The 228174-nt window shown below is 73.2% G+C and carries 201 protein-coding genes, 4 pseudogenes, 3 CRISPR repeat arrays and 2 riboswitches (1 of these 210 only partly in view); of the genes and pseudogenes, 107 read left to right on the top strand and 98 right to left on the bottom strand.

What is annotated here, in order from left to right:
* A protein-coding gene (locus EV190_RS04795) for a TIGR03885 family FMN-dependent LLM class oxidoreductase (protein ID WP_133740232.1) crosses the window boundary here: on the bottom strand, positions 1-119 show its beginning. 862 nt of this gene lie to the left of the window's left edge; the window shows 119 of its 981 coding nt (coding positions 1-119); its start codon is at positions 117-119; its stop codon lies off the left edge, out of view.
* 296 nt (positions 120-415) lie between these two features.
* On the opposite strand from EV190_RS04795, the gene EV190_RS04800 reads away from it, so the two are divergent.
* The 4 genes from EV190_RS04800 (at position 416) to EV190_RS04815 (ending at position 4430) form a co-directional block, all read left to right on the top strand.
* Complete coding sequence (locus tag EV190_RS04800; RefSeq protein ID WP_133740233.1) at positions 416-1456, top strand: iron-siderophore ABC transporter substrate-binding protein; 1041 nt, start codon at positions 416-418, stop codon at positions 1454-1456.
* Between the two features lie 69 nt (positions 1457-1525).
* Positions 1526-2539 (top strand): FecCD family ABC transporter permease, encoded by a 1014-nt coding sequence (locus EV190_RS04805; protein WP_133740234.1) that lies wholly within the window; start codon positions 1526-1528, stop codon positions 2537-2539.
* Between the two features lie 29 nt (positions 2540-2568).
* On the top strand, positions 2569-3588 hold the full coding sequence (locus EV190_RS04810) for an iron chelate uptake ABC transporter family permease subunit (protein WP_133740460.1): 1020 nt from the start codon (positions 2569-2571) through the stop codon (positions 3586-3588).
* Between the two features lie 68 nt (positions 3589-3656).
* Complete coding sequence (locus EV190_RS04815) at positions 3657-4430, top strand: ABC transporter ATP-binding protein (RefSeq protein ID WP_133740461.1); 774 nt, start codon at positions 3657-3659, stop codon at positions 4428-4430.
* Between the two features lie 51 nt (positions 4431-4481).
* On the opposite strand, the gene EV190_RS04820 is transcribed toward EV190_RS04815, so the two are convergent.
* Positions 4482-4988 (bottom strand): GbsR/MarR family transcriptional regulator, encoded by a 507-nt coding sequence (locus tag EV190_RS04820; RefSeq protein ID WP_133740235.1) that lies wholly within the window; start codon positions 4986-4988, stop codon positions 4482-4484.
* A gap of 53 nt (positions 4989-5041) precedes the next feature.
* Positions 5042-7906: an FAD-binding and (Fe-S)-binding domain-containing protein gene (locus tag EV190_RS04825; RefSeq protein WP_133740236.1), complete on the bottom strand. Its 2865-nt coding sequence runs from the start codon at positions 7904-7906 to the stop codon at positions 5042-5044.
* A 145-nt stretch (positions 7907-8051) separates the two neighbouring features.
* A riboswitch (cobalamin riboswitch) is annotated at positions 8052-8230 on the top strand.
* Between the two features lie 66 nt (positions 8231-8296).
* Between EV190_RS04825 and EV190_RS04830 the strand changes: the two genes are divergently transcribed.
* The 5 genes and pseudogenes from EV190_RS04830 to EV190_RS24475 form a co-directional block, all read left to right on the top strand.
* Complete coding sequence (locus EV190_RS04830; protein ID WP_133740237.1) at positions 8297-9340, top strand: ABC transporter substrate-binding protein; 1044 nt, start codon at positions 8297-8299, stop codon at positions 9338-9340.
* Between the two features lie 14 nt (positions 9341-9354).
* Positions 9355-10371, top strand: a complete 1017-nt coding sequence (locus tag EV190_RS04835) for a FecCD family ABC transporter permease (protein WP_208113069.1) — start codon at positions 9355-9357, stop codon at positions 10369-10371.
* Complete coding sequence (locus tag EV190_RS04840; protein ID WP_133740238.1) at positions 10371-11159, top strand: ABC transporter ATP-binding protein; 789 nt, start codon at positions 10371-10373, stop codon at positions 11157-11159. The genes EV190_RS04835 and EV190_RS04840 overlap by 1 nt, the downstream gene beginning before the upstream one ends.
* A gap of 126 nt (positions 11160-11285) precedes the next feature.
* Positions 11286-12314, top strand: a complete 1029-nt coding sequence (locus EV190_RS04845; protein WP_133740239.1) for an iron-containing redox enzyme family protein — start codon at positions 11286-11288, stop codon at positions 12312-12314.
* 65 nt (positions 12315-12379) lie between these two features.
* A pseudogene (locus tag EV190_RS24475) lies at positions 12380-12613 on the top strand (glycosyltransferase); the annotation flags it as partial.
* A 522-nt stretch (positions 12614-13135) separates the two neighbouring features.
* On the opposite strand, the gene EV190_RS23885 reads toward EV190_RS24475, so the two are convergent.
* The 8 genes from EV190_RS23885 to EV190_RS04885 all read right to left on the bottom strand — a co-directional run bounded on the left by EV190_RS23885 (position 13136) and on the right by EV190_RS04885 (position 20993).
* Complete coding sequence (locus EV190_RS23885; RefSeq protein ID WP_341770518.1) at positions 13136-13513, bottom strand: CDGSH iron-sulfur domain-containing protein; 378 nt, start codon at positions 13511-13513, stop codon at positions 13136-13138.
* Between the two features lie 45 nt (positions 13514-13558).
* Positions 13559-13939: a DUF4180 domain-containing protein gene (locus tag EV190_RS04855; protein WP_133740240.1), complete on the bottom strand. Its 381-nt coding sequence runs from the start codon at positions 13937-13939 to the stop codon at positions 13559-13561.
* A gap of 72 nt (positions 13940-14011) precedes the next feature.
* Entirely contained in the window at positions 14012-14437 is a 426-nt protein-coding gene (locus EV190_RS04860; RefSeq protein WP_133740241.1) for a helix-turn-helix domain-containing protein, read from the bottom strand.
* A 159-nt stretch (positions 14438-14596) separates the two neighbouring features.
* On the bottom strand, positions 14597-16384 hold the full coding sequence (gene ggt / locus EV190_RS04865; RefSeq protein ID WP_208113045.1) for a gamma-glutamyltransferase: 1788 nt from the start codon (positions 16382-16384) through the stop codon (positions 14597-14599).
* A gap of 706 nt (positions 16385-17090) precedes the next feature.
* Positions 17091-18569, bottom strand: coding sequence for a DEAD/DEAH box helicase (locus EV190_RS04870; protein WP_133740242.1), 1479 nt, complete (start codon positions 18567-18569; stop codon positions 17091-17093).
* Positions 18570-18829: 260 nt separating this feature from the next.
* The gene (locus EV190_RS04875) at positions 18830-19033 is read right to left on the bottom strand and encodes a cold-shock protein (protein WP_133740243.1); all 204 of its coding nucleotides are present in this window, start codon (positions 19031-19033) and stop codon (positions 18830-18832) included.
* Between the two features lie 303 nt (positions 19034-19336).
* A complete protein-coding gene (locus EV190_RS04880; RefSeq protein WP_133740244.1) occupies positions 19337-20215 on the bottom strand; it encodes a CPBP family intramembrane glutamic endopeptidase in 879 nt (292 codons plus the stop codon).
* A gap of 115 nt (positions 20216-20330) precedes the next feature.
* Positions 20331-20993 carry a DedA family protein gene (locus EV190_RS04885; RefSeq protein ID WP_133740245.1) on the bottom strand — a complete coding sequence of 221 codons (663 nt, stop codon included), beginning with the start codon at positions 20991-20993 and terminating at the stop codon, positions 20331-20333.
* Positions 20994-21238: 245 nt separating this feature from the next.
* Here EV190_RS04885 and EV190_RS04890 point away from each other — a divergent pair, with 245 nt between their 5' ends.
* Positions 21239-22051 carry an NAD-dependent protein deacetylase gene (locus tag EV190_RS04890; RefSeq protein WP_133740465.1) on the top strand — a complete coding sequence of 271 codons (813 nt, stop codon included), beginning with the start codon at positions 21239-21241 and terminating at the stop codon, positions 22049-22051.
* Positions 22052-22064: 13 nt separating this feature from the next.
* On the opposite strand, the gene EV190_RS04895 is transcribed toward EV190_RS04890, so the two are convergent.
* Positions 22065-22631: a 3'-5' exonuclease gene (locus tag EV190_RS04895; protein ID WP_133740246.1), complete on the bottom strand. Its 567-nt coding sequence runs from the start codon at positions 22629-22631 to the stop codon at positions 22065-22067.
* Between the two features lie 406 nt (positions 22632-23037).
* Entirely contained in the window at positions 23038-23709 is a 672-nt protein-coding gene (locus EV190_RS04900; RefSeq protein WP_133740247.1) for a DUF998 domain-containing protein, read from the bottom strand.
* A gap of 248 nt (positions 23710-23957) precedes the next feature.
* Between EV190_RS04900 and EV190_RS04905 the strand changes: the two genes are divergently transcribed.
* A complete protein-coding gene (locus EV190_RS04905; RefSeq protein ID WP_166655376.1) occupies positions 23958-24872 on the top strand; it encodes a LysR family transcriptional regulator in 915 nt (304 codons plus the stop codon).
* Between the two features lie 75 nt (positions 24873-24947).
* Here the strand turns inward: EV190_RS04905 and EV190_RS04910 are convergent, their stop codons facing one another.
* A complete protein-coding gene (locus EV190_RS04910; protein ID WP_133740249.1) occupies positions 24948-25997 on the bottom strand; it encodes a methyltransferase in 1050 nt (349 codons plus the stop codon).
* A 263-nt stretch (positions 25998-26260) separates the two neighbouring features.
* On the opposite strand from EV190_RS04910, the gene EV190_RS04915 reads away from it, so the two are divergent.
* The 3 genes from EV190_RS04915 to EV190_RS04925 all read left to right on the top strand — a co-directional run bounded on the left by EV190_RS04915 (position 26261) and on the right by EV190_RS04925 (position 28420).
* Positions 26261-26713, top strand: coding sequence for a DUF6069 family protein (locus EV190_RS04915; RefSeq protein ID WP_133740250.1), 453 nt, complete (start codon positions 26261-26263; stop codon positions 26711-26713).
* A 256-nt stretch (positions 26714-26969) separates the two neighbouring features.
* Complete coding sequence (locus EV190_RS04920; protein ID WP_133740251.1) at positions 26970-27665, top strand: type 1 glutamine amidotransferase domain-containing protein; 696 nt, start codon at positions 26970-26972, stop codon at positions 27663-27665.
* Positions 27666-28009: 344 nt separating this feature from the next.
* On the top strand, positions 28010-28420 hold the full coding sequence (locus EV190_RS04925) for a DUF6924 domain-containing protein (protein ID WP_133740252.1): 411 nt from the start codon (positions 28010-28012) through the stop codon (positions 28418-28420).
* A 536-nt stretch (positions 28421-28956) separates the two neighbouring features.
* Here EV190_RS04925 and EV190_RS04930 read toward each other — a convergent pair.
* The 7 genes from EV190_RS04930 to EV190_RS04960 all read right to left on the bottom strand — a co-directional run bounded on the left by EV190_RS04930 (position 28957) and on the right by EV190_RS04960 (position 37729).
* Positions 28957-30696 carry an ABC transporter ATP-binding protein gene (locus EV190_RS04930; protein WP_133740253.1) on the bottom strand — a complete coding sequence of 580 codons (1740 nt, stop codon included), beginning with the start codon at positions 30694-30696 and terminating at the stop codon, positions 28957-28959.
* Positions 30693-32384 (bottom strand): ABC transporter transmembrane domain-containing protein, encoded by a 1692-nt coding sequence (locus EV190_RS04935; protein WP_133740254.1) that lies wholly within the window; start codon positions 32382-32384, stop codon positions 30693-30695. Before EV190_RS04935 ends, EV190_RS04930 begins: the two co-directional genes overlap by 4 nt.
* A gap of 199 nt (positions 32385-32583) precedes the next feature.
* Complete coding sequence (locus EV190_RS04940) at positions 32584-33612, bottom strand: ABC transporter substrate-binding protein (protein ID WP_133740255.1); 1029 nt, start codon at positions 33610-33612, stop codon at positions 32584-32586.
* A gap of 35 nt (positions 33613-33647) precedes the next feature.
* Positions 33648-34487 carry an ABC transporter ATP-binding protein gene (locus EV190_RS04945; protein ID WP_133740256.1) on the bottom strand — a complete coding sequence of 280 codons (840 nt, stop codon included), beginning with the start codon at positions 34485-34487 and terminating at the stop codon, positions 33648-33650.
* Positions 34488-34491: 4 nt separating this feature from the next.
* Positions 34492-35547 carry a FecCD family ABC transporter permease gene (locus EV190_RS04950; RefSeq protein ID WP_208113046.1) on the bottom strand — a complete coding sequence of 352 codons (1056 nt, stop codon included), beginning with the start codon at positions 35545-35547 and terminating at the stop codon, positions 34492-34494.
* On the bottom strand, positions 35544-36602 hold the full coding sequence (locus tag EV190_RS04955) for an iron chelate uptake ABC transporter family permease subunit (protein ID WP_243742356.1): 1059 nt from the start codon (positions 36600-36602) through the stop codon (positions 35544-35546). The genes EV190_RS04950 and EV190_RS04955 overlap by 4 nt, the downstream gene beginning before the upstream one ends.
* A 302-nt stretch (positions 36603-36904) precedes the next feature.
* Positions 36905-37729, bottom strand: a complete 825-nt coding sequence (locus tag EV190_RS04960; protein ID WP_133740257.1) for a helix-turn-helix domain-containing protein — start codon at positions 37727-37729, stop codon at positions 36905-36907.
* Between the two features lie 192 nt (positions 37730-37921).
* Here EV190_RS04960 and EV190_RS04965 point away from each other — a divergent pair, with 192 nt between their 5' ends.
* Complete coding sequence (locus tag EV190_RS04965; RefSeq protein WP_208113047.1) at positions 37922-38449, top strand: DinB family protein; 528 nt, start codon at positions 37922-37924, stop codon at positions 38447-38449.
* 18 nt (positions 38450-38467) lie between these two features.
* Here the strand turns inward: EV190_RS04965 and EV190_RS04970 are convergent, their stop codons facing one another.
* Positions 38468-39328 (bottom strand): ATP-grasp domain-containing protein, encoded by an 861-nt coding sequence (locus tag EV190_RS04970; RefSeq protein ID WP_133740258.1) that lies wholly within the window; start codon positions 39326-39328, stop codon positions 38468-38470.
* A gap of 11 nt (positions 39329-39339) precedes the next feature.
* Positions 39340-40671 (bottom strand): acyltransferase family protein, encoded by a 1332-nt coding sequence (locus EV190_RS04975; RefSeq protein ID WP_133740259.1) that lies wholly within the window; start codon positions 40669-40671, stop codon positions 39340-39342.
* Positions 40672-41887: 1216 nt separating this feature from the next.
* Between EV190_RS04975 and EV190_RS04980 the strand changes: the two genes are divergently transcribed.
* Complete coding sequence (locus EV190_RS04980) at positions 41888-42451, top strand: DUF6745 domain-containing protein (RefSeq protein WP_341770522.1); 564 nt, start codon at positions 41888-41890, stop codon at positions 42449-42451.
* Here the strand turns inward: EV190_RS04980 and EV190_RS04985 are convergent.
* Both EV190_RS04985 and EV190_RS04990 read right to left on the bottom strand, forming a co-directional pair.
* Positions 42448-43491 (bottom strand): annotated as a pseudogene (locus EV190_RS04985) (IS481 family transposase). The gene EV190_RS04980 and the pseudogene EV190_RS04985 overlap by 4 nt on opposite strands.
* A 28-nt stretch (positions 43492-43519) precedes the next feature.
* Entirely contained in the window at positions 43520-45619 is a 2100-nt protein-coding gene (locus tag EV190_RS04990; protein ID WP_208113048.1) for a HelD family protein, read from the bottom strand.
* Between the two features lie 387 nt (positions 45620-46006).
* Between EV190_RS04990 and EV190_RS04995 the strand changes: the two genes are divergently transcribed.
* Positions 46007-46480, top strand: coding sequence for a hypothetical protein (locus EV190_RS04995; protein ID WP_133740261.1), 474 nt, complete (start codon positions 46007-46009; stop codon positions 46478-46480).
* A gap of 27 nt (positions 46481-46507) precedes the next feature.
* On the opposite strand, the gene EV190_RS05000 is transcribed toward EV190_RS04995, so the two are convergent.
* On the bottom strand, positions 46508-47299 hold the full coding sequence (locus EV190_RS05000; protein WP_208113049.1) for an SDR family NAD(P)-dependent oxidoreductase: 792 nt from the start codon (positions 47297-47299) through the stop codon (positions 46508-46510).
* A gap of 84 nt (positions 47300-47383) precedes the next feature.
* On the opposite strand from EV190_RS05000, the gene EV190_RS05005 reads away from it, so the two are divergent.
* Positions 47384-47995 carry a TetR/AcrR family transcriptional regulator gene (locus tag EV190_RS05005; RefSeq protein ID WP_133740263.1) on the top strand — a complete coding sequence of 204 codons (612 nt, stop codon included), beginning with the start codon at positions 47384-47386 and terminating at the stop codon, positions 47993-47995.
* A 6-nt stretch (positions 47996-48001) separates the two neighbouring features.
* On the opposite strand, the gene EV190_RS24240 is transcribed toward EV190_RS05005, so the two are convergent.
* From EV190_RS24240 to EV190_RS23890, 3 genes are all read right to left on the bottom strand, one after another.
* Positions 48002-48136 (bottom strand): hypothetical protein, encoded by a 135-nt coding sequence (locus EV190_RS24240; protein WP_279536604.1) that lies wholly within the window; start codon positions 48134-48136, stop codon positions 48002-48004.
* Between the two features lie 166 nt (positions 48137-48302).
* Positions 48303-49217, bottom strand: coding sequence for an SDR family oxidoreductase (locus EV190_RS05015; protein WP_133740264.1), 915 nt, complete (start codon positions 49215-49217; stop codon positions 48303-48305).
* 259 nt (positions 49218-49476) lie between these two features.
* Positions 49477-50115: a hypothetical protein gene (locus EV190_RS23890; RefSeq protein ID WP_243742357.1), complete on the bottom strand. Its 639-nt coding sequence runs from the start codon at positions 50113-50115 to the stop codon at positions 49477-49479.
* Positions 50116-51149: 1034 nt separating this feature from the next.
* Between EV190_RS23890 and EV190_RS23285 the strand changes: the two genes are divergently transcribed.
* From EV190_RS23285 to EV190_RS05035, 4 genes are all read left to right on the top strand, one after another.
* Positions 51150-51287 (top strand): hypothetical protein, encoded by a 138-nt coding sequence (locus EV190_RS23285; protein ID WP_166655377.1) that lies wholly within the window; start codon positions 51150-51152, stop codon positions 51285-51287.
* Between the two features lie 900 nt (positions 51288-52187).
* Positions 52188-53201 carry an iron ABC transporter permease gene (locus tag EV190_RS05025; RefSeq protein ID WP_133740470.1) on the top strand — a complete coding sequence of 338 codons (1014 nt, stop codon included), beginning with the start codon at positions 52188-52190 and terminating at the stop codon, positions 53199-53201.
* Complete coding sequence (locus tag EV190_RS05030; protein ID WP_133740266.1) at positions 53201-53977, top strand: ABC transporter ATP-binding protein; 777 nt, start codon at positions 53201-53203, stop codon at positions 53975-53977. Before EV190_RS05025 ends, EV190_RS05030 begins: the two co-directional genes overlap by 1 nt.
* 12 nt (positions 53978-53989) lie before the next feature.
* A complete protein-coding gene (locus tag EV190_RS05035; RefSeq protein ID WP_133740267.1) occupies positions 53990-55006 on the top strand; it encodes an ABC transporter substrate-binding protein in 1017 nt (338 codons plus the stop codon).
* A gap of 51 nt (positions 55007-55057) precedes the next feature.
* On the opposite strand, the gene EV190_RS05040 is transcribed toward EV190_RS05035, so the two are convergent.
* Genes EV190_RS05040 through EV190_RS05055 form a run of 4 tightly spaced genes read right to left on the bottom strand, consistent with a single transcriptional unit; the run spans position 55058 to position 58527 of the window.
* Complete coding sequence (locus tag EV190_RS05040) at positions 55058-56080, bottom strand: pyridoxal-phosphate dependent enzyme (protein ID WP_133740268.1); 1023 nt, start codon at positions 56078-56080, stop codon at positions 55058-55060.
* Positions 56001-57002 carry a GHMP family kinase ATP-binding protein gene (locus tag EV190_RS05045; RefSeq protein ID WP_133740269.1) on the bottom strand — a complete coding sequence of 334 codons (1002 nt, stop codon included), beginning with the start codon at positions 57000-57002 and terminating at the stop codon, positions 56001-56003. Before EV190_RS05045 ends, EV190_RS05040 begins: the two co-directional genes overlap by 80 nt.
* Entirely contained in the window at positions 56999-57808 is an 810-nt protein-coding gene (locus tag EV190_RS05050) for a Rossmann-like domain-containing protein (RefSeq protein WP_133740270.1), read from the bottom strand. Before EV190_RS05050 ends, EV190_RS05045 begins: the two co-directional genes overlap by 4 nt.
* The gene (locus EV190_RS05055; protein WP_133740271.1) at positions 57805-58527 is read right to left on the bottom strand and encodes a methyltransferase; all 723 of its coding nucleotides are present in this window, start codon (positions 58525-58527) and stop codon (positions 57805-57807) included. Before EV190_RS05055 ends, EV190_RS05050 begins: the two co-directional genes overlap by 4 nt.
* 331 nt (positions 58528-58858) lie before the next feature.
* Here EV190_RS05055 and EV190_RS05060 point away from each other — a divergent pair, with 331 nt between their 5' ends.
* Positions 58859-60094: an MFS transporter gene (locus EV190_RS05060; protein ID WP_133740272.1), complete on the top strand. Its 1236-nt coding sequence runs from the start codon at positions 58859-58861 to the stop codon at positions 60092-60094.
* 85 nt (positions 60095-60179) lie between these two features.
* On the opposite strand, the gene EV190_RS05065 is transcribed toward EV190_RS05060, so the two are convergent.
* Entirely contained in the window at positions 60180-61058 is an 879-nt protein-coding gene (locus EV190_RS05065; RefSeq protein WP_133740273.1) for an alpha/beta fold hydrolase, read from the bottom strand.
* 132 nt (positions 61059-61190) lie between these two features.
* On the opposite strand from EV190_RS05065, the gene EV190_RS05070 reads away from it, so the two are divergent.
* Positions 61191-64496 carry a BTAD domain-containing putative transcriptional regulator gene (locus tag EV190_RS05070; RefSeq protein ID WP_133740274.1) on the top strand — a complete coding sequence of 1102 codons (3306 nt, stop codon included), beginning with the start codon at positions 61191-61193 and terminating at the stop codon, positions 64494-64496.
* 6 nt (positions 64497-64502) lie between these two features.
* On the opposite strand, the gene EV190_RS05075 is transcribed toward EV190_RS05070, so the two are convergent.
* A complete protein-coding gene (locus tag EV190_RS05075) occupies positions 64503-65525 on the bottom strand; it encodes a sodium:calcium antiporter (RefSeq protein ID WP_133740275.1) in 1023 nt (340 codons plus the stop codon).
* A gap of 410 nt (positions 65526-65935) precedes the next feature.
* Here EV190_RS05075 and EV190_RS05080 point away from each other — a divergent pair, with 410 nt between their 5' ends.
* From EV190_RS05080 to EV190_RS05090, 3 genes are all read left to right on the top strand, one after another.
* The gene (locus EV190_RS05080; protein WP_166655378.1) at positions 65936-66694 is read left to right on the top strand and encodes an SDR family oxidoreductase; all 759 of its coding nucleotides are present in this window, start codon (positions 65936-65938) and stop codon (positions 66692-66694) included.
* A gap of 448 nt (positions 66695-67142) precedes the next feature.
* Positions 67143-67991 (top strand): hypothetical protein, encoded by an 849-nt coding sequence (locus EV190_RS05085; protein ID WP_133740276.1) that lies wholly within the window; start codon positions 67143-67145, stop codon positions 67989-67991.
* 238 nt (positions 67992-68229) lie between these two features.
* A riboswitch (SAM riboswitch) is annotated at positions 68230-68355 on the top strand.
* A 104-nt stretch (positions 68356-68459) separates the two neighbouring features.
* Positions 68460-69755, top strand: a complete 1296-nt coding sequence (locus tag EV190_RS05090; protein WP_394345495.1) for an aminotransferase class V-fold PLP-dependent enzyme — start codon at positions 68460-68462, stop codon at positions 69753-69755.
* Positions 69756-69868: 113 nt separating this feature from the next.
* Here EV190_RS05090 and EV190_RS05095 read toward each other — a convergent pair whose 3' ends face one another.
* Positions 69869-70699, bottom strand: a complete 831-nt coding sequence (locus EV190_RS05095) for an SDR family NAD(P)-dependent oxidoreductase (protein WP_166655379.1) — start codon at positions 70697-70699, stop codon at positions 69869-69871.
* Positions 70700-70786: 87 nt separating this feature from the next.
* On the opposite strand from EV190_RS05095, the gene EV190_RS05100 reads away from it, so the two are divergent.
* Positions 70787-71347: a TetR/AcrR family transcriptional regulator gene (locus EV190_RS05100; protein ID WP_133740278.1), complete on the top strand. Its 561-nt coding sequence runs from the start codon at positions 70787-70789 to the stop codon at positions 71345-71347.
* A gap of 229 nt (positions 71348-71576) precedes the next feature.
* Positions 71577-73802: direct repeats of the CRISPR family, unit length 29 nt; unit sequence CCAAACCCCACGCACGTGGGGATGAACCG.
* A gap of 648 nt (positions 73803-74450) precedes the next feature.
* On the opposite strand, the gene EV190_RS05105 is transcribed toward EV190_RS05100, so the two are convergent.
* The gene (locus tag EV190_RS05105) at positions 74451-75395 is read right to left on the bottom strand and encodes an AraC family transcriptional regulator (RefSeq protein ID WP_208113051.1); all 945 of its coding nucleotides are present in this window, start codon (positions 75393-75395) and stop codon (positions 74451-74453) included.
* Positions 75396-75739: 344 nt separating this feature from the next.
* Between EV190_RS05105 and EV190_RS05110 the strand changes: the two genes are divergently transcribed.
* The 7 genes from EV190_RS05110 to EV190_RS05145 all read left to right on the top strand — a co-directional run bounded on the left by EV190_RS05110 (position 75740) and on the right by EV190_RS05145 (position 82831).
* A complete protein-coding gene (locus EV190_RS05110; RefSeq protein WP_133740280.1) occupies positions 75740-77203 on the top strand; it encodes an extracellular solute-binding protein in 1464 nt (487 codons plus the stop codon).
* Positions 77200-78120, top strand: a complete 921-nt coding sequence (locus tag EV190_RS05115; RefSeq protein WP_243742359.1) for a carbohydrate ABC transporter permease — start codon at positions 77200-77202, stop codon at positions 78118-78120. The genes EV190_RS05110 and EV190_RS05115 overlap by 4 nt, the downstream gene beginning before the upstream one ends.
* Complete coding sequence (locus tag EV190_RS05120; protein ID WP_133740281.1) at positions 78117-79037, top strand: carbohydrate ABC transporter permease; 921 nt, start codon at positions 78117-78119, stop codon at positions 79035-79037. The genes EV190_RS05115 and EV190_RS05120 overlap by 4 nt, the downstream gene beginning before the upstream one ends.
* Before the next feature lie 52 nt (positions 79038-79089).
* Positions 79090-80124, top strand: coding sequence for an NAD(P)-dependent alcohol dehydrogenase (locus EV190_RS05125; protein WP_133740282.1), 1035 nt, complete (start codon positions 79090-79092; stop codon positions 80122-80124).
* A gap of 549 nt (positions 80125-80673) precedes the next feature.
* Entirely contained in the window at positions 80674-80889 is a 216-nt protein-coding gene (locus tag EV190_RS05130; RefSeq protein WP_133740283.1) for an MbtH family protein, read from the top strand.
* A 270-nt stretch (positions 80890-81159) separates the two neighbouring features.
* The gene (locus EV190_RS05140) at positions 81160-81978 is read left to right on the top strand and encodes a siderophore-interacting protein (RefSeq protein WP_133740284.1); all 819 of its coding nucleotides are present in this window, start codon (positions 81160-81162) and stop codon (positions 81976-81978) included.
* 283 nt (positions 81979-82261) lie between these two features.
* The gene (locus EV190_RS05145) at positions 82262-82831 is read left to right on the top strand and encodes a hypothetical protein (RefSeq protein WP_243742360.1); all 570 of its coding nucleotides are present in this window, start codon (positions 82262-82264) and stop codon (positions 82829-82831) included.
* 177 nt (positions 82832-83008) lie between these two features.
* On the opposite strand, the gene EV190_RS24245 is transcribed toward EV190_RS05145, so the two are convergent.
* Positions 83009-83644, bottom strand: a complete 636-nt coding sequence (locus tag EV190_RS24245) for an RDD family protein (RefSeq protein WP_133740286.1) — start codon at positions 83642-83644, stop codon at positions 83009-83011.
* Positions 83645-84212: 568 nt separating this feature from the next.
* Here EV190_RS24245 and EV190_RS05155 point away from each other — a divergent pair.
* The 4 genes from EV190_RS05155 (at position 84213) to EV190_RS05170 (ending at position 95043) form a co-directional block, all read left to right on the top strand.
* Positions 84213-91640: a non-ribosomal peptide synthetase gene (locus tag EV190_RS05155; RefSeq protein ID WP_166655380.1), complete on the top strand. Its 7428-nt coding sequence runs from the start codon at positions 84213-84215 to the stop codon at positions 91638-91640.
* Positions 91637-93010 (top strand): cytochrome P450, encoded by a 1374-nt coding sequence (locus tag EV190_RS05160; RefSeq protein ID WP_133740288.1) that lies wholly within the window; start codon positions 91637-91639, stop codon positions 93008-93010. Before EV190_RS05155 ends, EV190_RS05160 begins: the two co-directional genes overlap by 4 nt.
* Before the next feature lie 68 nt (positions 93011-93078).
* The gene (locus EV190_RS24250; RefSeq protein ID WP_133740289.1) at positions 93079-94227 is read left to right on the top strand and encodes a tryptophan dimethylallyltransferase family protein; all 1149 of its coding nucleotides are present in this window, start codon (positions 93079-93081) and stop codon (positions 94225-94227) included.
* A 51-nt stretch (positions 94228-94278) separates the two neighbouring features.
* Positions 94279-95043 carry an SDR family oxidoreductase gene (locus EV190_RS05170; RefSeq protein WP_133740290.1) on the top strand — a complete coding sequence of 255 codons (765 nt, stop codon included), beginning with the start codon at positions 94279-94281 and terminating at the stop codon, positions 95041-95043.
* Between the two features lie 155 nt (positions 95044-95198).
* Here EV190_RS05170 and EV190_RS05175 read toward each other — a convergent pair whose 3' ends face one another.
* Together EV190_RS05175 and EV190_RS05180 are read right to left on the bottom strand one after the other, a co-directional pair.
* Positions 95199-95513, bottom strand: a complete 315-nt coding sequence (locus EV190_RS05175; protein ID WP_133740291.1) for a hypothetical protein — start codon at positions 95511-95513, stop codon at positions 95199-95201.
* 76 nt (positions 95514-95589) lie between these two features.
* The gene (locus EV190_RS05180) at positions 95590-96108 is read right to left on the bottom strand and encodes an ATP-binding protein (protein WP_133740292.1); all 519 of its coding nucleotides are present in this window, start codon (positions 96106-96108) and stop codon (positions 95590-95592) included.
* A gap of 218 nt (positions 96109-96326) precedes the next feature.
* Between EV190_RS05180 and EV190_RS05185 the strand changes: the two genes are divergently transcribed.
* From EV190_RS05185 to EV190_RS05200, 4 genes are all read left to right on the top strand, one after another.
* On the top strand, positions 96327-97193 hold the full coding sequence (locus tag EV190_RS05185) for a helix-turn-helix domain-containing protein (protein ID WP_133740293.1): 867 nt from the start codon (positions 96327-96329) through the stop codon (positions 97191-97193).
* A gap of 22 nt (positions 97194-97215) precedes the next feature.
* Positions 97216-97419, top strand: coding sequence for a DUF397 domain-containing protein (locus EV190_RS05190; protein ID WP_133740294.1), 204 nt, complete (start codon positions 97216-97218; stop codon positions 97417-97419).
* Between the two features lie 721 nt (positions 97420-98140).
* Entirely contained in the window at positions 98141-99679 is a 1539-nt protein-coding gene (locus EV190_RS05195) for a serine hydrolase domain-containing protein (RefSeq protein ID WP_133740295.1), read from the top strand.
* Positions 99680-99729: 50 nt separating this feature from the next.
* Entirely contained in the window at positions 99730-100797 is a 1068-nt protein-coding gene (locus tag EV190_RS05200; protein WP_133740296.1) for a Gfo/Idh/MocA family protein, read from the top strand.
* A gap of 28 nt (positions 100798-100825) precedes the next feature.
* On the opposite strand, the gene EV190_RS05205 is transcribed toward EV190_RS05200, so the two are convergent.
* The 5 genes from EV190_RS05205 to EV190_RS05225 form a co-directional block, all read right to left on the bottom strand.
* On the bottom strand, positions 100826-102124 hold the full coding sequence (locus EV190_RS05205; RefSeq protein WP_133740297.1) for an RNA polymerase sigma factor: 1299 nt from the start codon (positions 102122-102124) through the stop codon (positions 100826-100828).
* Positions 102125-102133: 9 nt separating this feature from the next.
* Positions 102134-102481 (bottom strand): YciI family protein, encoded by a 348-nt coding sequence (locus EV190_RS05210; RefSeq protein WP_133740298.1) that lies wholly within the window; start codon positions 102479-102481, stop codon positions 102134-102136.
* Positions 102482-102654: 173 nt separating this feature from the next.
* A complete protein-coding gene (locus EV190_RS05215; RefSeq protein WP_133740299.1) occupies positions 102655-104022 on the bottom strand; it encodes a pyridoxal phosphate-dependent decarboxylase family protein in 1368 nt (455 codons plus the stop codon).
* A 95-nt stretch (positions 104023-104117) separates the two neighbouring features.
* Positions 104118-105083, bottom strand: coding sequence for a hypothetical protein (locus tag EV190_RS05220; RefSeq protein ID WP_133740300.1), 966 nt, complete (start codon positions 105081-105083; stop codon positions 104118-104120).
* Positions 105084-105546: 463 nt separating this feature from the next.
* A complete protein-coding gene (locus EV190_RS05225; RefSeq protein ID WP_133740301.1) occupies positions 105547-106041 on the bottom strand; it encodes a YciE/YciF ferroxidase family protein in 495 nt (164 codons plus the stop codon).
* A gap of 191 nt (positions 106042-106232) precedes the next feature.
* On the opposite strand from EV190_RS05225, the gene EV190_RS05230 reads away from it, so the two are divergent.
* A complete protein-coding gene (locus EV190_RS05230; RefSeq protein ID WP_133740302.1) occupies positions 106233-107018 on the top strand; it encodes a MerR family transcriptional regulator in 786 nt (261 codons plus the stop codon).
* Positions 107019-107195: 177 nt separating this feature from the next.
* Positions 107196-107615: a hypothetical protein gene (locus tag EV190_RS05235; protein WP_133740303.1), complete on the top strand. Its 420-nt coding sequence runs from the start codon at positions 107196-107198 to the stop codon at positions 107613-107615.
* Positions 107616-107772: 157 nt separating this feature from the next.
* On the opposite strand, the gene EV190_RS05240 is transcribed toward EV190_RS05235, so the two are convergent.
* Positions 107773-109032: a multidrug effflux MFS transporter gene (locus EV190_RS05240; RefSeq protein ID WP_133740304.1), complete on the bottom strand. Its 1260-nt coding sequence runs from the start codon at positions 109030-109032 to the stop codon at positions 107773-107775.
* An 82-nt stretch (positions 109033-109114) separates the two neighbouring features.
* On the opposite strand from EV190_RS05240, the gene EV190_RS05245 reads away from it, so the two are divergent.
* Both EV190_RS05245 and EV190_RS05250 read left to right on the top strand, forming a co-directional pair.
* Complete coding sequence (locus EV190_RS05245; protein ID WP_208113052.1) at positions 109115-109603, top strand: MarR family winged helix-turn-helix transcriptional regulator; 489 nt, start codon at positions 109115-109117, stop codon at positions 109601-109603.
* A 129-nt stretch (positions 109604-109732) separates the two neighbouring features.
* Positions 109733-110632: a helix-turn-helix domain-containing protein gene (locus EV190_RS05250; RefSeq protein WP_133740305.1), complete on the top strand. Its 900-nt coding sequence runs from the start codon at positions 109733-109735 to the stop codon at positions 110630-110632.
* Positions 110633-110698: 66 nt separating this feature from the next.
* A CRISPR array of direct repeats spans positions 110699-114752; the repeat unit is 29 nt; unit sequence CGGTTCATCCCCACGTGCGTGGGGCTTGG.
* A gap of 3909 nt (positions 114753-118661) precedes the next feature.
* Here EV190_RS05250 and EV190_RS05255 read toward each other — a convergent pair.
* Positions 118662-118994: a hypothetical protein gene (locus EV190_RS05255; protein ID WP_133740306.1), complete on the bottom strand. Its 333-nt coding sequence runs from the start codon at positions 118992-118994 to the stop codon at positions 118662-118664.
* 3 nt (positions 118995-118997) lie between these two features.
* Positions 118998-120092 carry an endonuclease/exonuclease/phosphatase family protein gene (locus EV190_RS05260; protein ID WP_166655381.1) on the bottom strand — a complete coding sequence of 365 codons (1095 nt, stop codon included), beginning with the start codon at positions 120090-120092 and terminating at the stop codon, positions 118998-119000.
* A 293-nt stretch (positions 120093-120385) separates the two neighbouring features.
* Between EV190_RS05260 and EV190_RS05265 the strand changes: the two genes are divergently transcribed.
* Positions 120386-121201: a helix-turn-helix domain-containing protein gene (locus EV190_RS05265; RefSeq protein ID WP_133740308.1), complete on the top strand. Its 816-nt coding sequence runs from the start codon at positions 120386-120388 to the stop codon at positions 121199-121201.
* A complete protein-coding gene (locus EV190_RS05270) occupies positions 121194-121382 on the top strand; it encodes a DUF397 domain-containing protein (protein WP_133740309.1) in 189 nt (62 codons plus the stop codon). The genes EV190_RS05265 and EV190_RS05270 overlap by 8 nt, the downstream gene beginning before the upstream one ends.
* 310 nt (positions 121383-121692) lie before the next feature.
* Here EV190_RS05270 and EV190_RS23910 read toward each other — a convergent pair whose 3' ends face one another.
* Positions 121693-122079 carry a hypothetical protein gene (locus EV190_RS23910; protein ID WP_341770519.1) on the bottom strand — a complete coding sequence of 129 codons (387 nt, stop codon included), beginning with the start codon at positions 122077-122079 and terminating at the stop codon, positions 121693-121695.
* An 88-nt stretch (positions 122080-122167) separates the two neighbouring features.
* Positions 122168-122347 (bottom strand): annotated as a pseudogene (locus EV190_RS24480) (IS110 family transposase); the annotation flags it as partial.
* A gap of 341 nt (positions 122348-122688) precedes the next feature.
* Between EV190_RS24480 and EV190_RS05280 the strand changes: the two are divergent.
* From EV190_RS05280 to EV190_RS05290, 4 genes are all read left to right on the top strand, one after another.
* Positions 122689-123438 (top strand): hypothetical protein, encoded by a 750-nt coding sequence (locus EV190_RS05280; RefSeq protein ID WP_133740311.1) that lies wholly within the window; start codon positions 122689-122691, stop codon positions 123436-123438.
* A 74-nt stretch (positions 123439-123512) separates the two neighbouring features.
* Positions 123513-124076, top strand: a complete 564-nt coding sequence (locus tag EV190_RS05285) for a hypothetical protein (RefSeq protein ID WP_133740312.1) — start codon at positions 123513-123515, stop codon at positions 124074-124076.
* Entirely contained in the window at positions 124064-124216 is a 153-nt protein-coding gene (locus EV190_RS23290; RefSeq protein ID WP_166655374.1) for a hypothetical protein, read from the top strand. Before EV190_RS05285 ends, EV190_RS23290 begins: the two co-directional genes overlap by 13 nt.
* A 936-nt stretch (positions 124217-125152) precedes the next feature.
* A complete protein-coding gene (locus EV190_RS05290; RefSeq protein WP_208113053.1) occupies positions 125153-125827 on the top strand; it encodes a TerB N-terminal domain-containing protein in 675 nt (224 codons plus the stop codon).
* A 226-nt stretch (positions 125828-126053) separates the two neighbouring features.
* Here the strand turns inward: EV190_RS05290 and bla are convergent, their stop codons facing one another.
* The gene (gene bla, locus EV190_RS05295) at positions 126054-126989 is read right to left on the bottom strand and encodes a class A beta-lactamase (RefSeq protein WP_133740314.1); all 936 of its coding nucleotides are present in this window, start codon (positions 126987-126989) and stop codon (positions 126054-126056) included.
* Between the two features lie 174 nt (positions 126990-127163).
* Positions 127164-128045: an alpha/beta fold hydrolase gene (locus EV190_RS05300; protein WP_133740315.1), complete on the bottom strand. Its 882-nt coding sequence runs from the start codon at positions 128043-128045 to the stop codon at positions 127164-127166.
* A 103-nt stretch (positions 128046-128148) separates the two neighbouring features.
* Here EV190_RS05300 and EV190_RS05305 point away from each other — a divergent pair, with 103 nt between their 5' ends.
* The 4 genes from EV190_RS05305 (at position 128149) to EV190_RS05320 (ending at position 131611) form a co-directional block, all read left to right on the top strand.
* Complete coding sequence (locus EV190_RS05305) at positions 128149-129078, top strand: aminoglycoside phosphotransferase family protein (RefSeq protein WP_133740316.1); 930 nt, start codon at positions 128149-128151, stop codon at positions 129076-129078.
* A gap of 183 nt (positions 129079-129261) precedes the next feature.
* Positions 129262-129744 (top strand): hypothetical protein, encoded by a 483-nt coding sequence (locus EV190_RS05310; RefSeq protein WP_133740317.1) that lies wholly within the window; start codon positions 129262-129264, stop codon positions 129742-129744.
* Positions 129728-130498, top strand: coding sequence for a hypothetical protein (locus tag EV190_RS05315; protein ID WP_133740318.1), 771 nt, complete (start codon positions 129728-129730; stop codon positions 130496-130498). Before EV190_RS05310 ends, EV190_RS05315 begins: the two co-directional genes overlap by 17 nt.
* Before the next feature lie 261 nt (positions 130499-130759).
* On the top strand, positions 130760-131611 hold the full coding sequence (locus tag EV190_RS05320; protein ID WP_243742364.1) for a class I SAM-dependent methyltransferase: 852 nt from the start codon (positions 130760-130762) through the stop codon (positions 131609-131611).
* Between the two features lie 63 nt (positions 131612-131674).
* On the opposite strand, the gene EV190_RS05325 is transcribed toward EV190_RS05320, so the two are convergent.
* From EV190_RS05325 to EV190_RS05335, 3 genes are all read right to left on the bottom strand, one after another.
* Positions 131675-132493 carry an NmrA family NAD(P)-binding protein gene (locus tag EV190_RS05325; RefSeq protein WP_133740319.1) on the bottom strand — a complete coding sequence of 273 codons (819 nt, stop codon included), beginning with the start codon at positions 132491-132493 and terminating at the stop codon, positions 131675-131677.
* An 80-nt stretch (positions 132494-132573) separates the two neighbouring features.
* The gene (locus EV190_RS05330; protein WP_133740476.1) at positions 132574-133749 is read right to left on the bottom strand and encodes a GDSL-type esterase/lipase family protein; all 1176 of its coding nucleotides are present in this window, start codon (positions 133747-133749) and stop codon (positions 132574-132576) included.
* Between the two features lie 61 nt (positions 133750-133810).
* Positions 133811-134380, bottom strand: a complete 570-nt coding sequence (locus EV190_RS05335) for a TetR/AcrR family transcriptional regulator (RefSeq protein ID WP_133740320.1) — start codon at positions 134378-134380, stop codon at positions 133811-133813.
* Positions 134381-134648: 268 nt separating this feature from the next.
* On the opposite strand from EV190_RS05335, the gene EV190_RS05340 reads away from it, so the two are divergent.
* A complete protein-coding gene (locus EV190_RS05340) occupies positions 134649-135506 on the top strand; it encodes an SDR family oxidoreductase (RefSeq protein WP_133740321.1) in 858 nt (285 codons plus the stop codon).
* 82 nt (positions 135507-135588) lie between these two features.
* Here EV190_RS05340 and EV190_RS05345 read toward each other — a convergent pair whose 3' ends face one another.
* Positions 135589-136734 (bottom strand): MFS transporter, encoded by a 1146-nt coding sequence (locus EV190_RS05345; protein WP_133740322.1) that lies wholly within the window; start codon positions 136732-136734, stop codon positions 135589-135591.
* Entirely contained in the window at positions 136731-137084 is a 354-nt protein-coding gene (locus tag EV190_RS05350) for an ArsR/SmtB family transcription factor (protein WP_133740323.1), read from the bottom strand. Before EV190_RS05350 ends, EV190_RS05345 begins: the two co-directional genes overlap by 4 nt.
* 662 nt (positions 137085-137746) lie before the next feature.
* Here EV190_RS05350 and EV190_RS05355 point away from each other — a divergent pair.
* Positions 137747-138082, top strand: a complete 336-nt coding sequence (locus EV190_RS05355) for a histone-like nucleoid-structuring protein Lsr2 (RefSeq protein ID WP_133740324.1) — start codon at positions 137747-137749, stop codon at positions 138080-138082.
* Between the two features lie 92 nt (positions 138083-138174).
* Here the strand turns inward: EV190_RS05355 and EV190_RS05360 are convergent, their stop codons facing one another.
* Complete coding sequence (locus tag EV190_RS05360; protein WP_133740325.1) at positions 138175-138906, bottom strand: MerR family transcriptional regulator; 732 nt, start codon at positions 138904-138906, stop codon at positions 138175-138177.
* Positions 138907-138969: 63 nt separating this feature from the next.
* Here EV190_RS05360 and EV190_RS05365 point away from each other — a divergent pair, with 63 nt between their 5' ends.
* A complete protein-coding gene (locus EV190_RS05365; protein ID WP_133740477.1) occupies positions 138970-139473 on the top strand; it encodes a DUF6194 family protein in 504 nt (167 codons plus the stop codon).
* Here EV190_RS05365 and EV190_RS05370 read toward each other — a convergent pair.
* Together EV190_RS05370 and EV190_RS05375 are read right to left on the bottom strand one after the other, a co-directional pair.
* Positions 139458-140459, bottom strand: coding sequence for a hypothetical protein (locus tag EV190_RS05370; RefSeq protein ID WP_133740326.1), 1002 nt, complete (start codon positions 140457-140459; stop codon positions 139458-139460). The genes EV190_RS05365 and EV190_RS05370 overlap by 16 nt on opposite strands.
* Positions 140460-140902: 443 nt before the next feature.
* Positions 140903-141952: a hypothetical protein gene (locus tag EV190_RS05375; RefSeq protein ID WP_243742365.1), complete on the bottom strand. Its 1050-nt coding sequence runs from the start codon at positions 141950-141952 to the stop codon at positions 140903-140905.
* A gap of 428 nt (positions 141953-142380) precedes the next feature.
* On the opposite strand from EV190_RS05375, the gene EV190_RS05380 reads away from it, so the two are divergent.
* The 3 genes from EV190_RS05380 (at position 142381) to EV190_RS05390 (ending at position 145476) form a co-directional block, all read left to right on the top strand.
* On the top strand, positions 142381-143010 hold the full coding sequence (locus EV190_RS05380) for a phytanoyl-CoA dioxygenase family protein (RefSeq protein WP_243742366.1): 630 nt from the start codon (positions 142381-142383) through the stop codon (positions 143008-143010).
* Between the two features lie 187 nt (positions 143011-143197).
* The gene (locus tag EV190_RS05385) at positions 143198-143821 is read left to right on the top strand and encodes a TetR/AcrR family transcriptional regulator (protein ID WP_133740327.1); all 624 of its coding nucleotides are present in this window, start codon (positions 143198-143200) and stop codon (positions 143819-143821) included.
* A gap of 149 nt (positions 143822-143970) precedes the next feature.
* Positions 143971-145476, top strand: coding sequence for a carboxylesterase/lipase family protein (locus EV190_RS05390; RefSeq protein WP_133740328.1), 1506 nt, complete (start codon positions 143971-143973; stop codon positions 145474-145476).
* Between the two features lie 92 nt (positions 145477-145568).
* Here the strand turns inward: EV190_RS05390 and EV190_RS05395 are convergent, their stop codons facing one another.
* The 5 genes from EV190_RS05395 to EV190_RS05415 all read right to left on the bottom strand — a co-directional run bounded on the left by EV190_RS05395 (position 145569) and on the right by EV190_RS05415 (position 149730).
* Complete coding sequence (locus EV190_RS05395; protein WP_208113055.1) at positions 145569-146309, bottom strand: cupin domain-containing protein; 741 nt, start codon at positions 146307-146309, stop codon at positions 145569-145571.
* Positions 146306-147211, bottom strand: coding sequence for a DUF6807 domain-containing protein (locus EV190_RS05400; RefSeq protein ID WP_133740329.1), 906 nt, complete (start codon positions 147209-147211; stop codon positions 146306-146308). The genes EV190_RS05395 and EV190_RS05400 overlap by 4 nt, the downstream gene beginning before the upstream one ends.
* Complete coding sequence (locus EV190_RS05405; protein WP_279536605.1) at positions 147208-148341, bottom strand: Gfo/Idh/MocA family protein; 1134 nt, start codon at positions 148339-148341, stop codon at positions 147208-147210. The genes EV190_RS05400 and EV190_RS05405 overlap by 4 nt, the downstream gene beginning before the upstream one ends.
* 131 nt (positions 148342-148472) lie before the next feature.
* On the bottom strand, positions 148473-149231 hold the full coding sequence (locus tag EV190_RS05410) for a class I SAM-dependent methyltransferase (protein WP_133740330.1): 759 nt from the start codon (positions 149229-149231) through the stop codon (positions 148473-148475).
* A gap of 55 nt (positions 149232-149286) precedes the next feature.
* Positions 149287-149730, bottom strand: coding sequence for a hypothetical protein (locus EV190_RS05415; protein WP_133740331.1), 444 nt, complete (start codon positions 149728-149730; stop codon positions 149287-149289).
* Positions 149731-149981: 251 nt separating this feature from the next.
* On the opposite strand from EV190_RS05415, the gene EV190_RS05420 reads away from it, so the two are divergent.
* On the top strand, positions 149982-150332 hold the full coding sequence (locus EV190_RS05420) for a hypothetical protein (RefSeq protein ID WP_243742367.1): 351 nt from the start codon (positions 149982-149984) through the stop codon (positions 150330-150332).
* An 85-nt stretch (positions 150333-150417) separates the two neighbouring features.
* Here the strand turns inward: EV190_RS05420 and EV190_RS05425 are convergent, their stop codons facing one another.
* The gene (locus tag EV190_RS05425; RefSeq protein ID WP_133740332.1) at positions 150418-150708 is read right to left on the bottom strand and encodes a sensor domain-containing protein; all 291 of its coding nucleotides are present in this window, start codon (positions 150706-150708) and stop codon (positions 150418-150420) included.
* Positions 150709-150873: 165 nt separating this feature from the next.
* Positions 150874-151245, bottom strand: coding sequence for a VOC family protein (locus EV190_RS05430; protein ID WP_133740333.1), 372 nt, complete (start codon positions 151243-151245; stop codon positions 150874-150876).
* 82 nt (positions 151246-151327) lie between these two features.
* Between EV190_RS05430 and EV190_RS05435 the strand changes: the two genes are divergently transcribed.
* A complete protein-coding gene (locus EV190_RS05435; protein ID WP_133740334.1) occupies positions 151328-151789 on the top strand; it encodes a MarR family winged helix-turn-helix transcriptional regulator in 462 nt (153 codons plus the stop codon).
* Positions 151790-152060: 271 nt separating this feature from the next.
* On the opposite strand, the gene EV190_RS05440 is transcribed toward EV190_RS05435, so the two are convergent.
* Positions 152061-153032, bottom strand: a complete 972-nt coding sequence (locus tag EV190_RS05440; RefSeq protein ID WP_133740335.1) for a GlxA family transcriptional regulator — start codon at positions 153030-153032, stop codon at positions 152061-152063.
* 98 nt (positions 153033-153130) lie between these two features.
* On the opposite strand from EV190_RS05440, the gene EV190_RS05445 reads away from it, so the two are divergent.
* Entirely contained in the window at positions 153131-153757 is a 627-nt protein-coding gene (locus tag EV190_RS05445) for a hypothetical protein (RefSeq protein WP_133740336.1), read from the top strand.
* A gap of 19 nt (positions 153758-153776) precedes the next feature.
* Here the strand turns inward: EV190_RS05445 and EV190_RS05450 are convergent, their stop codons facing one another.
* From EV190_RS05450 to EV190_RS05460, 3 genes are all read right to left on the bottom strand, one after another.
* The gene (locus tag EV190_RS05450; protein WP_133740337.1) at positions 153777-154619 is read right to left on the bottom strand and encodes a siderophore-interacting protein; all 843 of its coding nucleotides are present in this window, start codon (positions 154617-154619) and stop codon (positions 153777-153779) included.
* Positions 154620-154849: 230 nt separating this feature from the next.
* Complete coding sequence (locus EV190_RS05455) at positions 154850-155272, bottom strand: YciI family protein (protein WP_133740338.1); 423 nt, start codon at positions 155270-155272, stop codon at positions 154850-154852.
* Positions 155273-155482: 210 nt separating this feature from the next.
* Positions 155483-156349, bottom strand: a complete 867-nt coding sequence (locus tag EV190_RS05460) for a phosphotransferase family protein (protein WP_133740339.1) — start codon at positions 156347-156349, stop codon at positions 155483-155485.
* Positions 156350-156491: 142 nt separating this feature from the next.
* Between EV190_RS05460 and EV190_RS05465 the strand changes: the two genes are divergently transcribed.
* Complete coding sequence (locus EV190_RS05465) at positions 156492-157040, top strand: TetR/AcrR family transcriptional regulator (protein WP_133740340.1); 549 nt, start codon at positions 156492-156494, stop codon at positions 157038-157040.
* Between the two features lie 21 nt (positions 157041-157061).
* Here EV190_RS05465 and EV190_RS05470 read toward each other — a convergent pair whose 3' ends face one another.
* The 3 genes from EV190_RS05470 to EV190_RS05480 all read right to left on the bottom strand — a co-directional run bounded on the left by EV190_RS05470 (position 157062) and on the right by EV190_RS05480 (position 161163).
* Positions 157062-158081, bottom strand: coding sequence for an SDR family NAD(P)-dependent oxidoreductase (locus tag EV190_RS05470; RefSeq protein WP_133740341.1), 1020 nt, complete (start codon positions 158079-158081; stop codon positions 157062-157064).
* Between the two features lie 164 nt (positions 158082-158245).
* Positions 158246-159280, bottom strand: a complete 1035-nt coding sequence (locus EV190_RS05475; RefSeq protein WP_133740342.1) for an SMP-30/gluconolactonase/LRE family protein — start codon at positions 159278-159280, stop codon at positions 158246-158248.
* A gap of 65 nt (positions 159281-159345) precedes the next feature.
* The gene (locus EV190_RS05480) at positions 159346-161163 is read right to left on the bottom strand and encodes a flavin-containing monooxygenase (protein WP_133740343.1); all 1818 of its coding nucleotides are present in this window, start codon (positions 161161-161163) and stop codon (positions 159346-159348) included.
* 334 nt (positions 161164-161497) lie between these two features.
* Here EV190_RS05480 and EV190_RS05485 point away from each other — a divergent pair, with 334 nt between their 5' ends.
* The 3 genes from EV190_RS05485 (at position 161498) to EV190_RS05495 (ending at position 163130) form a co-directional block, all read left to right on the top strand.
* Complete coding sequence (locus EV190_RS05485; RefSeq protein ID WP_243742368.1) at positions 161498-162157, top strand: TetR/AcrR family transcriptional regulator; 660 nt, start codon at positions 161498-161500, stop codon at positions 162155-162157.
* 254 nt (positions 162158-162411) lie between these two features.
* Entirely contained in the window at positions 162412-162909 is a 498-nt protein-coding gene (locus tag EV190_RS05490) for a DUF2975 domain-containing protein (protein ID WP_133740344.1), read from the top strand.
* Positions 162909-163130: a helix-turn-helix domain-containing protein gene (locus EV190_RS05495; RefSeq protein WP_133740345.1), complete on the top strand. Its 222-nt coding sequence runs from the start codon at positions 162909-162911 to the stop codon at positions 163128-163130. Before EV190_RS05490 ends, EV190_RS05495 begins: the two co-directional genes overlap by 1 nt.
* A 119-nt stretch (positions 163131-163249) precedes the next feature.
* Here EV190_RS05495 and EV190_RS05500 read toward each other — a convergent pair whose 3' ends face one another.
* The 3 genes from EV190_RS05500 to EV190_RS05510 are packed head-to-tail and all read right to left on the bottom strand — an operon-like array spanning position 163250 to position 165952.
* Positions 163250-164536, bottom strand: coding sequence for an RNA polymerase sigma factor (locus EV190_RS05500; RefSeq protein WP_133740346.1), 1287 nt, complete (start codon positions 164534-164536; stop codon positions 163250-163252).
* Positions 164537-164551: 15 nt separating this feature from the next.
* Positions 164552-164971, bottom strand: a complete 420-nt coding sequence (locus EV190_RS05505) for a YciI family protein (protein ID WP_133740347.1) — start codon at positions 164969-164971, stop codon at positions 164552-164554.
* Between the two features lie 48 nt (positions 164972-165019).
* Positions 165020-165952, bottom strand: coding sequence for an SAM-dependent methyltransferase (locus tag EV190_RS05510; RefSeq protein WP_133740348.1), 933 nt, complete (start codon positions 165950-165952; stop codon positions 165020-165022).
* A 333-nt stretch (positions 165953-166285) separates the two neighbouring features.
* On the opposite strand from EV190_RS05510, the gene EV190_RS05515 reads away from it, so the two are divergent.
* The 5 genes from EV190_RS05515 to EV190_RS05535 all read left to right on the top strand — a co-directional run bounded on the left by EV190_RS05515 (position 166286) and on the right by EV190_RS05535 (position 171812).
* Positions 166286-167014: a phosphodiesterase gene (locus EV190_RS05515; RefSeq protein WP_208113056.1), complete on the top strand. Its 729-nt coding sequence runs from the start codon at positions 166286-166288 to the stop codon at positions 167012-167014.
* 460 nt (positions 167015-167474) lie between these two features.
* Positions 167475-169745 (top strand): polyprenyl synthetase family protein, encoded by a 2271-nt coding sequence (locus EV190_RS05520; RefSeq protein WP_243742369.1) that lies wholly within the window; start codon positions 167475-167477, stop codon positions 169743-169745.
* Positions 169742-170431: an ABC transporter ATP-binding protein gene (locus EV190_RS05525; RefSeq protein ID WP_243742370.1), complete on the top strand. Its 690-nt coding sequence runs from the start codon at positions 169742-169744 to the stop codon at positions 170429-170431. Before EV190_RS05520 ends, EV190_RS05525 begins: the two co-directional genes overlap by 4 nt.
* Entirely contained in the window at positions 170428-171426 is a 999-nt protein-coding gene (locus EV190_RS05530) for an ABC transporter permease (RefSeq protein WP_243742371.1), read from the top strand. The genes EV190_RS05525 and EV190_RS05530 overlap by 4 nt, the downstream gene beginning before the upstream one ends.
* A complete protein-coding gene (locus EV190_RS05535; protein WP_133740349.1) occupies positions 171423-171812 on the top strand; it encodes a VOC family protein in 390 nt (129 codons plus the stop codon). The genes EV190_RS05530 and EV190_RS05535 overlap by 4 nt, the downstream gene beginning before the upstream one ends.
* A gap of 159 nt (positions 171813-171971) precedes the next feature.
* Here EV190_RS05535 and EV190_RS05540 read toward each other — a convergent pair whose 3' ends face one another.
* A complete protein-coding gene (locus EV190_RS05540; RefSeq protein ID WP_133740350.1) occupies positions 171972-172868 on the bottom strand; it encodes a helix-turn-helix transcriptional regulator in 897 nt (298 codons plus the stop codon).
* 128 nt (positions 172869-172996) lie between these two features.
* Here EV190_RS05540 and EV190_RS05545 point away from each other — a divergent pair, with 128 nt between their 5' ends.
* From EV190_RS05545 to EV190_RS05555, 3 genes are all read left to right on the top strand, one after another.
* Positions 172997-174019, top strand: a complete 1023-nt coding sequence (locus EV190_RS05545) for a zinc-dependent alcohol dehydrogenase family protein (RefSeq protein ID WP_133740351.1) — start codon at positions 172997-172999, stop codon at positions 174017-174019.
* A 93-nt stretch (positions 174020-174112) separates the two neighbouring features.
* Positions 174113-174583 (top strand): MFS transporter, encoded by a 471-nt coding sequence (locus EV190_RS23915; protein WP_243742372.1) that lies wholly within the window; start codon positions 174113-174115, stop codon positions 174581-174583.
* Positions 174584-174784: 201 nt separating this feature from the next.
* Entirely contained in the window at positions 174785-175159 is a 375-nt protein-coding gene (locus EV190_RS05555) for a VOC family protein (protein WP_166655382.1), read from the top strand.
* Positions 175160-175242: 83 nt separating this feature from the next.
* Here EV190_RS05555 and EV190_RS05560 read toward each other — a convergent pair whose 3' ends face one another.
* The gene (locus EV190_RS05560) at positions 175243-176247 is read right to left on the bottom strand and encodes a helix-turn-helix transcriptional regulator (RefSeq protein ID WP_133740353.1); all 1005 of its coding nucleotides are present in this window, start codon (positions 176245-176247) and stop codon (positions 175243-175245) included.
* A gap of 114 nt (positions 176248-176361) precedes the next feature.
* Here EV190_RS05560 and EV190_RS05565 point away from each other — a divergent pair, with 114 nt between their 5' ends.
* From EV190_RS05565 to EV190_RS05620, 15 genes are all read left to right on the top strand, one after another.
* On the top strand, positions 176362-176829 hold the full coding sequence (locus EV190_RS05565) for a VOC family protein (RefSeq protein ID WP_133740354.1): 468 nt from the start codon (positions 176362-176364) through the stop codon (positions 176827-176829).
* Positions 176830-176910: 81 nt separating this feature from the next.
* Positions 176911-177300 carry an aldo/keto reductase gene (locus tag EV190_RS05570; RefSeq protein WP_208113057.1) on the top strand — a complete coding sequence of 130 codons (390 nt, stop codon included), beginning with the start codon at positions 176911-176913 and terminating at the stop codon, positions 177298-177300.
* A 606-nt stretch (positions 177301-177906) separates the two neighbouring features.
* Positions 177907-178341: a lantibiotic dehydratase C-terminal domain-containing protein gene (locus EV190_RS24485; protein WP_394345493.1), complete on the top strand. Its 435-nt coding sequence runs from the start codon at positions 177907-177909 to the stop codon at positions 178339-178341.
* 336 nt (positions 178342-178677) lie between these two features.
* Positions 178678-179937, top strand: coding sequence for a methyltransferase, FxLD system (fxlM, locus tag EV190_RS05575; RefSeq protein ID WP_133740355.1), 1260 nt, complete (start codon positions 178678-178680; stop codon positions 179935-179937).
* Positions 179938-180548: 611 nt separating this feature from the next.
* Positions 180549-180881: direct repeats of the CRISPR family, unit length 28 nt; unit sequence GTGCTCCCCGCGCACGCGGGGGTGATCC.
* Positions 180882-181167: 286 nt separating this feature from the next.
* The gene (locus EV190_RS05580; RefSeq protein WP_166655383.1) at positions 181168-181590 is read left to right on the top strand and encodes an ATP-binding protein; all 423 of its coding nucleotides are present in this window, start codon (positions 181168-181170) and stop codon (positions 181588-181590) included.
* A gap of 599 nt (positions 181591-182189) precedes the next feature.
* The gene (locus tag EV190_RS24255) at positions 182190-183194 is read left to right on the top strand and encodes a hypothetical protein (RefSeq protein WP_208113058.1); all 1005 of its coding nucleotides are present in this window, start codon (positions 182190-182192) and stop codon (positions 183192-183194) included.
* A gap of 207 nt (positions 183195-183401) precedes the next feature.
* Positions 183402-183806, top strand: a complete 405-nt coding sequence (locus tag EV190_RS05590; RefSeq protein WP_243742373.1) for a pilin — start codon at positions 183402-183404, stop codon at positions 183804-183806.
* A complete protein-coding gene (locus tag EV190_RS05595) occupies positions 183799-185799 on the top strand; it encodes a hypothetical protein (protein ID WP_133740357.1) in 2001 nt (666 codons plus the stop codon). The genes EV190_RS05590 and EV190_RS05595 overlap by 8 nt, the downstream gene beginning before the upstream one ends.
* 4 nt (positions 185800-185803) lie before the next feature.
* Positions 185804-186697, top strand: coding sequence for a PrgI family protein (locus EV190_RS05600; RefSeq protein ID WP_133740358.1), 894 nt, complete (start codon positions 185804-185806; stop codon positions 186695-186697).
* 3 nt (positions 186698-186700) lie between these two features.
* A complete protein-coding gene (locus EV190_RS05605; RefSeq protein ID WP_133740359.1) occupies positions 186701-188458 on the top strand; it encodes a VirB4 family type IV secretion system protein in 1758 nt (585 codons plus the stop codon).
* Complete coding sequence (locus tag EV190_RS23925) at positions 188452-188886, top strand: hypothetical protein (protein ID WP_243742374.1); 435 nt, start codon at positions 188452-188454, stop codon at positions 188884-188886. Before EV190_RS05605 ends, EV190_RS23925 begins: the two co-directional genes overlap by 7 nt.
* Complete coding sequence (locus EV190_RS24260; RefSeq protein WP_279536606.1) at positions 188883-189962, top strand: helicase HerA domain-containing protein; 1080 nt, start codon at positions 188883-188885, stop codon at positions 189960-189962. Before EV190_RS23925 ends, EV190_RS24260 begins: the two co-directional genes overlap by 4 nt.
* A complete protein-coding gene (locus EV190_RS23935) occupies positions 189890-190795 on the top strand; it encodes a type IV secretory system conjugative DNA transfer family protein (RefSeq protein WP_243742375.1) in 906 nt (301 codons plus the stop codon). The genes EV190_RS24260 and EV190_RS23935 overlap by 73 nt, the downstream gene beginning before the upstream one ends.
* A gap of 18 nt (positions 190796-190813) precedes the next feature.
* Positions 190814-191650, top strand: a complete 837-nt coding sequence (locus tag EV190_RS05615; RefSeq protein ID WP_133740360.1) for a replication-relaxation family protein — start codon at positions 190814-190816, stop codon at positions 191648-191650.
* A complete protein-coding gene (locus EV190_RS05620) occupies positions 191650-192696 on the top strand; it encodes a C40 family peptidase (RefSeq protein ID WP_133740361.1) in 1047 nt (348 codons plus the stop codon). The genes EV190_RS05615 and EV190_RS05620 overlap by 1 nt, the downstream gene beginning before the upstream one ends.
* A 484-nt stretch (positions 192697-193180) precedes the next feature.
* Here the strand turns inward: EV190_RS05620 and EV190_RS05625 are convergent, their stop codons facing one another.
* The 12 genes from EV190_RS05625 to EV190_RS05680 form a co-directional block, all read right to left on the bottom strand.
* On the bottom strand, positions 193181-195133 hold the full coding sequence (locus EV190_RS05625; RefSeq protein WP_133740362.1) for a DUF3732 domain-containing protein: 1953 nt from the start codon (positions 195131-195133) through the stop codon (positions 193181-193183).
* Positions 195130-195621: a three component ABC system middle component gene (locus tag EV190_RS05630; RefSeq protein ID WP_133740363.1), complete on the bottom strand. Its 492-nt coding sequence runs from the start codon at positions 195619-195621 to the stop codon at positions 195130-195132. The genes EV190_RS05625 and EV190_RS05630 overlap by 4 nt, the downstream gene beginning before the upstream one ends.
* Complete coding sequence (locus tag EV190_RS05635) at positions 195618-196778, bottom strand: ABC-three component system protein (protein WP_166655384.1); 1161 nt, start codon at positions 196776-196778, stop codon at positions 195618-195620. Before EV190_RS05635 ends, EV190_RS05630 begins: the two co-directional genes overlap by 4 nt.
* Positions 196779-197003: 225 nt before the next feature.
* The gene (locus EV190_RS05640) at positions 197004-198272 is read right to left on the bottom strand and encodes a DEAD/DEAH box helicase family protein (RefSeq protein ID WP_133740365.1); all 1269 of its coding nucleotides are present in this window, start codon (positions 198270-198272) and stop codon (positions 197004-197006) included.
* A gap of 119 nt (positions 198273-198391) precedes the next feature.
* A complete protein-coding gene (locus tag EV190_RS05645) occupies positions 198392-198676 on the bottom strand; it encodes a WhiB family transcriptional regulator (RefSeq protein ID WP_133740366.1) in 285 nt (94 codons plus the stop codon).
* A 140-nt stretch (positions 198677-198816) separates the two neighbouring features.
* Positions 198817-199641, bottom strand: a complete 825-nt coding sequence (locus EV190_RS05650) for an SAM-dependent methyltransferase (RefSeq protein WP_133740367.1) — start codon at positions 199639-199641, stop codon at positions 198817-198819.
* Between the two features lie 82 nt (positions 199642-199723).
* Complete coding sequence (locus EV190_RS05655) at positions 199724-202657, bottom strand: type I polyketide synthase (protein ID WP_166655385.1); 2934 nt, start codon at positions 202655-202657, stop codon at positions 199724-199726.
* On the bottom strand, positions 202654-203343 hold the full coding sequence (locus EV190_RS05660; RefSeq protein WP_133740369.1) for a class I SAM-dependent methyltransferase: 690 nt from the start codon (positions 203341-203343) through the stop codon (positions 202654-202656). Before EV190_RS05660 ends, EV190_RS05655 begins: the two co-directional genes overlap by 4 nt.
* Before the next feature lie 53 nt (positions 203344-203396).
* Positions 203397-204626, bottom strand: a complete 1230-nt coding sequence (locus tag EV190_RS05665) for a styrene monooxygenase/indole monooxygenase family protein (protein ID WP_133740370.1) — start codon at positions 204624-204626, stop codon at positions 203397-203399.
* Positions 204623-205240, bottom strand: a complete 618-nt coding sequence (locus EV190_RS05670) for a hypothetical protein (protein WP_133740371.1) — start codon at positions 205238-205240, stop codon at positions 204623-204625. Before EV190_RS05670 ends, EV190_RS05665 begins: the two co-directional genes overlap by 4 nt.
* Positions 205221-205505, bottom strand: a complete 285-nt coding sequence (locus EV190_RS05675; RefSeq protein ID WP_166655386.1) for a DUF742 domain-containing protein — start codon at positions 205503-205505, stop codon at positions 205221-205223. Before EV190_RS05675 ends, EV190_RS05670 begins: the two co-directional genes overlap by 20 nt.
* A gap of 59 nt (positions 205506-205564) precedes the next feature.
* Positions 205565-205987, bottom strand: a complete 423-nt coding sequence (locus EV190_RS05680; protein ID WP_243742376.1) for a roadblock/LC7 domain-containing protein — start codon at positions 205985-205987, stop codon at positions 205565-205567.
* A 173-nt stretch (positions 205988-206160) separates the two neighbouring features.
* On the opposite strand from EV190_RS05680, the gene EV190_RS23940 reads away from it, so the two are divergent.
* Together EV190_RS23940 and ribD are read left to right on the top strand one after the other, a co-directional pair.
* Positions 206161-207420 carry a hypothetical protein gene (locus EV190_RS23940; protein ID WP_243742377.1) on the top strand — a complete coding sequence of 420 codons (1260 nt, stop codon included), beginning with the start codon at positions 206161-206163 and terminating at the stop codon, positions 207418-207420.
* 2 nt (positions 207421-207422) lie between these two features.
* A complete protein-coding gene (ribD, locus tag EV190_RS05690) occupies positions 207423-208286 on the top strand; it encodes a bifunctional diaminohydroxyphosphoribosylaminopyrimidine deaminase/5-amino-6-(5-phosphoribosylamino)uracil reductase RibD (RefSeq protein ID WP_133740374.1) in 864 nt (287 codons plus the stop codon).
* Positions 208287-208372: 86 nt separating this feature from the next.
* Here the strand turns inward: ribD and EV190_RS05695 are convergent, their stop codons facing one another.
* Positions 208373-209335 carry a hypothetical protein gene (locus EV190_RS05695; protein WP_133740375.1) on the bottom strand — a complete coding sequence of 321 codons (963 nt, stop codon included), beginning with the start codon at positions 209333-209335 and terminating at the stop codon, positions 208373-208375.
* A 301-nt stretch (positions 209336-209636) separates the two neighbouring features.
* Between EV190_RS05695 and EV190_RS05700 the strand changes: the two are divergent.
* Positions 209637-209759 (top strand): annotated as a pseudogene (locus tag EV190_RS05700) (Lsr2 dimerization domain-containing protein); the annotation flags it as partial.
* Here the strand turns inward: EV190_RS05700 and EV190_RS23295 are convergent.
* The 3 genes from EV190_RS23295 to EV190_RS05710 all read right to left on the bottom strand — a co-directional run bounded on the left by EV190_RS23295 (position 209726) and on the right by EV190_RS05710 (position 210640).
* Positions 209726-209893, bottom strand: coding sequence for a hypothetical protein (locus EV190_RS23295; protein ID WP_166655387.1), 168 nt, complete (start codon positions 209891-209893; stop codon positions 209726-209728). The pseudogene EV190_RS05700 and the gene EV190_RS23295 overlap by 34 nt on opposite strands.
* Positions 209874-210149: a DUF742 domain-containing protein gene (locus EV190_RS05705; protein ID WP_208113059.1), complete on the bottom strand. Its 276-nt coding sequence runs from the start codon at positions 210147-210149 to the stop codon at positions 209874-209876. Before EV190_RS05705 ends, EV190_RS23295 begins: the two co-directional genes overlap by 20 nt.
* Before the next feature lie 62 nt (positions 210150-210211).
* Entirely contained in the window at positions 210212-210640 is a 429-nt protein-coding gene (locus tag EV190_RS05710; RefSeq protein ID WP_133740377.1) for a roadblock/LC7 domain-containing protein, read from the bottom strand.
* A gap of 279 nt (positions 210641-210919) precedes the next feature.
* Between EV190_RS05710 and EV190_RS05715 the strand changes: the two genes are divergently transcribed.
* The 7 genes from EV190_RS05715 to fxlM (EV190_RS05740) all read left to right on the top strand — a co-directional run bounded on the left by EV190_RS05715 (position 210920) and on the right by fxlM (EV190_RS05740) (position 218160).
* Positions 210920-212140: a helix-turn-helix domain-containing protein gene (locus EV190_RS05715; protein ID WP_208113060.1), complete on the top strand. Its 1221-nt coding sequence runs from the start codon at positions 210920-210922 to the stop codon at positions 212138-212140.
* A gap of 7 nt (positions 212141-212147) precedes the next feature.
* Positions 212148-213065, top strand: a complete 918-nt coding sequence (locus tag EV190_RS05720; protein ID WP_133740378.1) for a phosphotransferase enzyme family protein — start codon at positions 212148-212150, stop codon at positions 213063-213065.
* A 152-nt stretch (positions 213066-213217) separates the two neighbouring features.
* Positions 213218-213358: a hypothetical protein gene (locus tag EV190_RS23300; protein ID WP_166655388.1), complete on the top strand. Its 141-nt coding sequence runs from the start codon at positions 213218-213220 to the stop codon at positions 213356-213358.
* Positions 213355-214542 carry a methyltransferase domain-containing protein gene (locus EV190_RS05725; RefSeq protein ID WP_133740379.1) on the top strand — a complete coding sequence of 396 codons (1188 nt, stop codon included), beginning with the start codon at positions 213355-213357 and terminating at the stop codon, positions 214540-214542. Before EV190_RS23300 ends, EV190_RS05725 begins: the two co-directional genes overlap by 4 nt.
* On the top strand, positions 214539-216002 hold the full coding sequence (locus EV190_RS05730) for a helix-turn-helix domain-containing protein (protein ID WP_133740380.1): 1464 nt from the start codon (positions 214539-214541) through the stop codon (positions 216000-216002). The genes EV190_RS05725 and EV190_RS05730 overlap by 4 nt, the downstream gene beginning before the upstream one ends.
* Positions 215999-216883, top strand: coding sequence for a phosphotransferase family protein (locus EV190_RS05735; protein WP_133740381.1), 885 nt, complete (start codon positions 215999-216001; stop codon positions 216881-216883). Before EV190_RS05730 ends, EV190_RS05735 begins: the two co-directional genes overlap by 4 nt.
* Positions 216884-216933: 50 nt before the next feature.
* On the top strand, positions 216934-218160 hold the full coding sequence (gene fxlM / locus EV190_RS05740; protein ID WP_133740382.1) for a methyltransferase, FxLD system: 1227 nt from the start codon (positions 216934-216936) through the stop codon (positions 218158-218160).
* Positions 218161-218763: 603 nt separating this feature from the next.
* Here fxlM (EV190_RS05740) and EV190_RS05745 read toward each other — a convergent pair.
* On the bottom strand, positions 218764-219690 hold the full coding sequence (locus EV190_RS05745) for an oxidoreductase (protein WP_133740383.1): 927 nt from the start codon (positions 219688-219690) through the stop codon (positions 218764-218766).
* 96 nt (positions 219691-219786) lie between these two features.
* Between EV190_RS05745 and EV190_RS05750 the strand changes: the two genes are divergently transcribed.
* The gene (locus tag EV190_RS05750; RefSeq protein WP_133740384.1) at positions 219787-220344 is read left to right on the top strand and encodes a TetR family transcriptional regulator; all 558 of its coding nucleotides are present in this window, start codon (positions 219787-219789) and stop codon (positions 220342-220344) included.
* 376 nt (positions 220345-220720) lie between these two features.
* Here EV190_RS05750 and EV190_RS05755 read toward each other — a convergent pair whose 3' ends face one another.
* Positions 220721-221875: an acyl-CoA dehydrogenase family protein gene (locus EV190_RS05755; RefSeq protein WP_133740385.1), complete on the bottom strand. Its 1155-nt coding sequence runs from the start codon at positions 221873-221875 to the stop codon at positions 220721-220723.
* Between the two features lie 140 nt (positions 221876-222015).
* Here EV190_RS05755 and EV190_RS05760 point away from each other — a divergent pair, with 140 nt between their 5' ends.
* Both EV190_RS05760 and EV190_RS05765 read left to right on the top strand, forming a co-directional pair.
* Positions 222016-222708, top strand: coding sequence for a TetR/AcrR family transcriptional regulator (locus tag EV190_RS05760; protein WP_133740386.1), 693 nt, complete (start codon positions 222016-222018; stop codon positions 222706-222708).
* Positions 222709-223146: 438 nt separating this feature from the next.
* Positions 223147-224673 carry a hypothetical protein gene (locus EV190_RS05765; protein ID WP_133740387.1) on the top strand — a complete coding sequence of 509 codons (1527 nt, stop codon included), beginning with the start codon at positions 223147-223149 and terminating at the stop codon, positions 224671-224673.
* A gap of 78 nt (positions 224674-224751) precedes the next feature.
* Here EV190_RS05765 and EV190_RS05770 read toward each other — a convergent pair whose 3' ends face one another.
* A complete protein-coding gene (locus tag EV190_RS05770; protein WP_133740388.1) occupies positions 224752-227331 on the bottom strand; it encodes a penicillin acylase family protein in 2580 nt (859 codons plus the stop codon).
* Positions 227332-227644: 313 nt separating this feature from the next.
* On the opposite strand from EV190_RS05770, the gene EV190_RS05775 reads away from it, so the two are divergent.
* Positions 227645-228091: an RNA-binding S4 domain-containing protein gene (locus EV190_RS05775; RefSeq protein ID WP_133740389.1), complete on the top strand. Its 447-nt coding sequence runs from the start codon at positions 227645-227647 to the stop codon at positions 228089-228091.
* Positions 228092-228174: the final 83 nt, after the last annotated feature.

Genomic DNA, 228174 nt, shown 5'->3' on the forward strand with positions numbered 1-228174 from the left:
GAGAAGTGGTCCGAGCACATCGCCGCGGCGAACCCGGCGTGCTCGGCGCGGGAGACGGAGTCGAGCAGGTCTTTGGGAGGGATCTGTTCGTGGGAGGCGTGGATTCCGTAGACCGTCATGCGGAAGCGCCTACCCCGTAGGCGTTCGCACTCACATGGAACCCGTTCGGACGCGGCCGCCCCGCCGTGCCGGACCTTCAAGATTTTTGAAATTCCACTGAGGTGAGGTTAGACTAACCTTTGTTTTAGTCCGGATTGCTCCATTTCATCCGATTGTGCCGACCGGGTCCTCTGCCGTCCCCCTCCACGCGTGAACGGAGGCGGACACCGGAACCCGGCGCCCCGGGTGGACGGCGGAACCGGTCCGCGCGCCTCGCGTAGGCGCGGCCCCCGTTGCAGCGAAGAAAGAAGCGAGTATGGACCCGAACCTCCGTGCCCGAGGGCGCCGTCTCGGCGTCGCGGGCGTCAGCGCAGTCCTGGTCCTCGGTCTGGCCGCCTGCGGCGGGTCCGGCGCCGAGAGCGGGGAAGAGCCCGGCGCCGAGACCGGCGGGGCCTTCCCGGTCAGCATCGAGAGCGCCCTGGGGACCGCGGAGATCCCCGAGCGCCCCGAGCGCGTCGTCACCCTGGGCCAGGGGTCCGCCGAGACCGCCATCGCGCTCGGCACGGTCCCGGTGGGCGTCGAGAGCTACGAGTGGGGCAGCGACGACACCGGCTACCTCCCGTGGATCCACGAGGCCGTCACCGAGGCCGGGGAGGAGCTTCCGGCGCAGTTCGCCGGGGCCGAGGACATCGACTTCGAGGCGATCATCGAGCTGCGGCCCGACGTGATCCTGGCGCCCTGGTCGGGGGTCACGCAGGAGCAGTACGACATCCTCAGCGACATCGCCCCCACCGTCGCCTACCCCGACCTGCCGTGGAGCACGGACTGGGACCAGCAGATCGAGATCATCGGCCAGGCGCTGGGGCAGCCCGACGAGGCCCGGGGCCTGATCGAGGATATCGAGACGCGCTTCGAGGAGACCGCCGCCGAGCACCCCGAGTACGCCGACCTCACCTTCTCCTACATCTACACGGACGGCCTCGGCAGCCTGGGGGTGTTCCTGCCCGACGAGCAGCGCGTGGCCATGGTGCGCGGCCTCGGCCTGACCGTCGACCCGGTCGTGGAGACCTTCACCGAGGTCGAGGGCACCGACTCCGCGGTGATCGGCCTGGAGAACGCCGAGCAGCTGAAGGACAGCGACCTCGTCTTCACCTTCTACACCGACGCGGAGACGCGGGCCGAGGTGGAGGAGCAGCCGCTGTACGCGGAGATCCCGGCGATCGAGCGCGGCTCGGTGGTGGCCAGCGACGACAACTCCTTCGTCACCGCCTCCTCCATCATCAACCCGCTCACCGTGCCGTGGGTGACGGACCGCTACGTCCCGCTCATCGACGAGGCGGCCGAGAAGCTCGACTGACGACGCGCGCGGCCCCGCCCCCCGGGGGCCGCGCGTCCCCGTCCCTCCTCCCCGACCCCTGACAAGGCGATCGTGAACGCAGCAACGGCGCCGCCCAAGACCGGCCCGGCCCGCACCGCCCTCCTGCTCGGGGCCGGAACCGCCGCACTCGCGGGCGCGGTACTGCTCAGCCTCGCCGTGGGCAGCAGGCCCACCAGCCCGCTCCAGGTGTGGAGCGTGCTCACCGGGGAGGCCGACTCCTACGTCGCGACGGTGGTGCGGAGCCGCTACCCCCGGACCGTGCTGGGGCTCCTCGTCGGCGCGGCACTGGCCCTGGCGGGCACCCTCATGCAGGGCGTCACCCGCAACCCCCTCGCCGACCCGGGCCTGCTCGGCGTGAACGCGGGAGCCGCGGCGGCGGTGGTCACCGCCACCGCCCTCCTCGGCCCGACCTCCACCGTGGCCGCCGTCTGGTGGGCCCTGCCCGGCGCGCTCCTGGCCGGCCTCGCGGCCTACTCCATGGGAAGCGGGGGCGGCGGAATGGTCCGCCTGGTCCTGGCGGGAGCGGTGGTCTCGGCGGTGCTGACCGCCTATGTCGAGGCGGTGTCGCTGAGCCTGCCCGAGGTCTTCGACGACTACCGCCACTGGGTGGTGGGCTCGCTGGCCGGACGCGGGTTCGACGTGGTCGCCGCGATACTGCCCTTCCTCGCCGTCGGCGTGCTGGCGGCCCTGCTCGTCATGGGCGGGCTGAACGCGCTGGCCCTCGGCGAGGAGGCCGCCGCCTCCCTCGGCGCCAACACCCTGCTCGTGCGGTCCGTCGGCCTGGTCGCCGCCACGTTCCTGGCGGCGGGGGCCACGGCCGGAGCGGGGCCGATCATGTTCGTCGGACTCGCCGTGCCGCACGTGGTGCGCGCCCTGGTGGGGGTCGACTTCCGGCTCCAGGTCCCCTTCGCCCTGCTGGCGGGGCCGACACTGCTGCTGCTCGCCGACGTCGTGGGCCGGTCGCTGGTGCGGCCGATGGAGTTGATGGTGGGAGTGGTCACCGCGTTCGTCGGAGCGCCCGTCCTGCTCTACGCGGTGCGCCGGACGCGGGGTGCGGCGTGAGGACGGCCCCCGCCCGCTCGGCGCCGCCGCTGCTGCGCCTGGGCTCCGCCGTGGCGCTGCCGCTGCGCCCGCGCCCGCTGCTGTGGGCGCTCCTGCTGCTGGCCGGCCTCCTGGCCGCCGCCGCGTCCACCCTCGTCCTGGGACGCCTGGGGATCCCCCTCGCGGACCTGCCGACCGCGCTGACCGGGGGAGCGGAGCCGACCCAGGACTTCGTCCTGCGGCGGCTGCGCGGTCCGCGCCTCGCCGTGGCGGCGGGGACCGGCGCGGCCCTCGGCGTCGCCGGAGCGCTGTTCCAGTCCGTCACCCGCAACCCTCTGGGCAGCCCGGACGTGATCGGCCTGGGGGCCGGGGCCGGGGCCGGAGCCGCGGTGGTCGCCCTGGTGCTCCCCGGCGTCGTCCCGGTGCCGCTGGGCGCGCTGCTGGGCGCGAGCGCCGCGGTCCTGGTCGTGGCGGGCGTGACGGGGACCGGCCTGCGCCACCCGGGGCGGCTCATCGTCGCGGGAATCGGTGTGGCGGCGATGGCCTCGGCCTTCACCCAGTTCGTGGTCTCGGTGGTGGCGCGCGACCGCGCCAGCGTCCTGCACGCCTACGTCAACGGCAGCCTGGGGGCGCGCTCCTGGGACCACGCGCTCACCATCTGGCTGGTGGTGGCCCTGGCGGTGCCGTTCCTGGTCGCCCTGGCCGGGCCGATCGCGCTCAGCGAGATGGGCGACGAACTGGCCGAGAGCCTCGGCTCCAGGGCCGGGCGCACCCGCACCGCCGCGGTCGTGCTCTCGGTGGTGCTGTCGGCGGCGGCGGTCAGCGTCGCCGGGCCGATCGCGTTCGTGTCGCTGACCGCGCCGCAGATCGCGCGGAGGCTGAGCCGGGTGCCCGGCCCCAACCTGGCGCTGTCGGCACTGGTCGGGGCGCTGCTGCTGGTGCTGGCCGACCTCGCCGTGCAGCAGTCGCCGTTGGGCGACGGCCTGCCGGTCGGTATCTTCACCATGGCCCTGGGCGGCGTCTACCTGGGGTTCCTGCTGGTCCGCGAATGGCGTAGGGGAGTGCTGTGATCGAGAAGGGCCGGTCCTCCGTGGCGGAGGGCGCGACGGCGGCGGGGGGCGCCCCCCGCGAGCGGGGACTGCGCGCCGAACGGCTCACCCTCGGCTACGGCGCCGATCCGGTGGTGCGCGACCTGGACGTCGAGGTGCCGGAGGGCGGGTTCACGGTCGTCGTCGGCCCCAACGGCTGCGGCAAGTCCACCCTGCTCAAGGCGCTGGGCAGGGTCGTCAAACCCGTGTCGGGCCGCGTGCTGCTGCACGGCCGGGACGTCCGCGCCCAGCGGGCCAGGGCGGTCGCCAGGGAGCTGGCGCTGCTGCCGCAGAGCCCGATCGCCCCCGAGGGCATCACGGTGCGGGCCCTGGCCGCGCGCGGCCGCTACCCGCACCACACGCTGCTCCGGCAGTGGACCCCCGAGGACGAGGAGGCGATCGGCCGGGCGCTGGAGCTGACCGCGCTGACCGACCTGGCCGACGCGCAGGTGGGCGCGCTCTCGGGCGGTCAGCGGCAGCGGGCGTGGGTGGCGATGGTGCTCGCGCAGGACACCGGGATCGTGCTGCTCGACGAGCCCACCACCTTCCTGGACATCGCCCACCAGTACGAGCTGCTGGAGCTCTTCGCCGACCTGCACCGCAGGGGGCGCACGGTCGTGGCGGTGCTGCACGACCTCGCCCAGGCCGCCCGCTTCGCGACCCGCCTGGTCGTCATGAGCGCGGGACGCGTGGTCGCGGACGGGCCCCCCGGCGAGGTGCTCACCGCCGGACTGGTGCTGGACGTGTTCGGCCTGCCCTGCGACGTGGTCCCCGACCCCCGCACCGGGACCCCCCTGGTGATCCCGCACGAGCGGCGGCGGTAGAAGGGCGGCCGTGACCGCCGCGAAGGGCGGACACCGCGTCCCGGCCCGCCGTCAGGCCGGCCGGTCGTTCGCGGGCGCGCGCCGGGCCTTGTACTCCTCCCAGTGGGCCAGGAGCGTGCCGTGGTAGCCGTCGAGCCAGGTCATGTAGTCGCGCATGTTCACCAGCCGGGACCGGCCGACCGGGCCCAGGCCCGGGAGCCGGTCGAGGGCGGACTGCGCGAGGTCGCGCTGGCACCGGAGGTAGTCCCGCTCGTTGCGCAGGAAGCCGCCCCAGGCGTCGTCGTCCATCGCGACCAGGCGCCCGCGCCGCCCGGGGACGCGCACCCGCCTGACGAAGCCCAGCTCCTCCAGCCTGCGGATCGAGGTCGACACCGACCCCCGGCTGGCCTCCGCGCCGTCGGCGATCTCCTCGGCGGTCACGGCCTCGCGGTCGGACAGGAGCAGGTAGCCGACGATGCGCCCCTCGGTCTTGGGGCGTCCCTGCGACTGCCAGTAGTCGGCGAACCGCCGGATGAAGTCCTCCCGGAACGCGTGCTGATCCCCTGCGTCGTCCGGCATGGCGTTCAGGATAGACCACCGCCCGGGCCCCTTCCCGGAGCCCGCCGAGGGGTTCAGCCCCCGGAGGGCGCGCGCAGGCGGGCGGCGAGCAGCTGGGCCAGGTGGACCCCGCGCACGCCGGCGAGCTGCTCGGCCTGGGTGCGGCAGGAGAAGCCGTCGGCCAGGAACACCGTCTCCGGGTCCCTGCCGCGCAGCGCCGGGAGCAGCGCGTTCCCGGCCACCGCGACGGACACGTCGTAGTGGTGGCCGCGCTCCATCCCGAAGTTCCCCGCCAGGCCGCAGCACCCCGCCAGCGCGGTGACCCGCGCCCCGGCCGCGCGCAGCAGCCCCAGGTCCCGCTGGTAGCCCATGACCGCGTGCTGGTGGCAGTGCGGCTGCGCGAGGACGGTGACGCCGCCCAGGTCCGGCGGGCTCCACGGGCGGCCGTCGGCCGCCCCGCGGGTGAGCAGCTCGGCGAGGGTGGCCACGGAGCCGGAGACGACGCGCGCCCGGGGGTCGTCCGGGAGCAGGTCCACCAGGTCCGAACGCAGGGTCGCGGCGCAGGAGGGCTCCAGGCCGACCACCGGGATCCCCGCGGCGGCGTAGGGGCCGAGCACGTCCAGCAGCCCCGAGAGGCGCCGCCGGGCGCCGTCGAGCTGCCCCGTGCTGATCCGGGTGAGTCCGCAGCAGGCGCGCCGCTCCGGCACGACCACGCGGTACCCGGCGTCGGCCAGCACCTCGGCGGCCGCCCGGGCGATGTCGGGGCCGAGCCCGTCGGTGAAGGAGTCGGCCCACAGGACCACCTCGGGGCGCCCGGCGCCGGTGTCGGAGCGCCGGCGCCGCCACCAGCGGGTGAAGGACGTGCGGGGGAACCGGGGCGCGCGGCGCCGGGGGTCCACCCCGGCGAGGGCGAGCAGCGGTCCGGCGAGCGGCCGCGCCGAGAACACGGCGTTGGCCGCGGCCGGTCCGACGACGGGGAGGCGGTCGAGCAGGGCGAGCCAGCCCGGCAGCCGGCCCAGGCTGTAGTGGGAGACCGGGCGCCGCCGCCCCGCGTAGGCCCGGTGCAGGACCTCCGACTTGTACTGCGCCATGTCCACCCCGGCCGGGCAGTCGTTGACGCACGCCTTGCAGGAGAGGCACAGGTCCAGGGACTCGCGCACCTCCGGCGCCGACCAGCCGCCCCGGACCAGGCCGCCGTTGGCCATGTCCTGGAGGACGCGGGCGCGGCCCCGGGTCGAGTCCTTCTCGTCGCGCGTGGCGAGGTAGGAGGGGCACATGAAACCGCCCGCCGCGCTGTTGTCGGCCCGGCACTTGCCGACGCCCACGCACCGGTGCACCGCGCGCGTGAAGTCGCCGCCGTCCTGCGCGAAGGCGAACCCGGTGCCGGCGGGCAGCGGCCGGGCGGAGGGGCGCCGCAGGTCGGCGTCGACCGGGGCGGGCCCGACCAGGACGCCGGGGTTGAGGACGCCCTCGGGGTCGAACAGGGCCTTGAACGCCCCGAACACGTCGATGGCCCGCCGGGAGTACATGAGGGGCAGCAGCTCGCCGCGCGCCCGCCCGTCCCCGTGCTCCCCGGAGAGGGAGCCGCCGTGCGCGACCACCAGCGCGGCCGCGTCGCGCAGGAAGGAGCGGAGCGCCGAACCGTCCCGCTCCAGCGGCACGTCGACGCGCACGTGCACGCACCCGTCCCCGAAGTGCCCGTAGGGCAGCCCGTCGACGCCGTGGCGCGCCATCAGCGACTCGAACTCGCGCAGGTATCCGCCCAGCCGCTCCGGCGGGACCGCCGCGTCCTCCCAGCCGGGCCAGGCCTGGTTCCCGGCCGGTGTGCGCCCGGCGAGGCCCGCCCCGTCCTCGCGGATGCGCCACATGGCGGTCGCCTCCGCCCCGGCGGGGAGGACGACCCGGCCCAGCGCCCCGGCGTCGGCGGCGAGGGCGCCGGCCGCCTCCAGCGCCGCCCCGGCGCTCTCGCCGCCGACCTCCACCATCAGCCATCCGCCGCCGCGCGGCAGGTCCGGGACGCCGTGCTCCCCCCGGTGGCGGCGCACGACGTCCACGAGCCGGGCGTCCAGCCCCTCGACGGCCAGCGGGCGGTGCCCCAGCAGCCGGGGCACCGCGTCGGCGGCGTCGGCCATGCCGGGGTAGCCGAGCACGACCAGGACGCGGGCGGGGGCGGTCTCCACCAGGCGGACGGTGGCGTCGAGGGTGACCGCGACGGTTCCCTCGCTGCCCACGAGCGCCCTGGCCAGGGAGCGCCCGTTCTCCGGCAGCAGGTGCTCCAGGGAGTAGCCCGAGACCTGCCGGGGGAAGCGGCCGAGCTCGGTGCGCAGCACCGCGAGGTTGGCGTCCACCAGCTCCCCGAGACCGGGCACCGCCTCCAGGCCGGTCCCGGCGGTGAACCGGCGGCCCGTCCCGTCGACCGCCGTCAGCGACCGCACGTTGTCCGAGGTGCGCCCGTAGGCGACGGCGTGCGGACCGCAGGCGTTGTTCCCGATCATGCCGCCGAGGGTCGCGCGCGCCTGGGTGGAGGGGTCCGGGCCGAACCGCAGGCCGTGCGGCGCGGCGGCCCGTTGCAGGTCCGCCAGGACCACGCCCGGCTGCACGACGGCGGAGCGGGCGCCGGGGTCCAGGGAGACGATCCGGTTCATGTGCCGGGAGAAGTCCAGTACGATCCCCGGCCCGATGGCGTTGCCCGCCACGGAGGTGCCGCCGCCCCGGCAGGTCAGCGCCGCGCCCTCGCCGCGGGCGATGTCCAGCGCGGCGAGCACGTCGTCGTTGTCGCGGGGGAAGACGACGACGTCGGGCACCACCCGGTAGTTGGAGGCGTCGGTGGAGTACTCGGCGCGCCTGCGGGCCGAGTCGGAGACCTCCCCGCCCACGCGCCCGCGAAGGCGCGCCGCGAGCGCGGACGCCTCGCCGGTACCGCTGCGGACGGGGTTCATGGGCACTCCTGGACGGCGGGTGGTCCTCTCGGCACCGACGTTACCGGGAACCGGGGCCACGACGGGCGGCGCGCGGGAGGGGATGACCGGGATGGGGCGCGGGCCGCGGCGGGGACGGGGCGGCCGGGGCGCGGCCGCGCGTCTGTGATAGCTTGCCGCAGCCAGTCAACCCATTCGTTGGGCCAGGGAATCCGGTGCGAACCCGGAACTGACGCGCAGCGGTGAGGGGGACGGGCGGGGCATCGGCCACTGGAGGAGACTCCGGGAAGGCGCCCCGTCCGGACGAACCCGAGTCCGAAGACCTGCTGGCACCTCCGCCCGCCGCGAGGCGAGCGGAGGCCGAACAGCCGCCAGGCTCCGCGAACGAGCCTCACGCACACGAGGAACCGCATGACGTCATCACGTCGCCCCCTGCCCGCCGCCGCCCTGCCCGCGCTCGCCCTGCTCGTACTGCTCACCGGGTGCGGAGCCGGCGCCGGAACCGCCGGCACCCCCGAGACCGGGACCGTGGAGGGCTACCCCCGGACCATCGAGAACTGCGGCCGGGAGGTCACCGTCGAGGCCCCGCCCCAGCGGGCGGTCTCCCTCAACCAGGGCTCCACCGAGATCCTGCTGTCGCTCGGCCTGGCCGACCGCATGGTCGGCACCGCCACCTGGACCGACCCGGTCGCCGAGGACCTGGCCGAGGCCAACGCCACCGTGCCGCGCCTGGCCGACGACAGGCCCTCCTTCGAGCGGGTCCTGGCCGAGGAGCCCGACTTCGTCTCCGCGTCGTTCACCTCCGTCCTGGGCGAGGGAGGGGTCGCGCCGCGCGACGACTTCGAGGACCTCGGGGTGGCCACCTACCTGTCCCCGGCCGACTGCGCCAAGTCCGACAGCGGCGACGGCGACGGCTCGCGCGACGAGCCGCTGACGATGGACGCCGTCTACCAGGAGGTGCGCGACCTCGCGCTGCTCTTCGGGGTGGAGGAGCGCGGCGAGGAGCTCGTCGCCGGGCTCCAGGGCCGCCTCGACGCCGCCACCGCCGACGTCGACGCCGCCGACGTCACCGTCCTGTACTGGTTCGCCAACTCCGAGTCCCCCTACATGGCGGGCTGCTGCGGCGCGCCGGGCGTCATCACCAGGGAGCTCGGCGCGGAGAACGTCTTCGACGACACCCGCGACGAGTGGCCCCAGATCAACTGGGAGACCGTCGCGGACCGCGACCCCGACGTCCTCGTCATCGGCGACCTCACCCGCGAGAGCCAGACCGCCGAGACCGCGGCGGCCAAGATCGCGTTCCTGGAGTCCAACCCGGTCACCCGGCACATGGACGCGGTCCGCAACGAGCGCTACATCCTGCTCAGCGGGGCCGCCATGAACCCCTCCATCCGCACCGTCGAAGGGGTGGAGCAGGTCGCCCTGGGCCTGCGCGACCTCGGTCTCGCGGGCTGAGCCCCGTGACCGGGATCGGAACCCGGGGCACCGCCGCCGTGTGGACCGGCGGCCTCGCCCTGCTCGCGCTCTCCACCGCGGCCACGATCACGATCGGCCCCGCCGGCATCGCCGTCGGCGACGTCTGGGCGGTCGTCGCCTCCCGGTTCGGCGGGGCCGCGTCCGGCCTCACCCCGATCCGCGAGGGGATCGTCTGGGACCTGCGCCTGCCCCGCACCCTGCTGGCCGCGGTGTGCGGGGCGGGGCTCGGCGTCTGCGGCGCCGTCATGCAGTCGCTGCTGCGCAACCCGCTCGCCGACCCGTTCGTGCTCGGCGTCTCCTCGGGCGCCTCGACCGGGGCGGTGCTGGTGGTGGTCCTCGGGGTGGGCGGCGGCGCGGTCTCCCTGTCGGCGGGCGCGTTCCTGGGAGCGCTGTGCTCCTTCGCGCTCGTGCTGCTGCTCGGCTACGCCTCGGGCGGCACCACCGACCGCGTCATCCTGGCGGGGGTCGCGTCCATGCAGCTGTTCTCGGCGCTGACGTCGTTCGTCGTCATCTCCTCCGCCGACGCCGAGCAGACCCGGGGGGTGCTGTTCTGGCTGCTGGGCTCGCTCAGCGGCGCGAGCTGGGGCGACGTGGGGCTGGGCGCGGCCGCCCTCGCGGCGGTCCTGCTGGTGTGTGCCTTCACCACCACCGCGCTGGACGCCTTCGCCTTCGGCAGCGACGCGGCGTCCTCTCTGGGCGTCGACGTCGCCCGCGTCCGGCTGCTGCTGCTCACCGCGACGGCGCTGCTGACCGCGGCCCTGGTGAGCGTCGCCGGGGCGATCGGGTTCGTGGGGCTCGTGCTGCCGCACGCCGCGCGCGCCGTCGTCGGCTCCGGCCACCGGAGGCTGCTGCCGACGACGGCCCTGGTCGGGGCGCTCTTCCTGGTGTGGGTCGACACGGCCGCCCGCACCGTCATGGACCCGCAGGAGATCCCCGTGGGCGTGGCGACCTCGCTGATCGGGGTGCCCGCCTTCGTGGTCATCCTCTACCGGGGCCGGAGGATGTCGTAATGGACGGAGGAGGGGACGTGGGGCTGCGCGCGGAGGACGTCTCGTGGGCGGTGGGCGGCCGGATGATCGTCGACGGGGTCAGCGTCGAGCCCCGGACCGGGGACACGGTGGGGCTGCTGGGGCCCAACGGCTCGGGGAAGTCGACGCTGCTGCGGCTGCTCGCCGGGGTGCGCCCCGCCTCGTCGGGGGTCGTCCGCCTCGACGGCGACCCCCTGGGCGCGCTGGGCCGCAGGGCCGTGGCGCGCAGGGTCGCCGTCGTCGAGCAGCACTCCGCCACCCAGGTCGACATGACCGTCCTGGACGTGGTGCGCCTGGGGCGGATCCCGCACCGGCGCGCCTGGTCGGCCCGGTCCGCGGAGGACGACGAGGCGGTGCGCGACGCCATCGGGTACACCCGGCTGGAGGACCGGGTCGGGCAGTCCTGGCACACCCTCTCGGGAGGGGAGCGCCAGCGGGTGCAGATCGCCCGCGCCCTCGCCCAGCGCCCGCGCGAGCTGCTGCTGGACGAGCCGACCAACCACCTGGACGTCCGGCACCAGCTCGACCTGCTCGCCCTCATCGCGCGCGCCCCGGTCACCAGCGTGGTCGCGCTGCACGACCTCAACCTCGCGGCGATGTTCTGCGACCACCTGGTGGTCCTCGGAAACGGCCGGGTCGTCGCCGCGGGAACCCCCGCCCAGGTGGTGACCGAGAAGCTGATCGCCGACGTCTACGGGGTCCGCGCCGTCGTCACCCCCGACGGACCCGACGACCGCCCCTCGGTCCGCTTCCTGCCGACCGGCGGGTAGGGCCGGCGCGCGGCCCGGGACGAGGGGCTTACCGGGAGGCCCCCGGGGTAGCGGGGCCGGGGAGACAGCGATGGGGCGGCACGCCCCGGTTCCCTGTCCGCACGCCGAAGAGAGGAACCCGCCGCCATGCGCCTGCCCCGTTCCAGAGGCCCCGTGACCGAGCGGCTGTTCGAGGCGCTCGCACGCCCGCCGCGCGACGGCGCGCCGCGGATCCCCGATCCCGACAGTCCGGGGGTCGCGGCGCTGGCCGACGAGGACCTGCAGCTCGCCCTGCACGTCTGCTACGAGCTGCACTACTGCGGATTCGACGGCGTGGACGACGCGTGGGAGTGGGACCCGGGGCTCCTCGCCGCGCGGGCCGCCCTGGAGGCGCGGTTCGAGGGCGCCCTCGGCGCCCTCGTCGCCGGCTCCGCCCCCGAGGGGTTCGAGAGCGCGGCACCGCCCGGTGTCCCCGCCGCGCTCGCCGCCCTGGTCCGGGCGGACGGCGGCGGCCCGTCCCTGGCGGCCTTCCTGCGGCGCCACGCGGACCTCGGGCACTACCGCGAGTTCGCCGTCCACCGTTCGGTCTACCACCTGCGCGAGGCCGACCCGCACACCTGGGGCATACCGCGGATCCGGGGGAGGGCGAAGGCGGCGCTCGTGGAGATCCAGTCCGACGAGTACGGCGAGGGGAACCCGGATCGGATGCACTCCGCGCTCTTCGCGGCCGCCATGCGGGGGCTGGGGCTGGACGACGGCTACGGCGCGTACCTCGACGCGGTCCCCGGGGTGACGCTGGCCGTGAGCAACACGATGTCCTTCTTCGGGCTGCACCGCCGCCGCCGCGGCGCGCTCCTGGGCCATCTCGCGGCCTTCGAGATGACGTCCACGGGGCCCAACCGCGACATCTCGCTGGGCCTGCGCCGGCTGGGCGCGGAGGACCGGGTGCGCCGCTACTTCGACGAGCACGTCGAGGCCGACGCGGTCCACGAGCAGATCGCCGCCCACGACATGTGCGGCGCCTTCGCGGCGGACCACCCGGAACTCGCGGCGGACGTCCTGTTCGGCGCGGCGGCCTGCCTCGCCGTCGACCGGCTGTTCGCCGGGCACGTCATCGACCGCTGGAAGCGCGGCGCGACGTCGCTGCGCCCGCTGCGCAGCCTGGCGCCGGTGTGAGCGGCGCGGTCCCGGTCAGCCTCGTCATCCCGCTGCGCTGGGAGGACGACCGCGCGCTCGGCGGGATGACCCGGTACCTGGAGGGCCTGGTCGGGCTGGCCGACGAGGTGGTCGTGGTCGACGGCTCACCCGGGCCCCTCTTCGCGAGGCACGCCGACGCCTGGAGGCGCTGCGGGGGACGGCTCCGCCACCTCAGGCCGTCCGGCTCCGCGCGGTGCGCCAACGGCAAGGTCGCCGGGGTCCGGACCGGTGTGGCGGCGGCGGCGAACGAGAAGGTCGTCGTCGCGGACGACGACGTCCGCTACGACCCGGCGGCACTGCGGCGGGTGTGCGCCGAACTCGACCGCGCCGACCTGGTCCGCCCGCAGAACTACTTCGACCCGTTGCCGTGGCACGCGGTCTGGGACACCGGCCGGACCCTCCTGAACCGGGCGTTCGGCCACGACTACCCGGGGACCTTCGGGCTGCGCCGCACGGCGTTCCTGCGGATGGGCGGCTACGACGGGAACGTCCTCTTCGAGAACCTGGAGCTCATCCGGACCGTACGGGCGTCCGGGGGCTCCGAGGCGCGCCCTCTCGACCTCTACGTCCGGCGGCTGCCGCCGGAGAGCGGCCGGTTCTGGTCCCAGCGCCTCCGGCAGGCCTACGACGACACCGCGCAGCCGGCGCGCATGGCGCTGTTCCTCGCCCTCGGGCCCCTGGCCGGACTCGCCGCCCTGCGGGCCCCGGTCCTGCTGCCGTGCGGCGCCGCCGCGGTCGTCCTCCTGGCCGAGGCGGGGCGGCGCCGAGCGGGCGGGGCGGCGGTCTTCCCCGCGGCCGCCTCACTCGCGGCCCCGGTCTGGGTCTGCGAGCGCGCGGTGTGCGCCTGGCCGGCCCTCGCCGCCCGGCTGACCGGAACCGGCGTCGCCTACGCGGGCTCCCGCCTCGCCGTCGCCGCCCACTCCCGTGGACGGCTCCGGCGGAGGGCCGGCGGGGCGCCGGCCCTCCGCGAACCCCGGGGCGGTGAACCCGATGGCCTTGTGGGTGCCGTCGCAGAACGGCCGGGCGGCCGAGGCCCCGCACCGGCACAGCGCAACGGTGCGCCGCCCCGGCGCGACGGCGCTTCCGTCACCCGCCAGCAGCCGGAACGGCCCTCGGACCAGTAGCGGGCCGTCGGGGTAGGCGGTGACGGTCACAGGGGAGTCCTCTTCGTCGTTCACCGGAACGCCGCTACCCGTGCCCCGGCCCCGGAAACGACGCCCGTGTCAGCCGCCCGCAGGAGCCGGGGCGAGCCGTTCCCCCAGGGCCTCCAGGTCGGGGAGGAACCAGAGCAGGCGTCCCCGGTTGCTCTCGCGGACGAAGTCGCGCAGGGCGGTTCCGGCGTCGGTGTGCCGGGATATGTCGCCGAGGACGGCGAGGCCCAGCCGGTAGGTGGCGAACTTCTGGACGACGTCGCCCGCGACGCGGGTGCGCAGTCGGAAGAAGTCGTCCGAGAGGCGGTCCGCCGGGAGGGCGACCCAGGCGGCGCCGTGGTGGAAGGCCTCGCCGATCAGGTCGGTCGCGTCGCGCTCGCCGCGCAGCGGGGCGCCGTCGGCCGCGCACACGAGGACGGGCGTGCCGTGGATGTCATGGAGAACGTCGGGCATGGGCGGGGTCCTTTCACGGACGCGGGAGGACGGGGGCGGACGCGGTGCGGTGGGAGGAGAGGAGCCCGGTGCTCACCGCTGCTCCTCGACCAGGGCGGCGGCGAGCCCGAGCAGCGCCGAGGTGTCGCCGGGGCCGCCCAGGACGACGATCCGCAGGACGGCCCGCTCCGCGTCGTGGACCACCTTGACGTGCAGGTCCCGGCCGTCGTGGTCCCTGCTCCCGGCGGATGCCGTGAGCAGGGTGGCCAGGCGGGACGCCGTCTCGGGGTCGACCCCGTCGATCCGCACCGTGGCGGACGCCTCCGCGTGGAGGGGCTCCCGCGCGGGCGGGGACACGGGGGCGCCGGTGAACGACTCCAGGTCCTCGCGCGCGATCCTGTACTGCTTTCCGATCCGGGCCGCCTTCAGCCGCCCGTCGCGCACGTAGCCGCGCACGGTCCGCACGTGCAGGCCCAGCAGCTCCGCCACCTGCTCCACCGAGTACAGCCGCTGCGGCACAGGACCCCTTCCGCCTCCGGAACCGGACCGCTCCTGTTGTGAACGATCTTTTCAATCCCTAAACTACCCTAATCTCCGGAAGGATAGGGAAGGAAAGGTAGTGAGCGGTCGGGAATGGGACGCGCGCGGATCCCGAGCGCGCGTCCCACCGGTCACCGGTCACCGGTCCGGGCGCAGCACCGCCGCGTGGCCGCCGCCGCGCCGCTCCGCCTCCGCGACGGCCTGGAACCGCCCGCGCCCCAGGAACTCCAGACCCACGGCGGCGCCGATCTCGGGGACCTCGGTGAAGGAGTGGCCCCGCGCGGCCAGGTCCTTCTCCGCCCGGGTGCCGAAGAAGGCCGGTTCGGCCTGGGTCTGGGCCGCGTTGCGCTGGGAGAGGCGGGGCTCGGCCATCGCCTCGGGCAGGGTGAGACCCCGGTCGACCCGGTCGACCAGCAGCTGCAGCACGGTGGTGATGATGGTCGCGCCGCCGGGGGTGCCCAGGGCCAGGTAGGGCTCGCCGTCCCGCAGCACGATCGTGGGCGACATGCTGGAGCGCGGCCGCTTGCCGGGCGCGGGCAGGTTGGCCGCGCCCGCGCCGGTGTCGGAGACCTCGAACTCGAAGTCGGTCAGCTCGTTGTTGAGCAGGAAGCCGCGGCCGGGGACGGTGATTCCGCTGCCGCCGGTCTGCTCGATGGACATCGTGTAGGAGACGACGTTTCCCCACCGGTCGGCGGTGACCAGGTGGGTGGTGGAGGAGCCCTCGTAGCCGCCGTCGGCCGTCGGCCCGTCGGCGCAGCCGCCGCCCGGGGCCGCGTCGCCCGCCGGGACCGGCGCCGCCAGCGCGGTGTCCAGGTCGATCCCGCAGGCCCGCCGGGCGGCGTAGCCGTCGGACAGCAGCGTCTCCAGCGGCACGTCGGAGAACTCCGGATCGCCCACGTAGGCGTTGCGGTCGGCGAAGGACAGCTTGCCGGCCTCCAGCATCAGGTGCCGGACCCCCGCGTCCCCGACCTCCCCGGGGTCGAAGCCCTCCATGATGTTCAGCGCCTCGCCCACCGTGGAGCCGCCCGACGACGACGGCGCCATCCCGTAGACGTCCAGCCCCCGGTACTCCACGTGCGTCGGGTCGCGCTCCACCGGCGCGTACCCGGCCACGTCCGCCGCCGTCAGCAGCCCCGGCCGTACCACCCGGTCCGCGTCCCCGGCCACCGGCGGGTCGGAGGCCGCCTCGGCGACGTCCCGCCCGATCCTCCCCGACAGGACGTCGGCGCCCCGCACCGCGAACGCCCGGTAGGTGTCGGCCAGGTCGGGGTTGCGCAGCACCGTTCCCGGCTCCGGTGGCGCGCCGCCGGGCAGGAACAGCTCCGCCGTCGCCGGGAAGTCGGCGAACCGATCGGCGTTCTGCGCGGTCTGCGCCCGGAACGTCTCGTCCACCACGAACCCGTCCTCGGCCAGTTCGACGGCCGGGCGCATCACCCGCCTCAACGGCGTCCGCCCCCACTCCCGAACCGCGTACTCCCAGGTGGACGGGGTTCCTGGGGCGCCCACCCCGAGACCGGAGGTCACGGCCTCGTCGAACGGGATCGGCTCGCCGTCCTCCAGGAACGCCTCCTCGCCCATCGCCGCGGGCGCGGTCTCGCGCCCGTCGAGCGTGTGGACCCGGTCGTCCCGCGCGCTGTAGTAGACGAAGTAGCCGCCGCCGCCGAAACCGCCCGAGTACGGCTCGGTGACGCCCAGCGCGGCCGCCGCCGCGACGGCGGCGTCGACGGCGTTGCCGCCGCGTCGCAGGATCTCCAGTCCCGCCTCGGTGGCGTCGGGGTCGACGGTGGACACCGCCCCGCCCCCGCCCACCGCGACCGGATCGCGGTCCGGCCCCTCGTATCCCTGGGCCGGGACCGGCGCGACGCCGATCCCGACGAGAACGGCCGCTCCGAGCACCGCTGTGATGCCGATGGTCTTCCCGCCCACGCAACCCGCCCTTTCCGGTCACTTCCGGTCATAAGCCGGTCACAAACCTAACCCGAAAGGCCGCCGCTGCGCCTCCGTCATCCGGAGGAATCCGGGAAGGACACGGGGGATCCCGGCGGACCCGGCCGCCGGTGCGCGCGGCCCGGCGCGTCCGGCCGCGGTTTCGCGTGCTCCCCGGGGAAAGCGGACGGCCCGCGCCGTTCCCAGCGGGGCTGGGGCGACACGGGCCGTCGAGAGAACCTCCGGTGCGGGGGTGTTTCGGGCACCGGTGCTTCGGAGGCCTTTCGGCCTCCTGTCGTGCGGATCACGGGGTCACGGCGGGCAGCGGCGGCGGGTGCGGGTCGAGGTCGCGCCCAGAGTGTCCGTTGCGCGAGGGTTTCGTTGGCGGTCTTGGGCTTTCTGCCCGTTTCGGGGTCTGGAAGAGCGGAAAGCCCATGATCATTCCGGATGGGGGGCGGGATCGGCCCTCGAATGTCCGGTGACCTTGCTGTTTTCCCCTGAAAAACCTTGATTTCAGGGGGAAACAGCAAGATCATCAACGGCAACCACGCGAAACGGACACCTTCCCGCAGCCCGGGGCCCCGCTCGCCGTCGCCGCCCGCCGTGACCTCGCGATCCGCGTGGCGTGAGGCCGAAAGACCCACCCGAAGCACCGGCACGCGAATCACCCCCGCGCCGGAGCCTCCCTGGTGCTTCGGGTTCTCGGCTACGCGGCGTTCCCGCGCAGGGTCGGCCGCTCGGAGCGCCCGTTCCGGGGGGCGGAGCCCCGGCGCGACTGCGCGGAGCGGCCGCGGTTGCCCCGGGACGGGGAGCCGCCGCGCCGGGCGGGCGCGGGGGCGGGGGCGGCGATGACGACCGGGACGCCCGAGGGCTCGCGGGCCCCGGTGACCCGGACGAGGTCGGCGTTGCCCGGACGCACCTGGACGGTGCCGGCCTTGATGTTGGCGGCGGACATCAGGCGGCTCACCTCGCGCCGCTGGTTCGGCAGGACGAGGGTGACGACGCTGCCGGACTCGCCCGCGCGGGCGGTGCGCCCGCCGCGGTGCAGGTAGTCCTTGTGGTCGCCCGGCGGGTCGATGTTCACGACGAGGTCGAGCCCGTCGACGTGGATGCCCCGCGCGGCCACGTTGGTGGCGATCAGGGCGGTGACGTTCCCGTTCTTGAACTGCTCGAGGGTGCGGTTGCGCTGCGGCTGCGACTTGCCGCCGTGCAGCGCGGCGGCCCGGACCCCGCTGGCCAGCAGGTGCTTGGCCATCTTGTCGGCGGCGTGCTTGGTGTCCATGAACATGATCACCCGGCCCTCGCGGGCCGCGATGTGCGTGGCGACGGTGCGCTTGTCCAGGTCGGACACGTGCAGCAGGTGGTGCTCCATCGTCGTCACGGCCCCCGCCGACGGGTCGACCGAGTGGACCACCGGGTCGGACAGGAACCGGCGCACCAGCTTGTCGACGTTGCGGTCCAGGGTCGCGGAGAACAGCATCCGCTGCCCGTCCGGGCGCACCTGCTGGAGCAGGGCGGTGACCTGCGGCATGAAGCCCATGTCGGTCATCTGGTCGGCCTCGTCCAGCACGGTGATGGCCACCTGGTCGAGGTGGCAGTCGCCACGGGAGACCAGGTCCTTGAGCCGGCCGGGGGTGGCCACGACGATCTCGGCGCCGTTGCGCAGCGCGTTGGCCTGCCGGGAGATGGACATGCCGCCGACCACGGTGGTCAGCCGCAGCCGCACCGACTGGGCGTAGGGGGTGAGGGCGTCGGTGACCTGCTGGGCCAGCTCGCGGGTGGGGACCAGCACCAGGCCGAGCGGCTGGCGCGGCTCCGCGCGCTGCCCGGTGGTGCGGGAGAGCAGGGCCAGGCCGAAGGCGAGGGTCTTGCCCGAGCCGGTGCGGCCGCGGCCCAGGACGTCGCGGCCGGTCAGCGAGTTCGGGAGGGTGGCCGCCTGGATCGGGAACGGGGCGGTCATGCCGTTGCGCTCGAGCGCGGACAGCAGGGGGGCGGGCATGCCCAGCTCGGCGAACGACTCGACCGGCGCGAGCGCGGGGGTCGTGCTGACCGGCAGCGCGAACTCGCCCTGCGGGGCGGCGGAGGGGCCGCGACGGTTCGGGGACTGGCTGCGGGGGCGCTGACGCCCTCCCTGGCCCTGCCCCTGGCGGGAGAAGCGATCGTTGGAGCGGGTGGTGCGATTCATTCAGGAACCTTCCTCGCGACGGCACGTGTCGAGGAAGTCCCGGCGGAAGAGCGCCGCGCAGGGGACCACAAGAACGAACCGAAGAAAATGGATACGAAGCGCGGACGGATGACCGTGCGATGGGCTTCGAGGCGGTCGGAGACCGCCGGGAACGGCGGTCGGTGATCCGGACCACGGATGTGCGCCGCCGGGGGGCGGCTGCGCGGGTTCCGCGGTGACGGCGGGACCCGCGCGGTGCGGCGTGCGCCGCGTCAGCAGTGTCAGACGAGTGTGATGTTCTCGGCCTGCGGACCCTTGGGCCCCTGCGTGATGTCGAACTCCACCTTCTGGCCCTCGGCCAGCTCACGGAAGCCCGTGGCGTTGATGTTCGAGTAGTGGGCGAAGACGTCGGGGCCGCCGCCGTCCTGCGTGATGAAACCGAAGCCCTTGGTTCCGTTGAACCACTTCACAGTGCCAGTACTGATGCCAGTCTCCCTCGGGGCCGTACCGGAGGTCCGCGCTCTGCGGACTCCGCGTTACCGCGATGATCACCCGACCGGAAAGAAAGCACCGGAAAACAAAAAGTGCGTCTGAAGGTTCGGAAACCAGCAGGCGCGCACAAAGTCCATGGGAACCACAACTGTAACTACGGTCCAAAGTAGCACGTCCCGCTCCCGCGCGGGCGGAGGCCGGACGTCGCCTCCGTCACACCCGCGGTGCGGAGCGTGGCCGCAGGGCGGACCCGGGACGGCCGCGTCCCCGGAACCTGAGCGCCGGGGCCGGAGGGGTCAGGACCAGCCCAGAGCCCGGACGAGCAGGTCGACGTAGACGAGGTTGACGACGGCGTGGACGGCGACGAGGACCCAGATGTTGCGGTAGCGCGCCCACAGGTAGCCCTGCATCAGGCCGAACACCCCCTGGAAGGCCGCCAGCGAGGCGAGGCCGAGACCGACGGCGTCCCCGTGCAGGTGGCTCGTGTGCATCGCGGCGAACAGCAGCGACGAGGCCAGGATCGCGGGCCACCGGCCGTAGCGGACCTCCAGGCGGGTCTGCAGCCAGCCCCGGTAGAAGACCTCCTCCAGCACCCCGGCGGTCAGCAGGGTGACCAGCGAGCCGACCGCGAGCGTGACCGGGTCGGGCAGCTCCTGGGTCAGGGGCGGGGCCAGGGGGCCGGCCTGCGAGAGCAGGAACCACGCCGCGACGGCGGGGAGCGGGGCCAGCCAGGTGACGGGGGCGGGGATCGCGCGGCCGCCGGGCGCGTCCCCGCGCAGCAGCCGAAAGGCCGCCAGCGGTACGACCAGCAGGAGCAGGACCTTGGCCAGCGGGTACCACAGCGACTGGTTCTGGCCGATGACCAGGACCGGGAAGACCGTCGCGGCGGCCACGAGCACCCACGTCTCCCGGGCGAGGCGCCGCCCGGTCACCCCCTCCAGGGGGCGGGGGAGCGCGGCCCGAGGGGGGACGAGGCGGGCGAGCGCCATCGCGGCGAGAGCGGGCAGCACGCTCGCCCACAGCGAGACCGGCGTGGCACCGGGGTCCGCGGAGGCGGTGACGCCGGTGGTGCCGGTCCGCAGCAGCCAGGCGAACGCCGCGGCGTAGACCGCGATCCCCGTCACCGTGATGGCGGCGGCGCCACGAGAGGCCCTGGGGCCGTCGGTGTCGATCATGCCGGCAATACTCCGCCGGCGCGGGCCCGGCGTCGTCGTCATTCGGGACCAGACCGCGTCCATCCTTGGATGGAGGCGGGGCCGGACGGGCGCGTTTCCCTCCCCGGGGCGGGCCTCACTCTCGGGTCGGCTCCCCGGCGGTCCCGCCGTCCCGCGCGGCACGCCCTCCGGCGCGGCGGGGGCGGCGCCAGCCCGCCAGCATCAGCAGCGCGCCGCCGACGAGCACGACCGCGGTCACCGTGCCCAGACCCTGCCCGTCGACGCCGTAGGCCGCGCGGAAGAACGCGCCGATGCCCACGTGCAGCAGCGCCCACAGCGTGCTTCCCAGCATCGCCCAGGAGATGAAGCGCCGGTAGGGCATCCCGACGGTGCCCGCCAGGACCGGGACGATCGCGTGCACCACCGCCACGAACCTGGACCCCACGATCGCCAGCCCGCCCCGGGGCCGGGCGAGCACCTCCTCGGCGTGCAGCCACCGGTCCTCGCCGATCCACCGGCCCATCCTGCCGTGGCGGAACCGCGTCCCCGCGTACCGCCCGATCGCGTACCCCGCGGTCTCCCCGATGAGCGCTCCCGCCAGGGTCGCCCCCGTGACGAGGACGAACCCCGGCACGTCGGTGACGCTCGCCCCCGCCACCAGGACGACCGGGTCCCCCGGTGCGAACAGTCCGATGAACGCCGTCGTCTCCAACGCCATGAACAGCAGCACGGCCCCCGCCACCAGCAGCGGCGGGAGGTCGGACAGAGAGGACAGGAGCCCGTCCGTGAAAGAGGTCATGGGGGTGATTCTTCAACCTCGCGGCCGCGCGGCGGCACGACCGGGACGACCGGTTCGGGACTTCGGACCGCTGACGTGGGAAAGCCGGGGCCCCGCCGTCCCGCGCGGGCCGGTTTCCGCTGTTTCGCGCGGGTGCGGGCATCGTGCACCATGGACGGGTGACTCGGGTGACGGAAACGGGACCCGGCCGCGCGCCCGGCGCGCGGCCCGGTCTCGCAGAGGTGTTCACGGGCCCCCGGTTCCGCATGCTGGCCGACCTGGTCTCGGACGGCGACGTGGTGGTCCTGAGCGGGGCCGGGCTGTCGACCGAGTCCGGCATCCCGGACTACCGGGGGGAGAGCGGCCGCAGGCGGCGGGCCGAGCCCATGACGTACCAGGCGTTCGTGGGCAGCGCCGAGGCCCGCAGGCGGTACTGGGCGCGCAGCCACCTGGGATGGCGGCACATCGCGCGCGCCGCGCCCAACGCGGGCCACCGCGCGGTCGCCGCGCTGCAGGACCTCGGGCTGGTCGCGGGGATCATCACCCAGAACGTCGACGGCCTGCACCAGGCCGCCGGAGCGCGGGACGTGGTCGAGCTGCACGGCGGCCTCGACCGGGTCCTGTGCCTGGGCTGCGGGCGGCGCACCCCGCGCGGCGCGTTCGACGAGCGGCTGCGTTCGGCCAACCCGCACTGGCGGGCCCGGGCGGACGGGGTCAACCCCGACGGGGACGCGGCCCTCGCCGACGACCAGGTCGCGTCCTTCCGGGTCCTGGACTGCCTCGACTGCGGCGGCGTGCTCAAACCCGACGTGGTGTTCTTCGGCGAGAACGTGCCGGGACCCCGCGTCCGGGAGTGCTACGCGCTGACCGAGCGCGCCGGGACGCTGCTGGTCCTCGGGTCCTCGCTGACCGTGATGTCCGGCTACCGGTTCGTGCGCCGCGCGGCCGAGCACTCCGTCCCCGTGACGATCGTCAACCAGGGGCCCACGCGGGGCGACGCCCAGGCGCTGCTGACCTTCGACGCCCCCCTCGGGGAGGCCCTCACCGCGCTCCTGGCGGGCCTCGGCCCGGCGCGCTGACACCGCCGGACCCTCAGGGGGAGCCGGGCCAGGAGCCCCGGCCGGCCAGGTGCAGGACCAGAGCGGCGATGTTCCAGGCGTCGTCCTCGCCCCGGTGGTGGCGGCCCTCCAGCGGCAGCCCGGCGAGGCGCAGGGCCTGGGCCATCCCGGGGCGTTTGCGCAGCCCGTGGGCTTCGGTGAAGACCGCCTTGGCGTTGGTGTGCCGCCTCCCGAAGGGGTACGCCGCGCCGGTCGCCCGGCACTGGCGGGCGAACTGGTGCCGGTCGTAGTCGCCCCAGCTGGCCCACGGGCGCGAACCCGCCCGGTGCCGGGTCGCGAGAAGCCGACAGGCGTCGGCGAAGCCGACCCCCGTGTCCACCTCGGCCTGGGTCAGCCCGGTCAGTCCGGTGCAGAAGACGCTGACGGTCGACCGCGCGGGCCGGACCAGGACGCGGTGGCGCCCGGTCCGCCGCCCCGCGCCGAGGTCGACGACGGTCAGCCCGATCTCGATGATCTCGCTGACCTCCCCGCGCGGGGGCTCGCCGTCCCAGCAGGTCGCCTCCACGTCGACGACGTTGAGCAGTCCACCGGTGCTGTCCATGCCGCAGAGCCTAGATCGTTGATGGGAAATCCCTGAAACGCCTGCGCCCATGGCGAAGGGCGTCGAGGGTCGGTGTGTGAAAACTGACCTTGACGCCCTTCTGACAGCACTCTACGTCCATCTAGACGATGACGTGATCCCTTCGACCAACCAACGTCCCGGACCGGGCCGCTTGTACTGACCACTGAGGTTGGTGACACCCACCCGCCTGACACAAGCGAAGAGGGCCTCCGGTATCGGTGTGGATTACGACATCTACCACCGGACCGGAAGGCCCTCGATGCCCCACACTACCCACGCCAACGCCATCCTCACCCCCGCCGGCCGTCTGGCATTGGCCCGCTGCGTGGTCGAAGACGGCTGGCCCCTGCGCCGGGTTCTCCCGGTGCCGCGGCCCGGGCGGCGGTCACCCGGACGCGGGGGCGGCGCTCCGGTCCGGGTCCCCGCGCAGCAGGAGCGCGGCGGTCACCGTCGTCCACGTCAGCCCCGTGACGACCGAGATCCGCTGGTAGAGGCCGCCCAGCTCGACGAACCCCTCGGTCTGGGAGAACCCGGCGCTCGCGAGGAGGAAGAAGGCGGGGAGCACGGCCGCGCTGAGAGCGGAGTACACCGCGAACCCCCACCGGCGGCCGCGCGCGGACCGGACGGCGAACGCGGCGCAGGCCGCCGGGATCCCGAAGAAGAACAGCATCGACGCGCCGTCGTGGGCCGCGCCGGCCGCGGTGTACACCAGCGCGTGGGGGGTCCCCGGCGGATAACCGCTCACCGGGTCGGTCGGGAACAGGCCCGCCCCGATCAGCCCGGCCCCGCCCGCCCCCAGCAGCCACGGTCCGATGCCCGGCCGCGCCCCGGCCGGGCGCGGCGTCCGCCGCACGCCGACCGCGAAGGCCGCCAGCAGCGCTCCGGCGACCAGGAAGTTCGCCACCTGGACCCATCCGGTCCCGGTGAGCGCCAGCGAACTGACGGGGTGGCGCAGCTGGTCGTAGCCGGGCCGGAGCGAGCCGGAGACGGTGAACACCAGGACGAAGAGGGGGCCCGCGGCCGCTCCGCACCACAGGAGTCCGCGTGTCAGCGTCATGGGGGTGGCCTTTCTCCAGGAGGGGCGGACCCAGGATCCGGGTCCGGGCCGCGCCCCCGGAGGACTTCCGAGGCGGGCGCCCCCGCCGCCGGGCTTCCGGCGCCCTCGCGGCGCTTCGGGGCGGGGGCGCGTCCACGTATATCATCCGCCGGGGGCTCCGCCCGCGACGCCAAGGGCACAGCCGGTCACCGGCGCGCCCGGGAAACCGGTCCGGCGCCGTCGGGGGAGCGGATCGGAGAGGACCAGACGTGGCCGACATCGACCTGCGACGACTGCGGTACTTCGTGGCGGTCGCGGAGGAGCGCAACTTCACCAGGGCGGCCGAGCGGCTCATGATGACCCAGCCCGCCCTCTCGCGCGCGATCCGGTCGCTGGAGGACGACGTGGGCACCTCGCTGCTCGTCCGCGGCTACCGCGACGTCGAGCTGACCAGGGCGGGCCTGGTGCTGCTGGAGCAGGCGAGGGGGGTCGACGACCAGGTCAACACCGCCGTCCGGCTGGCCCGGCGGGCCGAGGCCGAGGACTTCCGGCTGCGGGTCACCGCGCGCGGGTGCGACGTCGACGTCCTCAGCAGGCTGGTGTCCTCGTACAACCTGGCCGGGAGGCCGGTGCCCGCGGTCGCGACGGTCGTGGAGTGGCAGGAGCAGGGCGACCAGCTGCGCGACGGGAGCGCGGACGTGGGGCTGATGCGGACGCCGTTCGACGAGCGCGGCCTCGACAGCGACGAGCTGTTCAGCGAGCCGCGCGTCGTGCTGCTCCCCGAACGGCACCCGCTCGCCCGCGCGGACGAGGTGGCGCTCGCGCAGCTCGCCGACCAGCCGGTCGCACGCTGGAAGGGGGACCACCGGGACGCCTTCCTGCTGTGGCCCGCCGAGGACGTGCCGCAGCACGAGTGGGTCCCCGGCCCCGTGGTCGGCGACACGTCGCAGTTCCACGCGGTGGTGCGGCTGGGCCAGGCCATCGGCTTCGTCCCGGAGTCGGTCTCGTTCGCCTCCGTGAGCGCCGGTGTCCGCGCGGTGCGCGTCAGGGACGCCCCGCCGTCGGTGCTGCGCCTCGCCTGGACGCGGACCAGCACCTCGGCGGCGGTCGCCGACCTGGTCCGCCACGCGACGGCGCTGGCCGACGGGCTGCGCTACGCGGCACCGGGGAGCCCGACGCCCTGACCGGGTACGACCAGGGAGTGTCCGGCGCGGGGGTGTTTCGCGTGGTCGGCGGGGAAACGGGCACCGTCGACGGGCTCAGGCGGGGACCGCCTCCAGGACCGTCACGAGGGAGTCGGACCGGGTGGTTCCGACGAACCGCAGCCCGGCGCGCTCGAAGAGGCCCCGGTACTCGTCGAGGCTGCGCTCCCGTCCGGGGGCCAGGACCATCATGTTGAGGTCCATCAGGGGTTCGAGCCCGGGCCTGCCCACGTCGGCGATCAGCAGCTCCATTACCAGGATCCGGCCGGAGGGGGAGAGGGAGGCGCGGCAGTTCCGCAGGATCCGGACGCACGACTCGTCGTCCCAGTCATGCAGGACGAACTTCAGCAGGTGCAGGTCCCCTGCGGGCACGCCCTCGAAGAAGTCGCCGCCCACGAAGGAGAACCGGTCCTGGACCCCCAGGCGCCGCGCGGACGCCTCCGCCTCGGCGGCGACGTGCGGGAGGTCGAGCACGACCCCGGTCAGCCCGGTGTGCTTGCCCATGATCGTCTGCACCAGGTTCCCCCCGGCCCCGCCGACGTCGACGACCGTCCCGGCGTCCTTGACGTCGATGACCGAGGTGAGCTGGTGGGCCAGGCCGTCGGTCATCGCCGTTATCGCGTTGGTGAAGACCTCCGCCTCCCGGGGGTTCCCGGAGATCCAGTCGAAGAACGGGGCGCCGAAGGCCGCCTCGGTGCTGCTCCCCCCGGTCCGCACGGCGTCGGCCAGCCGCCCCCACGGCAGCCAGTGCGACTCCGCGCCGCCCCACAGCGCGAGGTCGCGCAGCGACCGGGGGCTGTCGGAGCGCAGCGTCGCGAGCAGCGGCGTGCCCGCGAACCGGTGGCCGTCGGCGCAGGTGAGCAGGCCGAGCGAGGCGCACGCCCGGAGGAACCGGAACGTCGCGGACGGGTCCAGGGACTCGGCCTCCGCGATCTGCGCGGCGGTGGCCTCGCCGTGGGCGACGTGGTCGGCGATCCGCAGCTCGGCCGCGGTCCGCACCACCTGGGTGACCCAGTACCCCGTCATCATCTGGATCATCCGACCCGTGTCGTCGACCGGCGGTTCGGCGGAGCCGGAGGCGACAAAGGGGTGTTCGAAGAGCGTCACGGCGGGTGTTCTTTCGTTCTCGTCCGATGGCGGTGGCGACCGGTGCGCACGGGGTCGGTGGGACCAGCCAAGCAAAAGGACGTTCGGAGCGGAAAGGCCTCTTCGGCATGGTGTGATGCGCCCGGGGCATCGGAGGCGCCCTCCGGCTCGGAGGCGCCCGGTTCCCCGCGGGGAGCGCGGTTCCGGCGCGGTTGACATCAACCTTGGTTGATGTTGTCTGCTGTCCTGCGGAAGCCATGAAGCAGCAAGACCCAGGAGGTCCCATGTCCACCAGCCAGCCGGTCGAGAGCCACGTTTCACCGACCCCCCGCCGCCCCGGACTGCCCTGGTGGCAGGCGGGCCTGCTCGGCGTCGCCGGAGCCGTCGCCGCCAACCTCGTCCTCCTGGGGGTCGGCCACCTCGCGGGGGCCTCCATGACCCACCCCGACGAGACCGGGCAGACGGTCGGGGTCACGGTCGGGGGCGTCGCCTTCATGTCCGTGCTCCCCCTGGCCGTCGGGTTCGCCGCGGCCGTGGCCCTGTCCCTCCTCTGGAAGGGCTTCCTGCGGACCGCGCAGATCACGGGCGCCGCCCTGGCGCTGGTCTCGGCCGCCGGCCCCCTCCTCCTGGAGGCCGACACCCCGACCCGCGTCGTGCTCGCGCTGATGCACGTGGTGATGGCGCCCGCGGTGTGGCTGAGCCTGGAGACGGTCCGCCGCCGGGTGCTCGCCGGCTGACACGGCCCCCGGCTCCCGCTGGAGGGCCGCGGCCCGGTGGGGATTCCCGTCGTCCGTGGGTAGGTCCCCGTTGGGTCCCCGACACGGCCGCCGATCCGTCGGATTCCCCGTGGGAGGTGGTGGAACGCCTGTTTTCCGCCTATGGCCGGAGCGGCCTGCCGTCGAGGACGTCAACAGGTCGGCGTTCGGGACCCGGAACGCCGACCCGCGAAAACCCCGCGGACCCGCAGGGCCCGCATCCTCGGAGAGACGTGACATGGCAAAGATCCTTTTCGTGGTGACCGGCGCCGACCACTGGACGCTGGCCGACGGAACGAAGCACCCGACCGGCTTCTGGGCCGAGGAGCTCGCCGCCCCCTACGAGGCGTTCACGGCGGCGGGCCACGAGGTCGTCGTGGCGACCCCCGGCGGCGTCGTGCCCACCGTGGACCAGGGGAGCCTGGCCCCCGAGGCCAACGGCGGCCAGGAGGGCGCGGACAGGGTCGCGTCCGTCCTCGCGTCGGCCGCCGGGCTGCGCGAGCCCGTCAGCCTGGAGGACGTGGACCCGGCCGACTACGCCGCGGTCTTCTACCCCGGCGGCCACGGCCCCATGGAGGACCTGGCCGTCGACGCCGACTCCGGCAGGCTGCTCACCGCCGCGCTGGCGTCGGGCAGGCCGCTCGGCGTGGTCTGCCACGGCCCGGCCGCGCTGCTCGCGGCCCGGAACGCGGACGGCTCCTCGCCGTTCGCGGGCTACCGGCTGACCGGCTTCACCAACGCCGAGGAGGCCCAGGCGGGCCTCGCGGACAGGTCCGCGTGGCTGTTGCAGGACCGCCTCGTCGAGCTCGGCGCGGACTTCCGGGAGGGCGAGCCGTGGGCCCCCCACGTGGTCGTCGACCGCAACCTCGTCACCGGCCAGAACCCCGCCTCCTCCGCCCCGCTGGCGGCCGAGCTCCTGAAGGCCCTGGCCTGACGCGCCGCCGGGCGGGGGCCGGGGCCGCGTGGAGCGACCCGGTTCGCGGTCATCCCCGGGCCCCTGTCCGGTGATCGTGCTGTTTCCCCCCGAAATCCTTGATTCCGGGGGAAACAGCACGATCACCAACGGAAACCACGTGAAACGGACATCGTGGGTCCGCCCCCGCCCCCGCCGTCACCTCGCGATCCGCGCGGCGCGAGGCCGAACGACCCACCCGAAGCACCAGTACGCAAATCACCCCCGCGCCGAAAACTCCATGACGACGCTCCGCTGTCAGAGCGGCCCGGTACCGTGCTGCCGCGAGCCGGGAGGGTCCCGGCCCGCAGACGAGGAACGAGCCGATGCAGCCGCTGCCCGAGACCGAGGACCCCCTGGTCGTCCGTACCGACTTCTCCGACGACGCGGCCTGGAGGGCCGTCGTCGAGGCCGTCCGGGAGCCGACCGGGGGGGACGGCTTCACCGCCTACGTCGACCTCCTGGACGACCCCGCCTACCAGGGCCTCTCCAAGGACCGGCTGATGGAGCTGGTCTCCGAGGACTCCGACCACACGTTCCTGATGGTCGTGGACGACGTGGCCATCAGCCACCCCGAGCACCCGCTCCTCGTCGTCGACCTGTACGACGAGCCGGGCCTGGCGTTCCGCGCCGTGCCGAGGTCGATCGCGGCGATCGCGAACAACCTGTCCATCGCCAACATGGACTTCGACGACTTCTTCGTCGGGGAGGGCCACATCCAGCGGGGGTTCGGCTGACCGGAGCCTGATCGCCGGACCACACGGCCGCCCGCGCCCGTAGTGTCCGTTCCGCCCGGTGATCGTGACCTTCTCGGGGGCTCAACCGTCTCTGAGACCCCGAAAAGGTCACGGTCACCGGAGGGAACGCCAAACACCCCCAAACCGGAAACTCTCTATGGGATTTCCGGCGCGGGGGTGTTTGGCGTGCCGGTGCTCCGGGGGGGTCTTTCGGCCTCACGCCACGCGGATCGCGAGGTCACGGCGGGCGGCGACGGCGGGCGGGGCCGGAGGTCCGCGCATAACCGCCGGATGTCCGTGACGCGGCGGTTCGAGGGCCGGTTTCCGCCCCCACCCGGAATGATCGTGGGCTTTCCGCCCTTCCAGGCCCCGAAACGGGCAGAAAGCCCAAGACCGTCAACGGACCCCTCACGCAACGGACACCGTGGGCGCGGCCCCGGCCTCCGCCCGCCGTGACCCCGCGATCCGTGTGACAGGAAGCCGAAAGACCCACCCGAAGCACCGGCACGCCGAAACACCCCCGGGTCGGAGACTCTCTAACCCCGCCAGGCCTTCCACATCCGGGCGAAGCGGCCGTCCAGGGCGAGGAGCTCGTCGGGGGTGCCCTGCTCGACGATCTCGCCGTGCTCCAGGACCAGCACGCGGTCGGCGGTCACCGCCTGGGAGAGGCGGTGCGCCACCAGGACGCCCGTGCGGCCGTCGAGGGCCGCCGCCGAGGCGGCCTCCAGGCGCGCGGCGTCCTGGCTGCCCGCCTCGGCGGTGGCCTCGTCCAGGACCATGACGAGCGGGTCGGCGAGGACCGCGCGGGCCAGCGCGAGCTGGGCCGTCTGCTCGCGGGTCAGGGCGTGCGCCGACTCGCCGACGGCCGTGTCCAGGCCGTCGGGAAGCTCCCCCACCCACTCGGCGGCCCCCACGCGGGCGAGCGCGTCCACGAGTTCGGCGCGCGTCGCCTCCGGCCGGGCCAGGCGCAGGTCGGCGTGCAGGGGGCCGGTGAACACGTGGGCCTCCTGCGAGACGAGGGCGACGGCGCGCGACCCCGCCTCCCGGGCCGCCGCCGCGTCGACGCCGCCGACGGCGACGCTCCCCGAGGAGGGCCGCAGGAGCCCCGCGATGACGGCGGCCAGGGTGGACTTGCCCGCTCCGCTCGCGCCGACCAGCGCGACCCTCTCGCCGTCGCGTACGCGGAAGGAGACGTCGCGCAGGACGACCGCGTCGCCGTAGCGGTGGGTGAGCCCGCTGACCTCCACCTCGCCGGTGCGCGGACCGGCGTCCGCCCCGCCCGTCGGTACCGGCCGCCGCTCCGGGCTCCGCGCGATGCCGACGATGCGCGAGAGGCTGGCCCCCGCCGACTGGACCTCGTCGAAGCTCGTCGCGATGAGGCCGAGGGGGTTGAACAGCCGGTGGAAGTACAGCGCCGCCGCCGTCACCGCCCCGGCCGTGACCGCGCCGGAGGACACCAGGGCGAACCCCGTGGCGATGACGCAGCCCAGCCCCACGAGCTCGGCGATGTTCAGCCACTTGCTCCACCCGGTGAAGAACCACAGCACGTCGCGCGAGATCGCGCGGGCGCGCGCCGACGCCCCCTCGACCAGCTCCGCCTGCCGCTCCTCCACGCGGTAGGCGTGCACGGTCGGGAGCCCGGTGAGGGAGGCCACGATGAGCTCGGCGCGCTCGGCGAACGCCACCCGTTCGGCCGCGTAGCGCGGCGCCGACCGGGGCAGGTACCAGCGCAGCGACACCGCGTAGACCGGTACGGCGCAGAGCCCGGCCAGGGCCAGCCACGGGTCGAGGGAGGCCAGGCCCGCCACGGTGAGCGAGACGGTCAGGGCGGCGCCCACCCACGGGGCCAGCAGGGACACCACGGCCTGGCTGACCACCGCCACGTCGTCGCCGATGCGCGTGAGCAGGTCGCCGTGCCCGCTCTCCTCCAGCACCGCCGAGGGCAGGTCGAGGGCGTTCGCGACCGCGTCCTCGCGCATCCGGGCGAGGACCCGCTGGCCCAGGCGGCCGACGAGCGCGGAGCCCAGGGCGGTCAGCGCGGCGCCCGCGGCGACGGAGGCGGCCAGGACCGTCCCGAGGACCGCGATCCGCTCGGTGCCGTCGCCCGCCGAGACGCTGTCGACGAGGAGCCCGACGGTCCACGGTCCGACGAGGCCGGACGCGGCGGCGAGCAGGGACGACGCCAGGGCGGCGGCCGTCAGCACGGGCATGGCCGCGACGCGGCGGCCCAGCGCGGACCAGGTCTCGGCGCGCCCGGCGATGGGGAGGACGGTCATCGGAGCACCCGCTTGCGGTAGGGCTCGCTGTCGCGGAGCAGTTCGTGGTGGGTGCCGCTCGCGGCCACGCGGCCGTCCTCGATCAGCACCACGCGGTGGGTCCGCGCCAGGAGCGCGGGGCTGGTCGTGAACAGGACCGAGGTCCGCGCGCGGTCGCGGTGCCGCAGGGCGGCGAGGCCGTCCGCGATGGCCTCCTCGGTGACCGAGTCCACGGCGGTCGTCGGCTCGTGCAGCACCAGGACGGGAGGGTCGGCGTGCAGCGCCCTGGCGAGGGCGAGCCGCTGGCGCTGACCGCCCGAGAGGGTGAGCCCCCGGTCCCGCAGCGGGGCGTCCGTCCCGAGGGGCTGCGCGGAGACGAACTCGGTCGCGTTCGCGGCCGCCAGCGCGCGGTCCAGGTCGGCGTCCCCGTCCGAGCCGAGGGTGAGGTTGTGTCGGATCGTGCCGGTGAACAGGTCGGGCCGGTGCGGCTCCAGGTGGATGAGGGAGCGCCGCGCGGCGTGGCCGAGTCCGGCCACGGGGGTCGGGCCGAGGGCGAGCGTGCCGCTCGCCCCGTCGGGCGGGTCGCCGTCCAGGAGGCGGCGCAGGAGTTCGACGGTGGGCTCCTCGGCGACGACGCCCACGAACTCGCCCGGTTCGACGGTGAGGGTGATGCCCTCGGGGTCCCCGTCGGAGCGGGGCCGCGCCGAGACGTTCCGGAACACCAGCGGGAGGGCGGCCCCGGCGGGGGCGGGCGCGGCTCCGCCGGCGTTCGCGCCCCGGGACGGCGGGGAGTCCAGCACGCCGCCGACGCGGACCGCGCCGGCCCGGGTCGCGGCGCGCAGCTGGAGGTAGGACCCCACGTTCGTGAGGGGTTCGGAGATGAACTGCGCGGCCCCCACCGCGGCGACCAGGGCCCCGATCGAGATATCGCCGCGGGCGGCCAGGAGGCTGGCGCCCGCCACGGAGACGACGAGCACGAGGCCGCTGGCCAGGACCGTCGCCCCGCTCTGGAGCGCCTTGGCGTCGCCCGCCCGGATCCCGGCGTCGGCGGCCCCGGTGCTGACCGCGCGGTAGCGGTCGGCGGCGCTGCGCTGCGCGCCGATCCCCTGGAGCGCGCGCAGGCCGGAGACGAGGTCGGTGGCGAGCGCGGACGCGTCGGCGAGGGTCTCCTGCTGGGTGGTGCTGCGGCGCGAGAGCAGCGGGGAGAGGGCGTTCAGCGACAGGGTGGCCGCGATCGACGTCGCGATGAGGACGGCCCCCAGCCTCAGGTCGACGGTCAGGAGCACGGCGCAGCTGACGGCGAGGGCGGCGGCGGCGCCCCACAGCCCGGGGACGTAGTTCACCGCCTTGGCCGCCAGGTCGGCGTCGGACGACGCGATGGAGAGCAGCTCCCCGCGGGTGCGCCGCAGCCGGGTCCCGAGGGGGTCCAGGAGCCGCCGGGCGAGTTCGGTGCGCAGCAGATGGGCCTCGTCGATGGCGGCGCCGTAGCCGTAGCGCGCCGCCCAGCGCCAGCACAGGGTGAGCGCGCCGAAGAGGACGGCCAGCCCGAGCAGGCAGAGCAGGAGCAGGCCGGGGCTCTCGCGGACGATCGCGGTGTCGATCGCCACGCCGATCGCCACGGGGACGAGGGCCTCGCACGCCTGGTGCCCCATGATCAGCAGGGCCGAGCGGACGACGCTCGACCGGTGGCGCCGAAGGGTGCGGCGCACGCCCCTGCGCGCCGCCGCGGTGTCGTTCGGGGCCGCGCCGGGGTCCTGGCCGGGCGGCGTGCTGTCGCGGGTGATGACGGGCTCCTCGAAGCGGCCCCGAGCGGGGGGACTCTGTTGACGACCTCGACGTTAGCGCCCTGTCATGTCCGTTTTTGCACGGCGCCGGCGCCGAGGTCGTCGGCGGGTTTCTCGCGGGGGGTCAGTCCTCGAGCTTGTCGACGGCTTCGGTGAGATCGGGGACCACCGCGTCCAGGGCGATGCCGATGCTCGCCGTGGTTCCGGCGGTGGCGCCGCGCATGACGTCGCCCTCGGGGTCGACGAACAGGGCGCGCTCGTCCTCCACGACCGGGAGCGCCTGGATGAGCGGGTCCTCGGTGAGCTCAGAGAGCGGGTAGCCGATGGTGGTGAGCACCGCGACGTCCGCGTCCAGGGCCGAGACCTGCTCGACCGAGACGCCCGCGTAGAAGCCGCTCGGGTTCGGCAGCTCCTCGATCGCGGGGTTGAGCACGAAGCCGAGCTCGCCGTAGATGTCGAACCGGCTGTCGCCGGGCAGGCTGGCGCCGTAGGCGTCGCCGAACTTGGAGCCGGAGGCCATCGTGACGCCCTCGAACTCGGGGTGCTCGGTCCGCAGCTCCTCGAACCGGGCGTCCAGGTCCGCGACCAGCTCCTCGCCCTCGGCCTCCCTGCCCAGCGCCTGGGCGATGACGCTGGTGTGGGTGCGCCAGTCGACGGCGAAGTCCGGGGTGTCCTTCGGCGGGGCGACAGTCGGCGCGATCTCGCTCAGCCGCTCGTGCGCCTTGTCGTCGAGGGCGGCGCGCACGTTGAGGATGAGGTCGGGGTCCAGGGCCTGGATCTGCTCGTAGTTGACGGAGCCGTCCGTGCTCTCGATGAGTTCGGGGGTGTCGTCGCCGAACTGGTCCGCCGCCCAGGAGCCGACGCCCTTGTTCTCCGCGCCGAAGCTCTGCCAGTCGTGGATGGCGACCGGCTTGACGCCCAGGGAGAGGGCGACCTCGCCGTCGGACCAGCCCAGCGCGACGACGGTCAGGTCGCCGTCCTCCGGCTCGGGGATGTCGACGGTGCCGAAGTGGGTGTCGACGGAGGCGAGCAGCGCGGCCTCGCCCTCCTCCTCCGCGCCCGACGACGTGCCGCAGCCGGTCGCGGCGAGGGTCAGGACGGCGAGCCCGGCGGCGAGCGCGCGGAAGCCCTTTGCTGCGTGTGTGGTTCTCATTCTCGGCTTTCCGTGTGAGTGGGGAAGGGGTGTGGTCAGGGGCGGGCGGCGACGGCGCCGCGGGCCAGCGGGACGATGAGCGGCGTCCCGGTCTCGGGGTCGTCGACGACGCGCGCCCGGACGCCGAAGACCTCCGACACGAGCTCCTCGGTGACGACGTCCCGGGGCGGCCCCTCCGCCGCGATCACGCCGTCCTTCATGGCGATGAGATGCGTGGCGTAGCGCGCCGCCTGGTTGAGGTCGTGGAGTACGGCGACGAGGGTGCGCCCCTCGTCGTTGAGCGTCGCGCACAGGTCCAGGACCTCGATCTGGTGCGCGATGTCCAGGAACGTCGTGGGCTCGTCGAGGAGCATGACGGGGGTCTGCTGCGCCAGCACCATCGCGATCCAGACGCGCTGGCGCTGGCCGCCCGACAGCTGGTCGACGACGGCTTCCGACAGCGGGGTGAGGCGGGTGGCCTCCAGGGCCTCCCGCACGGCCTGCTCGTCGGTGTCCGACCACTGGCGGAACACGCCCTGGTGGGGGTGGCGGCCCCGCGACACCAGGTCGACGACGGTGATCGCCTCGGGGGCCGTCGAACTCTGCGGCAGCAGGCCGACCTTGCGGGCCAGCTCCTTGGTCCGCAGGTCGCGCAGGTCCGCGCCGTCCAGCAGGACGCTTCCGGACCGGGCGGGCAGCAGGCGCGAGAGGCTCCGCAGGAGCGTGGACTTGCCGCAGGCGTTGGGGCCGACGATGACGGTGAAGGAACCGGCGGGGATGCCGACGTCGAGGCCGTCCAGGATCGCGCCGCCGCCGTAGGAGACGGTGAGGCCGCGCGCGTCCAGGCGTCCCCCGGCGAGGGGCCGGACGCCGTTCTCGGGAGCGGTCGGGGGCATTCGTTCAGGCCTTTCTCGCTTGCGCGACCAGCAGCCAGACCAGGTAGCCGCCGCCGATGGTGGCGGTGACGACGCCGACGGGGAGCTGCGCGGGGGCGATGACGGTGCGCGCGACGAGGTCGCCGAGCGCGAGGAGGGACGCCCCGAGGAACGCCGTGGGCAGCAGGGGGATGGCCGGTGTCCGGGTGAGGCGCACCGCGAGCTGCGGCGCGACCAGCGCGATGAAGGCGATGGGACCGGCCACGGCGGTCACCGCGGCGGTGAGGACGACGCCGACGGCGAGGAGCACCAGGCGCAGCCGCTCGACGTCCACGCCTCTGCCGTGGGCGGCGTCGTCGCCGAGCGCGAGGAGCCCCGAGTCGCGGTTCACGAACATCAGCACGGGGGCGAGCACGGCCACGACGGCCAGCACCGGGACGACGTCGGTCCAGGCCGCGGTGGCGAGCGACCCCGCCCCCCACACCGAGGCCGAGAGCGACTCCTCCAGGCTCACGGTGATCTTGAGGTAGGCGTTGAGTGACGCCAGCAGGGCGCTGACGCCGATACCGACGATGATCAGGCGGTAGCCCTGGAGGCCCTGGCGCAGTGCCAGCAGGTAGACGACGAGCCCGGTGAGCGTGCCGCCGACGAGGGCGCCCGCCACGGTCGCCAGGTAGCCGCCGCCGATGACGAGCATGCTGACGAGGGCGCCGGTGTACGCGCCCATGTTGAAGCCGATGACGTCCGGGCTGCCGAGCGGGTTGCGCGTGATGGTCTGGAACACCGCGCCGCTCAGCGCGAGCGCCGCGCCGCCGACCACGGCCAGGAGCACGCGGGGCAGGCGCCATTCGAGGACGATGCGGGCCACCCCGTCGTCGGCGCGGCCGAGCAGGGCGTCCGCGACGTCGCCGAGCGGCAGGTCGGACTCGCCGATGGTGAGCGAGTAGGTGCTCACCAGGAGCGCGGCGGCCAGGAAGGCGAGTCCCACAGAGAAGGAGCGGAGGCCGATCCGGAGGCTGAGCCTCCCCCTCCGGGAGCGGAGGAGGACGACGCCCCGGGGCCACAGTCGGGTTGCGGTCACAGGGGTTTGACCTCCTTGCGTCGGACGAGCCAGACGAGCACGGGCGCGCCCAGGAAGGCGGTCACGATCCCCACGGGCAGTTCGCCGGCGGTGACGACCCTGCCGAGGATGTCGGCGGACAGGAAGACGACGGGGGCAGCCAGGAGGCTGAGCGGGACGACCCACCGCTGGTCCGGCCCCACGACCATGCGCACGGCGTGGGGGACCATGAGCCCCAGGAACGACACGGGGCCGACGGCGGCCGTCGCGGCCCCGCACAGCAGGGTGACGGACAGGAACCCGGCGCCGCGGACGAGGACCACCCGGCCGCCGAGCGAGCGGGCGAGGTCGTCGCCCAGGGCCAGGGTGTTGAACGACCGGGTGAGCGCGACCGCGATCAGCAGCCCGGCGGCGACGAAGGGGAGGACGCCCCAGAGCACGTCCGTCTGGCGGCCCTGGAGGGACCCGGCCGACCAGAAGCGGATCCGGTCGAAGACCTCGGGGGTCATGAGGGTGATGCCGTGGCTGAACCCGCTGAAGACGGCGCCGACGGCGACCCCGGCCAGGACCATCTGCACCGGGTTGCCGCCCTGGCGGCCGGACGTTCCGACGAGGTACACCGCGACGGACGTGGCCAGCGCGCCGCCGAGGGCCCACCAGACCTGGCCCGAGGTGCCGGTGGCCCCGAAGAACGCGGCGCCGACGGCGACGGCGAGGAACGCCCCGGCGTTGACCCCGAGGATGCCGGGGTCGGCGAGGGGGTTGCGGGTGATGGCCTGGATGACGGCTCCGGCCGTTCCGAGCGCGGCCCCGGTGGTGACCGCGAGGAGGGTGCGGGGCACCCGGTAGTCGCGGACGATGACGACGTCGGCGGCCGTCCCGACCCCGTTGAGGGCGTTCCACGACTCGCTCGGGGACAGGTCCCCCGAGCCAACGAAGAGGCTGAGCGCGGAGAGGGCCGCGCAGAGGGCGACACCGACGGCGACGACGAGGAGCCGGCGGGCGGTGCCGCGCCGCGCGGCCGCTGGTGCGGGTGGCCCGCCGCGCGCCGGCGCGGCGTCGCGCGCGGTCAGCACCGCGCTGCTCGGCTGGTGGACATGCGTGTTCGTTCCTCGGCTGTCGGCTCGGGGGCATGACGGGAAGCCCCGAATCCAACGGAAGTTAGATCAGGCTTGCCTAAGTCGCATGCTAGGTAAGGTTGCCCTCATGGCGCAATCCGCGACTTGAGACATCAAATGCGGCATAACGGACAGGATACTGTCTGTCGCTCAAGGAGAACGCCTTGACCAGCGATTTCTTCGGCGGTGCCCGTCCGGGCCGCGGCGGGGTGTGTTCGCCCACCCGGCGACCCGGAGGCGGGGCCGGGGCGCGGCGCGGGTCACAGGGCGGTCTGGCGGTACTGCCCGGGGGTCGTGCCGGTGGCGCGGCGGAACACGTCGATGAACGAACTGGGGGTGCCGTAGCCCACGGCCTCGGCGGTCTCCGAGACCGACAGGCCCGACGACAGCAGGGCCAGCGCCACGTGGACGCGCAGCGTCTGCCTCCACCGGCCGAAGCTGTGCCCCGTCGACGCGAGGAAGGCGCGGGCGAGGGTCCTGGTGCTGAGCCCGGTGACGGCGGCCCAGTCGTCCAGGGAGCGCTGGTCGGCCGGGTCGTCGACCAGGTGCGAGGCGATCGGCTCGATGCGCGGGTCGAGCGGCAGCGGCAGGTCGAGCGGGTGCGCCGACGGTTCCAGGAGCTCGAACACGAGCTTCTCCGCGTGGCCGCGACCGGAGTCGGGGATCTTCGTGTCCGCGAGGAACACGAGGAGCTCGTGCAGCAGCGGGCCGAGCCGGACGCTCACGGGGGCCTCGGGGGCGAACGTGGAGCTGGACGGCGAGAAGTAGCTCGCGTGGAACTCGGCGCCCGCGGACAGCCGGCCGCCGTGCACGGTGCCCGCGGGGATCCACAGCCCCACGCTGTTGGGCAGCGCCCACACGCGCCGGCCGACGCGGACGCTCATGACCCCGCGCCGCACCCACACCAGCTCGTGCACCGGGTGCGCGTGCGGTTCCCACTCCACCTCGTGGCTGGGGACGTCGGCCTCCGTCGCGATGACGAAGGGGATCTCGGCGTCCGGGTCGAACGGAACGGCCGGCCGCACGACCACGGAGGCGCCTTTCCTCCGCGTGGCCGCGGCCCCCACCCGCCCACTCGTGCCCATGGCCGCCCAGTCTAGGGAACCTTCGGCGCGGGGGTGGTTCGGGCTCTGTCGGGCCGGGGTCCGTTCCTCCCCGGCGATCTTGACCTTTTCGGGGTCTCAACCGCTTCTGAGACCCCGAAAAGGTCAAGATCGGCGGGGAGGGCACCCGAAAACGGCTTTCGGGACGGGCCGGCGGTGTGGCAGGGTGTGCCGGTGCCCACTTCCCGTTGTGACCTGATGCGATGGCAGTTCGACCTGACCTGGTCGCTGTTCGAGTTCCACCTGGAGAGACTGGAACCGGAGGACTTCCTGTGGGAGCCGGTCCCCTACTGCTGGACGCTGCGGCGCGGCGCCGACGGGGAGTGGGCGCCCGACTGGGCGGAGACCGAGCCCGATCCCGTCCCGGTCCCCACGATCGCCTGGGTCGGCTGGCACATCGGCTGGTGGTGGACGACGACCATCGACCACGCGCGGGGCCGGACCCCGCCGGACCGGACCGAGGTCGGGTGGCCGGGCGGCGGCCCGGCGGCGGTCGAGTGGCTGCGGGGCCTGCGCGCCCGGTGGCTGGAGGTGCTGGACGGGCTCTCCGACGCCGACCTGGACGCCCCCGCGCCGTTCCCCTGGCAGGACGACCCCGACAAGACCGTCGCCCACATGCTCGCCTGGGTGAACGCCGAACTGATGAAGAACGCCGCCGAGATCGGCCAGCTCCGGTTGCTGCGCGCCGCGTCCGCGCGGTGACGCGGCCCGCCCCCGGCCTCAGGCTCTCAGTAGCGCGCTCAGGACCGGTTCGGGGCCGAGGGTCGCCGGGAGGCCGCTGACCTGGCCGTCGCCCACCTCGACCACCCGCCACCGGCCGTCGGCGCGGAGGGCGAGATCGGTGGTGACGAACGGGTGGCCCAGCGCGCCCACCAGCGGGCGGACGTCCCGCAGGTCCGGGACGGGCCGCTCCCCGGGGCTGTCGGGGTGGGCGCCCACGGCCGCGGGCTCCCCGCCCACCCACCACACGCGCGCCTCCGCGCCGGTGAACTCCTCGAACGCGCGCACCACGATCCCGCCGTCGAGGAAGCCGCCCTGCAGCTCCACCATCCGCGCCACCACCCGGTGCAGGCGGGCGGCGTCGCGCAGGTCGGGCACGTGGCAGGCGTCCTCCCACTCGTACTTGCGCGACTTGACGAAGTCCTTCACGACCCCGGGGCCGCCGCCCAGCGGGGCGACCAGCTCCGCCAGCAGCCCGGCCGGGGGGACCTCCCCCGGCGCGGCCCCGCACCACACGCTGCGCGGGGTGGCCCCGGCGAAGAGCGGGTACCAGCCGGGAAGCTCGTGGGCGCGGCGGTAGGCCGCGGCGTCCACCACCAGGGCGCCGCCGCGGGAGGCGAGCGCGGCGGCCAGCGCGTCGTAGCGCGGCGCGGGGACCATCCAGCCGCGGTACCACAGGGGCCCGGCGTCGGCGGGCACCCGGCCGACCGCCCCGTCGACGTCCCCGCGCAGCAGCGCGTCGTGGTCGAGCAGCGCGGTGGCGGCGCCCAGGTCGCGGGCGGCCGCCGCCTCGCCGCGGAAGTGCGCGTCGACCAGGTGAGGCCGGAGCGGGTCGCAGGGGTACAGCACGGTGGAGGCCATGCCCGGTAACCCTAGCCGCCCGCGGCGGCCGTCCCCGCCCGGCGTGCGAACCGGATGGGCGTCCAGGTCAGCAGCAGACCGACCACGAGGGCCAGGAGGGCCGACAGCGGTGCCACGCCGGCCTGGAAACCGACGATCGTCAGCGTGAGGAGCCCTCCGGCGATCAGCAGGCCCGCCACGATGACGCGGACCAGGCCGGGGGAGCCGTACGCGACGCGCGGCGGTTCCTCGAACCGCGCGGTCCACTGCACCAGAGGCCACAGCATCGGCGTCATCACCACGATGCCCAGGACGCTCCAGCCCAGCCACGCCAGGCCGAACGGGGACGGGGTGTCCACGCCGGCTCCCACCACGGCGACCCCGGTGAAGACGGCCATCGGCACCAGGTGCCACAGGTAGACCGTCATGAGCCTCGGGCGGGCCCAGTCGAGCAGCCGCACCGGGAGCCTGTGGTCCGTCCACGCGAGGATCCGGCCGCGCAGCAGCATGGCCGTGCCGATCTGCCCGGCGGCCAGCGCGGCGAGGACCAGGGTCGGCGGGTTGACGTTGGACGCCTCCACGGCGAAGACACCGGTCATGTTGAGCGAGTAGGGGCCGAAGGCGGCCAGGGCGATCGCGATCCCGAAGCCGCAGACCGTCATCACCAGAGAGGGCGTCCGGGTGAGCGCCCCGCCCGCGTAGCGGAACCCGAGCTGGTACACGCCGATCCACACGAACGCCACGTTCAGGTAGCCCAGCTCGGACACCCCGGTCGTGAAGCGCAGCAGGTCCACGGCGACCGCGGCGGCGAGCAGGGCGGCGGGGGCCCACCAGCCGTACCGGCGCTCGGCCAGGCCCGCCAGCGGCGTGAGCGCGACCACCATCAGGTAGGCCGCCAGGAACCACAGGGGGATGGCCGCGACCTTCGCCGCGACCGTGAACGGCTGCTCCGGCGCGCCCCAGACGAGGTAGGCGGACGAGAGCACCAGCCACGTCGCGGCCAGCGGGACCACCGGCCAGGCGAGCCGGCGCAGGCGGCGGGCGAGCCACCCGGGCAGCGTCCCGCCGCGTCGGCGCACGCCCCCCCAGCTCATGGCGTTGGCGGTGCCGCCCACGAAGAAGATCAGCGGCATGACCTGGGCGACCCAGGTGAGCGTGAACGCGCCCGGGGCGGTCAGGACGCTCCCCAGGCCCAGGGTCTGGCCGGAGTACGACAGGACCGGCATCAGCCAGTGCTGCAGCACCACCAGGGCGATCACGAAGAGCCGGAGCGCGTCGAGGAACAGGTCGCGCTCCGCGCCGGCACCCGGCGGTGAGGGGGGTGGGGAGGCGCGGAGCACTCCCGGATCAAGTACCAGGGACATCGGATCCTCCAGTCAGCGGCTCATTCCGGTCCCATGGGTGATGGTCCTGGGTTCCGCGACAATGCCGAAGAGGGATTGCGAGAGAACGTGTGGCAGCGGCGTGCCCGTCCGTGGTCTCCGGCCGCGCCCCGCGCCCCGCTTCACCCGCGTGGATTTGGGTTCTTCTCGCGCGAGGGCTTGGCGGTCTCCCCCGGTTCGCTGCTGCACCAACCCTAGAGTCCGCCGCCAACGGGTAGCCAGGTGGCTTTCCTCCCCATCCGCGCGCATACGCGCACCCCTTGACGGAGTAGTGCTGGCCCCCCTGCGGAGGAGAGGGGAGGGGCCCACCGGCTCGGGCGCGGATCCCGGTCGTCCACGGAGGAGCGCGGTGAAAGGGGCGCGCGACTCCGCGGCGTCGACCCGGACGCCGCTGGGGTCGATTATGACGCAAGAGAGGCATCCCCGCCGACAGGCGGAGTCCTCCGGGACCACCCCGCAGGGCTCTTGCGGGACCGGTCGGGATGCGGTAGAAATCCGCTTATGAACCATGGGAAAGGCGACAACGCCGCTGCCCGATGACCGGGACGATCGGGCCGGGAAGCCCGATCACCGGTTCCGAACCGCTGCGGCAGGCCGTCGACATCCGCGAGGAATGGCTGGGCCGCGCGTTCTCCACTCTCCCCGCCGACCGGCCGGCCGCTGAGGCGGTGATCACCGGGTTGTACGGGCTCGTCGGCGGGAAGCGCCCCCACTTCCTGTGGGTCGAATCCCCCGCGGCCATGCTGGACGTGGATCCGGCCGCACGCCCCGCCCCCTCGCCCGCGCGGCTGGGGAGCCTCACCGGGCTCCACAACGAGGCCGACCGGCCGTTCGCCTCCCGGCTGGCGTCCGCCACGGCGCGGCTGCGCCAGGACCTCGACCGGCGGATCGACGCGAGCCTGGCCCGCGTCCCCCGCCACGGCCAACGGGCGGTCGTGAGGGGAACACCCCCTCATGAGGCCCTGCGGCAGGGGACGGACCTGCGACTGCTGCTGGACGCCGTCGTCCGGGACCCGCTGCGGCGCGGCGTCCACGACGCGGTGGGCGCCCCGCTGCGCACGGCTTTCACCACCCTGGCGGGCGGCCCGGTCGGTGTCCTCTGGAGCGGCCGGCACGAGGCGCACTGGATCGCCCGCTACGACGCCTGGCGCCGCCTGGGCATGATCACGGTTCCCGGGAGACCGGCCGCCGACTGGACCTGTGGGCGGCGCCGGCCCGTTCCTGCGGCTGGTGGTGGCCGGGGGAAGAGGTGTGCGTCGTGGCCGAGCGGCCCAGGGCCGTCCACCGCGAACCGCTGCCCGTCGCCCCGAACGGGGAGGTCCGGCTGCACCGCGAGGACGGGCCCGAGGTGGAGTTCGGCGACGGCTGGGGCGTGCACGTCCGGCACGGGACCCCCGTGCCGGAGTGGGTCCTGCGGGAGCCGACAGCGGAGCGGATCGCCGCCGAACGCAACGTGGAGGTGCGCCGCACCGCCATCGAGCGGCTGGGCTGGGACGCCTACGTCGACCAGGCCGGACTGCGCCTGGTCGCCTCGGCGCCCGGCCCCGGCAACCCCGGCTGCGAGCTGAGGCTGTACGACATGCCGCTCGACGTGCGGTTCCGGCCCGCGCGGCTGCTGCTCGCCGTCAACGGCTCGGTCGAGCGCGACGGAAGGCGCCGCCGCCTCACCGTCCCCGACGGCATCGACGACCCGGTCGCGGCGGCCGGATGGTCCTACCGCCTCCCCAAGGCCCTGTACGCCCGGCTCGCCCGCCGGACCTAGCTGTATGAGGCCATGACGTTGTTGACGTGTTGCGGGGTCGCGGAGGCGGGTGGCTTGCCGTCGTGCGCGCCGTGGGGCCGGTGGTAGTTGTGGTGCAGGTTCCAGGTCTCCAGCGCTTTTTCGCGCTGCTGCTCTGAGGTCCAGGTCCTCGCGTCCAGGAACTCTTCGGCCAGGATGCGGTTGTAGCGTTCGACTTTCCCGTTGTGCTTGGGCGTGTACGGCTTCGTCCGCCGGTGCTCGGTACCGTTCGGGGTGGCGGCGAAGGCGTTGGAGCGGTAGCAGGCGCCGTTGCCGGTGATGATCCGCTCGATCTTCACGATCCCGTGCTTGGCGAACCATTCGCGGGCGCGGTTCAAGAACGCGACGGTGGTGGGGCCCTGTTCGTTCTCGAGTGACTCGGTGTACGCCAGGCGCGTGTGCCCGTCGATCGCGGAGTGCAGGTACGCGTACCCCGCTCGCGCTCCGCGGGTCTTCGTGCGGGCTGCGGCCCTGGCCTCGGGGCTGTCTTTGCCGTGGGCGCGCCAGCCGCCGTCGGGGATGCGTCCGACCTTCTTCACGTCCAGGTGGGTCATGTGCCCGGGATGCTTGGAGGCGATCGTCTTGACCTCCCGGTTCGTCTCGCCGTTCGGGTCGATGAACCGCCTGTGGTTTAAGCCCAGCTGAGCCAGGTGCCGGGTGATCGTGCGCCGGCTGACGGCGGGTCCCTCCTCGCGGAGCTCGAAGGCGATGCGGGAAGCCGACCACTTCTCCTCCCTGCGCAGCTGCCCGATACGCGCCACCGTCTCGCCGGGTGTCGCGCTTGGCTGCCGGACCGGCGCCGAAGAACGGTCGTAGAGGCCGAGTTCGCCATGCTGGCGGTACCTGTTCACCTACTTCGAGGCGGTCGCTCGCGAGATCCCTATCTCGGCGGCCACGTGCGCGATCGGCCGGGTGCGGCAGCGTTCCACGAGTCGCTTGCGACCCTCGGGAGTGAGCGGTGCGTTCTTGTGGCTGCTCGTGCGTGACTTGCCGCCGATCGACGAGCTCGGGCTCGAAGTCATGCTCTGCTGCTCCGTCTTAGGACGTGGCTTATACGGGAAGCGCCGCTGCGTCGGCCGATGTGATCGTTAGCGTGATGAGTCGCTTGGTTGCTCGAGTCTGCGCGACATAGAGGTCGCGGAGGCCGGTCGCGCTTTCGCCTTGGATCTCGTCGGGATCGATGATGATCACCGCGTCGAATTCCAACCCTCGCGCGTCGGGGGCAGGCACGACGACGGTCCCGTGTCTGAGGGGCCCGCCCTCGATCCTTCGGGCTCGCCGAGTGGTGGCGATGATGCCGACCAGATCGTCGGGATGCTCGTTTTGAAGCCGAGCGACGAGATCGTCGAGAGCCGTATCGACATCAGAGTCCGGGACGGTGAGGTAGGCCGGGGGTTCGCCGTGGCGGATCGAGTACGAGAGGCGTTGCGACGGGGCGATGCGGGCGAGTACGGGCATGGTGGCGTCGAGGATCTCGGCGGTCGTGCGGTAGTTGACGGTGAGCGTGTGATGCGCGTATCGATCGGCGACGAACGGTTCCAGCGCGTCCTCCCACCGCGTGATCGTGGTTGTTGGTCCTGCTTGTGCGAGGTCGCCGACAATGGTCATCGAGCGGCTCGGGCAGCGGCGCATGAGCATCCGCCACTCCATCTCGGAGAGCTGTTGCGCCTCATCGACCACGATGTGCCCGTAGACCGTCTTGGGGAGCCCATCCACGAGCGCTCGCGCTTCGTCCAGCGCCGCGAGATCAGCTCTGCTCCACCCGGTCTCCACCGCAGAGCCGATCGAGGCGATCTGCTCGCCGGAAAGCTCGGGCATGGCGCGGGCCAGCGCATCCGGGTCCGTGAGCAGCCCGCGCAGGACGTCCTCCGCGCGAAGTGACGGCCACACCCCGGAGATGATCCGATCGATGCCGGAATCTTCGAGGAGATCATCACGGATGCGATCCCAGTCAATGTCGAGGCCGTCAGAAGACTGGATGCCGTCCGGTTCGGGGTCTCCGGGTCGGCGGCCGAACATGCGGTCGAGGTCGACCCCGACTTCCTTGAGCTCGTCCTCGAAGTCCGAGATCTCCTTCGCGGTCTGCTGCTCCAACTCGTTCACCAGGTCATCCACGACGTGCTCGAGGAACAGGCCCCGTGCGCGGTTGTGGCCGACGCCGCCCTGCAAGGCGCTGCGCCGGGCCGCGTCCACGCGAGGGGCGTCCAGGACGGCCTGACCGTGCGCGGTGGTGAGCCGGAGAGGCACGCCATGCGGCTGCCGCTCCTGCACCCTTCGTGCAAGCGCTTCGCCGAACGAGCGGCGCCCTTTGACGAGCGCTACCGCGTCCGGCTCGGACCTCGTCGCCTCAACCCCGACGAGATCCGGCGCAGTGGCCAGCTCGACATTGTTCTCTCCGAGCGAGGGCAGCACTTCGGAGATGTAGGCGAGGAAACGTCTGTTCGGACCGAAGACGAGAACGCCGCGCTCAGCCATCGTCGGAAACGCGTAGAGCACGTACGCGGCCCGGTGCAGGGCGACGATCGTCTTGCCCGTTCCGGGGCCGCCGTCGACGACCATCACTCCCCGACACTCTGACCGCACGATCTCGTCCTGCTCCCGCTGCAGCGTCGAGGCCGCCTCGCGCATACGCCCCGTCCGAGCCCCGCTCAACGCCGAGACAAGCGGCCCATCGCCGACCACGTCCACCGCGGTCGGAATCGTCCCGTCGAGGATCTCGTCGGAGACATCGACGAGCCGGCGACCCTCGACGCGCACGTGACGGCGGCGGCGTACGCCCAAAGGAGAGGCCAACGTAGCCGCGTAGAAGGGCCGAGAAGCCTCCGCGCGCCAGTCCACCAAGAGGATCTCGCCTGACTCGGAGCGCAGTCCGACGCGGCCAACATGCAGCGATTCGCCAGTGCTGCTGTCGATCCGCCCGAAGCACAGGGACCGTTCCGCCAGCTGAAGCCGGCCGAGGGCTCCCTCCAGCCGTGCGAGCTCGGCATCCCTCGCCTGGCGGGCTTCTGCCCCGTCGACCGGCGAACCCATCAAGCGGGCTCGCGCCGCCCCGATGTCGGACTTCTCAGCGTCCAGGCGCCCGTACATCGTCTCTATCGCACACTGCTCTAGTTCGAGCTGTTCCGCCTTGCCAACGACCGCATCTGCCACCAGCTGCTCCTCTCGTCCGGCGTCCACCATGAAGGGTCGGGCAGATAAAGGCAACTTTGACTTTTCCGTCCGAATCTGGCCCTCTGACCAGCACATCTGATGCGCAGAACCAGCGGCGTGTTGAGGCACGAACACGCGATTTTCGCAACCGTTCAAGGCCATGCGTCGTTGACGCCCGTCAAGATCAGTCCGCGATAGCGACGCCGTCAACAACCTCATGGCCAGCACCACCTAGCGCCCCGCCCGATATCCGTTTCTCCCACCGATCGTGACCTTTTCGGGGTCTCGGACGCGGTTGAGACCCCGGAAAGGCCGCGATCAGCGGAGGAGCTTCCGAAACGCCGGCGCCAAGGCCGGTGTCCCGACGAGCGGCCAGAGGTGACCGACATGACCGTGACCCTTGCCCAACTCACCGAACGCAGCGGCCTGGACGTCCTTGACCACCTGGAGCGGGAGGCGGCCGTGCCCGTCATCGACGGGCTCCAGGCCCAGGGCGACCTGATCGTCGTTCCGCGCCGGTTCGTCGTCGACGACGTCGACCTCCCGGACGGGGAGTGGTGGAGCGAGGTGCCTCCCGAAGGGGTCGAGGTGCTGCGCAGCGCCTCGGGAGGCAACCCGCACACCCTCGTCGCCGACCCCGGGACCTGCCGCTGGACCACCGTGGTCCGCGACCGCTCCTTCCTCGCCCTGGGGGCGATCACCACCACCGCCGCCTACCTGGTCCACGCCGGGCACGGGGCCACCGGTATCGCGCCGGGCGGCTACGTCGCGCGCCGCCAGCGGGAGGGCACCGGCAACGTCGCCGTTCGCAGGGCATCGCCGAGCTCCCGCTCCGCCGTCACCTGGCTCGTCGCCGACTGAGGCGGCCGCGCCCCGGGCGCGGGGGGCTCAGGACGCGGCCACGGCGGCCGGCCTGAGGCCCGCCCGCGCGGTGGCGCGGAGGACGAGCCTCCGGGGCAGCCGGGGCAGGAGGCCCGCGAGGAATGCGTTGGCGCGCCCCGACACGACGCTGGGCCGGTTCGTGCGCAGCGCCCGGAAGGTCGTGTCGACGACCTGGGCGGGCGTCTGGAAGCGGATTCCTTCGGTGGGTGTGCGCGAGATGTCGAAGAACTCGCTGGTGGTCGCCCCGGGGGAGACGCACAGGACGCGCAGCCGGCTGCCGCGCGCCTCGGCCCACAGGGCCTCGGTGAAGTAGACGACGTACGCCTTGGCCGCCGAGTAGACGGCCATCCCGGGGAAGGGCGCCTGCCCGGCCATGCTCGCCACGTTGACGAGGACGCCCGCCTCCGCGCCGAGCAGGTCGGGGTAGAAGGCCTTCGTCAGGTCGACCGTGGCGGTGACGTTCAGGGCGACCTGGGCGGCGACGTCGTCCGGGTCGGCCTCCGAGAAGGGCTCGCTCCTGCCGAAGCCCGCGCAGTTCACGAGCCCGCCCGCGATGATCCCGAGCCCGGTGAGCCGGGAGCGCAGCTCCCGGCCCGGGTGGGGGGCCGTGAGGTCGAGGGCGACGGGGGTCGCCGTCACGGAGTGGCGCTCGCGCAGCTCCTCGGCGAGGCTTTCGAGCCGGGGCAGGCGGCGGGCCACGAGGACCACGTCGTCGCCCCGCTCGGCGAAGCGGCGCGCGAACTCCCTTCCGATGCCCGAACTCGCCCCGGTGATGATCGTTGCTCTGGTGGATCCCACAGTGCACCTCACGTGGTTGACAGGTGTTAATGACGGTACATTGACAGCCGTCAACCGGCAAACGAGCAGCTACGAGGACAGCGGATGAGCGCCGATGGGCGAAGAAGAGACGGCCGCGATCTGCGCCAGGCCCTGATCGACGCCGCGTCGGCGATGCTCCAGGAGGCCCAGCCCACCCCCGCCCCCTCGCTGCGCGCCGTGGCGCGCGCCTGCGGCGTCTCGCCCACAGCCGTCTACCTGCACTTCGACTCGTGGGCCGCGCTCATCGACGCCGTGCTCCAACAGCACTTCGCCGACGCCCGCGCGCGGGTCGAGTCCGCGCTGCGCGGCGTCGAGGGGCCGCGCGAACGGCTCGACGCGTTCGCGCTGGTCTACGTGACCTGGGGGCTGGAGCACCAGGGGCCGTACCAGCTGCTCTTCGGGAGCATGGAGTGGCTCAAGGAGACCGACGAGGTCAGCGCGTGGCTGGAGGGGTGCGTCGACTCGATGGCCGGAGACCTCCTGGCCGTCGGCGCGGCCGACGACAGGGCGGACGCCCTTAAGCGGGTCGAGTGGCTGTGGGTCGCCCTGGACGGGCTCATCTCGCTGCGCCGCCGCAAGGGCCGCTACCCCGCGCACCGCAGCGTCGCCGAGGACGTCGCGGGGATGGTTGAGGTCTTCGCGGGACCGGCGGCCGGTGGACCCGGGGCGGGCTGACCCGGGTCACGCGACCCTCGGCGCGGCGCGCATGCCGACGAAGCAGTACTCGGCGCCGTCGGCCGGGATCGCGAACACCACGGGCATCCAGCCCCCGCTGAAGGCGCCGGTCCCCGGTCCGGCGAACACCGTCTCCGACACCGGTACGAGGACCGGTCCGAGCGGCGGGGAGAGGTCCTTGCCCCGGCCGGTTCGCCGGGCGGATCCCGCCGGGATCCCTTCCGGTGGCCTTGGCCTTCCCGGGGGCCCCAACCGCCTCAGAGACCCCGGAAAGGTCAAGACCAGTGCAGGAGACCGCCGCGGCGGGTCAGCGGTACCCGGTCGCGTCGGCGGGCTTCCCGGCGTCCTGCACCTCGACGATGTAGCGCCAGGCGTCGGGGCGGCTGCCGTCGAGGTCGGTGAAGCCGTAGACCCGCGCGAGGCCGCCGCTGGACAGCGACTCCCCGTTCCAGCGGGAGACCTCGGGGTCGGCTGCCAGGGCCGCGACCGCGCGCCCGACGTAGCGCGGGGTCTCGGAGATACAGAAGTGCGGCTCGCGCCGCAGCGCGTCCCTCCAGGTGTCCTCCGTGACCCCGAAGTGCTCCAGCATGATCTCCGAGCGCATCCACCCCGGTGTCAGCGCCACCGCGGTGGCGCCGCGCGGCCCCAGTTCGCGCCCGAGGGCGAAGGCCATGCGCAGCACGGCCGCCTTGGCGACGTCGTAGAAGAACGAGACCCGGTACCGGGACGCGTTGTACTCGGCGGTGCCGTCGGTCATCTCCACGACCAGCCCTCCGGGGCCGCGCAGCAGCAGCGGGAGGGCGTGGTGGCTGGTGATCGCGTGGGTCTCCACCGCGAGCCGCAGCAGCCGCAGCCCGTTGTCGAGGTCGTGCTCCCACACGGCGGCGTCCCAATCGAAGAGCAGTTCCCCGCCCCAGATGTCGTTGACCAGGACGTCGAGCCTGCCCTGCTCGGTGTCGATGCGCTCCACCAGGGCGCGGACCTGGTCCGGCACCAGGTGGTCGGTGGGGACCGCGATGCCGCGCCCGCCCGCCGCGGTGACCAGGTCGGCGGTGTCCTCGATGGTCTCGGGCCGGTCGTACTCCGAACGCCGCCCCCGGGTGCTGCGCCCCGTCACGTAGACGGTCGCCCCCGCCGCGCCGAGTTCGACCGCGATCCCCCGGCCCGCCCCGCGCGTCGCCCCGGCGACCAGGGCGACCCTGCCTTCCAGTGATTCCGGCATCGCTTCCCTCACGTCCTCGTGTTCCTCGTGTGCCGATGGTGCCACCCGCTACCTGACATCTCCTGTCGTGTACCGGCCGCGCCGCCACAGGCGACCGGACGGGAAGGGAGCGGCGACGAAGGCGTCCTCGGTCGTCGCGGGCCGGGAAGGGGCTCTCGTCCCCCTTCCCGGCGGACGCGGGCGGCCGGAGCGCCGGCCGGGACCGGAGCGACTGACGGGGGCCGGGCTCCGGAGGGCCTCGCGCGGGTCGGGAAGGCCGTCAGCCGCGGGGCCCGGCGTCCCCCGGGACACGGGGCGCCACGACCGGGCGCCCCACCTCGTGCAGTACGGACCGGGCGGTACGGGGTGAGGCGAGGCCGCTGAGGGTGTGGCCCTTCACCGACGCCGCGGCCATGCCGCCGGTACGCAGTGACGTCGCGGAGAGGCGCGCGGGCTCCAGACACGCTTTCCGCCCGTGGGCCTGGACGATGGCGCTGAATCCCCGAACGGTGAGGCGCCCGTCGTTCTGTCCGGCGGACTGTCCCGCCAGCGGTCCGGCTTCACCGAACACGCGGTTGTGGCGGTCGATACGGCGGAAGAGGGGACCCGAGACGATGCCCCGCTCGCTGAGTCCGCGCTTCCACTCCCTGATGGCGTTGACCGGGCAGAGCGCGGGGTTGCTGGGGGTCCAGACGAATGGGAGAAGAGCCTCCTCGTCCCTTTGGGGAGGGGTGAGCGGGTGCTTGATGAGGATGGTGCCCTCGGGGCCGTGGACGAGGTGGTCGATGTCGACGCGAAGCAGTTCGGAGGGCCAGGAGGCGGTGAAGAAGCCGACGAGGAACAGGGCCCGGTCGCGCAGGCCCGCGATGTGTTCGAGATCGACGGAGCGGACGAGGCGGGTGAGTTCTTCGGGCGTCACGGGATGGATCCCCTTGGAAGTGGCGGCCGCTTCGGGGGTGCGACGGGGCGGGGACGGGATCGGGGGGCGTCCGGGCGGAGCCATCCCCTGGGACCGGTGCGTGTAGCGGATCGCTGTGAGAGCGCGTTTGATCGTCGAAGAAGCGGTTTTCCGACTGACCAGGTCAGAAACATACGACGCGACGGTTTCGTCAGAGGCGGGGAGGGGGCTCGTGCTTCTCTTTCTACACCAGTCCGCGAAGCGGTTCATGTCGTCGGAATACCGAGCCTTGCTCGGTTCGGACGGGCCTCGGAGTTCCATTTTCTTGACCATGATCCCGTGTGTCTGAGGATGTCCCTTTTGAAATCTGACTTCCGCATTCAAGGGCAGGAAGTCAGCTTCCTGGGGCGAGGAGTATACAGATAATGGATGCACGTGCATTTAGTTGGAGGGTGGGTGCGGGTGGCTGACCTGGGGTACGATTGGCCCGCGAATCGCGATAACGCCCCATTGAGCGTGTATGCGGGTGAAGCGCTGAGAGTTGTCGAGTGTGCAACGAAGAGGCGGCTGACGGCAAGCCGGTCGTACCGCCTCTTTTCCGTTCCGTGGGGTGCTCACGCGAACGCCGTGTGGAAAGCCGTATGGAAAAAGGGAGCGTGGTTGTAGCCCGGTGCCGCCCGCCTGGAGCGCGGTGTGCCGGATTTGACCGGGGACGAGGTGGTCGGCTTCGCCGGGGGGTGTTCCCGCCGGTCGCCCAGCCAGGGTTCCCGCACACCCGGCCTCCGGATTTCGGCTGCTCGGACGTCGGCCGCGCTGCCGACGGCATCACCTGCGTGGGGTCATGCGAACGGGTACGCTTTTTGCGAATGCCCCGATAAACGGCGAATTCCCTGGACCGCGAACTCTCCTCGGCAATCCGGCCGAGGAGCGCTGCCGGTCACAAGGCCGGCAGGACGCCGTTCAAGAAAGGGCGTTCCATGCTGTGGAAGCCCCGTTATGTTGGCAAGCACCGCAAGAGGCCGCCCGCCGGGCGGTCGAAGGATCTCGTGGAGCTCGTGCGCTTCGGAAACCGGGGAGCGCACCTGGTCGTTGACCTGGCCAACGCGTATGGCCACGGCAATGGGGAAGGCCCCGGCTTCTGGGACCTCCTGGAGATCGTCTCCCGCTGGGGAGCGATCCTCCTGGGTCTCTAGAAGCCGAGGCCCCCGCGCGGGCTCTCGGACGCCGAGCTTTCCTACGGCGCAGGCGTTCGAGGGCCCCTTTTTCGTGCGCACGACGATCCCTGCCCGAGGAGGCGGGAATTCATGCGTCCTGCGCACAGCCCAAAAGGTGCCGATCGGGGAGGGCGCGGATTCCTGGTCTCCGGTGTGCGGCTCCGCGACGGGAAAACCCCGGGTGCCGCGCCCGCTCGGACGTCTCCTCACCTTATGTCGAAGAGGTTCGCCTTCGCGGGTTTATCGACTTACAGACCCGTTTTCGGGCGGTCGATATCTCCATAATACATGAGGCGACAATCCCTTCCGGTCCGCCGGGGAAAGGCCGTTCGCCTTACTGCCGGGGGTTTCGGCCCTCCCGAACCGGGCGGCCGGGGCGACCGGAGACCGGGCCTTCCGGGCGCCCCCGCCCCGTCCGTTCGGCCGTGGCTCCCGATTCTCGCGGTGGCGGGGAGGAGGCCGCCATGCTCTGGGAACCATGGACGTGATGGCGACGGCCCGTGGTCCCGGCCCCGCGGCGCGGTTCGGGGCCGTCCGGGTTTCGGCGCGGGCCGATGTCCGCCCCCGGTGCGGTCCTGCGGGGGGTTCCGGCGCGGGTGGTCCGCCGCGGCCGGGGAGGCCCCGGGCGGGGAGGCCCCGGGCGGGCGCCGCCGCGTGCTCCTCCCCGAAGTGCCGCACCCTCCCGGCTTTCGCTGCGGGCTCGAACGGAGTACTTTGACAACGATAGTCATTGTCATAAATTGGGCGGGGGTGCCGCGCGTGCGGCTGGTGAGCACTCGGTCGGGGGAGACCCGGGACCGACCGGTGGGGGACCCCCCCGACCGGGGGGCCGACGGGCGGAGGCCCCGCTGGTCGGCCGGGTCGGGCTGGACCGCGGCCATGGCCGCGGCGCTGGCGGTGGTCCTGGGGGTGTCGGTGGTCCTGGCCATCGGCCTGGGATCGGCGGTCGTCCCGCCCGCGGAGACGGCGCGCTACCTGTGGGCGGCGGTCAGCGGAGGCGCCATCCAGGCCGACGAGGTGACCCGGTACCAGATCATCTGGCAGATCAGGACCCCGCGCGTCCTGCTGGCCGCCGTCGTCGGCGCCGGACTGGGCGTCGTGGGCGTCGCCGTCCAGGCGATGGTGCGCAACGCGCTCGCGGACCCGTTCATCCTGGGGGTCTCCTCCGGGGCCTCGGTGGGCGCGGTCGCGGTGGGCGTCTTCGGAGCGCTCTCCGCGCTCGGCGTCTACGCGGTCTCGGCCGGCGCGTTCCTCGGCGCGCTGGTGGCGACCCTGCTGGTGTACCTGGTCGCGTCCACGCCGACCGGCGTGACGCCGCTGCGTCTGGTGCTGACCGGCGTGGCGATGTCGTTCGGGTTCCAGGCGGTCATGAGCGTCATCGTCTACTTCGCGCCGAGCAGCGAGGCGACCGGCACCGTCCTGTACTGGACGATGGGCGGCTTCGGCGCCGCCACCTGGGGCTCCTTCCCCGTCGTGGTGGCCGTCGTCGTCGCGGGAACCGTCGTCCTGCGCGGGTTCGCCCGCCCGCTCGACGTGATGGCGCTGGGCGACGAGACCGCGGCGAGCCTGGGCGTGGACACCGACCGCCTGCGCAAGGGGCTGTTCGTCCTGACCGCCGTCATGACCGGGGCCATGGTCGCGGTGAGCGGCGCGATCGGGTTCGTGGGACTGGTGGTCCCGCACGTCGTGCGCATCGCCGTGGGGGCCGACCACCGGCGCGTGCTCACGATCGCGCCGCTGGCGGGGGCGGTCCTCATGGTCTGGGTCGACCTCATCTCGCGCGTGCTCGTCGCCCCGCGCGAACTCCCCCTGGGCGTCATCACCGCGCTGGTCGGCGTCCCGGTGTTCATCACCCTCATGCGCCGCAGGGGCTACCTGTTCGGAGGCCGCTAGTGGATCTGCGCCTGGACGGGCTCTCCGTCCGCATCGACGGCAGCGAGATCGTCCGCTCCCTGTCGCTGGACGTCCCCCGTGGCCGGGTCGTCGGCCTGGTGGGGCCCAACGGGTCGGGCAAGTCCACGGCCCTGCGCTGCGTCTACCGGGCGCTGCGCCCGAGCGCCGGAGCGGTACGGCTCGACGGGGACGACATCGCCTCGCTGAGCCTGCGCCAGAGCGCCCGGGTCGTCGCGGCCCTGACCCAGGAGAGCGGGACCGACCTCGACTTCACCGTCGAGGAGGTCGTCGCGCTCGGACGCGCGCCGCACCTGCGGGGCAACCAGGCGCTCGGCGCGCGGGAACGGGAGCTGTGCCGCGAGGCGATGGAACGGATGGACGTGGCCCACCTGGCCCGGCGCGGCGTCCTGGGCCTCTCGGGCGGGGAGCGCCAGCGGGTCCTCGTCGCCCGCGCCCTCGTCCAGGAGCCCCGGGTGCTGGTGCTGGACGAGCCGACGAACCACCTCGACGTGCGGCACCAGATCCGGCTGCTGTCCCTGCTGCGGGGGATCGGGCCGACCGTCCTCGTCGTCCTGCACGACCTCAACCTGGCCTCCGCCGCCTGCGACCGCCTCGGCGTGCTGTCCGAGGGGCGCCTGGTCGCCTCCGGCACACCCGAGGAGGTCCTGACGCCGGGACTGGTCAAGAACGTCTTCGGCGTCGACGCGGAGATCGTTCCGCACCCGCTCACCGGAGACCCCCAACTGCTGTACACCCTCGATTCCCCCCGACACTGAGAAGAGGAAGAGATGATCACCAGACGCGCGGGACGCCCCGCCGTCCCCTGGTCGGCGCTGGCCCCCGCCACCGCCGGGATCCTGCTGCTGGCGGGCTGCGGCGCCCAGGTGGAGGAGGCCCCCGGGCAGGCCGACGCCGTGACGGTGCAGCGGTGCGGGGAGGAGGTCGAGTACACCACCCCCCAACGCGCGGTCGTCTACGAGGGCGGCAGCGCCGACAAGCTGTTCTCCCTGGGGCTGACCGACCACGTGCACGGTTACGTGATGCCCCCCGCGAACCCGCCGGTGTCGGAGTCCCCGTGGGCGGCCGAGTACGAGGAGGTCGAGTTCCTCGGCGACGACCTGCTCAACAGGGAGCTGGTGGTCGACGCCGGAGCCGACCTCGTCGTCGCCGGGTGGAACTCGGGGTTCAGCGACCAGCGCGGCATCACGCCCGAGATCCTGGACGGGCTCGGCATCCAGAGCTTCATGCACACCGAGTCCTGCTACAACTACCCCGGCCACCCCGAGCGGGTCACGCCGTTCGAGGGCCTGTACACCGACCTGGAGCGGCTCGGACAGATCTTCGGGGTCGAGGACAGGGCCGAGGAGGTCGTCGCCGGCCTCAAGGAGCGGGTCGAGGCCGTGCGCGAGCAGGCCCCCGAGGGGGACCCCGTGCCGGTGTTCCTCTACGACTCCGGGACCGACCAGCCGTTCACGGCCGGGAGCCAGGTGCCGCCCAACGACATCATCCGCTTCGCGGGGGGCGAGAACGTCTTCAGCGGCCTCGACGAGCGGTGGACCCAGGTGAGCTGGGAGTCCGTCGTCGACGCGAGCCCCGAGGTCATCATCATCCTGGACTACGGCGACCAGCCCGCCGAGGAGAAGATCGAGTTCCTGAAGTCGTCGCCGATCACGGCGGAGCTGCCCGCGGTGGTCGACGACGCGTTCTTCGTCCTCGACTACAACGAGGGCATCAGCAGCCCGCGCAACGTCGACGGCCTGGAGAAGTTCGCCGACTACCTGCGGGAGCGCCGGGAGGAGGGCTGACCCGGACCCCGGACCGGCGCCGAGGGGCGCCGGTCCGGGGCGGGCGGGGACTCAGCCCCGGTCGTCGTACACGGCGCCCAGCGGGGTCGGCGCCCGCCCCCACTCCATGCGCGACCACGGCAGCGTCAGGTGCGACGCGTCCGGGACGTCGTGCGGAGCGAGGGAGTCCACGGGCAGCGCCTCGTCGTGCCGGGCGAAGACCGAGTCGACGTAGCGGTGCCCCGTGTCCGCGGCGACGAACACCACGGTCCGGTCCGGCGTCCGGCGCCGCTCCCAGCGCGCCGCGAGGTAGGCGGCGCCGGAGGACAGCCCGGCGAAGACCGCGTGCCGGCGCAGCAGGTCCACGCTGCCCGAGAGCGCGGCCCGGAACCCGGTCCAGTGGACGGTGTCGTAGCGCGTGTGGTCGACGTTGCCGAAGGGGATCGAGCTCCCGATCCCCGCGATGATGATCTCCGGGTCGGCGACGTGCTCGCTGCCGAAGGTGACGCTGCCGAACGGCTGCACGCCGACGAGGAGGGTGCCGGGGGCGCGCTCGCGCAGGAACCCGGCCAGCGCGCCGGTGGACGCCCCCGAGCCGACGCCCCCCACCAGGGTCACGGGGGCGCCGCCGACCTCGGCGCAGACCATGTCCGCGACCGCGCGGTACCCCAGGTAGTGGACGTCGTCGTGGTACTGGCGCATCCAGTGGTGGCCGGGGTTGTCGCGCAGGACCTCCTCGACCCGGCGGACCCTGCGGCTCTGGTCGAGCTTGAGGTCCGGGCACGGCTCCATCTGGTCCAGGCGCGCGCCCAGGACCGCGAGCTGGACCCGCAGCGTGTGGTCCACCGTCGTGGACCCGACGATGTGGCACCGCAGGCCGTACCGGTGGCAGGCCAGAGCGAGGCCGTAGGCGTAGATGCCGCTGGAGCTGTCGACCAGGGTGTCGCCGGGCCGCACCGCGCCCGTGTCGAGCAGGTGGCGGACCGCGGCCAGCGCCGACACCACCTTCATCGTCTCAAACCGCAGGCAGACGAGTCCGCCGCCGAGGTCCACCAGGTCCGGTCTGCCGATCGTCTCGGAGATGTGCTCGTCCATGCTCGCGCTCCGTCGCTCCAGAGGGGGTCCGAAAGATCCGGGTGACGCGGACGCCGTTGTCCCGTAGATCCCGCGCGCAGTGCCGCAGCCGGTCGCCCAGGTCGGGCGCCGAGGCGTCGAAGAGCACACCGGCGACGTTGCCGCTGTGCGCGACCTGCACGCCCACGCCCCCGCAGCGGAGCGCGGCGCGGTCGAGGACGCCGAGCTCGGCCTTGGGGAGTATCCGCTGGTTGAGGTGGGCGCTCTCGCTGCCGACCAGCCCGAGCAGGGCCGCGTCGGCCTCGGCGACCGCGCGCCGCAGCAGCGCCCGCAGCCGCTCGAAGGCGGCCACGTCCTCCCCGGGGAATCCCTTCCCGGTCAGTCCCAGGGTGTTGACCGGGCGCCCGTCGCCGGTCAGGCAGCCCACCACCACGGTGGGGGGGAGCGCGGGGCCGAGGTCTTCCAGGACCCGCCCCTCCCGCTGGGCGAACAGCACCGGCCGGTCGCCCAGCATGGTCGGGTCGGCGGCGCGCTCGGCGCGCACCGCGAGGCGCGCGACCACCCGGGGCGGCAGCTCCACGGAGAAGCCGGCCGCCACCGCGCGGACGGCGGCGATGACGTCGCTGGTGGAGGAGCCCATGCCCAGTCCGACCGGAACACCGCCGCTGAGGCGCAGCCGGCCGCCGCGCGGGGGCAGCCCCGAGCGGCGCGCGCACTCGGCGACGGCCAGGGACGCGGCCCGCGCCGCCTTGGCGCGCCCCGCCGGGAGGACCTCGATCCGGTGGGCGGGCGCCCCGGGGACGGGGGTGAACACGGCGCGGGTGACGGGCGCCGACATCGGCAGCGTGACCAGGCCCCGGCGCGGCAGGCCCCGCCCGTCGAGGAAGACGCCCTGGAGGACCTCGCCGTGGTGGCACGGGGCCCGTCCCCTGCCGGTGATCATGCCCCGCTCTCCGCGCGGTACCGGTAGAGCGCCGTCGGGTCCGCGCTGAACTGGGAGAACGGGAAGGGCTCGGCGGACAGCGCGGTGACCCCGGAGCCCAGGAACGCGCGGGCGACGGAGCTGCCGGTCTGCGCGTAGACGGTGAGCGGGATCCGGCGCTCGCGGCAGCGGCGCAGGATCTCGTCGAAGGTGCCGTTGCCCAGGGTCATGCCGGTGGCGACGACGGCGTCGGCGATGTCCAGGACCTGCGCCATCGCGGTGGTGACGGGGTCGCCCCACTGGGTGGCGCGCAGGTTCAGGTCGCACGGCAGGCACTCGCCGCCCCGGGCGCGGATCGCCGCGACCAGGGGGTTGACGACGCCGATCAGGGCGACCTTCGCGCCCTCGGGGGTGTCGAGGAGTCCGGCGACGGCGGCGTCGCGGGCGCGGGCGCGCTCCTCGGGCGTCCCCGCGGGCAGGACCACCGCCTCGGCGCGGGGGTCGTCGCGGTGGGGGAGCCCCCGCGCCAGGTAGGCGTCGAGGGCGGCCACGCGCAGGGGGAGGGGGCCCTCGCGCATCAGGTCGGCGAGGGAGCGGCCGGAGGCGTCGCCGCAGACGGCGGGGTCCACCTCGCCGTCCTCGAAGGCGCACGCCCCGAACGAGCCGCCGGACCGGACGAGGACGTACCGGTTGAGGTAGGTGGTGTCGCCGCCCGCGAGCCTGGTCCCGTGGTGCAGCCAGAACACGCTGGTCGCGGTGAGCGAGGCCGGGTCGGGGCCGGAGCCGCCGGCCAGGGCGTCGCGGAAGAGGTCGTCGACGGTGTTCACGCGCGGGCCTCCCGTCGGAGCCGGAACAGGTAGGTGAGGACCCCGTCCTCCCAGTCGTGCCGGTGGTGGACCTCGGGGGTGAACCCGTGCCCCACCGCGCTCTCGACGATCCGGCGCAGGTCGGCGGTGTTGGAGGCGATGACGAACACCTGCCCGCCGGGCGCCAGCAGGTCGCGCTCGGCGATCTGGGCGAAGAACGCCTCCAGGACCGGGGCGCCCGCGCACACGTTGCGGACCACGTCGGGGTCGTCGCTGACGGTCTGGCTGACGGCGGGCGGGTTGAAGGTGACGACGTCCGCCCGCGCGCCTTCGGGGAAGCCGTCGAAGACGTCGGCGACGACGGCGTGGAAGGCGGTCCCCGGCCGGTCGCCGACGAGCCGCTCGTAGTGGCGCCGGGCCGTGGCGACGCTCTCGGGGTGCACGTCGACCGCGTAGACCTCGCGCGCCCCGCGCAGCCCGGCCGCCACCGCCTCGACGCCCAGGCCCGCGCCCATGGCGACGTAGCGGAGTCCGCGGACCTCGATCCCGCCGTCGAGGACGCGCTGGTGGATCATCCTGCTGGTGGCGCCCGGGAGGAAGACGCCGGGCGGCACGTCGAAGTCCCACCCGTTCCACGTGTAGGAGCGGGGGGTGCCCAGGTCGGCCTTCGGCCGGTTGAGGGCGATGATCTGCTCTGCGGGTAGCGGTGGGGGGAGGAGGTCGACCAGGGGGTGCGCCACGAAGGTCCTCTCGGGAGACGGCGGGCCGGCCGGCCGGACGCGCGGGGCGCGGCCCCGGTCCGGGCCGTCGCCGTTCGGTCACATCCTGCCAGCGACGGCCATATTACAAATGAAAATCATTTTCGTCCATGGTTTCCCGCGTGTTCGGAAGGTGCGGGGGTGGCCGCGTGGGAGAAAAGAGGACCGCCGTTCCGTCGTCGCGGAGCACGTCAGCGGGTTCCCGGCGGCGCCGCGCCGGGGCCGCGCGGTGGGAAAAGATGTGAATGATAACTGTTTTCACTACAGTGGGTAGTCACTCGTCCGCCAGTACCCGAGAGAGAAGAGAAGACCGGTGCCTTCCCACACGCAGCAGGAGACAACCGCCCCCGCCGAACTGCGGACGTCCGTCCTGCGCGACGCCGCCTTCGCGCGCCTGTGGACGGGGGCGACCGCGTCGGGGCTGGCCACCTGGGCCCTGCCGTTCATCCTCGGCCTGGCCGTCCTGGACGGCTCCCTCACCGCGGCCGGACTCGGCCTGGTGCTCGCGGTCCGCACCGCGGGCTTCCTCGTCGCGGTCCCCGTCGGGGGCATCCTCGCCGACCGCCACTCCCGGCGCGGAGCGGTCCTGTGGTCCGGCCTGGCCGCCGCGATCGCCACCCCCGCCATCGCGCTCGACCCGGGCGGCCCGGTCTCCCTGGCGGCGGCGGCCGTGGTCGGGGCCGGGCAGGGCGCCTGCCGCCCGGCGTACCAGGCCCTCACCGCCGAGGTCGTCGCCCCGGGGCAGCGCCGACAGGCCAACGCGGCCATGACCTTCGCGGTGCGGATCACCACGCTGCTCGCCCCCGGCCTGGTCGCGCTGCTGGCCACCACCACGGGCACGGGGACGCTGCTGCTGGGCACCGGCGCGCTCTGGCTGGCCGCCGCGCTCGTGCCCCCGGCCGGGACCCGGGCCCCCGTCGGGGAGCCCGCGGCCAGAGCCCCGTTCCACGCCGAGTTCGCCGACGGGGTCCGGGAGGCGCGCAGGCACCCCTGGTTCCTGGCGGGGCTGTTCGCGCTCACCGCCGTCATCGCCACCGGGTACTCGGCGACGGGGGTCCTGCTGCCGATGGTCAGCCGCGACCACTACGGCACCGAGGCGGTCCTGGCCGGAGCGCTGACCGCCTACACGGCGGGGGCCCTCGCCGGCGCCGTGCTCGTCGCCCGCTGGAGCCCCCGGGCCCGGGGATGGTTCGCGCTGGCCGGGCTGGCCTGCTACGGCTTCGCCCCGTTGAGCCTGCTGGCGCCCGTCCACCCGGGGGTCGTGGTCGCGGCCTACGTCCTGGCGGGGGTGGGCATCGAACTGTTCAACGTGCCGTGGTTCACCGCCGCGCAGCGCGAGGTGGCGCCCGACAAGCTGGCCCGCGTCTCGTCGCTGGACTTCCTGCTGTCCTACGGGCTCGCCCCGGTGGGCCTGGCCCTCATCGCCCCCGCCGCCGCCGTGTACGGGACGGAGGCGGTGCTGGGGGTCTGCGCCGTCGTGTGCTTCCTGGCCCCCGCCGCCGCGGCCCTGGCTCCCGGAGCCCGCCGCTTCTCCGGCGCGGCCCGGTAGCGGTTCCCCGGTGGTCGTGGCCTTTCCGGGGGCTCACACGCGTCTGGGACCCCCGAAAGGCCACGACCACCGGCGGGGACGGGGCCTACCTGTCCAGGAGGTCGCGCAGCGCCTTGACGACCTCGGCCGGGGCCTCCTCCGCCATGAAGTGGCCGCAGGAGACCGTGGTGTGCCGCAGCTCGGGAGCCCACGCCCGCCACAGCGCGGCGCCGTCGAAGCCCATGGCCGCGCCCCAGTCCTGCTGCAGCACGGACACCGGCATGCGCAGCCGGTTCCCGGCCCGGCGGTCGTCCCCGTCGTGCTCGACGTCGACGCCGGCCGACGCCCGGTAGTCGGCGACGATGGAGGTGACGGCCTCGCGGGACGCCCTCAGGTAGGCGGCGCGCACATCGGCGGGGATCGCCTCGGGGTTCCGGGACCAGACGTCCAGGAAGTGGCCGAAGAAGGCGTCCGGGCTGCCGCCGATCAGCTGCTCGGGCAGGCCGGCCGGCTGGGCCATCAGGTAGAGGTGGAAGCCGACGGCGGCGGAGACCCCGTGCATCACCTCCCACATGTCCAGGGTCGGCAGCACGTCGAGCGAGGCGAGGTGGGTGACCGCGTCGGGGTGGTCGAGCCCGGCGCGGACGGCGACCAGGGCGCCCCGGTCGTGGCCCGCGAGGGCGAAGCGGTCGTGGCCGAGGGCCCGCGCGAGGGCGACGACGTCGGCGGCCATGGCGCGCTTGGAGTAGGTGCTCCCGCCGGTGTCGGCGGGCTTGTCGCTGTCGCCGTAGCCGCGCAGGTCCGGGCAGATGACGGTGTGGTCGGCGGCGAGGTCGGCCGCGACGTGCCGCCACATCAGGTGGGTCTGGGGAAAGCCGTGCAGCAGTACGATCGGCCGCCCCGAGCCTCCGACGGCGGCGTTGAGCGCCACCCCGTCGGCGACGGGGACGCGCTGGTAGTCGAATCCGCTGATCCTCGGTTCCACGGTGGTTCCCTTCGTTCGTCCGGTCGGTCGGGAACGAGCCTGCCGGGCGCGGATGAGCAGGCGGTGAGCAACGGATGAGCGAGGCCGCCGGAGGGCCGGGGGACGCCGCGGGCGGCCGATACATTGGGCGGCATGGCAGCGGAGGCGACGGGCGCGACGGCGGTGGCCTTCCGCGTGCTGGGTCCGCTGGAGGCCGCCGACGGGCGCGGACCGCTCCCGCTGAAGGGCCCCCGGCACCGGGCGGTGCTGGCGCGGCTCGTGGCCGCCGAAGGCCGGGTCGTCCCCGTCGACCGGCTCGTCGAGGACCTGTGGGAGGCGCCCTCGGACGGCGCCGTGGCGGCGGTCCGCACCTTCGTCTCCGGACTGCGCAGGGCCCTGGAACCGGACCGCCCGCCGAGGCGGCCCGCACGCCTGCTGGTGACCGCGCCGCCCGGCTACGCGCTCCGGGCCGCCCCGGCCGCGGTCGACGCCCGGCGCTTCGAGGCGGCCGTGACGCGGAGCGGACCGCTGCTCGCCTCGGGGCGGAGCGGCGAGGCGCTGGCCGGGCTGGAGGAGGCGCTCGCGCTGTGGCGGGGCCCCGCCTACGCGGAGTTCGCCGCGTACCCGTGGGCGCGCGGCGAGGCCGACCGGCTGGACGGGCTGCGGCTGCTGGCCGTGGAGCGGCGGGCCGAGGCGCTCCTGGACCTGGGCCGGGCGGTCGACGCCGTCCCCGCCCTGGAGGCGCACGCCCGGGAGCACCCGCTGCGCGAGAACGCCGGGCGGCAGCTCGCGCTGGCGCTGTACCGCTCCGGCCGCCAGGGCGACGCCCTCTCCGCCCTGCGCCGGGTCCGCGAGGCCCTGGTGGCGGAGCTGGGCGTGGACCCCGGCCCCGAACTGCGGCGACTCGAGGCCGACATCCTCGCCCAGGCGCCGCGCCTCACCCCCCGCGCCCCGGCCCCCGCCACCGCGCTCCCCGACCCGCCGCCGCGGGCGGAGCCGACCGACGAGCCCGTCTCGCGCCCGTTCGTCGGCCGGGAGCAGGAGCTGGAGCTGCTGGAGCGGGCCGCCGGGGCCGCCGCGCGGCACGGCGCGACCAGGGCGGCGCTGGTCTCCGGAGACGCCGGAGCGGGCAAGACCGCCCTCGCCGAGGCGTTGGCGCGGAGGCTGGCGGAACGCGGGTGGACGACCGCCTGGGGCCGCGGCCCCGAACACGACGGCGCCCCCGGGGCCTGGCCCTGGACCCAGATCGCCGACACCCTGACCGCCGGCGCCGGGCTCGGCGCCCCCCGCGCCCCGGCGGACGCCCCACCGGCCGCGGACCCCGCCGCGGCCCGGTTCCGCGCGCTCCGCGAGGCCGCCTCCCTCCTGGCCTCGGCGGCGGCCCGGGGACCCGTCCTGCTGGTCTTCGACGACCTGCACCGGGCGGGGGAGGAGACCCTGGAACTGCTCACCGCGCTGGCCGCCGGAGAGGCCCCCGGCGCGGTGCTGCTGGTGGGGACCTACCGGACCGGCGAGGTCTCCCCGGCGCTGGCGGGGGCCCTCGCCCGGCTCGCCCCCCGGGAGCCGGCCCGGGTCTACCTGGGCGGCCTTCCCGAGGAGGCGACGGGCGAACTCGTCCGGGCCGTCGTCCACCGCGGCGTCGACGCGCGGACCGTCCGCGTGATCCACCGGCGCAGCGGCGGCAACCCCTTCTTCGCCCGGGAGCTCGCCCGGCTCTTCCACAGCGAGGGGGGCGCCGCCCTCGACGCGGTCCCCGCCGGTGTGCGGGACGTCATCCGGCACCGCCTGGCCGCGCTGCCGCCGTCGGCCCGGCGCCTGCTGCGGCAGGCGGCCGTGATCGGCCACGACGTCGACCCGGACGTGCTGGCGGCACTGGCGGACGACGAGGACGACCTCCTCGACTCCCTGGACGCGGCGCTGCGCGCGGGCTTCCTCACCGAGCGGGACACCCGGGGGCCGCGGTTCGCGCACGCCCTGGTGCGCGACACCCTGTACGACGACGTCTCCGGCCCGCGCAGGGCGCGCTGGCACACGGCCGTCGCGGAGGCGCTCGAAACGCTGCGCCCCGACGACGTCGACTCGCTCGCCCACCACTTCGGCCGGGCGGCCACGCGCGCCACGGCCGCGCGGGCCGCGCACTACGCCCGGGCCGCGGCGTTCCGCGCGGAACGCCGCTTCGCCCCGCACGAGGCGGCCCGGCTGTGGCGGGACGCCGTCGCGGCCCACGACCGCTCGGACGGCGGCGATGCCCGGGGCCGCCTGGAGGCGGTCATGGGCATGGTGCGGGCGCTGGCCGTGACCGGCCGGCTGGAGGAGGCCCGGAGGCACCGCGCGGAGGCGGTCGCCGCGGCGGAGGGGCTGGGCGACCCGGAGCTCACGGCGGAGGTCGTCACGGCCTTCGACGTGCCCGCCGTGTGGACGCGCGGCGACGACGAGACGCTGGCCCGGCAGGTCGCGGAGGCGGCCGAGCGCACCCTGGCCGCCCTGCCCGGCGACCGCGACGAGCAGCGCGCCCGCCTGCTGGGCACCGTCGCCCTGGAGACGCGCGGAACGTCCACCGACCGCGGCCGCCGCGCCGCCCGCGAGGCCGAGGCGATCGCCCGACGGCTCGGAGACCCGGCCCTCCTCGCCCTGGCCCTCAACGCCCGCTTCATGCAGTCCTTCCAGCGCGCCGGAGCGGCCCCGCGGCGCGTCGAGACCGGCACCGAACTGGTCGAACTGGCGACCAGGCACGATCTGGTGACCTTCGGGGTGCTCGGCCGCCTCGTCCTCGTCCAGGCCCACTCCGCACTCGCCGACTTCACCGCCGCCGACACCCACGCGGCGGCCGCCGACCGGCTGGGCGCGCGGTACGAGATCCCGCTCGTCGGCGTGTTCACCCAGTGGTACGCCGCGCTCCGGCTGGCCGCCGCCGGACGCGGGGACGAGGCCGAGGCCGCCTACCGCACCGCGAGCGTACGGCTCGCCGACACCGGCATGCCGGGCGTGGAGGAGGGCATCCTCCCCCTCGCCCTGCTGTGCCTGCGCCTCCAGAACGGGGAACCCGCGCTCGCGGACGCCCGGGCGGCCTGGGGCCCCTACGCGCCGTGGGTCCGCCCGTGGACCTCCCCGGACGCCGCCCCCGGAGAGGCGGAACCGATACCGGACGCGCCTCCCGGACAGCTCAACGAAGCCCTCACCTGCCTGGCCGCGCGGGCCGCCGTCGCCGGAGGCGACCGCCCCGCGATGGAGCGCGCGTACCGCCGCCTGCTCCCGGCGGCCGGGGAACTGGCCGGCGCGGGCAGCGGCCTGCTGACCCTCGGCCCCGTCGCGCACCACCTCGGCGACCTTGCCCGGGCGCTCGGCCGCCGCGCCGAGGCCGCGGACCACTACCGGCAGGCCCTGCGCGTCGCCACCCGAGCGGGAGCTCCCCACTGGACGGCCGCCGCCCGGGAGGCCCTGGGCGGCCAGGACCGGTGACGGCCTCTAGCCGAGAGCGGCCAGGGCGGACAGGCCGACCGCGCAGGCCACGAGCATGGCGACGCCCTCGAAACCGATGCCCTTCCGCTGGCGGCGGATCAGACCGGCCGCCACCAGGAGGTTGAGGACCACGCCCAGGCCGATGAGCAGGTACACCTCCCGGTTCATGGCCCCGTAGAGGGAACCCTCGCGGTAGGCGACGTCCGAGGCGGACAGGAACAGCAGGTCGAACCCGTTGCCGCCGATGATGTCGCCGACGGCCAGGTGCAGGGCGCGGATGCGCACCGCGTACAGCACGGTGACCAGTTCGGGGGTGGACGTGACGAACCCGGTGACCACCGCCCCGGTGAACCCGCTCGACATGCCGGTCCGGTCGGCCAGGGACAGCCCGGCCTCCCCGATCACGTACCCGGTGACCGAGACCACGGCGGCGAGCAGGGCGAACTTCGCCCACATCGAGGCCAGCGGCTCCCGCGCCGCAACCGGATCGGGGTCGGGCTCGTCCTCGTGGGTGTGGCGGGTGGGTTCCACCCGCCACATCGGGTGCCTCCCCACCTCGCGGGAGACCCGCAGCCAGTACCAGTAGACGAACACCAGGAGGGCGGAGACGGGGTGGACGCCCAGAACGGTGACCTGCGGCGCGGCCCCCGCGACCAGGACGATCCCGAGCATGGTGGACAACCCGACGGGGGCCAGCAGGTTCGGCAGCGACGCGGCCGCGTGCTCGAGGTTGGCGCGCCGGTAGAACAGGTCCGCCAGCGCGATGAACGTCGTCTGCAGCGCGATCCCGCCGAGCGCGTTGTTCATGGCGAAGGCCGCGTCGCCCCGGGCCGCCCCCACGAGGCTGGTGACCAGCCCGGGAAGCGCCGTGACCGCGCCGAGCAGGATGAACCCGGCCAGCGTCTCGCCGATCCCGGTGCGGTCGGCCAACCGGTCCACCAACCGGGTGAAGGGCCCGCCGCCGACGACGAGCACGAGCACGGCCGCCGCCATCACCAGCGCGCTGATCCAGACCGGCCAGGAATCCATGGGGTGCGCCATCTCCTCGCGTTTCTCGGGGGGTCACGCCATAAGGCATCCGTTGCCGACTACCCCTGGTCCGCGAGGAAAACTTCCCGGGAGGCGACCGGTTCGGGAAAAGGCGGCGATACCGGTTTCCCGCTGGATCGGGCCCCGAATACCCGCCGCCCCTCGACGGCCTTGACGTTGGCGCCCCGGGTCCCGCGGGTTTCGGGGGGCGCCAACGTCAAGACCGTCGAGGGGCTGTCGCCGCGGTCCGGAGTCGCGCCGCCGTGGCCGGAGGGCCGTTCATAGGAATAGCGCGGCCACCTTTCCCCCTCGGAACGGGGGACGACCGGATCTAGGCTCGAATCCGTGGAAAGCCGATTTCCTTCAATTCGGCGCTGTCCGGGAAACCCCCTCGATCCAGGAGAAGAACCATGAGCATTCCCATGCCCGCCGACGCCAGGGGCGGGGACCCGAAGGTCGTCCTGATCACCGGGGCGAGCAGCGGTATCGGCCGGGCCACCGCGCTCCGGCTCGCCGGCGAAGGCCACCACGTCGTCCTCGGCGCCCGGCGCGAGGACCGCCTGGCCTCGGTCGCCTCGGCGATCCGGGAGGCGGGCGGCGGCGCCGACGCGCGTCGGCTGGACGTCACGGACAGGGCGGACGTGGCCGCCTTCGTCGACGCCGCGGCGCGTGAGCACGGGAGGGTCGACGTCATCGTCAACAACGCCGGTGTGATGCCGCTGTCGCGGCTGGACTCGCTCCTGGTCGAGGAGTGGGACCGGATGATCGACGTCAACGTCCGAGGCCTGCTCCACGGGATCGCCGCGACCCTGCCGCACTTCCGGAAGCAGGGCGGCGGGCACTTCGTCACCGTCGCCTCCATCGGCGCCCACGAGGTGGTGCCGACCAGCGCGGTCTACAGCGCGACGAAGCACGCGGCCTGGGCGATCACCGAGGGACTGCGGTTGGAGGCCGACCCGGGCATCCGGGTCACCACCGTGTCCCCCGGTGTCGTGGAGTCCGAACTCGCCGAGTCCATCACCGAGCCGGGGGCGAAGGAGATGATGCGGGACTACCGGCGGAACCTCATCCCCGCCGACGCCGTCGCCCGGGGCATCGCCTACGCGATCGGCCAGCCGGCCGACGTCGACGTCAACGAACTCGTCATCCGCCCGGCCGGGCAGCGTTAGGCCGTTCCTGAGCGGTTCGGGGGCCGAGCCCACCGGAGAAAGCCGGACGTCCGGCCCGAAGGGCCCCTTGCGGTTCGGCGCCGGGGGCGGCGGCCAGGGGAAAAGGGTTCCGGCGGGGTTTTCGCGGTCGTCCTGTCGTGAATTCTCTTTCCTTGGCAGGAATTCATCTTTCCGGACGGGCGCTGCCCCCGGAGGGGCGGGTCGTCCCCCGCTCCTTTCGGAGTGTTCCGAAGGGATTTCTCGGTGCGACCGGGCAGTTCGGGGACGGGGGTCATTCGCGGGATTTCGGCGCGCCCCGATCGGCCTCCGGGAAACTCCACTATTGCCGGGGTGCGCTTTCCGGTGGTACTTTCCGGAGGCGTCCGCGATGGGCCTTTGTCCCCGTGAATTCCCGGTGGGAGCCGGAGGGGCCGAACAGGCCGGAGCAGAACGGAAAAGGGGTTCCGGAATGGTGGAGGTACGCGAGCGCTCCTGGGGCGCGGTGCACGTCGTCCGGCCGGGGATCGGCGTGGAGGTCGCCAACGGCCAGGACGAGACGTTCCCCGGTTTCGTGGCCGGAGCTCTCGAGCAGGTGAGGGGCGTCCCCGTGGGCGGGGACCTGGTCGACGCGTTCGCCCCCGACGGGGACGGCGCGGGGTTCAGGTGCATCACCGACCCGGGGAGCGGGGGCGGCGAGGGCGGCGCCTACCACGGCGTCACCCTGCTCTTCCAGCAGTCGGTGGCCCTCAGGCCCAGGATCGGCGCGGCCAAGCCGCCGGCCATCGAGACGAAGGCCGTGGGCGGCCGCCGGGACGACGGGACAAGGGTGTTCGAAGCCCCCTGGATCCCGTGCGTCCGGCTCCCCGGCCGCCCGGCGGAGGGCAGCCCGGTGATGCTCGGCGAGGGCCGCGAGATGCACCACGACGGGGTGGTGAACCCGGACTTCGCGGGAAAGGCGGACTTCGGCCTGGTCGTCTTCCACGAGATGTGCCACGCCTACTACGACCAGGCGGGCGCGGCCGGCCTGATGTCGGGCAGGGCGGCGGAGTTCGAGGCGGCCCCCGGCCACAGGGTGGCGGACTTCCAGAACTACGCGGAGGAGATCCTGGTCTGCGGTCTGCTGCAGGGCAAGGGCCTCAAGTACTGCGAGAACACCTACAGGCGGCAGAAGGGACTGCCGCCGCGCCCCGCGTACTCGGCCGTCGGCCTCAAGGACGATCCGGACCTGGCCGCCTTCGCCTGGCCGTCGGGGGGTCCCGACGCGCCGTTCAAGGAGTGGAAGGCCGTCCTGCGGGAGCTGAACTTCTCGACGGCGTAGCCTCCGCCGCCCGGGGGCGAGCGGCTGCGGCCCGGGTGGTCCCGGGCCCGGACGCGCGGCGCCGCCTTGGCGGGGGCGGCGCGCCGCCGGCCGCGCCGCACGTCGGCCGCCGTGGGCGTCTTCTCCTGGCCCCTCCGGTGGGACGGCCGGGTGGCCGAGTGCGTCGGCCCGGGGGAGGAGGCGGGCGGACCCCGGGGCCCTTCGAAGGAGTCACCCCAGTGGGATATAGTCCTCCGCAGGTCATGAGCGCCAGCGCCAAGCCCCGGCTCGCTGGCCGGCAACCCTCCTTTCGCGGTGGGGTGCCCCGGGTGAGGACCAGGTCGAGACACCGCCGAGAACGCGGCGTGTCAGACAAGCGCGGACCCCCGTCTGTGCGGCCGCACCCCCGTGCGCGCCCCAGGGGTCGGGTCCCCCGAGATCCGTGAGAGGTGCCCTGTGACCACTGTCGCCCAGCCCCAGACCCCCGCGATCCGCACTCCCGTGCCCGGAGTCGTGGGCGCCGACGTCCTGGTCCCGCTCGTGAACGGGGAGCGCGTGACGTACGCGAACTTCGACTACGCGGCCAGCGCCCCGTGCCTCGAAGCGGTCCGCGACGTCCTGGACGGCGCCCTTCCCTACTACGCCAGCGTGCACCGGGGCGCGGGCTTCCACTCCCAGGTCAGCACCGACGCCTACGAGAGGGCGCGCGCGACCGTCGCCGGGTTCGTCGGAGCCGGGGCCGAGGACGCGGTCGTGTTCGTGCGCGGCACCACCGACGCGCTGAACCTGCTCGCCCGCTCCGTGCCGGCCGGATGCGAGGTCGTGGTCTTCGCCGGGGAGCACCACGCGGCCCTGCTGCCGTGGCGGCACCACGGCAGCGGGGCCGGGCGGGTGGTGCGCCTGCCGCTGCCCGAGAGCCCGGCGGCGGCGGTGGCCGCGGCGCGCGAGGCGCTGGGCGCGCGGTCGGAGGGACCGCGCCTGCTGGTGGTCACCGCGGCCTCCAACGTCACCGGTGAACTGTGGCCGGTGGAGGAGCTCGCGGCCGTGGCGCACGCCGCGGGGGCGCGCATCGCGGTGGACGCCGCCCAGTTCGTCCCGCACCTGCCCTTCGACCTCGCGGCCACCGGCGCGGACTACGTGGCCTTCTCCGGGCACAAGCTCTACGCGCCCTTCGGGGCCGGGGTGCTCGCCGGGCGCGTCGACTGGCTGCGCGCGGCGGCGCCCTACCTCGCCGGAGGCGGCGCCACCGCCAACGTGACAGAGGACGACGTGCGCTGGAACGACCTTCCCGCCCGGCACGAGGCGGGCAGCCCCAACGTGCTGGGCGCGGTCGCGCTCGCCGCGGCCTGCGCCGCGCTCACCGAGGCAGGGCAGGACGCGCTGCACGAGCGGGAGCAGCGGCTGCTGGGCCGGCTGCGCGCGGGCCTGGCCGGGATCCCGGGCGTGCGCGACCTGAGCCTGTGGGACGCGGACCACCCCCGCGTGGGGATCGTGTCCTTCGTCGTGGACGGCCTGCCCGCGGACCTGCTGGCCGCCGCGCTCTCGGCCGAGTACGGGATCGGGGTGCGCGACGGGCTGTTCTGCGCGCACCTGCTCACCCGGCGCCTGCTGCCCTCCGGCCACACCCAGGCGGTGCGCGCCAGCCTGGGGCTGGGCACCACCGTCGAGCACGTGGACCGCCTGGTGGACGCGGTCGCCGAACTCGCCGGGCGCGGTCCGAAGTGGGGCTACGAGCTCGTCGACGGACGGATCTCCCCGGTCCCCGACCCCCGCCCCCGCCCCTGACGGCCTCGCCGAGCCCCCGCCCGGCCGAGAACCTCGAACCGGACGGACCGGACCGGCGACGACGGCCGGAACGCCCGACCGGAACACCGTCGGCGCCCCGGCCCCGCATGCCTTCAGCCGTCCGGGAAGTCGTTCTCGACAGCCTCGGCCAACCGGGCGGCGTCCCGCTCGTCATCGGTGCCGACGGTGAGGGGGAGCTTTCTGGCGCCTCGATAGGCGGACCGGCCTGGGGAGGGGGCGTCGACGAACCCGATGATCGGGCGGACCGCGTCGTCGGGGCGCTGTCCGACCAGCGGTCCCAGGACCGCGGCGGCGGTCTTCATGCCCTTTCCGAGGTCGCCCGCGAAACCGGACCGGACCAGACGGGCCGGCCCCCAGGTCACGTATGCGAGGCCGGGGACGCCCCGCGTGGCGAGGACACCGAGCAGTTCGTTGGCCCGCCGCTGCTGCGCGTTGGATTTGGCGAAGGTGTAGCCGCGGGTCAGTTCGAGGTCCCCGAAGTCGATGGCGTCCGCTCGCGCGCCCGGCACGGCGGTATTCACGACGACCGGCCGCCCGGCCGCGCGGAGGAGCCCGGCGAGCCCGGTGACGAGCAGGTACTTGGAGACGAAGAACAGCACCCAGGACGCCTCATGGCCCTCGGAGGTGACATGGCGCCGCTGCCGGATGAACGAGGCCGCGAGCACCAGGGCGTCGACGTGCTCGTAGTGCGTCCTCAGGTGCTTCACCAGGCGGCGGCTGTCGGCGGCCGAGGACAGGTCCGCGGCGGCGAACTCGGCCCGCGCGGTCGCTGACGGATCGCCGTCGGCCGCAGCGGCGAGCAGTGCGTCGAACTTGGCCCGGCTCCGCCCGATCACGACGACGCGGTCGCCTGCCTTCAGGAAGTGGCGTGCCAGCGCGGCGCCCATGCCGTCAGTGCCTCCGGTGACCACGATCGTCCTCATGCCGGCCCCTCCTTTATCCGGAACAAGCGTTCCGGATGAGCGTAGCATTCAAGCGGAACTAGAGTTCCGCTTTGGTATGCTCGGTCGGTGATCGAGGAACGGCGGCAGCGGCGCGACGCCGTGGCCAATCGCACCCGGATCGTGTCCGCCGCGAGCGAGGCCCTGCGCGAGGACGGGCTGGGCGTGGACATGCGCGCGATCGCGGCGGCTGCCGGGGTCGGCATCGGCACCCTTTACCGGCACTTCCCGACTCGTGACCACCTCGTCCGCGCCGTGACGAGCGCCGACCTCGCCGGCCTCGCGGAGACCGGCCTCCCGGAGGGGGTGCCCGCGATCGCGGCCCTCCGGGAGTTCTTCACCGCGACGATGGCCCAGCTCACCGGCAACAAGGCGATGATGGACCTGTTCGCCGACGGGCCGCTGTCCGACGAGGACTTCGCGCGATGCGTCGCCCACCTCACCCGGATCGGGCAGGACGCCGTCGACCGCTCGCGCGCCGATCACACCCTCGCCGCCGATGTGACGGCGAGCGACATCGCGTACCAGCTGATCGGACTCGTGCGTATCGCGCAGCTGCTGTCCGGCTCCGGGGGCCACGCAACCGCCCGGCACGTGGACCTCGCGCTCCGGGGCCTGGCGTCGCCGTAACGCGACATCCCCAGCGCCCCCAGCCCGGTCGGCCTTCCGCCGAAGTCCCGCCCCGCCGCACTCGACGTCCTGCGCGGATTCGCCCTGTCCGGTCTTCTGGCCGCAGGAGCAGGCGCGTGCGCCCTGCTACGTCTGGCAGACTGGCCCGCATCGGCGAGTCTCGCCTGGACGACATCCCCAGGCAGGATAACGCGAAGATAACGCCCCATAAAGTCGCAGGTCATTAACTCCAAACCCCACGCACGTGGGGATGAACCGGAGTTTCGGGTGCCGATCATCCTCGCCGCTCACCAAACCCCACGCACGTGGGGATGAACCGCCAGGCTCACGCCTCCGATAAGCGGGGATTATCCAAACCCCACGCACGTGGGGATGAACCGCACAGCCCTAAAATGGTCTTGATTGGGGGCTACCAAACCCCACGCACGTGGGGATGAACCGGTCATCGTGGTCGGCACGCTGAAGCAGCGCTCCCAAACCCCACGCACGTGGGGATGAACCGCGTTCTACGCCACCGTCACCCGCGCCTGACCGCCAAACCCCACGCACGTGGGGATGAACCGTCTCACCCCGGTGGAGGACCCCCCGTCTGGGACCAAACCCCACGCACGTGGGGATGAACCGGCCCGCCAGGGCAAGACCGGCCCCGAGGCCCACCAAACCCCACGCACGTGGGGATGAACCAGTCCTCCCCCCTACCCCCCGGCGACGACGTCCCCAAACCCCACGCACGTGGGGATGAACCGCCACCGGGAAGGGGGTACGGATGACCGAGAACCCAAACCCCACGCACGTGGGGATGAACCGGCGATCCTGGGCAACACCACGTCCATTACTCGCCAAACCCCACGCACGTGGGGATGAACCGCGCACGTGCCGCACGTCGCGCCGGGAACATTCCCAAACCCCACGCACGTGGGGATGAACCGAGCGTGGCGCGGCGGGCGCCCCGCCGCGCTGACCAAACCCCACGCACGTGGGGATGAACCGACGGCGACGTACAAGCGCGGCTGCCGCTGCCCCCAAACCCCACGCACGTGGGGATGAACCTGATCGTCATCCGCTACAAACGAGGCCCCCTCCCCAAACCCCACGCACGTGGGGATGAACCGGCGGTCAGCCGCGCCCAGGTGCTGGCCGCGGTCCAAACCCCACGCACGTGGGGATGAACCGGACACGGCCACCCAGTACTGGTCCTGGCCCTCCCAAACCCCACGCACGTGGGGATGAACCGACCCCGACGCGTGGGTGCCCGAATACCCGCCGCCAAACCCCACGCACGTGGGGATGAACCGGCGGTCCCTCATTCGGGTGAATGGGTGGAAATCCAAACCCCACGCACGTGGGGATGAACCGAGACCGGTCAGGGTGCCTGTGAGCCGCGCCCGCCAAACCCCACGCACGTGGGGATGAACCGGACGAGGAGAAGCCGGATGCTGCTTGACCCGACCAAACCCCACGCACGTGGGGATGAACCGGCGCCGACAGCCAGCTCGTCGCCGCCGTCGTCCCAAACCCCACGCACGTGGGGATGAACCGTCTCCGAATCCGTCTCGAAAAGACCCCCAGTTCCAAACCCCACGCACGTGGGGATGAACCGCCCCGCATCTCCGTGGTGGCGTGGGTGACGTCCCAAACCCCACGCACGTGGGGATGAACCGCCGTCGTCCTGTCGATGGCGGGGCGCGCGTATCCAAACCCCACGCACGTGGGGATGAACCGGACAGCGCGAGCGGCAGCCCGATCGTTTTCTACCAAACCCCACGCACGTGGGGATGAACCGATCGTGCACCGCATCACCGAGTACGTGCGCGACCAAACCCCACGCACGTGGGGATGAACCGGCATCGCCGCGACGATCGCCGCCGCGCACGGCCCAAACCCCACGCACGTGGGGATGAACCGGCGTACCAGCGGTCCAAGGGCTTGGATGACGACCAAACCCCACGCACGTGGGGATGAACCGGCCCGGGATGAGGGTGTCGCTGAAGCGCGCGCCCAAACCCCACGCACGTGGGGATGAACCGCAGATTCGGCTGCCGAAGTTGGCGCGGGCGTCCCAAACCCCACGCACGTGGGGATGAACCGGACACCCAAGAGGTCGGGGCTCGAGACGATCAGCAAACCCCACGCACGTGGGGATGAACCGCCGGTTTCGGGGGCGTCGCTGCCGGCGCCGAAGCAAACCCCCACGCACGTGGGGATGAACCGTCGTACAGCTCTGCGGCGTCGACGGGCCCTTCGCAAACCCCACGCACGTGGGGATGAACCGGGCTCCCCGAGCTGACCCTGGGCTGGGGCGTCGCAAACCCCACGCACGTGGGGATGAACCGGGCTCCCCGAGCTGACCCTGGGCTGGGGCGTCGCAAACCCCACGCACGTGGGGATGAACCGGCCCCACCCGGACCGCCATCCGGATGAGGCCACCAAGCCCCACGCACGTGGGGATGAACCGCTCAGGCCTGTGCGTCAGTAGGGAAGCTCCGGCGTGGGGGTGGTTCGGTGTCGGGAGTCCGCTGAGCGGATCGTCGGGGTGTCCTTGTGTGCGGCGGGGTGACGGGGCGGCGTCGGCGGGCGGGGGCGGAGGCCCGCGCGTAACCGCCGGACGTCCGTGACACGGGGGTTCGAGGGCCGGTCCCGCTCTCGCTCGGAATGATCATGGGCTTTCCGCCCTTCCAGGCCCCGAAACGGGCGGAAAGCCCAAGACCGTCAACGAAACCCTCACGCAACGGTCATCATGGGCGCGGCCTCGACCGGCCTCCGCCGTGGCCGCCCGCCGTCACTCTGCGATCCGCGTGGCGCGAGGCCGAAAGACCCACCCGAAGCACCGGTACGCCAAACACCCCCGCGCCGGAAACCCCCATAGTCGTCGGCCGGCCAAGCCCCACGCACGTTGGGATGAACAGACCTGGTTCATGCCAGCGGCCTGCCTGACCGACCCGCGTACGCGGGTCGGAGCCCGGCACGGACCGGTTCTTCGGGGAACCCGGCTGAGCCACCGGAGCGGCCCTGCTCCGGGAGGTCCTCGGCCTCCTACGGGCCACCGGTGGCGGCCCGGCCCCCGGGTCTCGCGGCGGGAACCGCGCCCGGGGGCCGGTCGCGTTCAGGGGCGCCCTTCAGTGCCGTTCCGTGCCGGTGCGTGTCCGTTGGGGCGGGGGGAGGCGGCGCGGGTCGTCTCCGCGCGGAACCGGGTCGGGGTCATTCCGTACTCCCTTCGGAACTGGCGGTTGAAGTTCGACAGGTTCGAGTAGCCGACGGCGTGGCTGATCGCCGCCACGGTGTCGCCGCCGCGCTCCAGGAGGCGGCAGGCGTGGGACAGGCGGAGCCTGCGCACCATGTCCGTGAACGTCATCCCGCTCGCGCGCTTGAAGTACTTCGAGAAGGACGACTCCGACATGTCCACGGACGCAGCGAGCTCGGACATGCGCACCTCGCCCGTCAGGTTCCCGACGACGTACGCCATCGCGCGCTCCATCACGACCCCCAGACGCGGATCCTGGTTCGGCGCGAACCACTCCCGCGCGAGCGCCCTGCGCTCGGACGCGGGCGCGGTCGAGAGGATGTTGAGGAGCCCGAGGACGTGCAGCACCCGCTCGATGCCCTCGGACGCGCCCACCAGTTCGAGTTCGCGCGCCGCCTCCGCGGCGCTGCGCCCCGAGAACTCGATGCCGCGACCGGACTCCGCCAGCAGCGGGTCCAGGGAGTCGAGTTCCGGAAGGACCTGCTGGCACGCGCGGACCCAGTCCGCGTCGAACTGCAGCACCATGTCCCGCCCCGTGATCACCTCGCCCGGTTCGAGGTCGCTGATCCAGCCGTGCGGCACGTTCGGCCCGACGAGCACGAGCTGTCCCGCGCCGAAGGGGCCGACGGCGTCGCCGACGATGTAGCGGCCGCTTCCCGAACGGATCAGGTGGACCTCCAGCTCGGGGTGGTAGTTCCACCGCGCGTAGGGGCTCGGGTAGTCGTGGACGTGCCAGCGCACGGAGTGGCGGGGGTCGTGCGGGACGACCTCGCGCGTGGCCGTCCGGCCCATGAGCAACTCGGCCACGCCGGCGGGGTCCATCACGGCGGTTTCACCCCTTGTCGTGTCGCGGGTTCTCTCGTTCCGGCACGCCCCCGAAAAAGCCTCCGGCAGGCGAACACAGGGAAAACAAGTACCACAAGTCATCACCTGGCGCGCTAGAGCACCGGACGGCGGCTTCCTAGCATTGTGACGAACGACACGCTCGCCGGTCACCCCGAAGCGCAGTCCCCGCACTCCCGCCCCACCGGGCTCCGCCGTACCACGGCCCCGGCCGGCGACGCGCAGCCCCTCGCCACCCGACCGGTGCCCGGGACCGGCGGCGGCCGCACCGCCCCCGGCCCCGGCCACGACGACCAGGAGATCCCCACATGCCTCCAGCACCCGCGCCACCCCCCTTCACCCGCCGCCGCTTCCTCGGCCTGGGCGGACTCGGCCTCGGCGCCGCGATGCTCGCCGGATGCTCCTCCCCCGCGGCGGCGCCGCCACCGGCGCCCACCCCCGGCGAGGACCTGTGGCGCCGCTTCGCCGGCACCACGATCAACTTCATCTCCGAGAACACGGCGCCGACCGCGGCGATCGCCGCCAACCTGGGCCCGTTCGCCGAGCTGACCGGGGTCACGGTCGACATCGTGACCCTCGAGCTCCAGTCGCTCGTGCAGCGCGTCGCCCTGGACATGGCGGGCGGCCAGGCGCAGTACGACGTCGTCTACGCCGACCCCTACCAGGTGCTCGCGCCGTACCGGAAAGGGTTGGTGGACCTGCGGACCCTCGTGGACGACCCGCAGTACCCGCCCCTCGACCAGCCGGTGGAGGACTTCATCCCGACGCAGCTGCGGGCCGCCGGGACGTTCGGGACGGACGGCGCGCTGTACGCGCTCCCCTACGACGCGCCGACCATGATCTGGCAGTACCGGATCGACGTCTTCGAGAAGTACCGCGACAGGATGGCGCGCGACCTCGGGTTCGACCCCGCCCCGGGGCCGGACAGCACGTGGGAGCAGTACCACCGGACCGCCGCCTGGATCAACGAGCACGTCTCCGAGGTCCCCTACGGCACGGGACACCAGGCCAAGCAGCACGACTCCCTCATGTGCGACTTCTCGAACGTCCTGTGGAGCTACGGCGGCGACTACTTCGCCGACGGCGCCGGCGTCGGGCTCACCGGGTCGGACGACCCCGGCCCGTGCCTGCTCGCCAGTGAGGAGGCCGTCGAGGCCGCCGAGTTCTACAACGACCTCGTGGGGATCGCCCACCCCGGCTCGCGCGGCTGGGACTGGGACGGGGTCGGGGCGGCGCTGCGCGCGGGCGAGGTGGCCATGGCGCCCAACTGGCACGAGTACGCCGCCGCCAACGAGGAGGCGCTTCCCGGCCTCATCGGCTACGCCCCCATGCCCCGGGGCCCGGTCCGCTCCGCGAACATCTACGGCGGGACCGGGATCGGGATCAGCGCGACGAGCGAGGGGGCGCGCCTCGGCGCCGCGTGGCTCTTCGTCCACTGGGCGACGTCGCAGGCGACGCAGCTGTCGAACCTGGAGAGCAGCGTCGGCGGCGGCACCCCCACCCGGCGGTCGGTGTACGAGATGCCCGAGGTCGAGGCCGCCACGAGCCGCCCCTCGGACCTGCCGAACATGCTGACCGCCGACGCGGTGACCGCCGCCTGGGAACCCGACCGCATCGGCCTCAGACCCAAGATCCCCATGTGGAACGAGTGCGACACCGCCGTCTTCACGGAGCTCTCCCGGATGCTGGCGGGCCGGCAGTCGCCCCGCGCCGCCATGGAACGCTCCGCGAACCGCATCGACCAGATCGTCTCCCGGGGGTGGGTCGCGTGACCTCCGCAGCGCGGCACGCGCCGACACGCTCCGCCGCGACGGCGGGACGGCGGTTCGGGCTCACCTTCAACGGCCGCCTGATGGCGCCCGGCGTCGTCATCCTGGGCGCCCTGTCGTTCTTCCCGCTCGCGGCCCTCATCGCCATGAGCTTCAGCCGGGTGCGCCTGCTCGGCGGCGTCCGCCTCGAATGGGCGGGCCTCGACAACTGGGAGAGGGCCTTCTCGGACCCGGAGCTCTGGCGCTCCTGGGGCCTGACGATCCTGTGGTTCACCACGACGCTGGGCGTCGAGATGGTGCTCGGCGTCGCCGTGGCCGTCGCGCTGTCGCGCCTGGTCCGGGCGCGGGGCGTCGTGCTCGCCCTGGTCCTGCTGCCGATGTTCGCGGCGCCCGCGATCGTGGGGCTGCTCGGCCGCTACCTCGTCGACCCGACGTTCGGGCTCTACGCCTGGATGCTGCAGGGCGCAGGCCTGGACGGCGACATCCTCGGCGACCCCGTGACCGCGTTCGTCGCGGTCGCGCTGATGGACGTGTGGGAGTGGACGCCCCTCGTCGCGCTGATCACGCTCGCGGGGCTCAGCGGGGTCAACCCCTCGGTGCTGGAGGCGGCGGCGCTCGACGGGGCCGACCAGTGGACGACGTTCTGGCACGTGGTCCTCCCCTCGATCCAGGGGATCCTCCTCGTGGCCCTGCTGATCCGGTCCATGGACGCGGTGCGGTACTTCGACGTCATCACGGTCACCACCAACGGCGGCCCCGCCGACGCCACGAAGATCATCCCGCTCCGGCTCTACGAGGCGGCCTTCCGCTTCTTCGACCTGGGCTACGCCGCCGTCATCGGGCTCATGATGCTCGTCCTCACGATCGCGATCGCGCGCCTCTTCGTGCGGATCCTGTCCGGAAAGGGTGCCAGGCCATGAGCGCCACCACCACTCGTCCTCCCCTCCGCGGCAGGGCCTCCGCGGCGCCGTCCCGCCCCCGCGGCCCCGCCGGGGCCCAGAACGGCCGGGCGAAGCGGGTCGTCGGCCGCGCGCTCCTCGCCCTCCTGCTCGCGGTGTTCCTGCTGTGGACGGTCGTGCCCCTGGCCTGGATGCTCCTCGGGTCGTTCAAGTCCGCGGTCGACGTGACGTCCTCGACCCCCAAGCTCCTCTTCGAGCCGACGCTCGACAACTACGTCGGGCTGTTCACCGGCGCCAACAACCTCCTGCCGTACCTGTGGCACTCGGTCGCCGCGTCCGTGGCGTCCGCGGTCCTCGCGACCGTGCTCGGGACCCTGGCCGGGTACGGGCTCGCCCGCACCCGCGGCAGGCGCAAGGACGCGCTGTCGTTCTGGTTCATCTCGACCCGCATGGCGCCCATCGCCGCCGTCGTGCTCCCGCTGTTCCTGATGTTCCGGCTGGCCGGGCTGATCGACACGATCCCCGGCCTGGTCCTGGCCTACCTCAGCTTCAACCTGCCGTTCGCGATCTGGATCATGAGCGCGTTCTTCGAGAGGATCCCGTCGTCGCTGGAGGAGGCCGCCCACGTCTCCGGGTGCACGAGGTGGCAGACGTTCTGGTACGTCGCGCTGCCGCTGAGCCGCTCCGGCCTCGTCACCACCGGGGTCCTGTGCCTGGTCTTCTCCTGGAACGACTACGCGTTCGCGACCGTCGTCTCCGGACCGGACTCGCAGACCCTCCCCATCGCCGCCACGCAGCTGGTCACCCAGACGGGCGTGGACTGGGGGCAGCTGACCGCCATCGGGACGATCGTCGTCCTGCCGATGGTCCTCGTCGGGCTCGCCGTGCGGAAATGGCTCGTCACGGGCCTCACACTCGGCGCCGTGACGGGGGAGTAGCCGTGACCCGACCCTCGATCCCGACCACCGAACCGACCCGATAAGGAAGCCCATGACCAGCCAGCCGGTCCCCCTGCCCACCACGACGCGCGCCAGCGTCCTGCTCGCGGCGGGCGAGCTCGCCGTCGAGGAGCGCGCGCTCACCCCTCCCGCGGCCGACGAGGTGCTCGTGCGTGTCGCCTCCGTCGGGGTCTGCGGCTCCGACGTCCACTACTTCAGGGACGGACGAATCGGGGACTTCGTCGTCGAGGCGCCGCTCGTCCTGGGGCACGAGGCCGCGGGGACGATCGTCGCGGTCGGCGGCGCGGTCGACCCCGCGCGCGTCGGGACCCGTGTCTCGATCGAGCCGCAGCGCGCGAACCTCACGTCGGCGGAGACCCTCAGGGGGCGCTACAACCTCGACCCCGACATGGAGTTCTACGCGACCCCTCCGATCGACGGGGCGTTCGCGGAGTTCGTGACGATCCAGGCGCACTTCGCCCACGAGGTCCCCGACTCGGTCAGCGACGACGCGGCGGCGCTGATGGAGCCGCTCTCGGTCGGGGTCGCCTCCGCCCGCAAGGCGGGCCTCACGGTCGGCCACCGCGTGCTCGTCACTGGGGCCGGGCCGATCGGCCTGATCCTCGTCCAGGTGGCGCGGGCGTACGGAGCCTCCGAGGTGATCGTCACCGACATCGAACCGTCCCGGCTCGAGACGGCCCTTCGGCTGGGCGCCTCCCAAGCGCTCGACCCGCGCGAGGCCGACGTCACCGCGCTGGGGGTCGACGTGTTCCTCGAGGCGTCCGGCGCGGTTCCCGCGATCCGCTCCGGCCTGCGGGCGCTGCGCCCCGGAGGGGTCGCCGTCCTCATCGGCATGGGGCCCGACGAGGTCGCGCTCCCCCTGCCCGTCATCCAGAACCGCGAACTCGTGGTGACCGGGGTGTTCCGCTACGCCAACACCTGGCCGACCGCGATCGGGCTCGTGCGGAGCGGGAGGGTGGACCTCGACGCCATCGTCACCGGGCACTACGACCTCGACCACGTCCGCGAGGCGCTCGAGTCCACGTCGTCCCCGGCCACCCTGAAGTCGATGGTGGTGCCGGGCTGACCACGCCCCCGCCCACCCGGCCGGGGCTCGCCGTCGAGCGCGTGCTCGGGGGCCGGGGGCGCCCGGCACGGATCGGGCGGGGTGTCCAGGCGTGTCCGGTGTGATCATCGAGGTATTCGACTCCTGGGGTTTTGTGGCTATATGTCTCTTTCGGCGAAAACCGTGAGCTTGACACGGAGCGAGAGGAGACCCGAGACTGGCGGGCGTTGACTTAGGTAAGCGTTACCTTAGTTTCCTTGGGTGGTTGGGGGCAGTGTGGCTCGGGACGGGTCCGAGGGGGCGATCGCCGTTGTCACCGGCGCGGACCAGGTCGGGGCGCCCGTCGTGATGGGCGCCGTCCCCTTCGACCGGAAGGCCCCCGGGCGCCTGGTGGCGCCCGCCGCCGTCCGGTGGGGCCCCTCCCCGGCGCAGGCGAGGACGTGCCCCCCGCGCACGACGAACCCACCGGTCCCGCCGCGCGGGGCGTGATCGGACCGGTGCCGGGCAGGGCGCCCGCCGCCTTCCGGAACACCCCGACCCCTGACCGACCCGACCCCAACGGAGGAACCCGTGAGCACCAACCCGTTCGACGACGCCGAGGGCGTCTTCCTCGTCCTGGTCAACGACGAGGACCAGCACTCCCTGTGGCCGGAGTTCGCCGACGTCCCCGAGGGATGGCGGACCGTCCACGGCCCCGCCACCCGCGAGGAGGCGCTGGCCTACGTCAACGAGCACTGGACCGACCTGCGGCCCCGGAGCCTGCGCGTGGCCATGGGCGACGCCTGACCGGCCCCGCGACGGTGGTGGCCGACGGTCTTGAGCCTTCTGCCCGTTTCGGGGGCTGTGAAGGGCGGAAAGCCCAAGACCATCCGAGCGGGGGCGGGACCGGTCCCCGAACCGCCGCGAACCCGGTGGACCCGGTGGTCCCGGTGGACCCGGTGGGCCCTCCCGGACGCGGCGCTAGGCGTTCAGGCCGGTCAGGACCTCGCCGCGCCGGTCGAGCAGCGTGGTCGCCGGGGCCGCCGCCGAACCGACGAACATCGAGGAGGACAACGCATGACCGCCACCGTCCGCGAGATCCGCGCGGAGCGCTACCCGCTGAACCCCCGCGTCCTGGAGGTCGCCTCCGTCGAGAGGATCACGCCGCGTATGGTCCGCGTCCGCCTCTCCGGCGACGACATCGCGGGGCTGCGCAGCGACGGCTTCGACGACCACGTCAAGCTCTGGTTCCCCGACCCCGAGAGCGGGGAGCACGTCATGCCGGTCGTGGAGGACGACCGGTGCCTCAACTTCCAGGACCCCCGCGCGGTCTTCCGCGACTACACGATCCGCCGCCTCGACCACGGGGAGGGCGTCCTCACGGTCGACTTCGTCGCGCACGAGCACGGGGTGGGCGGGCGCTGGGCCATGGCGGCGCGCCCCGGCGACCGCCTGGGGGTGCTCGGCCCGCGCGGGACCGAGGTCCTTCCCGCGGACTTCGACTACTACGTGCTCCTGGCCGACGAGACCGCGCTGCCCGCGGCCGCGCGCTGCCTGGAGGAGCTTCCGGCGGACCGCCCGGCGCTGGCGTTCCTGGAGGTCGCCGACGAGGCCGAGGAGCAGCCGCTGGAGGCCGGGCCCCGGGCCCGGGTCGCCTGGCTGCACCGGGGCGACGCCGAACCCGGCACCACCGACCTGCTGGAGCGCGCGCTGCGGGACCTGGAGCTCCCGCCGGGCGACGGGTTCGTCTGGGCGGGGGGAGAGGCGCTCACCCTCAAGCCGGTCCGCCGCGCCCTCAAGGAGCGGGGCTTCGTCCGGGGGCGGACCTGCGTGGTCGACGGCTACTGGAGGCGCGGCGTCGTCAACCTCGACCACCACGAGGAGGACGAGGACTGAGCCGGTCCGCCGGCGGGCGGGGGCCGCGTGCCGTCCCGCCCGCCGGCGATGGCCGGAATCACATCCCCCGCCCCGCCCCGGCGGCGGCGCCCGGCCCGCCGCGCGCCCGGTCCCGCCACCCCGTCCACCAGCCGGTACGGCCGCGAACGGGCCGCTAACGGGCCGTTGTCCCGTCCGCTCCGGGGCCTCGGGCCCGTTCGGGCGGTACCGGGGTCACTGACGACCGGCCGCCCGCAGGAGTTGTCTGGAACCGCATCACTCGCGCCTGCGAAGGAGTAGGAAGATGTCGGAGAACCAGAACACGGTCCAGGCGGCGGTCCCGGCCCGGAGCGGCCGCCGGGAGCAGGCGGGCCGGGAGGTCGTCGACTCGTCGGCGGCGCGGATCGTCCTCGCGGCGGTCCGGCTGTCGATCGGCTGGATCTTTCTCTGGGCCTTCCTGGACAAGCTCCTCGGCCTCGGCTTCTCGACCCCCTCGGAGGGTGCCTGGGTCAACGGCGGCAGCCCCACCGAGGGATTCCTGGCCCACGGGGTCTCGGGGCCGTTCGCGGGCCCGTACCAGTCCATGGCCGGCGCCGCGTGGGCCGACGCCCTCTTCATGGCGGGCCTGCTCGGGATCGGGGCGGCCCTGGTGCTGGGCATCGGGATGCGGGTGGCGGCGGGGTCGGGCGCCCTCCTGCTCGTGCTGATGTGGACGGCCGCCCTTCCCCCGGAGACCAACCCCCTCATCGACGACCACGTCGTCATGGCGCTCACCGTCGTCGGCCTGGCCCTGCTGAACGCGGGCGACACCCTCGGGCTCGGGCGGTACTGGGCGGCCCTGCCCCTGGTGCGCCGGGTCCCGGCGCTGCGCTGACCCGCGCGGACCTCCGGAGGGGCTCGGGACGGATCCACCCGGGGGCCTCCGGTCGGGGAAGGAGGAGACAGGGGACGGGACCGGTCGATGCCGCCGACCGGTCCCGTCCCGTTGCCGCGCCTGCCTCCCGGCGCCGGTGGGCGGTACCGGAGGCGGGGAGTCGTGAGGAGCGCCCGCTCAGGCGCGGATGACCCAGGTGCCTGCGGCCTTGTCGTGCCAGGTCCGGATGGACCGAGGGTCCTGGAGGGCGATCAGCGCGTTGGCGACCTGCCCGAAGGGCACCAGCTGCACGGCCAGGCGCACCAGGGTGCGCTTGGCCGCGTTCCACACGGTCGGCGGACGGCCGGTGGCCACGTCCACCACCCTGATCCCGGTGAGGAACTTGCCCGCCGTACGGCCCCACCGCGCGGTGAACAGCCAGTGGTGGAGGAACATCACCACGAATCCCAGACTCATCGAGACCAGGATCCCGGTGATGACGGTGGCCTGGTTGTCGGGGACCCACCCCCGGAGGGTGATGAAAACGAAGCCCAGTATTCCGCCGAAGTAGCACACGACCCACAGCACCATGCTGATCGTGCCGTCGATCGTGGTCGCGAGGAACCGCAGAGCCAGGTCCGCCGGGAGCGGTCCGGTCCGCGCCGGGGGAGCGGGCGGGAACCCGTACGGGGGCGCCGCCGTGGGTTGAGGGGGAACCGGCCAGGGCTGCGGGGCGGGAAGCCTCCGGTCGGCGGCTGTCGTCCGGGAGGCGGGGGGTAGGCCATGAGGGTGAATCCTCGCTAACGGATGTGTCGGTCGGAAGCATCCTTCCATCGGGGCGGCCCCTGCGGGGACGGCGTCGGCCCGCGCAGCGGGGCCCGGTTCGCGGCCATCGCGGGGACCCGCCCGATGATCTCGGCGCCGACGCCCCGCGATGTCTGCTCCGGAGCGTCGGAGGCTCCCCGGGGCTCGGCCGAAGCCCGGGGCGGCCGCGCGGCCGGGGGCGGGATTCTGTCGGCCCTTTCGCTGATTTTCGGAAGGCCATGCGCGGTTAAAAACCCGGTCGACGCTTTTGTCTATTCTGTGGAACTTGTGGCGGATTCATGTTTTCCTCTCCATGGTTCTTTTGGAGTAGATGGGTCCGGATTTGATTCTTCCCCGTTTCCTTTCTGGTGACGGGGGGTATTCTCGCCCGTGGCGTACTGGCAACCTTGCCTGTTCGGGGCGGGTTTGCTGCTATTTCGGATGTGCGTCGAACCCCGTTTTGCGCAGAAAGTCTTCATGTGCTGAGAACTGGTTGCCGAGGTTGCCGTCCTGTCGGCCTCCTTTTCCGGTCCGCGACCGGGGGAGCCCGCAGCCTTCCCTCCCCCTCCGCCCGCTCTCTCCGAAGGAGTTCCGCACCGTGCCGACCGAATGGAAGCCCGGCGGGCGACCGCTCGCACCCGCGCCCCTGCACCGCCTGTTCCGGCGCCAGGCCGAGCGGACCCCCGACGCGGTCGCCGTGGTGCGCGGCGACGACCGGCTGAGCTACGCCGGACTCGAGGCGCGCGCCAACCGGATCGCCCACCGCCTCGTCGAGCACGGCTGCCGCCCCGGCGACGTCGTGGGCGTCGCCCTGCCCCGCTCGCCCGGCCTCGTGGCCGCGGTCCTCGGTGTCCTCAAGGCGGGCGCGGCCTATCTTCCGCTGGACGCCGGCCACCCCGCCCCGCGGCTGCGCGCCCTCCTGGCGCAGACCCGCGCGCGGACCGTCGTCTCCGACACCCCCGCCCCGCCCTTCGCCGCCGGGGCCGACGTGCTCACCGTGGACGGGGCCGGTACCGGCGGGGACCCCGGGCCTCCCCGGGTACGGGTGGGCCCCGAGGACCTCGCCTACGTCATGTACACCTCCGGCTCCACCGGCCGCCCCAAGGGCGTCGCCGTCCCACACCGCGCGGTGGCCTCGCTGGCCGCGGACCACCGCTGGCGCGGCGGGGCGCACGAACGGGTCCTGCTGCACTCACCGCACACCTTCGACGCCTCCACCTACGAGATGTGGGTCCCGCTTCTGGGCGGCGGGTGCGTGGTGGTCGCCCCCGAGGGGCGCCTCGACGTGGTGGAGCTGGGACGCGCCATCGCCGACGGCGGCGTCACCGGGACGTTCCTCACCAGCGCGCTGTTCAGCGTCATCGCCGACGAGTTCCCCGACTGCCTCGCGGGCATGCGGGAGGTCTGGGTCGGCGGGGAGAGCGTCTCGGCGAAGGCGTGCCTGCGGGTCCTCGACCGCTGCCCGGACCTGGCGCTGGTCAACGGGTACGGGCCGACCGAGTGCACGACCTTCGCCGTCTGCCACCCGCTGTCCGACGGCGAGGTCGTCGAACCGGTGCCGATCGGGCAGCCGATGGACGACACGCGCTGCCACCTCCTCGACGCCCGGCTGGCCCCGGTCCGGCCCGGCGAACCGGGGGAGCTGTACCTGGCGGGGGACGGGCTCGCGCACGGATACCTGGGCGCGCCCGCCCTCACCGCCGAGCGGTTCGTCGCCGACCCCTTCGGACCGCCCGGCGCGCGCATGTACCGCACCGGCGACCTGGCCCGCCGCAACGGCGACGGCGTGGTCGAGTTCCTGGGCCGCACCGACGACCAGGTGAAGATCCGGGGCTTCCGGATCGAGCCCGGCGAGGTCGAGGCGGTGCTGCGCGAACACCCCGAGGTGGCCCGGGCCGCCGTGACGGTGCGCGAGGAGCAGCCCGGCGAGCGGCGGCTCGTGGGCTACGTGGTGGCCCGCGACCCTGGCGGGAGGGACGCCGGGAACGCCGGCGACGACCAGATCGGCGAGTGGCGCGGCGTCTACGACCGGTTGTACGGAGCCGCGGCGGAGCAGGAGGACGGCCCAGCGGAGCTGGGCGCCGACTTCTCCGGCTGGAACAGCAGCTACGACGGGAGCCCCATCCCGCCCGGGCACATGCGCGAGTGGCGCGACGCCACCGTCGAGCGCGTCCGCGCGCTGGACCCGCGCCGCGTGCTGGAGATCGGGGTCGGCACCGGCCTGCTGCTGGCGGGCCTGGCCCCCCGGTGCGAGGCGTACTGGGGCACCGACTTCTCGCCGCCGGTCATCGACGCGCTGCGCCGCCGCGTCGGCGCGGACCCGCTCCTCGCCGGCCGCGTGGAGCTGAGGGTCGCCCGGGCGGACGACCTGGGCGGCCTGCCCTCCGGCTACTTCGACACCGTCGTGGTCAACTCCGTCATCCAGTACTTCCCCAACGGCGACTACCTCACCGGCGTCCTGAAGGGCGCGGCGGAGCTGCTCGCCCCCGGCGGCTCGGTCTTCGTGGGGGACGTGCGCGACCTCCGGCTCGCCAGGGTCTTCCACGCCGAGGTCGCCCTGCGCCGCGCGGCCCCGACCGCCGACGCGGCCTCGCTCCGGGCGGCGGCCGAGCGGCGCGCCGTCGCCGAGCAGGAGCTCATGGCCGCGCCGGACTACTTCGCCGCGCTCCCCGGCGCCGTCCCCCGGATCACCGGTGTCGACGTGCGGGTCAAACGGGGGCGGTACGACAACGAGATGACGCGGTACCGCTACGACGCCGTGCTGCGCACCGCGCCGCCCGCTCCGGGAGGCGGGGGACGCCCGCCGCTCGACCTCGCATGGGGCGTCGACGTCGCCGACACCGACCGGTTGGCGGCCGTCCTGTCGGCCGCGCGCGACGCCCCCCACGTCCGGCTGCTCGGCGTGCCCAACCGGCGCGTGGCCTCCGCCGCGCGCGCCTGGCGGGCGCTCCTGGACGGCGACGCGGACCGGGCCCGGCGCTGCCTGGAGGAGCCCTCCCCGGAGGCCCCCGACATCGAGGCGCTGCACGAGGCCGCGCGCCGCGCGGGCCGCGAGGCCGTGGTCACCTGGGACGCCGACAGCGGCGACGGCGCCCTCGACGCGCACTTCCTCGACCGCGCGCGGGCGACGCCGCCCGCGCTCCTGTACCGCGCGCGCGACACCGACGCCGCGCGGCTCGCACGCCACACCAACAGCCCGGACCTGTCCCGCCGGGCCGGCGCCCTGCTGGAGCGGGTGCGCTCGCACCTGCGCGACCGCCTGCCCGACCACATGGTCCCCGGGCACGTCATGGTGCTGGAGCGGCTGCCCCTGACCCCCAACGGCAAGCTCGACCGCGCGGCCCTGCCCGCGCCGGACGTCGGCGCGGTCGACGGCCGGGCGCCCCGCACCCCGCTGGAGGAGCGCCTGTGCGCGCTCTACGCCGAGGTCCTGGGCGTGGACCGGGTGACGGTCGACGACGACTTCTTCGCCCTCGGCGGGCACTCGCTGTCGGCGACCCGGCTCACCAGCCGGATCCGCGCCGCGCTGGGCGCCGAGCTGACGGTCCGGGACGTGTTCGAGACGCCCCGCGTCGTCGACCTGGTGGACCGCCTCGACCGGCCCGGGGACCGCCCCCCGCTCCGGGCGCGCCAGCGCCCCGAACGGGTCCCGCTGTCCCCCGCCCAGTCGCGGCTGTGGTTCCTGCACCGCCTGGAGGGGGTCACCCCCGCCTACAACGTGCCCCTGCGGGTCCGGCTGTCCGGGCGCCTGGACCCCGGGGCGCTGCGCGCCGCGTTCACCGACGTCGTGCGCCGCCACGAGAGCCTGCGCACCGTCATCGGCGAGAACGGGGGCGTCCCCCGCCAGGTGGTGCTGGACGACGCGCGGCCGGAGTTCGCCTTCGCCGACGTCACCCCCGAACGGCTGGAGGAGCGGGTGGCCGCGGCCGCGCGCCGCGGGTTCGCCCTCGACTCCGAGATCCCGGTCCGCGCGACGCTGCTCCGCCTCTCCGAGGAGGAGCACGTGCTGCTGGTCGTCCTGCACCACATCGCGTGCGACGGGTGGTCGCTCGCCCCGCTGTGGCGCGACCTGTCCGCCGCCTACGCGGCCCGCCTCGACGGCCGCGCCCCCGACCTGCCCCCGCTGCGCGCGCACTACGCCGACTACACGCTCTGGCAGCGCGACCTCCTCGACGGCGCCGACGGGGTCGCCGAACGGCAGCTGGCCTACTGGCGCGGCGCCCTCGCCGGACTGCCCGACCGGCTGGCCCTGCCCACCGACCGGCCGCGCCCGCCCGTGGCGCGCCACCGCGGCGACACCGTCCGCTTCGACGTCCCCGCGCCGCTGCACCGGGGACTGGCGGCACTGGCCCACCGGCACGGCGCCACCCTGTTCATGGTGCTGCACGCGGGGTTCGCGGCGCTGCTCACCCGCATGGGCGCCGGGACCGACATCCCCGTCGGCAGCCCGATCGCGGGCCGCACCGACGACGCGGTGGAGGACCTCGTGGGGTTCTTCGTCAACACCCTCGTGCTGCGCGCCGACACCTCCGGCGACCCGCGCTTCCGCGACCTGCTCGCCCGGGTCCGCGAGACCGGCCTCGCCGCGCACGCCCACCAGGACCTGCCCTTCGAACGGCTCGTCGAGGAGGTCCGGCCCGCGCGCTCCCTCTCCCACCACCCCCTCTTCCAAGTCATGCTGGCCCTGCAGAACGCGCCCGCGACCGGGCTCCGGCTCCCGGGGGCCACCGCCGAGGCGGACCTGGCGGGGACGGGGACGTGCCGGTTCGACCTGGTGCTCAGCCTCACCGAGAGCACCGGCGGCGACGGCGGGCCCGGCGGGCTGGCCGGGATCGCCGAGTTCGACACGGACCTGTTCGACCGGGAGACGGTCGAGGCGCTCACGCGCGGACTCCTCCGCCTGCTCGACCGCGCGGTCGCCGACCCCGACCAGCGGATCGGGGCCATGGACGTCCTCGGCGACGAGGACCGCCACCGCGTGCGGACCGCCTGGAACGACACCCGGCGCGACCTCCCGGCGGAGCCCTACCCGGCGCTCTTCGAACGCCGGGCCGCCCTGGCCCCGGACGCCCCGGCCGTCGTCCACGGCGACGCCGCCTGGACCTACCGCGAGCTGAACGCCCGCGCGAACCGGCTCGCCCGCGCGCTCGTCCGCCGGGGCGCCGGACCCGAGCGCTACGTCGCGCTCGCCCTGCCCCGGTCCGCCGACCTGGTGGCCACGATCCTCGCGGTCCTGAAATCGGGCGCCGGATACCTCCCGCTCGACCCCGGCCACCCCGGCGAGCGCCTCGGCCGGATGCTCGCCGAAGCGCGCCCGGTCCTCGTCCTGGGCGCCGGGCGGGGCCCCGGCGGCCTCCCCCCGGGCACGGTGTACGAGGCGCTGGACAGGGTCGAGGCCGAGGCCGCCGGCCACCCCGACGGCGACCTCGCCGACGCGGAGCGGCGCGCCCCGCTGCGCCCGGACCACCCGGCCTACGTCATCTACACCTCGGGCTCCACCGGACGTCCCAAGGGCGTCGTGGTCACCCACACCGGCCTGCCCGGGGTGGCGGCCGCCCAGCGCGAGCGCTTCGGCGTGACCGCGTCCTCCCGCGTCCTCCAGTTCGCCCCCGTCGAGTTCGACGGCGCGGTGTGGGAGATCCTCGGAACGCTGGCCCTGGGCGCGGCCCTGGTCACCGCGTCCCCGGAGCAGACCGCCCCGGGCCCGGCGCTGGCCGGGCTGGCCGCGCGCCACGGCGTCACGCACGCCACGCTGCCGCCGGGCGTGCTCGCCGCCATGGACCCCGCCGACCTGCCCGGGGTCTCGTCGCTGATCGCCTCGGGCGACGTGCTGCCGGGGCGCCTCGCCGCGCGGTGGGCGCCCGGGAGGCTGCTCGTCAACGGCTACGGGCCGACCGAGACGACGGTGTGCGCCACGCTGAGCCGCCCCCTGACGGGGGACGACGGCGCGCCGCCGCCCATCGGGGAGCCCACCGTCAACGCGCGCTGCCACGTGCTCGACGCGAGGCTCGCCCCCGTCCCCGTCGGGGCGCCGGGCGAGCTGTACGTCGCCGGTCCCGGACTCGCCCGGGGCTACCTCGGCCGCCCCGGCGCCACCGCGACCCGGTTCGTGGCCGACCCGTTCGGCCCGCCGGGCGGGCGGATGTACCGCACCGGCGACCTCGCCCGCTGGCGGAGGACGGGGGAGCTGGAGTTCCTGGGCCGGGCCGACGACCAGCTCAAGATCCGAGGGTTCCGGGTCGAACCGGGCGAGGTCGCCGCCGTCCTCGAACAGCACCCGGGCGTCGCCCGCGCCGTGGCCGTGGCGCGCGAGGACACCCCCGGGGACCGGCGCCTCGTCGCCTACGCGGTCCCGGCCGCCGGACCGCTGGACGGCGCCGAACTGCGCCGCTACGCCGCCGAGCGCCTCCCCGCCGCCCTGGTCCCGGCCGCCGTCGTCCCGCTCGACGCGCTCCCGGCCCTGCCCAGCGGCAAGGTGGACCGGTCCGCGCTGCCCGCCCCCCGGTACGGGACGGGCGAGACCGGCCGCCCGCCGCGCACCGACGCGGAACGCGCCCTGTGCGCGCTGTTCGCCGAGGTCATGGGGCTGCCCCTGGAGCGGGTCGGCGCGGACGACGGGTTCTTCGACCTCGGCGGGCACTCGCTGCTCGTCCCCCGGCTGCTCGGCGGAATCCGCGACCGGCTGGGCGCCGACCTCACGGTCCGCCGCCTGTTCGAACTCCAGACGGTGGCCGCGCTCGGCCGCGAGATCGAGGGAGCCGGGGCACCCCGCGCGGACACCGGCGGCCCCGCCGCGCCCGACCTCGCCGCCGAGGCCGCACTCGACCCGGACGTCGTCCCGCGCGCGCCCCGCCCCCGGACCGCCGCCCGCGCCGCCGAGCCCCGGCACGTCCTGCTCACCGGGGCGACGGGCTTCCTCGGCGCCGCCCTGCTGCGCGAACTCCTGGACCGCACGCCGGCGACCGTGCACTGCCTGGTCCGCGCCGCCGACGAGACCGCCGCCGCCGAACGCCTCCGCCGCGCGTTGCTCGACCGGGGGCTCCGGCTCGGCGACGAGGCGGCCGCCCGGGTCGTCGCGGTCCCCGGCGACCTCGCCCGGCCGCTCCTGGGACTGCCCGAGGACCGCTTCGACCGGCTCGCCGACCTCCTCGACGCGGTCTACCACAACGGGGCGAGGGTGAGCGCGGTGGAGCCCTACTCCCGCCTGCGCGGCCCCAACGTGCGCGGGACGCACGAGGTCGTCCGGCTGGCGGCGCGCTCGCGGACGCCGGTGCACTTCGTGTCCACCGCCGCCGCCGCGGTGTCCGCCGCCGGGAACCCGCCCGTGATCGCCGAGGACCGCCGCGTCCCCGCCGGGGCGGTCCTGCCCGGCGGGTACGCGGCCAGCAAGTGGGTCGGGGAGGAACTGCTGCGCGCCGCGGCGGGACGCGGTCTGCCCGTCACCGTGCACCGCCCCGGGCGGATCGGCGGGCACTCCGCCACCGGCGCCGGGGGCACCGACGACACGCTGTGGCACCTCGTCCGGGCCATGCTCGTGCTCCGCGCGGTCCCCGAGAGCGTCCACGCCCCCTCCGCCGCCGTCGACCTCGTCCCCGTCGACCACGTGGCGCGGATGGTGGTCCACCTCTCCCTGCGGCCCGGCTCCGTGGGGCTGACCCACCACCTGACCTGCCCGGAGCCGGTCCCGTTCACCGCGCTCACCGACGCCCTGCGCCGCGCGGGCCACGACCTGGCCGTCCTGCCCGACCGGGAGTGGGCGGCGCTGCTGCGCGACGCCCCCGGGCGGGCCCCGGGCGCCGGCCTGGAGGCGGCGGCCCTGCTCGAAGACCTCCTGCCCGCCGTCGTCGGCCTGGGCGCGCTCCGCTTCGACCGGCGCAACACGACAGCGGGCCTCGCCGACGCGGGGACCGGCTTCCCCGTCATCGACGACGCCCTCCTCGCGCGCTACGTCGCGCACCTCACCGGCTCCGGTTTCTTCCCGGCGCCGGTGAGCACACCGAACCGACCGGAAGGAACGGCCCCGTGACCAACCCGTTCGAGGACCCCGACGGCTCCTACCTCGTCCTCGCCAACGACCTCGGGCAGCACTCGCTGTGGCCCGCCTCCCTCGACGTCCCCCGGGGGTGGACCGTGCGCCACGAGCGGGCCGACCGCGCCGGGTGCCTGGAGTACGTCGAGCGGGTCTGGACCGACATCCGCCCGACCGGACCCGCCGAGCCGGTGGACTACCCCTTCCGCGACTACGACCGGCTGGAGGTCGACCCCGTCTACGCCGAGCTCCGCCGCCACCGGCCGGTGCTCCGCGTCCGGGTTCCCTACGGCGACGACGCGTGGCTCGTCACCCGCCACGAGGACGTCAAGACCGTGCTGGCGGACCCCAGGTTCAGCCGCGCGCTGGCCGCCGAGAACGACGAGTCGCGCCTGACCCCCCTGCCCGTCAACACCAGCATCCTGGGCACCGACCCGCCCGACCACACGAGGCTGCGGCGCCTGCTCGGCCACGTGTTCACCCCGAGGAAGGTCGAGGCGCTGCGCCCGCGCGTGCGGCGGACCAGCCTGGACCTGCTCGCCGCGATGGAGTCCAAGGGCGCCCCCGGCGACCTGGTCGAGGACTTCTCGCTCCCGCTCACCGCCCTGGTCGTCTGCGAGCTCCTCGGCGTCCCCCACGACGACCGGCCGAGGTTCCGGGTGTGGCTGGACGCGTTCTCCAGCACCACGGCGCTGAGCGCCGGGGAGGTCGAGTCGCGCACGGCGGCGCTCTACGACTACATCGGCGACCTGGTCGGGCAGCGCCGCCGCGACCCCCGCGAGGACCTCATCAGCGCGATGGTGAAGATCAGCGACGACAGCGGGAGGCTGAGCGAGAAGGAGCTCGTCGAACTCGCCAGCGTCCTGCTGATCGCGGGCTACGAGACCACCTCGGCCCAGCTCATGAACTCCGTCCACGTGCTGTTCTCGCACCCCGGGGCGCACGCCGAGCTGCGCGCGGACCCCGCCCTGCTGCCGAAGGCCGTGGACGAGCTGCTCCGCTTCGTGCCCCTGGACGCGCACGTCGCCTTCGCGCGCTACGCCCGCGAGGACGTCGAGCTCAGCGGGACCCTGGTCCGGGCGGGCGAGGCGGTCCTCCCGGTCCTGCCCTCCGCGAACCGGGACGCCTCGGTCTTCGAGGACCCCGACCGGCTCGACCTGCGCCGGGGGCGCAACCCCCACCTCGGCTTCGGCCACGGGATCCACCGCTGCGTCGGCGCGCCCCTGGCCAGGATCGAACTGGAGGAGGGGCTCGACACGCTCCTGCGGACGTTCCCGGGGCTGCGCCCCGCCGTGCCCCCGGAGGAGATGGAGTTCAGGGAGGGCATCCAGGTGCGGATGCTCAGGCGCCTGCCGGTGCGCTGGTGAACCGGCACGAGGACCACCGGCACGAGGACGACGGACACCGGAACGACAGGGAAGAGGGACACGGGAACATGAGCGCCGAGAAGCCGCCGCAGGGCGGGGACCCCTTCGTCGTCAGCGGCCCGCTGCCGAGGGACCACCCGCTGCGCCTGGCCACCGACCGCTACCCGCCGGCCACGAGCCGCCTCGACGCCGCCGCGGACAAGCTCGCGCGCTGCCACAAGGGGCTGGGCCTGCCCTCGGAGCAGGCCGCCGACGCGGCCCGCCTCCTCTCCGAGGTGTGGGGGCCGTCCGCCGACCGGCCGATCGGGGACCCGCGCTGGCGCTGCTACATCTCCGTCGACGGGTCGCCCTTCGAGCTTTCCGCGTCCTGGCGGGGCGGGGCCGCGGAGGTGCGGATCTCGGTCGAGGCGCTGGCGGACCCGCCGGAGCCCGTCGCCAACCAGGCGTTCGGGTGGGACTACCTGCGCGGCCTCGCGGGACGCCCGGGAGCGCGCGTGGAGCACGTCCTCGCGCTGGAGGACCTGTTCCGCTCGGCCGCCCCCCGCGAGCACTACTGGATGGGGCACGGGGTGGCGTGGCCCCCCGGAGGCGACCCGCTGTTCAAGGTCTACCTCGACCCGCACGTCGGCGGCCCCGAGCACGCCCCGGCGGTGGTCGGCGAGGCCATGGAGCGCCTGGGGGCGGGGAAGGCGTGGCGCGCCGCGCTCGCCCACATCGACGGACACGGCGGCCCGGGGCGGATCGGGGCGCTCTCCCTCGACCTGGTGGACCCGGAGCGGGCGCGGGCCAAGGTCTACCTCCAGTACCCGGACCTGGACGCCGAGGCCATCGACCGGCAGGCCGGGATCGCCCGGGGCCACGTCCCCGGCGCGTTCGCGGCCGCCCTGCGCGCGATCCTGGGCGGGTTCGACCCGCCGTTCGCCAGGCCCCCGGTCACCTGCTTCGCCTTCAGGAAGGGCGAGGCCCGGCCGGTGTCCGCGGCCCTGTACGTGCCGATGGTGCCGCCGTTCGCCGACGACGCCGAGGCCCGCGACCGCGTCGCGGCGTTCATGCGGGGCGTGGGCGTGGACCCGGGGCCGTACGCGTCCTTCCTGGAATCCCTCGCGGACCGGCCGCTCGACGGGTCCCGGAACCAGAACTTCATCGCCTACGAGCCCGCCGGTCCGGGGCGGGAACCCCGCTTCTCCGTCTACGCGGCCCCCGGCCTCTACGCCTGAGCATCCCCGCGCCGCAGATCCCGTGGACCTGACCGAGAGAGGAACCAGACCGTGACAGAGTCCGGACCGGAGACACCGCCCGGCCCCCTGGCCGGGAAGAGCGCCGTGGTGACCGGCGGCTCCCGGGGCATCGGGCGCGCCGTCGCCCTGAGGCTGGCCCGGGAGGGCTGCGCCGTGCTGTTCAGCTACCGCGACGACGCGGCCGCCGCCCGCGAGGTCGTGGCCGAGATCCGCGCCGCCGGGGGGCGGGCCGAGGCCGAACGCGTCGACCTGGGGGTCCTGTCCGACCTCGACCGGCTGTTCGCCGCCGCCGAGGCGTTCGGCGGGGCGGACATCCTGGTCAACAACGCGGCCGTCAGCGGGGCGAGCGCCATCGCCGACATCACCGAGGCGGAGTACGACCGGATCATGGCGGTCAACGCCAAGGCGCCGCTGTTCGCGCTGCGCTGGGCCGGGAACCACCTCCGCAAGGGGGGCCGGATCGTCAACGTCTCCTCGCTGAACACCGCCGTGCCCGAGCCCGGGGCGGCCGCCTACTCGGCGAGCAAGGCGGCGCTGGAGCAGTTCACCCGGGTGGCGTCCCGCGAGTTCGCGGATCGCGGGATCACCGTCAACACCGTCTCCCCGGGGCCCGTCGAGACCGACATGCTCCTGGCCGCGAACCCGCCGGAGGTCCTGGAGCAGGCCGCCGCCATGACCCCGCTCGGCAGGCTCGGGCGGCCCGCCGACATCGCCGACGTGGTCGCCTTCCTCGCGGGCCCCGACGCCCGCTGGATCACCGGCCAGAAGCTGGTCGTCGCGGGCGGCCTGGCCTGACCCACCGCCCCCTCCACCGCCGCCACTGTCCCCGCCCCCGCCCCCGCCCCCTCCACCGTCCCGCCTCCGCCGGTGATCTTGACCTTTTCGGGGTCTCAACCGCGTCCGAGACCCCGGAAAGGTCAAGATCACCAGGGAGGAGGGCGGTGGCGGGGTCAGTCGGTGCCGTAGACGACGGTGCGGGTCTCCAGCAGGACCGCGTCCTCGGGCAGGGGCGCGGCGGGGACGTCGGGTTCGACGGCGCGGATCCAGATGTCGGTGTCGGACGAGTACAGGTCGTGGCGCTCCAGGGCTTCCCACAGGTCGAAGGCCAGGGCGGTGGCGGCGCAGGCGCACGAGCCGGTGATCGGCGGGCGCAGCGGCGAGCGCCGACCGGCCAGGCTCATCCCGTCGTCGTCGGGCTCGCCGCCCTTGATCACCTGGATGAGGGCGGTGTGCAGCTGCACACCGTCGGGCACGGACGCGGACATGGCGGAACTCCTTGGATGCGGGTGGTGCGGGAAAGGGAAAGGGACGGCAGCCCGTGCGGGGCCGCCCGCTGCCGGATCAGGCAGCGGGGGAGGGACGCGCGGAGGCGGGGGCGGAGGGTCCGAGCCAGTCCAGCTCGAAGAACACGCCGGGGCCGCGCGGGGACTCGAAGCGCCCCCACCGGTGGGCCAGGGCGGCGACCAGGAACAGGCCGCGCCCTGACTCGGCGTCGAGGCGGGGGAGGTCGGGGGGACCGGATTCGGTGGCGGAGGTGGTGGCGGCCTCGACGGCGAAAGGGTTCCTGCCCTCGCTGGTCACCTGCACCCGCAGGTGAGCGGCGCCGAGGAAGGCCCGCACGTGGAACGCGCCCCCGCCGCCGTGCCGGACGGCGTTGGCGGCCGGCTCCGACAGCAGGAGCAGCGCGTCGCCGATCACCTCGCCGGGGACCAGGGCCGGTCCCATCCGGTCCCGAAGCCACAGGCGGGCAAGGCCGACATCGCCGGGCCGCCCCTCGAACCGCCGCGCGCACCGCTGCGGACGCGGAGATCGGGGCGGCCGGGGGAAGTCCCCGGGCACGGGAAAGATACGGTTGAGCATGGGTCCTCGCCTGTTCTGAGCAGGTTGGGGGCCAAGGCCCTGACCGGGTGTTCCAGCACCAGGTCAGGGCCGCTTTCGTGTGCGACGCTTAATTCCTGAGTGTTGCGTCGTCTACATCGATGCATCATGCCGTGCATAATGCATTGACTTATGTGTACTACACTCTGTTGCCAAGCGCTAGCTGTTCCACAAACTTGTTTTGACGGGGAGACGGAGAGATGCCCGTGCCTCAGAGGCAAAGGAAGACGGTGCGGGGACGCAGGCTGTCCACGGAGTTGAAGCGCCTTCGAGAGGCGGCTGATATGCCGGGAGAGCAGGTCGCCTCAGAGTTGAAGTGGTCGCAGTCCAAAGTGAGTCGGATCGAGAACGGCCGGACTCAGGTGAGCGCAAGGGACCTTCGCAGTCTGCTCACGCTCTACGGTGTCGAAGCGGACCGTCACGAGAGGTACCTCGAACTGAGCAAAGGGGCCAGGCTCAAGGGCTGGTGGGACGAGTACGCCGATGCGATCCCACGCGACTACGCCAACTACATCGAGTTGGAGACCGAGGCGAGCAGCCTTTTGATCTACACCCCGCAGATCGTCACAGGCATCCTCCAGACCGAGGACTACGCGCGACACGTCATCCAGTCGGCCTTGCTGATCTCGCCTCCCGGGGAGGTCAACCGCCGGATCAAGGTCCGGATGGAGCGCCAGGAGCGGTTTGTCCGAGACCGGCCTCGATCGCTGTCGGTCGTACTCGACGAAGCTGCGCTGCGCCGCGAGGTCGGTGGCCCCCAAGTCATGCGAGCGCAGTTGAACCGGCTTCTTGAGCTGGGAGAAGAGGACAACGTCACCTTGCGGGTGCTTCCCTTCGATGCCGGTGAACATCCCGCCACCGCAGGCGAGTTCACTATTCTGCGGTTCCCTGACGAAGAGGACACCGACGTTGTTCATGTGGAAGCCATGACAAGTAGCCTCTATGTCGAACAAGAGGCGGAAGTCTTCCGCTACACGCTCGCTTTCAACCAGTTGTGTGCTTCTGCGCTTCCCCCTGAAGAGTCCAGCGACTTCATGGCCTCACTGCTCAAGGAAGGGGAGGGGTAGGTCTACCGAGAGGAGTCATGGAATGCCCACATCGCAGCCTTCCCCGACAGGTTGGCGCAAGTCCAGCTACAGCGGGGACGGCCCTACCTGCGTAGAGGTCGGTGGGCTGGAACAGGGACGTGCGGTCCGCGACTCGAAGAACCCCGGTCTCGGCTTCCTGGCGTTCGGCGCCCCCGAGTGGCGCGCCTTCCTCTCCGCGCTCCGGGCCGGGGACCTCGCCGGGTAGGGAATCCCCGTCCCGGAAACCCCATAGGGAAGCTCCGGCGCGGGGGTGGTTCGCGTACCGGTGCTTCGGGTGGGTCTTTCGGCCTCATGCCGTGCGGATCGCGAGGTCACGGCGGGCGGCGACGGCGGGCGCCGGTCGGGGCCGCGCCCATGATGTCCGTTGCGTGAGGTTTCGTTGGCGGTCGTGGGCTTTCTGCCCGTTTCGGGGTCTGGAAGGGCGGAAAGCCCATGATCATTCCGGGGCAGAGCGGAACCGGCCCTCGAACCTCCGCGTCACGGACATCCGGCGGGGACGCGCGGGCCTCCGGTCCCACCCGCCGTCGCCGCCCGCCGTGACAGGCCCCGAGCGAACCCCGACCCGACAGAGCCCGAATCACCCCTGCGGCGGAGACTCCATAGCGAGAGCGTCCAGAGGATTCGGTGGTCTCCGGTCCAGGAGGACCGCCCCCCACGCTCAGGCCGATAGGGCCAGGGCGGCCGGAGCACGGGAGAGGAACGCCTGTTCCCGTTCTCCGGCCTGCCTGTTCTCGAAAGGGTGTCCTGGAAGGGGGAATCTCCGAGAAGGTCGCTGACGGTCCGGACGCGCGCGGACGTGGCGGCGGCGTGCGACCGCGTCCGTACCGGGACGGCGACCCCCGGCAGGCCCTTCTGCGGTTTTCCGCAGTCGAAGCGGGTGGCGGCCACCATGTCGGCGACCGCCGCTGATCCGTACCCTCGGGGGAATGCCCCTGCTCGGAAACCCCAGAACCCTCCGCCTCCCTTCACGCCCCGCCGCCCGCCTCGCCGTGGCGGGCGCCCTCGCCCTCGCCGCCCTCGCCGTGTCGGCGCCGGGCGCGCGCGCCGACGGCCCCGCGCCGGTCACCCCAGCCTCCGTCGACGCCCTCGTCCGGGACTACCGGGAGGACACCGGGCTCCCCGGCGCGGCGGTCGCCGTCACCCGGGGCACCGAGGTCGTGCACGCCCAGGGGTACGGCGAAACGCCCTCGGGGGAGGCCGTCACCGCCCGGACCCCGATGGCCGTGGCCTCGGTGAGCAAGTCCTTCACCGCGTTGGCGGTGCTCCAGCTCGTGGAGGAGGGCCGCGTGGAACTCGACGACCCCGTGCGCGACCACCTGCCCGAGTTCGTGACGGCGGACCCGCGCGCGGACCGGATCACCGTGCGCCAGCTCCTCGACCAGACCTCGGGCATGTCCGACACCGGGTTCCCGTCCTTCACCCGGCCCCGGCCCGACACCCTGCGCGAGGCGGTGGAGGGGATGCGCGGCGCGGAGCTGGCAGCGGACCCAGGGACCCGCTGGGAGTACCACAACCCCAACTCCCAGGTCGCCGCGCGGCTGGTCGAGGTGGTCAGCGGCCGGTCGTTCGCCGACTACCTGGAGGCCCGCGTCTTCGGCCCGCTCGGAATGGACGACAGCTCCACGGGCGACACCGACCGCGACCTGCCGCCCAGCGCGCACGGCCACCTCAGGGTCCTCGGCCGGGCCGTGGCGGCGCCCGAGCCGCCCGCCTTCGGCAACGGCTCCGGCGGCGTGCTCAGCACCGCCGAGGACATGGCCGCCTGGCTGATCGCGCAGAACAACGGGGGAGCGGGAGCGGACGGCACCCGGATCGCCTCGGCCGAGAGCGTCGCCCTGGCGCACACCCCCTCGCCGGTCTCCGGCTCCTACGCGCTGGGCTGGTCCGTCGGCGAGACCCGGTCGGGGGCGCGGATCGTCGAGCACAGCGGGGACCTGTTCACGTCCACCGCGCACCAGGCGCTGCTGCCCGAGTCGGGTTACGGCGTCGCGGTCATGGCCAACACCGGGATGGCGTACGGGGACGCCTCGGCCATCGTCGAGGGCCTGGTCGCCATGATCGAGGGCGGGGACGCGACCGTCCCGCAGCCCCAGGGGCAGGTGCTCCTGCTGGGGACCGACGCGGTCTTCCTGCTCCTCGGCGCGGCGGCCGTCCTGTTGTCCGGGCGCGGCGTGCTGCGTTCGCGCCGGTGGGCCGGGCGCCGCGCGGGAGCGCCGCTGTGGCGGACGGCGGCGCGGCTGCTGCCCCTCGCGGGCCCGCCCGTGCTGTTCGCGGAGGTCCACAGGGTGGTCGGGTTCCTGTACCGGGGACGCGACGTGGCCTGGATCCAGGTGCCCTACCTCTACCCCTCCTTCATGGTCCTTCTCGGCGCGGCGGCGCTGGGCTGCGCCGCGGTCGCCGCCGCGCGCCTCGCCGCACTGGCGCGGGGGAGGGCGGACTGGAGGAGCCGGGCCGCCGAGCGCTGAGACCGGGAAAACCGGTTGCCCCGGGGAAGGCCCGCCGTGAGAATGCCGGGATGCGGGTAGGGGTGGTCGGTCTCGGGATGGGCCTGCACCTGGCGGAGTGGTGCCGCCGGGTGGGCGTGGACGTGGTGGCGGCGTGCGACCGCGACCCCGGGCGCCGCGCGGCGGCGGGGGAGAGGCTGCCGGGCGCCGCCCTGACCGGCCGCTGGCAGGACCTGCTCGACCACCGGCTCGACGGGGTGGTGCTCGCCAACGACTTCGACGAGCACGCGCCGCTCGCGATCGCGTTCCTGGAGCGCGGCGTTCACGTGCTGTCCGAGGCCGCCGCGTGCGCCGACGAGGACGAGGGGCGGCGGCTCGTCGAGGCGGCGGAGCGGTCCCGCGCCACGTACTCCTTCGCCGAGAACTACGTGGCGCACCCCCACGTGCGCCTCGTCCGCCAGGCGGTCGACTCCGGCGAGGTGGGGCGGATCAGCCTGGTCGAGGCCGACTACCTGCACGGGATGTCCCCCGACGGGGTCGCGGCGCTGATCGGCGACCCCGCCCACTGGCGGGGCCGGATCGCCCCGACCGCGTACTGCACGCACACCGTCTCGCCCGTGCTCGCGCTCACCGGCGAGCGGCCCGTGGAGGTCTCGGCGTTCACCGTGGACGAGGCCGACGCCCGCGCCTCGGTCGTCATGCTGGTGCGGCTGTCCGGCGGGGCGCTGGCGGTCACCCGGCACGGCTTCCTCCAGGGCGAGCCCGACAGCCACTGGAGCTGGGTGTCGGTGCGCGGCACCCGCGCCCTGGCCGAGTCCGTGCGCGGACCCGGCGAACGGGCGTGGTCGGTGCGGGTCCGGGCCGAGGGGTGGACCGAGCCCGGCGGCCGCGCGCGGGAGGAGGAGCGCGTCCCGCCCCCTCTCCTCCTGGACGGGAAGGCCGTGGAGCGCGCCGCGGAGGGCACCGTCCTGGTCCTCCGGGCGTTCCGGGCCACCGTCGAGAAGGGGGAGCCGCCGCTGGTCCCGGTGCGGCCCGCCGTGGCCGCCTCACTGGTCGGCGTGGCGGGCGCGGAGTCGCTGGGGAACGGCTCGCGCCCCGTGCCGGTCCCCGACGTCTTCGGGGACGCCGACCGGCGGTAGCCCCGGCACCGGCCGGAGCGGTCCCGCCTCACGTGTCGGCCGCTCCCTCCGGGGCCTCGACCTCGTCCAGCCTGCGCCGCAGGAGGGCCCGCTCGGGGTCGGTCCCGGCCAGGGCGAGCGCCTCCCGGTAGGCCGCCGCGGCCTCGGGCGTCCGGCCGAGGCGGTGCAGCAGGTCGGCCCGCGCGACCGCGTAGGGGCCGTAGCCGCGCAGCAGCGGCTCGCCGGCCAGCCCGTCGATCAGCGCCAGACCCGCCTCCGGGCCGTCGCGCATGGCCACCGCCCCGGCCCGGTTCAACGCCACGACCGGGGACGGCGCCAGAGCGAGCAGCACGTCGTAGAGCGCCACGACCTGCGGCCAGTCGGTGGTCGCGACGTCCGCGGCCTCGTCGTGCAGCGCGGCGATCGCGGCCTGCACCCCGTACGGGCCGGGCGGACCGCCGGTCAGCGCGGCGACCACCAGCCCGCGGCCCTCCTCGATCATCGCGCGGTCCCAGCGGCCGCGGTCCTGCCCGTCGAGCAGCACCGCCCCGCCGTCCGGGCCGATCCGCGCGTCGCGCCGCGCGTGGACCAGCAGCATCAGCCCGAGCAGCCCCGCGACCTCCCGCTCGGCGGGCAGCAGCCGGCGCAGGATCCGCGCCAGCCGGACGGCCTCCTCGGCGAGGCCGACCCGCAGCAGGTCCGCGCCCGAGCTGGCCGCGTAGCCCTCGGTGAAGACCGAGTAGACGACCTGGAGCACCCCCGGCAGCCGCTCCGGAAGCTCGTCCGCGCCGGGCACGCGGAACGGGACGCGGGCCTCCCGGATCCTCTTCTTCGCCCGCACGATCCGCTTGGCCATCGCCTCGGGCGCCACGAGGAAGGCCCGCGCCACCTCGGGCGTGGACAGCCCCGCGAGGCAGCGCAGGGTCAGCGCCGTGCGGTCCCCGGAGGACAGGGCCGGGTGGGCGCAGGTGAAGAACAGCCGCAGCCGCTCGTCGGGCAGGCCGCCGTCCGCCTCCGGGGGCGGGACCGGACCGGCCCGGTCGGCCTCCACCTGCAGGACGGCGAGCCGGGCGGCGTAGGCCCGGTCCCGCCGGAGCCGGTCCACGGCCCGGCGCCGCGCCGTGGTCATCAGCCAGGCCCCGGGCTTGGACGGGACCCCTTCGACCGGCCAGTGCCTCAGCGCCGCCTCGATCGCCTCGGAGGTGACCTCCTCGGCCAGGTCGAGGTCGCCGAAGCGGTGGACGAGCGCGGCCAGCAGCCGGCCGCGCTCCTCCCGGAACACCGCCTCCACGACCGCCCCGGCGGGCGGCCCGACGGGTGTCGCGGCGTCAGAGGCCCGCTCGTCCACCGGGGCGGCCTAGAACTCGGCGATCGGCCGCACGACGACCGAGCCGCCGCCGCGCGACCCGGGGCAGCGGGCGGCCCAGTCGAGCGCGACGTCGAGGTCGGGCACGTCGATGACGTAGTAGCCGCCGAGGACCTCGCGGGTCTCGGCGAACGGCCCGTCCGTGACGGTCCGCTCGCCCGTGGGGCCGACCCGGACCGCCGTCGCGGTGGTCAGGTCCGCCAGCGAGTGCGCGGACACCCGGATCCCCGCCTCGCCCACGGCCTTGTCGTAGGCCATCCAGTCCTCGACCGAGCACCCGTCGGCGGCGTCGGCCGCCTCCGCCGTCGCGGAACTCTGGATCAGCAGCATGTACTTCATGTGTCGGCTCCTGTGTGTCATGGCGCGGGGCGCTTCCCCGCACGGCGGAGTCCGCCGTATGCCATGACGACGAACGGGACGCGGCCGCATGGACATCATCCCGAAGATTTCTTCCCGGGAGGCGCGCGGTACCGCCCCGCCTCCGGCCGCGTCCACGGGACCGGCCCCGGCGGTCAGCGGCCGGACGCCCGCGCGGCCAGCCCGCTGACCCGCTCGTGCAGCCACTCCACGTGGGTCTCGCTCTCCGGTTTCATCAGCACGCTCCGCAGGACCCGGGCCCGGTCCGCGTCGGCCGCCACCCTCGGGTGCCGCGCCCGCATGTCCGCCCCGCCGACGTCCATCGTCGACAGGAAGACCGGGTCGTCCTCGGTCATGCCGACGTTCAGCACGGCCGCGCTCGCCGCGTCGACCGTGGTCATCGCCGGGCGGTCCAGCGTCGGGAAGTAGCCGACGATGTCCAGCTCGGGCGGCTGGTAGAGGGTCAGCTCCGACGACTCCGAGATCAGGCGGGCCCACTCGCGCGCCGCCCGCAGGTTGGCCGCGAGCACCGCGCCCAGGCCCCGCGCGGTCAGCGGGAACAACTGCTGCGTCAGCCACAGCGCCGCCGCCGCGGCCCCCGGCCGGGAGCACTCCAGGCTGATCTCGCCGAGGTGGAGCGCGCCGGAGGTGAAGTAGGTGTAGGGCGAGTCGTGCCGGTAGAACCGCCCCACCGAGGGGTCCCGGAACAGGACGGCCCCGCACCCGTAGGGCTGCAGGCCGTGCTTGTGCGGGTCGACGGCCACGGAGTCGCAGTCGGCGATCGCGCGCCAGGGCTCCGGGGGGAGGCCGTCGGGGGCGCCCGCGAGCAGGGTGTAGAAGCCCCCGTACGCGGCGTCCACGTGGACGCGCGCCCCGTGCGCCCGGGCCAGCGGCAGGACCTCGTGGACGGGGTCGACCGCGCCCAGGCCGGTCGTCCCGGTGGTCACGACGACGGTGCCGACGTCACCGGCGGCCAGGACGGCGGCGAGCGCGTCGAGGTCGATCCGGCCGCGCGCGTCCGGGGGCACGACCCGCGTCCGGACGCCGAGCAGGTGGCACATGCGGGCGTGCGTGTAGTGGCTCTCGGCGCAGAAGGCCACGGCCCTTCCCGGGTGGGTCTCGCGCGCGACGAACAGCGCCTCCAGGTTGGCGACGGTGCCGCCGGAGGTCAGGTGGCCCAGGTGGGTGCCGAACCCGAACATCCGGGCGAGCGCGGCGACCGCCTCCTGCTCCATCTCCGCCGTCGGCGGGCCGCCGTCGAGCGCGTGGTTGTTGGGGTTGACCAGCATGGCGGCCAGGTAGCCGACGACCGCGACCGGGTGCGGGGGTTTGAGCATCTGGCCCGCGTAGCGCGGGTGGAAGAACGGGTAGTTGCCGGTGAGGCGCCGGGCCAGCTCGTCCAGCCGCTCGGCCAGGGCGTCCGGGTCGACGTCCAGGGAGGGGTGGCGCCGGTAGCCGCCCCACTCCGCCTGCCAGTCGGCGACCGCGTCGACCGCCCGCTCCGTCCAGTGGCGTATGTCCAAGGGGGTTCCGTTCGGTCGTGGCCCGCCCCGCAGGGCGCGCGGGCGGTCCGGCGGTGTGCCGGGGGCCGGCGGGGCGCTCGCGCCACGCGGTCCGGTCACCGCCCGGCCCTGCCGGGGGACAGGAGGGCGAGGCGCTGGGCGGAGAGTGTTTCGAGCACCTGGCCGGCGGTCCGCGCGGGGTGCGGAGGCGAGCCGCGCCCGCGCGTCCGCAGGCTCGGCAGTTCGCCGCCGCCGAACCGGGAGCAGACGAGGCGGTGGGCCGCGTGCAGCTCTCCGACCGACGCCACGAAGCGCCGGTAGGAGTCCCCGGCCGCGACGGGGCCGGACCGGAACTCGCGCAGGCCGCCGAACAGGCGGACCAGGTGGCGGTGGTCGCGCCCCTGGAGGCCGCTGAACCCGGGGGCGGTGAAGGGCGGCTCCATGCTCGGCCGCACGACGGCCGGGTACTCGGCGGCCGGGAAGTCGCTCGCGTACCGCATGGCCACGGCCGAGGCCCTGTTCAGGAGGACGGCGAACTCCAGGGCCTCGCGGGCGCCGTCCGCGTCGCGTTCCCCGGCCGCCGCGCGCAGCGGGGAGAGGGCGACGATCAGCGCCTGGGTGAGCGTGAAGAACAGGCGGTGGCCGGTGCGCCACCGCAGGAGGGACGCCGGTTCGCCCGGCGTGCCGAGAGGGGGCCGGTCCCCGTCCCCCCGGCCCGGGACGGGGGCCGCCCCGGGCGAGGTGAAGGCGAGGACGGCGCCCGGGACGCGCAGGACGGTCCGCCACTGGTTCGCGTCCAGGCCGGTCCCGTGGGCGTCGACATCGGCGAGCACGTCGCGGAGGGCCGTGGACAGGCCCGCCAGGAACACCCCGCCGGGGTCATCCGACACGCGCTCGACGCCGAAGTGCGCGTCGTAGGCGTCGGCGTCCCGGGCCTGCTTCCCCCGTTCGGCGAGGCGGGCCGGGGTCGGGCCGACACGACCGTCGGCCTCCGGGCGGGGGAGCGCGCCGCCGAGGCCGCCACGGCACGTCGGCAGGTGCTCGGGCAGCGGCAATCGCAGTGCGCGGGCGCGCTGGGCCACGGGGGCCGTCCTTTCCGGCTGTCGCGGGCACCGGCCACTGGAGCGGACCCGGTGGGGGTGGTGCGGGGCCGGGCCCGGAAACGGCCCGCGGCGCGCCGCCGCGACGGGCCCGGCGGGGGTTACCGCGCGGTTCGCGCTCGCGGTTCTTCGGTTCCGAGGGTGCGGCCGCTCGGTCGCCTTCTCCTGCCGTCGCGCTCTTCCCGGCGATCAATCCATTGCGAAGAGTAGTTGAACAACTTCGAAGGGTCAATTTGGCGGGCGGGTCGCGCGGATCCGCCCCTCAGCGTGGTCTCGCGGTCCCTCCCCGGGCCGGGCACGCGGACGGCCCCGACGAGCACGGGCTCGTCGGGGCCGCGTCTTCCGGCCGAGGTGCTTCGGGGAGCCGGCGGACGGCGCCCGGGACGCCCGTCACCGCGCCGGCCCGTGCCCGCCCCGCCCCGTCACGCCGCTCCGCGCTCCGGGATCAGGCCCTGGCGAGCATGCGCTGGCCCAGCTCGTGGGCGCACCGCTCCAGTTTGCCCGCGGTCTCCTCCTCCTGGAGGAGGTTGGTCTCCAGCGACTGGATGAGCTGGGTGTCGCCCATGAGCATCGCCTTGCCCACGAGGCCCCGGTAGGAGGCGATCTCGAAGTGCTCGATCTTGGCCGCCCCGCCCAGGATGAACATGGTCAGCACGTCCTCGGACGGCTTCATCCCCACGAACTCCCGGTACTCCTCGCGGATCGCGTCGACCGTCGCGCAGGGAACCCGCTGGGGGGACTCCCCCAGGTGCTCGAAGCACTTCTCCAGGTTCTCGATCTGCTGGTCGGTCTCCTTCTTGTGGGTGCGCAGCATCTCGGCCAGCGCCTTGTCGTTGACCTTGCCCGCGACCTCGGTCAGCATCTCGGCGATCTTCTTCTCGCCGTCGTGCATCGCCGACATCTCGTAGAGGAACAGGTCCTTCGGGGTGTCCAGCTTCATGGTGCCTCCGTTGAGGTGGACGGTTGTGGAGCCCCCCGGCTACCCCCGCCCGCCCCGCCTACTCCACCGGTCCGCCCGGGTCGGGGAGGACGCCGGCCAGGGGCGCTCGCCCGTCCGAGCCCGGGGGCTTCCCGTCGGGCCCCGACACCGGGCCGTCGCGGACGCGGCCCGTGGACCCCCAGAATGGGGCCATGGCACGACGAGTCCTCCGGCCGGTCGACCTCGCCCGCGAGCACGGGCTGTCCACCCAGGCGGTCCGCAACTACGAGGACGAGGGAATCCTTCCCCCCGCCGAGCGGAGCGGCACCGGATACCGCCGGTACTCCGCCGTCCACGCGCACGCCCTGCGCGCCTTCCTCGCCCTGCGCCCCGGGCACGGGCACCGGACGGCCGCGGCGATCCTGCGCGCCGCGCACCGCCGCGACGAGGAGGTGCTCTTCCGCCTCCTCGACCAGACGCACGCCGACCTGCTGCGCGAGCGCGACCTCCTCGACGAGGTCACCGCCGCGCTCGACGCGCTGACCGCCGGGCCCGCCCCGGAGGAGGGCCCGTCCACGGGGCTGACCGTCGGGGCGCTCGCCCACCAGATCGGGGTGCGCCCCGCGACGCTGCGGAAGTGGGAGAAGGCCGGGATCCTCAGCCCCCGCCGCGACCGCGCCACCGGATACCGCGTCTACCCGCCCGACGCGGTGCGCGACGCGCGGATCACCCGCCAGCTCCGGCGCGGCGGCTACCGGCTCTCCCAGGTCAGGGACTTCGTGGACCGGCTGCGCGGCGCGGGGGACGCGGCCGCCCTGGAGGACCTGCTCCACGAGTGGCGGGCCCGGATCGGGCGCCAGAGCCGGGCGATGCTCGCGGGAGGACGACGGCTCGGCGACTACCTGGACCTCCTCTCCTCGGACGCGGGGCCGGTGCGGAGCGGGGAGGAGACGGACGGGCCGAAGATCCGGGGAACTGATCGCGCCTCCCGTTCGTGATCAAGGAGGCCGCTGCCGTGCCGCTACCGGGGTCCGCTCACCCCGGGGGGTGCCACACGGCCGTGGCCGACCCCGGAACGTCCCCGCTGTTTCACGGGGAGTTCTTCCGGGACGGATACAAAGGCTCGACCGACGACTTCGGGCGTTCCGCGCCCGCACACACGGAGTGATACGCAGATGATCAACGACATTCTCGACTGGTTCAAGGGCCTGTTCGGCGACACCGCCGGAGAGGCGGTGCAGGGGGCGTCCGACACCCTGCAGGGAGCCGGGGCGGACGCCGGGCAGACGGTGGGCGGAGCGGCGGAGTCGGCCCAGCTGTTCCAGGAGGAGGCGCTCGCCGGTGCGACCGAGCAGGCGCAGGCGGCGCAGGAGCAGGCGCTGGGCGGGGCGGGCGAGACCGTCCAGTCGCTCCAGGAGGAGGCGCTCGCCGGTGCGACCGAGCAGGCGCAGGCGGCGCAGGAGCAGGTCCTGGGCGGAGTGGGCGAGACCGTCCAGTCCTTCCAGGAGCAGGCCGACACCGTCAGCGGTGTCGTCGAGAACCCGGCGGACGCCGCCGCCGACGCCGCCCGCGACAGGCTCACCGGCCAGGGCTAGCCCCCGCGCCGCGCCGTGCGGCCCGGACACGACCCCCGAAGGCGTCGGCGCCCCGCCGACGCCTCCGGGCCCGGCGCCGCGTCCGAGAGGGAGCGCGTCGCCGGGCCCGCCGTGCGGAACCCGGCGCCGACGAGGGCCCGACGGCCCCCGGCCGGGCTCAGACGACGGTGGAGAGCTCCTGTCCGGAGTCGGCGCCGTCCCGCGCGGCCGGCTTCCCCCGGGTGAGGACGGTGAAGGCGAGCACCGCCAGGACGGTCGAGACGAGCATGGCCAGCCCCATCGGCACGGCCGTCCCCTCCCCCCGGAGCCCGACCAGCGGCGAGACCGCGGCGGCGAGGGTGAACTGCAGGAAGCCCAGGAACGCCGAGCCGGTCCCGGCGTGCGCGTCGGTCTCCGCCAGCGCCAGCGCGGTGGCGTTGGAGAAGACGAAGCCCAACGAGCCCTGGAAGACCGCGAACAGGACGAGCGTGGGGAGCATGGGAGCCCCGTTGAGGACGGCCGCCAGCAGTCCCGCGCTCGCCAGCACGGACACCGCGAGCCCCCCGGCGATCATCCCGCGATACGTGACCCGGCCCGCCAGCGCCGCGGCCGCGCTGCTGGTGGCGACGATGGCCAGCGCGTTGAGGCCGAAGACCAGCGAGTAGGCGCCGGCCGACAGCCCCATCACGTTCTGCATGACGAACGGGGAGGCGGAGATGTAGGCGAACAGCGCGGCGAACGCGAAGCAGAAGGTGAGCAGGTAGCCGACGTAGTGGCGGTTGGCCAGGACCTGCCGGGCCCCGCTGACGGTCGACCCGAGGCCGCCCCTGGCGCGCGCGCTCTCGGGGAGGGTCTCCTTGGCGCGGGCCGCCGCGCCGATGAGCATGACCAGCGCCAGGACCGCCAGGACCCAGAACACCGCGCGCCATCCGGCGCCCGCGATGATCGCGCCGCCCGTTAGGGGGGCGACCACCGGGGCGATGATGCTGATGATCATCGTCACGCCCAGGAGTTTCGCGGCGGCGGCGCCGCGGGAGGTGTCGGAGATGATCGCCCTGGCCAGCACGACGCCGGCCGCCCCGCTCAGGCCCTGCACGAAGCGGGCCGCCGCGAGGGTCTCGACGTTCGGGGCCAGGGCGCACGCGACGCCGGCGCCCAGGCACACGAGGGAGCCGATGAGCAGCGGCCGCCGCCGGCCGACGGCGTCGGAGAGCGGTCCGATGAACAGCTGCCCGAGGCCGAGCCCGATCAGGAAGGCGGTCAGCGTCAGCTGGACGCCGGAGGCGGTGGTGTCCAGGTCGTCGGCCATGTCGGGGAAGGCCGGAAGGTACATGTCGGTCGCCAGCGGGGCGACGGCGGTGAGCAGGGCGAGAACCGCGATCAGGGTCCTGGTGACAGGACGGGGCGTGCGCGCGGAGGCGTCGGGTGAGGCGGGCATCGAGGGTTTCCCAGGGAGAGGTGGAGTCGGAAATTAGTTATGAGGAAATATATATCTAACCATATGGGATAGGATGCTCCGCATGAACGCGGATCGTGACGCGCCGCCGGGGCCGATGGGACAGCGCGAGTTGGCGGCCATGCTGCGCACGCTGGCCTGGACGGTCCAGCGGCTGGTGCCCGAGACGGCGGGCCTCGAACCGCTGCCCATCACCGAACTCGTGGTGCTCAGGAACGTCCTGGACTCGCCGGGCGTCACGGTCACCCGACTGGCCAGGGACCTGGGAATGCGGCAGAGCAACACCAGCGCCGCCGTGCGCGGCCTGGTCGAGCGCGGCCTCGTCGCGCGCGAGAGCAGCCCGACCGACCGGCGGGTCACCAGGCTGGTCCCGACCGAGAAGTCGCTGGCGGAGAGCGAGCACATCGACACCGTGTGGTCCGGCACCATCCAGACCGCGATGGCCCGGCTCAGCCACGAGCAGGTCGCGGCCATCGAGTCCGCCGGCAGCGCGCTGCAGGCCCTCGGCCAGGCCCTGCACGCCGAGCAGACCGAGTCGCGCCCCCGCCGCTGACGGCCACCGGACCCCCGCGCGTGCCGGGGGCGGCCTCAGGAGCACGACCGGGGGAGCGCGGGAGCGTGGGAGTACCACGGCCACCCTCGGGCCGCCCGCGCGCACCGCTCCTGGCCTAGCCTCGAAGGCATGGACACGGAGAACCCGCTCGGTCAGTTCCTTCGCGCCCGCCGCGCGCTGCTCCGGCCCGAGGACCTCGGCATCCCGGCCGGGACCCGCCGCCGCGTGGCGGGACTGCGCCGCGAGGAGGTCGCGCAGCTCGCCGGGGTGAGCGCCGACTACTACGTGCGGCTGGAGCAGGGCCGCGAACGCAACCCCTCGGTCCAGGTGGTCGACGCGCTGGCCGAGGCGCTGAAGCTGGAGGAGGACGCGGTCACGCACCTGCACCGGCTCGCCCGCCCGACCCCCGGCAGGCGGCGCAGGCCCGCCCAGCGCGAGCGCGTCAGCCCCAACCTGCTGCGCATGATGGCGGCCTGGCCCGACACCCCCGCCGTGGTCCTGGGCCGCTGCCTGACCGTGCTGGCCGCCAACCCCCTCGGCGAGGCCCTGTTCGACGGCCACACCTACGGGGGCGACCTGGTCCGGCTGGTGTTCCTCGACCCGGACGCGCGCGACTTCTACCCCGACTGGGACCGGGTGGCGGCCAACACCGTCGCCGGGCTGCGCGCGGCCGCAGGCGCCGACCACGACGACCCCCGCCTCGTCGAGGTGGTCGGGGAGCTGTCGATCAGGAGCGAGACCTTCCGCCGGTTGTGGGCCCGCCACGACATCCGCCAGAAGACCCACGAGACCAAGCGCTTCCGCCACCCGCTGGTCGGCGAGCTGACGCTGCACTACGAGACGCTGACCGTGAACAGCGCCCCCGGACAGCAGCTCGTCGTCTACCAGGCCGACCCGGGCAGCCCGTCCGAGGAGGCGCTGTCCCTGCTGGGCAGCCTCACCGCCGACGCGGCCCCGCCCCGCTCCCGGGAAACCACCCCGCAGACCCCGGCGCACCACCGGCCACCGCCGCACGAGCCCGGAGCCTGATCCCCGCTGTTTTCCCCACGTGCGTGGGGCTTGGGTGCTGCCCAAAACACGAGGAGTAACACGTGCCGGTTCATCCCCACGTGCGTGGGGCTTGGCTAGGGGCGTTGACGACGTGCTCGACGAGTCCGGTTCATCCCCACGTGCGTGGGGCTTGGCAGCGGCCGGGCGGCGGCCTCCGCAGCGGCGGCGGTTCATCCCCACGTGCGTGGGGCTTGGCCGGCGAGCCCGTCGGCGTCGTCCGCGATCTTCGGTTCATCCCCACGTGCGTGGGGCTTGGGAATACGCCGGGGTCCAGTACCTGGGCGCTGACGGTTCATCCCCACGTGCGTGGGGCTTGGGACAATCCAGCGCCGTGCCGCTTCCCTCGCCGCGGTTCATCCCCACGTGCGTGGGGCTTGGTCGGTGCCGACGATCGCGGTCACGAGCACTCCGGTTCATCCCCACGTGCGTGGGGATTGGAAACACCCGGCCTCGCGGATCGCGGCCGTCCGCGGTTCATCCCCACGTGCGTGGGGCTTGGTCACAGCCTCTAGCCGTCCGGCGCTGTGTGCGCGGTTCATCCCCACGTGCGTGGGGCTTGGTAGAGAAGCGGGAAGATGATTTTGATGACGACCGGTTCATCCCCACGTGCGTGGGGCTTGGTCCGCCGCTGGTGTCGAGCTGCCGCGCGAGCGCGGTTCATCCCCACGTGCGTGGGGCTTGGAGGTACCGGGGCAGGTCGCCGCCGCCGCTCTTCGGTTCATCCCCACGTGCGTGGGGCTTGGCCTGAGCCCTCGACGTCCCGACGCCGCTCCCGCGGTTCATCCCCACGTGCGTGGGGCTTGGGGATCGTCCACAGGTCCGGCCAGCCCGCGAAACGGTTCATCCCCACGTGCGTGGGGCTTGGGTCATCGAGATGTTCGCGGCCCGGGGCCGCCCCGGTTCATCCCCACGTGCGTGGGGCTTGGGCACGACGTCCGGAGCGGACCATGATCGGGACCGGTTCATCCCCACGTGCGTGGGGCTTGGGATGAGCGTGGCCGGGAGCGGAGTGTCGCGGGCGGTTCATCCCCACGTGCGTGGGGCTTGGGATCGACCGGGACGCGGTGGAGAGCGTGATGGCGGTTCATCCCCACGTGCGTGGGGCTTGGGCCCACCGCGCGCTTCCGCCTTGAGCCGACGACGGTTCATCCCCACGTGCGTGGGGCTTGGGTGGGTTTTCCCCGCGGCCTGAGCCTGCCAGGCGGTTCATCCCCACGTGCGTGGGGCTTGGTGCGCCCAGGGCCAGCTGCGAGGGTCCGAGATCGGTTCATCCCCACGTGCGTGGGGCTTGGATGATCTTGAGGATGCGGTCGATGGCCGCCAGCGGTTCATCCCCACGTGCGTGGGGCTTGGCTGGTCTTGAATCGGGGGTCGTCGGTGTAGGACGGTTCATCCCCACGTGCGTGGGGCTTGGTCGGCGGAGTCGAAGATCGCGGCGGGGATGACCGGTTCATCCCCACGTGCGTGGGGCTTGGTCAGGGGGTGGCTACTTCTGGACGCGCTTCGCCGGTTCATCCCCACGTGCGTGGGGCTTGGGCTACGGCGGCCGTCGGCGTCCCCGGGTACGCCGGTTCATCCCCACGTGCGTGGGGCTTGGGGGGCCGTTACTGGAGCCGGTGAGGGGCGGGCCGGTTCATCCCCACGTGCGTGGGGCTTGGAGGGTTTCGGACGTGAACCGGGTGATGACGGGCGGTTCATCCCCACGTGCGTGGGGCTTGGGTGGGTGCGGGTCACGGGAATGACGATCAGCCCGGTTCATCCCCACGTGCGTGGGGCTTGGTTGTCGTCGTAGTCGCGGAGCGGGAGCTTCATCGGTTCATCCCCACGTGCGTGGGGCTTGGACGACAACAGCGTCGACATGGGGGGGAGCACGCGGTTCATCCCCACGTGCGTGGGGCTTGGGTACGCGTCGTAGTTCCCGGAGTCGCGCGCCCAGGTTCATCCCCACGTGCGTGGGGCTTGGTCGGCGTGCAAAACGACCGCCACCACAACCCCCTGGTTCATCCCCACGTGCGTGGGGCTTGGCGAAACCCGTTCTTCGTGGGTCTGCTGACGGGCGGTTCATCCCCACGTGCGTGGGGCTTGGCCCGGGCGTTCCCCAGCGGATACGGAGCGCGCCGGTTCATCCCCACGTGCGTGGGGCTTGGGGGCCCCCGCCCCCCGGGGTCAGGACGGACCGCGGTTCATCCCCACGTGCGTGGGGCTTGGGGGATCGCCGCGTGGGACGGGGCGTGGGCCTGCGGTTCATCCCCACGTGCGTGGGGCTTGGGTGACGTTCGACCCGTTCGGCGAGCACGCCTGCGGTTCATCCCCACGTGCGTGGGGCTTGGTTCCCGGAGGAGCGTGGCGGCCTTGCGGAGTTCGGTTCATCCCCACGTGCGTGGGGCTTGGGCGCCCACCCGTCTCACCAACGGCGTCCCCGACGGTTCATCCCCACGTGCGTGGGGCTTGGACACAGTCCTGACGGTTCCCGCTGTACGACGACGGTTCATCCCCACGTGCGTGGGGCTTGGCGGCGCTGCGCCACGACGTCCTGAGGACTGGTCGGTTCATCCCCACGTGCGTGGGGCTTGGGTGCCGACTCAGGATCGAGAACTGATGGACATCGGTTCATCCCCACGTGCGTGGGGCTTGGAACCTCACCGCCGTCCGCGAACGCGAGCTTGCCGGTTCATCCCCACGTGCGTGGGGCTTGGCTCCAGCCCTGCCAGACCCGAGTGCTGCCGTCCGGTTCATCCCCACGTGCGTGGGGCTTGGCGTGGAAGCGACCACGAACCTGACCCAATCCCCGGTTCATCCCCACGTGCGTGGGGCTTGGTCGGCGAGCTGCGTGGTCATGTCCGACACGGGCGGTTCATCCCCACGTGCGTGGGGCTTGGATGTTGTTGATGGTGCTGCGGGAGATCCCCGTCGGTTCATCCCCACGTGCGTGGGGCTTGGCGCACCTGGCGGCTCGGGGCGTCGCCGGTGATCGGTTCATCCCCACGTGCGTGGGGCTTGGCAGAACACGGTCTTGCCGGTCGCGGCGACAGGCGGTTCATCCCCACGTGCGTGGGGCTTGGGTTGGGTGTCTGTGAGACACCCCGCGGGGTGTCGGTTCATCCCCACGTGCGTGGGGCTTGGAATCGAGCGGGGCCGCCTGGCGCGGCCCCCGCCGGTTCATCCCCACGTGCGTGGGGCTTGGATCAGGCAGGGGCCGACCTCGTGGACGCGCATCGGTTCATCCCCACGTGCGTGGGGCTTGGCCCGCAGGCGACGACATGGCGCTGGAAGCGAGCGGTTCATCCCCACGTGCGTGGGGCTTGGCAACTGACCCGCGCACCAAAACTGGCCACCGCCGGTTCATCCCCACGTGCGTGGGGCTTGGTTCAGCGTCCTGGTTTCCGGGACCCTGAACGTCGGTTCATCCCCACGTGCGTGGGGCTTGGGGCCGACCGGATCACCCCGCGCCCCACGCCGTAGGTTCATCCCCACGTGCGTGGGGCTTGGCGGCCCAAGGTCATCGACGAGGACATGCTCACCGGTTCATCCCCACGTGCGTGGGGCTTGGAACCGCCCAAGACCCGCCTGCCAATACCCGATCGGTTCATCCCCACGTGCGTGGGGCTTGGTGGTCATCGCCACCCGGCCCGCGAAGAAAACGCGGTTCATCCCCACGTGCGTGGGGCTTGGCGGCCGCGCCCAGGCCGGACCATGCCGACGGGCGGTTCATCCCCACGTGCGTGGGGCTTGGTCGGCGACCGCGCCGACCACCGCGACGCCAACCGGTTCATCCCCACGTGCGTGGGGCTTGGTCGTGTTTGTGCAGGTCAGACACGACAAAGAACGGTTCATCCCCACGTGCGTGGGGCTTGGGGCGAGCGCGAGGAGTTTCCCGCCGGCCGCCCCGGTTCATCCCCACGTGCGTGGGGCTTGGAGAGGCCGCCGCCGCTCCGGCCCCGGCTCCGGCGGTTCATCCCCACGTGCGTGGGGCTTGGCGGCGGCGGTTGCCCTTCTTGGCCAGCGCCCACGGTTCATCCCCACGTGCGTGGGGCTTGGTCAGCCGGTCAGGCCGGCGGTCCGCTGGCGCGCGGTTCATCCCCACGTGCGTGGGGCTTGGTACGCCGGGGTCCAGTACCTGGGCGCTGACGGTCCGAGCCCCACGCACGTGGGGATGAACCGAGCGGCCTGATCAACCTGATGCTGTCCGAGCTCCGAGCCCCACGCACGTGGGGATGAACCGCCCACCAACATCACCATCACCACCGAGGGCAGCCGAGCCCCACGCACGTGGGGATGAACCGGACGCGATGCGCCGCACCGAGCAGGCCGTCGGCCGAGCCCCACGCACGTGGGGATGAACCGGTTTCCCACTGTGCGCCGGTGTACAGCACCAGCCGAGCCCCACGCACGTGGGGATGAACCGGCGCGGCGTCCGACCAGTTCTCGATCCCATCCCCGAGCCCCACGCACGTGGGGATGAACCGGACGACGCCCGCCTCACCCAGGCGGTCAACGCCCGAGCCCCACGCACGTGGGGATGAACCGCGGCCGGGTCGGTGACCATCGGGTCGACGGCGCCGAGCCCCACGCACGTGGGGATGAACCGCTGGCTTTCGTCGCGGACTGCAGGGCGAACGTCCGAGCCCCACGCACGTGGGGATGAACCGGTTCGACCCGCAAGGAGACCCTGCCTGCTGACCCGAGCCCCACGCACGTGGGGATGAACCGCCCGCCTCGACCGTGATGGTCGGGGCGGGCTTCCGAGCCCCACGCACGTGGGGATGAACCGTGGCTGCGCAGGCTGCCCCAGGTCTTGGAGGCCCGAGCCCCACGCACGTGGGGATGAACCGTCGGCGTAGTACCTCATGTAGCCCCCACCCGGCCGAGCCCCACGCACGTGGGGATGAACCGAGCACCGTGTCCACCAAACACATACACATCGACCGAGCCCCACGCACGTGGGGATGAACCGGCCGCCAAGGAACGCCGCCGCCTGGCGGCCGACCGAGCCCCACGCACGTGGGGATGAACCGGATGGCGAGGCCGGCTGCCGCTGCTGCGGTGACCGAGCCCCACGCACGTGGGGATGAACCGTACCTGCTCGGGGCCACCCCCGCTGAGGCCGCCCGAGCCCCACGCACGTGGGGATGAACCGGGAACAAACCGAACCCCCAGGATCACACACCACCGAGCCCCACGCACGTGGGGATGAACCGCCGCGAGATGGGCATGTACCGGGTCGGCGTCGCCGAGCCCCACGCACGTGGGGATGAACCGGCGCGGCAGGCGGAGTTGGACGCGTTGCCGGGCCGAGCCCCACGCACGTGGGGATGAACCGATCACCACCCCCGACCTGCTCGCCACCCTCGCCGAGCCCCACGCACGTGGGGATGAACCGAGCTCGGATGCCACCGGCCTGGTCGGGTGCCGCCGAGCCCCACGCACGTGGGGATGAACCGGCCGCCACACCCTCGGCTCCCGGGACGCCCCCCCCCGAGCCCCACGCACGTGGGGATGAACCGATTTTCGCGGTCGGGGTGGGGTCCCCGCGTCCCCGAGCCCCACGCACGTGGGGATGAACCTGCGGGGATCTTGACCTTCGCGCCGAACTCGACCGAGCCCCACGCACGTGGGGATGAACCGTCGCTTCGTGGCGCGAGCACGGCGGCCAGCAGCCGAGCCCCACGCACGTGGGGATGAACCGCGCAGGTGCCGGTACAGACCGTCGTCGTGGGCACGAGCCCCACGCACGTGGGGATGAACCGCGCAGGTGCCGGTACAGACCGTCGTCGTGGGCCCGAGCCCCACGCACGTGGGGATGAACCGGCCGGCGACGGGCTCGGCCGCGGTCTTGCCGACCGAGCCCCACGCACGTGGGGATGAACCGCGTGCGGCGACGACTGGCGCGCGGACGAAGCGCCGAGCCCCACGCACGTGGGGATGAACCGGGGGTGATCATCCATGACCGGCTCTTCACCAGCCGAGCCCCACGCACGTGGGGATGAACCTGCATAGAGTGCCCTTGACTTTAGATGTAGGGCCCGAGCCCCACGCACGTGGGGATGAACCGGTACTGATGGGGGGTTGTGTCCGCGTGCTCCTCCGAGCCCCACGCACGTGGGGATGAACCGCACAGTCCAGACATTCACCGTGGCCCGGGGCCCCGAGCCCCACGCACGTGGGGATGAACCGAACATCGACAAGGAGACCGACTCACAGTGAGACCGAGCCCCACGCACGTGGGGATGAACCGCCGCACAGCTCGTGGACATCGAGGAGCTGGTCCCGAGCCCCACGCACGTGGGGATGAACCGGCCACCGGGTTCTCCCGCGCCTCCTCAATGGCCCGAGCCCCACGCACGTGGGGATGAACCGGCATGGAAAAGACCACCGCCAGTGTGCAGGAGCCGAGCCCCACGCACGTGGGGATGAACCGGCCCGGCCGTTCGGCCGGGCCTTCGTCGTGTCCCGAGCCCCACGCACGTGGGGATGAACCGGTCTCGTCCTCCTCGACGATCTCGGCGTCCACCCGAGCCCCACGCACGTGGGGATGAACCCAGGCACGCCGCACCGTAGTAGGCGTTGCCCGCCCGAGCCCCACGCACGTGGGGATGAACCGCGGCCGGGTCGGTGACCACCGGGTCGACGGTGCCGAGCCCCACGCACGTGGGGATGAACCGAACCCGCCGCATGGGTGCGGCCACCCCTGGCCCCGAGCCCCACGCACGTGGGGATGAACCGTCGACCGCCACGCCAATGAGACGTGGATCACGCCGAGCCCCACGCGCGTGGGGATGAACCGGGGCCGGGGTCCTCTGAGAGGGTCACGGTTGCCCGAGCCCCACGCACGTGGGGATGAACCGACATCTCCGTCTACCCCCGCGTCCCACAGCGCCCGAGCCCCACGCACGTGGGGATGAACCGGACTGGCCGAACGCCCCCCGCCTGGGGCCGTACCGAGCCCCACGCACGTGGGGATGAACCGCCGCCCCGCGACGAACTCTCCTGAGGGCAGGACCGAGCCCCACGCACGTGGGGATGAACCGAACCGACTACCCCCCACGTTTCTTCTCAGCCACCGAGCCCCACGCACGTGGGGATGAACCGCAGTACGGACCGAACCCGGTGGGTTCGGGGCGCCGAGCCCCACGCACGTGGGGATGAACCGGAGACCCCGCACCCGGATCCGGCGGTGCTGGACCGAGCCCCACGCACGTGGGGATGAACCGGTGAATCGTGGCGTTGAGCCCTGGGACTGCTCCCGAGCCCCACGCACGTGGGGATGAACCGCGAACGCGACCTCCTCCGAGACCTCAACACGGCCGAGCCCCACGCACGTGGGGATGAACCCGCGGTTGGGACGCCCACTCACCCCCGCCGAACCCGAGCCCCACGCACGTGGGGATGAACCGGAGTCCGTCCGCGACACCACCCTCCGCGTCCTCCGAGCCCCACGCACGTGGGGATGAACCGTCGACGGGGCCAAGCTCCGCACCCGCCGCGAACCGAGCCCCACGCACGTGGGGATGAACCGCCACTGGAGTAGACGCGCCGCCCACACAGCGACCGAGCCCCACGCACGTGGGGATGAGTCGCTGCGGTTATGGAGTTTCCGCCGCCGGGAGTTCGCTGGCCGGATCGTCGGGGTGTTCTCGTGCGCGGGGCGGTGACGGCGCGGTGACGGGGCGGCGACGGCGGGTGGCGACGGCGAGTGGGGCTGGAAGCCCGCGTGTCTCCGCCGGATGTCCGTGACGCGGCGGTTCGAGGGCCGGTTCCGCTCCCACTCGGAATGATCTTGGGCTTTCCGCCCTTCCAAGCCCCGAAACGGGCAGAAAGCCCAAGACCGCCAACGAAACCCTCACGCAACGGACACTACGGGCGCGACCTCGATCCCCGCCCGCCGTCGTTGCCTGCCGTAACAGGTCCCGAGTGGACCCTGATCCGACAGAGCCCGAAACACCTCCGTGCCGGAGGTTCTCTAACCGCGCGTAGTACTCCGAGGCGCCGGGCCCCACGCACGTGGGGCTCACTCCCGGGCTCCTCGTGGCCGAGGGGGGAGCAGGGAGGTGCGGGCGGCGCGGGCGGAGGCGTCCAGGAGTTCGGCGATGCGCCGGGCCGCAGCGGGCTCACTGCCGACCGGGACGAGGGAGAAAGGGGCGTCCACCCCGGCGGGGGGTTCGATGACCCAGTGCGGGTCGCCGGACGTGGCGGCCAGCCGCACGGTCACCGCGTGGCCGAAGCGGGTCACGGTGAGGACGTCCCGTGAGGCCGCCAGGCGCAGTCCTTTCCGAGAGCACGCCAGGTGCAGCCGGTTCAGGCGCCGCATCGCCTCGTTGGGGGGTTTGCGGTCTCCGACCACCGGTCACCCCGCGCGGCCGTCGGCCCGGACGGTGATCTGGTTGGGGTCGAGGTCGACGCTGATCAGGTGGTGGTCGCTGGCGTCGTGCGGAATACGGCGGTAGGCGGCGAGCGCGGGGACCAGGGGCGGGGTGACCCACGCCTGGTCGGTTCTGATCCCGCCCCCGGCGGTGGGCGCGGTCAGCGAGGCGTCGCCCGTGACCTGGGCCAGGTGCGCGGCGGCGTCGGTCATCCGCGCGAGGACGAGCTTCCGGGCCAGGGACCGGTCGGGCACGATGGAGCCGTCGGGGCCGAAGCGCCACCGCGCCGCCACGCTCAGCGGTGACCGGGTCGTGTGGTCGGGGGCCGGGTCGTCGAGGGTCTGGTGGTTGAAGTCGCCCATCACCACGCCCAGGCCGCCGTACCGGTAGGCGCGCGAGACCGCCAGCAGGGCCTCCTGGGTGGCGGCCTCGATCGAGGCGACCTGGAGGTGCACGCCGGCCACGGTCAGGGGGGCGTCGCCGCCGAAGTCGAACACGGCCACGCCGAGGCCGTTGTACAGCTCGGTGGAGTTCGCGCTCTCCCACTGGCGCATCCGGATCCCACCGGGCCGGTGCCGGTACATCAGCAGGGTGCCGCCGCGGCTGCGCGCGGGCGGCACCCATCCGGCCACCCGCATTCCCAGGTCGCGCTCGGCGCGGAAGAGCTGCTGGTAGTTGTGCGAGGTCCAGCCGTGGAGTTCCTGAAGGCACAGGATGTCGGGGTTCTCGGCGCGGATGGCCTCGGCCACGGCGGGCCACCGGTCCTGCGGGACGCCTTCGGGGGTCTGCGTGGCCCCGTGTAAGAGGTTCTGACTGGTCAGGCGCATGTATCGGCTCCTCGTTCGTTGGGGGTCGGTGTGGTTGAGCAGGGTGCGCAGCCGGTGGCTCAGGTGCGTGAGCTGGGAGATCTGGGCGTGGACCCGGCGGGGGTCGGTGTCCGTGACGGTCGCGGGGGAGCGGACGGGAAGGTCGAGCAGGGCGTGGTAGGTCCCGGTCTCGGGGCGGTACTCGCATCGCCAGCCCGGATGCGACGCCTCGATGAGCAGCGCCCACTGGGATTGGGCGGAGCGATGGCGCACGGCTCCCCCCGAGCGTCGGTACTGCTTCCCAACGCGATCACCGGCCCCACCCGAATCACCATTCATCCAGGTCGCTGTCAGGAGTGACTGGTGGTAACCCTGTTCGGGCCGCAAAACCGGAATTACCGATTCGGGTTACTCTGGGTTCGTTTCCCTGGTAGATACCTTGACGACTCGGCTGGGTGCTGGGCTATGGAAACCACCACCCCGTCACCATTTCTCAAGGAAGGTGGCTTTTGGTTGTCGGGTGGTGGCGGCTCTGTGGATTCTGGTCATCTCAAAGGCAGGCAGGTATGGGACGAAGGACCAACCCCATTTGGCGCAGGTTCGGCTCCGAACTACGGAAACACCGCAAGGCGGCGGCGATGTCGCAGGGGCAGGTGGCCAAAGCGCTCAATGTGTCGTCTTCTCTGGTCTCGTACCTGGAAGGCGGTACGCGAGGACCCCAGCTCGACCAGGCCAAGGCGCTGGACAGGTTGTTCGAAACGTCGGGCACGTTCGAGCGATTGTGGAAGACGGTCAGCAACCACGCGATATACCCGGTAGGGTCGCGAACGTCCATCGACTTCGAGCGGATCGCGTCCGAGGTGCGGGAATACCACACGATCCTGATTCCCGGACTCGCGCAGACGGCCGCCTACGCCCGGGCGACGTACACCGCGATGAGGCCGTTCGCGGACGAGGCCACCATCCGGGGCCTGGTCGCGTCCAGAATGAAACGTCAGGAAATCCTGGAGGGAACCGACCGCCCGCTACTGTGGATGGTGTTGGATGAGAACGTCATCCGGCGCGTCCTCGGTGACGCGGCCACAATGAAGGAGCAGCTTGACCATCTTCTGAAAATGGTCGAAGGACACGTTCTCCGACTCCAGATCGTGCCGTTGACATGCAGACTGCCGCCGGGGCTCTCCGGCCCCTTTCGCCTCTTCGCGTTCCGGGACCGCCCGATGGTCGTGTCGGCGGAGTACGTACTCGACGATCTGGTTATCGACGAGGCGGAACAGGTCCGTGAGTGCGCCAGCCTGTTCGGGGCGATCCAGGCGGAAGCTCTTTCGGCCGGCGATAGCGTTGAACTGGTCCGGCTGGTAAAGGGAGAACTCGATGGGTAATACGCGCGAATGGCGCAAGAGCAGCTACAGCAGTGGGGTCAACAACAACTGCGTGGAGGTTGCCGGGGGCACTGGAACGGTCAGCGTGCGCGATACCCAGAACCGTGGACTCGGGAAGATCGACTTCACCTCCGCCGCCTGGGCGTCGTTCCTGCGCGACCTCAAGGACGGCCGCCTCTAAGGTCCTGACCGAGGTTCGACCCCTTGGTCCTCGCGGCCGCAACCCTCGATGATCGTGGCGCCGGCGTCCTGAAATCCGCGATTTCAAGACGCCGACGCCACGATCATCGATAGGGGGTCGGCGGTTTCCGGCCCGAGGGAAACGGCACGGTACTGCCGGGTTGTTCGGCCCGTCGGGCTTTCCGTTGACCGTGTGTGCTTGGGACGGCCTGCCGCCTTGGAACGGGGCGACGTCCGGCAGGGCCCGGCCCTGGAGTCTCTTCGGGGCGCCGCAGGACCGGGGAGCCCGGTGTCCGGGCCGGCGCCGTGCGCTACGGGGCCTGGTAGCCGAACTGTCCGAGCCGCTTGCGCGCGGTGTCGGTCTCCTTTTCGGTGAACAACGGGGCGAAGCGCGGGGCGGCCACGAGGGCCTCGACGGTGAGGTCGAGTCGGCCGCGCTCCCACAGAGCCGCGAAACCGTCCGACACGGCCGGCGCGTTGAGCAGTCTGCGCGCGGTCGCGAGCGGGCCGAGGTCGGCCAGCATCCGCAGGAAGTGGGTCGCCGGGTAGTTGGCCTCGTCGCGGGACCGCTCGTAGACCGTGCGCATCGCCCTGCCGAAGTCCCGCGTGAGCGGGTCCGAGCCGTCCGCCGGTTCCGTCGCCTCGGCGGGGGCTGCTCCGCGTCCGGCCCCGCGTCCCCGGCCGCGTCGGCGTTGCACCGATTGACGTAGCCCAGCAGCGCGTCCATCGAACGGTGTGGCCGGCCGCCAGCAGGGCGTCGGCGATGCCGCGGCCCAGGCCGGGGCCGCCCTCGATGGCCCAGGTCACGGGCCGGGTGTGGGCCAGCGCGCGGATCCAGGCCAGCAGCCGGACGAGTCTGTCGGCGTCGTTTTTGAGTTTGAGGGGGCGGCCCAGGCGTTTGCCGGTGGCGTCGACGGCGACGGCCACGTGGACGTGTTTGTGCGGATCGATTCCCACTGTCACCATGAGGAGGCGTCCTGGTTCTGCTCGCGTGTGGACAGGACGCGTGGTCGGGGCCCTGGTCCGGGGGACAGATCTATTGCGAGTTGGCGTGCTCGACAGGCTTCTATGAAGTCACTCCCGGGCCGGGGCCCCGCCCCGAGGGCGCTGGTGGACAAGTCATCGCGATGTCACGCGGACAGATCGTGACCGAGTCACCCCAGCACCCCGGTCAGGGCCGCTCCCGTCGAAACGACCCCGACATCCCCGTCATGAACCAATAGACCGGCTTCTACGACGAGACCGGCTGGAACAACGACGACTGGTGGGGCGACTTCTCCGGCGCCTGGACCGAGATGGGCCACTCCATGGTCCCCTGGCGCGAATGGGCCGACCGCCCCGGCTACGTCATCACCACCGGGCTCATCAACGTCGGCAGCCTCGTCGCGGGCGTGGCCCTGACCGTCACCGGCGTGGGCGCCCCCGCCGGAGCCGCCCTCATCGGCTGGCGTGGCCTCCAGGGCGTCCGCGCCCTCAACGCCCCGGACAACGCCACCCCCGACAACGCCCCGGGCCGCCTCGACACCGCCCTCGACAAACTGGACCTGGACCTGCCCGGCCACCGCCCCGGCACCGACCCCACCACTCAAGACCTCCAGGATGCGCTCGACGGCCTGGACACCGACACCGGCCACCTCCACGGCCTCAGCGACGCACTCGACAATGCCGCCGGCCTCGACAACCACCCACCCGTGCCCGTAGGCGGGGACAACACGCTGAGTATCCCGGGGGCGCCCGGTGACGGGGTGAGCACCGAGGGCCTTTCGCGCAGCGACCGCCTCTCAGGTAATGGATCTGAACCTGATCATGGCTACGTCGGCGGAGACGGCGACCAGTACAACGTGCCCCTTGATCATTCACCTGGTGGAGGATCGGAGAAGGGCCCCGGCAATTACGAAACAGAGACAGGCTCTTACAGCGACTCCGACGGATATGATGAAATCGAACAGTCAGGAATCCAGGAGTCGGAGAAAGGCCTGGCGGCAATCGCGATGAGATTGCCCCTGGGGATACGGGCCAGCTTCCCCCGGAATTCGGGATGCCGTTCCACGAGGTAAATCCGGAACAGAATCCCGATCAGGAAGTCGTCTCGCTTCTAGATCTCCAAGGGCTCCCAAGAGTCCCGGATGCCGTGAGCGACACCGAAGTACGACAGAACATGAAGGAGGCAATCGAGATAGTAGAATCGGTTCACGGCTTCCCGGATTCCATGAGATCCGTACAGTTCACCACGTTCACCGGCCCGGCAGATCATCTCGGCGAGTATGACATGCTGACTCGTTCCATCGACATCAATACGACAAACCCAGAACTGCGGAGCACTCTGGTGCACGAGATCGGTCACGCGATCGACCACGGCGCCTTCGAAGGTTCAGGACTTGCTAGCGCAATGCCACGCACACCACAGATGCGGGCATGGCGAGAAGCCGTATGGAACTCCGAGGCGGTCCGCGCGCTCAAAGGGGAGCCCGAGGATCAGTACACCACCTACCTGCGATCCCTCCCCGAGATCTGGGCACACTCCTACGCCCAGTGGGTTGCGGTGCGATCAGGCGATGAGCAGCTACTCACCGAGCTTCGCAGTAGACTTTCCTCCTCCGAGGCGGACCAATACCGCCAATGGGAGGATCAAGACTTCGAACCCATAGCAGAGGCTCTTGACCATATTTTCCAATCCGAGGGATGGCTGAAATGATTAGAGTCGTAAAAGATCCGGAAAATTATATGCTCGAGGAGTTGATTGAACTCTACATTGCCGCAGGGCTTGACGAGGAAAATGCAAAAATCTATGCCAAAATGGCCAAATATCCACCTCCGAACGTGAAAATAGAATAGAAATATCACAAAATTGGCCAGGGAAACGCTCCTGATGCAAGAGGAAACAAACCTCGACAGGCGCCTTCCGCCTGAATGGCCGACTCCAATGGACCACAGCGATGGGGCGGGGTAAATATTGAAAACAACTTCTACAAATGGGGGACTGCTGGTCCAGTCTCCTGAAGGGAAACCCCGCCACAGAAATAAGGGTGGGGATCGAGTGTGACTTCCAGGCCGGAGTCACAGCGTCGGAGACCATCCGAGTCGGCTACTGGATCAACGGGAACACGGTAAACTCGATCTCTCTGGAGAACGCCCCTTCCCTGAAAATCCCATAGAATCCAGCCAAAGGAAGTGGAAATGGAATCCCGGACACCGATTTCACCCGTGGAACAGGAAGCAATTCTTTAGGAAATCGGAGCCTCCCTCGTCAGCACCTCTCCCAGCGACGGGGAGGAGATATCTTTCCAGTACGACGCTCTTGTCGACATCGCCAGCTCGAAGCTGGAAGTAGTGTAGGGAGTCTTCGGCGCGGGGGTGTTTCGGGCACCGGTAGTTCCGTTGACGGTCTTGGGCTTTCTGCCCTTCCCGGCCCCGAAACGGGCAGAAAGCCCAGGATCATTCCGGGTCAGAGCGGAACCGGCCCTCGAACCGCCGCGTCACGGACACCCGGCGGATACGCGCGGGCCTCCGGCCCCACCCGCCGTCGCCGCCCGCCGTCACAGGCCCCGAGCGGACCCTGCTCCAACAGAGCCCGAAACACCCCCGCGCCGGGGGTTCTCTAGAACAATCGTAGGGGCGTGGAAACCGATGATCTTGACGCCGGTGCCCGGTGATGTCCGTTTGGGGGCGCCGGCGTCACGATCTATTGGTTCATGATGGGGATGTCGGGGTCGTTTCGACGGGAGCGGCCCTGACCGGGGTACTGGGGTGACTCGGTCAAGATCTGTCCGCGTGACATCGAAGAAGCCGGAACCGGGGCGGGAGCTGGAGAGCAAAGGCCTCTGGTGGCTGCCAGCCGGGGCCAGACTGACGGTCAAGTCCCTGGAGGGTCCCAAGGACCTGGTCATCCGGGACGGGCTTCTCTACGTCGGCAGCTACCAGCTGCAGACCGGTCGGGTCGAGCCCTCGATGATCGACCCGAACACGATGTCGGTCGGGCAGGCCGTCAACTTCCGGCGCGACATGCTGAAACCGACCTCGCTGGTTCCCTACCACAGGTTCTCCCCGACGGTCAGGGCCGCCTACCTGGAGTGGCTGGCCGGTGGACGGAGGAACCGCGACGCGGCCATCAACTTCGTCTCCCTGTTCTTCACCGGGCTGGAGCGTCGGATCCTCGGGCAGGGTCTGGCTTTGCAAGGGGTGCGGCGTTTCGGCGAGGCTGTCGAAGCCCATACCAGGGCCCGTGACCTGTATGACGAGTCCGGTGACCGCCATAGTGCGGCCGGGGCGTGGAACAACCTGGGACTGGCTTTGGAGGAGTTCGGGGGACGAGAGAAAGCCGTGGCCGCTGTGGAGCGGGCCGCAGCCCTGTACACCGAGACCGATGATGACCGTGGACAAGCCATCGCCCAGGAGTTCCTCGATCACCTGAGAGGACAGAGCGGCGACAGTGCCGAAGGCGGCTGACCCGGCCTCGGGATCTTGTCGATGGCCTGGTGTCGAAGAGCGCGACCGTCGCGGATCCCCGGGCGCGCCGCAGGCATTGCCGGCACGTCCTCAACCGAGCCGTCGAAAGGCCCGGGAAGGCTTCCCGGCATTCCCCCGGCCGTAGGTGTGCGAGGGAGCGTCTGGACCGCCCTTTTGCTCTACCAGGTGAGGGCCGGTGCAGCCGCCCCCTGCGGAGGCGGGCCGGCTATCCCAGGGCGTCGACGACGACCTCGGCGGCCTCGGCGATGAGCGCGTCGTCGTGTTCGGCGTCCTCGGCGTCGCGGCTGGACATGACCGCCAGGACGATGGGGTCGCCGTTCGGGGGCCAGAGGACGGCGATGTCGTTGCGCGTCCCGTAGTTGGCGTTGCCCGTCTTGTCGCCGACCTCCCAGCCGTCGGGGACCCCGGCGCGGATCAGCGCGTCGCCGGTCAGGTTCCGCTTCATCAGATCGATGAGGATCGCGCTCTTCTCCTCGGGCAGGGCGTCGCCCAGGGTGTACGCCCGGAGGGTGGTGGCCATGGCCCGGGGGGTGCTGGTGTCGCGGATGTCTCCCGGCTCCCAGTCGCTCAGGTCGGGTTCGATCCGGTCCACGTGGGTGACGTCGTCGCCGATCTCCTCCAGGGCGGCGTCCAGGCCCTCGGGGCCGCCGAGCTCCTCGAAGAGCAGGTTCGCGGCCGTGTTGTCGCTGTAGCGGACGGCGGCGTCGCTGATCTCGCGCAGCGTCATGCCGGTTTCGACGTGCCGTCTGGTGACGGGGGAGTGGCCGACGAGGTCGTCCTCGGTGTAGGTGACGACCCGTTCGAGCTCCTCGATCGAGTTCTGCCGCAACAGGGCGCCGACGGAGAACGCCTTGTGGGTGGAGGCGTAGGCGAACCGCTCGTCGGCGTTGAAAGCGACGGTGTCGCCGCTTCCGGTGTCCACCGCGTAGACGCCGAGGCGGGCGTCGAACTCGCCCTCGAGCCGCTCGAACTCCCTCTCGTAGGGAGAGGGGGACTCCGCAGGGGACGCCGCCGGGGAGACGGCGGGGACCGCCGACTCGAACGTGGCGGCGTGGCCGTTCGCCGAGCAGCCGGTGAGGAAGGCGAGCGTGAGAGCGGCGGAGGCCACCGCACCGGCGCGTCGGGTGTGTGGGATCGGCATGGTCTGGGGCTCCTCGTTTTTCGCCGTCGGTCAGTGAGGGGAACGGGCGTTGGGGGCGCCCGCGGGCGATTCGCTCACACGATAACAGCGGGTGTCGCTGTCGGTAGCCCGGCCTTTCCGTGCGGTGACCGGCCCCGGCGGCCCCGGCCTGCCCCGACGCGCCTCGGAGCCGGTTCACCGCGTGTCCGGGCCGCTTCCCAGGAGCGCCGACAGGATCTCCCCGGCGTGCGTCCACAGCAGAGCGCCGCCCGCCTCGGGGAGGAGGCGGCGGCGGGCGGCGGGGATGCGGCGGGCCAGCGTGGCGCCGTGGTCGGGCGAGTGCACGGGGCTGGCGTCCCGGCCGCCGTACCAGAGGTCGACCGGGACGGTGATCCGCTCCGGAGTGAAGGGCCACGGGGCCATGCCCAGCGCGAGGTCGCGGGCGTAGCCCGCGGCGCCCTGGGCGAACCCATCGGCCAGGCAGCGCGCGTAGGCCTCGCTGAAGGCCGGCGCGGTGTAGACGGCGGCGTCGGCCTCGGAGCTCATGTCGACGACGAGCCGCCGCAGCAGGTCCGGGCCCACGCCGGAGAACGACGCCTCGAATCCGGCGGGGTCGGCCTCGGCCGCCGAGAGCATCCCGGCGACGTCGGGCGCGAGGAGGCCGGCGAGGTCCGGATGGCGGAGGTCGTCCTGGCCCGAGACCACCGCGACCGCCTCGGCGACGCCGGCCGCGGCGCACGCCAGGGCGAACGGCGCCCCCTGGGAGAAGGCCGCGATCCGGAACGCGGGCAGGTCCAGGGCCGCGGCGAGGCCGCCGATGTCGCGCACCCAGTCGTCCAGGGTCCGTCCCGGGGCGGGGTCGGACGCGCCCAGTCCGGGCCGGTCGACGGCGATCAGCCGGGCCCCCAGCGCGGGTAGCGCGTCGGCGCCGAACCCCAGGCGGCGGCCCATCCCGGCGCCGGAGAAGAACAGCACCGGCGTCCCGTCGGCGGGGCCCCACCGGGCCCACCCCAGTCTTCGGCCGTCGGGGAGCTTCACCGCGCCGGCGCGGTCGGGTTCGGTCACGTCCGGTTCCATGGTCGGCAGCGTAGGGGGAGCCGCCCCGACGGCCAATCCGTTTTCACCGGGCGTCCCTCGCCCCTGTGCCCCGGCCCCGGAGCCCACGGGGAAGACTTCTCCCATGAGCGCACCGGTCCCCTTCGACGTCCCCGACGCGTTCGCCGCGTCCTACGGGGCCAGCGGCGCGGAGGCGCGCGCCTGGGTCGCCGGGCTGCCCCGGCTCGGCGGCGAGTTCCTCGACCGGTGGGGGCTGCGGCCCGACGGCCCGGCCGCCCACGGCATGGCCTCGCTCGTCCTGCCCGTGCTGCGGGGCGACGGCACGCCGGCCGTCCTCAAGCTCCAGCAGCCGCGCGAGGAGACCGCCGGAGCCTCCGCCGGGCTGCGGGCATGGGGAGGCGACGGGATCGTGCGCCTGCTCGACGACGACGAGCGGAGCGGAGTCCAGCTGCTGGAACGGCTGGACGCGTCCCGCCCCCTGTCCTCGGTGCCGGAGGGGCGCGTGGCCGTGCGGGTCCTGGCCGAGCTGATGGCGCGCCTGTCCTCGGTGCCCGCCCCGCAGGGCCTGCGGCGGCTCTCCGACGTCGCCGCGGCCATGCTCGAACAGGCTTCGCGGGCCGTGTCGGCGCTGCGCGACCCCGCCGAACAGCGACTGGTGCGCACCTGCGCGTCGGCCGTGGCCGAACTGGTCGACGACCCCGGGGACCGCCTGCTGCACTGGGACCTGCACTACGACAACGTCCTCGCCGGGGAGCGGGAGCCGTGGCTGGCCATCGACCCCGAGCCCCTGGCGGGCGACCCCGGGTTCGAGCTGCTTCCCGCGCTGGACAACCGGTGGGACGAGGCGGTGGCGGCGGGCGACCCCGCGCGCGTGGTGCTCTACCGCTTCGACCTGCTGACCGAGGCCCTCGGCCTGGACCGTCGGCGGGCGGTCGGCTGGACCCTCGGCCGGGTGCTGCAGAACGCCCTGTGGGACGTCGAGGACGGCAGGTCCGCCCTGGAGCCCGTCCAGGTCGCCATCGCCACGACGCTGCTGGGCCGTTCGGCCCGCTGAGATTCCGCCGGTCGTGAAGGCCGGGACGCCGGGGGCCCGGACAGGCCGTGCCCCGCCGGACTCCGGGCGTCCGCCGTCCACGGGCGGGACCTGGGGTCAGGCTCGTCGGGACGGAAGGTGGCCGGATGCGGTCAGGAGGCGCGCGGGCACTCTGGGTGTGCGAAGCTGGCGGTAGCCGACCCCATGGAGACGCACCCCCGGATGCAGACCTTCGTGCTCTTGGCAGCCCTCGGTGGAGTGCTGCCCAGCCTGCTGAAACTCTCCTCCCAGATCTCCGGCTGGCAGCTCGCCCGGACCAGGCACCTGAACAAGAAGGGCAGTCGGAGACGGCGGCCCGCACTGCGCGACCACTGCGACGTGGTCCCCCTCCTCGTCGGAGGCGCCTTCCACAGTGGGCTGGGGGCGCTGGCCGGGTACGTGCTCACCGTGACGGACCAGATCACCACACCCCTGATCGCCTTCGTGGCGGGGGTGTCGGCGCGGTCGATCTTCCAGCAGGTGGCCAGCGTCCGGATCAACCTCTTCGACACCGCGCCCGCCGAGACCGGGGAACCGGCCCTGGTCCGGACGCCGGACGGGCTGGGGATCTCCCCGCTCGAACCGGGGGCGGCCGTGGAGGACCGTTCGGTAGCAGCCGAGGGGGAGGAACTTGAGCGCGGTCGCTAGGAGGATCCTCAGGGAGGTCGTCGGCGTCCCGTCCGCGCCTCCCGACAGGCGCCACCCGCTCGGAAGGCGTGTCTGGGCGGAGATCACGGGAAGGCCGCTGCCGGTGGTCCTGGCTGCGGAGGACCGCGAGGAGGAGTGGAGCCCGGAGACCGCGATCGCCGTCCTGGAGGGGGTCCTGGAGCGGCTGAGGGCGGAGGACGGCCCCGCGCGTCTTCGGCTGCGCCCGTACACGGGGACGGCGGCGGTTCGGCCCGGCCGCCATGGCCCCGTTCGTGCTGCCTACGCCCCTCTCCCGCCTCGCAGTCGCGTTCTCGGCCGCCTCCGCGACCGCTGCGCGGTCGTCGCTTCCGACTACGCCCGGAGAGCGGAGTCCGCCCGGAGCTACGGGGACGCGGTCAAGGCGACCAGGGCCGTTCGGGAGTCGCGTGGCCTGGGTGAGGCCCTGGACCAGGCCCGACGTCTTACCGCCGACCTGGGAAGGCTCTCCCGCTTCTCCGGAGCGGAGGAGTACGCGTGGGCCGATGAAAGGGCTTCGCGCATTCTTGGGGAGTTCGAGGAGGCGTGCAGTGTCTTCTACGACGCCGATCTCAGCGGGGTCGACCTCGGCGGAGCCGTTCCCGAGGGAGGCCGTCTCGAAGGGGTGCGGTGGAACACGGGGACCCGGTGGCCCGCGGGGTACGAGGAGCGGATCCGTCGGATCTCCCGCGTGATCGCTCCGGGGGTGTACGAGATCCGGCGGGACCGGCAGGACTGACGCGCTTCCCGGGGGTGACTTTCCTCGTCGACCGTGACCTTTTCGGGGTCTGCGAGGCGGTTGAGACCCCGAAAAGGCCACGGTCGACGAGGGGGATGCTCCCAGGGGGCAGACGGTGGGGCCCGGCTGTACGTCGGGCCCGGCTCGGTTCGCGAGTCGGCGGGAAAACCGGTACCGGTCCGAACCGGGCCTCTGTACCATCGGGCCGCGCCGCCGACCTCCGGCGGCGCGGCCCGAAGCCCGGGCACACGGAGCAGCGAGGTGTCCGCGGACGTGGACGAGTACGACGGGGCGATCGCCGATAACCGCGCCAACTGGGATCAGCGCGCCGACGTCCACGCGCGGTCGCGGATGTACGACGTCGACGGGCTGCTCGCGGACCCGTCGCGCATGTCCCAGGTCGTCCTCAACGACCTCGCGGTCCTCGCGCCCCACCTGGAGGGCGGGACGGTCGCGGGGAGGTCGCTGCTGCACCTCCAGTGCCACATCGGGACCGACACCGTCTGCTGGGCCCGGCTCGGCGCCGTGGACGTCCACGGCCTGGACCTCTCGCCGAACTCGCTGGCCCACGCCCGGCGCATCGCCGACGCCGACGGCGCGCGGATCACGTGGGTCCAGGGCGACGCGCGCACCGCGTCGCGGGCTGTCGACCGCCGCTTCGAGGTGGTCGTCACCAGCGCCGGGGCCATCGTGTGGCTTCCCGAGCTGCGGTCGTGGGCCCGGTCGGTCCACGACCTGCTGGAACCGGGCGGGGTGTTCGCCGTCCGGGACGACCACCCGATCCTGGGCGCAATGGACTTCGAGCCGTGGCAGGTCACCGGCGACTACCTCGGAGGAGGAGGCACGAACACCTACGAGGACGCGGCCACCTACACCGACGGGCCGACCGGGGCCATCACCCACACCGTCAACCACGAGTGGCGCCACGACCTCGCGGAGGTGACCGGCGCGCTGCTCGAGGCGGGGCTGGTGGTGGAGGCGCTCGGCGAGCACCCGTTCATGGATTGGCGGGCCTTCCCCGACCTCGTGGAGTGCCCGGAAGGGTGGCGGCTGCCCGAGGGCGCGCCCAGGATCCCGCTGAACTTCTCGGTGGTCGCGCGGCGCCCCGGGTGATCGTCCGCCCGGTTCGCGCCGGGCTCCTGAAGAGGACGGCGCCGAGCGCGCCCAGGGCGGGGATCAGGCCTGCCAGGCGCCGTTCCTCGCGGCTTCGGCGGCGTAGGCGGCGAAGCTCTTCGGGGCGCGTCCGGTCACCCGCCGCACCGCGTCGGTGGGTTCCGCGTCGCCGAGGCGGCGCAGGGCCGCGAAGGAGTCCAGGGCCCGGCGCGCCTCCTCGACGGGGACGCCCGCCGCGGCGAGCGAGGCGGTGTAGTCGTCGTCGCCCCCGAGGTGACGGATGGTCCTGCCGCTCGCGCGTCCGATGGCCGCGAGGGCGTCGGGGAACGACAGCGCCTCCGGCCCGGTCAACTCGTAGACGCGCCCCGCGTGGCCGTCGCCCGTGAGGGCCGCGGCCGCGACCGCGGCGATGTCGCCGGCGTCGACGAAGCCCTGCTTCACGTCGCCGAGGGGAAGGGCGAGTTCACCCGCCAGGACCGCCGGTCGGAAGAAGCCCTCGTCGAAGTTCTGGTCGAACCAGTCCGGGCGCACGATCGTCCAGTCGGCCCCGGAGTCGCGCACGGTCCGCTCCGCCGCCGTCAGCCGCTCGTCGCCCATCGCCTCGATGCTCCGACTGGACAGGAGGGTCATGTGTCGCACCCCCTGCTCCACGGCGCACGCCACCAGCGAGGGATCGACCGCCAGCCCGTCCGGCGCCATGAGGTACAGCTTCGTCGCCCCCGCGAGGGCGGGTTCCCAGGTTTCGGGGTCGGTCCAGTCGAAGCGGACCCCGCCGCCGCGCGAGGCCGCGCGCACGTCGTGCCCGGCGGAGCGCAGGAGGCCCGCCACCCTTCGGCCGGTCGAACCGGTGGCGCCCAGCACCAGAATCGTCTGTCGGGTCATGGACCCAGGCAAGCACGGACACCTGACGTCCTGTGTCGGTTCGTCGCTCCTGATGCCAGGGGGTGGTGGAGCGGGGCGCCTCAGGCGGCGAACGGCCCGCCGTCGCCGAAGGCCAGGGCCGCGAAGTGTTCGCCGATGAGCCGGTGCGTGGCGGCGTCCGGGTGGAGCCGGTCGGGCAGCGGCAGCTCGGCGAAGTCCGCCTCGCCGTAGAGGGCGCGGCCGTCGAGGTGGTGCAGGTTCGGGTCGTCGGCCGCCCGCTGCTCCACGACGCGGGCGAGCTCCTCCCGGACGACGGTGAGCGTCAGCTTCCCGGCGGCGCGCTCGGCGGGGTCGCCCGTGGCCCGGAACCGCAGTTCCCCGGCGCCGAGGGAGTCGAGGTCGAAGGCGCCGGGGCCGGGGGTGTCCTCGTGGATGGGGCACAGGATGGGCGAGACGACCAGCAGCGGGGCGGTGGGGTGCCCCTCGCGGATGGTGTCGAGGAAGCCGTGCACCGCCGGGGTGAAGGCGCGCAGGCGCATCAGGTCGAGGTTGACGAGGTTGATGCCGATCTTGACGCTGATCAGGTCCGCGGGGGTGTCGCGCATGGCGCGGGCCGTGAACGGGTCGAGCAGGGCGCCGCCGCCGAACCCCAGGTTGACCAGCTCCACCCCGCCCCCGGCGGAGGCCAGCGCGGGCCAGGTCGTGGTGGGGGTCGCGGCGTTGGAGCCCTGGCTGACGGAGCTGCCGTGGTGCAGCCACACCCTGCGGCCCCGGTCCGGCGCGGGCTCGACGGGGGCGTTGGTGCGCAGGGCGACGAGTTCGGTGGTCTCGTTGTGCGGCAGCCAGATCTCGACGTCCTTGGCGCCGTCGGGCAGGCCGGTGAAGCGGGCGGTGCCGACCGGGCCGGGCCGGACCTCGGTGGCTCCGGTGGCCATGTCGACCACCAGGGTGTTGCCGCCCGCCACGCGGGCACGCCCGGCCAGGCGGCCGTCGACGAGCAGGTCGTACACGCCGTCCGGGCGGGGCGGGGCGCCCGTGTGGACCCGTTTGGTGGGCAGCGTGTCCAGCTCGACGGCGGTGGCCTCGGTGCGGAACACCAGCCGCACGCCCGACGGCTGGGCCTCGGCCATGGCCAGCTGCCCGTCGGTGTGCTGCGCGCGGGCCCGTGCGGGCAGCCGGTGCGGCAGCACGCCGTGCTCGGTGCGCTCCAGGTCGAGGGCGCCGCGCAGGAGTTCCGCGGTGAGGGGCGTGGTGGTCCAGTCGTGCTCGGCGCGCATCGTCGTCAACCTGTCGATCGGGGTGTTCGCGGTGTTCCGCCCCGCCGGTGCGGGGCGCGGGTCAGGGCGCGGGCCAGTTCCGCAGCAGGGAGTCGAGGGCGTCCAGGGTCCGGGTCCAGGTCTCCTGGGTGTCGGGGGTGCTGTGGCTGAACCCGCCGCCCATCTCCAGGCTGACGTAGCCGTGGAAGACGCTGCCCAGCAGCCGGACCGCGTGGGTCTGGTCCGGCTCCGCGAGGTCGTAGCCGCGCAGGACCGCCCGCGTCATCTGCGCGTGCCTGACCCCGGCGCTGGCGGCGGCCGTCTCCGGGTCGAGCCGCGTCTGGGCGGCGGCGTAGCGGCCGGGGTGCTCCCGGGCGTAGTCGCGGTAGACGTTGGCGAGGGCGGTGAGGGCGTCCTTGCCGGCCCGCCCGGCCAGGGCGGCGGAGCCCCGGTCGGCGAGCTCCTCCAGGGCGAGCAGGGCGATCCTGGTCTTGAGGTCGTGGGAGTTCCTCAGGTGCGAGTACAGGCTCGCGACCTTGACGTCGAACCGCCGGGCGAGCGCCGAGACGGTCACCCGGTCGAGGCCGGCCTCGTCGGCGAGTTCCGCTCCCGCCCGGGCCAGGCGCTCCGTAGTCAGCCCCGCGCGTGCCATGGCCTCTCTCCCCTCTGCCTGAAGCCATTATGCGTCTGCCTAAAAGGTTTAGGCAAATCGGCATGTCCCTCAGGCGGCGGTCGGGACCCCTTCCCGCGTCCACGCGCTGACGCCGGCCCCGCCGGTGCTGTCGCGTGGTGGACTTACCAAAAGAGGGGTACCTGACTTAAAGATGTGTACCAACTTTTGGAATGTTAAGAGGGGTGGACTGGTTACCACCACACGATGACCGGGAACACCCGGTCCGCGATCGGAAGGACCAGCACACATGTCCGTCGTCATCACCGGTGCCACCGGCCACCTGGGCCGCCTCGTCGTCGCCGACCTCCTGGCCCGGGGCTACCCGGCCGACCGGATCACCGCCGTCGGCCGCGACACCGGCAGGCTGGCCGGGCTCGCCGGAACCGGTGTGCGGACCGCGCCCGTCGACCTCGACGACCCCGAGACGCTGAAGGCCCCCTTCCAGGGCGCCGACACCCTGCTCCTGATCTCCGGCAGCGAGGTCGGCAGGCGGGTGGTCCAGCACACCAACGCCGTCGAGGCCGCCAAGGAGGCGGGGATCGGGCACATCGTCTACACCAGCGCGCCCAAGGCCGCCGACACCACCCTGGTCCTGGCCCCCGAGCACAAGGCCACCGAGGAGGTCGTCGCCGCGTCCGGTATCCCGGCCACGATCCTGCGCAACGGCTGGTACAACGAGAACTACGCGCAGCAGCTCGACCAGGCCCGCGAGAGCGGCGTCGTCATCGGCAGCACCGGTGAGGGAAGGGTCGCCAGCGCCTCCCGGCAGGACTTCGCCGAAGCCGCCTCCGTCGTCCTGCGCGACCCGGGGGCGCACGCGGGCGCCGTCTACGAGCTCTCCGGCGACACCGCCTGGACCGGCGCCGAGCTGGCCCGGACGCTGTCCGAGGTGCTGGGCCGCGAGGTCGTCTACCGGAACCTCACCACCGAGGAGCACGTGGCGGCCCTGACGGAAGCCGGACTGGACGAGGGCACGGCCGGGTTCGTCGCCGCCCTGGACGCCAACATCCGCGACGGCGAGCTGGGGGCCGTCAGCGGCGAGCTGTCCCGCCTGATCGGCCGTCCGACCACCCCGCTGGCCCAGACCCTGCGCGCCCTGGCGTAGCCCCTCCCGGTTCCGGTCCGCGCGGGGAGGCGGCCGCCGGGGCCGGGGCGTCGGCCCGCGGCAGGCGGCCGCCTCCCCGGCCTCACCCGGTCCGGGGCCGGCGCCGTGGGCGGACGACGAGGAGGGCGAGCAGCAGCGCGGCGACACCGCAGGCGGCCGCCCACGCGGGGAGCCGCCCGGCGCTCACGCCCGCGCCCAGCAGCGCGCTGCCGAGCGCGGCCCCGACGGCGGCGCCGAGGTACATGGCGGCCATCTGGAACGCCACGATCGAAGTGGTCCGCTCGGGCCGGGAGCGGGTGAGGGCGTCCTGCAGCGCCGGTACGCCGGACCAGCCGCAGGCGCCCCACAGGGCGACGGCGACCAGCCAGACGGCCGGGCCGTCCAGGAGGGCCAGGATCGTGAAGGACGCGAGGAGCAGGCCGGCGACGAGCGGGAGCAGCCGGTGCGAGCCGACCGCGTCGATCGGCCCGCCGGCCAGGGCGGAGCCCGCCACGCCGCCGATGCCCCAGGCCCAGACGAAGGCGAAGCCCCAGTCGGCCATGCCGCGTTCGGCCGCCATGGGCAGCAGGTAGGTGTAGAGGCCGAGACTGCCCAGGCCGAACAGGAACGCCAGGGCGACCCCGCCCGCGACCTGGGGGACGGCGATCGAGGACAGCGTCCTCCCGTCCCCGCCTCCGACGGGCGGCATCGGCCGCGACCGCACGGCCAGCGCGAGCATGCTCACCACGCCGACGGCGACGACCAGCCCCATGGTCCACCGCCAGCCGGCCTGCTCGCCGACCAGCATCCCCGCCGGCACCCCGGCCACGGTCCCGGCGGAGAGCCCGAAGGTCACCAGCGCCATCGCGCGCCCCCGTTCCCGCGGGGCGACCATGCCCGCCGCGGCCGCCGTGGCCACCGCGGTGAGCACCCCGGCCCCCGTGCCCGAGACGACGCGCGAGCCCAGGAAGACCCAGAGGTCCGGGGCGAGCGCCGTGGCGAGGTTGCCGGCGTTGAACACCCCGAGCGCGACGAGCAGCCCGCGGCGCGTCGAGACGGCGGTCAGTGGACCGGACAGGAGGGGCCCGGCCACGGCGTAGGCGCCGGTGAAGGCCGTGACCCCCAGGCCGATCGCCCCCACCGTGGCGGCCAGGGAGTCCGCGATCCGGGGCAGCACGCCCGCCAGGACGTAGGCGTCGATGCCCAGCGAGACCGCGGCGACGACCAGCGGCCAGACCCTGCGGATCACTCGCCGGCCTCTTCCCCGTGCGCGGCGGGCGCGTGGTCGGGGTCGTAGCCGGCCAGCACGGTGTCGATCAGGCCGGGGAAGCGCTCGTCGAGGTCCTCGCCGCGCAGCCGGATCATGCACTTGCGCCCTTCGGCGCGGACGAACACCACGCCCAGCTCGCGCAGCAGGCTCGTGTGGTGGGTCAGCGTCGAGCGCGGCAGGTCGGGCCCCAGTTCGATGCTGTCCACCTCGCCTTCGGCCGCGAGCCTGCGCACCATCTCCAGCCGCAACGGCTCGCTGAGCGCGAACAGCACGCGCGGCAGAGCGATGTCCCGCGTCTCGGGATGGACGTAGGTCCGTGCGGCAGCCATCAGGGGCCTCCAATCGTTCGAAAATTACCGAACGATAATAATTCGACAATAGTCGCACGGTCAAGTCGGAAGCGGGGCGAGGGCGGAGCGCCCGCGGCGGCCCCGTCGCGACGGCGCCCCGCCCGGGCGTCCCGAACGGGGCGAAGCGCGTTCCGGCTGTCGGCGGGAGACCCCGGTCCGATATGGCGCGGCGGGGCGGCGGTTCCCCCGTCCGACGCGGGCGCGGACGGTATTCGCGAACCCTTCACCGGGCGCGGGAAGGCGCGGGAAAAGCAGTTCGCCGGGAAACCGGGCGGCCTCTCGGGGGCGCCGCCGAGTCTGCCTTCCGCCGTTTCCGCCGGGGGTCTCTTTTTCCGGCCGCCGCGCGTCGGGGAAGCGGGAGCAGCCCTTCGCCGGGCGCACGCCCCGGCCCTTCGGGTTCGGGAACGCGTTCCCCATAGGCGGGCGGGCGGAAAGAGGCGCTCGCCACAGCTTTTGTTCCCCCTGGAAGAAGGGGATTCCGGTCGCACGGGTGTGCGCTAATGGGGCAGGTCATCCGAAAAGCGTTGAGGGGGTTTATCGATATCCCCAAAGGCTTGTTAATGTGTGCGTGCAATTCGGTATTGCTGTATGTTGGCGTCTGGTGGAAATCAGTTTTATTCCGATTGGAGGAGTGGGGGACCATGGCGCAGAAAGTTCAGGTTCTTCTCGTTGACGACCTCAATGGCGGGCAGGCCGAGGAGACGGTCTCGTTCGGGGTCGACGGCTCCGTCTACGAGATCGACCTCAGCGGCGACAACGCCGCGCAGCTGCGCAGCGCGCTCGCCCCGTTCGTCGAGGCCGCCCGCAAGGCCCCGGTGAAGACCGGGAAAGGCGTGAAGGCCAGGCAGCGCGGCGCGCTCAGCCGCGACAAGAGCGCGGAGATCCGGGCGTGGGCCAAAGCCCAGGGCAAGAAGGTCAACGAGCGGGGCCGCATCCCGCAGGTGATCATCGACGAGTACCGCGCCGTCCAGGGCTGACCCCGGACCGGGACGCGGTGGCAGGGGCCCGGACCGGGAGAGCGGTCCGGGCCCCGCGTCGTACCGGGCGGGCGGGAGGGGCCGCGTCCCCCTCACCGGTCCGGGGTGTCGCGTTCGCCGTCGTCGATCAGAGCGCTGAGCGCGGCGGCGCCCCGGAGGAGGGCGCGCGCCCGGGAGGCGACGTCGGCCTCCCGGGCGGCCAGCGCGCCGGCGACCTCCTCCCACCGCGACGCCCGGCGGAGCCGGGGCATGAGGGCCTTGAGCGGGCCGACGCGGTAGCCGGCCAGGCGCAGCTGGTGCACGACGCGCGCGTCCCGGACGTCACCCGGCGAGTACACGCGCGCCCTCCGGGGAGCGGACCGGCGGGGGACCACCAGCCCTTCGGCGTCCCAGTGGCGCAGGGTCGACGGCCGGACGCCGAGGGCGTCGGCGAGCTCGGAGACGCCCATCGAGTCCGACGGCCGGGGATCCTCGATCGGCTCCGCCGCGATCGTTCCGGCCGCCTCCTTCGCCAGCGCCAGCCCCTGGCGTTCGGCGTGCAGCCGCGCGTGGGCGGCGTCCAGGAGTTCGAGCAGGTCGGAGGCCGGGTACCGGTGTGCCGCGCGCACCATCTCCCTGGCCTCGGCCGGGCCGACACCGGCCGCGAGCGCCCGGTAGGCCAGCGCGGCCCGCACGTGCGCCTCGGTGTAGACCCGGTAGCCCGCCCGGGTGCGCGCCGCCAGGGGGAGCACGCCGTCGCGCTCGAGATCGCGCACCTGCTGGACCGAGCACCCGACCCGCCGGGCGACGTCGACGGTCCGCAGACCCGACTTGCGACTTTTCACATCATCCTCGCAGGGTGGGCGGTCCGAAGTCTCCATAAGCACGTGAATGAAACGCTAGAGCACATGGACATCGACGAGATCATCGGGCACGTCAGCGCCCTGGAAGGGGTCCTGGTCCTCAGGCCGGGACCCGGCGACGGCTCACCGGAGATCAGCTGGGGCGACGTGTTCTTCTACTACGCGCCCGACGGCGTGGTCCCGAAGGTCCAGCCCTTCGCGACCGTCGTGACGAAGGACTACCCCGGCGACCGGGACTCCCGCCTGGACCGGCCCGGCGCCTTCCGGGTGAACGTCTCCGCCGGATCGGCGGAGTTCCTCCGGTGGACCGGCCGCGAACCACGGGACGCGGCCCCGCACGACACGGACCCGGCTACGGCGGACGCCGTGCTCCCCCACCCCGTCTACGGCGGCCTGGGGTGGCTCGCCGTCGTCGACCCGGGGCCGCGTACGGCGGCGCCGGTCCGGGACCTGCTCCGGACGGCCCACCACCTCGCCCGCGCGCGCCACCGGCGCCGCTCCGGGACGGGGCCGCCGGAGACCCCTGACGGGGGTCAGTCCCGGGTGTAGACGCCGCCCGCGAACCGCGCGAGCGCCGTTCGCAGGCGGGCCGAGGGCGCGGCGCCCCTCGACGGCATCGGCAGCCGCGCCACGACCAGGCCGCCGTCGTGCCAGAGGTCGACGCCGTGCCGGTCCCGCCAGTCGAAGTCCGGCGCGCGGTCGTCCTCGAAGTCGACGACGACCGCGTGGGCGGCGCCGTCGGGATCGGCGGCCACGCGGACCCTCTCCAGCTCGCCCCAGAGGACGGAGAAGGACCGGTCCGGCCAGCGCAGCCACCGCCGGTCCATGACGGTGAGGTTGTGGGGGTCCACGACCAGCAGGTCGCGTCCGTCGGCGCCCTCCGAGCGCAGGGACATGACCAGTCCGGCCAGGGCCGCCGCCGCCATCACGGCCGCCACCCCCGGGATGGTCCCGGGGACCCCGTACCCGTGGGTGAGGGCCGCCGTCCAGTCCCCGGCGGACAGGGCGCCCCTCTCGTACGCGGAGACGACGCCGTAGAAGCCCGGAAAGGCGGCCGCGGACGCGAGTCCGCCGATCCACGGGAGCAGCCGGGCGATCCGCCTGCCGATCCGCGCGGCGGGAGTGGTCAGCGCGAAGACCTCCACGTCCGGTTCGGAGCGGCGCGCCCTCTCCCGCCCCGGGGCGGCCTCCCCGTCCGGGACCGGCCGCTCCGAGGGCGCCGGGGAGTGGAACGTGACCGGTCCGGAGAAGTCCCGCCCCTGGAGCGCCGTCCCCGAGACGCCGCCCCCGATGGTGTTGACGGTCGTCTCCCCGGGGAGCGGCCGCGGGTCGGCGGGTTCCCCGGTGCCGCGCAGCGCCCACACCCACACCGGAGCGCAGACGAGGAGGAGGGCGGCCACCGCGGCCACCCACGAGGCGGCCTCCCAGCCCTCGCGGGTGAACACCCCTCCGCCCAGGCCCAGCGCAGCCCCGGCCACCGCGCCCGGCACCACCGTGGCCGCGACCGCGCAGGCGATTCTCGTCAACCGGCTCATAACCCGGAATTCTGCCCTGCGGCCCGGCCCCGTGGGGGGCGAAGACCGGATCCCGGCCGGAACCGGCCTCCGCTGTGGAGGTTGCGGCGCGGGGGTGGTTCGGCGTCGGGGATTCGCCGACCGGATCGTCGGGGTGTCCTGGTGTGCGGCGCGGTGACGGGGCGGCGACGGCGGGTGCCGGTCGGGGCCGCGCCCACGACGTCCGCTGCGTGAGGGGTTCCGTTGCCGGTCGTGGGCTTTCCGCCCGTTTCGGGGCCTGGAAGGGCGGAAAGCCCGTGATCGTTCCGGGGCAGAGCGGGACCGGCCCTCGGACCACCGCGTCACGGACGTCCGGCGGGCACGCGCGGGTCTCCGGCCCCCGCCCGCCGTCGCCGCCCGCCGTCACAGGCCCCGAGCGGACCCCGACCCGACAGAGCCCCGACCACCCCCGCGCCGAAGGTTCCCTACCAGGGCGCGCAGGGGGGCTCGTCCGGCGTCTCGTGGCACGGCACGAAGGTGCGTCCCCCCGAATCGCCGAACGCGTAGCCCGCCAGCCAGTGCTGCTCGGGCCGCTCGGGCGGGGCCTCGGAGAAGAAGGGCCGGTCGCCGTCGCGGAGGACGACCTCGTCCGTGTTCTGCAGGGCGTCGACGTACCGCGCCCGGATCTCCCACTCGCAGGACCGGCCCCGGACCAGCGCCTCCACCCGCAGCCCGCCCGGCTCCAGCCCGCCGCCGAGGTCGATCCGCCTGCGGCTGAAATACGGCTGCCCCTGGTCGGGGCCCTCGTCGGAGATGTACAGCGCCGGATCGCGGTGGTTGAGGTCGACGACCACGCCGGGGTAGGACGCCTGTCCCGCCGGAGGGTACTCCACGACGGTCGTGGCCGTCGGCTCCGCGCAGGAGATGTTGACGGGGGTCATGTCCACGATGCTCAGCTGGGTGCTGCGCGTCGACAGGAGGGTCATGGTGAACACGGTCGCGCCGGCCTCGCCGGTGGCGCCTTCCGGCTGCTCCCAGGACCACCCGCCCGGAGGGCTCGCGCTCATGCCGCCGAAGCCGCGGATCAGCCGCCCGCCCAGGGGCCGGAGGAGGTCCCAGACCTCCGCGGCCGGAGTGGCCTCGAGGGCTTCCCCCTCCTCCGGGGTCAGGGGGCGGTCGAGGACGATTCTGAAGTCGTCGGAGAGAGACGTGTCGTAGGTGACGGAGCTGGTGAACGGCGCTCTTTCCTGGTCCATCCCCGCCTCGGCCGCCCGCTCCTCGCGGACCCGGGCCTCGGTGGACCACAGGTCGTAGGTGTAGGTCCCCGCGAACCCGCCCCCGCCGACCAGGAGGGCCAGCGCGACGGAGACCGCCCACGCCCGCAGCCGGGTCCGGCCCGAGGCGCCCCGGGCCTCGGGAAAGTACCGCTCCCGCAGGACGTCGCGGACCGACGGCCCGTCCGGTCCGGGGCGATCCCGCGGCGGGCGCCGCGCACCCCGGCCGTCGGAGTCCTTCTTCTCCTCGTCCCTGCCCATGGCGAGCTCCGGTCCTCCTTCTCACGGGGATGGACTCGGGCTGACAGTAGTCCCGACATCACTTTCTGTCGCCCGGTCTGGCCGGAAGAGGCCATTCCCGGAATCCCCCGGGGAGCCCGGCGGAGCCCGGGGCCCGGTTCCCGGCTTTCCGCCCCCCTGCGGTCGTTGCGCGTGGTCGGCGGAGGTGCGGCGGGACGCGGGCCCGGGGCGGGGCTACCAGGACGGGCCCGCGCCCGACGGATAACGGTTGGCGGCGGCCCCGGCCGACGCGGGCATGCTCTGGCCATGATCGACGACGCACAGGTGGATGCCTTCATCGAGGACGGCTTCGTCCGCGTCGGTGGCGCGTTCCCCGGGAGCTCGCGGCCGAGTGCCGGGAGCTCCTCTGGCGGGGCATCGGCGCCGACCCGGCCACCTGGCCGTGGCCGGTGGCCGGGCTCGCGGACTTCACGCAGGTGCCGTTCCGGGCCGCGGCCAACACGCCGGCCCTGCGCGCCGCGTTCGACGTCCTGGCGGGCCGGGGGCGCTGGACGCCGCGCGACAGCCTGGGCGGCTTCGTGGTCCGGTTCCCCGGCGACGTGCCGGCCGTCGTCGACGGCCGGCACGTCGACGTGAGCTTCCCCGGTGAGGAGTCCGACCCCGCCGACTACCTGAGCTGGAGGGCGAACATCGGGTCCAGGGACTGCGCGCTGCGCATGTTCTTCCTGTTCTCGGACGTGGGAGAGGACGACGCGCCCACCCGCGTCCGCGTCGGCTCCCACCTGGACACCGCGCGGGTCCTCGCGCCCGAAGGGGAGGCGGGCCTGGACGCCCGGGAGCTGGCGCGGCGCGCGGAGGCCGCCAGCAGGCGCCGCCCGCTCGCCTACGCCACGGGCGGCGCCGGTGACGTCTACCTGTGCCACCCGTTCCTGGTGCACGCGGGCCAGCCCAACCGGGGGGCGAGACCGCGCTTCCTGGGCCAGCCGAAGCTCGTCCCGGCCCGGCCGCTCGAACTCGACCGCGAGGACGGGGCCTACTCGCCGGTGGAGACCGCGATCAGGCGCGGCCTCGGACGGTGACCTCCGAGAGAGGTCGGGCGGGCCCGATGGGCGCGGGTCGTCGGGCCGGCGCGGCCGGCCTGTACGAGCGGGCCGTGCCGACGCCCCGCCCCCGGAGTTCGATGGGTGTGTTCACGTTCGGAACCGTCCCCCTCCCGGCGTCCCCGGACTCCGCCCGCCGGTAGCAATACGGTTGTACGATATCGGGATGCCGAGAGTCGTCGATCATGACCAGCGCCGTGCCCAGATCGCGCGGGCGTTCCAGCGCATGCTCGCCGCGGAGGGGTTCGCCGGTGTCTCGTTCTCCCGGGTGGCGGCCGAGGCCGGGGTCTCGGTCGGGCTCATCCAGCACTACTTCGCCGGAAAGGACGTGCTGCTCCGCTTCGCCTACGAAGACGCCGTGAGTCGTATGAGCGAGCGGGTGCGGGCCCGCGTCCGCGAGGGCGGGGCCGCCCGCCTTCCGGCCGGGGAGGTGCTGCTCGACAGCCTGGCCGAGCTGCTGCCGCTCGACGAGGAGCGGGACGTCGAGTACCGCGTCCGCCAGGGCCTGCAGGCCCAGGCGCTGCACCACGCCGGTCTCGCCGATGTCGCCCGGAGGGCGGGCGGGGACATCCTCGGATACGTCACGGCGGTGGTCGAGAACGGCGCGGAGCGCGGTGAGGTCGAGCCCGGTGTCGACGCCGTGCTCGCCGCCCGCATGATCCTCGCGACCGCGCAGGGCCTGGCCGACCAGGTCGCGCTCTCGGGCGTCGGCGCGTTCCCGGAGCGGGACGTGCTGCGCCGGGCCGTCGCCACGGTGTTCACCGGGCGTCCCGGTTCCCACGACCGCTGATCCTCCCCGCCGCGACGCACCGCGTACGAAACCCCCACGACGGCAATAGGGCCGTACTGCTACGGTGGCAATATGATCATATTGCCAATGGGCGCCGATGCCGCCACCGGGCGGAGACCGTCACGCGCGCCGGCCGGGGAGCACACGCGATGACCCGACACGCGACCGTGCGGCTGGGCAGCGGCGCCGTCCGCGGCCGCCGACTCGACGGGCACCTCTCGTTCCGGGGGATCCCCTACGCCGCGCCCCCGGTCGGAGAGCGGCGGTGGCGCCCGCCCGCGCCGGTCGAGCCGTGGCCCGGGATCCGGGACGCGACCGCGCCCGGGAACCCCGCGCCGCAGTCGGCTCAGTCGTTCGCGGACGTCGCCTCCCTCGACGAGGACTGCCTGACACTGGACGTCACCGTGCCGGAGGCCTCGGGCACCGGGCGCCCGGTGATGGTGTGGCTGCACGGCGGGGGCGGGACGAACGGGTCCGCCGCCGCCTACGACCCGCGGCGGCTCGCCGTCACCGGCGACCTCGTCGTCGTGGCGCCGAACTTCCGGCTCGGCGTGTTCGGGTGCTTCGGCTACCCGGGCCTCCCTGACGGCGGGACCTTCGGTCTGCGGGACCAGCAGGCCGCGCTGCGCTGGGTGCGGCGGGAGATCGCGCGGTTCGGCGGCGACCCGGCGAACGTGACCCTGGTCGGGGGGTCCTACGGGGCACTCATGGTCGCGGCGCACCTGGTGGCACCCGGATCGGCCGGGCTGTTCCACCGCGCGGTCCTGCAGAGCGGGTTCGCGGTGACGGGCTCGACACCGGCGCACACCTTCATCCCCGGCGTTCCGGAGCTCCCGCCGAGGTGGATCCCGGCGGCCGAGCTGGACCGGCTCGGCGCCGCCACCGCCGCCGAGCACGGCTGGGTCGCGCCGGGCGGGGATCCCGAGACGGCGCTGGCGCGGCTCCGGAGGGTTCCGGTGGCGGACCTGCTCCAGGCGTCGGCCGACTTCATCCGGCCGGCCTTCGGCGGACCGGCCCTGCCCGAGTCGCCCGCAGAGGCGCTGCCGGCCGGACGCTTCCGGCGGATGCCGCTGATGCTGGGCACCACGCGCGACGAGGCGCGGTTCTTCGTCGGGCTCTTCGCCGACCTCGCCGGCAGTCCGGTCACGGCCGAGAGCTACCCGCGGCTGCTGGCCGAGGCGTTCGGCGACGCGGCGGACGAGGTCGCCGCGCGCTACGCGTTCGACCGCTTCCCGACGCCGAGCCTCGCCTGGGCGCAGGTCTGCACGGACCGGGCCTGGGCGCGACCGGCCTGGGAACTGGGCCAGGCCCTCGCCGCGCGCACCGACACCTGGTTCTACGAGTTCGCGGACCGGGACGCCCCGCCCCTCGTCCCCCTCCCGGGGTTTCCCACCGGTGCCCAGCACTCCAGCGAGCTGGTGTACCAGTTCGACTTTCCCGGAGGCCCGTCGCTGTCGGCGGCGCAGCACCGGCTCGCCGACCGGATGAACCGGTACTGGGCGGCCTTCGCCGCCCACGGCGATCCCGCCCGCGCCGACCTGCCGGCCTGGCCCACCGTTGACAGCGGCCACGTCCAGTCCCTGGCACCCGAACGGATCGGCGGCACGGACTACGCGGCCGAGCACCGCCTCGACTTCTGGGCGCGTGTGCGGTAGCCCCGTGGATGATCTTGACGCCGGCGTTCCAGTATGTCCGTTTCGAGGAACGCCGGCGTCAGGGTCATCGCGGTCATGGGCGGCCCGGGGGCTCACATCGGCCGCGCGCCGCGCCTCGCCGCGTCGTAGGGGGAGAGGTGCCCGCACATGCCCAGCGTGTCCTGTGCGGGCTGCTCGATCCTCGACACCCTCGCCGCGCGCAGGTGCGTGTGGTCGCCCGCGGCGAGCGCGTCGATCTCCCGGCCGGTCCGGGCGCTCGCGGCGTCCGCGCCCCGCTCCCAGCGCTCCCTCCACTCCGCCAGCCGGGGGCGGACGAGGGCGGCGGCCGCGGCGTGGAACGCGTCGAGCGCCGAGGCGTCCCCCGCCTCCGTGCGCCCGCGCAGCTCGGCGAAGCCCTCGACCGCGAGGTCGCGCCGGGCCCGGGCCCGTTCCGGCGACGGGGCGCCGTCGGGGCCCCGGAGCGCGACCGCGCGCTGGTAGGCCGCCGGGTCGGCCAGGTGCTCCGGCGGCAGGGTCAGCACGGCGTCGCCCGCCTCGGGGAGGCCGCCGTTCTGCATGAGGACCAGCACGCGCAGGTCGCCGTCGTTCACCGCCCGGTGGATGGTGCCGGGGGTGAACCAGACGACGTCGCCCGCTCGCAGCGGCTCCTCGGAGTACCCCTCCGCCGTGAGGGTCTGCAGCCTGCCGGCGCCGCCCGTCACGACGTAGCCCTCGGTGCAGCACAGGTGCATGTGCGGGGACCCGCCGCACAGCCCGTCGGCGGCCTCCCACGGGTACACGCGCAGCGCGCTGATTCCGACGGAACCGGGGAACTCCGGCAGCGGGGCGGTCACAGCCCGTGCTCCGCGGTGTAGGCCTCGATCTCGTCCCGCGTCCAGACCCGGTCGGCGACGGCGAACCGGTGCCGCAGCGCGAGGGTGTCGCCGTGGCCGAGGACGATCTCCTCGTGGAACGCCGGTGACGGGTTGACGGCCGGGAACGGTTCGTTGCGGACGAACCAGGTGAGGGCGCCGCGGCTGGAGGAGCCGGCGAAGACGACGAGCGTGGAGCCGCCGTCGACGTCGTCGTTGAGGCCGGTGTAGGCGAGCCAGGGCGAGTCCGCGGTGCCCATGGCCTCCGGCCCGCCGCCCCCGCCGGCGGTGAGGACCTCGCCGCCGGTGAGGCCCCGGGGGCCGCGCCAGAACCAGCCGGTGTAGCCGGCGTTGTCCCGGCCGTGGGTGGTGGGGCTGCCCAGCTCCAGGTCCTCGCCGCGGACGTTGCGCAGCTCGCTGGCGACGTCGAGCGCCCAGACGCCCCGCCCGGGGTCCACGCCGTGGAAGCGCAGGGTCCGGTGCTCGGAGACCCACTCCTCGCCGGTGGAGGCGACCCAGGTGAGCTCCTCGGACAGGGTCAGCTCGTCCCCGGTGAGGTCGATGGCGCCGAAGCCGTCGTGCCGCATCGACCCGACGTTGTCCAGGGGGACGTAGCCGGTGCCGTGCACGTAGGTGTTGCCGCCCCAGAAGTTCTGGCCCGACACGTGCGACCACGTCATCTGCAGGCCCTTGTGCCAGCGGTGGTCGTGCGGCCTGTGGGCCGACACCGGCGCGCCGGACAGGGTGCGCATCGGGTGCAGGTAGGGCTTGGGGGCCTCGAACGCGGGGATGTCCGCGCCGTAGACGTAGACCGCGATCTCGACGCCGCCGACGGCGACGCCGACGCTTGTTCCGTGCTCGTGGGTCACTGTCAGCGGGCTCATCGGGCCACCTCGGTCTCGTCGCGGGCGGGGGTGTCGGACTCGCGGCGGCGGCCGCCGTCGAGGCGCTCGTAGAACGGGCTGCCGGGCCCCAGTTCCGAGCGCAGCACCGGACGGCCGGTGACCGCGGACCGGTACAGGCCGGTGATCAGCTCCATGCTCCGCCGCCCGTCGTCGCCGCTGGCCGGCGGCCGGACCCCGGAGTCCATCGCGTCGAGGAACGCGCCGAGCTGCGCGGCGTGCGAGCTCGGCACGTCGGAGGCCGGCCGCCAGGACCGCGCGCGCTCCTCGCCCACCCCCTCGCGCGGGGTCCAGGTCCAGTCCGCGTTGTCGTAGCCGTACAGGTGCGACAGCTCCACGGTCGCGTCGCTGAAGTCGAACCGCAGGTAGCTCTCCTGGCGGGGGGAGAGCACGCTGTTCACGACCGACACCAGGGCCCCCGACTCGAACCCCACGGCGGCCACGGACACGTCCTCGGTCTCCACGTCCCGGGCGAGCGTGCCCATCATGGCGCGGACCTCCCGCCAGTCGCCCAGCAGCGACAGCATCAGGTCCATCTGGTGGATCCCGTGCCCCATCGTCGGCCCGCCGCCCTCGCTCGCCCACGTCCCCCGCCACGGCGCGGTGTAGTAGGCGTCGTCCCGGTACCAGAGGGTGTGGCACACCCCCACCAGCGGCCGGCCCAGCGCCCCGTCGGCGATCTGCCGGCGCAGGGCGCGCGCCGCCGAGCCGAACCGGTGCTGGAACACGTACCCGACGTACGGGCCGCCCGCGCGCTCGGAGGCGGCCATCTCGTCGTACTCGGCCAGCGAGAGGGCGGGCGGCTTCTCGCACCACACCCACGCCCCGGCGGCCAGGCACTCCAGCACCGCGTCGCGGTGGGACGCGGGCGGAGTGCAGACGATCACCAGGTCCGGGCGGTCGGCCGCCAGCGCCGCAGCCAGGTCCGTGCCGCTGCGCCCCACCCCCCACTCGGCCGCGAACGCCGCCGCGCGGCCGCCGTCCACGTCGACGACCGAGACCACCTCGACCCGGTCGGCGTGCGCGCGGACCGCCGGCATGTGGCGGCCGCCGGCGATCGCGCCCGCTCCGACCACCGCGATCCGGTACCGCTTCCTGTCTCCTGGCGTCACCACATCCACCTGTCCTCCGGCGGGCCGCGCTCGTGAGGCCCTTCCGGCGCGTCTCGTTCGCCCCTGGTGTTGGAAAGCGCTATCCCAGTGGTCAGTCAACCATCCCGGGCAGGTGCTTGACAATGAGGAGCTCAGGCGGGGCGGTGGGCTCTGATGAGGTGGCGCGTGGAGTGCGTGACGAAGGGGCCGTCGCGCTCGACGAGTTCGTGGAGGTCCCTCAGCCGGTCGCGGTAGGCCGCCACGGTGAACCCGGGGACCCACCAGACCAGTTTGCGCAGCAGGTAGACGACCGCGCCCACGTCGTGGATCTCGACGCGCAGGCGCGCCGTCCGCACCTCCGCGACCTCGAGTCCGGCCGCCCGCGCCGCGGCGGCCTCGTCGTCGGGGCGGCGGTCACGGCGGGCCTCCGGCCGGGGGCCGAGGAAGAACTCGGTGAGTTCCAGGACGCTCGCCGGGCCGACGTGCTGGGCCAGGTAGGTTCCCCCCGGCCGGAGGACGCGGGTGATCTCCTCCCACCGAAGGGAGATCGGGTGGCGGCTGGTGACGAGGTCGAAGGCGCCGTCGGCGAAGGGCAGCGGCGACCCGTCCGGGGCGGCCACGACCGCGACGCCCCGGGGGTGCAGGAGCGCGGTGGCCTTCGCGAGGTTCGGGGGGAACGACTCGGTGGCGACCGCGAGCCTCGGGACGACGGGCGCCTCCGCCAGGACCTCGCCGCCTCCCGTCTGGACGTCGAGCGAGGCGTCGGCGCGGGCGAGGTGCTCCGCGAGCATGCGGGAGTACCCCCAGGGCGGGCGCTCCTCGGTGGCGCGCCCCTCCAGCCAGGAGAAGTCCCAGCCGTCGACGTCGACCGCCTCGGCCTCCGCGACGAGGTCCTCGAATGATCTGTCCATCGCACCAGTATCGCGGAACCGCGGCCGCTCCTCCCGGACCGGCCCGCGGGGCGCCTCAGGGGGTGAGGCGCATGAGGGCGCTGGAGCCGTCCAGGGCGACCAGGGCGACGGTGATGCCGTTCATGACGAAGGTGTAGGGCTGTTCCCCGTCCGGCGGCGGGAGGTGGCCCGAGAGCGTGATGCCGGCGCCGTACCCGCTCATGCTCAGCCCCTCCTCGTCGACCGCGTCGACCACGAACCGGTCCACGCCGTGGGCGCCGTCCATGGCGAACTCGTCGCCCTCCTCCACCAGGACCTCGCAGTCGGCGTCGGCGCAGGCGTCCAGGTCGGTGCCGTCGGCCGCCTCGGGCACGGCCTCGGCGACGGCGGAGGGGGACGGGGACGGGGAGGGGCTCGCCTCGGCGTCGGCCGGGTCCTGGTCGGCCGGAGCGGCGGCGCAGCCGCCGAGCAGGAGGGCCGTGGCGACGGCGGCCAGGATGGGGAGGGGGGTGGTGGTCATGGCGCCTCGTCCTTGGTCCGATCGTGCGAGGAGGGAGGCCGCGCGACGCGGCCCCGTGACCGAGCGTCCTGTCCCGGTTACGCGCAACCCTATCCCCGGGGTCCGCGCCTGTCGTGGCGTTCGCCGAAACCGCCGGACGGCACGGTCCCACCAGAGGGGCCGGCCACCCCTCCGGCGGCTCCGCGGCCCCGCCCCGGCGACGCGCGCCGGACGCTCCCGCGCTGTCCGCGGCCGTGGGTACGCTGGCGGCCATGGAGCGCACACCGTACCCGGCCGCCGAGGCGCCCCCCGGACCGGGGGTGGCCGCGGCCTCCGAGCCGGGGGCGGACCCCACCGTCGAGCACCTGGCCGCGACCCTCCGCCGCCGACGCGAGGAGCTCGCCGACGCCGTCGGCGCCCGGATCGGCCAGGGGGCCGTGGTGCACCAGGTCGAGACGCAGTACTGGGCGGGCGTCCCCGTTCCGGCGGTCGCGTGCCGGGCCGCCGTCGACCCGCTGCGGCTGCACCCGGCCGCGAGCCCGGTGACGTGCCGCCGCTGCCTGTCCCGGGGCGGGGTCGAGCGCGACCACCAGGTGCCGGGACAGACCGCGCTGGGGGTGTGAGGGCGGTCCGCCGACCCGGATCCTCTCCGGTGATCTTGACCTTTTCGGGGTCTCAGAGACGGTTGAGACCCCGAAAAGGTCAAGATCACCGGAGAGAGCGCCAAGGAGCCGGCGAATCCCCGACACCGAGACACCCCCGAGGCGGAAACTCCATAGGGAAGCTCCGGCGCGGGGGTGATTCGGCGTGCGCGAACCCGCGCGCGGTGTACAAGGCGCCCACCAGCAGGAACAGGCCCAGCACGACAACGGCGGAGCCCGCCCCCGCGGCCAGGCCCGTCAGGACCACGGTGAAGGAGACCAGGGCCGGCGGCAGGCCCAGGAGGACGTAGCGGGTGTCGGTGACGACCCGGACGAGGGGGTTGTCGGTCGTGTTCATGGCCTCGAAACTACGCGCGGCCGGGCCCGGCGTCAGGGTCGCGCGGACGTGGATCGGAGGTGGTGCCGGCTCCCCCTCCGGCAGGAGTCCCTCCCCCCTCCGCGAGGGCCGGCCCGGGGCCCGGGCCCGGTGCAGGCGCGTGCGGCGGCCCGGTCCTCGCGCGGGTCAGCCCTCGTGCGCGGTGAGGGCGTAGCCCTCGGGGCCGGTGAAGGTGAACGTGCGGCCGAAGGGGCTCTCACGCGGCGGGCCGGTGACGGCGACCCCGGCGGCGGCGAGCCGGTCGTGCAGCCCCTGGGCGTCGGCGGTGCGGAACCACAGGGCCACGCCGAGGCCGGGCCGCGCGGCGCTGTCGAGGTCGACTCCGGGCAGCGGTTCGCGGACGGCGAAGGGGATCGGCTCGGTGGCGAACACCACCGCGCCGGGAGGCGAGGCGGGGGCCCTTCGCAGTCCGAGGTGCTCCTCGCAGAAGGCGGCGGCCGCCTCGACGTCGCGTACCTGCAGTGCGACGAAGTCGGGGCCGTCGACGGTGGCGGTCATGGGGTCTCCTCGATTTCTTCATGTCAGGACTTTGACATGAGAGACTGTACGTGCGACGGGCTCCCTATGTCAAAATGCTGACATGGAAGACCGGAAGGCCGTGGACCCGCCCCACCCCGCTCAGGACGTCACCGAGCACGTGGGGTACCGACTCAAGCGCTCCGCCGCGGCGCTGCGCGGCGCCATGGACAGGGCGCTGCGCGAGCACGGCCTGACGGTGCCGCAGTACGCGTGCCTCGAACTCCTCGACGAGAGGCCGGGCCTGTCCAACGCCGAACTCGCCCGCGGCGCGTTCGTCACGCGCCAGTCCATGAACGTCGTCCTCCGGGGGCTCCAGGACGCGGGCCTGACCTCCCGGCCCGCCGCCGCCGACCGCGGCCGCGCCCTTCCCGCGCACCTCACCGCCGAGGGCCGCGCCCGTCTCGACGCGGCCCGGTCCGTCGTCTACGCCATCGAACGGCGCATGGTCGACGCGGTCCCGCAGCGGCGCCTGGCCGCGCTCCTCGCCGACCTCGACCGCATGGCGGAGGCCCTCGACGGCTGACCCGCGGACCCGCGCGGGGCGGCGGTGGCGTGCGGCGGGCGAGGGAGCCGCCGGAGACGACGGCCCCGTCCGTGGAGCGGATCGCGCGGACGGCCGGGTCCGGACCGGCGGGGACCCCGCGCCGCCATTCCGCCCGGCAGGCCGGCACCGGACGAGGGCTTACCGGGCGGCCTTCCACACCCCTGGCCACCCGCGGCGCCGTGGTCCTGCCGGTGGTCCCGACGTTGTCGCCCCGGCCCGGCCCCGCCTCCCGCGCCGACACGGGGACGGCCTATCGCGGCTTCCCCGTCCGGGCCGCCCGGTAGTGCGACGGCGGGACCCCGTACCGGCTGGTGAACGCCTGGCGGAGGGTCTCGGCCGTCCCGAACCCGCAGCGCGCCGCCACGCTCGGCATGGGCAGCGACGTGGTGGCCACCAGATGGGCGGCCGCCTCGGCGCGGGCGTCCCGGACGAACCGGCCCGGCGTCCGTCCCAGGTGGGTGAGGAACAGCCGGGTGAGGTGTCGGACGCTGACACCGCCCACGTCCGCCAGCGCGTCCGTGGTGAGGTCGCCGTCCAGGTGCGCGCCGATGTGGTCGACCACCCGCCGGACCAGGCCGTGGTCGGGGGGAGGGGCCGCGGTGAACATGCTCATCTGCGCCTGGTTGCCGGGCCGCTGGAGGTAGGTCACCAGATCGCGTGCGACCGACCGGGCGAGCTCTGCGCCGTGGTCCTCCTCGATGAAGGCCAGTGTCAGGTCCAGGGCGCTGGTGATGCCCGCCGAAGTGGACACCGCGCCGTCGCGGATGTAGATCGGGGCGGGGTCGACGGTGACCTCCGGATGGCGGGCTGCGAGGTCGTTCGCGAACCGCCAGTGGGTGGTGGCGCGCCTGCCGTCGAGCAGACCGGCGGCGGCCAGGACGCTCGCCCCGGTGCACACCGACGCCACCCGGCGGCTCTCCCGGGCCAGGCGCCGGACGTGGCCGACGATCAGCGGGTCGGCGGCGGCCCGCACGTGTCCCCGGCCACCGGAGACGACCAGCGTGTCGAGCGGGCCGGTGAGCCGCTGGAGCGACTGCTGGCTCTGCAGCGTCAGCCCCGTGCCGCAGGCGATCGGGCGTCCCCCGGGGCTGGCGACCCTCGTGCGGTACTCGGTCCGCGCCGATCCGATCGCGTTCGCCATGGCCAGGGCCGTGGTGACGCACGCGATGTCGAGCAGCTCCGCGTCGTCGTACCCCACCACCACGACCTGGCGTGACCTCATGAGCAGAGCATAGGCCGAAAGGCCCGGCATCCCAAGGTTCCGGACATCTCCGGCCGCCGGACCGGACGCTGGAGGGGGCGGGACGCCACAGTCGGACCATGAGGAAAACCACTTCTGCTCCCGCTCCCGCTCCCAATCCCACCGATGAGGCGGAGGCGGGCGGACACGCCCGCTTCCCGCGCCTCGCCGCAGCACTCGCACGACGCTGGCCGACATGGCTGGCGGTCGCCTTCGCCGCCGTTGTCCTGGTCGACCTGGACGACGGGCGCGGGTTCGCGGCCGTCCTCCTGATCGCCGCACTGGGCTACCTGGCCACGGCGGTCATCGACCGTCCCGGCGCGATCTGGGGTGTGATCGCGGGACTGGTGGCGCTCCTGGCGCTCGTGAGGACGTGGGACGTCGACCCGTGGCTCCTCCTCGCGCCGCTCGCGCTCCTGCTCGTCGTGGCCGGCCTGGTCCGCGGACAGCTGCGCCGACCCGGGCTGTTCGCGCTGCAGACCCCGGCGCTTCTGGCCTTCGGCGCGATCGCGCTGGGCGCCCCGCACGTCCCCCCGGGCCTCGGCCATCTCCTGGTCGCCGCGGGGCTGCTCGGCCACGCCGCCTGGGACGCGGTCCACTGGCGGTCCGGCAGGGTCGTGGCGCGCCCGTTCGCGGAGTGGTGCGGCGTTCTCGACCTCCTGCTCGGGGTGGCCGTCCTCCTGCTGGCGGCGGCCACCCGGCTGTGAGGGTTCGGGGCGGCGCCGGTCAGCCGTGGCGCCAGTAGCCGCAGAAGGTGATGTGCGGCTTGGGGACACCCGCGCCCACCCAGTGCCTCCGAAGGCCGGTCGCCAGCCCCTGCTCGCCGACCACCCAGCCGTAGAAGGGCCCGTCCGGCAGGGGAGCGGTCCGGACGGCGGAGAGGACGGTCCGGCCCGGGGCGGTGGCCTGCTCGCGGGCCAGCCAGGTCACCTCGACGCCGGCCGGCGCCGTCAGGTCCTGGCGGTCGGCCTCGGACGGCACCTCGACGTAGGCGCGTCCGGTCGCGCCGGCCGGCAGCGAGCGAAGGACGCCCGCGACGGCCGGCAGCCCCGATTCGTCGGCGGCCAGCACGACGCTCGCCTCCAGACCGGCGGGCGGACGGAAGCCGAGGCCCTCGTCCAGGATCGCCACCGGATCGCCGGGGCGGCAGGCCAGGGCCCATTCCGAGGCGGTGGCCGGGGCGCTCCCGTCGGCCGGTCCGTGGACGACGAAGTCGACGTCGAGTTCGGCGCCCCCCGGCCCGTCCGGCCGGAATTCGCGGACCGTGTAGTTGCGCAGCAGCGGCCGGGTGGTCCTGTCCGTCATCAGGAAGCGCAGGTAGCTGATCGTGCCCAACCGCTCGGGCAGCCGTCCGAGGACCGACCGCCGCTGCTCGACCGAGCCGCTGACCGGGATGAAGATCCGGAACCACTGGTCGAAGCCGAGCGGGACGAACCGCTTCAGGTCGTCCCCGCCGAAGGTGACGCGGACGAAGTGGGGCGAGACCTGTTCCCGGCGTCGGACGGTGAGGACGAGCGCGCCCGCGGTCTCCGGCCCGGTCCGGGCCGTTCGCGTGTTCTGTCCGGCCATGCCACTCCTTCTCAGTAGGCCAGCCTTACCTTACCTTCCTCGGGTGGGTGTGGGAATCCCGTCCGCTGCCGTGTCGGACGGGAGCGCGCCACGGGCGGACGCGTCGTGGGCCGGCCGCGAGAACGGGCCGGGCCCCGGGGCAGACGACGGCCCTGGGGGAGCCGGACACCGGTGGGGACATCGTCCGCGCGCCGGGGCCCCGCCGTCCCCGGCGCGCGGACGGGCTCCGCTCACTCGGTGCCGAGGTCCTCGCGCCACCCGGCCTCCTTCTTGACGTACTCGTTGTCGGAGTGGTCGGCGAAGTCCTCCGCCTCGTTCACGCGGCGCACCTCCAGCCGGGCACCCGCCCCGAGGGGTGCGCGCTTCGCCCACGCGGCCGCCTCCTCCCGGTCGGCGACCCGGATGATCCAGAACCCGTGGAAGAGCTCGCGCGTCGGGCCGTAGGGGCCGTCGGTGAGGACGGGCTCCCCGGCCCCGAAGCCGACGACGAAGCCCTCCCCGGCGTCGGACAGGCCCTCGCCCGCCACCAGCACGCCCGCCTTCACCATCGACTCGTTGTAGGCGCCCATCGCGTTGATGACCTCCTCGAAGTCGGTCTCCGCGTACGCCTCGGCCGCCGAGTCGTCCGCGCGCATGATGAGCATGTACTTCATGGTTCTCTCCCGTGCTGTCGAGGCCGCCGTTCGCGTCCTTCCACCCCTGCGTCGAACGGGCGCGGACGAAATCGACACCACCGCGAGAATTTTTTCCGCCGTCTCGCCCACGCCCCGGAAGAGCGGGGGAGACGGGGCCCGCCGCCGTCGCGCGGCGGGTGCCGTCCGCCTCCCGGGCGGCGCCGCGGCGAAGGCCCTCCCGGGCGGCGGTCAGCGGGTCCGCGCGAAGACGTGGTCCAGGTGGTCCAGGGCGGCGCGGGTGTAGTGCCGCCGACCGCTGCGCACGCCGTAGGCGAGGTCCTCCAGGAGGCAGCAGCGGGCGTAGAAGGCGATCCGCTCCCGGGCGGCGTCGTCGCAGCGGCCCGGGTAGTGCTCCATCAGCAGGTCGAAGACCTCGGGGGGCAGGTCCCGGTAGAGCCGGGCCAGGTCGTGGGCGGGATCGGCGAGGGCCGCGTCGGTCCAGTCGAGGACGCCGGTGACCGTGCTCGTGGCGGCGTCCGCCAGGATGTGCTCGGCGCCCAGGTCGTTGTGGCAGAACACCGCGTCCCGGGGCTCGGGCGGCGGCGTGCGGTCGAGGAAGTCCTCGACCAGGCGGAGGCGGTGCGCCGGGACGAGGTCCCGGACCTCCCGGTAGTCCTCCTCGGCCTCCCGCAGCCACACCGCGAGAGGGGTGTCGTCGGGCGGCGCCAGCGCCGCCGTCTCCTCCCGGGGAGTCCCGTGCAGGCGGCCGACGAACTCGCCCAGCGGGGCCGCGAGCCGCGCGGGATCGGCGACCGGGCACTCGTTCAGGGGCAGGCCGGGAAGCCGGGGGTAGGCCAGGACGCCCGCCGCCGGGTCGACGAGGACCGGTTCGGGGACCGGCAGCGGGGACAGGCCGGCCACCACGGCGAGGAGGTCCGCCTCGCGCCGGACCGACGCGCGGCGGAGGGCGGGATCGGCCTCCCTGCTCACACGCACGATCAGTTCGCCGTTGACCTCGTAGGCGAGGTTGTCCAGCCCGCCGCCCGCCCTGGTGACGGAGCGGACCTCCAGCTCGGGGAGGCGCAGTGCCAGCAGCACGCGGATCTCGTCGGTCATGTCCGAACCCTAGTGCCCCGCGCCCGTTTCTCCCGGTGATCTTGACCTTTCCGGGGTCTCGGAGGCGGTTGAGACCCCGGAAAGGTCAAGATCGGCGGGAAACCACCACGGTCCGGCGGGCGTGTCGGGCTAGGATCGCACGGTGCCCCGACGCGACACCGCGACCCCCACGCGCGACACCATCGCCACCGCCGCGACACGCCTGTTCATCGAGCGGGGGTACTCCCGGACCTCGGTCCGCGGGATCGCGGCGGCGGCCGACGTGGACCCGGCCCTCGTCATCCGCCACTTCGGAACGAAGGAACAGCTGTTCCTGGAGACCATGCGGCTCGACCAGCAGCCCCTCCTGGAGGGGCCGATCGAGACGCTCGGCCCCCGTTTCGTCGACTACGTGCTCACGGCCGACAACCGCACGCGCGGGGTCTACCTCGCGCTGATCCGGGCCAGCGACGCCAGCACGGTGGGGTCGCGCCTGCGCGAGGCCCACGAACGGGCCTTCGTGCGTCCGCTGGCCGAGCGCCTCACCGGGCACGACGCCGAACTGCGGGCCCGCCTGGCCGCCGCGCTCGTCGGCGGGCTGCTCTACAGCCTGTGGATCGTCGGCGACGACGTGCTGGCCGCCGCCGACCACGGGGAGGTCGTGGCGCGCTACGGCGGCCTCCTCCAGGACCTCCTCACCCCCGGGAGCTGAGAGCGCCCCCGGAGCACCGGGTCACTGGACGGACCAGCCGCCGTCGGAGGCGAGCACCACGCCGTTGACGTTGTCGCTGTCGTCGCTGAGCAGCCAGGTGATCGACGCGGCGAGCCGGGCCGCCTCCGCCACCGGCGGGATGAGCCGCATGAACTCCCCCATGCGCGCCTTGGCGAACGCGGAGCCGAAGGCGCCCTCGATCCCCGTCGCCACCGGCCCCGGCGCCACCGCGTTGACCCGGATCCCCTGCGGGCCGTACATGAACGCCGAGCTGCGCGTGATGCCCACGACGGCGTGCTTGGACGCCGTGTAGGCGGCCCCGGCGGCGTTGCCGCGCAGCGCCGCCTCGGAGGTGACGTTGACGATCGCGCCGCGCCCGGCGGCGAGCATGGACGGCAGCACCGCGCGCGAGAGCTTGAAGGCGCCGTCGACGTTGACCGCGAACACGCGCTCCCACGCCTGGTCGCTCACCTCGTGCAGGGGCGACATGTCGTCCATGATCCCGGCGACGTTCGCCAGGCCGTCGACGCGCTCCCCGGCCGCGGCGACGATCCGCGCGATGTCCTCGTCCTTGGTGATGTCGCCCGCGACGGGGACGACCGAGCCCTCGGGAGCCCCGTCGACCAGGGCCCGGAGGCGGTCCTCCGCGATGTCCACGCCGACGACCCGGCCGCCCTCGCGCGCGATGCGGGCGGCGGTGGCGCGGCCGATCCCGGACGCCGCACCGGTGACGATGACGGTCCGCCCGGTGAAGCGCGCGCCGCCGGGGGGCGTCTCCGGCTCCTCGTCCTCCTCTTCCCCGACGACGGGGGCGACCCCGCCGTTCGCGCGGATGACGAGCTCGTCGACGAGCTCTTGCGGGAACCGGTCCCCGGCGAGCTCGACGAGCCTGGCCAGGGGGAGCTTGCCGACGGGGCGCAGGGCGTCCTCGTCCTGGCCCGACCGCTCGATCAGCTCGCGCAGGACCGGCCCGCCGACGGGGTGCGCGAACCATTCCTCCACCGAGTTCCCCGCGGTGATCGGCCTGTCGTCCGTGGTCATGTCTTCTCCTCGCCTGCGGGGCCCCGCCCTGCCGCTCGTCCGCGCCGTGGCCGTCCACGGCCCTGTTGTCAACTTAGTTGACACCCTGGAAATGGTAGGCGCCCCGGAGAAGCGAGTGGTCCCGCGTGCGCGTCGGGCCGCTCCCGGGTCCCGTCCGGGGAGGGTCAGCCGCCGTTGGACTGGCGGGTCCCCTCGGCGAGCGCGTCGAAGGTGTAGACGAATCCGCCGTCGCCGCCGCTGACCGTCATGTAGGCGTCGGTCGTCCCCGGCGCGATGGCGACGTTCGTCGCCGACTCCAGCCCGTCGGCGTCGTCGGCGGGGACGGAGACCGTCGCCAGGTGCTCACCGGTCGAGCCGTACACGAAGATCCTCGGTTGGCCGTGGACGGCCTGGTAGAGGTTCCCGGCGGCGTCGACCGCGATGGAGTCGACCCGGCTCGTGCCGCCGTCGAAGTGGATCGCGGCGTGGGAGGTCTCCACCTCCGTCCCGTCCCCGCCGAGCGTGTAGTGGTCGACGCGGTTGGCGGCGTACTGGCCGACCCACAGGCCCGAGAAGTCCTCGTCGAACGAGATCCCGTTGGGCGCGGGGAGGTCCTTCGCCAGGACGGTCGCCTCCGCCGTGTCCCGGTCGATCCTGACGACCCTGCCCCGGGCCTCCCAGGCGGGCCCCGAGAAACCGGTGGAATCGCTGACGTACATGTTCCCCGCCTCGTCGAAGGCCAGGTCGTCCGGCCGCATCGGCGCGCCGTCGACGTCCCCGGAGAAGAACGTGGTGTGGTCGTCCCCCTCCGGGGTGACGCTGTCGATCCCGCCGCCCGCGAAGTCCGTCAGGTACAGCCGACCGTCGAACGGGCTGAACTGGGCGGACGTGTAGGCGCTGTCCTCGTTCGTGAACACCGGGACCACCTCCCGGGAGTCGGTGTCCACCCTCAGCACCTTGGGCTCCCCGGCGGGAGCGGTGACGTCGACGAGGACGAGGCCGCCGTCCGGGGCGAAGGCCGGCCCCTCCAGCAGGGTCGTCCCCGTCTCCTCGTGGACGGAGGTCACCTGGACCAGGAGTCCGGCCGTCCGCTCCCCAGGCTCCTGGTCCGCGCCCGTGGCCGCGGCGCCGGAGCAGCCCGTCACCGCGCCGGCCAGGACGAGTAGCGAGAGCGCGCGGACGGTCGCCGAGGGGCGTGCCTCAGGGCGGTGCGGCGTCATGGGGTTCTCCTTCGATCGGGGCGGTGGGGCGCCTGACGGAGCCCGGGTCGCGGACGGCCTCCCTGCTACGGCTTCGGCACCAGGACCTCGTGCACGCGGTTGTCGCGCCACTCCTTGAGGAGCCGGTGGAAGGCCACGGGGCCGGGGCTGTAGGAGGCCCCGCCGTGGACGCCGGCGCCTTCGCGGTTGTAGTAGCCGGGCGTGCACCCGGCCTGGAACGCGGAGTTGTCGTGCGCGGTCTCGCGCACCGTCCGGCCCCACGCGTCGGCCGCCTCCTGCGAGGGTTCGACCACCGCGGCCCCGGCCTTGCGGGCCTCCGCGACGACTGCGGCGATGTGCTCGGCCTGCTCCAGCAGGACGTGCGCGAAGTTCACCGAGTTGGCGTTCTGCAGCGAGCCCAGGTGGAAGAGGTTGGGGAACCCGTTGCCGTAGAAGCCGTGCAGGGTGCTGGGTCCGCGGCTCCAGGACGCGAGCAGGTCCCGGCCGCCCCGGCCGCGGACCCGCAGCGTGCCCGCCAGGACGCCGGAGACGCCGACGTCGAACCCGGTGGCGAAGACGACGCAGTCCACCGGGTACTCGGTCTCGCCGACGACGATCGCGTCCTCGGTCATGCGCGTGACGCCGCCGTGGTCGGCGGTGTCCACCAGGGTGACGTTCGGCCGGTTGAACGTCTGGAGGTAGTGGTCGCTGAAGCAGGGCCGCTTGCACATGTAGCGGTACCAGGGCTTGAGCAGTCCGGCTGTCTCCGGGTCGTCGACGACCTCGTCCACCCGCGCCCGGAGCTGGTTCATCTTCCGCGCGTCGACGAGTTCGTCGATCCGCTCGCGTTCTTCCGGGGAGACGCTCGTGTCCAGCGCGCCGGAGATCATCTTCCGCTGGAGCCGGGCGGTGGACGTCCAGCCGTCCCGGGTCAGGTCGGTCTCCACCGGCTCGCCGGAGACGACCGCGAGGAAGTTCTCCATGCGCTCGCGCTGCCAGCCGGGTCTGAGGGAGGCCGCCCACTCGGGGTCGGTGGGGCGGTTGTCGCGGACGTCCACCGAGGAGGGGGTGCGCTGGAACACGTACAGGTGCCCCGCGTCCCGGCCCATGTGCGGGATGACCTGGACGCCGGTCGCCCCGGTGCCCACCACCGCGACCCTCTTGTCCGCGAGGCCGTCGAGGCCGCCGGTCTGGTCGCCGCCGGTGTAGCCGTAGTCCCACCGGCTCGTGTGGAAGGTGTGGCCCTTGAAGGTGTCGATCCCCGGGATGCCCGGCAGCTTGGGCCGGGTCATCGTGCCCGAGGAGGTGATGACGAACCGGGCGCGCATCCGGTCGCCGCGGTCGGTCCCGACCACCCACTCCTGTGCCCGCTCGTCCCAGTCCAGGCTGGTGACACGGGTGTGGAACAGCGCGTCGCGGTAGAGCCCGAACGTCTCGGCGATCGCCACCGCGTGGCGGCGGATCTCCTCGCCGGGGGCGTAGCGCCACTCGGGCACGTAGCCGACCTCCTCCAGCAGGGGCATGTAGGAGTAGGACTCGATGTCGCAGTGGATGCCCGGATAGCGGTTCCAGTACCAGGTCCCGCCGAAGTCGCCCGCCTCGTCCGTCATCCGGATCGACTCCACGCCCGCCTGCCGCAGCCGCGCGCCGGTCGTCAGGCCGCCGAAACCGCCGCCGATCACGAGCACCTCCACGGTGTCGGTCAGCGGCTCGCGCTCCTTCCACGGGGTGTAGGGGTCCTTGGCGTAGTAGCCGAACTCGCCCGAGGCAGAGCGGTACTGGGCCGTGCCCTCGGGGCGGACGCGGCGGTCGCGCTCGCGGGCGTACCTGGCCCGCAGCGCGTCGAGGTCGATCTCCTCGGCCGGGCCGCCGGTGCTCGCGGTCGTGTCGGAGTCTGTGCTCACGTGCCGTTCTTCCTCTCTCGCCTCCGCGACACCGGGGAGCGGGTCTCGACGGCGGCCGGACGGCGGGTGCCCTGGTGCGGGCGTCGGTCATCGGGTGGGCCCCGTTTCTCACACGCGGAGGCGCCCACTTTTAAGTCAGTCGCATGACTTATCTTAACAGTACGTGCCTGGACGGTTCCGAACCGGGAGGAGGAGGGGGCGTCGGGAAGGCCGCCGTCCGGCGGCGCGCCCCCGTCGCGGGAAGGCGCGCCGGCCGCGTGCGGAACCGGCGTCGGGCCCGGGTCCGGGCGGCACCGGTGGGCCGGTGCGGGCCGGGGTCGGTACGGTGGTCCCCATGAGCGGCAGGATGACGAGGACGGACCGGGTCGCCGCGACGCGGGAGACGATCCTGTCCGCGGCGGAGAGGCTTTTCGCCGAACACGGAGTGGCCGCGGTCTCCAACCGCCAGATCAGCCAGGAGGCGGGCCAGGGGAACAACACGGCGGTCAGCTACCACTTCGGCTCCAAGGACGCCCTGGTCCGCGCGATCGTGCGCAGGCACACCGAGCAGATCGAGGAGACGCGCCTCCGAATGGTGCTGCGGGCCGACGGCTCCGCCGAGGTGAGGGACTGGGTCGCCTGCATGGTGGAGCCCTTCGCCCGGCACCTCGCCGATCTGGGCGCGCCCACCTGGTTCGGGCGCTTCAGCGCCCAGGTCATGACCGACCCCGCCTACCGCGAGATCATGTCCCGGGAGGCGCTCAACTCCCCCTCGCTGCTCCGGGCCGGCGAGGAGCTCAGGAGACGCCTCCCCGACCTGCCGCCGGACGTCCGCCTGGAGCGCCAGGACATGGTCGGCCGGCTGATGGTCCACACGATCGCCGAGCGCGAGCGCGCCCTCGCCGAAGGGGCCCCCGTTTCCCGCGAGTCCTGGGACCGGGCCGCCTCGGGGCTGACCGACGCCCTCACCGGACTGTGGCTCGCCCCGGTCACCGCCCCCTCGGCGCGGACCTGACGGGAAGCCGCGCGCCCCGACGGTCGTTGAGAGATCCCCGCGCCGACGATCCAGGACCCGCGTCCGTTCCTCCCGGCGATCTTGACCTTTCCGGGGTCTCAACCGCTTCTGAGACCACGGAAAGGTCAAGATCACCGGGAAGGCGCCGTGATCCCGGGGCTCTCCGGGTGACTTCCTCTCCGGTCGACGGGACTCCTTGCCCTGCTTATCGAATATCGATAGATTGATATCGCTTTTCGATAGAAGGAGAAGTGATGGGGAAGTTGACAGTGCTCGCGCTGCGCGTCGTGCTCGCGGTGCTCCTCGTCGGCTCGGTGCTCGTGCAGACGGTGATGGTGCCGCTGTTGGCCGCCGACCTGGAAGGGCTCAACGCGGACTTCGCCCACCTGCGCGCCCCGCTCCTCGTGATCATCGTCCTGGGCGTCGTGGCCGTCCAGGTCGTCCTGGTCTGCGTGTGGCGGCTGGTGACGATGGTGCGGCGCGGAACGGTGTTCTCCCACGCCGCCTTCCGGTACGTGGACGTCGTGACCGGCGCGATCGTTGCGGCCGCCCTCCTGGTGTTCGCGCTCGGCGTCGTCCTGGCGCCGGGCGACCCCGTCGCCCCGGGAGTGGTCCTCCTGCTGGGCGGGGTCGTCGTGGCGGTCCTGGGGGTCGCGCTCATCGTGCTCGTGCTGCGGACGCTGCTCGCCCAGGCCGTCGCGCGCGACGTCGAGGCGTCGCGGATGCGGGCCGAGCTGGACGAGGTGATCTGATGCCGATCGCCGTCGACATCGACGTGATGCTGGCCCGGCGGAAGATGTCCGTGGGCGAGCTCGCGGACCGCGTCGGGATCACCCCCGCCAACCTGGCGGTGCTCAAGAACGGCCGCGCCAAGGCGGTGCGCTTCGCGACGCTCGCCGCGCTCTGCGAGGCGCTCGAGTGCCAGCCGGGAGACCTGCTGCGCTGGGAGGCCGAAGGCGCCGCGAACGGATGACGTCAGCCGTCCGCGGCGGCTGCGGGCCGGTGACGAGGCCTGCGCGCGTCCGGTGTCCGTTCTCCCGGTGATCCTGGAGTGGCCCCGTCCGGACCGGGGGAGGCGGGCGGTCGGGCCGGTCAGCCGAGGGCGGCGAGTTTTCCCTCCAGCACCGACCGCTCGCTTCCGTTGCCGCACAGCCGCACGGCGAGCTCCAGTTCGACGCGGGCCTCCCCGGTGCGTCCCAGGCGGGTGAGCAGCTCACCGCGGACACCCGGCAGCAGGTGCGAGTTCGGGAGCGCCCCGGCGGCCGCCAGCCCGTCCACGATCGGCAGCGCCGCGGCCGGCCCCCGGGCCATGGAGACCGCCACCGCCCGGTTGAGGTCGACCACCGGTGACGGCGCGAGCCGGCCGAGCGCCTCGTAGACGAGCACGACGCGCTCCCAGTCCGTCGCGCCGACCGACGGAGCGAGCGCGTGGCACTCGGCGATCGCCGCCTGCAGGCCGTAGGCGCCCAGGCCCCGGCCGGCGCGCTCCGCGCGGGCCAGGGCGGCCCGCCCCCGGCGGATCGCGGCGCGGTCCCAGCGGCGGCGGTCCTGGTGCTCCAGCAGCACGGGCCGCCCGTCCGCCCCGGTGCGGGCGGGGAAACGCGCCGCCGTCAGCTCGAGCAGCGCCAGCAGGCCGTGGACCTCGGGCTCCTCCGGCACCAGCCGGGCCAGCACGCGCGCCAGCCGCTGGGCCTCGCCCGCGAGGCCGGGCCGGAGCAGGTCGTCGCCCGAGCTGGCCGAGGACCCTTCGGTGAAGATCAGGTAGACCACGTTGAGCACCGAGCCGAGCCGCTCGGCCCGCTCCCCGGCCGACGGCACCTCGAACGGCACCCGGGCCGCTCCGAGGGCCTTCTTCGCCCGGGTGATCCGGGCCTGCACGGTAGCGGTCGGGACGAGGAGCGCCTTGGCGATCTCGTCGCTGGTCAGACCGCCGACGACCCGCAGGGTGAGCGCCACCCTCGCCTCCCGGGGCAGCACGGGATGGCAGGAGACGAACATCAGCGCGAGCACGTCGTCGTCGATCCGGTCCGGATCCCACAAGACCTCCTCGGCGTCCCGGACCGGATCGGCGGGCGCGCCCCCCGAGGAGGCGCCGCCCTCACCCAGGTCGCGGGCGAGGACGGCGTACCTCTCGTCACGGGCGGCGCGCCGGCGGAACACGTCGATCGCGCGGCGCCGGCCGACCGTGAGCAGCCACCCCGCCGGGTTCCGGGGCACGCCCTCGCGCGGCCAGGTCACCAGTGCCTCGGCCAGCGCCTCCTGACCGAGGTCCTCGGCCAGCGCGAAGTCGCCGGTGTACCGCGCGAGCGCGCCGACGATCCGCGCGGAGTCGATCCGCCAGACGGCGGCGACGGCCTCGCGGCCGGTGGGGTCGGCCATCTCGTGTCGATCCGCTCAGAGCTGGCCGGTGGCCTCGCGCCAGGCCCGCTCCTTCTGGATCCACTCGTTGTCCTGCGGGAACTCGTCGATCGAGGCGACCCGGCGGATCTCGGTCCTGAAGCCCGGTCCGGTGATCGGCAACCGCTTGGCCCACTCGACGGCCTCCTCCTTCGAAGCCACGTCGAGGATGTAGAACCCGCCGAACAGCTCCTTGGTCTCGCCGTACGGGCCGTCGCTGACCACGGGCGGCTCGGAGGAGTGGTCGACGACCACGCCCTCGGCGGCGTCGTCAAGGCCCTCCGCGGCGACCAGCACACCGGCCCGGATCAGCTCGTCGTTGTACCTGCCCATGGTCTCGATCATCTCGTGGAAGTCGATGTCCGCCATCTTCGCGGAGGCCTCGTCGGTGGCGCGCATGACCAGCATGTACTTCATGGCTCTGTCTCCCTGAACAGTCCGGGCCCCTGTGCGGGCCCCTCATCCCTAGGTCGAACGGGAACGCCGCCGATCGACACGACCGCCGGTCTTTTCTCGAGGGGTCCCGACAGCGTAGGGCACGCCGTCCGGAGGCGGGCGGACCGACGCCGCTGCTTCAGCGGAGGCCGCCGTGGGGTGGTCGAGGCGGCCGACGCCGGCGAGGACCCAGGCCTGTTCGGGGGTCCAGGTGGGTTCGTTGGGGGCGGGGCGCCAGTGGCCGACGTGGACGAGGCCGGGGTCGAGCAGGCGCAGGCCGGTGAGGAAGCGGGCGATCTCCTCGGGGGAGCGGGTCCTCCCGGGCGGGGAGAGGGTGGCGTAGAGCTGGTCCAGGCGGGCGGCCTGGTCGGGGGCGACGGTGTTGTCGGGGTGGCTGACGGCCAGGTAGGAGCCGGGGGCGACGCGGGCGCGCAGGGCGGCCACCGCGTCGTGGGGACGGTCGTCGTCGCCGAGGAAGGCCAGGACCGAGGACAGGATGAGCGCGACCGGGCGGGTGAGGTCGATGAGGCCGGTCACCTCGGGGTGGTCCAGGATGCGGTGGGGGTCGCGCAGGTCGCCGTGCACCACCCGGACCCGGGGGTTCTCGGTGAGAAGGGCGCGGCAGTGGGCCAGGACCAGGTGGTCGTTGTCGACGTAGACCACCCGCGCGGCGGGGGCGGCCGTCTGGGCGATGGTGTGGGTGTTGCCGGTGGTGGGCAGGCCCGAGCCGATGTCGAGGAACTGGGCGATGCCGGCTTCGCCGGCCAGGTGGGTGACGACGCGGCCCAGCCACGCGCGGGTGGCCAGTGCCATGGTGGTCAGGCCGGGGATGGTGTCGGTGAGTTCCCGGACGGCGGCGCGGTCGACCTCGAAGTTGTCCTTGCCGCCCACGAGGAAGTCGTGGACCCGGGCGGGGGAGGGGTTGTAGAAGTCGATCTCGGGTTCGGGGGGGTGCGCGGTCATCGTGTGGGCCTTCGGTGTGCGGGCGGCTGGAGCGGCGGGCGGACGGGTGGCGGATGCGGGTGGCCGTGGCGCGGCGGGGCTGTGACCTGGTGAGGTGCGAAGCCCTTGCCCCCAACTCTCCCCGTTTCAGGGGCGGGAGAGGGATGAATTCGCCAGAGTGGTCGGTGAAGGGGGCCGGCGAAACGATCCACTGGTCCCGCTCCGTGTCGGCTCGGGTGATCTGTCCGGGGCGTCGGCGGGCCCGGCCGGTACGGGTGCGCCCGCCGATCGCGTGGTCCACCGGGCCGGCGGCGCCACGTGGTTGCACCGGGCGTCGAGGGGCAGTCCATAGGTGTGGCACGACGACCGACCGCTCCACGTGAGGCGGGAGAACCCCTGCCCAGGCTGCCGGCCGCGCTGTTCCGCCGCCTCGCGCGGGCGCGCCGGGCGCGCGCGTTCCATCCCCGGGGCCTGTGGCTCACCGGGGAGCTGACCGCCGGAACAGGCGGGCTCCTCCCGCTGCCCGAGGGAACCAGACCGGTGGTCGCCCGCCTCTCCAAGGGAGCGGGAGTCCCCGGCGGGGGCGCGGACGTCCTGGGACTCGCGGTGCGGATCCCGCACGGGGAGGGCCTCGACGGCCCGTGGGACCTCGCCCTGTCCGCTTCGGGAATCGGAAGGCTCACCCGCCTCCTCCCGCTGCCCGCGCGCGGCTGGGGCCGGGCCCGCTACGGCAGCCTCGTCCCCTACCGCAGCGAGGGCCGGGCGGTGTGGCTGCTCGCGGTGCCGCGCGGCGGGGACCCGGTGGCCCCGGCCTCCCTGGGCCGACTGGAGCGGCGGGTGCGCGCCCGGCCGCTGCGGTTCACCCTGCTGGCGGGGGCGGCGCGCGGCGGCTGGCGGCCGGTCGCGCGGCTGACCCTGGACACCGTGCTGCCCGAGGCCGGACGCCTCTCCTTCGACCCGGTCCTGAACCGCCCTCCGGGGCTGGAGATGGCACCCCGCTGGCTGGCCGAGGCGCGTGAGGCCGCGTACCGGGGCAGCAGGAGCGGCCGCCGCGCCCCCGAAGAGCCGCGGCGCCGCTCCTGAGCGGTCCCGGCCGCGCCGTACGCGCTTCGTCAGCCGATCGGCGCGGTCGGCTTTTTATGGAAATGTCCGCTCTTTGCCGGAAGATTCGGGAGTTCGCTCCATTTAAGGAAATCCCGGGTATTCTCTTTTCGGTCGACTTCGTGGAGCGAATCCCGTCCTCCTCCCGCGGAGTCCCGGAGTGGTTCCGTTTCTCTCGGCGATCTTGACCTTTTCGGGGTCTCAGCCGCCTCCGAGACCCCGAAAAGGTCAAGATCACCGAGAGAAACGGACGCCACCCGAAAAAGGCGTGAATTGTATCTTCCGGCGCGTGCGGATGTCGGCTGTTTTCCCCTTCCGGCCATATTCCCGCCGTATCCCGAATGGCGGCGGGAAATGCTGTTGGATCGGAGTCGCGCCATCGCCGCCGTTCTCGGGCGGCGGGCGGTCGGAGCGGTGCCGGACACAGCAGGGGGACGGGAAATTGGCGAATGAACCAGGGGCCGTGCGGCGCGAGGAGCGGTCCGTCCACGGGACGTCTCCGGACCCCGCCGTCCTCGACCTCCCGCACTCGGGCGACGGAGCCGAGTGGTGGTGGTTCCACGCCCGCCTGAACGACGGCGACGGCGACTTCGGGCTCGTCCTCCGCTTCCTCCGGCACCGGACCCGGCGGCCCGACGGAACCCCGCTGGACTCCCACGCCGTGGCGTGGTACCGCAGCGACACCGGCCCAGGGACGCACGCCGGGGAGTCGTGGATCGACGAGGGCTGCGTGGAACTGGCCCGGGCACTCGCCCGCGGCGACGGCGCCCTCGACCCGCGGGTCCGCGAGGCGGTGCTCGGCGGACTGGCACCGGGGCGGGCGCCGCTTCCCGACAGGGGGCTCCCGCGCCCGGTCCGCGTCGGCGGACAGCGGCTCGACCTGGACTTCGGCGGCGTGGGGCGGCTGACCAAGGACGACGGCGGCGCCTACGTCGCCGAGGCCGACGGCGAGCACAGCGGCTTCCGTCTGCGCCTGGCCCCGGAGAAGCCCGCCGTCGCCCAGTTCCCGGGCGGGGCCGGGGGCCGCTCCGGGGACGGCGCGACGCGCTCCTACAGCGTGCCGCGCCTGGTCGTCGAGGGGACCTTCCGCCGGGGCGGGTGCACCGCGCGGGTGCGCGGCCGGGGCCGGTACGAGCGTGCCTTCGGCGGCCCCTGGCACCTCCTGGAGGACGGACAGCGGGGCCCCGACCCCGTGTGGACCTGGGCCGGGCTGCGCCTGGACAACGGGTGGGACGTCACCGTCGCCGACATCGGCCACACCGACGCCGCCACCGGGGAGACCACTCCGCACGCCCGCGGCGCGGTCCTCTCCTCCCCCGACGGGGACCGGGTCGAAGCCTCCGCGACCCTGCGCGGTTCACGGCCGTGGACCTCCCTCGCCACGCTCAACACCTACGACACCGGCTGCGACGTCGAGGTCCCCGAACTGGACCTGCGCCTGCGGGTCAGGGCGTGGTTCCCCCGCCAGGAGGCGCGGTCGCTGGTGTTCGGCTCGGGGATGCTGGAGGCCGACGCCGACGTCGAGGGCACCATGGCCGGAAGGCCGGTGCGCGGCGGCGGGCTCCTGGCGGTGCTCCCCTCCAACCGGATCGGCGACTTCGAGCGCTACATCACCCGCGTCCGCGACACCACCCTCGAGGAGATCGACCACCTCTACCCCGAGACGCCCGACCACGGCGCGCTGGCCGCCGTGGCCGGGATGGAGGACCGGCCCGGGGAGCTGGACGGGCTGGTCGTCGAGGACCTGCACGCGTCGCTCGTGCGCCCGATGCGCCACGCCACCGACGGCCTGGGCAGGAGCTGGCGCTCCTATGTCGGAACGGCCGCCATCGAGCTGTGCGGGGCCGACAGCGAACCGTACCGCCCGCTGCTGGCCGCCACCGAGCTCCTGCACACGGGCTGCCTCGTGGTCGACGACGTCGAGGACCGCTCCCCCCTGCGGCGCGGCCGCCCGGCGGTCCACACCGTCTTCGGCGACCCCACCGCCGTCAACGCCGCCACCGCCGCCTACTTCGCCTTCGACCAGGTGCTGCGCCGGGTGCTGCCCGAGGACGACCGGCTGCGCCTGCGCGTCTACCAGACCTACCTGCGGGCGCTGCGGTGCGGCCACGCCGGCCAGGCCATCGACATCACCGGCCACCGGTCGGCGATGGACACCGCCGTGGCCACCGGCGACGCCGAGCCCGTCCTGCGCCGCGTCCGCGTCACCCACCGGCTCAAGACCGCGGCCCCCGTGCGCGCGATCGCCGAGATCGGCGCGCTGATCGCGGGGGCCGACGAGGAGCGGCTGCGCGCCATGGGCGACTACTTCGACGCGGTCGGCCTGGCCTACCAGATCAGCGACGACGTGATCGACCTGCGAGGCGTCACGGTCCGGGACCGCGACGGCCGCGCGAGGCCGACCAAGCACACCGCCGAGGACCTGAGGGCGGGCAAGGTCACCATGCCGCTGGCCCACGCCGTGGCGCTCGTGCCGGGACCGCGCATGCGCGAGATGTGGCGCGCCGTGCGCGACGGGGACGCCGACGAGGCCGCCGCCGCGCCGATCGCCCGGGAACTCCAGGACTGCGGCGCGGTCGCCGCGTGCGAGGACGAGGCCCGGCGCCTCGTCGACCAGGCGTGGAAACCCCTCCAGGACCTGGTCCCCTGCAGCTGGCACTCCGTCATCGCCCGCGCGCTGGGCGTCTACGCCGCCCGGCGCGAGCGCGAGTGACCGCCCCGCCCGGCCCCGACCCGACGCAGAAAGGCCAGCAGGTGCCCGACCCCCTGCCCACACTCCAGGTCAACGACGTGCACAAGTCCTACGGCGCGCACCACGTGCTCCGGGGGGTCGACATGGAGCTGCCCCCGGGCCGCCTGGCCGGGGTCGTCGGCGAGAACGGCTCCGGCAAGTCCACGCTGCTGCGCGTCCTCGCCGGCCGGCTCGCCCCCGACCGGGGCACGGTCGCCTACCCCGGCGGCCTGGGGTACTGCCCCCAGCACACCGTGCTCAACCCCGCCTTCACCGTCGACCAGCACCTGCGCTTCTTCCAGGTCGCCTACGACCTTCCCACGCTCGACCGCGCCCGCGAACTGCTGGACGTCCTCGGCTTCGCCGGCTACCGCCGCCACCGGGTGTCCGCGCTCAGCGGCGGGACCCGGCAGAAGCTCAACCTCACCCTGGCCCTCATGCACGACCCTCCCCTGCTCCTGCTGGACGAGCCCTACCAGGGCTTCGACTGGGAGACCTACGAGCGCTTCTGGGACCTGGCGGCCGAGCTGCGCGACCGCGGCCGCTCGGTCCTCGTGGTCTCCCACATCGCCTTCGACACCGCCCGGTTCGACGTCCTGTGGCGGCTGGACGAGGGCCGCCTGGCCGACGGGACCCGCGGCCCCGGCGCCCTGACGGGAAGGGGGTGACCGTGCGACGCGCCTGGACGCGCTACTCCACCGCCACCGCCTACGCGGTCACCGAGCACCTGCGCAACCGGTTGGCACTGGTCCTCGTCGTCTTCTTCGTCCCCCTCTGGATCACCCTGGTCACCGTGGTGATCGCCGACACCGACGTGCGGTTCTTCCTGCGGGCCTCCGACCAGACCGTCACCGTGCACGGCAACCACGTCAGCAAGGTCTCGGGCGCCATCAACGCCGTCACGCTGATCGTGGGCTTCATGATGTTCGTCGTCACCTACCGCTCCGCGGGGTTCGACCAGCGCCTGGCCATGGCCGGCTACCCCCGCGCCTCCCTGCTGGCGGCCAAGCTCACCGCGCTGCTGGCCGCCGCCGCGGTGGTGTGCGCGTACGCGGTGGCGGTGATCTGCCTCCACTGGGTCCCCGAGCAGCCCGTGCTGCTGTGGGCGTCCCTCCTCGGCGCGGCCCTGGCCTTCGGCGGCATCGGGGTCATGCTGGGGGCGCTGCTGCGCGGCGAACTGGAGGGCATGTTCGTCATCATCATGCTCAGCATCATCGACATGGGGCTGCAGAACCCCGTCGCCAACCCGGCCTCCGACAGCGACGTGGTCCGCTACCTGCCGTCCTACGGGACCATGCAGACCGGGGTCGCCGCCGGGTTCCTCGACACCACGCCAGTGCTCCACCTGCTCCTGGGGCCGCTGTGGTTCCTCGGCGCCGTCGTCGTGGCCGGGACCGCGTTCAGGCTGCGCACCCGCGACCGCAGGCGCGTCCTCGTCCGGCTCCCCGGCCGGAGGCGGCGCGCCGAAGGCCCCGGCGCGGACGAGCGGGGGGCGGGGACCGGTACGAGCACGCCCGCCGCAGGGGCCCGGCCCTCCCCGTTCTCCGCCGGGGAGCCAGGAGGGTCGCCCCTGTTTCGACGGCCGCGCCGCAGGAAGTGTCCGGACACCGGCGGACCTCACGGCACCGGCGAGGCCGCCCCGACACGACAGGAGCCCGGATGAGTCGCCCACCACGCATGACCGTGTCCGCCACCACGTTCGACGCCCCGGACCCGCGCGCCCTGGCGGGCTTCTACCGAAGGCTCCTCGGTTGGACGGTGACGGAGGACGGGACGGACTGGGTGACCCTGAGGCCGCCGGGCGGCGGGCCGGGGCTGTCGTTCCAGACCGAGCCGGTCTACACCGCGCCCGAGTGGCCCGCGGTCGAGGGCGCGCAGCAGATGGCGGCCCACCTGGACATCGAGGTCGACGACCTGGCGGCGGCGGGGGAGCATGCCGAGGCCCAAGGCGCGGTCCTGGCCGGGTTCCAGCCGCAGGACGACGTCCGCGTCTACCTCGACCCGGTCGGGCACCCGTTCTGCCTCTTCCTGGCGGACGGCCACCGGTGACGCGCCTCGGACCGGGCCCCGGGGACCCGGCCGCGGTGTTCACCGGCGCGCGTCGCACCGCGCGCGGCGGCGGCCGACGCGTCCGGGGCGCCCGATGACCTCGACGAGACCACGGGTCTCCACGAGCAGGACGCCGACCTCGGGGCCGCGCGCCGGGGCTCAGCCCGCGGCCTCCCGGGCTCCGGGCGGCACGGCACCCGCACCGCCGTACTCGCTCGCGGCCCAGGAAGCGAGCAGACCCATCCGCTCGGCGGACGGCGATCCGGGCTCGGCGGCGTAGATCGTGACCGTCAGCCCGGGTTCGGACTCCATCTCCATCCCCTCGTAGGCGAGCGTCATCTCGCCCACGACCGGGTGGTGGAAGGTCTTGAACCCGGTTCCGTGGTGGCGCACGTCGTGCGCGCCCCACAGGCGGCGGAACTCGTCGCTGCGGGTGCCGAGTTCCCCGATGAGATCGTGAAGCTCCTTGTTGTGCGGATCCCGACCGGCCTCGGTGCGCAGGAGCGCGACGGTCACCTCGGCGAACATCCCCCAGTCCGGGTAGAACTCGAAGGCCCGCCCGTCCAGGAACGTGAACCGGGCGATGTTGGGCGGCCGCCCCGGCATGTCGAAGACGTCCTTGTAGAACGCCCGCGCCAGGGTGTTGGCGGCGAGGACGTCCATGCGCCCGTTGCGCACGAACGCGGGCCCCGCGGTGATCGCGTCCAGCGTCCACCGGAGGCTGGGGTGCGGGGACCAGGACCTCGGGTTCCGGCGTTTGCGGGGCCGGGCGACGGGACTCGCCGCGTGGGCGAGGTCGAACAGGTGCGCGCGCTCGGCGTCGTCCAGGCGCAGAGCCCTGGCCAGGCTCTCGAGCACCTCCGGGGAGGCGCCGCTGATCCCCCCGCGCTCCAGCCGCGTGTAGTACTCCACGCTCACCCCGGCCAGGGCGGCGACCTCACCGCGACGCAGCCCCCGCACCCGCCGGTTCGTCCCGGCGGGCAGTCCGACCTGCCCGGGGGTCACCCGGGCCCTGCGTGTCGTGAGGAACTCCCGGACCTCCGCTCGGTTATCCATACACCCACGGTAAGTCGGAGCACGGGTGTGGAGGAGTCCCTGCCGGTACCCCCACCAGCTGTGACTCCCTCGCCCGCGGTGAACGTGGTGTCGTTGGCCTGGAGCAAGACCGAGAGTGGAGGAAACCCATGCGCGCCGTCGTCATGCACGCCCCAGGAGACGTCCGGGTCGAGGACGTGAAGCCCCCGGAGATCGTCGAGCCGACCGACGCGGTCATCCGCGTCACCGCCGCCTGCGTCTGCGGCTCCGACCTGTGGCCCTACCGCGGCGTCGAGGAGGTGAACGGGCCGACGCGGATGGGCCACGAGTACATCGGCGTCGTCGAGCGGATCGGAGCCGGGGTCCGCGACATCGAGGTCGGCGACTTCGTCGTCGGATCGTTCGTCGCCTCCGACAACACCTGCGAGATCTGCCGGGCCGGCTACCAGTCCCGCTGCGTCCACCAGGTCATGATGGGCGCGATCGGCACCCAGGCCGAGTACGCCCGCGTCCCGCTCGCCGACGGCACCCTGGTGAAGGTGCCCGGCGAGCCCACCCCGGAGCAGGCCCGCGGCCTGCTGGCCGCCTCCGACGTGCTGGGCACCGGCTGGTTCGCCGCGGTCGCCGCGCAGGCGGGGCCGGGCAGGACCGTCGCCGTGGTCGGCGACGGCGCCGTCGGCCTGCTCGGTGTCCTCGCCGCCCGGCACTTGGGCGCCGAGCGCGTCATCGCGATGTCCCGCCACGCCGACCGGCAGGCGCTCGCCCGGCGGTTCGGCGCCACCGACATCGTCGAGGAACGCGGCGAGGAGGGCGTGGCCAGGATCAAGGAGCTCACCGGCGGATACGGCGCGCACTCGACCATCGAGGCCGTCGGCACCCAGGAGTCGATGCAGCAGGCCATCGGGGCCACCCGCCCCGGCGGGCACGTCGGATACGTGGGCGTCGCGCACGGGGTCGAGCTGGACGGCCTGGAGCTGTTCTTCGCCACGGTGAACCTGCTCGGCGGTCCCGCGCCCGTCCGACGCTTCCTGCCCGAGCTCGTCGATCTCATCATGGCCGACCGGATCGACCCGGGCGCCGTCTTCGACCTCACTCTCCCGCTCGAGGAGGCGGCCGAGGGCTACCGGGCGATGGACGAGCGCCGCGCCACCAAGGTCCTCCTCACCCTCTGAGGCGGGCCTCGCGAGCGTCCCTGGGGGTGGCCTCCAGGGACGCTCCCCTGCGCTCCCCGCGGGTGATCGGCCCGCCTTCACGGAAGACCACACATGACCGACCCCCGATCCGGTCGCCGGGCGGGCCCCGCCCTCGCGGCCCTGCTGATGCTGCTGACCGTTTTCGGCCCCGTCTCGATGGACCTCTACCTGCCGGTGCTTCCCACGCTGACCGGGGAGCTCGGCGCGGCGACGTCCGCCGCGCAGTTCACCCTCACCGCGTGCCTCATCGGGCTCGCCGTCGGCCAGGTGATCGCCGGGCCCCTGTCCGACCGGTTCGGACGGCGGACGCCGCTGCTCGTCGGCGTCGCCGCCGCCTATGCCGCGTCCTCCCTGCTCGGCCTCGCTCGTTTCGGGCTCGGCGGATCCGAAGCCGGCCTCCCGCTGGGCGTCGTGACCGCCGCGTCGATCGCTCTGGCCGTGCTCGCCCAGAGCACTCTGGTCGGCCGCGAGCGCGGACCCCGCCCGGTCGTCCCTTCGGCGCAGAAGTCCGCCGTCACGGTTCGACAGGTCACCGGCGAATGACGGTCCGGGCCGGTCCGCCATGCCCGACCGAGGTTCCGGAAAGCCACCGTCACGGCCGGCATCCGGCGGGCATACCGTGCCGTGGTATTGCCGCCGCCACGGCGGCGGCAATACCGTCGGAGGCGGCGTCGAGTCGGAAAGCCGGCCCGTCGCCCCTTTCGGGTTGACGTGGTCCGCGTTCCAGAAGGAGGAGAACCGGAGATGATTCGCAGGCTTCAGGCGGTCGCGTTGGACTGCCCCGACCCGGTACGGCTCGCGGAGTTCTACGCGGAACTGCTCGGCGGGCGGGTCGTGGTGGATCCGGAGTCCCCGGACTGGGTGGAGGTGCGCGGATTCGAGGGGACGCCGCTGGCCTTCCAGCGGGCGCGGGACCACCGCCCGCCGGAGTGGCCGGGGCAGCGGATGCCCCAGCAGGCGCACCTGGACTTCGACGTGGACGACATCGAGGCGGACGAGAAGCGGGTGCTGGAGCTCGGCGCGACCGTGCTGGAGCGCACCGACCAGCTGCGCCCGGAGGCCAACTGGCGGGTCTACGCGGACCCGGCGGGCCACCCCTTCTGCCTGTGCCTCCATTGAGACGGCCGAGCCCCCCGGGGCCACCGCGCCCATGACGTCCGCTGTGCGAGGGGGCCGTCGGTGAGCCCGGGGCCGTGGGGCGCTCAATCGCCCGCGGCGCCCGCGGCGCGTCGTGCGCGGTCCGACAGCTCGGCGAAGGCGTCCCGCAGGGGGTCCGGGCCGACGACCTCGATCTCGGCGCCGAAACCCGCCAGCGTCGCCGCGAGAGCGGCCCAGGACCAGGAGCCCGTCAGCAGCCTGGTCCGGGCGGGGCCGAGTTCCTCGACGAGGCCGTCGGCGGCGAACGGGGCCACCCGCGCGGCCGGGAGACCGAGGATCACCTCGCCCTGGCAGGGCCAGGCGTCCGCGTCCTCGGAGCCCTTGAAACGGGCCGAGAGGAAGGCGGCGACGTCGCCGCCCGGCACCTGCCGGGGGGTGAAGCGCGGCCCGTTGGGGACGCGGAGCGTCATCCGGTCGGCGCGGTAGATCCGCCATTCCGCGCGCTCCGGGTCCCATCCGACGAGGTACCAGCGTCCACTCCGGACCACGAGGTGGTGGGGGCGCACCCGGCGCGGCGGCCGGAGGCCCGCGTCGTCCGGCCGCGTCGGCGACCGGTAGTCGAACCGCACCTCCTCGGCGGACCGGATGGCGGCGCTCAGCGCGAGCAGGACACCGGTGTCGATCGGGGGGCCGCCCCCGCGTCCCGCTGATCCGACCGCGGTGATCTCGAGGGTGTCGACGCGCCGGCGCAGACGGGACGGCAGGACCTGGCGCACCGTCGCCAGGGCTCGTGCGGCGGCCTCCCCGATGCCCGCCCCCGTCCCGACGGCGATCCGCAGCGCCACGGCGAGCGCGATCGCCTGCTCGTCGTCGAACAGCAAAGGCGGCAGCCTGCTGCCCGCCTCGAGCCGGTACCCGCCGTCGGGCCCCTTGACCGCCTGGACGGGATAGTCCAGCTCGCGCAGGCGGTCGACGTCGCGGCGCACCGTGCGTTCGCTGACGCCCAGCCGCCGGGCGAGCGCGTCCCCCGGCCAGTGGCGGCGGACCTGCAGCAGGGACAGCAGCAGGAGCAGGCGGGAAGAGGTCCCGGTCGAGGAAGAGGCTGGCATGGCGCCCAGGCTGCCACAAGTAGCGGACGTTCCCTGACCGGTACCGGTGCCAGAGTCACTGACGTCGCCGGAGACCTCCGGCGACGAAACCCTTGTGATAAGGACCAGACCACCATGTCGGTAAACGCTGTCGCCCACCTGAACTTCCACGGCCAGGCCCGCGCGGCCCTGGAGTTCTACCAGTCGGTGTTCGGCGGGCAGACCACCATCGCCACCTACGGCGACTTCGGGATGCCCGCCGAGGCGCCCGGCGCCGCCAACGTGGTGTTCGGCCAGGTCGTCGCCGACAACGGCTTCCGGGTCATGGCCTACGACGTGCCCGGCGAGGGCGCGCCGATCGCCCAGGGCGCGCCCACCACGCGCCGCGAGAACGGGACCACCATCACCGAGGAGCCGTTCTTCCTCTCCGTTCGCGGCGAGACCGTCGAGGAGGTCGGCGCGCTGTGGGAGCGCCTGGCCGAGGGCGCGAAGGTCATCGAGGCGTTCGGTCCGGCCCAGTGGGCCCCCGCCTTCGGGATGCTGACCGACCGCTTCGGCATCACCTGGGTCCTCGACGTCGCCGCCGAGTACACCCGGGCCTGAAGCCTTCCGACCACCACCGCCCCGGGGCGCGGCCCGATCCGCCGCGCCCCGGGGCCCGGACACCACACGGGAGGGAAACCCATGCGCACACGCCCGCTCGGCCGCACCGGCATCCGGGTCAGCCCCTACACCCTGGGCACCATGCGATTCGGGCGGGCCGGCAACCCCGACCACGACGAGTGCGTGCGCGTCATCCACCGCGCGCTCGACGCCGGGATCAACGTCATCGACACGGCCGACGTGTACGGCGGCGGGGGCGAGTCCGAGCAGATCGTCGGGAAGGCGCTGCGCGGTCGCCGGGACGACGTCGTCGTCGCCACCAAGTTCAACGGACCGATGGGCCCGGGCCCCAACCAGCGCGGCAGCTCCCGCCGCTGGATCGTCTCCGCCGCCGAAACGTCCCTGCGCCGCCGCGCCGCAGCATCGTGTGCGGGGAACCCGGGATGTGTGGAGGTTTCGGCGCGGGGGTGATCGGCGTCCGTAGAAGGGGCCCGCTCGATGATCTTGAGCCTTCTGCCCGTTTCGGGGCCCGAGAAGGCAGAAAGTCCATGACCGCCACGGACCGTCGCCGGGGGCAGGGAGGGACCACCCGGCCACCCCGCGGAACAACCCCCGGCCTACTGGATGACCTCGGCCCGGAACGAAGGCGTAGCGGAGCCTTTCGGTCCGCGGCGCCCCTCGTGGTGCCACGGAGCAGGCGGAGCCGCCCGCTCCCAGCAGCTTGCCGCGCAGGCTCTCGAAGACACCGTGAGGCGTGCGGAGGCCGACGCCGCTGAAGGACGCTCCGCCCCGTCCTGTGGCCCTGGTGAAGACCGACGACGCTTCGCTGTGTCATGGCCGTGCCGGGCCCGCGCTCCTGACGCGCCGTAGCGGTCAGGGGGTCCCGTCGTCCTGTCGGACGCCTCACGAGCGGAGTCGAGACGGAGGCGCTCGCGCGACGACCGATCACTCATCGCGGAATCGATCTTCTGGAAGGCGCCGCGGGAACCGCTGCGGCTCTACACGCTCCGGGCGGTTCCCAGCCGGGGGACGGATGGGATTTTCTGCTGATGGCCGCCGGAAAGGTGCCTGTGTCCCGTGGATGACGGAGAGGAGGTCCCCGCCGAGTGGTTCCGGTGGGACTGTGCCGGGCGGGCGGCGAGCGCCCTGCTGCTTTCCGCGTTGGAGCCCGGGCAGCGATGCGGCCCCGCCGACCGGTGGTTCATCCGCGAGGAGCCGCACCGGCGGCTGCGCTGTACCGGGAGCCGCCCCGCTCGTGTGCTCCTCGACGTCGTACCGGGGAGACCGCGGGAACAGGACGCTGTCACCCCGTGGACGCACGGCGTCCACGAACCCGAGGTCCGTGCTTTCGGTGGCAGCGCCTCCACGGAACCGGCCCACGTCCTGTTCCACACCGCCGGCCGCCACCTTCTGGCTTACCCGGCTCGAAAGAACTCCGGCCGGGGAGGAACTGGGCTGCCACGAACCCGCTCTGCTGATGTGCGGCGTTTTCCTGCGCGGAGCTCGTCCTGACTGGTATGAACGAGGCGACGTCCGGGTGCGCGGCGCCGAGCCGCACGCCACGCCCGTTCCCGGTGGGGAAGCCCCGGACCTGCCGCGACAGACACGTGCCCCCTCACCGCCGATCCACGACGGGTGACCGCGTCAGCGGCCCCGGGACACCTCGCACCCCGGCCGGAGGAGCGCGGGAAAACGGGCACGGCCCGGGGGCCGCCCCGGCCGTTCGGGGGCAGGCTGAGCCGTGGCCTGCGCGCGGTGTGCGCCCATCACGTCGTCTTCACGGGGAACCGGCGGGGACCGTCCCACCGGGACCGGCATCGTCTCTCGACCGCCGCAAGGAAGGCATCCATGACCGACCCCGCCCGCACCACGGCCGACACCGAGGAAACCGCCGGCCTTCTGCGCACGACCCTGGTCGACCAGTTGTGCGCGAACGGAGCCATCACCACCCCGGCGGTGGAGGAGGCGTTCCGCGCCGTGCCCCGGCACCGGTTCGTCCCTGACGCCCCGCTGGAACAGGCCTACGCCAACCAGACGGTCAGCATCAAGGACAACGAGACCGGAGCGTCGATCAGTTGCGCGTCCCAGCCCGGCATCGTCGCGCTCATGCTGGAACAGGCCGCCCTCGAACCCGGTATGCGGGTCCTGGAACTGGGTGCGGGCACCGGTTACAACGCCGCCCTGCTGGGGCGCCTGGTCGGACCCTCCGGAACGGTCACCACGATCGACGTCGACGCCGACCTCGTGGAGGGGGCCCGGACGCGTCTGAGGGACGTCGACACCACCAACGTCGACGTGCTTTTGGGAGACGGAGCCCTCGGCCACCCCGACGGGGCTCCCTACGACCGGATCATCGCCACCGTCGGTTCCCACGCGGTCCCCGAAGCCTGGGTCGGGCAACTCGCCCCCACCGGGCGTCTCGTCGCCCCGGTCCGCATCGCGGGGGACGTCAGCAGGTCCATCGTCTTCCAACCGGGCAAGGGTCGTTGCACGAGCGTCGACAGCCAGTTGTGCACGTTCATACCGCTGCGGGGCGGGATCGGCGACGATTCCCGCCGGGTGCTGAACGTCACCGGGGACGGCGCCGTACGGTTGCAGTCCAACCAGGAGCAGCGCATCGACCCCCGGCAGGTGTGTGGGGTGCTCGACCAGCCTTCCGAAACGGTGTGGACCGGGGTTGACTTCGGTGGGATGCAGTCGCACGACGGGATGTGGCTGTGGCTCGCGCTGACCCTGGACAACGCGGTCTCCCGGATGCCGGTCGACAAAACCGCGGTGGCCGGCGGGCTGGTCGCTCCCAGCCTGGGATGGGGCACCATGGCCAGTGTCCCCACCACCGGCCCGGGGCTGGCGTACCTGACAGCACGCCCGATCGAGACCCCTCAGGGCCGCCGCTACGAGATGGGGGTGGTCGGCCACGCCCCCGCAGGCCATGAGCTGGCCCGGCGGATGGCCGAGCAGATCACCGTTTGGGAGCCGAGGCGCGACCAGCAGCTCGGCTTCACGCTGCTTCCCGCTTCCGGTCAGGCCCCCGCACCGGGTCCGGGCCGGTTCGTACTGGACCGCGGCCGCTTCCGCCTGGTCGTGTCCTGGCAGGAACAGAGGTGACGTCCTTCGCTTCGTGTCCGTGTCCAGGGGAGGGACGAGCGTGGATCCGGCGGGGTGCTCCGTACCGGGTCTTCAGAGGCGGTGCGCGCCGGGTCCCGTGAGGACGACGCACACCACGGCCACGGTTCATGCCCTGGAAAAGCGACCAGGGGATTATGAGTCTGCTCCACTGTGTGTCGCCCAGTGTCAGAGTGCGCCGTTCTGTGCCGCTCTGTCCACACCTCGACCGGTTCGGGTGCCGTCAAATGCCGCCCGGTGCCGGGACGGTCCGGTACTGCCGAGCACATCCGGAGCACATCACGGTTGCGTGTTGTCTATTTGGCACCTTCTGGTAGACAAGTCTGAATTCAGGGTGGTCTGGCGTGCCTGTGAGGCCTGTCCCGTGCTTCGGCGATGATAATGATGGACTCGACAGGACTTGGACTGATGCTCCGAAGACTTCACTTCTGATCTGGAGTGAAGGGAGTGTGGACGGAGCGGGATCAAAGCTGGGCCGGGTGTTTTTGGTGGCGTGTGCTGAAGGTGAAGAGCGGTTGTTGTCCGTCGACCATACCGAAGCCAAAGTGAATGAAAAATGCTCAGGGGTCCGATAAAGACCCAGGTCAAGAAGAGTGCTCCCCGCGCACGCGGGGGTGATCCGGACGGCACGGTCACACCACCTGCATCCACAGCGTGCTCCCCGCGCACGCGGGGGTGATCCCCGCGACCGTGCTGGGCGTGAGCGAGCTCGACTGTGCTCCCCGCGCACGCGGGGGTGATCCCCCGCGCGGCACCAGGTCGGGGTCCCGCGCGACGTGCTCCCCGCGCACGCGGGGGTGATCCCTGCGCCGACACGCGCTGGGCGCCATCGTTGCGGTGCTCCTCGCGCACGCGGGGGTGAGCCTGAAGGCCGCCGCGAGCCTCATCGCCGGAACCTGTGTTCCTCGCGCACGCGGGGGTGAGCCCGCTCCATTGAGCCTTTCTCATTCGGCTTCGCATAGCTGAAGTACGAGGAATGCTCGGGTGATCTCGCCTGCCCGCCATGGGCAGCAGCGGAATTTGCGCAGGACCTTCCGGTTATTCAGCTATGCGATCGCTCGTTCGTCGGGGCTGCGGAGCCGGGAGTGTGAGGCGCTCCGAGGTTTCCGGGAGTCCTTTGGATACTTCTCTTGCTTCTCGTGCGTGAGGTGAGCGTGCATTCCGTATGCGCGTCGCGCTGGGCGGTGCTTATACGGCTACGAGGAGGCTCAAGTGGAGCAGGGGGTTCAGCGGTCCGCGTCGCGGATCGATGAGGAGAACCGGCGGCTGATCGGGTGCCGGGTTGATGAGGTTCCGGCGGTGCGGGTGTGGGCTGCGCGGCTGCTCGCCGATCATCCGCGTCTCGACGAGGTGCTGCTGGTGGTGGGGGAGTTCGCGGCGAACGCGGTCCTGCACTCACTGGCCGGCGGAGACGGCGCGGAGATCCGGCTGCTTCACGCCGGGGAGCAGGTCGAGGTTCGGGTCCGCAACCGGGGCGCGGCCGGTTTCGGGCCGCGCGTGCGGCGGGTCGACGGCGCTGCGGAGTCGGGGCGCGGGCTGCTGCTGGTCGAGGCGCTGGCCGATGGCTGGGGGACCCGCGCCGACGGCGGCTGGGTGACGGTGTGGGCGCGTTTCAACGCCGAGACGGGCACCTGATGCCGGAGTTGATCCGGACTCCGTTCCGGCGGGGTCTGTGAATCCTGGCGCCGACGGCTGGGAAGGCCGACGGCGCCGTTGCGCTTTTGCCCGGCCAGTATCGTCTCCGGCCGCGCGGGGGTCTTGTGGCGGCTTGCTCGGGACGCGGTCTCTTCGAGACCCGGATGGGGCGCACCTTTCTTCGGGGCAGGGGATCCGCTGTGTGGACGTGGCGCCGGGATGGAGCCTTCGTCTGGCGGGAACGCGGCGGGGGTGAGAACCGGTCGCCCGCCTCGGACGCGGGGCCGGGCATCGTCTTCTGGGCGTGACGGCCCGTGGACAGGGCCGACTTCTGGCTGTTGCGGGCTCTCAGAGGTCGCGGGCCGCGTACAGATCACGCACACGGCACGCACAGACGGCGAACACCCTCCTGCTGGCCGCAACGGCGGCTGCGATCGGTAGTCGGGAAGTCCGTCGGAGGAGGGTGTTCGCGGTCTGTGCGCGGCGTGTTCATGACGTGTGCGCGTAGTGCGTGCGGGGTGTTCGTGTGCTGTTCGCGGGGGGCTTTGTGGTGGGTGGTGTCCGGAAAGTCGAGCCCTTTGGGGGTTGGTGTGGGCACCGTGCACGATCGGAACAGCCGGGTTTCGCCGCTGCGGGCGGCCGAGGCGGAGTTCCTGCGGGTGGGAGAGCGCCTGGAGTTGACGGCGGAGGAGGCGGGCCTGGTGTGGCCCGTGGCGCGGATGCCGCTGGTGCGGGTGCGGGCGTGGCTGCTGCGCGGGGAGGCCGCGACGCGGGACGGCGACGCGGTGTGGCGTCGGGTACTCGCCCGTGCCCGCGCCGACGAGGCGTGGATGGTGGGCGCGGTCGGGTTGGCGATGCCCGGACTGCGCTCGGCGGCGCGGCGGGTGGCGTTCGGGCTGGCACCGGACGCGGCCGACGAGGTGGAGGCCGAGATCCTGGCCGGATTCCTCGACGCGGTCGCCAAGACCAACCCCGACTGGTCGCGGCTGGCGTGGCGGCTGCGCTGCCGCGCCCAGCGTGCCGGGCTGCGCGCCCGCTACGCCCAGGCGCGCCAGCCGGTGGTGTCGGGGCCGGTGCCCGATTCGGCGGCGCCGCGCCGCCCGTGGGGGCATCCGGATCTGGTGCTGGCCGACGCGGTCCGCCACGGCGTGGTGACCGCGGCGGAGGCGCAGCTGATCGCCGAGACCCGGCTGGAGAACACGCCGCTGACGCGGGTGGCCGCCGAACTGGGAGCGGACTACCGGACGCTGCAGAAGCGGCGGGGTCGGGCCGAGAAGCGGCTGGTCGACGCGATCCGCGCGGGCGAGGTGTCGTCTGCGCCCGCCGGCGCGCCGACTGCGGCGGGGGATCGGCGGGTGCTGGCCGCGATGGTTGAACGAAATGTGCTGTCCGCGGACGAGGCCCGGTTGATCGAGCGGACCCGACTGGAGGGGGTGCCGTTGACGCGGATCGCGGCCGAGGCTGGGGCGGCGTATCCGACGCTGGCACACCAGCGTCGGCGCGCGGAGGCGCGGCTGCGGTCGGCGCTCGCCTCGGGCGCGGTGCCGGCGCGGGCGTCGGCCCGGTTGACCAGGCTGGAGGTGACGCGGCGGCGGGCGGCGTGAAAAACGGTGATCGGCGGTGTCGTTTTCCGGGGCCCGGGCGCGAGTTTTTCAGGGTGAGTTCGGCGCCGCTTCCGGCAGTGGTCGCCTGCCCGCCCTGACAGCTGACCGCCTCTTCCCGCCGAGACCGTTCGGAAAGGAGGATGTGCCCGCTTTGGCCGGGGCGGTGCCGGACTCGCGATTGCGGCCCACCTGCTGCTTGGAGGCCCCGTGACCCGAAACGACGACTCCGCCCCGCCTTCCTCGATGGGAGGCCCCCGCTCCCGCCTGCCCGCGGCGCTGCTTCTCGCCGGAGCCGTCCTGGTGCTGGCGGGGGTGGGGGCCGATCCGGTGTGGGCCGGTGAGGCCGACCCGGCTGCTCCGGCCTCGACCGAGGACCTGATCGCGGTGGTGGACCGGATCCGCGAGGTCATCATCACCCTGTCCGCGTCGGTGGCCACCCTGCTGCTGACCGTGGGCGGGGTGCGGTGGCTCATGGCGGGCGGCGACCCCGGCGAGGTCGACAAGGCCAAGCGGGCCCTCACCGGCGCGGCGATCGGCTACGGGATCGCGCTGCTGGCCACCGTCCTGATGGGAATTCTCAACTACATCGTCTCGGGAACCGTCGATGCGTGAATCCCGGGCGGGAGCCCCGGCCCAACCCGAGCCGTCGCCCGCTCCCGGGGCCGAGCCCGAGCCCGTCGACCCCGACTCGGCCGAACCGCCTCCCGAACCTGAGCCGTCTCCCGAACCCGAGCCGTCGCCGGGGCCCGTGCCGCCGGACGACCCGTACGAGGAGCTTCCCCAGGCTCCCCCGCCGGCGGACGGCGGGGGAGGGGAGGCTCCGTTGGACTGCGGGATGGTGGAGGTGTCCTGCCACATCTCCAACTGGTTCTACGGCCTGGTCGACTCCGCGTTGAACCCTTTGTTCGGGTGGATCGGGCAGATGGCGTTCTACACGCCGCTGCCCACTCCCGGCGCCGAGGGGCTGTGGAGTGGGACGCTGCTGGTGGCCAACACCGTCTACGTCCTGCTGGTGCTGGCCGGCGGCGTCGTGGTGATGACGCACGAGACCCTGCAGAACCAGTACACGGTCCGCGAGGTCCTGCCGCGTCTGGTCGTCGGCTTCGTCGCGGCCAACGCGTCGCTGTGGATCACCACCGAGATGACCCGCGCCGCCAACGGCCTCTCGGCGGCGGTCTCGGGCGCGGCCCTGGATCCGGCCGAGGCCGCGGCGAACCTGCGCGACCGCATGGACTGGATCCTGCTCGAAGGCACCCTGTTCGTCGTCCTGCTGCTGGTGGCGGCCGTGGTGCTGCTCATCGTGTGGTGCGTGGTCGAGGTGGTGCGCGTGGTCATGGCCACCACGCTGCTCGTCGCCGCGCCGGTGCTGCTGATGTTCCACGCCCTGCCCTACACGCAGCGGCTGGCGTCGCTGTGGTGGCGCTCCATGACCGGGGTGCTGGCCGTCCCGGTCGCGCAGAGCCTGGCGTTCGCGGCGTTCATGCGGCTGTTCTTCGAGGGCCAGTTCGAGTACTTCGGCTCCTGGGAGTTCTCCGGCGAGGACGGCGACGCCGAAGGCATCTACGCGGTCCTGCTCAACCTGTTCCTGTTCCTGACGCTGCTGTACATCCAGATCCGGATCCCGTTCTGGGTGCTCAAGCTGGTGTGGTCGGCGAACGCGGGGTCCTCGCCGCTGGCGGGGATGGTCCGCACCGGGGCGATGATGCTGCTGTTTCGCCGGGTGCTCCCCGGCATCCGCGGCACACCGGGCGGCGCAGCCCCGGGCGGCAGCGGTGCCGGTGGAGGCGCGCCCCGCGGTGGCGGTCCCGGACGTGGAGGTCCCCGGCGCGGGGGTTCGGGGCGCGGGAGTCCGTCCGGAGGCGGGGCGCGTTCCCGAGGGCGCGCCACTCCGCCGAGGACGCGATCCCGTACCAACTCGACCGGCGCGGGCCCCTCGCCCCGGACCGCGCCCACGGCCCCCGGAGGGTCTTCCGCGGGGCAGGGGGCACCGGCGCCGGGGCGCGGCGCGCCGTCGGCTCGACCGGGGGCCGCGCCTTCCGGAAGTCCCGCCGCGCCCGTGCCGGGCCCGGGGTGGGACCCGTGGGACCTCGACGATCCTTTGGACGCCCCGATCGACCCGGTCCGCCTCCGTCCCCGGCGCGCAGGATCGGCCGCCCCCGGCCCGGCCACCGCGCCCGCCTCCCCGCCGTCCGGCGCCGATCCCGCGCCGAAGCCGCCGCGTCCCGCCACGACGGGCCGCCTCCTGCGCCGACGTCCTGGAGCCCGCCCCGTGAACACTCCCCGCCCGCCCGGTGCGGCCACGCCACCTCCTTCGACTGCTGCGACGCCGGATCCGGCGGAGCCGCCGCGCCCGGCCCGGCCCGGTGGCGCGGCGCCGCGTCCGCGCCGCTGGCGCCAGGGCGTGCTGCCCACCCCGCCGCCGGAGAAGGTGAAGGACCGCCGCGCCCCCGAGCGCGTCGGCGACCTGCCCCAGCGGCCCGACGTGCCGCCGGGCCCGGCCCCGGGCCAGCGGCCCCTGCCCGGACTGGTGCGCCCCCGCCGCTGGACCAGGCCCACGCCGCCCGCCCCGCCTTCGGCGGACATCGACCCCGACCCTTTGGACTGACGCGATGAGCGACTTCTCGCGGTGGCGGGCGCGCATCCCCGCCGACATCGACCGCCCCGACCCGCTGCTGGGGCCGCTGACCGGCCGCCAGCTCCTGATCCTGGCGCCCGCCGCGCTGGGCGTGTGGCTGCTGTTTCTCGCCCTGGGCGAGACCGCGCCGCTGTGGGCGGCCGCCACCGTGGCCACCGTGCTGGCCGGGACCGCGACCGCGCTGGCGGTCGGACAGCGCGACGGCATCGGCCTGGACGCCTTCGCCGCCGCGGCCCTGGCCTGGACGGCCGCCCCCAAACACCGGGTCGGCGCCCCCGACGGCATTCCCCCGCTGCCCCGGTGGGCGCCGCGCCGCCACCGGGGCCCCGCCCTGGAGCCGCTGCGCCTGCCCGCCTCGGCCATCCACCCGGACGGAGTGATCGACCTGGACGAGCGGTGCGCGGCACTGATCGCGTGCACCACCGTCAACTTCCACCTCGCCGCGCCCGGCGACCAGGACGCCGCGGTGGGAGCGTTCGCCGCCGTGCTGGACGCGCTCACCACCCCGGTGCAGATCCTCGTCCAGGGCCGCGCCGTGGACCTGTCCCCCTACACCAGCGGACTGCGCGAGGGCGCCGCGGAACTGCCGCACCCGGCGCTGGAGGACGCCGCGCACGCCCACGCCGACTTCCTCGACGCCCTGCAGGCCGAGCGGGACCTGATCGAACGCGTGGTCCTGGTCGCCGTCACCGCCCCCGGCACCGCGGCCAAGGCCCGCCGCGCGGTCCTGCGCCGCGCCGAGGACACCGCCGCCCACCTCGCCGCAATCGGCATCCGCGCCCGGATCTGCGACGGAACGGCGGCCGAACGGCTGCTGCGCGCAAGCCTCGCCCCCGCCTTTCCTCCCGCCCCCGACAACGAGGAGTAGCCGATGCGGTGGTTTCCCTCCCGCCCGGCCCAGCGGGGCTCTCCCCGGTTGGGCGGGCCCGCGATCCGGATCGGGGCGCGCCGCCTGGACGTGGACGGCTCGGTGTGCCAGACGCTGATCGTGACCGGATATCCGCGCGAGGTCGGCGCCGCCTGGGCCGAGCCCCTGCTCACCTTTCCCGGCCGCGTCGACGTCGCCGCGCACATCACCCCGCTGCATCCGGGGACGGCCGCCGACCGGCTGCGCCGGCGCCGGGCCCGCCTGGAGTCGGCGTGGCGCCTGGACGCGGTCCGCGGCCGCGTCGAGGACCCCGCCCAGGCCGCGGCCGCCGCCGACGCCGCCGTGCTCGCCGAACGCCTGGCCACCGGCCAGGGAAGGCTGTTCACCCTCGCCGTGTACATCACGGTGCACGCCGCCACCCCCGAGACGCTGGACGCCGAGGTGGAGCAGGTGCGGATGCTCGCCGCCTCCCTGCTGGTGGACACCGCGCCCGCGACGTTTCGCGCCCTGGGCGGCTGGATCTCCACGCTCCCGCTGGCCACCGACGCGCTCGGGGCGCGCCGCACCGTGGACACCGACGCCCTCGCGGCGCTGCTGCCGTTCACCTCCCCCGACCCGGCCGCCGACCTGGGCGAGACCACGGTCGTGTACGGCACCAACACCCACAGCTCCGGACTGGTGCTGTGGGACCGGTTCTGCGGCGGCCTGGACAACCACAACGCGGTCGTCCTCGCCCAGTCCGGCGCGGGCAAGTCCTACCTGGCCAAACTCGAGATCCTGCGGTCGCTGCTGGTCGGCGTCGAAGTGTCCGTCATCGACCCCGAGGACGAGTACGCGCGCCTGGCCGACGCCGTCGGCGGCACCCGCGTCCCCCTCGGCACCCCCGACGGGCGTATCAACCCCTTCGACCTGCCCGAAGGCGGCGGAGACCAGGCGCTGACCGGGCGGGCCCTGTTCGTCCACACCCTCGTCGCCGCCATGCTCGGCCCGCTCACCCCGGACGAGGCCGCCGCCCTGGACCGCGCGATCCTGACCGCCTACGCGGGCGCGGGCATCACCCGCGACGCGCGCACCTGGGCCCGCACCCCGCCGCTGCTCGCCGACCTCGCCTCCGCGCTGGCCGGCGACGGCGACGCCGCCGCGGCGGGACTCGCCGACCGCCTCACCCCCTACGTGTCCGGCTCGCACGCCACCCTGTTCGACGGCCCCACCACCACCCGCCTGGACGGCCACCTGGTGGTGGCGTCCCTGCGCCGTCTGCCCGACGAGCTCAAGACCGTCGGAATGCTGCTCGTCCTGGACGCGCTGTGGCGGCGCACCATCGACTCGCCGACGCGCCGCCCCCGGATGATCGCCGTGGACGAGGGATGGGCCCTCCTGCAGGACCCGGTCGGCGCGAAGTACCTGTACCGGCTGGCCAAGGCCGCCCGCAAGCACTGGACCGGCCTGACCGTCATCACCCAGGACGTCGGCGACGTGCTCGCCACCGACCTGGGAAGAGCGGTCGCCGCCAACGCCGCCACCCAGATCCTGCTGCGCCAAGCCCCCCAGAACCTCGACGCCGTCACCTCAGCGTTCCAGCTCTCCGACGGAGAGCGCCACACCGTCGCGGCCGCCCCGCGCGGCCACGCCCTCCTACTCGCCGGACACCAGAGAGTCGGCCTGCGGGCGCTCGCCTCACCGGAGGAGCACCGGCTGATCACCTCCGACCCCGCCGAACTCGACACCCTCGACGACGCAGAAGGGGAGAAGCCGTGGTGAGGCTCGTGGACCTGCTGCCCGTCCTCGGCACGCTGCCACTGACCGGAACCGCCGCGGCGGTGGCGGCCGGCGCCCTCGCCTGGGCCGCCGCAGTGTCCGCCGCGCGCCTGCTGCGACACGCGCTGCTGGCCCGCCACGCCCGGATCGTCCAGATCCTGCCGCCACCCCGCGCCGCCCTGGCCGAGGCCGAAGCGTTCTGGACCCACGTGCTGGGCCTGCTCAAACCCCGCTGGAACCGCGCCCTCCTGCAACCGCACCTGGCGTTCGAATACACCGCCACCGCCGACGGCATCACGATCCAGCTGTGGGTGCCCGGCACCGTTCCGCCCGGCACGATCGAGCGCGCGGTCGCCGCGGCCTGGCCCGGCGCCACCACCCGCACCCGCCCCGCCACCGCCCTCCTCCCGCCCAGGAGGAGGCGGCGGTGACGGGCGGGTGGATGCGGCTCGCCCGCGCCGACCACTACCCGCTGCGCACCCGCTTCGACGACGACCCGCTGCGCGGCCTGCTCGGCGCCCTGACCGACCTGGACCCGGACCAGCGGGTGGGCGTGCGCGTGTGCGCCCGCCCCGTCACCGGGCCGCGCCTGGCCCGCGCCCGCACCGCCGCGGCCCGCCTGCGCGGCGCCGCCCCCGCCGCGTGGGGCCCGCTCCTGCTCGACGCGGCCACGCCCCGCACCCGCGGCCCGGCGGGCCCGCTGCGGCCCGACACCGGCGACACCATCCGCGCCATCCTGGCCAAGGCCGCCTCTCCGCGCCTGGCCTGCGCCGTCTCCTACCGGCTCGCCACTTCCCGGCCCGACGGCCCGGCCGCCGAGCGGCTGCGCGGCCGCGCCCACGGCGTCGCTTCCGCGTTCGCCGCGTTCACCTCCGGTACCAACCACTTGCGACGCCGGCGCATGTGGCGTCCCCGCCCGTGGAGCGGGCACCGGTGGCTGGCCCGCGGCACCCTGCTCCGCATCCCCGAACTCGCCGCCCTCGCGCACCTGCCCACCGACACCACCGTGCCCGGCCTGGAGCGCGCCGGGGCCCGCCGCGTCGCCCCCACCCCCGCCGTGCCCGCGGGCGGCGCCAACACCCGGCTGCTCGGCGACGCCGACGCCGGAGCCCCCCGCCCCGTCAGCCTGGGGGTGGCCGAGTCCCGCCAGCACACCCACGTCATCGGCAAGACCGGATCCGGCAAGTCCACCCTGCTGGCCAACCTGATCCTGCAGGACGCCGAAGACGGCCGCTCGGCCCTGGTCATCGACCCGCGCGGCGACCTGGTCACCGACGTGCTGGCGCGCCTGCCCGAAGCGGCCGCCGACCGGGTGGTGCTGTTCGACCCCGACGACAACGCCCCGCCGCCGCGCCTCAACCTGCTCCAAGGCCCCGACCCCGAGTTCACCTCCGACAGCGCCACCGGCATCTTCCGCCGCATCTACGCCCACTGGTGGGGGCCCGCACCGACGACATCCTGCGCGCGGCCACCCTCACCCTCACCCGCGCGCAGGATCCCACGCTGACCCTGGGCCACGTCCCCATCCTGCTCTCCGACGACGCGTTCCGGGCCGGGCTCGTGGCCCGCGTCGACGACCCCGCCCTCGCCGACTTCTGGACCTGGTACGACGCCCTGTCACCCGCCGCCCGCTCCTCGGCGACGGGGCCGGTCCTCAACAAGATCCGCACCGCGCTGCTGCGCCCCTGGGTGCGCCAGGTCATCGCGTCCGGGCCCTCCACCATCGACCTGCGCGAAGTGTTCGACGGCGGCCACCTGGTGCTGATGCGCCTGCCCAAAGGCCGCCTCGGCGAGGACACCGCCGCCCTGATCGGATCCTTCGCGCTCGCCGCGACCTGGCAGACCGTCACCGGCCGCGCCCACCAGAGCGAACAGGCGCGCAAGGACACCGCCGCGTACGTGGACGAGTGCCACAACTTCCTGAACATGCCCGGCAGCCTGGCCGACATGCTCGCCGAGGCGCGCGGCTACCGGCTCGCCCTGACCCTGGCCCACCAGGAACTCGGCCAGCTTCCGCCCGAGCTGCGCAAGGCCCTCTCCGCCAACGCCCGCTCCAAGATCTACTTCACCTGCTCGCCCGACGACGCCGCGCAACTGGAGGCCCACACCCTGCCGAGCGTGTCCGGCTACGACCTCACCCACCTGGGCGACTACCAGGCCGTCGGCCGCCTGCTGGTGGGAGCGCGCGAACGGCCCGCGTTCACCCTGCGCACCCGCCCCCTCCCGCCCCTCGTCTCCGGACGGGCCACCGCCGTGCGCGCGGCCGCCCGCCGCCACACCCCCACCTCCGCCGCGCCGCGGCCCGGTACGCGCCGAACCGACGTGCGGACCCGATGGTGACGAAAGGAAGGAAACCCGGTGCCCGCCCAGCCCACCCCGGCGATGACGGCCCGCTTCGCCGGCCGCGCCACTCCCCGCGACTACGCCCTCCTGGACGCCCTGCACACCCACCGCGTCCTGACCACCCGCCAGGCCGCCGCCCTGTTCTTCGGCGACCCCCACTCGCGGCGCGCCCGCACCCGCCTGCTGCAACTGCACCGGCTCGGCGCCGTCGACCGGTTCCGCCCCCACACCGCCACCGGGTCGGCCCCCTGGCACTGGGTGCTGGCCCCCGTCGGCGCCCACGCGCTGGCCCACCGCCGAGGCGTTCCGTTCGCGCGGCTGCGGTGGCGCCACGACCACGCCCTGGCCATCGCCCACTCCACCCGCCTGGCCCACACCACCGGCACCACCGACTGCCTGGTGGCGTTCACCCGCGCCGCCCGCGCCACCCCCGGCGCGGCCCTGGAGACCTGGTGGGGCGAGGCGCGGTGCGCCGCCGAGTGGGGGCGGCACATCCGCCCCGACGCCTACCTGCGCTGGCGCCAAGACGGGACGGTCGTCGACGCGTTCGTCGAGTACGACACCGGCACCGAGCCCCTGGACCGGGTCGCCGCCAAACTTCCCGGCTACGCGGCTCTGGCCCACACCAGCGCCATCACCACCCCGCTACTGGTCATCACCACCGGTCCGATCCGCGAGGAGAACCTGGCCGAACGCCTCGCCTCCGCGGCCCCCGCCGTGGTGCCGACCTGGCTCACCACCGTTGCCCGGCTCGACGCGCCCGGCCCCGCCGCCGCCGTCTGGCGGCCGGCCTCCGCCCCGGACCGGCACCTCCTGGCGGCCCTGGCCCCGGCCGAAGACGAGGACCCGTGATGGCCAAAGCCGCGATCGCCGCCACCGCGGCGCTGCTTCTGCTTCCGGTCCTTCTCGGCGCGGTCGCGGGCACCACCTCCGCCCGCACCACCAGTAGCGGTCCCGCCCACGTCGACGGCATCCCCGACGTCCTGCTGGACGCCTACCTCCGCGCCGCCGCCCGCCTGAACAGCCTCGAACCCGGCTGCACCGGCATGACCTGGGCGATCCTCGCCGGAATCGGCCGCGTCGAGTCCACCCACGCCGCTGGACACGACATCGCCGCCCACGGCGACGTGGAGCCGCCCTTCACCGGCCCCCGCCTCGACGGCTCCGGCGTCGGCGGAAACCTCACCCCCCACTACGACACCGACAACGGGCGCTGGGACGGCGACACCACCTACGACCGGGCGGTGGGCGTCACCCAGCACCTGCCCGCCAACTGGGCCCGCTACGGCCGCGACGGCAACGGCGACGGCGCCGCCGACCCCCACAACGCCTACGACAGCGTGCTGTCCACCGCGGTGGAGCTGTGCGCCAGCGGTGGGAGCAGCGTGGACTTCACCGACCGCGCCCAACTCGACGCCGCCCTGTACCGGTACAACCCGAGCCGCGACTACGTCGACCACGTCCTGGAGTGGATCGACGCCTACACCGCCCTCCCACCCGCCACCGTCGGCGGGGGAGAAGGCAGCGACGCCGGACGCGCCGCCGCCGAATGGGCACTGGCCCAGGTCGGCAAGCCCTACCTGTGGGGCGGAACCGGCCCCAACGCCTTCGACTGCTCAGGCCTGACCATGCGCGCCTGGCAGGCCGCCGGAGTGGACATCCCCCGCGTCACCACCGACCAGGTCCGAACCGGAACCCCCGTCGGCCTGGACGAACTCGCCCCCGGCGACCTGCTGTTCTACGACACCGGATCGGGCCCCGCGCCCAGCCACGTCACCATGTACGTCGGCGGCGGCCAGATGGTCAACGCCCCCTCCACCGGCAACCCCGTCCGCGTCGAACCCGTCCGGTCCGACTACTACTCCCCCCGCTTCACACAAGCCCGACGTCCCGCGTGACCGCTGGTTGACCGTCGGCCGACCGCCGCCGTGGCCCGGTCTGCAGGAAAGGCCGGACCACGATTCCCGGCCATGCGACCAACTCTTGACGAGACCGGCAAGGAGCGCTCCCGTTTCAGTCCGTCCCACCGGGTGTTCGTCAGGGCCGATGATGAGCGGGGTCTGGTAATAGACGTTCGTTGAGTAACTGATGACTTCCCCCGATGCGGCAGTTGATCACGGTCGCCAGAGCCTCCAATAAAACCGGCACAAGACAATCACCGACTTACGACGGAGGCTGCGCGAGGCCAACAGCCGGGTCACTGAACTGCAGGGCAAGCTCGACGCACTCGCCACGGTGACCGCGAACCTCTACTACGAGAACCTCGAGCTGAAGAAGAAGGCGTCTGCCCAGGGACAGCGCCGGATCGCCATCCTGCCTGCTTCGGGTCCCTGGCTGGAGTAACTCCGCAGGCACCGAAGCCGAGACGCGGACGGGGATCTGTTAGTCATCATTGATGTCTGCGGTGATCCAATCCTGAGGCACGAGAGCCTGGTCGTTGCTGCGCCTCCAACGTGCCTCGACCGAACTACGGAAGGGTTCGTCGTCCAGGTCCGCGTGTTCCATCACAATCACCTGGAAGTCACCGTCAAGGGCTTCAACCGTGCTCTGAATGGTCTTGTAGAGGTTGAGTAGAGCTGTTCTGTCGGGTCCGGCCAAGGCGGTGCTGTCCGGAGCGTCTTCAGGGAAATAGACCTGGGACGGCTGGTCGAGGATGAGGAAGCGAGGCACGGGACTGCGCTGCTCGGAGAACCATTCGTGCATGCTCAGGAGGGTGGCGACGTGGTAGCCGAGCCAGTTCTCGCCGCCTCCCATGTCGGCCAGACGGACCGGACCGCGAGCGGTATCTGCGATGACGGTCAACCCCTGCGGATCGAGACGGATTGGTGACTCTTTGTGTTCAAGGTCCAAAGTGGCAGCCTTGTCCTTGATCTTCGTATTGATCCGGGAGACGAAACTGTTGAGTCGGTCGTCTCGTGCTCCGGCTCCGATCGCCTCCTCGAGTTCTGCAATCTTCGCTCCGATTTCTTCGCGCCGGTCCACGACCTGAGGGCCTTGGACATGGCGTCCAGCCGTCTCGAGGAAAAGGCTGATGCGGCCTTGGACAAGCACGGCCCGTCGCGAGACGTCCGCCTGGCCTTGCGCAGCGCGCTGGCCGGCGGTCAGCGTATCGAGCTGCTCCTGATTGCGGCCCAAAGCACTGCGGATCTCCTGGAGGGTGTCTTTTTCCGCTGCGATGAGGGCGTTGATTTCAGGGGTGTCGCTGCCGATGACAGTCATGTCGGCGTCGAGACGGCCGAGGTCCCGGTTGATGACCTCCGCGATCTGGCTCAACTGCGGCTGGTGGCTGTCACACACCGGACAACGCGGCTCCTGGTCTGCCGTGTTGGCTGGTGCGAAGAGGTTGAGTGTGGCCAGACGGGCATGCTGCTCTGCCGCCTGGTCCAGGAATTCATTGTTCTCCTGAGCGGCACGCTTCAGGTTGGCGATGCGTGCGCGAGCCCGTCCGTGCCGTTCACGCAGGCCTCGACGCTGCTCTACGAGAGCGGAGACGGGATCATCTCCGGCATCAGGTATCTGTGTGGGGGCGCTCTCCGCGATGGCTTGGCGGAGATGCTCCAACGCTCTCTCTGCTGTCATCCCCTCACGTGGCGGTTGCAGCAGGCCTGCCTCGACAGCTTCAGTGACCAGAGCCAGTGCCTGCCCGGAGGCTGCTGACAGGCTACGGGCGGCAGCCAACGCAGCCTCCAACTGGGCGAGTTCGTGGCGCAGTAGACGGAGCCGGTTTTCCAGCAACGCCTGATCGGGATCGACGGCACCAAGGAAGTAGGGAATCATCGCCCGGATCGTCGCTGGCAAAAACTCCTCGCCCTGCGAGTGGAACAGCAGGTCCGGATTGGCGACCTCGTTCTGCTTCTGCAGACAGAAGAAGAGCGCATGGCGCACTGACGGTGGGATCGGGGTAGCGCTGCGGACGGCCGGGATCCGCACTGTCCGGTCGATGTCGGCGAACTCCGACAGGACGTTCTTGGCTATGTCGAGAGGAGTGGAGAAGTTCAGCTCTGCCCACTGCGGCGGTGGTGCGCCAAGTGCTTGAGCGACGACGCACATCGTCGTCGCTGTTGCCGCCTTGCCGGCCGGGGCAGGCCGCGCGACGAACAATTGCTGCTGGTCCTTCACCAGGGTGACGGCAAAGACCTGCACGAAGTTGCGCAGCGCGGCGCCCTTAATGACGTACTTCTTGCTGGCCAGGCAGTAGTCGACGATGTTGAGCAGAGCGCTCTTCCCGCGCCGCGAGTCGCCAGTAATGATGTTGAGCTTGCCGGTCTTGAAGGGGACGGTGCGGATGCGGCCGTCTTCGTTGTAGATGGAGATGGCGCTGATCTGGAACGTCACGGCCGGACTCCTAGCAATGCCATGACGGTGCTCAGGCTGCCCGTACTCGGGAGCCAGCGGCCCAAAAGGTATGCCGCCTTCTGGATGGCCTGGATCTCGTCCGTGGCACCGTTGATCGTTTTCGTGAGCCGACTGGGTGCCACTGTGAGCTTGCCTGCCTCATTGACGTGTACGGCCTCGCTCTGCAGCGCCAGGAGAAGCCCTGGGCGCACCACTGCGGCCAAGACGGTGGCGTTCTGTGACATGGTCACTTTGACAGCCTTGTTCTCCTCCAGCCATCGAGTCAGCCCACTGTTGAGGGATTTCGGCAGGGTGCGGCGCACAGCCGGTTGCAGGGCCATCACGGCAGACAAGACAGCTACCGCGATCGGGCATGGCTGGCTGTACTGAAACTCATGGCCCTGGACTGCGCGGCAGGTGACGAGCGCGGTAAACGGCGGGTTGTACAAGGCACGTTCTTCCCGGCTGAGTTGAGTGAAAGCGTTCACGCCTTCGCCACTCCTACCGGCTCCAGTACGGCCATGAGCCGTGTCATGAAATCAATATGCCAGCCCACCTGCAGGTCGTTAGCCAGGATGTGGAAGGAGCCCTTGGAGACGAACGGTTCGTCGCATCCGACGCGGATACGCGGACGTGCTTCGCGCGTGGCCCACTGATAGATCTTCTTGGCGGCCGCCACCTTCTCCGCTTCCGTCGACTCTGCGCCGATGTTGTCTTCCATCTCCGCGAAGAGGTCCTGCCATTCCTCGACGAGCCGGCGCTCATACTTGCTGATCTCGCCGGGCAACAGCAATTTGTCCTCCGACCACCGGGAACGCTGGGTGAAGGCGCGAATGTAGTCGCGCACTGCGATCCCGACCCTGGTCTTTCCGATGTCGATCAGGTCCATCTGGCGGACGAAGACCATGCTTGCGTAGTCCGACGGATTCGGTTGGAGGACGGCAATGTCCTCGTCGATGGGAAGGTTCTCCGGCCGGAACTGATTACGCAGGTCGGTGAACACGTAGTCGAACTCGTTCCCCGTGATTGCGTCCATCTCCTCCGTGCGCAGCTGCCGGATCGTACGCTGATAGAACCAGCCTTCCAGGCGCTGCAGGAAGGGGCTGGCATACGCATGTCCGACGGCGGAGACCACTCGCTCGAGCAGCAACTTTTCCACCTCATCGACATCTGGGGCATTGCCGATGACCTGTACTCGGGCGAGCATGGCTCGTCGCTCATCCGCCGAGAGCTTGTCGAAGGCTTCGTATGCCTTCTTGTTGTCCTTGCTGGTGGAGGCTTTCCTAGCAGCCTCCAGCGCTTGGAGCCCGCGGCTCTCGTCCCTGACCCCCGAGGCGACGGGCTGCAGTAGGTAGCCAGCCGAATCGGGAGTCAGGTCGGCGGTAGTCAGGAGGAAGAGGTCCGTCTCGTCAAGATCAAGCTGCTTGTTGGTGACACTATGGGCCCAGATCCGCAGGGTTTTCCACAGGTCTGTGCTGTAATCCGACATTGTGACGCCAGCGGCTCGATGCTTGAGCTGGTAGAGGATCCGGCCGCCTTCGACGACTTCCTCTACGTCGTCGCCCGCTTCGATGGCAATGCACCAGTCAAGCCCGCGGCCGTGCTGGTCGACACAGGAATGAAGGGCCTTGCGGAGCTGGTACACGTACCCAACCGCGGATGCCGATGCTTCGAACGGAGCTGTCGTACCCGCCATCTTTCCTCCAGCCTGACCTCTGGCGTATGCCTCACTGATCTTTACATGGCACGCATATCACCCGGAACCCTTTCGCCAAGAGGTGAGGTGGATCCGCACACTCCATTAGGGGAGTGACTGAGATACACGCCAAAGGGGAAACGGGGTGATCTTGAAGCCCTGATCCGCTCGGATTTACGTGCGGCGACGTGCAGCGGGGTCGCGTTCGGCGACGTGCCGGGCGACCGAGTCGACGCCGGGGCGGGCGTACCGCTTCAGGGAGCGGACGGAGGCATGGCGGGAGCGGGCCAGCAGCATCGGGGTCGAGGTGCCGTCCTCTGCGTCGTGCGTCAGGGCACTGTGCCGTAGCCGGTGAAGCGTCCAGAACCCCTCGCGGAACAGCCGCACGTTGGTGAGCACCCGCACCTGGGCGGGTGACGCCAGTGGCGCGGAGAACCAGTCCAGGGCGGCGGTGCGCTGGGTGGCGCGATGGGTGGAGTTGAGGTGGCGCGCCGCGACGTCGACGCGGTGCTCGCCGTCGAGTAGGGCCGCGGCTTGGGGCAGCACCGCCGTCCACAGCCGGGCGGCCGCCACCCGGGGATGGAAGGACAGGGCGCGGTGGGCGCCGAACTCGCGCATGGCCTTGAGCGCGGCGATCTGCGCGGCGAGCACGTCGGCGCTCACCGCGGCCCGCCCCACCCGCACGGGCGCGGAGCGGTCCCACAGGTCGTGGACCTGGCTGTCGGTGACGACCGGTACCACCACCCGGAACGGGGCGAGCAAGCCGCGCCGGATCGCGGCGTGGAAGCCGAGTTCGTAGCCGCGCACCCCGAACACCGCGGGGTCGTTCATCGACGCCGCCTCGGTGTCGCCGCCGCGCCGCGCGGTCAGCAGCTTGGCGGTGGCGGTGGTGTACCGGCGCCGCCGGGCGGGCAGGTGCGCGTCGGAGTGGACCCGGGTCCAGGCCCCGGTGCCGACGGTGTGGTGGGCTTCGTCCAGCTGCACCAGGTCCCAGGCGGGGAGGGCGTGGGAGGCGTGGGCGGTCATGACCGCCTCGCAGGTGCTGTCGTAGGTCGCCACCACCGTAACCCTCCCCGGTGCGTCGGACACGAGGCGGGTGATCGCGGCGGGGTCGGTGGTCACCACCGTGTCCAGGCCCGCCAGGCGCGGGTCCCGGGCGACGGAGGGATCCGAGCAGATGATGAGCACGCGGCCGAGCCCGGCGTCGTCGAGCCGCTGGTAGTCGTGCAGGGTCTGGGTGATCAGGTTGATGCGCGGCACCACGGCCAGCGTCCGGCCGTTGGGGGCGACGGTGTCGGCCACGACGCGGCCGAGGATCGTCTTGCCGGTGCCGCAGGCCAGGATGTCGTGGACGCGGTCGTGGAGGGTGAGCTGTTTGGCCGCGGCTTCGACGGCTTCGATCTGGTGCGGCCACAAGGTGAACACCGCGGAGGACGTTTCCATGAGGGTTTTTCGTGGTCGAGGAGGCGAATAGGGGGCGGGGCGGGGGTGGTGGCCCCGCCCGGCGGCCTGACGTACTGGAGCAGACCAGGACGGAAGCTGCGGTGAGGTGGAAGAGGAGGTCAGGTTTTCGCGGTGCGGGCGTGGCGGGTTTCGTCGAACAGCACGCGCCACGAGACCACGTCGGGGTGTTCGCGGAGCAGCTCCCGGCGTTGGCGGGTGGTCATTCCGCCCCACACCCCGGCGGGGATCTGGTTGTCGAGGGCTTCGGCCAGGCACTCGGTGCGTACCGGGCAGGGGCCGCACACGCGTTTCGCCCCCTTCTTGCGGTAGGCCTCCTCGGCGGCGAACAGCAGCCAGTCGTCGTCGGGGGTGCAGGCGCCGTGCCTGCGCCATCCGTGGGACACGCCTACTCCCGGCACTCGCGGGCAGTGGCGGTTCCCGGGCCGACGGCAGGGGCGGGCACGGCGGTGGAGCCGGTGGGTGGTGTCACGGGGAGTGGTTTCTTGTTCTCGATCATGTGGCCGGGCGGAAGGGAAGTCCGGGGTCAGGGTGGGGGTGTGGCGGGGTGGTCGAGGCGGCCGACGCCGGCGAGGACCCAGGCCTGTTCGGGGGTCCAGGTGGGTTCTCCGGGGGCGGGGCGCCAGTGGCCGACGTGGACGAGGCCGGGGTCGAGCAGGCGCAGGCCGGTGAGGAAGCGGGCGATCTCCTCGGGGGAGCGGGTCTTCCCGGGCGGGGAGAGGGTGGCGTAGAGCTGGTCCAAGTGGGCGGCCTGGTCGGGGGCGACGGTGTTGTCGGGGTGGCTGACGGCCAGGTAGGAGCCGGGGGCGAGGCGGGCGCGCAGGGCGGCCACCGCGTCGTGGGGACGGTCGTGGTCGCCGAGGAAGGCCAGGACCGAGGACAGGATGAGCGCGATGGGGCGGGTGGGGTCGATGAGGCCGGTGACCTCGGGGTGGTCCAGGATGCGGTGGGGGTCGCGCAGGTCGCCGTGCACCACCCGCACCCGGGGGTTCTCGGTGAGCAGGGCGCGGCAGTGGGCCAGGACCAGGTGGTCGTTGTCGACGTAGACCACCCGCGCGGCGGGGGCGGCCGTCTGGGCGATGGTGTGGGTGTTGCCGGTGGTGGGCAGGCCCGAGCCGATGTCGAGGAACTGGGTGACGCCGGCTTCGCCGGCCAGGTGGGTGACGACGCGGCCCAGCCACGCCCGGGTGGCCAGTGCCATGGCGGGCAGGCTGGGGATGGTGTCGGTGAGTTCCCGGACGGCGGCGCGGTCGACCTCGAAGTTGTCCTTGCCGCCGATGAGGTAGTCGTGGACGCGGGCGGGGGAGGGGTTGTAGAAGTCGATCTCGGGTTCGGGGGGGTGCGCGGTCATCGTGTGGGCCTTCGGTGTGCGGACGGACGGGTGGCGGACGGACGGGTGGCGGATGCGGGTGGCCGTGGCGCGGCGGGGATCTTCAGTGACTGTCCCGCGCGGGTAGGGCCAGGCCGATGGCGAGGCCGGCCAGGTGGTTCAGGGTGGTGCCGGGGTCGAGAAGGGTGCGCACGTTCAGGGCGGCCAGGGCCGGGTGGGCGGCGCGCAGGACGTCGCGCAGGCCGATCACGGCGACCGAGGACAGGCCCAGGTCGATGAGGGGGACGTCCCGTGGCAGGGCGTCGGGGGTGGTGGCCAGGGCGTCGGCGGCGAGCCGGGCCAGCGCCTCGGCGGTGGCCGCGGCGTCACCGGGCCCGTCGGCCAGGACCGCGGCCAGACTCGGCCGGTCCGCGCTGCTTGGCGCCTTTTCGCGTTCCCAGAACACCGGGAGCCGGACCGGGGCGCGGCGCGGTTCGGGCCACCGCGCGGGGGTGTGTCCGGCGGTGTGCAGGGCCGCGAGTTGGGTGAGCAGGGCGGCGTGGTCGTCGGCGCCGCCGCGGTCGGTGGCGGCCACCACCAGACTGGAGTCCGCCCCGGTGGTGGCCAGGGTCGAGGCGGCGGCCGAAGCGAGGGTGGAGCGTCCCGCGACCTCCAGCACGACCGCGCCCGGCGCCGCCGCGTCGGCCAGCGCCTCGGCGAACCGCACCGGGGCGCGGAGCTGGTCCGTCCAGTAGCCGGCGTCCAGCCGGTCGCCGTCCACCGGGCCCGCCTGGACGGTGGAGCAGAAGACGGTGCCGGGCGTGGCACGGGGGGCCAGCCCCGCCAGCGCCTCGCCCAGGCGCGGCACCAGCGGCTCCACCGCCGGCGAGTGCGCGGGCACGTCGTCGGCGACGCGGCGCACGTACGCCCCGTCCGCCTCCAGGGCGGCGCGCAGCTCCTCCAACGGGGCCTCGAAGCCGCTCACCACGGTGGTGTCGGGCGCGTTGCGCGCGGCCACGACCAGGGTTTCGGTGTGTCCGTGCTGGTCGATGACGTGTTCGGCGTGCTCCGGGGTCAGGTCGGTGACCAGCAGCCCGCCCAGGTGCTCGGTCTGGGCCAGCAGCGACGAGCGTGCGGCGACCACCCGTGTGGCGTCGTCCAGGGTGAGCGCCCCGGCGGCGTGCGCGGCGGCGACCTCGCCGAGCGAGTGCCCGATCACCACGTCGGGGGCGTACCCCCAGTGCCGCCAGGTCGCGGCCTGGGCGACCTGGGTGAGGAAGATGGCGTGCTGGGCGGCCTCGAACCCGTCGATCTCCTGGCCCGGCCGCCACACCGCGCGGCCCAGGTGCGCGACCAGCGCGTCGCGGGCCTCCTCCAGCGCCTCGCGGAACACGGGCAGGTCCCGGTAGGAGCTCCGGGCCATCGCCGCGTGCTGGGAGCCCTGGCCGGCGAACATCCACACCAGCGGCCCCGGCCGGGCCGGCGCGGCGCGCGGCCCGACCAGCGCGGGGTGGGGGGTCCCGTCGGCGAGCGCGCGCAGCGCGTCGGCCGCCTTCTCGGAGGTGGAGGCGACGACGGCGGCCCGCACCGGGGCGTGGTCGCGGCGGTGCTGCGCGGTCGAGGCCACCGCGCCCGCGTCCGCACCCTCGGCCAGGAGCGACGCCCACGCCTCGGCGGTCCCCGCCAGCCGGGCGGGGGTGGCGGCGCTGACGGGGACGAGGAAGAACCCCGCCCCCGCTTCCGGTGCCGGGTCCGGTTCGGGGTCGGGGGCCTGCTCCAGGACGACGTGCACGTTGGAGCCGCCGAACCCGAACGCGCTCACCCCGGCGGTGCGGGGCCGCCCCGTCTCGGGCCAGGGCTCGGCCTCGGTCGGCACCCGCAGGGGCTGCCGCGCCAGGGCCGGGCGGGGCCGGGTGTGGTTGGCGGTCGGCGGTACCGTGCCGTGGTGGATCGCGAGCGCGGCGGCGACCACCCCGACCAGCCCGGACGCGCCCTCGCTGTGGCCGAGTACGCCCTTGACCGACCCGACCAGCAGTGGCCGCTCCGCGGGGCGGCCCGCGCCGGGCACCGCGGCCAGGGCGCGCGTCTCGGAGGAGTCGCCGGCCTTGGTGCCGGTGCCGTGTGCCTGCACGTAGTCCACGTGCGCGGGGTCCAGGTCCGCGGCCGCGTACGCCGCGGCGAGCAGGGCCCGGTGCGCGGGCGGGTTGGGGGCGTACAGGCCGCGGGAGCGGCCGTCGGAGTTGGCGGCCGAGCCGCGCACCACCGCGTAGACCCGGTCCCGGTCCTCCCGCGCGTCGGCGAGGCGGCGCAGCACCACGGCCACGACTCCTTCGGCGCGCACGTACCCGTCGCCCGCCTCGTCGAAGGGGCGGCACACCCCGTCGGGCGCGAGCACCCCGGCGTCGGCGAACGCGGCCGTGACCCCGGGGTTGAGCAGGATGTTGGAGCCGGTGACGATCGCGGTGTCGACCTCGCCCAGCTCCACGGAGCGGCGGGCCAGGTGCAGCGCGGTCGCCGACGCGCTGCACGCGGTGTCCACGGCCATGGACGGGCCCCGCAGGTCCAGCAGGTAGGAGACCCGGTTGGCCAGGATCGACGGCGACGTCCCCGACACGGTGCCCATCGCGATCGCGCGGCCGGGCGCGAAGTTGATCCCCGCCTGGTCGAAAGACGCGGACCCGGACCACACGCCGACCCGATCCGACCCGGCCAGCGCGCCGGGCGCGATCCCGGCGTCGGCCAGCGCCTCGGTCACGACCTCGGCGATCATGCGCTGCTGGGGGTCCATCTCGGCGGCCTCGGCCGCGCCGATGGCGAAGAAGGCGTGGTCGAAGGCGTCGATGTCGTCGATCACCCCGACGCTCCACGGCCGCTCGGGCCGCTGGTCGGGGTGCAGGCGTCCGACCATCCGCGCCCACCGGTCCGCGGGGATCGGCCCCGTCAGATCCTCGCCCGCCGTGAGCGCGTCCCACAGTTTTTGAGGGGAGTCGACGCCGCCGGGCAGGCGGCAGCCGATCCCGGTGACCGCCGCACGCGTCCGTGGCTGCCGGGAGCTCATCGGGTCACCACCCACACCCCGGTGCATCCGTGCACTTCGTAGCGCACCTCGGAGAAGTGCTTCTCCAGGAGCGCGCGCAGGTCCTCGGAGGAGTCGTTGGCGTTGGCGAACGTGTTGCTCTGGCCGTTGTAGGTGTTCATCAGCCTGGTGGCGAGCCCGTTGAGGACCACGCCCTCGCCCTTGGCCAGGATCGTGGCGCCGATAAACCTCCCGCCCGGTCGGAGCGCCTTGGCCGCCTCGGCGATCAGCCCCTCCTTGTCCAGCATGCTCGAACCGCGCACGGTGTGCAGCATCATGTGGCAGTCCACCGAGTCGAGGCCGCCCTCGGCCACCGGCCACGGCTTGAGCGCGTCCTGCTCGATCGTGCGCACGTCGAACCGGCCCCGGAGCCGGTCCCCGGCGACCTTCAGGCAGGTGGCGTTCAGGTCCATCAGGGTCAGCGAGCGCAGCGCCGTGGAAGGCGGCAGCTTGGACAGGAAGTAGCCGTTTCCGGGACCGACCGTCAGGTGGTTCGCCCCGATGTTGTCGGCGTGGTTGCGGTGCAGGACGGAGTTGGGAACCTGCCAGGCGAAACGGTGGCTGAAACGGATCACATAAGGCGTGTAGACGAAACCCAGCACGGCCGGGCTGTAGGCGTTGGGGTTGGGCTCGTTGGATCTGCGGGGTCGGGAAGGGGGCTGGGGCATGAGGGGGCCTCGATTCGGCGCGTGGGTGTAGAGGAGCGGAGACGGCGAGGAGGTCAGGTGGTGAGGAACCAGTCGGAGAACGCGGCGGGGTGATCGAAGGAGGACACCCACTCGTCGGCGACGGCCGGGTCGGTCGAGGCCTGGGCGAACGTCGCCAGCACGGTCTCGGGCAGGGTGCCGGCCCAGAACTCGGTGACCATGCGGGAGAAGTCGCTGGTGTAGCGGCCGTGCGCCCGCCAGTACGCCTCGTAGGCGCCGGTCAGGAACGCGGCGTCGGACAGGAGCCCTCCCGCGGCGGCGCGGTCCAGGAGCCACTCGCGCACGGTCGCCGCGACCAGCGTGGAGGCGGCCGCGCCCTGCCCCGAGGCGGGGTCCACGGTCAGCACCAGGTCACCGATTCCCAGCACCGGGGTGCCGCCGACCATCGCGACCGGGCGGCGCACCGCCGGATCCACGCGGACCACGAGCGCCGAGTGGTCCACGGCCTCGGCCCCGGCGCACCGCTCGGCCAGCGCCGGGGCGCACCGCCGCAGCGCGCCGGCGGTGAACGCCCCGACCTGGGGGGTCGGGTCGGCGCGGCGGCGCGGCCCCGGACCGGCGGGGTCGAGCAGGCCTGGGTCCAGCGGCCCGCCGGGGCGGGCGAAGACCTGCACGCTCGTGGCGGGCCCGTCCGGAGTCAGCACCGGAACCGCGACGACCTCGCCGTGCGGAGTGGTGGCCACTTCCATGTCGGCGCCGCCGGGGACGACGCCGTCGAGGTAGACCTGGGAGACGACCCGGGCGGTGGCGCCGCCCGAACGGGAGGCGTCGTTCTCGAACAGGACGCCGAGTTCGCTCCGGCTGCCTCCGGCGAGCACCACCACGTCGTACATGCCCCGCCGGGCGAACCACTCCAGGTCCGACAGCGTGACCGTTTTGACGTGCACGCTCCCGCCCTGGTCCTCGAAGTGCTCGAGCCAGTCCGCGGTCTTGAGCCGGTGGTCGACCGCGTACCCGGGGGCCGGCAGACGGCCGGTGAACGACGACGGCGGCGCGTTGTCGGGGCCCATGGTGAGCCGGATCGACGTGAACCCCGGGGCGCTCGCGGACCAGAAGTCCAGGTGCGCGTCCCGCTCGGCGGCCAGGACCGCGGGAAAGGTGAGCTGGGTCAGGGCGGGCGGACGCGCGCGCAGCTCGGCGGTGGAGTCGCGGGTGAACACGTCCACCGCCACGCCCCGGCCCAGCAGCCCGGCGGCCAGCATCAGCCCGGACTGGCCCGACCCGACGATCAACATCCTGGTCATGACCGGCCTCCTTCGTGACCGTCATCCATCGCAGGGGGCAGGGCCGGAAGCCGGTCTCGGGCGACGCGCAGGGCATCGCGCAGCAGCCCCACCCCCGAGGCGCGCAGTCGCAGGTCGCAGAGTATGACCGGGACTGCGGACGCCAGCTCCAACAGCTCCCGAACCGCGGACGAGGACGGCAGCGGAATGCCGGCCACCATGGACACGGCGACCACGAACGGGACGCCCCGCTCCTCCAGCAGCGCGATGTGCTCGTAGGCCGCTGCGACCTCGCGCGGGTGCGCCAGCACGATTGCCGCCGCAGCATCGCGCAGCGCCTCGTCCCACATCGGGTCGGTCCACGGCGCGGACGGCGCGCCCACCAGCGCCAGCACCAGACCGTCGGGCAGGATGCGGCGCCCGACGTTCATCACCACCGCCCCCGCGGCGAACGCCCCGGGCCAGGACGAGACCGACATCTCAGCCAGGCCGTCCGCGGAGTACACCAGGTCGGCCACCAGCAGCGGAGGGGAATCCGACAGGGCGGCCACCAGCGTGGACTTTCCGGCCCCCGGCGCACCCGTCACCAGCACCTTCACCGAGGTCAGCGAACCGTCAAAGACCGGCGAGGGCATCGAGAACCCCTTCCAACATGATCCGCGTGGGCACACCGGTGCCCGCACGCAGCAGCCCCTGCTCCACCAGGCCGGTGACCAGAACCAGCGCCGCGCCCCGGGGGATCTGCAACCGGGCCGCGACCTCCACCAGCAGCAACGGCTGCTGCGCTTCCAGGCATACTCCATACACGGCTCCGGCCCCGTCAGGCAGCGCCACGACCACCGGATCTGACGGTGCCACCGAAGCGTCGGCCACCCGCACCAGGGTGTGGGCCTGCACCATTACTCGCGGACACGACCCGCGCCGAGGCGCGCCGGCTTCAGGACGGAAGGAAACACGGGTCATCGGACCGCGACCTCCCGCCGGCCGTTCCGCAGCTGCTGGCGCAGCCGCGGGGTGAGCGCGTGCCCGGCGCCCTCGACCAGCACGGCCATCTGGTAGGCCACCACCTTCATGTCGGCGTCCGGCGCGGTCAGAACCGCCAGTGAGGAACCCTCACCGATCGCCGTCACCACCAGGTGGCCGCGCCGCATCCGCAGCAGCAGCTCCTCGCTCTCGCCCTTGCCGAACAGCCAGGCCGCCCCCTTGGCCAGGGACTGCAGCCCGCTGACGACCGCCGCCAGCTGCTCGGCGTGCTCGACGGGGAAACCGCGCGAAGAGGTGAGTAGTAGCCCGTCCGCGGACACCACGACCGCGTGCTCGACCCCCGAAACCTCGGAGGCGAAGTTGCCGACCAGCCATGCGAAATCCTCGGGAGTGAACACCTGTAATGGTTTGGCGCCGCTTGAGGTGGGGGGACCCTGGTGTGTTCTGTGCATGCTGTAATCGTTGCGAAGCGGCTGTGCGCAGTGCTTGCCCGTACGAGGGGTACCCATCATGGGTAGAGCCGCTGATGGCAATTCATGTGCAACCGTCGAGGATGTCTGCGAGACAAGCGATGAGCGACTATGTTCCTCCTGCCGCACTCCCGACTCATGTCTTGCAGCGCTTGGATGTCCAGCAGGCCCTAGCGCGTAAGGACTTCGGTCGTCTCTTCTACCTCACCCGCAAATGGGGCGGTATCAGCTACAGCAAGATTGCCGAGTCTTGCGATATCAAACCCGAACGGGTGGGAACCCTGGCCCGAGGGAAAGGAGGAATTACCACTTACGACAAGATCATCCAGATTGCTGACGGAATGCGGATCCCCGGGCACTTCCTCGGTCTACTCCCTCGTCCATGGGAAGCCGCCACTGCCAGTAGTTCTATCGCTGGGCAGCCTGGTCATCCAGAAGTCGCTGCAGTGGAGCTTGCGGGACAGATGTACGAATCCGAACTCCTGCGACACCTGGGTCAGCAGTGGCATCACCTGGTCAAGACCGACAATCTGCTCGGCCCGCGAGCAGCTCTACGAGGAGTCTGCGACCAGATCCGAATCATTGAAGAACTCCTGAATCTGGCGTCCTTCGGAACGGCCCTGCGCAAAGGACTGCTGTCTCTGGCAGCACGCTACGCCGAATCAGCCTCCTGGCTGTATGAGGACTCCGGCGATGTCGTTAAAGCCCATGCCTGGACCGACCGTGCTGTTCAATGGGCTTACGAAGCTGATGACCAAGCCATGCTGGCCTGGGCGTTCTTTCGGAAGAGCCAACAGGCCGAAGAGCCTGGCAACAGCATCGCTCTGGCTGAGACAGCTCAACGCAACCGCGACGCACTACCCAGGCCAATGCGTTCGGCTATCGTCCAGCAGCAGGCCGCTGGTTTCGCGCGCATTGGGGATGAACAAGGCGCACACCGCCTCTTCGATCAGGCTTTGGAATGGGCGGTGGACCCAGACCTCTACGGCGATGCCCGCAACGGTCACGGCAGTTTCTGCACGCTCAGCTACATCGAACTCGAGCGCGCCCGTGCCTGGACCGTTTTGGGGCTTCCTCAGCGCGCCGTCGCTATCTATGACCACGTCATTCCCCGCATGCCAGTCGTCTACCAACGCGACCGAGGTGTCGCGCTCGCTCGCTGTGCTGCCGCCTACACCTTCCTTGAAGAGCCCGAACACGCTGCTGTTTTAGCCCGCGAGGCTTTGGCGATCGCCCATGCCACCGGGACCGGCAGAGCGGTCAATGACCTTGCCGCTATCGCTGCTCCTCTTCGTCGGCACCAAGCTCTGCCTGTGGTGAAGAGGCTTCTCAACGAACTTGATGCGGCAGGAGAGAATTGATCATGGCCAACCCCACCGAACAGGCCGCGATGAGACGCGCTATCGCGCTTTCAGCCCATGGTCTGGGTACTACCAGCCCCAATCCGCCTGTGGGATGCCTGATTCTCGATGTCACTGGAAAGCCGGTAGGGGAGGGCTATCACCATCGCAAGGGCGAAGCCCACGCAGAAGCCTTGGCCCTCGCCCAAGCAGGAGTCCGCGCACGAGGGGGGACCGCAATCGTGACTCTGGAACCGTGCAACCATCACGGCCGCACCCCACCCTGCCGTCAAGCCCTCATCGATGCCCGCATTGCCCGCGTTGTCATCTCCCTGATCGATCCCACATCCCGGGGTGAAGGCGGTGCAGCACTCCTACGTACCGCCGGCCTCGACGTCGAAGTCGGGGTTCTCGCGGACGAAACCAGACTGGTCCTGGGGCCCTGGATGGAAACTCTGAACACCCGTCATCCGAACGTGTGGTGGGCCTACACTTTCGGTCCCAACGGGGTTGCCGCTTCTGATTTTTCTCGTATCCGTACTCACGCGGACGCGGTTATCTTTGCCGATGGCCGTATCGCTGAAGCTGTTCCGGACAGTCACGGGGTCGGTATCCTCAACATCCCTGACCGTCACGATCCTGCCGATCCTTTCGCCACTCTGCGCGCATTGTTCGACGGTGGAGTCCGCACCGTCCAGCTTCACGGAGGGTACGAGCTCGCCGGACCGTTTCTTCAGCGGAGCCTGATCAATCAAATTACCGCTCGGCTCACTGCTGAAGGCCATGGAAAAAGCGACGGTAAGTGGGAAATCCTTCCGGATGGCTTTGCTATCAGCGGCATCACGCGTGAAGCAGACGCGGTCATCATCGAGGCCGCTTTGAGTTGAACCGAACGGGCGCAGAAGCGCGTACCGCTACCAGCTTCGCTCGCCCGTGATCTTCGAAACCCGCTGCTGAGATTTAATTCGTGGGGTTACGGATCCAGGAACAGACCGGTCCCAGCCAGACACCCCTCGAGTACTCCGGGGCGGTACTGCATGGGTTTGAGTCGGGCGCGGATCAGCGCGGCGAGCTGGTCGATACCTCCGGGTACCAGGTTGGCCAGGCCGCCGCGCATCACCGACCACACCCCCTCGACCGGGTTGAGGTCAGGGGCATAGCCGGGCAGCTGCTCCTTGACCGGGCGCCACCGCGCGGTGAGGTCGCCGTGGTAGAAGTCCACGGGGCCGCCGCGCGCGGCCTCCAGGTGGTGGCGCAGGGCCAGCAGGTCGCGGTCCACGTCCCCGCTGCGCTCGGTCGGCTCGTCGGCGAAGGCGTCGACGATCTGCTGCTTGTGGGTCCGCGACACGATCGCCTCGAACACGGCGGGGAACGTCAGGTGCAGGAGGGCGTTGCGCTGGCTGTACGCCGTCATGACGGGAATCGAGTCCACGATGCCGCGGAACGTCCACGGGTCGTCCAGGGCCTGGCGGCGGCTGTCCGGAGGGAGGGCCTTCCACGCCTGCACCAGGCGGACGAGCCAGCCGATCTGGCGGTCCCGGTAGGCGACGTAGGCGCGGCCGACGTTCGCGAACCCGTCACCGAGCGCGCTGTCCAGGCCCGAGGGGACCGGGATCGGTTCGGCCGCGGCCGCGAGGACACGCGACAGCAGGGCCTTCTTGGCCGGGGCGCCCACGTTGCTGGGCGCGAGAAGGTGCAGGAAAAGCAGTTCGCCGAGAAGCTGGACGGTCTCCGTGGGAGCGCCGTGCAGCTTGCGCTCCACCGTTTCGGTGAAGGACTCCTTCTCCAGCCGCGGAGGATCGACGAACCGGAGGCGCAGATCGTCGGCGACGGCGGCGGTCCACACCGCGCGTTCGGGCGTGAACAGGGAGCCGTCTCCTGCGAAGCCGGCTTTCACCAGGGCGCGGGTGGCGGCGTGGATGGGTCTCTCGGGCACCTGCTCTGGCCCTTCGGGGTCGAGGGGACGCGTTCTTCGTGGTCGGCGGCGTCTCGAAGGAGTGGGATTCTCCACCATTCTAGTGGCCGGGGAAAGAGGCATTAGCCATGGTCTTTTCTCCCCCCATGAAGAAGGGCCCGGACGCATGGGTGTGCGCTGACGGGTCAGGCCTCTGGAAAACGTGGAGGAGTCTCACCGATATCCCGGCGGTGGATTGCCGGTGCGTGCACGCCATTCCGGTTCGCTGTATGTTGGCGACTGGTGGAAGCCAGTTCTATTCCGATTGAAGGAGAAAGAAGCCATGGTGCAGAAAGTCCGCGTTCCTCTTGTTGACGACCTCAACGGCGGGCAGGCCGAGGAGGCGGTCCCGTTCGGGGTCGACGGCTCCGTCTACGAGATCGACCTCAGCGGCGACAACGCCGCTTCGGCGTTGACCACCGGAGGGAAGTCGCAGAAGGACCCGAGGAACGAGGACACCCCCGCCCCGGACTCGCCCAGCACGACCAGCTTGACCAGCAGCGGCTCCGCGGGAGCGGGGTCAAAGACGTCGAAGGCCATCAAGGACCCCTTCCACGACCTCAGGGGGGTACGGGAGGACCGGGCGGGCCGACACCCGCAGCAGACCGGGACCGGCGAGTTCGGAGGCCAGGACCACGGCGACGCCGAGGGGCAGCCGTTGGCGCGCGGCGATCTCGGCCACCGCGACCGGACGCGGCGCGCACCGCACCGCTTCGTACACCGCCACCACCGCGTCGGGAAGGCCGGCGGCGGATCGGTTCGGGTCAGCGGCGCTGAGGAGGCTGTGCGCGAACACCGTCCTCGACCATCGCGGGCGCGGCGGCGAGGGCTCGGTCGGACGCGGGGCCGATGCGGGCGTCACGACACCGGTCTCGGGGGAACCGTCCGCAGCTGCTGGCGCAGCCGCGGGGTGAGCGCGTGCCCGGCGCCCTCGACCAGCACGGCCATCTGGTAGGCCACCACCTTCATGTCGGCGCCCGGCGCGGTCAGAACCGCCAGTGAGGAACCCTCACCGATCGCCGTCACCACCAGGTGGCCGCGCCGCATCCGCAGCAGCAGCTCCTCGCTCTCGCCCTTGCCGAACAGCCAGGCCGCTCCCTTGGCCAGGGACTGCAGCCCGCTGACGATCGCCGCCAGCTGCTCGGCGTGCTCGACGGGGAAACCGCGCGAAGAGGTGAGTAGTAGCCCGTCCGCCGACACCACGACCGCGTGCTCGACCCCCGAAACCTCGGAGGCGAAGTCGCCGACCAGCCAGACGAAATCCTCGGGAGTGGATACGGTGCCCATCACCACTCCAGTCCGGGAGAGGACGCGGACTCTGTGTGCGACCAGGCGCACCGATACCGGTAATTCATGGAAACGAGTCTCGGAGAAGAGGGAATAGGATCCCATTAGAAGCCGATAGTGATCTGCAATGAATTGCGATATTGCTGCAATGAAGAGGCGGTGGTTGTCCTGGTCTGCGGGAATTGTGGCCGTGAGCGCGGAGGTGTCGCCGGGTGCCGGTGTATTCCCTCGGGGTTCTGGCGGAGACCGGAGGTCGCGGCGGCACTGGAGTCCCGGGATGTGACGCGCGTCGTTCGGCTGCTGCGGGCGCACACCGACCTGAGCCAGGACGCCATCGCCCGAATGACCGACCTGTCGCAGGGGATGCTCTCGCAGATGGAGTCCGGGCAACGCTCCCTGCGCTCGGCCACCAAGAAGCAGCGCGCCCTCGAAGGACTCGGCGCACCGGAACCTGCCGTCGAACGACCGGACAAAACCCCGGAAGCACCGAAGGAAAACCGCAGTGGCGTGTTTATCCCAGCTCCCGAACTACCACCGGACGAGCTGCCGAAGCCGCTGTCGTCACGTGGCGGCAGGCGTGTCGGCACAGCCGTAGCCGACACTCTGGCATCGCGTGTGCATGCCTTGCGTCTGGCTGACGACTTCCTCGCTGGAGGCGACCTGATCGGCCCTGCACGGCGTGAACTGGAAGCCGCCGTGGCGCTTCACCGGGGCAGCGTCTACACGGACCGTGTGGGAAACGCGCTCTTGGTCGCTATCGGCGAGTTCTCACAGATCACCGGATGGATACTCAGCGACGCCGGACAGCACTCCGAAGCGGAACAGGTTTACCGGCTCGGCCTGAGCGCGGCCCGGGAGGCCGGGGACTCCGCCCTTGCCGGGCACCTCGCGGGAAGCCTGGCCTACCAGTGGACCAACACCGGCCGCGAGCGCGAAGGACTGCGACTGGCGCTGGCCGCGCTCGACGAAGCAGGCTCGCACGCGCACCCGAAAACACGCGCACTGTTCCTCGACCGCGTCGCCTGGGCCCACACCCGAAACGGTGACCAGCAAGCCGCGGTCCGCGCTCTGGGCGAGGCACACGACACCCTGGTCCAGGTCGCCGCCGACGAAGCTCCGACCTGGGCATACTGGGTCTCAGACGACGAACTGGAGGTGATGGACGCCCGGGTCTACACCGAACTGCACCGCCCCCTGCGCGCCGTTCCCCTGCTCTCAACCGTTCTGGGGCGCTACGACACCACCCACGCCCGCGAGTTCGCGCTCTACCTGTCGTGGCTCGCCGTGGCACTGACCGACGCCAACGAACCCGAGCAGGCCGCCGAGGTCACCACGCGCATGCTGGCCGTATCCGCCGACACGGCCAGCGACCGCACCGCGCAGCGCTCGCGTGTTGTTCTGCGGCATCTGACACGCTTCCGCGACGTGCCCGAGGTCGAAGAACTGTTCGCCTCACTCCCAGACCCCGGGGAACGGAAAACCACGGACCGGTCGTGCTGAGGTCCGGATGAGCACCTCCACCACCCCCACGCCGACCGGCGGCAGCCTCTCCCTCGCCACCCTCCCCGCGGTCCTGGACGCCGTATGCGCCCAGGCCGGACTCGATCCCGCTGGCGCGCGGCTGATCAAGTTCACCAACAACGCCGCGCTCCGGCTCGCCTCCGCGCCGGTGGTGGTGCGCATCGCCGGATCACGGGCGATCAGCACCAGTATCACCAAGGTCGTGAACGTCGCGGCCTGGCTGGCCGAACACGACATGCCCACGGTCCGGCTGCTGCCCGGCATCACCCAGCCCGTCCACGCCGCCGGTCACGCCGCCACGCTCTGGGAGGAGGTCCCCGCCACCGGCCCCGCTCCCACCGGGGCCGACCTCGGCCGGATCCTGCGCCGGTTCCACGCCCTGCCCGAACCGGGCTTCGAACTGCCGCGCTGGGATCCCTTCACCCGGATCCGCACACGCATCGACGACGCCCGCGGCATCGGTCCGGACGACCGGGAGTGGCTGCTGGAGCGCTGCGCCGAGACCGAGACCGCGGTCCGGGCGCTGGACTACAGACTGGAGCCCGGCCCCATCCACGGGGACCCGTTCCCGGGCAACCTCGTCCCCGGCCCCGACGGCCCCGTCCTGTGCGACTTCGACGGAGTCTCCCACGGCCCCCGCGAATGGGACCTCACCCCCGTGGCCGTGGGACGGCTGCGCATGAACTACCCCGTCGACCACCACACCCCGCTCGCCGCGGCCTACGGCGCCGACGTCACCGCCTGGCCCGGGTTCGACGTCCTGCGCCGGGTTCGCGAGCTGGTCCTGGTCACCAGCGTCCTGCCCCAACTGGACAGCAACCCCGGCCTCCGCGCCCAGTGGGAGCCCCGCTACCGGAGCCTGCGCCAGAGTGACACCAGGACCCGCTGGAACACCTACCGCTGATCCATAGTGATTAGAACCCGGGCGGCGCGGAGCGGCGTCCCGCGCACGGTGCTCCCCGGTCGCGGCCACGATCCGCCGAACCGGCTGACACGGCGGCGCCCACCGGGCTACCGTCGGGGCGGCGATGCCCTTCCCGCACCCGAGGAGAGCGAATGGGCGGTCACGGAAACCCGGACAAACCCACCGACACCAACCCCGGCAGCGACCGCGACGGCCAGAAACCCGGCAGCGGCCACGGCAGCGGCGAGCCGTTCCCCGAGCAGGGCGGCGACGGCCAGAGGCCCGGAGGATGACCGTCCGGCCCGGCGCGGCGATCGCGCGGCGGCTCACCGCGCGCGGCGTGGTCCAGGACCCGGCCTGGCACCGCGCGGTCCTCGCGGTGGACCGCGCGGCGTTCATCCCCGACACCGTTTGGGCCCCCTCCACCGAGCATCCCGGATGGGAGGAACCCGTCACCCGCGACGACCCCCGCTACCGGGAATGGATCGACGAGGACTACGCACTGGTCACCCAGGTCGACGACGGCGCACCGGCGGGGGCGGGCGGCCTCGGGCGGGTTCCCACCAGCAGCATCAGCCAGCCGTCGCTCGCCGTGGCCATGCTCCAGGCCCTCGACACCACCCGGGGCCACAGAGTCCTGGAGATCGGCACGGGGACCGGATACAACACGGCGCTGCTGTGCGAGCGCCTCGGCGACCGGAACGTCGTCTCGGTCGAACTCGACGAGGACGTGGCCGCCCGGGCCCGCGAGAACCTGCGCGCCCTGGGCTACGAACCCACCCTGGTCACCGGGGACGGCGCCCGGGCGGTGGAGGGCGGCCCCTTCGACCGGGTCCTGGCCACCGTCGCCGCCAAGCGCGTCCCCGCCTCGTGGCTCGCCCAGACCCGGCCCGGCGGCGTCATCGTCACCCCGTGGGGGCCGGGCTTCACCTCCGCGGCCCTGCTCCGGCTCCACACCGCCCAGGACGGTACCGCGTCCGGGCGGATGCTCGCGGACGCGCCCTTCATGTGGCTGCGCGCCCAGCGGCGCGGCGCCGACCCGTGGCACGCCTACGTCGACGAGAACGCCCCCGGTGTGCGAACCGGGAGGACCGGCGTCAACCCGAGAGTGGTGGCCGACCGGGCTCCCGGATGGGGCGTGGCGCTCGGACATCTGGTGCCCGGTCTGGCCTACGCCGGTTTCGAGGCCGACGCGCACGAGCACGCGGCCGCCGGGGAGGCGTCGGTGTACGTGTACGACCGGGCGGGCTCCTGGGCCCTGGGCGAGTACACGCCCGACGGCGGCCCCTACGAGGCGAAGACGGCCGGGCCCCGGGACCTGTGGGCCGAGATCGGCGCCGCCCGGCGGACATGGGAGGCGGCGGGACGCCCCGGACGGGACCGGCTCGGCCTCACCGTCACCCCGGACGGCCAACACCTGCTCTGGGTCGATGACCCGGCCAAGGCCATCGAGGTGTCCGGGGGTTCCCGGCCGTGAACCCGTCCGATGAGGGGAAGGACACCGTGCTGTGCGGTAACTGCGGCCGCGTCCGAACCGGTGGTTGCCAGTGCATCCCCTCGGATTTCTGGCGGCGTCCCGAGGCCGAGGCGGCGCTGGAATCCCGGGACGTGACGCGGATCGTCCGGCTGCTGCGGGCGCGCACCGACCTGAGCCAGGACGCCATCGCCCGGATGACCGGCCTGTCGCAGGGGATGGTCTCGCAGATGGAGTCCGGGCAGCGCACCCTGCGCTCGGCCACCAAGAAGCAGCGCGCCCTCGAAGGACTCGGCGCACCCTGGCCCGAGCCCGTCCCGGATAGCTCCCCGTACACGAGACAGGCACTTCCGACGGCTACTTTCCTCCAACACGCTGTTGGCACGGGCAGCATGACAGGAGACCCACCACATAGCGCTCAGAACCGCGAGTCGCGCATCCTTGAGGATGTGCAACGTCGAGAATTCCTCAAGACCGCGGGTGCGGGCTTGGCCGTCTCCCCCCTGATGTCGCTGACCTCTTTCTTTTCCCAGAACCAGGGTGTCGACCAGATCCGCGCCGCTGATATCGGCCAGATCCGAGACGCCGCCGCGGTGTTCTCCGGTTGGGACCACACCTACGGAGGTACGGCCGCCCGCGCCGCTGTCGGCGGACAACTGCGTTGGGCCGCCGAACTTCTCAACACCCCTTGCCCTGGAGCGCTGCGCGCCGACGCCTTCGCGGCGGTGGCCCAGCTGTTCATGGTCGCCGGGTTCATGGCCTTCGACGCCTACGCGCACGACGACGCCCGAATCCTGTTCGCATTCGCCACCGAATGCGCCGAGGAGGCGGGAGACTGGCATCTGCGCGCCAAGGTCTACTCCCACCGATCCAGGCAAGCGATCTGGTGCGGCGACCCCGATACCGGAATCACCTACGCCGACCTGGCCCTGGTCCGCTCGGACCGGCTCTCGGCACGGGAAAAAGCGATGCTGCACACCGCGCGAGCCCGGGGCTTCGCCAAGCTGGGAATGCCGAAGGAGACGCTGGCAGCGGTTGACGCAGCCGATTCCGCGTTCACCACGCAGTCGGATGCCGCGGTTCCCGAGTGGATGGGCTACTACGACGCCGCCCAGCACGCGGGCGACACAGGGCACGCCCTGTGGGATCTGGCCACCGTTGGCCTGTACTCGACAGCCTCGGCCAAGAGCCGCCTCCAAGAGGCTGTTGACGGGCACCGCGACACTTACGCGCGCTCACGCGCCATCTCGGGCATCAAGCTCGCGTCCCTCCAAATGCATGACCGCGATATCGAATACGGCGTCGCCACCGCCACTCGCGCCTTGGAGGACATGAGCCGGGTGCGTTCACGCCGTGCCCAAGACGACCTGCGTCAACTCCGCGCCATCGCCGCGCGCACGCCCGACGCCGCAGGGGTCGAGGCTCTTGACACCCGGATCAAGACGCTGGTGGCCGCGTCATGACGATTCCCGAACCGTACGACCGGATTCTGGCCGAGGCGGGCCGCCGCGCGGGCGTGGCCACCGCGGGAGCGGAGGTGGTGAGGATCGGGGAGAACGCCGTGCTGCGCCTTCCCGGCAAGGTGGTCGCCCGGATCTCACGGCTAGGACAAGACGCCGCGGCGGCCCGCGAGGTCGCCGTCGCGCGCTGGCTCGCCGACCAGGGGGTCCCGGCGGTGCGCGCCCTCGCCATCGACCAGCCCGCCTTCGTGTGCGGGCGCGCCGTCACCTGGTGGGAGGAACTCCCGCCCCACGGCCCCGGCACGGTCACCGACGCCGCCGTCCTGATCAGCGCGCTGCACGCGCTCACCCCACCCGCAGACCTGAACCTGGGGCGCCTGGACCCGTTCGTGCGCCTGGACCAGCGCATCGACGACGCCACCACCCTGGCCGAGAACGACCGCGCGTGGCTGCGCGGCCACCTCGACCAGTTGAGAGCCGCCTGGCGCGGTCTTCCCCAAGGACTGCCGGAACGCGTCGTGCACGGCGACGCCTGGGTCGGCAACATCGCCAGGACCGAAGACGGCGAAGCCCGGCTGATGGACCTGGAACGCTGCTCGCTGGGACGGCCCGAATGGGACCTGGTGTCCACCGCGATCAAGCACACCAGCTTCGGCTGGGTCTCCGCCCCGGACTACGAGCGGTTTGTGGAGGTCTACGGCTACGACGTCACGGCCTGGGACGGCTTCGAGGTCATGCGCGATGTCCGAGAACTCCGGATGACCTTGTACTTCGCCCAGCACGCCTCCGGCGATCCCGTAATGGACACCGAGGCGAAGCTGCGCCTCGATTCCCTGAGAGGCGGACAGGCCCCCCGTCCCTGGACGTGGACTCCATCGTCCTGACCGCCGTGAAAACGACGTTCTCCCGACTTCTGGCAGGAAAGAGCCGTCCCGTGACCGAAACAACCGTTGACTCCGAGCGCGCGGCGCGGCTGCGGAACCGGGTCGTCGATGACCTCGTCGCAGACGGCACGATCGTCTCCGCGCGCGTCGAGGCCGCGATGCGCACGGTTCCCCGGCACCTGTTCGCCCCGGAGGCGAGCCTGGAGGAGGCCTACCACCCCTACAACGCCGTGTTCACCAAGACCGACGAGCACGGGGCCACGGTGAGCTCGGTGTCCGCGCCCCAGATCCAGGCGATGATGCTGGAGCAGGCCGGGATCGCGCCCGGCATGCGGGTGCTGGAGATCGGGTCCGGGGGCTGCAACGCGGCGCTGATCGCCGAACTGGTCGGCGGCTCGGGCGAGGTGACCACCGTCGACATCGACCCCGAGGTCACGGCCCGCGCCACCCGCCTGCTCGCCGCCACCGGCTATGCTCGGGTGCGGGTCGTGCGCGCCGACGCCGAGAACGGCGTGCCCGCGCACGCGCCCTACGACCGGATCCTGGTCACCGTCGGAGCGTGGGACGTCCCCGCGGCCTGGACCGCGCAACTGGCCGAGGACGGGCGGCTCGTCGTGCCGCTGCGGATGCGGGGCCTGACCCGCTCGGTCGCGTTCGAGCGAACCGGCGACCACCTGACCAGCACCTCGGCACTGGTCTGCGGCTTCGTGCCCATGCAGGGCGCGGGAGCCCACCAGGAGCAGCTGCTGCTGGTCAACGGGACGAACGCGATCGCCCTGCGCTTCGACGACGGGCTGCCCGCCGACCCGGGCCTGCTGGACAACGCGGTGCGCACCCCCCGGGCCGAGGCGTGGACGGGCGTGACGGTGGGCCGCCAAGAGCCGTTCGACACGCTCCAGACGCACCTGGCCACGGTGCTGCCGGGCTTCTGCGTCATGGCCGTGGACCCCGACCTCGACACCGGCCCGGTGACCCCCGCCAACAAGTGGTTCTCGCTCGCCACCGTCGACGGGGACGGCTTCGCCTACGTCACCACGCGCCGCACGCCCGACGACGCGTCGGTCGAGTTCGGCGTCCACGCGCTCGGCCCCGGCGGCCCCGCGCTGGCCGAGGCGGTGGCCGGGCAGGTGCGCGCCTGGGACCGGGAACGGCGCGGCGGCCCCGGCCCGCGCGTCAGTGTCCACCCGGCCCACACCCCCGATGACCGGCTGCCCGGCGGGCGGGTCGTCGACAAGAAGCACAGCCGCGTCGTCCTCTCCTGGCCTCCGCAGGACTGAAGAGGCCCGCACCGGTTCGCGAAGAAGCCGGGGCTCAGCGCGCCCGCCCCCGGGGCGGGACGGGCCCGGTCGATGGTCCGGGCGAGGGTGCTGGTGTGCGGGGCGGCGTGCTCGTCGGTTTCGGCGAGCAGGTCCACGGGCCGGCACCAGGCGTGCGTCTGCGGTTCGCCGGACCCGGCGGCCTGAGTGGGGATGAACCCGCACGGCGGGCACAGCGGGCTGCGCGGAGTGGAACAGGGCTTGGAAACGAGCGACCGTGTCCCCACGAAGACCAGCTGGTGTGGACAGTCGGTCCGGGGCGAAGCGATGAGGGCCGCGCATGCCGATCGCGCGGATCAGCGCCTTGGGCGCGGAAAGCCCGCGTGGCCTCGATGGCCGGTTCCGCCCCCGCCCGGAATGATCCCGGGCGTTCCGCCCTTCCCGGCCCCGAAGCGGGCAGAACGCTCAAGGCCGTCGACGAGACCCCTGCGCAACGGACGTCGTGGGCGCGGCCCCGACCGGCGCCCGCCGTCGCCGCCCGCCGTGACAGACCCCGATCGGACCCCGACCCGACAGAGCCCGGACCACCCCGCGCCGGAGGCTCCGTACAGTCCCGCGCGGGGGTCAGGTCCGCGGGGCCGGGAACGTGACCCCGGTCAGCCGTTCGCTCTCACGCCACAGCCGGGAACCCAGCTCAGGGCTGTCGGCCCCGGCGGGCAGGGGTGTCGGCTTGGGGGTCCCGGAGGTCTGGTCCCGTCCGGCGGGACCGAGGAAGGCGCCGCTGGCGGCCGCGGTGTGGGTCGCGCCATACAGGGAGGGCCAGGCGGCACCCTCGGCCGAACCCATCAGGGTGCGCGCGGCCAGGGCGACGAACAGCCGCCCCGTCCGCCCGGCGGACGTGTGGCGCTGCAGGTTGGTGACGGCCGAACCCGGATGCACGGCCAGGGCGCGGTGCGCGCTGCCGTCAAGGCGGCGGGCGAGTTCCTGGGTGAAGACGATATTGGCGCGCTTGGACTTCGCGTACGCGCCCATCGGGCGGTAGCGCTGTTCGCTCATCAGATCGGCGAGGTCGCCTGAGCGCCAGGTGGCGGCGATGGCGCTGACCGTGACGATCCGCGCGGCCACCGAACGCGTCAGGGCGGGCATCAGATGGGCGGTCAGTGCGAAGTGGCCGAGGTGGTTCGTGCCGACGGTCAGTTCGAGGCCGTCACGGGTAGTGCGCCGTTCGGGGACATCCATGACGCCGGCGTTGTTGATGAGGATGTCGATCGTCTCTCCAGCGGCGAGCGGGGCCGCCGCGTCGCGGATCGCGGCCAGGTCGCCGAGGTCGAGCTCCACGGTCTCCGGGCGCGCGCTGGGCACGTCGGCACGGAGGCGGGCGGCGGCTTCGGCCATCGCATCCGGACGGCGCCCGGCGAGCAGGACGCGGGCACCGTGCTGGGCCAGGACCCGGGCGGTGCGGTAGCCGATGCCGCTGTTGGCGCCGGTGATCAGAGCGGTCCGGCCGTCGAGCGACGGAATGTCGGCGGGAGTCCAGTGCTGCGCGGTCATCACACACCTTCTTAAATGAATGTTCATTTAACGCGTTCAGCATGCTCGCGCGATCCCGGATTGTCAAATGAACGTTCATTAAGCGAGGATGGAGGCATGGCAACGCGTGATCCCGACCGCAAGCGGCAGCAGTTGATGGAAGCGGCCCTGGCCGAGTTCGCCGAGTACGGCGTGGCCGGCGCCCGGGTGGACCGGCTCGCCAAACGCGCCGGCATCAGCCCCGGCCTCGTGTACTCGTTCTTCGCCGGCAAGGAGGGCCTGTTCGAGGCGGTCTACGAAGCGATCGTCGAGCAGACGGTGGACGCCGTGCCCATCGACGCCGACGACCTGCCCGAATACGCCGGACGCCTGCACGACACCGCGGCACGGCACCCGCAGGTCATGCGGTTCCTCGCGTGGTATGCGCTCGAACGCGCCGAACGGCCGGTCCCCGAGGTCGTCGCCCGCTCCATGGACGAAAAGATCACGGCCATCGAGGCGGCGCAGCGGAGCGGCACCGTCAGATCCGACAAGCCGGCCGGCGAGGTCCTCGCCCTGGTGCTGGCGCTGGCCAACATGTGGCAGCACCAGGGCGAGGACGTCGGCCACCTCGTCACCGACGCACAGCGACGCTCCGTCATCACTGACGCCGTACGCCGCCTGGTCACCCCGTAGGAGCTCCCTCGGGGCCGGCCACATCACGGCGGCCCGGTGGCAGGGCTGACCGCCTGCCAGATCGCAGACCAGGCCCGCCCGGACGCGCCGGCGCACCGGCCGTGACCGAAGCGGGGCCACGCGCCGTCGCCGAGCGCGATGGCGACGGGCGCGATGGCGACGGGCGGGCCTTCACCGGGCTCCGGACTCGAACAGCCGGCACCCACGCCGCCCGCGTACAGGCGCGACCGGATGCCGGCGGGCGGCTCCCGCCGGCCGGGGTGCCGATCGGCACCCCGGCCGGCGAAGGAACGGGCGGCATCCCGTCCCAGCGGATGACCGCGGCAGGCTGCGTACCTGTTCCGTACCGGGTTTTCAGGGTTTCGGCGAGTACCGGCTACTTCAGGAGCTGGCGGGCCATCACCAGGCGCTGGATCTGGTTGGTGCCCTCGTAGATCTGGGTGATCTTGGCATCGCGCATCATGCGCTCCACCGGGTAGTCGCGGGTGTAGCCGTAGCCGCCCAGGAGCTGGACGGCGTCGGTGGTGATGTCCATGGCCACGTCCGAGGCCAGGCACTTGGCCGCGGCGCCGAAGAAGGGGAGGTCGGCGTCGCCGCGTTCGGACTTGGCGGCGGCGACGTAGACCATCTGGCGGGCAGACTCCAGCTTCATGGCCATGTCGGCGAGCATGAACTGGATGCCCTGGAAGTCGGCGACGGCCTTGCCGAACTGCTTGCGCTCCTTGACGTAGCCGAGCGCGTAGTCGAGCGCGCCCTGGGCGATGCCCACGGCCTGGGCGCCGATCGTGACGCGGGTGTGGTCCAGGGTGCGCAGCGCGGTCCGCAGGCCGGAGCCGACCTCGCCGACCAGGCGGTCGCCCGGGAGGCGGACGTTGTCGAAGACCAGCTCGCGCGTCGGCGAGCCCTTGATGCCGAGCTTCCGCTCCGGTTCGCCCAGGGAGAAGCCCGGGTCGTCGGCGTGCACCACGAAGGCGCTGATGTTGCGACCGCGCGGGCCGTCGGGGTCGGTCACGGCCATCACCGTGTAGTACTGGGACACCCCGGCGTTGGTGATCCAGGACTTCTGGCCCGACAGGATCCAGTCGTCGCCGTCGGCGACCGCGCGGGTGCGCATGCTCGCGGTGTCCGAACCCGCCTCGCGCTCGGACAGGCCGTAGGAGAACATCGCCTCGCCGGCGGCCAGCGGGGTGAGGTAGCGCTGCTTGACGTCCTCGGAGCCCGCCAGGATCAGCGGCATCGAGCCGAGCTTGTTCACCGCGGGGATGAGCGAGGACGAGGCGCACACCCGGGCGACCTCCTCGATGACGACGCAGGTGGCCAGCGCGTCCGCGCCCGCGCCGCCGTAGGCCTCGGACACGTGCGGGGCGTGGAAGTCGCTCGCGCGCAGCGCGTCGTAGGCCGCCTGCGGGAACCGCGCGGTCTCGTCGACGGCCGCGGCGTGCGGGGCGATCTTGTCCTCGGCGACGGCGCGCACCGCTTCGCGGATCGCGTCGTGCTCCTCGGACGGGCGGTAGAGGTCGAAGGCGCTCATGGGATCTCCTTGCGTGGCGACATTCCGAGTATGACACTGCGTATCAGGAAAAGGAACGGAGTCTCAATCCGAGTGTCGCGCGGGATCGCGGGACAATGAGCGTCGCCCCGTCGGGACGCGGGCGTGGAAACGAGGAGCACATGACCGAGCGCGCGGGTTCCCGCGGGGTCGTGGCCGCGGCGCTGCGGCTGTTCGACGAGCGGGGTTTCGAGGCCACCACGATGGACGACGTCGCGGTGGCGGCCGGGGTCAGCCGCAGCACCCTGTTCCGCCGCTTCGGCTCCAAGGACGACGTGGTCTTCGCCGACCAGGAGGAGCTGGTGGAGTCGGTGCGCGCGCTGCTGGACGCCTCGCACGGGGACCCGGTCGCGGCGGTGCGCGCGGCCGCGCACGCCGTGCTGCGCGCCTACACGAGCCGCCCCGAGGTGGCGCTGCGGCGCTACCGGCTGGTGCGCGCCCACGCCGCGCTGCGCGACCGGGAGCTCGCGATGACGGCCCGCTACCAGGCGCTGTTCACCCAGCACCTGTCGCGCGGGTACGGCGACCCCCGGCGGCTGCTCGCGGCCGAGGTGCTGGCGGCGGCGGTCATCGCCGCGCACAACCACGTGCTGCGCGCCTGGCTGCGCGACCCCGGGGAGGGCGGCCCCTCGCCCGCCGCGCGCCTGGAGGAGGCGCTGGAGTTCGTGGTGGCCGGGCGCGCCGCACCGCCGGGCGGCTCGGGAGGACCGGTCCCGGCGGGCGGCGGGGAGGTCCTGGTGGCGGTGTACCCGGCCGGGGCCTCGGGGGAGGAGGTCCTGGCCCGGGTGCGCGCGGCGCTGGGGGGCGCTCCCTGAGTCGTCCCGGGCCCGCTCGTCCGGTGGTCTGCTGACCGGTCGGCGTCCCTTCGGGCAGGGGGCGCCGGGCCGTCCGGGCGAAGGTGCGCGAAGTGTCGGGGCCTGCTTCGGAAAACGCATTCCTGAACGACCGGGCGCTATTTCTTATTGGTGGAAACATGGGATGTCCGTGTGCTTTCCTCCGATGTGTCGTTATTGGGGAGTGTGAGTGTGATCCCAATGCCGGAGCGCGTCCGAGGTTCATCCGCCAGACACCAATGAGGGGTTTATAGTTTTTCTGATTGGTTTCAGTTGTCTTTTTGTTGGCTTGGTTGTGGCAATGGGGCCCGGCCGGGCCACGAAGCCCCTTCACTGCCGGCGCGGGCTCACTGAGCAGCGCGGACACCGGCACAGGGCACCCGAACTCGTCCGGGTCGACAGAAAGGAAACCCCCCGCCCATGCGGAACACGCAGACACTGGACGCCCCCTCTGGTCAGGCCGCCGTCTTCGACATCGAGGCGCTTCTGGCCTCTGTGGGAGAGAGCGGCGACAAGGGGGTCGATCCCTTCGCCGGACTCCCCGCCTACTTCGGCGACCTGTTCGCCGGCGCGACGCTCGGTGTCGACGTCCTCTCCAAACCGGCTCCCGACGCGGACACCGCCGAAACCGCCGATGACGTCGACGCCGACGCGCCTCCCACCGATCCGGCCTCGCTGAGCGCGGCCGAGGTCCGGATGCTGCGCGGTCACCTCGCCCACGACCTGAGGAGCGACCGGGTGACGCGGAGGGCGTTCGACGCCTACCGCGTCCACCGCGGCGGCCTCGGCGTCGCCGACATCGCCAGGGCGCTCGCCTACCGGCCCAGGGTCGTCGACGCCGCCGGGATCACGCGGACGCTCGCGTCGGCGGAGAGCAAGGGCGAGTGGCTGGGCCGGGTGTTCGCGATGTGGGAGGGCGACGCCGGAATCCGGCGGCTGCTGGCCGCGCGCGCCGTTCCGGTGGCGGGGGAGGAGGCCCTCCTGCTGTGCGGCGGCCCCCTCCTCAACCACCGGAACGACGCGCCGGACGCCGCCCCGGATGCGGAGGCGGCCGGGCCCCCCGACGCCACCGCGGACCCCGCCCCCGACACCGGCCCGAAGGCCCCGGGAGCGGCCGACCGTCCGACCGGCGCGGACGGGACCGCTCCTTCGCGCACCGCCTCCGACGAGTCCCCCGCTCCCGCCGCCCCGCGCCCGCCGAGCGACGCCGAGGTCGAGGTGCTGCGCGCCCCCCTCGCCCGCGACCTGAGGAGCGACCGGCTGGCGCGCCGGGCGTTCGGGTCCTACGCCGCCTACCACGGCGGCGGGAGCGTCGTCGACATCGTCAGGACGCTCGCCTACCAGGTCAAGGTCCTGGACGAGGACGGCGCCACGCGGACGCTCCGCTCGGTGGCGAGCCGGAGCGAGTGGCTGGACCGGGTGATCGCCGGCTGGGAGGGCGACACCGGGGCCCGGCGGCTGCTGGCCGACCGCGGCCTGGACCCCGCCACCGCGACGGGATGGCGCCTGGACCCCCGGGCGCTGACCGAGGCCGAGGTCGAGGTGCTGCGCGCCCCCCTCGCCCGCGACCTGAGGAGCGACCGGATGGCGCGCCGGGCGTTCGACGCCTACCGCGCCCGCAGGAGCGGCCTCGGCGTCGCCGAGATCGCCCGGACCCTCCTGTACTTCCCCACGGTCCTCGACGAGGACGGCGCCACGCGCGCGCTCCGCTCGGTGGAGCAGAAGAAGGACTGGCTGGACCGGGTGTTCGCGGCGTGGGAGGGCGACGCCGGGACCCGGCGGGTCCTGGCCGCGCGCGGGGGCCCGGCGGCCGGGGCGAGCGGCGACGACGCCCCGCCCGCCGAGGACGCCGCGCCGGTCCCCGAGCCCACCGGGCCCGAGGCGGGCCAGGCCACGCTGAACAGCGTGTTCGCCGGGGCCCTCCTGCCGTCCGACGACCCCGCCTGACCCCGGTCGGCCCCGACGGGCCCCGTGGCCCGGCGACCGGGGAGAGGGCGCCGGGCCACGGGGCCGCCGCCGGGGCGGTCAGGGACGCAGGATCAGGGTGTGCTCCGCGTCGGACTCCACCGACTCGCGGGACAGGCGCATCGGGGTGGTCCCCCCGTTCGCCCACAGCTCCATCTGGTCGGCGTAGTTGGGGTGGAAGGCGTGCCCGGAGGCCCCGGTGAGGTTGACCCACCGGGAGGCGTCCTGGTCGGCCAGGTCCACCACCATGCGCATCGACGGAACCGTGGTGACGGCGTAGCCGTCCGCCGCGTCCCAGCCGGTGGCGTTGACGACGCTGGAACCGCCGCCGGCCTCCACCGGGCCGCGGTTGAACAGCCGCTCCACCGGAGCGATGCCCGACGTGCCGAAGGAGGCGTTGCGCGCGGTCAGGGAGTGCAGCGCCCCCCAGCGCCAGTCCTCGGGGTCCTCCTCGCCGGTCAGCACGGTCAGCTCCTCGACGGCCTGCTCCATGGCCACCGCCAGCGCCTCCTCGCGGGTGCCCGTGCGCTCGCCGCGCCACCACGGCGAGTCCGGCTCCTCCAGCAGGCCCGACAGCAGCACCCAGCCCCGGGAGGCGCCGATCGCGGGGTCCTCGCCCAGCTCGTCGAAGACCAGCGGGACCAGGTGCCGGTAGACGGAGTTGTAGAAGGCGGCCGGGGCCGAGTCGGCGTCCTGCTGGAAGTCCCAGTCCGCCAGCAGCTCCCGCGCCCGGGCGGCCGTGCCCGAGACCTCGGCGCCGAGCAGGTGCGGCACGACGGCGCGCGCCCCGGAGTTCTCGTTGTCCATCTGGATCGCGGACATGTCGGCCACCGTCAGCCCGCCTTCGGCGATCGAGGCGTCCAGCAGGTCGTTGATCCGCTGCGAGCGGTACCCGTGGTCCCAGTCGGTGGTGAGCAGGTGCGGGTAGTCCGCGCCGACGACCGCCTGGTTGGCGGTGACGACGACCCCCGACCCGGGGTTGAGCACGCTCGGCAGCTCCTCGAAGGGCAGATACCCCTGCCAGTCGTAGTCGGAGTCCCAGCCCGGCGCGGGCCAGCGGCCGTCGCCCTCGCCGCGCACCGGGATGCGCCCCGGCGCCTGGTAGCCGATGTTGCCGGAGGTGTCCGCGTAGACGAGGTTCTGCGCGGGGACCTCGAAGGCCGCGGCCGCCGCGCGGAACTCGTCGAAGTCGCGGGCCCGGTTCAGCATGAAGAGCGCGTCGGCGGTGCGGCCGGGCCGCAGCGCCGTCCAGCTGATCGCGACGGCGTAGGAGCCCTCCTGCCAGGTGTCGGTGTAGGCGCCCCCGGGGTCCACCGGGGCCTTCTCACCGAGCGCGCGCAGCTGCGCGCCCAGCTCGGGGTCCGACAGCAGGGGGCCGTGCCCGGAGCCGCGCACGGTGATCTCCACGTCCTCGCCGCCCGCGACCCCGATGGTCTCGGTCCGGGACTCCAGCGGCCGGGGCTCGCCGTCCACGACCACCGAGTCGCCCTCGACCTTCTCCAGGTACAGGTCGACGACGTCGGGGCCCAGGTTGGTGAAGCCCCAGGCGACCGTGTCGTTGGCGCCGATCACCACGGCGGGCAGGCCGGGGAAGGTGAAGCCGGTGACGTCGAACGGGCACGCCCGGCCGACGGAGGTGCAGTGCAGCCCCATCTGGTGCCACACCGAGGGCATGGCCGCGCCCAGGTGCGGGTCGTTGGCCAGCAGCGGGAGCCCCGAGTCGGTGTGCTCGCCGGAGACCACCCAGGAGTTCGAGCCCAGCTCCGGTGACGTGGGCCCCAGGACCTCGGGCAGCGCGGACAGGTCGGCGCCGAGGTCGGCCACCGCCCGGGCGGCGTCGGCGTCGGTGGGCGGGGGAGCCGGGGGGTTGGCCTCGTCGGCGGGCTCCTCCCCGCCGGCCGGGCCGGCGGTGAACGTCCCGTCGCTGATCCGGCCGTCGGGGACGATGGGCTCGTGCAGCTCCTCCGGGTAGGCCGGGTACAGCTCCTCGACCTGCTCGCGGGACAGTCCGCGGGCCAGCAGGGAGGCCCGGTCGATCTCCTCGGCCATGTTCCCGGCCAGGTCCCAGGCCATCGCCTTGAGCCAGGCCAGGCTGTCGGCGGCGGTCCAGGGCTCGATCTCGTAGTCGCCGTTGGTCAGCCCCAGCACCGCGTACTCGAGGCTCGCCCGGGGGCCGGACCGGCCGTCCAGGTAGGCGTTGACGCCGTCGGCGTAGGCGTCCAGGTAGTCGCGGGTGTCCTGGTCCAGCAGGTCGTACTCGGCCTCGGCGACCCGCCGCCAGCCCATCGTGCGCAGGTACGCGTCCGTGGCGACCTGGTCGGGGCCGAACAGCTCGGCGAGCCGCCCCGCGGTGAGGTGCCGGTTGAAGTCCATGGCCCAGAAGCGGTCCTGGGCGTGCACGTAGCCCTGGGCGGTGAACAGGTCCTCGGGGGTGTCGGCGTACACGTGCGGGATGCCGTGGGCGTCGCGGTGCACGGTGGCGGGGGCGCTCAGGGCGGGCAGCTCCAGGGCTCCCTCGGTTACGGGGAAGGACCGCCGCACGGTCCACGTGCCGAGCGCGGCGGCGACCAGGAGGAGGGTCAGCAGGACGGCGAGGACACCGGCGGTCCATCGCTTGAGGAGGGGGACGGCAGCAGGCATGGGGTGACCTTAGGGCCCCGGCATCGCGGTGGAACAGGTTCTCTGTATCGCTTCCGCAACTCCGACGTCGCCATCCGGAACCTGACGGTGACCAACACCGCCATCAGGGAGAGCCCGTGCGGGGACGACGTCACCTTCGGCAACATCACCCGCGTCAACAGCAGCCTCGACGTCTGCTGACGCGCGCCGTCCCGCAAGGGCGCCCGCCGGTCCGCCGACGGGCGCCCTCCGCCGTCCGAGAGGGGGGTTAGAGTGCGAAGCGGGGCTCCCGGGGCGTCGGGGGCCGATCGAGTCGATGGACGGGACTTGAACCGTGCGTGATCAAGGACAGGACCCGGCCGCCGCGGGGCCGGCCGCCGCGCCGGAGCGCCCCCTGCCGCCGGGGCCGCCCTCGGGCCGGGTGGACCGCTGGCTGTGGGCGGTGCGCCTCACCAAGACCCGCGCCGACGCCGCGGGGGTGTGCAGGGCCGGGCACGTGAAGGTCAACGACAAGCCGGCCAAGCCCGCCACCCCGGTGCGCGCCGGGGACGTGGTCCGGGCCCACATCAACGGGACCACCCGGATCATCGAGGTCGCCCACGTGATCGAGAAGCGGGTGGGCGCGCCGCTCGCGGTGCGCTGCTACGTCGACAACACCCCGGTCCTGCCGCCCGAGGCGGCCGTTCCGGTGGCCCGGCGGGCCCGGGGCGCGGGCCGCCCGACCAAGCGCGACCGCCGCCGCCTCGACCGGCTCCGCGGCGACGGAGGGGACGCGCTGTGACCCCCGCGCGCGGGACGGCGCGTGGACCGGGGCCCGCAGGGGGGCGCCCCCCTGCGACGTGACCTGGACGTTCGCGGGGGATC

The organism is Actinorugispora endophytica, from assembly GCF_004363075.1.
Classification (GTDB): Bacteria; Actinomycetota; Actinomycetes; order Streptosporangiales; family Streptosporangiaceae; genus Actinorugispora; species Actinorugispora endophytica.

What these genes read in the sequence shown, in the direction of transcription:
- EV190_RS04800 (WP_133740233.1), top strand. Translation starts at nt 416, where the DNA reads ATGGACCCGAACCTCCGTGCCCGAGGGCGCCGTCTCGGCGTCGCGGGC.
- EV190_RS04820 (WP_133740235.1), bottom strand. Translation starts at nt 4,988, where the DNA reads ATGCCGGACGACGCAGGGGATCAGCACGCGTTCCGGGAGGACTTCATC.
- EV190_RS04825 (WP_133740236.1), bottom strand. Translation starts at nt 7,906, where the DNA reads ATGAACCCCGTCCGCAGCGGTACCGGCGAGGCGTCCGCGCTCGCGGCG.
- EV190_RS04830 (WP_133740237.1), top strand. Translation starts at nt 8,297, where the DNA reads ATGACGTCATCACGTCGCCCCCTGCCCGCCGCCGCCCTGCCCGCGCTC.
- EV190_RS04840 (WP_133740238.1), top strand. Translation starts at nt 10,371, where the DNA reads ATGGACGGAGGAGGGGACGTGGGGCTGCGCGCGGAGGACGTCTCGTGG.
- EV190_RS04845 (WP_133740239.1), top strand. Translation starts at nt 11,286, where the DNA reads ATGCGCCTGCCCCGTTCCAGAGGCCCCGTGACCGAGCGGCTGTTCGAG.
- EV190_RS04855 (WP_133740240.1), bottom strand. Translation starts at nt 13,939, where the DNA reads ATGCCCGACGTTCTCCATGACATCCACGGCACGCCCGTCCTCGTGTGC.
- EV190_RS04870 (WP_133740242.1), bottom strand. Translation starts at nt 18,569, where the DNA reads ATGAATCGCACCACCCGCTCCAACGATCGCTTCTCCCGCCAGGGGCAG.
- EV190_RS04880 (WP_133740244.1), bottom strand. Translation starts at nt 20,215, where the DNA reads ATGATCGACACCGACGGCCCCAGGGCCTCTCGTGGCGCCGCCGCCATC.
- EV190_RS04885 (WP_133740245.1), bottom strand. Translation starts at nt 20,993, where the DNA reads ATGACCTCTTTCACGGACGGGCTCCTGTCCTCTCTGTCCGACCTCCCG.
- EV190_RS04890 (WP_133740465.1), top strand. Translation starts at nt 21,239, where the DNA reads ATGCTGGCCGACCTGGTCTCGGACGGCGACGTGGTGGTCCTGAGCGGG.
- EV190_RS04895 (WP_133740246.1), bottom strand. Translation starts at nt 22,631, where the DNA reads ATGGACAGCACCGGTGGACTGCTCAACGTCGTCGACGTGGAGGCGACC.
- EV190_RS04900 (WP_133740247.1), bottom strand. Translation starts at nt 23,709, where the DNA reads ATGACGCTGACACGCGGACTCCTGTGGTGCGGAGCGGCCGCGGGCCCC.
- EV190_RS04915 (WP_133740250.1), top strand. Translation starts at nt 26,261, where the DNA reads ATGTCCACCAGCCAGCCGGTCGAGAGCCACGTTTCACCGACCCCCCGC.
- EV190_RS04920 (WP_133740251.1), top strand. Translation starts at nt 26,970, where the DNA reads ATGGCAAAGATCCTTTTCGTGGTGACCGGCGCCGACCACTGGACGCTG.
- EV190_RS04925 (WP_133740252.1), top strand. Translation starts at nt 28,010, where the DNA reads ATGCAGCCGCTGCCCGAGACCGAGGACCCCCTGGTCGTCCGTACCGAC.
- EV190_RS04930 (WP_133740253.1), bottom strand. Translation starts at nt 30,696, where the DNA reads ATGACCGTCCTCCCCATCGCCGGGCGCGCCGAGACCTGGTCCGCGCTG.
- EV190_RS04940 (WP_133740255.1), bottom strand. Translation starts at nt 33,612, where the DNA reads ATGAGAACCACACACGCAGCAAAGGGCTTCCGCGCGCTCGCCGCCGGG.
- EV190_RS04945 (WP_133740256.1), bottom strand. Translation starts at nt 34,487, where the DNA reads ATGCCCCCGACCGCTCCCGAGAACGGCGTCCGGCCCCTCGCCGGGGGA.
- EV190_RS04960 (WP_133740257.1), bottom strand. Translation starts at nt 37,729, where the DNA reads ATGGGCACGAGTGGGCGGGTGGGGGCCGCGGCCACGCGGAGGAAAGGC.
- EV190_RS04970 (WP_133740258.1), bottom strand. Translation starts at nt 39,328, where the DNA reads ATGGCCTCCACCGTGCTGTACCCCTGCGACCCGCTCCGGCCTCACCTG.
- EV190_RS04975 (WP_133740259.1), bottom strand. Translation starts at nt 40,671, where the DNA reads ATGTCCCTGGTACTTGATCCGGGAGTGCTCCGCGCCTCCCCACCCCCC.
- EV190_RS04995 (WP_133740261.1), top strand. Translation starts at nt 46,007, where the DNA reads ATGACCGTGACCCTTGCCCAACTCACCGAACGCAGCGGCCTGGACGTC.
- EV190_RS05005 (WP_133740263.1), top strand. Translation starts at nt 47,384, where the DNA reads ATGAGCGCCGATGGGCGAAGAAGAGACGGCCGCGATCTGCGCCAGGCC.
- EV190_RS05015 (WP_133740264.1), bottom strand. Translation starts at nt 49,217, where the DNA reads ATGCCGGAATCACTGGAAGGCAGGGTCGCCCTGGTCGCCGGGGCGACG.
- EV190_RS05025 (WP_133740470.1), top strand. Translation starts at nt 52,188, where the DNA reads ATGGCCGCGGCGCTGGCGGTGGTCCTGGGGGTGTCGGTGGTCCTGGCC.
- EV190_RS05035 (WP_133740267.1), top strand. Translation starts at nt 53,990, where the DNA reads ATGATCACCAGACGCGCGGGACGCCCCGCCGTCCCCTGGTCGGCGCTG.
- EV190_RS05040 (WP_133740268.1), bottom strand. Translation starts at nt 56,080, where the DNA reads ATGGACGAGCACATCTCCGAGACGATCGGCAGACCGGACCTGGTGGAC.
- EV190_RS05045 (WP_133740269.1), bottom strand. Translation starts at nt 57,002, where the DNA reads ATGATCACCGGCAGGGGACGGGCCCCGTGCCACCACGGCGAGGTCCTC.
- EV190_RS05070 (WP_133740274.1), top strand. Translation starts at nt 61,191, where the DNA reads ATGGCAGCGGAGGCGACGGGCGCGACGGCGGTGGCCTTCCGCGTGCTG.
- EV190_RS05075 (WP_133740275.1), bottom strand. Translation starts at nt 65,525, where the DNA reads ATGGATTCCTGGCCGGTCTGGATCAGCGCGCTGGTGATGGCGGCGGCC.
- EV190_RS05080 (WP_166655378.1), top strand. Translation starts at nt 65,936, where the DNA reads ATGAGCATTCCCATGCCCGCCGACGCCAGGGGCGGGGACCCGAAGGTC.
- EV190_RS05085 (WP_133740276.1), top strand. Translation starts at nt 67,143, where the DNA reads ATGGTGGAGGTACGCGAGCGCTCCTGGGGCGCGGTGCACGTCGTCCGG.
- EV190_RS05095 (WP_166655379.1), bottom strand. Translation starts at nt 70,699, where the DNA reads ATGAGGACGATCGTGGTCACCGGAGGCACTGACGGCATGGGCGCCGCG.
- EV190_RS05110 (WP_133740280.1), top strand. Translation starts at nt 75,740, where the DNA reads ATGCCTCCAGCACCCGCGCCACCCCCCTTCACCCGCCGCCGCTTCCTC.
- EV190_RS05120 (WP_133740281.1), top strand. Translation starts at nt 78,117, where the DNA reads ATGAGCGCCACCACCACTCGTCCTCCCCTCCGCGGCAGGGCCTCCGCG.
- EV190_RS05125 (WP_133740282.1), top strand. Translation starts at nt 79,090, where the DNA reads ATGACCAGCCAGCCGGTCCCCCTGCCCACCACGACGCGCGCCAGCGTC.
- EV190_RS05140 (WP_133740284.1), top strand. Translation starts at nt 81,160, where the DNA reads ATGACCGCCACCGTCCGCGAGATCCGCGCGGAGCGCTACCCGCTGAAC.
- EV190_RS05145 (WP_243742360.1), top strand. Translation starts at nt 82,262, where the DNA reads ATGTCGGAGAACCAGAACACGGTCCAGGCGGCGGTCCCGGCCCGGAGC.
- EV190_RS24245 (WP_133740286.1), bottom strand. Translation starts at nt 83,644, where the DNA reads ATGGAAGGATGCTTCCGACCGACACATCCGTTAGCGAGGATTCACCCT.
- EV190_RS24250 (WP_133740289.1), top strand. Translation starts at nt 93,079, where the DNA reads ATGAGCGCCGAGAAGCCGCCGCAGGGCGGGGACCCCTTCGTCGTCAGC.
- EV190_RS05175 (WP_133740291.1), bottom strand. Translation starts at nt 95,513, where the DNA reads ATGTCCGCGTCCGTGCCCGACGGTGTGCAGCTGCACACCGCCCTCATC.
- EV190_RS05180 (WP_133740292.1), bottom strand. Translation starts at nt 96,108, where the DNA reads ATGCTCAACCGTATCTTTCCCGTGCCCGGGGACTTCCCCCGGCCGCCC.
- EV190_RS05185 (WP_133740293.1), top strand. Translation starts at nt 96,327, where the DNA reads ATGCCCGTGCCTCAGAGGCAAAGGAAGACGGTGCGGGGACGCAGGCTG.
- EV190_RS05190 (WP_133740294.1), top strand. Translation starts at nt 97,216, where the DNA reads ATGCCCACATCGCAGCCTTCCCCGACAGGTTGGCGCAAGTCCAGCTAC.
- EV190_RS05195 (WP_133740295.1), top strand. Translation starts at nt 98,141, where the DNA reads ATGCCCCTGCTCGGAAACCCCAGAACCCTCCGCCTCCCTTCACGCCCC.
- EV190_RS05200 (WP_133740296.1), top strand. Translation starts at nt 99,730, where the DNA reads ATGCGGGTAGGGGTGGTCGGTCTCGGGATGGGCCTGCACCTGGCGGAG.
- EV190_RS05210 (WP_133740298.1), bottom strand. Translation starts at nt 102,481, where the DNA reads ATGAAGTACATGCTGCTGATCCAGAGTTCCGCGACGGCGGAGGCGGCC.
- EV190_RS05225 (WP_133740301.1), bottom strand. Translation starts at nt 106,041, where the DNA reads ATGAAGCTGGACACCCCGAAGGACCTGTTCCTCTACGAGATGTCGGCG.
- EV190_RS05230 (WP_133740302.1), top strand. Translation starts at nt 106,233, where the DNA reads ATGGCACGACGAGTCCTCCGGCCGGTCGACCTCGCCCGCGAGCACGGG.
- EV190_RS05235 (WP_133740303.1), top strand. Translation starts at nt 107,196, where the DNA reads ATGATCAACGACATTCTCGACTGGTTCAAGGGCCTGTTCGGCGACACC.
- EV190_RS05240 (WP_133740304.1), bottom strand. Translation starts at nt 109,032, where the DNA reads ATGCCCGCCTCACCCGACGCCTCCGCGCGCACGCCCCGTCCTGTCACC.
- EV190_RS05245 (WP_208113052.1), top strand. Translation starts at nt 109,115, where the DNA reads ATGAACGCGGATCGTGACGCGCCGCCGGGGCCGATGGGACAGCGCGAG.
- EV190_RS05250 (WP_133740305.1), top strand. Translation starts at nt 109,733, where the DNA reads ATGGACACGGAGAACCCGCTCGGTCAGTTCCTTCGCGCCCGCCGCGCG.
- EV190_RS05265 (WP_133740308.1), top strand. Translation starts at nt 120,386, where the DNA reads ATGGGACGAAGGACCAACCCCATTTGGCGCAGGTTCGGCTCCGAACTA.
- EV190_RS05270 (WP_133740309.1), top strand. Translation starts at nt 121,194, where the DNA reads ATGGGTAATACGCGCGAATGGCGCAAGAGCAGCTACAGCAGTGGGGTC.
- EV190_RS05280 (WP_133740311.1), top strand. Translation starts at nt 122,689, where the DNA reads ATGGTCCCCTGGCGCGAATGGGCCGACCGCCCCGGCTACGTCATCACC.
- EV190_RS23290 (WP_166655374.1), top strand. Translation starts at nt 124,064, where the DNA reads ATGGCTGAAATGATTAGAGTCGTAAAAGATCCGGAAAATTATATGCTC.
- bla (WP_133740314.1), bottom strand. Translation starts at nt 126,989, where the DNA reads ATGCCGATCCCACACACCCGACGCGCCGGTGCGGTGGCCTCCGCCGCT.
- EV190_RS05300 (WP_133740315.1), bottom strand. Translation starts at nt 128,045, where the DNA reads ATGGAACCGGACGTGACCGAACCCGACCGCGCCGGCGCGGTGAAGCTC.
- EV190_RS05305 (WP_133740316.1), top strand. Translation starts at nt 128,149, where the DNA reads ATGAGCGCACCGGTCCCCTTCGACGTCCCCGACGCGTTCGCCGCGTCC.
- EV190_RS05310 (WP_133740317.1), top strand. Translation starts at nt 129,262, where the DNA reads ATGGAGACGCACCCCCGGATGCAGACCTTCGTGCTCTTGGCAGCCCTC.
- EV190_RS05325 (WP_133740319.1), bottom strand. Translation starts at nt 132,493, where the DNA reads ATGACCCGACAGACGATTCTGGTGCTGGGCGCCACCGGTTCGACCGGC.
- EV190_RS05330 (WP_133740476.1), bottom strand. Translation starts at nt 133,749, where the DNA reads ATGCGCGCCGAGCACGACTGGACCACCACGCCCCTCACCGCGGAACTC.
- EV190_RS05335 (WP_133740320.1), bottom strand. Translation starts at nt 134,380, where the DNA reads ATGGCACGCGCGGGGCTGACTACGGAGCGCCTGGCCCGGGCGGGAGCG.
- EV190_RS05340 (WP_133740321.1), top strand. Translation starts at nt 134,649, where the DNA reads ATGTCCGTCGTCATCACCGGTGCCACCGGCCACCTGGGCCGCCTCGTC.
- EV190_RS05350 (WP_133740323.1), bottom strand. Translation starts at nt 137,084, where the DNA reads ATGGCTGCCGCACGGACCTACGTCCATCCCGAGACGCGGGACATCGCT.
- EV190_RS05355 (WP_133740324.1), top strand. Translation starts at nt 137,747, where the DNA reads ATGGCGCAGAAAGTTCAGGTTCTTCTCGTTGACGACCTCAATGGCGGG.
- EV190_RS05365 (WP_133740477.1), top strand. Translation starts at nt 138,970, where the DNA reads ATGGACATCGACGAGATCATCGGGCACGTCAGCGCCCTGGAAGGGGTC.
- EV190_RS05370 (WP_133740326.1), bottom strand. Translation starts at nt 140,459, where the DNA reads ATGAGCCGGTTGACGAGAATCGCCTGCGCGGTCGCGGCCACGGTGGTG.
- EV190_RS05375 (WP_243742365.1), bottom strand. Translation starts at nt 141,952, where the DNA reads ATGGGCAGGGACGAGGAGAAGAAGGACTCCGACGGCCGGGGTGCGCGG.
- EV190_RS05385 (WP_133740327.1), top strand. Translation starts at nt 143,198, where the DNA reads ATGCCGAGAGTCGTCGATCATGACCAGCGCCGTGCCCAGATCGCGCGG.
- EV190_RS05390 (WP_133740328.1), top strand. Translation starts at nt 143,971, where the DNA reads ATGACCCGACACGCGACCGTGCGGCTGGGCAGCGGCGCCGTCCGCGGC.
- EV190_RS05400 (WP_133740329.1), bottom strand. Translation starts at nt 147,211, where the DNA reads ATGAGCCCGCTGACAGTGACCCACGAGCACGGAACAAGCGTCGGCGTC.
- EV190_RS05410 (WP_133740330.1), bottom strand. Translation starts at nt 149,231, where the DNA reads ATGGACAGATCATTCGAGGACCTCGTCGCGGAGGCCGAGGCGGTCGAC.
- EV190_RS05415 (WP_133740331.1), bottom strand. Translation starts at nt 149,730, where the DNA reads ATGACCACCACCCCCCTCCCCATCCTGGCCGCCGTCGCCACGGCCCTC.
- EV190_RS05420 (WP_243742367.1), top strand. Translation starts at nt 149,982, where the DNA reads ATGGAGCGCACACCGTACCCGGCCGCCGAGGCGCCCCCCGGACCGGGG.
- EV190_RS05425 (WP_133740332.1), bottom strand. Translation starts at nt 150,708, where the DNA reads ATGAACACGACCGACAACCCCCTCGTCCGGGTCGTCACCGACACCCGC.
- EV190_RS05430 (WP_133740333.1), bottom strand. Translation starts at nt 151,245, where the DNA reads ATGACCGCCACCGTCGACGGCCCCGACTTCGTCGCACTGCAGGTACGC.
- EV190_RS05435 (WP_133740334.1), top strand. Translation starts at nt 151,328, where the DNA reads ATGGAAGACCGGAAGGCCGTGGACCCGCCCCACCCCGCTCAGGACGTC.
- EV190_RS05440 (WP_133740335.1), bottom strand. Translation starts at nt 153,032, where the DNA reads ATGAGGTCACGCCAGGTCGTGGTGGTGGGGTACGACGACGCGGAGCTG.
- EV190_RS05445 (WP_133740336.1), top strand. Translation starts at nt 153,131, where the DNA reads ATGAGGAAAACCACTTCTGCTCCCGCTCCCGCTCCCAATCCCACCGAT.
- EV190_RS05450 (WP_133740337.1), bottom strand. Translation starts at nt 154,619, where the DNA reads ATGGCCGGACAGAACACGCGAACGGCCCGGACCGGGCCGGAGACCGCG.
- EV190_RS05455 (WP_133740338.1), bottom strand. Translation starts at nt 155,272, where the DNA reads ATGAAGTACATGCTCATCATGCGCGCGGACGACTCGGCGGCCGAGGCG.
- EV190_RS05460 (WP_133740339.1), bottom strand. Translation starts at nt 156,349, where the DNA reads ATGACCGACGAGATCCGCGTGCTGCTGGCACTGCGCCTCCCCGAGCTG.
- EV190_RS05470 (WP_133740341.1), bottom strand. Translation starts at nt 158,081, where the DNA reads ATGACCACGGACGACAGGCCGATCACCGCGGGGAACTCGGTGGAGGAA.
- EV190_RS05475 (WP_133740342.1), bottom strand. Translation starts at nt 159,280, where the DNA reads ATGACGCCGCACCGCCCTGAGGCACGCCCCTCGGCGACCGTCCGCGCG.
- EV190_RS05485 (WP_243742368.1), top strand. Translation starts at nt 161,498, where the DNA reads ATGAGCGGCAGGATGACGAGGACGGACCGGGTCGCCGCGACGCGGGAG.
- EV190_RS05490 (WP_133740344.1), top strand. Translation starts at nt 162,412, where the DNA reads ATGGGGAAGTTGACAGTGCTCGCGCTGCGCGTCGTGCTCGCGGTGCTC.
- EV190_RS05495 (WP_133740345.1), top strand. Translation starts at nt 162,909, where the DNA reads ATGCCGATCGCCGTCGACATCGACGTGATGCTGGCCCGGCGGAAGATG.
- EV190_RS05500 (WP_133740346.1), bottom strand. Translation starts at nt 164,536, where the DNA reads ATGGCCGACCCCACCGGCCGCGAGGCCGTCGCCGCCGTCTGGCGGATC.
- EV190_RS05505 (WP_133740347.1), bottom strand. Translation starts at nt 164,971, where the DNA reads ATGAAGTACATGCTGGTCATGCGCGCCACCGACGAGGCCTCCGCGAAG.
- EV190_RS05510 (WP_133740348.1), bottom strand. Translation starts at nt 165,952, where the DNA reads ATGACCGCGCACCCCCCCGAACCCGAGATCGACTTCTACAACCCCTCC.
- EV190_RS05535 (WP_133740349.1), top strand. Translation starts at nt 171,423, where the DNA reads ATGAGTCGCCCACCACGCATGACCGTGTCCGCCACCACGTTCGACGCC.
- EV190_RS05540 (WP_133740350.1), bottom strand. Translation starts at nt 172,868, where the DNA reads ATGGATAACCGAGCGGAGGTCCGGGAGTTCCTCACGACACGCAGGGCC.
- EV190_RS05545 (WP_133740351.1), top strand. Translation starts at nt 172,997, where the DNA reads ATGCGCGCCGTCGTCATGCACGCCCCAGGAGACGTCCGGGTCGAGGAC.
- EV190_RS23915 (WP_243742372.1), top strand. Translation starts at nt 174,113, where the DNA reads ATGACCGACCCCCGATCCGGTCGCCGGGCGGGCCCCGCCCTCGCGGCC.
- EV190_RS05555 (WP_166655382.1), top strand. Translation starts at nt 174,785, where the DNA reads ATGATTCGCAGGCTTCAGGCGGTCGCGTTGGACTGCCCCGACCCGGTA.
- EV190_RS05560 (WP_133740353.1), bottom strand. Translation starts at nt 176,247, where the DNA reads ATGCCAGCCTCTTCCTCGACCGGGACCTCTTCCCGCCTGCTCCTGCTG.
- EV190_RS05565 (WP_133740354.1), top strand. Translation starts at nt 176,362, where the DNA reads ATGTCGGTAAACGCTGTCGCCCACCTGAACTTCCACGGCCAGGCCCGC.
- EV190_RS05570 (WP_208113057.1), top strand. Translation starts at nt 176,911, where the DNA reads ATGCGCACACGCCCGCTCGGCCGCACCGGCATCCGGGTCAGCCCCTAC.
- fxlM (WP_133740355.1), top strand. Translation starts at nt 178,678, where the DNA reads ATGACCGACCCCGCCCGCACCACGGCCGACACCGAGGAAACCGCCGGC.
- EV190_RS05595 (WP_133740357.1), top strand. Translation starts at nt 183,799, where the DNA reads ATGCGTGAATCCCGGGCGGGAGCCCCGGCCCAACCCGAGCCGTCGCCC.
- EV190_RS05600 (WP_133740358.1), top strand. Translation starts at nt 185,804, where the DNA reads ATGAGCGACTTCTCGCGGTGGCGGGCGCGCATCCCCGCCGACATCGAC.
- EV190_RS05605 (WP_133740359.1), top strand. Translation starts at nt 186,701, where the DNA reads ATGCGGTGGTTTCCCTCCCGCCCGGCCCAGCGGGGCTCTCCCCGGTTG.
- EV190_RS05620 (WP_133740361.1), top strand. Translation starts at nt 191,650, where the DNA reads ATGGCCAAAGCCGCGATCGCCGCCACCGCGGCGCTGCTTCTGCTTCCG.
- EV190_RS05640 (WP_133740365.1), bottom strand. Translation starts at nt 198,272, where the DNA reads ATGGAAACGTCCTCCGCGGTGTTCACCTTGTGGCCGCACCAGATCGAA.
- EV190_RS05650 (WP_133740367.1), bottom strand. Translation starts at nt 199,641, where the DNA reads ATGACCGCGCACCCCCCCGAACCCGAGATCGACTTCTACAACCCCTCC.
- EV190_RS05655 (WP_166655385.1), bottom strand. Translation starts at nt 202,657, where the DNA reads ATGAGCTCCCGGCAGCCACGGACGCGTGCGGCGGTCACCGGGATCGGC.
- EV190_RS05660 (WP_133740369.1), bottom strand. Translation starts at nt 203,343, where the DNA reads ATGCCCCAGCCCCCTTCCCGACCCCGCAGATCCAACGAGCCCAACCCC.
- EV190_RS05665 (WP_133740370.1), bottom strand. Translation starts at nt 204,626, where the DNA reads ATGACCAGGATGTTGATCGTCGGGTCGGGCCAGTCCGGGCTGATGCTG.
- EV190_RS05670 (WP_133740371.1), bottom strand. Translation starts at nt 205,240, where the DNA reads ATGCCCTCGCCGGTCTTTGACGGTTCGCTGACCTCGGTGAAGGTGCTG.
- EV190_RS05675 (WP_166655386.1), bottom strand. Translation starts at nt 205,505, where the DNA reads ATGGTGCAGGCCCACACCCTGGTGCGGGTGGCCGACGCTTCGGTGGCA.
- EV190_RS23940 (WP_243742377.1), top strand. Translation starts at nt 206,161, where the DNA reads ATGAGCGACTATGTTCCTCCTGCCGCACTCCCGACTCATGTCTTGCAG.
- ribD (WP_133740374.1), top strand. Translation starts at nt 207,423, where the DNA reads ATGGCCAACCCCACCGAACAGGCCGCGATGAGACGCGCTATCGCGCTT.
- EV190_RS23295 (WP_166655387.1), bottom strand. Translation starts at nt 209,893, where the DNA reads ATGGCCTTCGACGTCTTTGACCCCGCTCCCGCGGAGCCGCTGCTGGTC.
- EV190_RS05710 (WP_133740377.1), bottom strand. Translation starts at nt 210,640, where the DNA reads ATGGGCACCGTATCCACTCCCGAGGATTTCGTCTGGCTGGTCGGCGAC.
- EV190_RS05720 (WP_133740378.1), top strand. Translation starts at nt 212,148, where the DNA reads ATGAGCACCTCCACCACCCCCACGCCGACCGGCGGCAGCCTCTCCCTC.
- EV190_RS23300 (WP_166655388.1), top strand. Translation starts at nt 213,218, where the DNA reads ATGGGCGGTCACGGAAACCCGGACAAACCCACCGACACCAACCCCGGC.
- EV190_RS05725 (WP_133740379.1), top strand. Translation starts at nt 213,355, where the DNA reads ATGACCGTCCGGCCCGGCGCGGCGATCGCGCGGCGGCTCACCGCGCGC.
- EV190_RS05735 (WP_133740381.1), top strand. Translation starts at nt 215,999, where the DNA reads ATGACGATTCCCGAACCGTACGACCGGATTCTGGCCGAGGCGGGCCGC.
- EV190_RS05745 (WP_133740383.1), bottom strand. Translation starts at nt 219,690, where the DNA reads ATGACCGCGCAGCACTGGACTCCCGCCGACATTCCGTCGCTCGACGGC.
- EV190_RS05750 (WP_133740384.1), top strand. Translation starts at nt 219,787, where the DNA reads ATGGCAACGCGTGATCCCGACCGCAAGCGGCAGCAGTTGATGGAAGCG.
- EV190_RS05755 (WP_133740385.1), bottom strand. Translation starts at nt 221,875, where the DNA reads ATGAGCGCCTTCGACCTCTACCGCCCGTCCGAGGAGCACGACGCGATC.
- EV190_RS05760 (WP_133740386.1), top strand. Translation starts at nt 222,016, where the DNA reads ATGACCGAGCGCGCGGGTTCCCGCGGGGTCGTGGCCGCGGCGCTGCGG.
- EV190_RS05765 (WP_133740387.1), top strand. Translation starts at nt 223,147, where the DNA reads ATGCGGAACACGCAGACACTGGACGCCCCCTCTGGTCAGGCCGCCGTC.
- EV190_RS05770 (WP_133740388.1), bottom strand. Translation starts at nt 227,331, where the DNA reads ATGCCTGCTGCCGTCCCCCTCCTCAAGCGATGGACCGCCGGTGTCCTC.